Below are 230,686 nucleotides of genomic sequence, written 5' to 3'. Positions count from 1 at the left end.
TGATCAGAATCGCCCTGGGCATCGCGTTGTAACTGCTTGTATTCTTGATATTCACTTTCAGTCATCGAGCGCTTAATAGCGGTCTTAGGAATATCACCAGACATTTTGCCGATCACTTCACGCGTTTTCTCCGGTGCAGATGCATCGAAAGAAATAACGTCAGCAATAACCGGAGCGCCTTTTTCACCAACCAATGTTTCCCACTTCAATGAAGTAACTCTCTTCACACCAAAGAAATTCGGGTAATACATCGGCTTCACATGACGGGAGTTGAGACGTGCCGCCATGTTTTTCTTGTTAATTTGCTTGATTAAGCTTCTTTCCATAATGATTTATGAATTAATAGATTATACAAAACGAATGAGAGGCATAAGCTTCTTCAAATCAGCATCAAGAGGGAATGGCATATTTCGTTCCTCAATAGTACCTCTTACCATCAATCCGCAAGATTGATTAGCAACAGTCAGATCAACTTTAGCCATCGTAATCACCACCTCGGATGTTTCTACTGTAGCCTCGGCAGAACCTGCATCAGCTTTTGATTTTACAGCGACCAATACCATATCTTTGGCCATCGCACCAATGGCAGCCGCCAGCGTAATAGAGTCATAAGCAGCATTACTCTTGTCGATAGCGGTAATTTTATCGGATGCTCCATCAAATTTTCCACCGACAGTCACGAAATCACCAATTGCAAACAGATGATTTTTAGCTACCTTGATGATTTTTCCTGCTGTTTCTACAGCCTCCAGCACTTTTGCTGTCTTGATGATATGCCAACCACCGTTTTCATCGCGTCCTGCGATGCAGTAAGGTGGCAACTCATCTAATGGCTGTCCGTCAAACAGGGCCTTTCTCAAATCAGCACGGGCAATAGTGCCACCGCCGACAACATCCTCCAACATCTTAATGATGGCGGGATGGTACTGAAATTCTTTTTCTTTTTTTAAATACATGATACAATAAAATTTAGTTATTACTCAATACCAAGACTAGCGACACCACTGGATTCACCAGCTTCTTCTTTATTCATGATATCCAGCCACTCTTTTTCACTACGGTCTTTTACCTGTGATTGTGGGGTGTAGTTACCATTTTCGATTTCATCTGTCACAGCGGACTGGCGAATTTCAGCATACTCTTCTGCCAATTCCTTAATCTGATCTTCGACAGATATTTCAGAATTTACGTCGATACGCTTGAACCACTTTTCTGGTAATTTTGCGTTATCAAAGAGAACCTTAGCTGAAGCCTGTTTGCTGGATGTTGTAATATTCCCAGTTAAGGTGGTAACGCTATTGGCTAACTCTGATATTTGTTTTTGTTGAGCCTTGAATAGTTTCATCAAAGAGGCGGGAACACCTTCGAGATCTTCTTCTTCATTTTCTTCATTCTCTTCTGATTCTGTCGTTTTCTTGGTCTTTTTAACTGGTTTGATTGGCTTACCGTCCTTCAGACCATTATTCTTCTCATATTCAGCGATAGCGTCCTTTTTCGCTTTTTCTACTGCGGATGTATCTTCAAGATCAGGAAGAATATTGTCTTTGAATAAGGCAACATAAGTAGCAATATCTTCTTCTTTTTCGATTTTGAAAAGTTTCTGAACCTTAGAGGCGTACTTTTCGTTTACACCTGCGGCTTTCAAGCCCTTCTTAATAGCATCAATGATTGTCATAACGATTTTCTATTAAAATATAAGGGGAGTAACTTTTTCCTTCCCTTATATTTTATTCCAGAATCAATGAGTATATTTGCAATATGGATAAGAAGAAAGAATATAAGGAGAAAGCTAAGATCCTCGCTCTACAGAATGGGTTCGATCAGGTTTCCTATTATGGAGAGTGGAAAGGCTACTTGGTATATACAGCATCCCGGAAAGAAGACAAGGAATGCTGCATTGGATATCCTCAATTTATTCTTGTGAAAGATGATGCTGCACATCTTGCACCATATACACAATCGCCGGATATAATGGGAATGGCTCCTATGCCCAAAGACTATACAAGTTCATTCTTATAACTTTCTCACTATTCTATCGATAATATCTGTGTTTACCAATAGATTGTCTACACGCAATACATTTACTCCATACTTAAGACTTATATCTTTGGATATAACTTTCCAATCGCCCAAACGACCGATTTGTGGATCATAAATACGGATTGAACCGTTTTCTAACCTATCAACAGTAATAATATGTCCACCTTTTCCGTCTTTCCACATAAAGTCAATGTGATACCTGCCGGCTTCTTTGGTTAACTCGTTCAATTCTTTATTCAATTGAGTGAGAGTCTTGCTTTTAATATCAAGTCCTGATACATATTGTCCACCTGCCTGTTTCTTCTCAGGTGTCTGCATTGTTTCCGGATCAATCCAGGCCCAGTTAGTTTTTCCAGAGAGTTCATAAGGAATGTTCCCTTCTTTTTTAAGGTTAGGTAGTGCTGTTACATCATATCCACGTCTTCTCAATTCATTAGCAACTACGCATGACTGACAGTTTACACTGAATTCTCTTCCTTCTCCATAACCGATGTTTCCTCTCAGTTCATTTGCTTCTTCGAAGGTCATATCTTCACCTCTCTTTATGCCGATTTTTTGCTCAATCTTACTCTGATTGAAGTTTCTTACAAACCGGTCGTCCCATCTTTTTTGAATATCATTTTTCTCAGCATCGGTCTTGATGCGCTTTGTTCTTGATACTTTTATGACTTCGGGTGTAGTAGGCTGGGGAGTTCTCTCTCTTTGCAAATCTCCTTCTTTGCTAAAGTTATCCTTATACCAAAAAGCGGATTGCACCCCATTTTTATTCTCGTCAACAAAATCCTTTGCTGTTTTGGGAATATCTGTTATAACCTGTTCTTGCGGAACTGTATCGTTTAGCAGGAAATCAGCAAAGTTGTCCGGTTCCATCGTGATCGGAGTAGCAAAACAGATACAGAAAGGATGAAAACCTATAAACTTGAACGTTTTCGGATATTTACCTACCATTGCATCACATATCTTGCATGGTCCGCGATTATTGGCCGAGCGATGTATCTCAATACCTAATATAAAATCCTGTTTACTCCAACGTTCATAGTCAGCGGTACGATAAGACATATTGGTAGATGTAGCTGTAAGACGTAATGCGTTCATCTTTGAACTACGATATATACCTTGTCCTGGGTGATAGTTCTTCATAGGTTGGGACATAACAAGTTTCCCTTCTTTATCCTTTACCCGGCGAAATCGTTTGTCCGGCTCATTTAGGATTTGCCTAAGATCTTGACTTATCCGTGAAGAACTTCTACCAACAGATAGACCTGTCTGTAAATAATACTCGAGTTGTGTTTTTGTCTGATCCGCAAGATTCCACACCATTGGAGACAGATTATTGCCGCGTACATCAACCCCTTTCCTAAGTTGAGAGAGTGCGTCTTTGTTTGTAGCAAACATTCCTTGCTTCCTTACAGAATCAATAGCCATGCCTTTGATGTATTCTGATATAAAATCCTCATTCTTCATTTCAGAGCGCTTCCATGCGTCTATGTTGAAGGCTGTAAGATTCGTGAGAAGAAGAGACTGTAACTTATCCAACTCCCGATCCACACATTTTTCGACAACTTGATTACGTAACCATACATTATCGCTACTACGATTTGCCCATTGTTGGAGAAATGGGGTAATAGACAGAATAAATCGATTAAAGATATTGGCCACTTCGCTTTGCTGAGCCAATATCTTTTGTATATGCTGCTTGTCGTAGAATGTTAGTCCTTTCATTGATATATCGGTCCTAGCGGATTGTTATTGACTGAAGCTGCTTGTTCTTCCTGTTTCATTTTCTCAATTTCCTCTTTTACATTCTGAGTATAAGGAGAACGTGCGGTAAGTGTTTCCTGGCTATTGATTGGTTTCCCACCTCCGGCTGTTGATAGATTCTGTAAGTCTTCTGCTAAATTCTTCGGGAGAATAGAGCCGAAAGACACCTCAAAATAATTATTCATTATAGCATTGGAATTTTTGATATGTGATATATTCGCCATGCCTGCTTGTACAATAGCCACACATCGTTGTACTACCGGTCCGAAGATTTCCATTTGTTCCGTAGCCTTAATTTTTGCATCAATGGTCATAAACTCACGGGAGACGCCTGATAGGTCACCTATGCCAATAAGATTGTCAAACGACAAATCAGGACATGATGCACCAGAGAATATTTCGTGGCGTTCATTACTAATCTCTTCCTTTTGTGAATCTATGGACTGTTGCCATGATAGGTATTCAGCATCACCATGATACGCAGTGCCGGTATCAGGGTCAACTTCCATAGAAAAGTTTAATTCTTTCCCTACTGTATCTTTTGATGGGAGATTCGACAAACCGAAAGATTTTAGCATTGGGTCGCCGAAGTAGTCGTTAGTATCTGACATTCTAGAGATCCGCATTTCATAATGGTCCATGAGTAAAGCGACATCTTCCCAGTCCGGTTGGTCTACCTCTGCATATACTACAGGGATTTTGCCGAATAGGTTATTATCTGACTTGATTTCCCACTGGCCCCCCTTATTTATAGCTGTGATAACTTTGTCTGAGGTGTATATTTTGACACACTCGTAGGTAGAGTAGTCAATCTTGGTTGTGAACTTATGAATGAAAGCATCCATATCATCATCATCGTCAAAATGTGGATAGAACTCATAAGTAACGTTATCATCCTTTGGCAAAGAGAGTATCTTGGCTTTCAGTTCCGGGACTTTTTTCCCATTTACAACTTTGTTTACAGGGTAAAATACAATAGCGGCTTTTGTTTCTGACAACACCTTACGGGCAAAGCTCATAAGTACTGACTTCATTTTGAGTTTGCGGACAAATATCTTTTTGAAATCCTCCAAGCTTGCATCATCTGTATTATCTGCTGTGATGGTCATATCTCCGCCAAATAAAAAAGCTGCTGCTGTGCGAACAATCTTCTTTGGGATATTGGTCACTATTTTGGCAACAGGAACAGTTTTATCCTCTAATCGTTTAGGCTCCATTTTACCCGTTTGGGTATTCAATTCTTCTTCTGTTTCAGAATAGACAGCTACTGTCTTAGGTTCACGGAAACCAACGGATGTAGTGCGACGGTTACGCTTACCATTATACTCTTCTAAATATTCCCGTGGCTCACGATTTTCTATGGTGTCCACGCAAAGATCACTTACAATCCTTCCAAAGTCGTCTTGAACTAAAATTTCACTAATTGATGCCATATACTTTTCTCTTAAAATATATGGCAAACAGGATTTATCCACGTCCTACCTTACGAGTCGATGTTTTTTTTAATTTTAGACCAAGCGATTCTGCGAACTCTGCAAGTATTGTCATTCCGTCCGGTGCGTCGTCATGAGCGTTATCACCTTCACGCTTGTAACTGGTAAGCGCTTTCATGAAACGGCCGTAGTCTGATCCTTTAGTGTATTCTGATTCGTCTAAGAATACACAATGCTTCTTTATCCAGCCAGCCTTCATGATAATACGTGTTTCCTTGTGCTGGGTTGTTGGCCGGGCTTGTATAACACACGATTTCTTTTTAGCTGTAACAAGTTTGCGTACATTGATAGCAAATATACGCCCGCCATTGTTTGATTCAATGCGTAGCTGATCGCACTCTGTATCAATAACCATCTGTGCCAGGCGCGGTTCTGTAACTTCAACAGGATCCTTTGTGAAAAGAACATTCGTGATGAAGTATTTCGGTCCGAATACCTTTGCAAATGGTGCACAGAAATCATCATCGCCCTTATCAGCTGTATCACAAGCACCAAGTACACCATCAGGTTTCTTTCCTACAATATCAGCACTCTTGAAGCGCATGAGAGAGGATTTAGGGAATAGCAAACCTTTGGCTTCGAACGGTTCCTGCATATACTCGGCCATCCAGATACTTTCATCCGTTTCAGAACGTAGTTCCCGATAATACTCTGTTGTATGTACGTCAGCGCAGAACGTTTCATCGTTTTCATCTAGTGCAGCGATACGGATGATTTCATTATACTTGCCGGCTTCTTCTAAACGTCCAAGGACATCGCTAGAGGACCAGCGAGTACCAATATCAATCATGCAGCAGCTTCCTTCAATACGGGAGTCGTGTGTACCTTGCTTCCAAGACCAAACCTTTTCATTGTTATTATCAGATAGAGCATCTTCCAAGCTCTTGTATAAGTCGTCCGTCATGGCGAGCATAGATGCACCGAAACCAATGACAGTACCACCAACACCACCACCGAAATAAGACACCTGTCGAGCGCCTTCTACATTCCAGCCTTTGACATTCTGTTTATCTCCTTTTAGGTGAATCTCAGTAAATATCTCACGATAACGTTTTGATTTGACAATATCGCGGGTATCATAAGAGAGCTTGTTGTATAACGTGTCAGAACAACAGTTACGCATTACAGATTCTTCGGGAAAGTGTCCATACATCCAAGCGATGAAAAGAGAAGATATATATGACTTTCCAGCACGTGGTGGCATGCTGACAGCAAGACGGTAGATTATACCCGCAGAATACGAGCTGTACACACGCATGAACGCTTCCGCGACCTTTTTTAGGAACAGACGTTTAGAGAAAAACTTCGGATCATAGTACAAACAGAATGCCCAAAAGTCTTTCTTTGCTATTCGTTTGCGGAGTATGGTAGCAGCTTTCGCCTTACGAATCAATATTTCTCTTTTACTTTTCTTCTTTACCATCAATAATAGCCTGTAACTGTTCGTCACTCAATCCTTCCAGTTCATCACCAAGATTCACATTTGCATCAACTTCTTTCTTGTCACGCCATTTCTCCGGCTGCCGGTTCTTCAACCAAAATATTGCAGCCGTTGTATCAGGAGGATAGTGCTCAATGTATTCTTTTGAATCAGTTATTTTTCCCTCTGTCGCAGCAAACTTTGTTGCTTTACAATTATAGCCAATCGCACGGTTATAAAGACGGTATGCCACATTGGCATCCGCGATATTTTTCCCTTTTTTTAGGGACTCAAGAAATTCGGGATAGTCTTTTTTCCATTTGTTCAAGGTCTGCTCAGAAACAGAGAAAAAATCGGCAAGCTCTTTATCTGTTGCGCCAAGCAGACAAAGCTTTAACGCTTGATTGGCATATTCTTTTTGATATGCTGATTTGCGTCCTCTTTTTTTCTTTTCAGATTCATCTTTCGCTTGTGTCATTAGTTACAGATATTTTCTTTGGATATGGTTTAGACATTGATTTAATCGTTTTCATACATCTTTTATCAAGAGGAAATACATATTTTATCTTTGTTTCTCCTTTGATTACTTCAGCTTTTGGATCTACATGCTCACGTAACCAATCAATGGTTGAAGTGCCATATTTTGAGTTGATTGAACGCCTGTGTGTCAATTTGCCATTCAACATGATTCCACGCTCTGATGCAAACTCTCCTAAGTAATACCAATTTGTCGCTTGATAGATTGTTCCGATGTGTCCTTGGTTACGATCCGCATAACTGACAACAAGTCTAACAGCAGGAGCATCTATCTTTAGTAGCTTCAGTGCCATGGCCAATGCTTGAGAGGTACATTCCTGCTTCCCGTTAAGAGCAACCCTGACAAGTTCCATCACCTGTCCCTGCACCATGCTGAAACTGGAGGCTATGAACTGATTTGCACCGTTCGAGAAAAGGATTACACCACACCATTCTCCTTCAGAATTGAAAACGGAGTACCCGAGTCTTGCCTGAGGAACAGCATGTGCATAATGAAAATGTAAACATGCATATTTTGAAGCTTGATATGATGCTTTTTCTAGTCTCATAATTCCCCACCTCCAAAGACATAACTTGCCCCATCAAATTTCTCTATCAATGGCTTCATTTCTTTTTCAAATAATTCGGCCTGCTTCATGTCAGTGAATGCAATTTTTATATATGGAGGATCTTTACGGCGAGGAGCAGTCAGATCTTCTGGTATTTTAGAATCAACATCTTCTGTCAATGAATCAATTTCATCACTAAGTAATCCCCAATCAGGCAGATTTACTTCAAAGTCTTCTACAAGTAATGAGAAATCAAATGATGATGTATCAGATGTACGATTGTCCGCAAAAGAGAGAAGCTTTCTTTTTTCGTCATCAGTAGCTAAATCTACACGTTTAATTGCAATCAGCTCATTCCCGTCTGATTCGATAATGCGGACTTTTAATCCAAGAGATTGCGCTTGCTCATATACACCATTACCGGATATGATTACATCATCCCGGTCGACCACAATTGATCGACCGGCACCACATTCAACCAAACTCTTGTTGATTAATCGTTTGTTTTCTTCCCCATGAATACGATAATTGTGAGGGTCATATTTAATATTTTCATTATCCATAGCAGGTTTTATTCTAAAATATAGATTCTCCTGCTATATTTTCTCTTATTACACTTCTCAGTCTTATTTTTAGATAATAATTTTTCTATTAAGATAATCAACTATATTATTAATCTGACCAAAGATTAATGATGAAGCTAGTGCTTCTGCATCCCAACCTGATATGTCAAAGTCTATAATTTGATCACCATCAAAACAATTATAAATAGAAGTATACCGTTGAAAATCTCCAATACCTCTTGCTATTTCTCTATAATACGCAACTTCTATCTTGTTTTTTTGAACTTCAAAAATAATTTTCTTATCAAACATAGGAGCTAAAGTCCAGTACTTACCTATTATCTTCACAAACTCATCAAAAGCAGGTTCTATATCAACATCAGTGAAGCTAAATCCAAATGCTTTCAATAAAGCTAACAACTTTGTAAAGTCTGAACTGGATGTTATATATTTTCCTGCAAATCTTTGATTTAATTTTATATTTTGGGTTCTTATTAAATAATTAGCTTTAACTGTACGTTCCTTTATTATACGTAAATTGCTTTCTACAGTTTTTCCATCATCCATTGATGAAATAATGATATCTGATAGTATGTCACTAATTTGGGGGTATTTTTCTAAATCCTTATCCAATAGAATATTAGTGATATACCATTTCAATTTGTCCTTTAAAGAATAGATATATTCTTTACTGTTTGAGAATTTGCTTATATAACCTGTAAAATCAGTATTATCTCCATAAACATGGGCATATATCTTCTTGATATTATTAATATCGCAGACAGTGACTATTTTATCTAAGCAGAATTTGTTATCACCGCATGTTTTATCAACCCCATATCTATCGAAATGAGCAGAGAAAACATTGAGTATTCTAAAAATATGAGCAGGATCTATTCTGTCAAGATCTTCTATAATCAAAACAACTTTTTTAGTAGGATTTAGCTTTCTATATTCGCATATTATATCGTGTATCAATTGAGAAATACTATCAAATTCATATATTGATCCTTTCAGTGAATCAAATTTGGTGATATATAATTCTGATGTCTTATCAACTGACTTAAATTGTTCTTTATATTTATCAAACTTGTCTTTTATGTTTTTTATTTTTTTGATAACACTACTTATACTTATATCCACTCCGTAAACGTTGATTTTGGGTATCAAGTCTATAACATCTAAAATTGCGTCTTCTGATTTATTCATAAAATAAGAATAAATTAACGATGCATTACTTAACTCTATTTCATTAATGTTGATATCTTTATTCGATAGTAGCCTAATCAATATATCTCTTTTTATTAGTTCAAAGATATCTTTATTGTCCATTACCTGATAATTTACAGGATATATTGGAATGAACAGATATTCATCTGAATATTCTTTTATAAAGCTATTAATGAAGTAGCTTTTCCCATCGCCGAATTTTGCTGATAATATACATCTTGAATTAGCATCAAGATATTGTTTAAAGTCCTTAAGATAAGGTTCTATTGGAATCATATTTTCTTCTGTAGCCATGTCTTTGTTATTTTTTTACCAAAAGTAATAATATTGCAAATTAGAACAATGAACTTCCATTAATTTTCTTTCTAATAAGTTCCTGCACTCCGTTATAAATTTCATATAGTTGTTTCAATGTTTCCGGACCTTCCCAGTCGGAAAAATTACCGTCTTGGAAGAAATGAAACTCAAAAACACGAGCTGCTACTGGACCTAAATCAAGGCTTTCAAATGTATCTCTTACTAAATGCAGTTTATTTAGTATTTCAGTATTTCTATCTTCTGATTCATCCGGGATATCTTCAATATCCAGCCTTGAATAATCTACATTACCATCCACAGGCAGGGGCTTGTATCTACTCCTATACTGTGAAGTAGGAGAGGATGCGTTTAGCTTTATCATCTTCAAAACAAAGAAATCAAGCTCTGTATAGCCATTTTTTTTTGTTTCAAGTAGTTTGTCCAGCAACCTGTTTTTCTTTTGAAGGAGCGAACAAATAACCTCATTCAAGACATCTGTCGCTTCATCAGGAATGCCGGCAAGCCCACAATGATACAAAGAGTAATCAAGCCAGCGTTCGTAACGTTTTGTTATGTAATTATTTACTGCTTTACTTGCCATAAGCACAAAGATTTTATATATTTGCTGTTCCTAATAGCTATAAGCTTTGTGCTTATGAGAGTGGTCGGCGGTGGTACGCCGGCCGCTTTTATTTTCTAGCATTATTTCAATAGATTCATCATTTCATCGGCAATCATTACTGAAATTCTTGCTATTGAACTTGGTGTATCATTCTTTTTCCCTATAACTAATGAAGGATTAGATAACATAGCTTTCATTGCTTCGATAGCAATCTTTTCCTTTTTCTCTTTTATAACTTCTCTGTATTGCCAACAATTAGAGAAATCTCGACTGGCAAGATGTACACAGCCTATCTTTGATGAACATTTACCGCAATCTATAAGCATATCGTTTCCTCCCACTCATAATTCCATAATCCTAACTTACCTTTCACGTCCACGATGGGTTTCTCAAAGAGAATAGGATTAGCGAGTACCCAGTGATAAACGCCTTTCTCTGCCCATACAGATGGATGATTCAGTACGCAGTCTACTATCTCTACACTACCGATGATAGAACCAAATGGTAAACAACCAAACATACACTCTTTAGCAATTGTAGTAAATGCTTCCTTTGCTTGTTCATCAGTCAAATTCACTTTGAATTTCTTTCCATATGAACCACTGGAATGTATTAGCACCCGTCCACGGAAATTCGTTCTCCATGTCCGGTTCTCAATATCTTTTATACCATGGACTATTAACGACGCCCAGGGTTGTTTTACTGTCAATACTTTAATTTTCATATATATACTTGTCTATGTACCAATACAGTACGTAATAACATACAGTATAAAAAACTATGGCTGCAATGGTGATAACAGCCAATATCTCATATTTTTTCATTTTCTTTACTCTTAGCAATATTGTAGTTGCATAAATACATCCCGATATCTTTCTCTGCGACTTCTTTAGCGGGAATCTTATCACCGTAAATCGTTTGCAGGGCTTCATTGTCGCCTCTCCATGCTCTCCAAAGTACTTCCGGGGGGTATCTGTCTGGTAGATATGGAAAGAACTTTAAGAAGGCCTCGAAACTCTGCATAGCTTCTTCTCTAGTATTTCGAATGCCTTTCGTACCTAGAACGATATCCTTACTCAGCATCTCAGATCGTGAATATCCATTCTCCGTGTCTTGACGTATCTTTGCGCTTTCCTTACGTTCGATTTCACGACGCCTGTCTTTGCAGAAATCGGCAAGCGCCACCATGATCGCTTGATTGTTTATCTTCGATCCCCAAACGAACTGCCCACGGCTGCCGTTTTTTAGCTGAGAGAAGAAGATACATAACTCGGCCAGGTTCAGATACCAGTAGCTGGACAATATCGACAGAGCTGTTTCCGCTAGCTGGGCATCGGTTAACTCAACACCGGCATAGCTGAGTACTGACTTCAAATGCTGCGTGATAATCTCTACCGATGTTGAATTGCTAAAACTCCTGTTTACGTCGGCCAGAGTAGGGATATTCCCGGCATTGGCTACGTCACACAATGAGACATTACAGTTCAACTGTGCGATTGTTCCACTCCATTCAGCGACCAATTGAGAGGCCGTCGATCCAGCTTGTAAGGCTTGCTGTATCGGAGTTAACTCCTTTCGGATCACTGCTGTCTCCTGGACTATCTGCAATGGGCTTAGCACCGCCTGTATCCCTGCTTTTATTAATTCTCCGTTCATCTTTCTTGTTTTTAAGTTCAATTTTCAACCAACTGGCAAAATGGGACATCGCATCTTTAGGAGATTTTGATGTTTCGCCTTTGTTCTGTTGCTCCATGAAAAACAGCTTCAGACACTCGTGAAAATCCTCTAATGTGAAATCAGGGTTTCCGGAAGAACGAGTATTCATCGTTACTGTCTCCGCCCACGATCGGTTCGATTTAAGTTCGGTATAGCAATCGTCCAAAGACTTGTCGAAAAAACTATCAGTCGGAAACAGTTCTCCCACGCGTATATGTGGGGGAGAAGATTTTCTTTTATTTACTTTACTTTGTTCATTATCACCTACATTTATTGAGTTATTGACGTCATTAATCGAGTTATTGACGTCATTAATCCAAAAATCAGGGATAATTTCAACATCTTTCCTTTTTGAAGTGCAGCTTTTAAATCTATTTTGAATACCACGGGAAGATAAAATATGGAACTTTCTATACAGGGTGTTATCGAATAATTCCACTTGTAGGGCCTTCTTCACGACTTCACTTACAGCGCCCTCGGATACCCCGACTATATCAGCAATATCAAAAGGCATTTCTTTGTCCCACACGATGTAATACCCTTTATCCTTGTAGATATTACATAGCAGGCAAATTAGTATAGTGACGGAATTTGGGCCACAAGCATTTATTATCTTGCGTACTTTCCTATCAGATAAGAAATCTGTATCTAAAGGAAAATAATCCAGTCCCTGTTTTAATGGTCTTGCCATATTTAGATCTTTTTTATGCCGTCAGCTTTTGACGTATTAAGTTCATATTCTTTTTTACGAGATCAATAATTCGTCCATGATACTCGGTATCCTTGTTGCATATACCACGTGATTGGATTACCTGAAACTTACTCAGATCCACCTCGATGGTTTCAATATGTTTTTCACCGATGCGGGCAGAGAGGATTAAAGAGTCTTTTTTTCTGAAATAGTTGTTCGTGAATACGCAGTGATGCATGATTTGACCTTCCTGTCTAAACTCATCGAGACTTTTTAAAGGGACTATGATGATGTTACCATCAGAAATATTTAGATCAAAGAATCTCGATTTGAGCTTCTCATACTCCTTCTCGTATTTTTTCAGTGCCTCCATTTGTTTCATATCACGCTGACGACGTTCCTTTTCTTCTTTTCTGCGTTTCCTTTCCATATAAAAGTCATGAGCGGAATTCAGATTATCAGGACAAACATAGTGAGCGTTACGGAGATCCTTGCCTTCATCTCCCAGGAGATCAAGGTAGTCAAACCACATGGAGGTATCCTTTACCACATAGTTGTTACGCATACAGATTTTGATTGTAGGCCATGTTCTTTTTATCTCATAATCCTTGCCTGCGCAAAACATCCTAAGCAATTCATACTGTCCGGCTTTCAGGAGGGTTTCAGCAGTACTGTCCGTGCTGATCAAACGGAAGAAGTCAAGAGCGTATATACTATGCACCTTTCCTTTGAATCCGTATTTTTTCCATGCCGACAGATAACGGCGTACAGGATAACAAGCATCACAGCCGATGTGATAAGCCTCTTTGTCGTTCGCTCTTATTTCAAGGTCAGTGCCAAGACACCATGCATCGCGATAATACGAGTGCATGTTTGCAAGCAGGGCCATTGTTTTGAATTTCCCATCGGCAGACATCCAGTTCTGGACAACTTCTCTTATACAATACGATGCCTCCTTTCCGGAATGGAACTCTTTTCTGATATAGAAATACCTAAAGACCTGAAAGCCATGACAGGTGGTGATGATATTAAAGTATTCATTATCCCGGCATGATTTACGGGTGGTGGTCTCAATCTTCAGATGGGTGCCACAATTCGGACAGATATCCATTTCTCCATCTTCCAACTTCATGAGGTCATAGAAGATTTTCCCACAGTGGGTGCAGGTTATCAGACCTTTTTTTAGGCGCAGTCCTACATGGTCCATCGCATTCATAATTCCCCATCTTCTTTGTTTTTCAGTCAATGCGGGGAGTTTTCCGCTGAGTTTGACTATCTGCTTTTGTAACTCTGTTTTCGGTTTCATAGGTCTTCAAATAATAAAAATTGCCCTAATGGTATTTCTGTTTTCTTCCCTTTACGCTTATTAGGGGAGGAAGCAGGCTTTTTAGTTTCCAGAAGTTCTGTAGCTGCTTCTTTTTTCACACTCACAGCTGATACCTTATAATTGGTTTGCTTATTAACTTTGATATCATCTTCATCGTAGTAATGGACCGCCATTCCGAATACTATGTCATTATCCATCCCGCATCCTTTTACTCCAGAACTTATCGTACTACTTTCTTTGAGAGCCTCGCCCATAATATAGGCAAGACACTCATCAATGCTCTTATTCTTCTTTCTATAGGCTACAGCAAACAGTTCATCAGACTTTGCCCGCTTATCCAAGTAAGATTGAATGGTCTGTTTGAATGAATTTTGTTTTTTCATATTAATAGTTGATTGATAAAGGCATTAGTAAATAAGTAAGACTACGAACTTCTTCATCGCAGCGGGTAAAGATTGAGGCTTTCGACGGATCGCTCATGGTGATAGCAATATCTTCCGAAGGAATGCTGTTTACCATCTCTATCAAAAAACTGCTCTTGAAACCTATTTCAATATCACAGCCTGACTGCAGGCTGATCGTTTCTTCTGCAGATTTAGAAAAGTCTAAATCATGAGCTGCTATTTTAAGAGAGTTGGGATCGAATTTGAGTACCACCAGAGATGAGTTGCTGTCACAGAAGACAGATACACGCTTTAGAGCTGAAACTATATCGGCTTTCTTTAATACTGCACGATTGGGCTGGTTTTGAGGGATAACGGCACGATAGTTAGGGTACCGGCCTTCAATCATACGGCAGACTAACCGGTATGAATCAAACTCAAATAAAATATTAGTCTGATTTACCGATATTTCTACTTCCATGCAATCTTCCGGAACAATATTAGAAAGGATTTTAGCAAACTTGCTTGGCAGGATAAAGGCCGCCCGTTCCTTGCGCGTATAAGCGGATGGATTTTCAATCATTGCTAGACGGGTACCATCTGTTGCGACAAATGACATTGAATCTAAACCGATATCAAAATAGACACCATTCAGTACTGGACGGAGTTCATCATTGGCACTACAGATCAAGACTTGTCTTATTCCGTATAATAAGTCATTGCCAGAAACGAGAAATGGGCTGGCAGTATCATCCGTGTTCATGGATGGGTATTGATCGCCTTTTTCAAGTGGTATTGAAAACCTGCCATTAGCGTACTTGACAATCAATTCCTTTTCAAGGATGGATATAGTCAATGGTTGTTCGGGGATTTCTTTTAATCCGTCGAGTAATGTTTTGGCGTTAGCCATGAAAGAATAATTGATGAAGTCGGCAGCGCCATCTACGTTTGTAGAGATGCGCCCACCTTCTTCCCCTGCTGTCACTAGAATAAGACCATATTCATCAACAACAAACAAAAAGTTGTCATAAGCTGGTAATGTGTTTTTAGGCTGTATGATTCGCCCGATTGATTTCAACTTATCTAATAAAGCTGTTTTTGAAACTGTAATTTCCATGCGTCATTGTTTTGCGGCGCATAACGTAAAAATGAGATGAGTTTCAGTAATAAGCGCTATTGAAGCATATATATGCAATAAAAGCCGGACAAAACCATTGTTTTATCCAGCTCAACACCATTCTGTTTGCAAATATATATAGAGTTTTTGTATTTGCAAACGTTTCAGTCTTTTTTTTCTTCTTTTTTCTGCAATAAATCCAATACAGCGCGATTTGCCTTATCACAAATACTATAATCTATATCAATGTAGATATCGGCCATCTTATAGTCGTTATTTACATGACCGAGGCAGAAGTCAATGTCTGCCTTCGGTACTCCGGCCTTGTTTCTTGCCAAGCTGGCCCAGCTGTGGCGGGCCCAGTTTGTGGTGACCTTGAAGTCTAGTTCTAAGTTCATACAAATGTCTTTCAGTCCATTATTGATTGCTCGCATGAAATTATTCAAGCTACAGTAGTTGGTATGAAAGTAGGAGAGGAAATAACCCTCTGTGTATTTATCAAGCAGGATGCGAAGCTCCGGCTCGATCTTGACGGAAAGCGGTATCTGTTCGTGATTCTTCTCCGTATTCGTTTTAGATCGCATGTACTCCAGTCTTCCGCGGCGTTCGCACGAAATACTATATAGGTCGTTGATATTGACTCCCATCATGTAGAACATCATCATAAAGACATCACGTGCCATATTAGTACGTTTCTTGTCAGATTGGAAATCCCTAATCTTCAATAGAGTGTTGATGTCTATATTCTTTCGTTTCCTCCGGTACTCCGGTATCTCAGCCTTTTTGAACGGATCGCCTGGAATCCTTATAATATCAAAGTCCTCATTGTTGTAATAGAGCTTAGCTTTGTTATACAATGCTCTGAGTCCTCTAAGGTAATGGCTTATTGTGCCCGGTTCTAAGGGAATGCCGGCGGGGCCGGAGTGATATAAGTCTTTGATCATCTTATTTAGAAGAAATGAGGTGATTAGCTTAATATCTATCTTCTTTCTTTTTGTGTACCAACATAGTGTATCAATGGAAGAACTATACCATTCGGCTGTTTTCTTCTTTTTCGTCTGAATTACTATGTTTTGGGCGAACTCTACGAAGTCTATAAACTCGGCGTCAGGAGCTAGGGATTTCTCTATTTCTTCTTTTAAATCCTTGCATGACATAAACTGAGTTCTTTCTTGTCCTAGCTTTAAATACTCTCTCCTGATCTTTTGGATATACGCATTTATTTCGTACTCTATCATTTCGCCGTTTGTAACGTTTGGCAGGATCCGTCCGGAGTCATCCATGTTTCCGGGTTGGATATAGTAGCTGGTGGCTATATACTGGGATTCTCTATTATGATAGATTCTAATTTTTATATTGGATGTTCCATCTTGTTTTATATGTCTTCCAGTTTGGAAAACGATCGCTTTAAATGTTGCCATACTGTTTTAATGTTTTTTAAAGGTTTAAAATCGCATTAAACAGCTTGAATCGGGGTAAATTGATGGGAAACCGCTTTAATTTCCACTAAATAGGTGCAAATAGAGAAACCTGTTCAAAGATAGTTCAAAGAATTATCCCCTTTATTTGCCCCTAAATGGGGTATAATTAAGTCTATTTTGTACCAATGAAAAAAGCCGATACAAACTGTATCAGCTCAACACCATTTAATTTTTCTTGACTTGAATTTTTCGTCGGGGTAGCGGGATTCGAACCCACGACCCCCTGCTCCCAAAGCAGGTGCGCTAACCGGACTGCGCTACACCCCGAAAACTTTTAACCGAACTCCCTCTTTTCTTTGTAGTCGGGGTAGCGGGATTCGAACCCACGACCCCCTGCTCCCAAAGCAGGTGCGCTAACCGGACTGCGCTACACCCCGCTACTTTTAAAGGGTTGTTCTTTTCAAAAGCGGTGCAAAGATAGGGAGTATTTTTTAATTATCAATAGCTAAATGAATGTTTTTTATGGGTTAATTTACAATCGACTGAAATTCATCAGTTTGCAAGTTAACTTTTTTTCTTGGCAGAAATAAGAAGCATCATTGGACGTCGAAGTTCATCTTTCATTTCCGGGATAGTATCCAGCATAATCTTACTCGGTTCCGGTTCTATTAATTCACATATCTCAAATCCGGTCTGAAGAAGGCTATTGATATAAGTAGTCAAGGTCTTATGATACTTGACAACTTCTTCGCCTAAAAAAACGGCAGTACGTTTACCCTCATTGAAATAGCGGTCTACAGGCCAGTGAGCACGCTTTCCTTCTTGATCGTAGTACCAATCCTGATTACCATAGGCTGTGAATATCGGATGCTCTACTGAAAAGACAAAAGAGCCTCCTTTAGTAAGGCAACTGCTCACTTTGCGGCATATATTAATAAAAGATTCCAAATAGTGGAATGTCAATGAACTAATTACAATATCATAAGTCTCCGGTTGAAAATCGAAATCCTCAATAGCCATACATTTATATTCAATGAATGAGGAAGAATTTCTTTTCTGCGCTTCTTCCAACATTTTTTCGGGAATATCGATTCCGGTCACGTTTTTTGCTCCATGCTCAATAGCATAGATGCAATGCCAGCCGAATCCACAGCCTAGATCCAGTACTCTTTTGCCGATGAAATCCGGTAACATTTTCTGTAATATATGCCATTCTCCGGCACCTTTCAATCCTTCTACAGAGCGGGACATTTGAGCATATTGACTGAAGAAACGATCATCGTCATATTTATTTTTTTTCATAACTTACATGAGGGTTATATTAGATGAACAAATATATGCATTTGTGCGATTATTGGTATGAATTAACTGAAAATAAAATCAGATAGGATGAACTATCCTTTGCTGTTTTCTGTTTTCAAAGTAGAAAACTAAAAATAAAAAAGCCATATGAAAACAAAAAAGCAAAAAGAAACGAATGAAAAGGAAATCCCTTTGTTAGAACAAAAAGGATATGAAAGAATGGTCAATGAGATCGTTCCGGTTCAACAAGTGGAAGCTTATCGAAAACCGACTCAGAAAGCGGTAAAAGAAGCTGTGAAGGAATTGAATCCTGATACAAATAGTTTGGGTAGCAGAGGATGATTGAAATACTGAATGACAATCATTATGCTACTTTTTATATGCCCTGTAATGCTGATGACTTAGATGAAAATAAGCCTTAGATTGGCTTTTTATCTCTTTTTTATCAAGGAAAAATAGCTTCCTCACTGAGGAAGCAAGCGTTGGTTTTAAACCAACGAGGTGTTCCTTTTAAACCAACAAGCACATTAGTCGTACAACATAGTGCATATATTAACCTGTTTTATACAATATCAGTCTGTGTTTTTGCATATTATTGCATTTGTTTATGCAGTTTGTTTTTTGGTTCATAGCTTTTAGCGCAACCTTTTTTCAATATAATCTTAAAAATAGCACATCACGGTACAAATATCCATAACTCTTATTTGGGAAAAGTGAGGATAAAGCTGCTTCCTTTGCCTACTTCCGATTTTACATTGATACTTCCTTCATGTAGAGTCATTATTTGCTTACATAAACTTAATCCGATGCCCGAACCGGATGTTTTGGTAGTAAAGAAAGGAACAAATATTTTATCCAGCACATCGGGCAGAATGCCTTCTCCATTGTCAGATATCGTTAATGCAGTGTTTCCGGTAGAGAGTTTTTTTACTTTTACCTGAATATTTTTATCAAGTTTCCGATTACATGCTTCGCGAGCGTTCTTCAGCAGATTGATAAGAACTTGTTCTATTTGTGTCCGGTCTGCATTTAATTTCAATTCGGGTGAGGGAGCTTCAAACTGAAACTCTTCTTCCGGAAATAACTTTTTTAAGTCCGTGAATAATTCTGCAACAGAAATCTGTGTGCGGATAGGAGTAGGGATTCGTGTCAGGCGGCGATAGTTCTCTACAAATTCTAGTAATCCTTTACTTCTCCTGTGAATGGTCTGCATGGCTTGCAGCATAACAGAATATTCTTTCTCTCCGGGTTGGCTGGGAATTCCTCTTTCACTTAATGTTTCCGAAAGTGAGATGATAGGTGTGATAGAGTTCATGATTTCATGAGTCAGTACACGTATTAGCTTTTGCCAGGCCTCCATTTCATTGCGTTCCAGTACCGAATGAATATTTTTTAAGCTGATCAACTGCTGTTCTCTTCCTTGAGTGGCAAATGTGGTGCATGAGACGGCCATTTCCAGCACAGTATTATTCTGTTCGATACGAATAACAGGTGTATCACTGGTAGCAGAAGCTTTCAGTAAGCTCTCCGGTAACTGAGATATTTGTCCTAAATGAGTGACGGCTGCCTGATTCATCCATTCTATATGCCCGGCTTTGTCGGCAACAAGTACTGCCGTATCTACCTTATTCAATAAGTTTTCGTAGTATTGGTGCTTAATCTCTTCTGCCAGTAACTTTCCCCGAAAGTCTTTTAAAGTATCCGAAAGTTCCTCCGCCCATTCATTCATTATTTTATTTTTGAAAGGCGGGTGAAAAGTTTGCATCATATCATTATAGCGAAGGCCGTCTGTCAGCCGTCGCAAAAGAGCGATTTGCTTGAACTGCATGCGGTAGAGATGCACGGCGGTAATTATCAGCAATATCATGCAAATAGTAGTACTGAACCATAACTGTTTTTGAAATAACAGATAGCTACCGATAGAAAGCAATACTATCAATAAAATGTGTAAAACCACTCTGATTGCAAATCGTTTCATAAGCCTAGTTTTTCAAGTTTGCGATATAAGGCAAAACGGGTAATACCTAAATATTCGGCAGCACGGGAAATATTCCCTTCACTAAGTTTCATGGCTTTTTCAATGGTTTGTCGTTCAATTTGTTCCAGGTTCAAAACGGTCTCTTCCTCCTTCTTTTGTTTGGGGGTAGCGTGGAATTGGAAGTTTTCGGGTTTTAATAAAGAACCGTCTCCCAAGATTACTACACGTTCCATCGTATGTTGCAACTCCCGCACATTGCCTGGCCATGTATATTTCAGCAGTTTGTTTTTGGCTTCTCGTGTCAGACCGCGCATTTCCTTTTTATATTTGCGTGCGTAGCGGTCCAGAAAATATTCGGCGAGCAGAATAACATCATTTCCACGTTCGCGTAGCGGTGGGATATGTATTTCAATTGTATTAATACGGTATAGTAAGTCCTGACGGAAGCTTCCTTCATCTACCATGCGGCGAATGTCTGCATTTGTGGCACAAATCAGGCGGACATCAATAGGCACGGCTTGTGTACTTCCCAAACGGCTGATCTGGCGCTTTTCGATAGCTGTAAGCAGCTTCGACTGCATGGGAAGTGAAAGATTGCCGATTTCATCCAAAAATAAAGTGCCATTGGTGGCCACCTCCATCCGGCCAGCCTTTGACTTTTTGGCATCGGTGAAAGCGCCTTTTTCAAATCCGAATAGTTCGCTTTCGAATAATTGTTCGGGGATACTTCCCAGGTCGATGGTTACAAATGGCTTGCCGTATCGCGGTGAACAGCGGTACAGGAGTCTGGCAATTACGTCTTTGCCGGTTCCGTTTTCGCCCAGAATCAGAATGTTGGCATCCGTGTTGCTTAGCTTGTTGATGGTTGTGAAGACTTCCTGCATAGCGGGAGATTCGCCGATAATATCTCCTTCCGGAGAACTTTGACCGCTGAGTACTTCTACTTGTTCTTTTAAGATAGTAACTTCTCGCTGAGATTGACGCAACCGTATACCGGAGGTTAACGTTGCCAATAGTTTTTCTTTTTCCCACGGCTTGGGAATAAAATCTGTCGCACCGGCTTTAATCGCTCGTACAGCTTTATCCGTATCTGCGTATGCTGTCATAAAAATGACAATAGCTTGCGGATCGATTAGCAATATTTGTTTCAAACTTTCAAACCCTTCCTGTCCGCTAATAGCATCGCGGCTGAAATTCATATCCAATAAAATAAGATCGGGCTGGAAGGTCGTCATAAAATGTTCGATACGGTCGGGAGTAGTGGCTACTTTTATCTTTTCCGTATAAGGCTCCAGCAACAGGTTAAGAGCGAAGAGTACATCTTCGTTGTCGTCTACTATAAGTATCTTACCTAATTTGTTTACTTCTTCCATATCTCAGTAATCTGTTAGATTCGTCGTTTTTCATTCATACTTTTGATGGATGTTATGTTCCAAGGGCAAAGATATAGATAATAATCATGTGCTGTATGTGCGATTGCGCACTAAATTTGTGCGTATCTGCACACATGTTGTTATGACTGTTAAATCGTATATTGCTGATATATAGAGTGATATAGCAATGGCATAGGTTTTGAATAGCAAATAGTAAATAAAACGAAGAATGAACCTGAGAATAATCTATATAACTATTGGAATTTTGTCGACAAGATTACTGGCTGCTCAAAATCAAACCATGGAGTTGACTTTGGAACAAGTGGTGAATATGGCACGGCTAGAATCTCCCGATGCACAGACTGCCCGTCACAGTTTCCGGTCTTCTTACTGGAACTATAAATATTATCGTGCTAATTATTTGCCTTCTTTGAATTTATCATCCGATCCCAACCTTAATCGTGCTATTAATAAAATAACGATGGGAGATGGTTCGGTTAAGTTTGTCGAACAGAATTTGTTGAATACAGACCTCACTTTGAATCTTTCACAAAACATCCCTTGGACCGGAGGTTCTCTCTTTCTTGAAACTTCTGCCCAGCGTATGGATTTATTTAGCGAACATAAATATTCGTGGCAAACTTCACCCGTGATGATAGGATATCGTCAGTCTCTTTTTGGTTACAATAGTCTGAAATGGGATAAACGCATTGAACCGGTGCGCTATCAGGAGGCAAAGAAGAGTTATGTGGAGACATTAGAATTGGTTTCTGCCAATGCGATTAATAAATTCTTCGCATTGGCCACTGCACAAAGTAATTATGACATTGCTTCTTTTAATTATGCCAATGCCGATACATTATATCGCTATGCCCAAGGGCGTTATAATATAGGTACGATTACAGAGAATGAAATGCTGCAACTGGAACTCAATCGCTTGACAGAAGAAACAAATCGTATGAATGCCCGTATCGAAATGGATAATTGTATGCAGGAACTCCGTTCTTATCTGGGTATACAAGAAGACCGTGAGCTTCGTGTACGTATCAGTCCGCAGGTTCCGGATTTCAGTGTCAATCTGAATGAAGCACTGGCATTGGCGTACGAAAACAGTCCGGACATTCAAACGATGAAACGTCGGAAACTGGAAAGTGAAAGTGCCGTGGCAAGAGCCCGTTCTAATGCAGGTTTGAAAGCAGACATATATCTTCGTTTCGGTTTGACGCAGACTGCCGATAACCTGCCGGATGCTTATCGGAATCTGCTGGATCAACAATATGTTAGCCTGAGTATCTCTCTTCCTATTTTAGATTGGGGACGCGGTAAAGGGCAGGTGCGGGTAGCGCGTTCTAACCGTGACCTGGTTTATACTCAGGTGGAACAAAACCGGACGGATTTTGAACTGAATATCCGCAAATTAGTGAAACAATTTAATCTGCAGACACAGCGGGTGCGTATTGCCGCCCGCACAGACGAAACGGCTCAACGAAGAAATGAAGTTGCCCGTAAGCTTTATATATTGGGGAAGTCTACCATCCTCGACTTAAATGCTTCTATTTCAGAAAAAGATAGTGCCCGCCGTAATTATGTTTCGGCTTTATACAATTACTGGAGTTTATACTATACGCTCCGCAGTATGACACTTTATGATTTCGAACGGAATGAACAGCTGACAGAGGATTATAATCTTCTTATTGAATAGAAAATTAATGATTGAATATATAACCAATAAAAACACAAAATACCATATAAGATCATGGATATAAAATTAGAAAAGAAACCGTGGTACATTCGTTATAGATACTATCTGATGGGAGGTCTTTTATTTGCCGCCTTTCTGGGTTATGTAGTTATCTTGTCATTAGGTCCCCGAAAATTGCGTATTGACGCCGAGAATGTTCAGATAGCGGAAGTCAAAGAGGATAATTTTATGGAATATGTAGATGTAGAAGGACTGATTCAGCCGATATTGACCATTAAAGTCAACACCCGTGAAGCAGGAAGCGTTGAAAGCATCGTTGGCGAGGAAGGAAGTCTGCTTCAGCAGGGAGATACCATTCTTATCCTTTCCAATCCGGATTTGCTTCGCAGCATTGAAGACCAGCGTGACGAATGGGAGAAGCAAATGATTACCTATCAGGAACAGGAGATAGAGATGGAGCAGAAGAGCCTTAACTTGAAGCAACAAGCTCTGACGAACAGTTACGAGCTGGAACGACTGAAAAAGAGCATAGCCCTTGATCGGGAAGAATTTCAAATGGGAGTAAAGAGTAAGGCACAACTGCAAGTTGCTGAGGATGAGTATAACTATAAGCAGAAAAACGCAGCCTTGCAACAAGAAAGTTTGCGACATGATTCTGCCGTTACGATGATTCGTAAAGAGTTGATTCGCAATGATCGGGAACGGGAACGCAAAAAATATGAACGTACTCACGAGCGATTGGATAATCTGGTGGTGACGGCTCCTGTAAAAGGACAACTTAGCTTTGTCAGAGTTACTCCGGGCCAACAGGTTTCTTCCGGTGAAAGCATTGCTGAAATAAAGGTACTCGATCAATATAAGATACATACTTCGCTTAGCGAATATTATATTGACCGGATAACTACCGGGCTTCCGGCCACTGTCAATTATCAGGGAAAGAAATACCCGTTGAAAATAACGAAAGTGGTACCTGAGGTAAAAGATCGTATGTTTGATGTTGATCTGGTCTTTACGGGGGATATGCCCGATAATGTGCGGGTTGGTAAGAGTTTCCGTGTGCAGATAGAACTGGGGCAACCGGAACGGGCGCTCATTATTCCACGCGGCAATTTTTATCAGTCCACGGGAGGACAATGGATTTATAAAGTGAACGCTTCGAGGACAAAAGCGATCCGTGCACCATTAAGTATTGGTCGCCAGAATCCGCAGCAATACGAAATTACAGAAGGTTTACAACCGGGAGATTGGGTAATTACGACGGGATATGATACCTTTGGCGATGCGGAGGAGTTGGTATTAAATTAATAACTCGGACACGATTTTAATATATTATGATAAAGTTTTATTTTAAAGTAGTATTTAGAAACTAGTGGAAGCACAAGATAAGGAATGAATGCTATAATTTTTTAAATATACTATTATGATCAGAACTATTAATTTACAGAAGATTTTCAAGACCGAAGAGGTAGAAACTTGGGCATTGAATAATGTGAGCATCGAAGTGAAACAGGGTGAGTTCGTTGCCATTATGGGACCTTCCGGTTGTGGAAAGTCAACATTACTCAATATTCTTGGACTATTGGACAATCCGACAGGAGGGGAGTATTACCTGAATGGAACCGAAGTATCCAAGTATACAGAATCTCAGCGCACCAGTCTTCGCAAAGGGGTAATCGGTTTCGTTTTTCAGAGTTTCAATCTGATAGATGAATTGAATGTCTATGAAAACATTGAATTGCCTCTGCTCTACATGGGTATCTCAGCTTCCGAACGTAAAAAGAGAGTTGAGACTGCTATGGAACGGATGGCTATCACTCATCGTAGCAAACACTTCCCGCAACAGCTTTCCGGAGGGCAGCAACAACGTGTTGCCATCGCCCGTGCAGTAGTTGCCAATCCTAAACTGATCCTTGCCGATGAGCCTACCGGTAATCTGGATTCAAAGAATGGCAAAGAAGTGATGGGACTATTGAGTGAGTTGAATAAAGAAGGAACCACCATTGTTATGGTGACACACTCACAGCACGATGCAGGTTATGCCGACCGTATCATTAATTTGTTTGATGGTCAGGTAGTAACGGAAGTCAGCATGTAATATATTGAATAAGGTATCATGATAAAACACTATTTGAAAGTAGCCTTTCGCAATTTGGCAAAATACAAGACACAGACCCTTGTCAGTATCATTGGATTAGCTGTCGGTTTCACTTGTTTTGCGCTGTCTGTCTTATGGATTCGTTATGAAATGACTTACGACACTTTCCATGAGGGAGCCGACCGTATCTATATGGTACGTGCGCATTATACTGATTCTCCGGGTAGCATATCCAATTCCACTCCTTACCCTTTATCGAGTTATTTGCAGGAGAAAATGCCGGAGATTGAAGTTGCTGCTTCCACTTCCATATATCGGGAAATGAAATTTCGTATGGGAGATAATGAGCACGAAGTAGTAATGGCTGCGGCAGATTCTGTTTTCATGAACTTTTTCAATATACAGTTGCTGAAAGGTACGGTCAACTTCCTGAAGGAGAATGACCCGGAAATTGCTATTACAGAGGAGTTTGCCCGAAAACTTTTCGGTAATGAAGAAGATGCTTTGGGAAAAGAAGTGGAGTTGAACGGACGTTCCCGTAAGATAGGTGCCATTGTGAGCGGATGGTCCCGTCATTCTAATATACCATACAGTGTATTGGTTTCGGCAAGACATTATCCACGTTGGGGCAGCAAAGGAGAACAGTTGTTTGTTCGTGTTCGTGCAGGAGTGGACAGGGATACTTTTCAAAAGAAGATAGATAGCATCGATTTGTTGAATATCCCCAAGGAAAGTGAACTCTCGAAACTGCTGATAACACCTGTTTCAGCTTTGCGTTATTCGGATTATGTTTCCAAAGTAGATGTCGTCATTTCTTTCAGTTATATTTTTTACTTCTCATTGGCAGGCGGATTGGTTATCATCTGTTCGTTATTCAATTACCTGACGCTTTATATCAGTCGGCTCTGCATGCGCAGTCGTGAGATGGCACTTCGTAAAGTAAATGGTGCGAGTAATGCCTCCTTGTCGGTTCAGTTTGGCATTGAACTGTTCCTGATTTTATGCATTGCCCTGCTATGCGGACTGTTGATGATAGAACTGAGTATGTCCCGATTCCTGAATTTTACGCAGATAGAGGCTGGTTCCTACTACGGGGAGATTATGGTGTATCTTCTGGTTGTAATCATCTTGTCTTTCCTGTTTGCGCAGATTCCGTTATCTTATTTTCGTCGTCGGACGTTGCAGGAAGCGATCAAAGGGAAGGTGGTAACTGCCAGACCTTATTTGTTTCGTAAGATAGGAATCATCATGCAGTTGGTTGTCAGTCTTGCTTTTATCTTTTGTACGGTTGTCATGATGAAGCAGCTTTATTTTCTGAAGAATACGGATTTAGGGATGGAGCGTCATAATATTGGCAATGTAGCCTTGTGGAATGGAGACATTAAGCAATGGCCGGGAAAGATAGCGGCTTTGCCTATGGTAACGGAGACTTTGCCTCCTTCATATTTCCCGATTATTCCTACAGGACCGATGATGTATGTCGAGATAAACAACTGGGATGATTCGCCGAAAGTGGTGGAAGAAGCTGTAACTGTCGGCATGTTACCTGGCAAAGAAGAGTTCTTTCAATTCTATGATTTGAAATTACTTGAAGGGGAGTTTATATCAGACAAGAATCAAGGAAATGAAGTTGTGATAGATGAGAATACGTGCCACAAGTTTGGGTGGAAACAAGCTTTGGGCAAAAGCTTCTATTATGAGCAGAATGGTCAACGCCGTGGATACAAGGTCGTTGGAGTAGTCAGGAACTTAAGTTACCGGCCTCCTACGAGTGAACCCGGGCTGGTTGCCTTTCAGCATCCTAAAGCACAAGAATATCTGTTGAATCGTGCCAGCATTCTTTTTAAATTTAGAGAAGGTATGTGGAATGAATGTCGTGCGGCTATAGAGAAGCTGCACAAAGAAGAATTTCCGAATGCCTATATGCGGTTGTTCAATGAAGAAGAGGAATACAATAAACATCTCCGCTCTGAAGATGCACTGATGAAGCTGTTGGGTTTTGTATCGTTGGTTTGCGTTATTATTTCTGTATTCGGAGTTTTCTCATTGGTGACGCTCTCTTGTGAACAACGACAAAAAGAAATAGCTATACGAAAGGTGAATGGAGCACAAATTCGTCATATCCTCCATCTGTTTTTCCGGGAATATTTATTGTTGCTGATCATTGCTGCTGTTATTGCATTCCCTGTAGGATACGCTGTGATGAGGAAATGGATTGATAATTATGTAAGGCAAACGGCAATAGATGGCTGGATATACATAGGTATCTTTGTGGTGGTAGCTATTATTCTTTTACTTAGCATCATCTGGAGAGTATGGAAAGCTGCCCGCCAAAATCCGGCAGAAATAATCAAAAGCGAATAACATAAACACAATGCTATGATATATCATTATTTGAAAATAGCTTTTCGTAATCTGATAAAGTACAAAACGCAGAGTATCGTAAGTATTGTCGGTCTGGCAATTGGTTTTACCTGTTTTGCGTTATCAGTGCTGTGGATACGTTATGAAATGACGTATGATGACTTTCATGAGGGATCAGAACGCATCTACTTGGCAGGCAATAAATTTGCATTGCAGGGAGATGGCTTTTCTTATCTTTCATCCAGTTTATTGGCAGATTATTTGGATAAGAACTGCCCGGAGGTGGAGAAAGCATGTCATGTGATGGCAGGTTCTGAAGCGGAGCCGGTACTATATCAGAAGACAGAGTATCAGATGATGCAGTTAAATGTCGATTCCAGCTTTGTCTCTATGTTCAACATAACTGTGTTGAATGGAGATAATCAGTTAAGGCTGGGAAAGAACCAGATTGCTATAACTGATAAAGCGGCCAAACGAATATTCGGAGATGAATTACCAATTGGCAAGCAAATAACCTTACCGGAAAATGATCATGCGGAAATGACAATTGTCGCGGTTGTGAAGTCGTGGGAAGGGCACTCTATATATCCTTTTGATATTCTACTACCTTATCCAGACTGGGAAGCACATTGGGGAAGGCAGCAATGTCATACTCTTTTCCGTGTTTACCCCGATACCGACATAAAAGCGTTGGAACAGAGACTGGCAGAATATAAGGTACAACAAGATTCGCATGAGCAGACCATATCTACTCCTATCGCTCTCTTGTCAACATTACGAAGTACTCATCCACAAGAAAATGTGAATGTCAAGTTGAATCATGTGCGTCTTTTTGCATGTATTGGGGTTTTAGTTATCATCTGTGGACTATGCAATTATTTAACGATGCTGATTACCCGTATTCGGATGCGTAAACGCGAATTGGCATTGAGAAAAGTGAACGGGGCTTCCAATGCCGGCCTGTTGTCATTGCTTCTTTCTGAATTGATATTGTTACTTGTTATATCATCGGGCATAGGAGCTATGTTGCTCGAACTGACCCTGCCTGTTTTTAAACGCTTGTCGCAGATTGACGAGAGTACTTCATTTTTCTATGGTGAAGTAAGTCTGTATATCCTGTCGTTGCTTGTGATGACAACGGGAGTTGCTGCCATATTTGTATACTATGCCAACAAACGGACTTTGCTTGACAGTATCAGACACAAATCAAATCTTCATCTTTCCGGTTGGTTTTATAAAGTAAGTATTTTGTTTCAACTCTTTATTAGTATCGGTTTTGTATTTTGCACTTTGGTCATGATGAAGCAGTTAAACTACCTGTTGAATTCTAATGAGCTCGGACTGGAAAGGCATAATGTAGGAGTAATTGGTTCTACTTATGGATTTGAGAATGTTCCGTTTGAGAAAATACTGGATCAGATGCCTGATATCACAGAACGTCTGTATGGCTTTTATACTCCTATCCCTAAAATGATATTTTCTACACATGAAGTAAATGAATGGGAAGGTCAAACCGATAAAGAACAACGCGTAAATGTAGAGAGTGAAACAATCAATCAGGAATTTGCAGACTTTTTCCAGGTCGGACTTATTGAAGGCAGTATGCTGGATGAGAAAGACGGAAAAGAGGCGGTTGTAGTGAATGAGTCTGCTGTAAAGGCTTTCGGATGGAATCAGCCGATAGGAAAGAAAATACGTATGGGCATTGATGAGGTATGTACGGTAAAGGGAGTTATTAAGGATATCTGTTATAATGCTCCCATACATCCGGTGACTCCCGCTGTTTTCTCTTTGGGTAGTAATAAGGATAGAGGGAATTTCATTTTTAAGTTTAAGGAAGGTACATGGAGTACCGTTTCTAAAAAACTAAAAGAAGAGGCACATAAGGTCAATCCGAATGCAGACCTATTTCTGATTAATATGGAAGAGAGGTATAACGATTTTATGAAGTCGGAAAATACGATGATTAAGTTGCTGAGTGTTGTTTCTTTTATCTGTATCATCATTGCCGTATTTGGTATATTTTCCTTAGTGACGTTATCATGCGAACAGCGCCGGAAAGAAATTGCTATTCGGAAAGTAAACGGTGCAAGTGTAAAGGTTATTTTGAATTTATTCTTTAAAGAGTATCTGATTCTCCTTATCATTTCGTCATTCACGGCCTTCCCATTAGGCTACCTCATTATGAAACACTGGCTTGAAGGATATGTAAAGCAGACGCCGATAAGCTTTTGGATGTATGGAGGAATATTTGCCGGTATGCTACTTATTATATTTCTTAGCATCATCTGGAGAGTATGGAAAGCCGCCCGCCAAAATCCGGCAGAAGTAATCAAGAGCGAATAACATCATTATTAAATAAAAGTAATATGAAGAACCAATTGTCTGCTATCAGGACTTTATTCCGCTTCAGAACTTATATATGGTGATTAATGTTATTCGTCAACGGTATCGGGAGATTGCATTACGTAAGGTGAATGGTGCCACAGGCAGGCAAGTTGCTTTATTATTTGGTAAAAAGTATCTTTATATTTTGGGAGCCTCATTTGTCATCGCTATTCCTTTGGTCTATTATATTATTGATGACTATACTAAAGACTTTGCAGTGAAGGCTCCGATAGGAGCAGGGATTTTTGTGACAGGCTTCATCCTTACTTTGCTTGTCTCTCTGGGTACATTACTCTGGCAGGTACGCAAAGCTGTCCGCATCAATCCGGCATTGATAATGAAAAGTGAATAAAGTAAGATACTACTGGAAGATAAAAACGTCCTTTTTTGCCGTCATCCGTCACTTTTCTTACTAAATCTTTATAAATCAAATAAATAGGAGTAATGGCAAGCGGTGACGGCAAGGTGATGGTAACATCTGAGAGGATTCTTACCGTCACTTTTGCTACCTTGTTTTGTTTGCTGGAACGACTGTATTTACCGGAGCCCAGCTACGACATTTAGTACTAAATGATCTGTTCTTTAAGGTGCTATCAATGCTTGTTTATTGTTTTTTGCCAGTAACATCGCTTCGTTTCACGTACGTGGTCCCATCGTTTTACGTGCATGATTCCATGGGCTCACATACGTGATCCGAACGCTTCACGTACATGGAACGAGAGTATGTACCTTACAAAATTTATTAATAAGGCTTTGTTATACTATTAAAGCCCGTATCATATGGGTTAATATACAGTAGGTTGGATGGTGCGTGTCCGGTAATGGCGGTGCATTGGCAACTTATGCTTCCATAAGTTATTTCGTATTTAAAATGAAATGATTTTCTGCTTTTATAAGAGAAGATCATTAGAAAAAATTATCTTTGCAATATTCTTTATTTTATTTCAAATGGAATACATATGAACAAGATGAGAGTTTTTATATGGCTTATTGCTTTGATTGGTTTTAGTGCATGTCAGTCGAAAAGTGGGCAGACTACGGAACAAGAAAATGTAGATAGTCTGACTGTTGCCCCAACAGAAGAAGAGAAAACAATAACCGGAGTAGTAGGAGATGCTTCCATGCATAATTTCATGCTGGTCACTCTAGAAGGAGATACCCTGTTTGTCAGTACAATGGATCAGGAACCGGGCGATGTCAGTGGTTTCGAATCAGGAGATACGGTTCGGGTGGACTATATCGAAGAAGAGGAAGAACCGGGATCGAGTACGATACCTACAGCAAAGAAAGTGACGGTGATTGGTAAAAAGGCCGAATCGGACAACTAATTTTATTTATAATCTAACTGTAACAAGAAAAATGAAAAAGAAAATGTTGGCAGCCACTCTGTTGACGAGCTTATTGGCTGCTTGCGGGGGCAACTCCACATCAATTGTGGGTGCATGGGTAGAACCGGTACCGGGAATGGAAGGACAAGTACAAGGCATTAATATAGAGGAGGGTGGTATTGCTTCTTCTGTCAATATGGCTACACTGGTCTATGAAAGTTGGAAACAAGAAGGAGACCAATTGGTTCTGACAGGAAAAAGTATTGGCAATGGACAGACAATTGAATTTGCAGACACGATGGCTATCAAGAAACTGACGCCCGATTCTTTGATTCTGGATAATCAGGGGATGGAAATCCGTTATGCGAAACAGAAATAAAATGACCAGGGAAGTGAAATACCTTCACGTATAAAAATAAAAAAAGCTACTTTCCCGAAAATATGACAAAGAGGAAAGCAGCTTCTTTTTATAAGGTATTAAGTGCTGACTACAAAAGGTCTAAAGCCTTGAAAGCTTTTACTAACTTTTCTACCGCACTGTCTATCTGTTCTTTAGTGTGAGTAGCCATCAGTGCCACACGTACCAATGTATCCTGTGGAGCACATGCCGGTGGAATAACCGGATTGATGAATACACCTTCGTCGAAAGCTAATTTGGTAACCATGAAAGTCTTTTCCGTATCACGTACGTAAAGAGGAATGATGGGAGATTCGGTAGCGCCAATCTCGAAACCGGCTTCACGGAAACGCTTCAAAGCATAGTTGGTTGCTTCCCACAGAGCGTTCAGTCTTTCCGGTTCATTCTGGATGATGTGCAGAGCTTCCAAAGCAGAAGCTGTTGCTGCCGGAGTATTGGATGCACTGAAAATATAAGTACGTGCATTATGGCGCAGCCAGTTGATGATAGAAGAATCAGCGGCGATGAAACCACCGATGGAAGCCAGTGACTTGCTGAAAGTACCCATGATCAGGTCTACCTCGTGAGTCAGACCGAAATGATCGCAAACACCACGTCCCTGTTTTCCAAATACACCCAGACCGTGAGCTTCGTCTACCATGATGGTAGCATTGTATTTGTGTTTCAGACGAACGATTTCGGGCAAATTAGCCAAATCACCTTCCATAGAGAACACACCGTCTACTATGATCAGTTTGACTGAATCCGGATTGCACTTCTGAAGTTGCTTTTCCAGATCCGCCATATCGTTGTGCTTGTATTTTAATTGCTGAGAGAATGAGAGACGGCGGCCATCTACGATAGATGCGTGGTCACGGTCATCACATATAATATAATCATTGCGGTCAGTCAGACATGAGATAACGCCGGAATTAACCGTAAAACCGGTAGAGAAGCAGAGTGCTTCATCTTTGCCCACAAAGGCAGCCAGTTCTTTTTCTAGTTGAACATGAAGGTCGAGCGTACCATTCAAAAAACGTGAACCGGCACAACCGGAACCGTATTTACGCATGGCTTTGATACCTGCTTCAATCACTCTTTCATCTCCCGTAAGGCCAGTGTACGCGTTGGACCCGAACATTAACACATGTTGTCCGCCCATTTCTACTTCTGTACCCTGCTTTCCCTCAATCTCACGGAAATATGGGTAAACGCCCTGTGCCATAAATTTCTGTGGCAGGTCGTATTTAGCTAACTTCTCTTGTAATAATCCCATGAATTATAATTTATTATACTCATACTCAGATCATTCGCTGATGATCCAATTTCCTTTTATCTTAACAAGTGTTTAAAACAGGGGGCAAAGATAACAAAATTTGCTTTTATCTGTTCTTTTTAAAAGAAAAAAGTTGCTCTCATGAGATTAGAAACCTCTAATAGCTCAAAATTTAATATATTTGTATTACTTTTGTCGTCTACAATTGACAAAGATTAGCATGAACGAAAGAATGAAAAGAATAATATTCGTCGTCAATCCTATTTCGGGAACACAAAGTAAAGAATTGATTCTTAGCTTGCTGGATGAAAAAATAGATAAGGCGAGATACACTTGGGAAGTAGTGTATACAGAAAGGGCCGGTCATGCAGTAGAGATAGCCGCCAAAGCTGCGGAAGAGAAAGCAGACGTGGTGGTCGCTATCGGGGGGGACGGAACAATTAATGAAATAGCTCGTTCGCTGGTACATACGGATACCGCATTAGGAATTATTCCATGCGGATCGGGTAATGGACTGGCCCGGCATCTGCATATACCCATGGAACCTAAAAAGGCACTGGAAGTGCTGAACGAGGGGTGTCTGGATACAATAGACTATGGTAAGATCAACGGCACAGATTTCTTTTGTACGTGTGGAGTAGGGTTCGATGCATTTGTCAGTTTGAAGTTTGCCCATGCCGGTAAGCGCGGACCGTTGACCTATCTGGAAAAGACATTGCAGGAAAGTCTTAAGTATCAGCCCGAAACGTATGAACTGGAAACAGAAAACGGAGTCAGTAAGTATAAAGCTTTTCTGATTGCCTGCGGAAACGCATCACAATATGGAAATAATGCCTATATAGCCCCGCAGGCTACATTGACGGACGGTTTGCTGGATGTGACGATTCTGGAACCTTTCACCGTTCTGGATGTGCCTTCGCTCGCTTTTCAGTTATTCAATAAAACAATCGATCAAAACAGTCGGATCAAGACATTCCGTTGTAAGAAGTTGTGCATCCGCCGGGCTGCACCGGGAGTCGTGCATTTTGACGGTGATCCGATGCAGACGGAGGCAGAAGTGAATATCGAACTTATCAAAAGCGGACTGCGGGTAGTGGTTCCGAAGACAGAAGAAAAAGATGCAGCCAATGTTCTGCAGAGGGCACAGGAATATGTGAACGGAATAAAGCTGATTAACGAGGCAATCGTGGACAATATAACAGACAAAAACAAGAAAATATTGAAAAAGCTGACAAAGAAAGTCTGAAATAAATGCCGAATTCTGATTTATTGTGTACTTTTGCAAGCTACTTAACGAAAAATATCATAAATATTAGAAAATATGTTCAGAACGCACACATGTGGAGAACTGAGAATCTCCGATGTAAATAAACAAATCACGCTGTCTGGATGGGTACAGCGCAGCCGTAAAATGGGAGGTATGACTTTCATTGACCTTCGCGACCGTTACGGTATCACCCAATTGGTTTTTAATGAAGAAATTAATGCTGAACTTTGCGACCGTGCCAATAAACTGGGTCGTGAATTCGTCATTCAGATCACAGGAACAGTGAATGAACGTTTCAGCAAGAACGCAAACATTCCTACAGGAGACATTGAAATTATCGTTTCCGAACTGAACGTTCTGAATACTGCCATGACTCCTCCGTTTACGATTGAGGATAATACAGACGGCGGCGATGATATCCGCATGAAATACCGTTACCTGGATTTGCGTCGTAATGCCGTGCGTTCTAATCTGGAATTACGTCATAAGATGACGATCGAAGTTCGCAAGTATCTTGATAGTCTGGGCTTTATAGAAGTAGAAACCCCTGTATTGATCGGCTCTACTCCGGAAGGTGCACGTGACTTTGTGGTGCCTTCACGTATGAATCCCGGACAATTTTATGCACTTCCTCAATCTCCGCAGACTCTGAAGCAGTTGCTGATGGTGTCCGGTTTCGACCGCTATTTCCAGATTGCAAAGTGTTTCCGTGACGAGGACCTGCGTGCCGACCGTCAACCGGAATTTACACAGATTGACTGTGAAATGAGTTTCGTAGAGCAGGAAGATATCATCTCTACTTTTGAAGGAATGGCCAAACATCTGTTCAAGACGCTTCGTGGCGTTGAACTGACTGAACCGTTCCAGCGTATGCCTTGGGCAGACGCTATGAAATATTATGGTAGCGATAAACCGGATTTGCGTTTCGGCATGAAGTTCGTAGAGCTGATGGATATCATGAAAGGACATGGTTTCTCAGTATTCGATAATGCTGCTTATGTAGGCGGTATCTGTGCAGAAGGAGCGGCAACTTATACCCGCAAGCAACTGGATGCTCTGACTGAATTCGTCAAGAAGCCTCAGATTGGTGCGAAAGGTATGGTTTATGCTCGTGTAGAAGCAGACGGTACGGTGAAATCGAGTGTGGACAAGTTCTATACACAAGAAGTGCTGCAACAGATGAAAGAAGCATTTGGTGCCAAGCCGGGTGATTTGATCCTGATTCTGTCCGGTGACGACGTGATGAAAACACGTAAGCAACTTTGCGAACTCCGTCTGGAGATGGGAGCACAGTTGGGATTGCGTGATAAGAATAAATTTGTTTGCCTTTGGGTTATTGACTTCCCGATGTTCGAATGGAGCGAGGAAGAAGGCCGTCTGATGGCTATGCACCATCCGTTTACACATCCGAAAGAAGAAGATATTCCATTGCTGGATACTGATCCGGCTGCCGTACGTGCCGATGCTTATGATATGGTTGTCAACGGTGTGGAAGTTGGTGGAGGATCAATTCGTATTCACGATGCCCAGTTGCAAGCCAAAATGTTCGAGATTCTGGGCTTCACTCCGGAGAAGGCACAGGCTCAGTTCGGCTTCCTGATGAACGCATTTAAGTATGGTGCACCTCCTCACGGTGGTCTGGCATACGGACTCGATCGTTGGGTTTCTCTTTTCGCTGGTCTGGATTCTATCCGCGACTGTATCGCATTCCCGAAAAATAACTCAGGACGTGATGTAATGTTGGATGCTCCTTCTGAAATTGATCAGACTCAACTTGATGAACTCAACCTGATCGTTGATATCAAAGAAAATAAGTAAACGATGAACAAATATCGTTCTCTTTATAATACCACCCTGTCACTTATAATTAATTTATTATTGGTGATGGGGTGCTTTATTCTCTGTCGTGTCATCTTTTTGATAGAAAATCTGAAGGCTTTTTCCGATCTTACTGCCGGACGAATCTGGAGGATGTTTGAAGGAGGATTCCTGTTTGATACTTCAGCTATTCTTTATACGAATCTTTTGTATATCTTCTTGATGCTGATTCCATTGCATTATAAGGAAAATGCGGTATATCAGAAGATAACCAAGGGGATTTTTGTGACAACCAACCTGATTGTCATTATAATGAACCTGATGGATACGGTTTATTTCCAATATACGCATCGGAGAACGACCGCGTCTGTATTCAGTGAATTCAAGAATGAGGGGAATCTGGGAGGTATTATAGGGACAGAATTGGTGAATCATTGGTATCTGACTCTGTTTGCCATTGCCTTCGGGTATGCCCTGTTCAAGCTGTATCGCAAGCCGAAGCCGGTAAAGGTAGACCGCCTGCCGCTTTATTATGGCGTTCATTTGCTTACTTTGGCGCTTGGAGTGTACTTGTGCATCGGCGGAATGCGCGGTGGATTTACCGGTATGGTTCGTCCTATTACAATCAGCAACGCCAATAAGTATGTAGACCGCCCGATGGAGACGGGAATCGTACTGAATACGCCTTTTTCTATCTTCCGTACGTTTGGGAAGACTTCATTTGCCATCCCTCAATACTTCGATAAAGAGAAAATGGAGGCTTTGTACACTCCCGTGCACATGCCTGCAGATAGTGTACAGTTCCGACCGCTGAATGTCGTTGTCTTTATTCTGGAAAGTTTCAGCAAAGAGAACAGCGGCTTCCTGAATGAAGAACTGGACAATGGGACATACAAGGGCTATATGCCTTTCCTTGACTCATTGATGGCTGAAGGGCTGACTTTTAAATACTCATTCTCTAACGGAATGAAAAGTATCGATGGAATGCCTTCCGTATTATCGGGAATCCCGATGTTTATAGAGCCGTTCTTTCTGACGCCTTCTTCCTTGAATACAGTATCCAGTATAGGCGGAGAACTGGGTAAAAAAGGATATTATACCGCTTTCTTTCATGGGGCGGATAACGGTTCCATGGGATTCGAGGCTTTTGCGCGGACGGCAGGATATACTCATTACTTCGGTCGTACGGAGTATAATGAGGCTAATCCGGACAACAAGGATTTTGACGGCCATTGGGGAATTTGGGATGAGAAGTTTTTCCAGTTCTTTGGCAATACCTTGTCTGGCTTTCAGCAACCCTTTGCTGCTGCACTGTTCAGCCTTTCTTCCCATCATCCGTTTGCAGTTCCGGCGGAATACGAAGGTGTTTTCCCGAAAGGAAACAAACCTATTCGCCAGTGTATCGGATATACGGACAATGCTTTGAAATTATTCTTCGAAAAGGTATCAAAAGAACCGTGGTACAAGAATACTCTGTTCGTTTTCACAGCAGATCATACAAACTCTCCGGAACGTCCGGAATATGAGACGGAGAGCGGATTGTTCTCTGTTCCTGTCGTGTTTTATCAGCCGGGAAGTGACTTGAAAGGTTTCCGCAAAGACGTGATTGCCCAGCAGATTGATATTATGCCTACCGTATTGGGCTATTTAGGGTACGACAAGCCTTTCGTTTCCTTTGGATGTGATTTGCTGAATACGCCTGCCGAGGATACTTATGCTGTCAACTATATCAATGGAATCTATCAGTTCTTTAAAGGTGATTATTTATTGCAGTTTGATGGCCGGAACACCGTAGCCATGTATGCATTCAAGACGGATAAACTGTTGGAACATAATCTTCTGGGACAGGTGGATGTGCAGCAGTCGATGGAGGATGAACTGAAAGCAATCATCCAGCAGTACATGATACGGATGAATAACGACGAACTTGTGGTGAAATGAAAGAATCGGTGCGCATATTTCGCTTTATAGTCATCGGAACGATGAATGCTTTGATCATGGCCCTTGTTGTGTGGCTGATGATGAGAGAAATGTCATTCGAAGGAGACTATATGGTAGCTAACGTAACAGCGTATGTTATAGCCCAGATTCATAATTTTATCTGGTGCAAGTATTGGATATTTCCTGTAGAAAAGAGGAAGAACAATGTATGGAAACAAATATTGTTTTTCTGTTCTGCCTTCGGTGTAGCTTACACTGCGCAGTTTTTATTCCTTGTTTTGTTGGTAGAAGGGTTGGATGTCAATGAGTATCTGGCTCAGTTCTTGGGATTGTTTATCTACGGGGCCGCTAATTTTATCGCTAATAAGAAGATTACTTTCCAATAAAAGAGGATATAAGTGCGGAGGTCCGCAAGAGTTGCCGTTCAGGCTTCTGCTCTTGCGGACCTCTGTATTGTTTTATCTATCGTTCATGGTGTCATTCTTCAATCCAGAAACCGTTTGGTCAGCCCGTCATATTCATCAATTCGGCGGTCGCGGAGGAAGGGCCACCAACGGCGGACGTTCTCCGAACGTTCCATGTCTATTTCAACGACTATATTTTCCGGACAATCGTTGCCTGCCTGTGCCAGAAACTCTCCCTGTGGTCCGGCTACGAAACTGTTTCCCCAAAACTGGATACCGTTGGTTTGCCCGGAAGGGTCGGATTCATGTCCTACACGATTGACGGAGATAACCGGAAGCCCGTTTGCAACTGCGTGAGCACGCTGGGAGATAATCCATGCATTGAGCTGACGGGCTTTTTCGTCATCCGTATCGCTGCTTTCCCAGCCGATGGCGGTAGGATAGATCAAAAGTTCGGCACCTTTCAGAGCCATCAGTCGGGCAGCTTCCGGATACCATTGATCCCAGCATACCAGTACGCCCAGTTTCCCCAGGGAAGTCTGAATGGGTTCGAAACCGATGTCTCCGGGAGTAAAATAGAACTTCTCATAATAGGCCGGATCATCCGGAATGTGCATTTTCCGGTATTTTCCGGCAATGCTTCCGTCGCGGTCGAAAACGACAGCCGTGTTGTGATACAGTCCCGGCGCACGTTTTTCAAAGAGTGAAGCAACGAGCACTACTTTATTGGCAGCTGCCAGTTCGGAGTAGAAGCCTGTGGATGGTCCGGGAATAGGTTCAGCAAGGTCAAACAGATGGGTGTTTTCTGTCTGACAGAAATAAAGCGAATTGTGCAGCTCCTGCAGCACGATCAGTTGCGCTCCATGAGCGGCACACGCTTCAATGCTTTTAGCAAGGTTCATCAGGTTCACCCGAATGTCTGCGGTATTGGATTGTTGGATTAATCCTACTTTTATCTTTCTCATGATGAATAATTATTAATATGCTGATTGACTGAAAAGTCCGTTATAGGATAACGCCTAACGGATATTGCATCGTAACACAATGCAGGGAACCGTGCTGTTTGATTAATGCCCGGCAGTCAATCCCGATGATTTCGTGTTCAGGGAATGCCTGCTGCAATACTTCTGCCGCTTTCCGGTCATGATCCGGCTGCTGATAAGTAGGGTAAAGGATGGCATCATTCATAATCAGGAAATTGGCATAGGTGGCAGGCAGCCGTTCACCGTCTTCTTCTATCTTGTCTGCCATTGGCAACGCCAGCAGGCGGTAGGGTTCTCCTGCCAATGTACGGAATGTTTTTAATTGTTCCTCCATGGCACGCAATGCTTCATAATGCTCGTCTTCTTTGTTGTCACATTTTACGTAGGCAATGGTGTCTGTGGAACAGAAACGCGCTAAGGTATCGACGTGACTGTCGGTATCGTCGCCGGCCAGATAGCCGTGATCCAGCCAAAGCACTTTTTGCAGATGGAAAGTTGATTTGAGGTATTCTTCTATTTCTACCTGATTCAGTTTTCCGTTCCGGTTGGGAGAGAGCAGGCATTCGGTGGTGGTAAGCAGTGTGCCCATGCCGTCACTTTCGATAGAGCCTCCTTCAAGAACGAAGTCCAGGCAGTCGATATACTGACCTCTCAGAGCTCCGGCTTTTACGGCCTGTCCGGTGATCAGATTGTCCAGCTCGGAGGCAAATTTCAATCCCCAGCCATTGAAGGTAAAGTCGAGCAGGGAAGGGTTGCCGGTATCTATCATGGTGATAGCTCCGTGGTCGCGTGCCCATGTATCGTTCGTTTCGCATTTCAGAAAGCGTACATTGTCCATGTTTACGGTAGAGGCAATCTGCTTCCTAACCTCTTCGGGCTCAGGAGTCACAATTAATAATAACTCACGCTTTGCTATTTCTTTGGCAATGTTTACAAAGCATTCTTGTACTTCTGTCAGCATATAGGCCCAATCTGTACCGGCATGCGGCCATGTCAGCTGTATGCCGCTTTGCAAGTGCCATTCGGCAGGCAGATGAGGTGCTCTCATCTCTACCTGTACAGTCATATTCTTACCAAAGTTCAATTGCAAATCTTTTTCCGAGCCGCTGGGGCTGGGAAGTCCAACCATGATTCCCATTAGATTATAATCTATTTAGTTATAAAATCAGTTTATAAAATGAGGATGTATCATCCTTTTGACACATCTGTTATGCTTTAGCTTCCTGTTTCGGTTTCCGGTCGAAGAACGGATTCTTTGAAGACGCACTTACCGGAATGGCCATAACCATCTTGCAGTCTTTCAGCCAATGAAGGCGTTGTGCTGCCAGTCCGGCTGAGAACATGACACGTGTGTCTACACGCATATCGGCTGCTGTGGCACAGGCGGAACCGATGGCGATGCCTACATCGATGCTGTTCAATGCGCAGGGGACGTCTTCCGTACGTCCGGCACATGTCGCAAATCCGCAATGTCCGCAATTCAATCCTTGCGCTTGTTCGCGTGTACCTATCAGTACAACACATTCGGCACTCAGGATGTTGTCGGCATCCCGAAGGAAAAACTTCATGCCGTGTTCTTCTACCATAGCTATCATTTTGTCCGACAGCAGTTTGATTTCTTCATCCGTGATCAAAGCCACTTCAATGACATCTATTCCTTTCCCTTTCGGAGCAGTACGTGCGGCGGTCATCATCTGGCGTGCTACCTGTAATATATGCTCGTGACGGGCATCTCTTTCATTCAGTATCATAACTTTTCTCGAATTAATTAGTGAGGCAAAGATAACGTTTTTCAAGAAAATAGTACCTTTGCCGGAAAGAAAGAATTGAAAACACCATGCTACATATCAACAATGCTTGTATCGCTTTTGGGACAGAAGTGCTTTTCTCCGGGTTAAATCTGAATCTGGAGAGGGGAGAAACGGCCTGTATTGTAGGACAGTCCGGTTGCGGAAAGACTTCATTGCTGAATGCGGTGATGGGTTTTGTTCCTTTGAAGGAAGGGACTATCAAAGTAGGGGATACCTTGCTGGACAAATCAACGATTGATATAGTCCGCCGGCAGATTGCATGGATTCCACAGGAATTGGCTTTACCCTTTGAATGGGTAAAGGAAATGGTGGCTCTTCCGTTTGACCTGAAAATTAATCGTTCTGCTCCTTTCTCGGAAGAGAGGCTTTATGATTATTTTGATGAGTTGGGACTGGAGCATGATTTATATGCGAAGAGGGTGAATGAAGTCTCTGGTGGCCAACGGCAGCGTATCATGTTGGCGGTAGCTGCCATGCTCAACAAGCCTTTGATTATTATTGATGAACCGACATCGGCATTGGATGCCGGATCAACGGACAAAGTGCTGGCTTTCTTCCGGCGGCAGGCAGAGAAGGGGGCGGCTGTATTAGCTGTATCCCACGATAAAGACTTTGCTTCGGGCTGTCATTATTTAATAGAACTATAAACGAAATTTAATACTAGCATAAAGGGGATTTATTTTGGGAACCATCGACATATCATACTATAATTTGTTTATCGGCCTGCTTTTGCTTGCCATTCCATTCTTTTATCTCTGGAAATTCAGGACCGGTTTGCTGAAACCTGCTGTGACAGGTACGCTTCGAATGATTGTCCAGTTGTTTTTTATCGGCATCTATCTGAAATATCTTTTCTTATGGAATAATCCTTGGATCAATTTCCTTTGGGTGATTATTATGATATTCGTTGCCGGGCAGACAGCACTGGTACGTACTCAACTGAAACGGAGCATTCTGCTGATCCCTATCTCGGTAGGCTTTTTTTGCAGTGTGGTAGTGGTGGGATTGTATTTTATCGGTATTGTCCTCCAGCTGGATAACATATTCAGCGCTCAATACTTTATTCCGGTATTTGGAATTTTAATGGGAAATATGCTTTCGAGTAATGTGATCGCATTGAATACCTATTATAGCGGATTGAAACGGGAACAGCAGTTGTATCGCTATTTATTGGGGAACGGTGCCACACGGCAGGAAGCTCAGGCTCCCTTTATAAAACAAGCTATTATCAAGTCGTTCAGCCCTTTGATCGCGAATATTGCAGTGATGGGACTGGTCGCTCTTCCGGGTACGATGATCGGACAGATTCTGGGAGGCAGTAGTCCGAATGTAGCGATTAAATATCAGATGATGATCATGGTAATCACCTTTACGGCATCTATGTTATCACTGATGATAACCATTTCACTGGCTTCCCGACGCTCCTTTGATGCATACGGGAAACTGTTGGAAGTAACGAAAGAAACGAAGAAATGACAATCATTGACCGGATATTCCAAAAAGTAGCAGAACTGTCCATCCCGCATTTTTTCATTACCGTGGAGTTCCCGGCAATTGGAAATGAAATGCCGGAACGTATCGAGACCTTCTTATGGGAGAAATACCGGGCAATTCTTCGTGGTGCAAGCGGTCGCAAATTTGTCTATACAGAAGGAGAGTGGCGTCTTATTTTCACTTTCTTTCCTACAAACAAAGTCGTGGATGAGCGATATGCACTGAAAAATAAGGTGCAGATGAAGTTTCACAAATAAAAGGAGATTCGCTTCCCAAAAGAAATCTGGTGAGTGGTTACTTTCCTTTCAGCTTCTCCCGCATGCAGCGAAGCTGAACGAATTGTTCTCCTGGCTGTATATATCCGCTTTTCAACATCCGTTCTGAAATTTGGAATTTATCAAGATGATGGCGTATATACTTTTCTAAACCAATGGATTGCTTTTTGACGAAAGACTCAAACTCAACCTTTCCATCTTCGTGAATAAATACTTTCGCTTTAATCGTACGGAGCCCCGAATCTTTGCAATGCTTGGCTTCTGCTTTGTCTATCCAAAAGATAGCGGTAGCTTTTACCGTATCTACTATGCAAGTTTCCGTACCATCAACGCTCATGTTTTCAGCGATGGAATCATCGGAATTCTGATTCTGTTTCTGTTTCATTTGACAGGAAACAGCCAAAATAATTACTAAACAGCAGGATAGAATTGTTTTCATCGTGTTCTAAATTAAAGGATATGCGACAAATTTACTAAAAAAACGATAACATAGGAGTTTATTCCTATTTTATTTGCTATATTTGCAACCAAATTTTCTCTAAATAATGAAAATTAAGGAAATAGTAAGCGCCCTTGAACGATTCGCGCCTCTGCCATTGCAAGACGGTTTTGATAATGCCGGCCTGCAAATCGGATTGACAGATGCGGAAGCAACAGGGGCTTTGTTGTGTCTTGACGTTACCGAAGCTGTGTTGGATGAAGCTATCGCGTTGGGATACAATCTCGTCATATCGCATCATCCTTTAATATTTAAAGGTTATAAATCCATTACCGGCAAAGATTATGTGGAACGCTGTATACTGAAAGCAATAAAGAATGATATTGTGATCTATTCAGCACATACCAATCTTGACAATGCACAGGGTGGGGTGAATTATAAGATAGCCGAAAAGATCGGGCTGAAAGACTTGAAAGTTCTTGAGCCGAAGGAAAATAGCCTGATGAAGCTGGTGACTTTTGTTCCTGCCGCTCAGGCTGATATGGTAAGAAATGCACTTTTTGCTGCCGGTTGCGGCAATATCGGCAATTATGACTCATGCAGCTACAATCTGGAAGGTGAAGGAACATTCCGTGCCAAAGAAGGAACACATCCTTTCTGTGGAACAATAGGGGAGCTTCATCGCGAAGGAGAGGTGAGAATAGAAACCATTCTTCCTGTATTCAAAAAGTCAGAAGTAATCAGAACGCTGTTGTCTGTTCATCCTTATGAAGAACCTGCATTCGACTTGTATCTGTTGCAAAATGACTGGACACAGGCAGGATCGGGAATTGTTGGCGAACTGGAAGAGCCGGAGACGGAACTGGAATTCCTGAAACGTATAAAGAAAACGTTTGAAGTAGGATGCCTGCGTCATAATAAACTGACAGGCAGGGAAATACGGAAAGTGGCATTGTGTGGGGGTGCAGGAGCATTCTTGCTCTCACAGGCCATCCGGTCGGGAGCTGATGTTTTTATTACAGGTGAAATTAAGTATCATGATTATTTTGGCCACGAAGGAGATATCCTGATGGCAGAAATCGGTCATTACGAAAGCGAACAATATACAAAAGAAATTTTTTATTCCATAATCCGGGATTTATTTCCTAATTTTGCGCTCCAATTGAGTAAAATAAATACGAATCCCATAAAATATTTATAAGTAAAATGGCTAGAGAAGCAAAAAAAGATCCGACTGAGTTGACGGTAGAACAGAAGTTGAAAACACTGTTCCAACTGCAAACTATGTTGTCTAAAATTGATGAAATCAAGACATTGAGAGGTGAACTTCCATTGGAAGTGCAGGACCTTGAAGATGAAATCGCTGGTTTGAGTACCCGTATCGACAAAATCAAAGCTGAAGTGGATGAACTGAAATCTGCTATTGCAGGCAAGAGAGTAGAAATTGAAACGGCAAGGGCTTCAGTAGAAAAATATAAGTCACAACAAGACAACGTCCGCAACAACCGTGAATATGATTTCCTGACAAAGGAAATCGAATTCCAGAGTCTGGAAATCGAACTTTGCGAAAAGAGAATCAAAGAGTTCAGCGCAGACAGAGAAGAGAAAGAAGCTGAAGTAGTTAAGAACGAACAAATACTCAGTGAAAGACAGAAAGACCTCGAACAGAAGAAGAGTGAACTGGACGAAATTATCTCTGAAACCAAACAGGAAGAAGAAAAACTGAGAGATAAAGCTAAAGATCTGGAAACTAAGATCGAACCGCGTTTGTTGCAGTCGTTCAAACGTATCCGTAAGAACTCTCGCAATGGATTGGGTGTTGTATATGTACAGCGTGACGCATGTGGCGGTTGCTTTAACAAGATTCCGCCTCAGAGACAACTGGATATCCGTTCTCGTAAGAAAGTGATCGTTTGCGAATATTGCGGACGTATCATGATCGACCCGGAATTGGCTGGTATACAGATTGAACATAAAGTAGAGGAAGCTCCGGCTACTACTACCAAAAGAGCAATCAGAAGAAAAACAGCTGAATAAGATACTAAGTTTGAATCTATATTCGAAAGCTCCGCATTTGTGCGGGGCTTTTTTTGTTTCTTCTAACTTTACTGCCCCTCTAAACAAACCTAACCTTGAATTGTTATCTTTTCATTTCATAAAAACCTGAACTGAATATGAATGTACGAGCGTGGAGTGTATCACTCCTTTTGTTTCTTTCGACTGTAACTGCGGTTGGACAAACAGTGAACCGCTATTTGAATACTCCTCTTCCTAAAGAATGGGAAGAGAGTGGAACAGTGTTTCAACAGACTCTTCCGGTGGACGATCACTGGTGGAAGTCTTTTCAGGACACCAAGCTGGACTCTTTGATTGCTTTGGCAGTAGACCGAAATTACTCCGTAGCAATGGCTATTAACCGTATAGCCGCCGCACGTGCCAACCTTTGGGCAGAGCGCGGAAATTTCTTTCCATCTATCGGACTGAATGCCGGGTGGACCCGACAGGAAACCAGTGGAAATACCAGTAGTTTACCTCAATCTACCGAGCATTATTATGATGCTGCAGTTAGTATGAGCTGGGAAATCGATGTCTTCGGCAGTATCCGCAAGCGGGTAAAAGCACAAAAAGAAAACTTTGCTGCCAGTAAAGAAGAGTATGCAGCGGTTATGGTGTCTATGGCAGCAGAAGTAGCCTCAGCCTATATTAACCTGCGGGAATTGCAACAGGAACTTGAAGTGGTAAATAAGAATGTTGCTTCGCAGGAAGAAGTTTTGAAAATCACGGAAGTACGTTATAATACCGGACTTGTTGCCAAACTGGATGTAGCACAGGCCAAATCTGTTTTGTACAGTACCAAAGCCTCCATACCACAATTGGAAGCAGGTATCAATCAATATATTACGACACTGGCTGTTTTGTTGGGGATGTATCCGCAGGAAATACGCCCTGTATTGGAAATCACCGGAACCTTGCCTGATTACATGGAACCGATAGGGGTGGGTATGCCGGTTGATTTGTTACTGAGAAGACCGGATATACGAGGTGCGGAGAGAAGTGTGAATGCTCAGGCCGCATTGCTCGGCGCATCCAAATCCGATTGGTTGCCGAAGGTCTTTCTGAAAGGTTCGTTTGGATATGCAGCCCGTGATTTGAATGATCTGGTGAAAAGCAAAAGTATGACTTATGAGATTGCTCCTTCATTGAGCTGGACAATCTTTAGCGGGGGGCAACTGGTAAATGCAACAAGACTGGCGAAGGCGCAGTTGGATGAATCTATCAATCAATTTAATCAGACGGTTCTGACTGCAGTACAAGAAACGGATAATGCCATGAACTCCTACCGGAATTCGATCAAGCAGATTGTAGCTTTGCGGGAAGTACGTAATCAGGGTGTCGAAACCTTGAAGCTTTCACTAGAACTTTATAAACAAGGACTTTCTCCTTTCCAGAATGTGCTTGATGCACAGCGGTCTCTGTTATCTTATGAGAATCAATTGGTACAGGCGCAGGGAAGCTCGTTACTGCAACTGATAAATCTTTATAAAGCACTGGGAGGCGGTTGGAGAGAATAAAAGAATCTATAAATAAAATATAACCTAACGGATATGAAAAAACTAATGTATATTTTTCTTGTATTGTCGGTATTGACTGGTTGCAAGGAGAAAAAAAACGCCGGGGCAATGAAGGGAATGCCGACGCCGGCAATTAGCGTAGCGAAACCTATAGTGAAGGATATCACTTTGACGAAAGATTATCCGGGCTATCTGACGACGGAGAAGACTGTAAATCTTGTAGCCAGAGTGAACGGAACATTACAGTCTGTTTCTTACACACCGGGCGGACGGGTAAAAAAGGGGCAACTGCTGTTTGTAATAGAGCCTGCCTTATATAATGATAAAGTGGCGCAGGCGGAAGCTGAACTGAAAACAGCTCAGGCGCAGCTGGAATACGCTCGTAATAATTATAGCCGGATGAAAGAGGCGGTGAAGAGTGATGCTGTGAGTAAGATACAAGTGTTGCAGTCGGAATCGTCTGTGAAAGAGGGGGTAGCGGCTGTCAGCAATGCGGAAGCTGCTTTAAGTACAGCACGTACAAATTTAGGGTATTGCTATGTCCGTGCTCCTTTTGACGGGACAATCAGTAAATCGACAGTCGATGTCGGCAGCTATGTAGGCGGTTCTTTGCAACCGGTCACATTGGCCACTATTTATAAGGACGACCAGATGTACGCGTATTTTAATGTCGCTGATAATCAATGGCTGGAGATGTCTATGAATAATCAGCAATCGGCGAAGAGCCTCCCGCAGAAGATTATGGTTCAGTTGGGGAAAGAGGGGGCTGAAACTTATCCGGCAACACTGGATTATCTGTCACCGAACGTGGATTTGAATACAGGAACTTTGATGGTTCGTGCCAACTTTGACAATCCGCAGGGGGTATTGAAAAGCGGATTGTACGTCAGCATTACATTGCCTTATGGAGAGGCTGATCATGCAGTTCTTGTGAAAGAGGCTTCAATCGGAACCGATCAGCTCGGTAAATTCCTGTATGCTGTTAATGATTCGGATATAGTACGTTATCGGCATATTGAGGTAGGACAATTGATTAATGATACCTTACGCCAAGTATTGGGAGGACTTTCACCTCAGGAACGATATGTAACCGAAGCTCTGATGAAAGTCAGGGATGGAATGAAGATAAAGCCGATACCTTGATATGATCGGTTTGTTGGTTTTCCCCGAACGGTGTAGGCAAGTAACTATTTGTCCTTAACTAAATATTAATCGTAAACTTATATATTATGTTTTCTAAGTTTTTCATTAACCGACCAATCTTTGCTACCGTACTTGCCCTGCTCATTGTGGTAGCCGGTTTGATCGCGCTCAATATATTACCTGTGGCGCAATTTCCGGAGATAACGCCTCCGACAGTACAAGTGTCGGCTGTCTATCCCGGTGCAAATGCCGAAACTGTAGCCCAAACGGTAGGGCTTCCCATCGAACAGCAGGTGAATGGGGTGGACGGTATGCTTTATATGTCTTCAAATTCTTCCTCTTCGGGAGCATATTCGTTGACAATAACATTTGCCGTCGGTACAGATATTGATATGGCTACCGTGCAAGTCCAGAACAGGGTAAGTGTTGCACAGTCCTCCCTGCCGGAGCCTGTAGTGGTGCAGGGAGTAACGGTGCAGAAACAGTCTTCCAATATCGTCATGTTTTTGACAATGACTTCGCAGGATTCCGTTTACAACAGTCTTTATCTGACTAACTATGCAAAACTGAATTTAGTCGATCAGTTATCGCGTGTGCCGGGTGTAGGGGCTGTTAATGTCATGGGAGCGGGTGATTACTCCATGCGTATCTGGCTGGACCCTGAAGCCATGCGTATCCGGAACATCTCTCCGGCACAAGTGTATCAGTCTATCCAATCTCAGAATATGGAGGTGTCTGCCGGTTATATCGGTCAACCTATTGGAAAGGACAATAAAAACGCTTTTCAATATACGCTTAATGTACAGGGACGACTTACTTCTCCGGAGCAATTTGGAAATATTATCATTCGTCGGGAACAGGATGGGGCAATGCTTCGTCTCAAAGATATTGCGCGAATAGATTTGGGATCTGCTTCTTATAATGTAGTATCCCGGTTGAAAGGTAAGCCTACCGCAGCTATTGCTATCTATCAGCAACCGGGTTCCAATTCGCTGGACGTTTCAAAAGGGGTGAAGGCAAAAATGGAGGAAATGGCAGCTAGTTTTCCCGCAGGAATTGCCTATAACGTAACCTTGGATACAACGGATGTAATTCATGCCTCTATTGATGAGGTAATGGTGACATTCTTTGAAACAACACTGCTTGTGGTACTGGTAATTTTCTTGTTTTTGCAGAACTGGAGAGCGGTTATTATTCCTTGTATCACCATTCCTGTATCATTAATCGGTACGCTGGCAGTCATGGCAGCATTTGGTTTTTCCATCAATACGCTTACTTTGTTCGGATTGATTCTGGCAGTTGCCATTGTTGTGGATGATGCCATAGTGGTGGTTGAAAATGCTTCGAGATTATTGGAAACCGGACAATATTCGACTCGTGAAGCAGTAACGAAAGCCATGGGAGAAATTACAGGACCGATTGTCGGAGTGGTGCTTGTGCTGCTTGCTGTATTTATTCCGACGATGATGATCAGCGGAATTTCCGGTCAGTTGTATAAGCAATTTGCATTGACAATTGCTGCTTCCACAGTATTGAGTGGTTTTAACTCATTGACACTGACACCTGCTCTCTGTGCGTTGTTTTTGGAAAAGAGCAAACCATCTAATTTCTTTATATACAAGGGATTCAATAAAGCGTATGATAAAACGCAGGGAGTGTATGACAGCACGGTGAAGTGGTTGCTCCAGCGCCCGGTCATTTCTTTTGTGTCTTTTGCTGTTTTGACGGTTATTGCCATCATACTCTTTATGCGTTGGCCGTCGACATTTATTCCGGATGAAGATGATGGTTATTTTATAGCTGTTGTTCAGCTCCCTCCGGCAGCCAGTCTGGAGCGTACGCAAGCTGTCGGGGATAAAATCAATGCTATTTTGGATTCTTATCCGGAAGTGGAGAATTATATTGGAATCTCCGGTTTTTCCGTAATGGGAGGAGGTGAGCAGAGCAATTCCGCTACCTATTTTGTTGTTCTGAAAAACTGGGATGAAAGGAAAGGGAAGGAGCATACGGCTGCTGTCGTTGTCGACCGTTTTAATGGGGAAGCGTATATGGAAATCCAGGCTGGCCAGGCATTTGCTATGGTACCTCCGGCTATTCCCGGTTTGGGTACCTCCGGTGGTTTGCAACTTCAGCTGGAGGACCGGAGAAATTTAGGGCCGACGGAAATGCAACAGGCTATTAACTCGCTGCTTGCTTCTTATCATTCCAAACCGGCTTTGGCTTCTGTATCCAGCCAGTACCAGGCAAATGTTCCGCAATACTTCTTGAATATCGACCGTGATAAAGTGCAATTCATGGGTATTGCCCTAAATGATGTATTCTCGACATTAAGTTACTATATGGGTGCGGCATACGTGAATGATTTTGTTGAATTTGGCCACATTTATCAAGTGAAAATAGAAGCACGTGACCAGGCGCAACGGGTTATTGATGACGTTTTAAAACTAAGTGTTGCCAACTCGGCAGGAGAGATGGTGCCTCTTTCTTCCTTTACCAAAGTGGAAGAACGGTTGGGGCAGGATCAGATCAATCGTTACAATATGTATTCGACAGCTGCTCTGACCTGTAACGTAGCTCCCGGCAGTAGCTCAGGACAGGCTATTCAAGAAATGGAAGCTTTGTTCAAAGAACAGTTGGGAGACGAATTTGGTTATGAATGGACATCGGTTGCCTATCAGGAAACGCAGGCGGGAAATACTACTACTGTTGTTTTGGTTATGGCTTTAATTGTAGCTTTCTTGGTTCTGGCTGCGCAGTATGAAAGCTGGACCAGTCCGGTAGCTGCTGTTATCGGGTTGCCTGTAGCTCTGCTGGGAGCGATGATAGGCTGTCTGATCATGGGGACTCCGGTCAGTGTCTATACACAAATTGGTATTATCCTGCTTGTTGCACTTTCGGCCAAAAACGGTATTCTGATTGTAGAATTTGCCCGTGATTTTCGTGCCGAAGGAAACTCTATTCGTGAGGCGGCATACGAAGCTGGACATGTTCGTTTGCGCCCGATTCTGATGACTTCTTTTGCTTTTGTATTAGGGGTGATGCCTTTGCTTTTCGCTGCCGGAGCCGGTGCACAGAGTCGTATAGCATTGGGGACTGCGGTCGTTTTCGGTATGGCAATGAATACTTTATTAGCGACGATTTATATTCCTAACTTCTATGAATTGATGCAGAAATTGCAGGAAAGATTTAGTAAGAAGAAGGATAATGATGTGAAAAAAGATACGAATATGTAAAAATAGAATATCGTTTGCAACGTATCTGAAATCAATAATATTATGGTGTCACTATGTGCTTGGGATACTGATACTATGTGTCTGGTATAGTGTCAGTATCCCAAGCACATAGTGACACCATTTTTATAGGATGTTATAATCGGGAATATCCTGAAGAAAGGTATAACTCTGATGTGCATAATCTATCCGGCAACAATAATGTTGCATTCCGTTGCTTACTATCAGATAATCAACTTTCAACACCATATTATAGCGGGTTATCTGATCGAATACGGCTTGTGTGATTTCGATGTGCGGGGCTTTGTATTCTACGATCATTCGCGCTGACAGATCTCTCCGGTAAAGCACGGTATCACATCTTTTGGTTGTACCGTTCAGCTTGACCATTACCTCGTTGGCAAGCAGCGCGCTCGGATATCCTTTGTGTGCAATAAGAAAGTGAACAAAGTGTTGACGTACCCATTCTTCGGGGGTAAGCGCGACATATCGTTTGCGAATCACGTCGAAAATTACATTTTTTCCGTTTCGTACGTTTATTTTAGTGTCGAATACTGGTAGGTTTAACGATAACATTTATTATTTTTGTAAGTTAAATAACGGTTTCTATTATTGGAACCACAAATTTAATAGATAATTATGAAAACGAAAGAAGAAATCGTAGCTAATTGGCTACCCCGTTACACAAAACGTAACCTGGAAGATTTTGGAGAGTATATTCTGTTGACTAACTTCAACAAGTACGTAGAGATTTTCGCAAATCAATTTGATGTTCCTATTTTGGGTAGAGATGCCAATATGATTTCTGCTACAGCCGAGGGCATTACAATGATTAACTTCGGTATGGGTAGCCCTAATGCTGCCATTATCATGGATTTATTGGGAGCTATTCGTCCGAAAGCCTGCCTGTTTTTGGGGAAATGTGGCGGCATCGACAAGAAAAATCAGATTGGCGATTTAATTCTTCCTATTGCTGCTATTCGTGGTGAAGGAACATCCAATGATTATTTTCCACCTGAAGTTCCTGCTTTACCTGCGTTTATGTTGCAGCGTGCCGTTTCTTCGTCAATTCGTGACTATGGCCGCGATTATTGGACGGGTACTGTCTACACTACTAACCGCCGTATCTGGGAACATGATGAAGTATTTAAGGAATATCTGAAAAAAACCCGGGCAATGGCAGTAGATATGGAAACGGCTACTTTGTTCAGTTGCGGTTTTGCCAACCACATTCCAACAGGCGCTTTATTGCTAGTGTCCGATCAACCTATGACTCCGGATGGAGTGAAGACAGATAAAAGTGATAATTTGGTCACCAAGAATTATGTGGAAGAGCATGTCGAGATAGGCATTGCTTCTTTGCGCATGATTATTGATGCAAAGAAAACTGTAAAACACTTGAAATTCGACTGGTAACCACCGGCCTTTCTAAAAATATATATGGCAAAACAAGAACTGACCTGTGATGATATCCTCAAAGAACTGAGGGCGAAGCAGTATCGTCCCATCTACTATTTGATGGGGGAAGAATCGTATTATATCGATTTAATTGCCGATTACATTACCGATAATGTGTTGAACGAAACGGAAAAAGAGTTCAATCTGACTGTAGTGTACGGGGCTGATGTGGATGTAGCGACTATCATAAATGCTGCAAAACGCTATCCTATGATGTCTGAACATCAGGTAGTAGTAGTCAAGGAGGCACAAGCAGTCCGAAACATCGAAGAATTATCGTACTATCTTCAGAAACCGCTTCATTCCACTATTTTGGTGATATGTCATAAGCACGGAACGTTGGACCGTAGAAAGAAACTGGCTGCTGAAGTAGAAAAGACCGGTGTGCTGTTTGAATCCAAGAAGATAAAAGATGCTCAGCTTCCAGCTTTCATTGCTTCTTATATGAAGCGGAAAGGAGTAGATGTGGAACCCAAGGCAACGGCTATGCTGGCTGATTTTGTCGGCTCGGATTTAAGCCGTTTGACGGGTGAATTGGAAAAGCTGATTATCACTTTACCTGTGGGGCAGAAACGTGTAACTCCCGAACAAATCGAGAAGAATATAGGCATAAGCAAAGATTATAATAACTTTGAATTACGAAGCGCTCTGGTTGAAAAGGATATTCTGAAAGCAAATAAAATAATAAAATACTTTGAGGAAAATCCAAAAACGAATCCAATTCAAATGACATTGTCTCTGTTGTTCAGCTTTTATTCGAACTTGATGTTGGCGTATTATGCACCTGATAAGTCGGAGCAGGGAATTGCCAATATGCTGGGATTAAGAACTCCTTGGCAAGCTCGGGATTATGCTGTTGCGATGCGCAAATATAGTGGAGTGAAGACAATGCAGATTGTTGGTGAAATACGATATGCTGATGCTAAATCAAAAGGAGTGAAGAACAGTTCAATGTCCGACGGAGATATTCTTCGTGAATTAGTGTTTAAAATTTTGCATTAGCGAAACTGAATATTCTAATAAATAAAAGGCATATACTTTTACTGTAAAGCAGATTAAGTATATGCCTTTTTTGTATGCTTCAAATAATACTTGGTTAAGCTCATAGTCAAATCTCTTTTTTAAGGTGAATATTTTACAATGAATCAGTTATTCTTTTCTCTTTATTTTTTATTCATGAAAAGGAATCTGAATAATTTCACTTTCTCTATTTAAATTCTCTTTTAGCAGTATTTCTCTTATTTAGTTTATACTATAATCATTTTTTAGAATTGAAAAAATCGGATTTCGTTCAGACTATAATATAGAATGGAAAACCATATTGGCATAGATAGATTTTATATAAAATAGAGGGAGACTCTTCTTTCTCCTAAACTTATAAAATGTCATTTTGATAATTCGGGAAAATAATTGAGGTGTTTTACTATGTTTTTCCTAGTTAGTCTAAATTTTGATATTGATAAAATGAGCTTAATCCGCTGTAGTATAGATTGTTATTGTGAAAATAATGCTTCTAGAATCGAAAAAAAATCATCAATCGACCGAATATGCAGAAATATGGCAAGGATTTGCTATTTGTGAGCTAGATCAGAGGTAAATGTAAAGGAAGATTTGAGTAGTTCTTAATATACATAAGTAAATGGCGTATTTTATCCCTTGATTTATTGCTGTTGCAACTATTGAAATTTACTTTTGTATAAACGTATTTGTTTGTTTGTGAATTTTATATTCGTGAACGCGATACAAATGTTATTATACGATGCTGAGTACAAAAGTAAATGCAGTAATTTACATTAATAATAATGTGTGTATAGATGTAATAGGAGGGCGGTTAACATTCTATCTTTATACTACTATATTATTGTATATCATATAAATATCATCTATTTCTAAATTATTACTCTAAAAAGGTGATTTGATTGGCTTATATTTTTGTGAAATTCTTGTGCATCTCCTTGGTTTTGTTTGTTATACGACTGTTTATCAGTTGATTATTGGGCTTTATTAAATCTTATATATTAGTTGTTTTTGTATGTTTTTTCATGTTTTACAAGAGTGATATTCCATTTGTAATAATGTGCATACTTTTGTGATATTAATATTTTTATAATTGTAATTTGCATTTGTGATTTGTAATATTTACCTTTGTATATTCATAGAGATAGTTGATATTTCTGTGAAATCTATGTTTAATACATACAATTGTAACAAGAAAAGGCTGTATGGAAATAAAAGACAGAATTAGAATGATAATGGAGAGAGAAAAAGTTCCTCCCAGGGTTTTTGCTGAGACAATTGGAGTTCAGCAGTCCACTCTCTCACATATTTTGAATGATCGGAATAAACCAAGCTTGGAGGTTGTAATGAAGGTACATCAGACTTATAGTTATGTAAATCTTGAATGGCTGCTTTATGGTAAAGGTGAAATGATAGCTTCTGTAGAAGATGCTTCTATAGTTTCTTCCAGTGGCGATTATCAGCCTTCTTTATTTGATGAGAATCCTGTAAATTCGTCCAAAGAGCCGTTCAATCCGGAAAATCGCAAGGAAATGCCATTAAGAAGTACTGAAAATGCACCCAAAGAGATTGTAAAACAGGAGATTAGGTATATAGAAAAGCCTGCCAGAAAAATCACTGAAATAAGAATCTTTTTTGATGATAATACTTATGAAACCTTTCGACCTGAAAAATGAGAGGTAAAATCGGTGGTTTGAGCAAATTCCTGTATCTTTGCATCCGGAATACGAATTTATACTTTTATATCCATACATGAAGAAATTTATTTTAGATCTGACAGTCACTGAGAATATTAGATTGAATGCAAACTATGTGTTGCTGAAATTGACTTCTCAGTCATTACTGCCCGAAATGTTGCCGGGGCAGTTTGCTGAGCTTCGGGTGGACGGTTCATTAACCACTTTTTTACGCCGTCCTATTTCTATTAATTTTGTAGACAAGCGACAAAACGAGGTATGGTTTCTTATTCAATTGATTGGAGATGGAACAAGACGTTTAGGAGAAGTAAATCCGGGCGATGTGATCAATGTAGTACTTCCTTTGGGAAATGGCTATACAATACCTCAAAAGCCTTCAGATAAGCTTCTATTAGTAGGTGGAGGTGTCGGAACAGCTCCTATGTTATATTTAGGTGAGCAATTGGCGAAAAATGGTCATAAGCCTACCTTTCTTTTGGGTGCCCGCAGTGATAAAGATCTGCTGCAACTGGAAGAATTCGCTAAGTATGGCGAGGTGTATACTACCACAGAAGACGGAAGTCACGGAGAAAGAGGGTATGTCACTCAGCATTCTATATTAAATCAGGTACGTTTTGAGCAGATTTATACTTGCGGGCCTAAACCAATGATGATGGCTGTGGCAAAATATGCCAAAAGTAATCAGATAGAATGTGAAGTCTCTTTAGAAAACACAATGGCTTGTGGAATCGGAGCATGCCTCTGTTGTGTGGAAAATACGACAGAAGGACATTTGTGTGTATGTAAAGAAGGTCCTGTTTTTAATATAAATAAACTACTATGGCAGATTTGAGTGTAAATATAGGTGAATTACAGATGAAGAATCCGGTGATGACAGCATCTGGTACATTTGGATATGGTGAAGAGTTCTCAGATTTCATTGATATAGCGCGAATAGGCGGTATTATTGTAAAAGGTACTACTCTTCACAAACGTGAAGGTAATCCATATCCTCGTATGGCAGAGACTCCTTCTGGTATGTTAAACGCTGTAGGACTGCAAAATAAGGGTGTTGATTACTTTGTTGAACAGATATATCCCCGTATAAAGGATATTCAGACGAATATGATTGTAAATGTATCCGGGTCTGCTATTGAGGATTATGTGAAAACTGCAGAGATTATTAATGAACTTGACAAAATTCCTGCTATAGAATTGAATATCTCGTGCCCTAATGTAAAACAAGGAGGTATGGCTTTTGGTGTGTCAGCAAAAGGTGCTTCAGAAGTGGTAAAAGCAGTGCGTGCTGCTTACAAAAAGACACTTATCGTTAAACTCTCTCCGAACGTTACCGATATAACAGAAATAGCCCGCGCAGCAGAAGAAAGTGGTGCAGATAGTGTATCATTAATCAATACATTGCTAGGAATGGCTATTGATGCGGAGCGTAAGCGCCCTATTCTGTCAACTGTAACAGGGGGAATGTCCGGTGCTGCTGTGAAACCGATCGCTTTACGTATGGTTTGGCAAGTTGCGAAATCGGTAAATATTCCTGTCATAGGATTAGGGGGGATTATGAACTGGAAAGATGCTGTTGAGTTCATGCTTGCTGGTGCATCTGCTATCCAGATTGGTACAGCAAATTTCATAGATCCGGCTGTTACCATTAAAGTTGAAGATGGTATAAATGATTACTTAGAGAGACACGGATGTAAGTCTGTTAAAGAGATAATTGGTGCACTTGAGGTATAATTGAAAACATACAATAACCCTTCGTATAGAAACTGAAAGAAAAATGTTATTTTGCTATCCAAAGTTTGCCTAATAAAATCGTTAACGGGAATGATAGATGAAAAAGATATTTAGGCCGAAGAGTAAAATAGCAGATTTGTCTTTCTTATAGAAGATAAATAAAAACGACGGTAAGATTTCTTGAATTTCTTGCCGTCGTTTTTATTTACATATATTCATTAGTCTTCTAGTAAGTCAGGACGAAGTTTCCGGGTGCGTTCTAAAGATTGCTGTAGTTCCCATTCTTTTATTTTTGCTTCATGGCCGGATAATAAAATATCGGGTACTTTCCAGCCTTTATAGTCGGCAGGACGAGTGTAGACAGGGGCTGCCAGCAGATTGTCCTGGAAGGAGTCGGAAAGTGCAGATTGTTCATCTGAAATCACTCCAGGGATAATACGGACAATTGCATCTGCCATGACTGCTGCTGCTAGTTCACCTCCTGTCAATACATAGTCACCGATACTGATTTCTTTAGTGATCAGATGTTCACGGATACGATAATCAATACCTTTAAAATGTCCGCAAAGGATAATCAGGTTTTGAGCCAAAGAAAGACTGTTAGCCATTGGCTGATTGAACTGTTCTCCATCAGGGGTCGTAAAAATCACTTCATCATAGTTTCGTTCTGCCTTCAAAGCGTTAATGCAACGTTCGATAGGTTCTATTTTCATGACCATTCCGGCAAATCCGCCAAAAGGGTAGTCATCAACACGGCGATATTTATCTTCGGTATAGTCGCGCAGATTGTGGATATGTATTTCTGCAAGTCCTTTATCCTGAGCCCGTTTCATTATAGAGCAATTGAAGAACCCCTCAATCATTTCGGGTAAAACTGTTATAATATCAATACGCATAATCTTTATAATTTTTCGCAAAAGTACAAATATTCAAAGATAAACCTGTATTTTTGCCTTAAACAATCGAAGAAATATGGATATAAAGGAAAAAATAGAGGAATTGCGTGCTGAACTTCATCGGCATAACTATAATTATTACGTGTTGAATGCCCCTGAAATTTCAGATAAAGACTTTGATGATAAGATGCGAGAACTTCAGGATTTGGAGCAGGCATATCCGGAATATAGAGACGAAAATTCGCCTACCATGCGCGTCGGTAGTGATATCAACAAAAATTTTACCCAGGTTGCGCATAAATATCCTATGTTGTCTTTGGCAAATACATACTCTGAAGGCGAAGTCACGGATTTTTATGAGCGTGTACGAAAGGCGTTGAATGAGGATTTTGAGATTTGCTGTGAGATGAAATATGATGGTACTTCTATTTCTCTGACCTATGAAGATGGAAAATTGCTTCGTGCCGTCACTCGTGGAGATGGAGAAAAGGGTGATGATGTGACGGATAATGTGAAGACGATCCGCTCTATCCCACTTGTACTTCATGGTGACAATTATCCTTCCTCTTTTGAGATACGTGGCGAAATTCTCATGCCTTGGGAGGTATTTGAAGAGTTGAATCGTGAAAAAGAAGCACGTGAAGAGCCGTTATTCGCTAATCCAAGAAATGCGGCTTCCGGTACGCTGAAGCTTCAGAACTCTTCTGTTGTGGCTTCTCGTAAGTTGGATGCATATTTGTATTACCTGTTGGGAGATAAGCTTCCATGTGACGGACATTATGAAAATCTTCAGGAAGCTGCAAAATGGGGATTTAAAATATCTGATTTGACACGTAAATGTCAGACACTGGAAGAAGTATTTGATTTTATCAATTATTGGGATGTAGAACGGAAGAATCTGCCGGTAGCTACCGATGGCATTGTTTTAAAGGTAAATAGTTTGAGACAGCAAAAGAATCTCGGTTTTACGGCAAAATCTCCCAGATGGGCAATTGCTTATAAATTTCAGGCAGAGCGTGCATTAACCCGGTTGAATATGGTTACTTATCAGGTAGGCAGAACAGGCGCTGTTACTCCTGTTGCCAACTTAGATGCTGTTCAGCTCTCTGGAACGATTGTAAAACGTGCTTCATTGCATAATGCGGACATAATTGAAGGGCTTGATCTGCATATCGGAGATATGGTATATGTAGAAAAAGGAGGTGAAATCATTCCTAAAATTACAGGAGTGGATAAAGATGCCCGTAGTTTTATGCTTGGTGAGAAAGTCAGGTTCATTACCAATTGCCCCGAATGTGGCAGCAAATTAATAAGATATGAAGGTGAAGCCGCTCATTATTGTCCAAATGAAACTGCCTGTCCTCCACAGATAAAAGGCAAAATAGAGCATTTTATAAGTCGGAAAGCTATGAATATTGATGGATTGGGACCTGAAACGGTGGATATGTTCTATCGTTTAGGCTTAATTCATAATACGGCAGACCTGTATGAGTTGACAGCTGATGATATTAAAGGACTGGACCGTATGGGAGAAAAATCTGCCGAGAATATTATTACGGGAATTGCACAGAGCAAGACCGTTCCTTTTGAGCGTGTCATTTTTGCTTTGGGGATTCGCTTTGTTGGCGAGACAGTAGCAAAGAAAATTGCCAAGTCTTTTGAGAATATTGATGAGCTGCAACAGGCTGACCTTGAAAAGCTGATAAGTATCGATGAAATCGGGGAAAAAATAGCAAAGAGCATTCTTTTGTACTTTTCAAATGAGTCCAATCGCGAGTTAGTTGGCAGGTTAAAAGCAGCCGGACTTCAACTTTATCGCAGAGAAGAAGATATGAGTGGGTATACGGATAAATTAGCTGGTCAGTCTATTGTGATTAGCGGTGTGTTTACACATCATTCGCGAGATGAATACAAAGATCTTATTGAGAAAAATGGCGGTAAGAATGTAGGAAGTATTTCTGCAAAGACTAGTTTTATCCTTGCCGGAGACAATATGGGGCCAGCCAAACTGGAAAAAGCAAAAAAACTTGGAGTAACCATACTAAGCGAGGACGAATTTCTGAAACTTATATCGTAAGATATGAAAAATATTCGTACTTTTGCGCCTAATAAAATTAGAGATTATAATTAAAACTCATGATACAGACTAAATTGAAAGGAATGGGGGTAGCACTGATTACTCCTTTCAAAGAGGATGAAAGCGTTGATTATGATGCGTTGATGCGTTTGGTAGACTATCTATTGCAGAATAATGCGGATTTCTTGTGCGTGCTGGGAACTACAGCCGAAACTCCGACTCTTACCGAGGATGAGAAGAAGACTATCAAAAAAATGGTGATTGATCGTGTTAACGGCAGAATTCCTATTTTATTGGGTGTAGGTGGTAACAACACACGTGCAATAGTAGAAACATTAAAAAATGACGATTTTACAGGAGTTGACGCTATATTGTCTGTAGTGCCATATTATAATAAACCATCGCAAGAGGGAATTTATCAGCATTATAAAGCTATATCAGAAGCTACAGAACTCCCTATTGTGTTGTATAATGTCCCGGGGCGCACAGGGGTAAATATGACGGCTGAAACAACTTTGCGCATTGCCCGCAATTTCAGCAATGTAATTGCCATTAAGGAAGCTTCCGGTAACATTACCCAAATGGATGATATTATCAAGAATAAACCAGATAATTTCAATGTTATTTCTGGTGATGACGGCATCACTTTCCCGCTAATAACATTGGGAGCTGTTGGGGTGATCTCTGTAATCGGTAATGCTTTCCCACGTGAATTTAGCCGTATGACACGCTTGGCGCTTCAGGGGGATTTTGCTAATGCTCTTACTATTCATCACAGGTTTACTGAGTTATTTGATCTTTTGTTTGTGGATGGAAATCCGGCTGGAGTAAAATCAATGTTGAATGCAATGGGAATGATCGAAAATAAGCTTCGATTGCCACTTGTTCCAACAAGAATAACAACGTTTGAGGCAATACGTAAGGTTTTAAACGAGTTAAATATTAAATGCTGATAGGATCGGGAAAGGTATTAATCTTCCGTGCATCTTATTATAAATATTTCCCCTTCACCCTCTCTCGTAATTCTTAATTAATGCGAGTGTGGTGGAGGTTTTTTTTTGAGTGAAATTCTAATCTTCCTAATGTTCAAAGATAAACTTTCTGATGTTTGAAAATAAGTATTGAAGTGTTTGAGAAAAACATCCTATTGATTGAATGTAATCAAGCGGTCGGTTTAAAATATCTTTCTTGATGTCGATTTTCTTCGATGAAATGGGGGAAAATGCAAAATCCTCTGCAAAAATGCAGAGGATTTTGGTGATCGCGACAGGATTCAAACCTGTAACCGGCTGATCCGTAGTCAGCTACTCTATTCAGTTGAGCTACGCGACCTTGTTAAGTATTGTAGAAGTGACCGCGACAGGATTCAAACCTGTAACCGGCTGATCCGTAGTCAGCTACTCTATTCAGTTGAGCTACGCGGCCATTCTGTTTTCCGAAAAAGTGATCGCGACAGGATTCAAACCTGTAACCGGCTGATCCGTAGTCAGCTACTCTATTCAGTTGAGCTACGCGACCATTGTTTCGTTTTAACGGGTGCAAAGATACGTACTTTTCCCGAATTAGCAAGCGTTTGGCGACTTTTTTTGCGGAAAATTATTCGATGAAACGGTAATTAAACAGTTGGAAACCGATACTTAACCCGACATTCCACTCCCTTCTCGGTGAGCTATAATGATTTACATAAGCAGAGATGTCTCCGAAGGGTAATTGACACACTACAGAAATTTCTCCTAAATATTCGAATTTAGAGAAAGCTTTTCCATAATATGCTTTATTTAATGAGTTTCTTTCAATCGGATAAATAGGCATAAAACCATAAAATTCAGCTCGCAGGTGGAACATTTGGTTGAGACGATAGATTGGGCGGATACCAGCTCCCACAAATTGATTGGCACGAAAAGCTTCGTTATAGGTAAGCTTACTATGTTGTGTAGGCGAAAATTCACCAGCTTGCATCATAGTTGCCGTATAGTTCTCTGAGAAATTCTTAGAAGCATACAGAGCTTTTAAATACCACCCTAAGACCCAGTGCTCGTTCATCGTATGGTATTTTTCTTTCATATATGATAATTGTAACCAGGAATGGTGTTCTTTATTTATTTGAATTCCTTTGGTTTCTTCGCCGGGATAGAATCTTTCCCGGCCTATAAATATCTGTGCGATAAGGGCTTCTTTGTAGCCCTGCGTCGGGTATTGTCGTGAATTAAGCGTGCTACCATTGAAGCTAATAGAGCCACCGAACAAATCGTAACGACTTCTGTCAAATCTATCCTTCTCAAAGTCGATGATGTTTCTCTGGAAATATTTGTCTTCTATTCTGGCGATTCCTATTCCAAATTCAGCTCGTTTACTCAAAAGAAATGGTAATCCTACCTGAAGTTTGAGAAAGCGTTCATCTTTCTGATTAAATGCCGGTTTGTCATTTCTGGAAAATAACTTGTCTTTTTTGAAGTAATCAAAAGTTGTGATGGATGCGATAAAACGGTAAGAGGTTGGGATTGCCGTAGAAAAGTCAATCTTTGCCATAAATTGTGCATTATTATAGACTTTCCCAAGTTGTCCGTCAAAAAGCAACTCCTTCGCATAGTAATTTAGATCCTGATAGCTGAGTCCGAGATAAATTTGGTTGGAATTGGATGTGGAAATATTCCCTCCTAATCGTACGGCAAAATTATTTTCCAGTTTAACTTTTAAATGCAGGTCATATGTTTCATCCTCCGGATTGTATACAGCGTGTGGAATGATCTCAGAAATCATATTATCTGAAAGTAACCGGAAATATCCTTCTTTCAAGTCTTCATAAGTGAATTCCTTATTGTCAGAACTATGAAATTCTTTTTTAATGTATGCCTGTTGCTGGGGATTTGCTCCGTCAATGATGATGTTCTTGAAGCGTAATTCCGGATAGTTGCTTCGATATACCATTCTTCTCAAACGTATATTATCTAGATTCACCCGCCTGTGTATGCGGCTTTTTATAGAATCCATCATACTTATGGTCCGGTTATAACCAATATCGTGTAATTCATCTATTCGCTGAAAATCCATCAAACTGACATTGTCATATTTGAATGTCATCAAAATACCCATTGAATCTGGAATAGAATAGTCGGTTTTTTGCATAACCATATTTTCTATTTGGCTCATAAGGTCATTTTCCTTGGGCTTAGTAGGATTGGTAGATACAACGCTCCCAATTATAATATCCGGGTGAAAATCATCTCTCATAACGTCTGTAGGGAAGTTATTGTAGATTCCCCCGTCATATGCTAAAACATTGTCAATCTCTATCGGCTTAAACATAAAGGGAAAACTCATGGAGGCCCGGACAGCATCCCCCAAATCTCCATTTTTCATTACCAGTTGCTTTTTATTGTATACATCAGAGGCTATGCAGCGGAAAGGGACAAATAACTTATCGAAATCACCTTTACATGCGGCTGTAGCACGTGCATACAAATCTACAAATACCAAATTCATTTGTATGGGATTTACCACACTTGTGGGCAAAAATTGTGGTTTGAAATTTTTTAATGAGTCTTTGAACGAAAAACGAATATTAAAAAATTCCGGTGTCGGGACATTTTTTTTGAAATGATATACGTATTTTTCTTCTATCTGTCCTGAATACCATCTTTTAAAGTCTTCCGATTTTAATAATTCTTCCATATCGTCAGGAGAATACCCCATCGCATAGAGAGAGCCAATGATAGCTCCCATAGAGGTTCCTGTAATATAATCAATGGGAATGTTATTTTCTTCTAAGGCACGGATGATACCGATGTGTGTCAATCCTTTAGCGCCACCTCCACTTAAAACAAGACCTACTTTTTGGGCGCAGACAGTTGGTATGAATAACCATATAGCAATTAACACTAAAAGTATTTTTCTCATAACCTGAATCAAACAATTGAAGTTTTTATCATTTAGTGTTCAAATATATGCAATACTTTCCAAATTATCGATATTTTAGCGTTCGTTTTATGATGAAAAAAGAGCATTACAACATGTTTTAGTGTTGAATGCTCTTTCATTGATTTATGTTATAAATAAAGGGGCGATATTAAATCAGCTCAATACTACGCTTCACAAAGTTATTTAATGCTTCACCTTTTAGCATATTATTCTGCAATAGGGCTAAATCGATGAGTTGGCGGATTACCTTGTTGTTGTTGGCATATCCTGCAAAGATGTTCTCTTTTTTATTTTTAAGTTCATCCCATTTCTTGTCCAAGTCATTCAATTCGTCTTTCTCGGTAGTAGGAATTTCTTCTTCTTTCTTATTCTTCTGACTGTCTTTTAGTTCATTGCGACGCTTATTGACACTGTTCATCTCTGTTTGTATAGGAGCTACTTCAGGATGACAAACTGCTTCTTCTTCATCAAGCACTTGCTTAATAAGCTTATGGTCGGAGTTTAGAACCAGGTTAAACATATCCGGCATTTCTCCATAGAAGCTCATTCCAGCTTGAATATTTGCCATTTCTTTCATACGACGCATATATTCGCTTTGAGTAATCATCACCGGTGCTGAATTATCTCCCAATGCTTGTGTCATTACATTGAACTCAACTTTATCCATCTTAGGCAATTGACTCTTGAAAGCAGTTGTGATGGCTTCCTGCTTTTCTCCTTCCAATGTTTCGCCTTTTTTATCTTCTTTGATGATAAGGTTGTCGATAACATCACTGTCTACACGAGTGAAGCGCGATTTCTCAAACTTTTGTTCCAACATGCTTACCATAGCTACATCTAATTGACCATCCATAAGCAAGACATTGTATCCCTTATTTGTGGCAGCTTCAATATAGCTGAATTGTTCGTCCTTATTATTAGCATACAAATAAATCAGATTTCCATCTTTATCTGTCTGATTATCTTTAATAAGAGTCTGATACTCTTCAAATGTATAATGTTTGTTATCTGTATCGGTGAAAAGGGCGAATTTTTGCGCTTTCTCATAGAAATCTTCTTGAGTTAGCATGCCATAATTGATAAATATTTTCAAATCATTCCACTTCTCTTCAAACTGTTTGCGATCGTTCTTAAAGATAGATTGCAGGCGATCGGAAACTTTCTTCGTGATATAGGTCGAGATCTTCTTCACATTCGAGTCGCTTTGCAAATAAGAACGGGATACATTCAATGGAATATCCGGAGAATCTATAACTCCATGTAATAAAGTCAAGAAGTCGGGTACAATTCCCTCTACAGAATCCGTTACATATACTTGGTTGCAATATAACTGAATCTTATTTTTATTCAGTTCAATATTACTCTTTACTTTCGGGAAATAAAGAATACCAGTCAAATGGAATGGATAATCTACATTCAGATGAATCCAAAACAGTGGTTCATCTGACATCGGATACAGCTTGGTATAGAATGATTTGTAATCTTCGTCTGACAGTTCACTCGGTTTGCGAGTCCACAAGGGAGTGGTATCGTTGATAATATTGTCTTCAGTAGTTTCTACCTGTTTACCATCTTTCCATTCTTTCTTTTTACCAAATGCGATAGGTACGGGAAGGAAACTGCAATATTTCTTTAGAAGCTCAGAAATACGCGCTTCTTCGAGGAATTCTTTGCAGTCCTCATCGATATATAGGATGATATCTGAACCACGATCTGCCTTATCTACTTCTTCAAGAGTAAATTCCGGACTGCCATCACAAGTCCATTTTATAGCTTGTGCTCCATCTTTGTAGGATTTAGTGATAATTTCTACTTTTTTTGCAACCATAAAAGCAGAATAGAAACCTAAGCCGAAATGTCCAATGATTGCATTTGCATCATCTTTGTATTTTTCCAGAAAGTCATTGGCTCCTGAAAATGCAATCTGGTTGATGTACTTTTCAATTTCTTCTGCAGTCAGACCAATACCACGGTCAGAGATAGTAATAGTGTCTTTACCTAATTCAACGTGAATTGTCAGATTACCCAATTCACCTTTAAACTCACCAATAGAGGCAAGGGTATTCAATTTTTGAGTGGCATCTACTGCATTAGATACTAATTCGCGAAGAAAAATTTCATGGTCACTGTACAAGAACTTTTTGATGATAGGGAAAATGTTCTCTGTTGTAACCCCAATATTACCTTTTTGCATAATAACGTATATTTTTTTGGTTTATTTATTAGAATGTTTTTAATTGATATTTGTTCAGATAGAGACAAAAAAAATGCCAGACCTTGAGGTCTGACATTCTGGCATATTTTATGACTTGTTTTATCTAGGAAACCTTCTCTCAGGAAGCAATAGCTTTCATCTCCAATTCGCCTTTTTCTTTGTTTAGCGAGATTTGAATTACATCTTTTTCTTTTAAAGAAGAAGTAATGATGAGTTCTGATAGTCCATCCTCCAAATAAGTCTGAATAGCTCGCTTTAATGGGCGGGCTCCGAATTGCACATCATATCCTTTTTCGGCTACGAATCGTTTTGCTTCGTCATCAATAATAAGCTTATATCCAATAGATTCAATACGCTCATACAGTCCTTTCAGCTCAATGTCAATGATTTTTGTGATAGCCTCCAGAGAAAGCTGGTCGAACGTTATGATTTCATCGATACGGTTAATAAATTCAGGCGCGAATGATTTATTTAAAGCCTTTTGTATGACACTTCGTGAGAATTCTTTGTCATCCAGGCGACTTTGCGTTGCAAATCCTACGCCACGTCCAAACTCCTTCAACTGGCGAGTACCAATATTGGAAGTCATGATAACAACTGTATTTTTAAAATCAACCATTCTGCCATAACTGTCAGTCAAACGACCCTCATCCATCACTTGAAGAAGGAGGTTGAACACATCAGGATGTGCTTTTTCAATTTCATCAAGTAGGACAATAGAATAAGGTTTGCGACGCACTTTCTCTGTTAATTGTCCGCCTTCTTCATATCCTACATATCCCGGAGGTGCTCCAACCAGACGTGAGACCGTAAATTTCTCCATGAATTCACTCATATCTATTCGGATTAGCGCATCGGAAGAACCAAACATGTATTTAGCCAATTCTTTAGCTAAATGGGTTTTACCTACACCAGTCGGACCTAAAAACATAAAGGTCCCAATGGGCTTATTAGGATCTTTCAATCCCACACGGCTTCTTAAAATAGCCTTGACTAGTTTTTCTATAGCCGGATCCTGTGCGATGACTTTTGATTGCAGGTCCTCCTTCATGCCGGCTAACTTGATTCCTTCAGCTTGTGCCATACGTTGTACTGGAATACCGGACATCATAGAAATAACATTAGCAATTTCTTCTGCATCAACAGTCTGTCTGTTCTCTTTCAGGCTGTTTTCCCATTCCCGTTTCATTTCATCCAACTGAATAGTAAGTTCCTTCTCCTTATCGCGGAAGCTGGCAGCGAGTTCGAAATTCTGTGATTTCACAGCTTCATTTTTCTTGCTTTTGGCTTCTTCAATGAGCTTTTCCTGTTCTTCAATTTCTTTAGGTACGTTGACGTTGGTTAGATGTACACGTGATCCTGCTTCATCCAAAGCATCAATAGCCTTGTCGGGGAAGTTACGGTCCGTAATATAGCGGTCTGTCAACTTGACACAAGCTTCTAAGGCTTCATCCGTATAGTTTACATTATGATGGTCTTCATATTTATCCTTGATATTACGCAGAATCTGAAGAGTTTCATCAGCAGTAGTAGGTTCTACCATTACTTTCTGGAAACGACGTTCCAAGGCCCCGTCTTTTTCTATATTCTTGCGATATTCATCAAGAGTAGTGGCACCGATACATTGTATTTCGCCCCGTGCCAATGCAGGTTTCAGCATATTGGCCGCATCCATTGAGCCGGCAGCAGACCCTGCACCTACAATTGTATGGATCTCATCAATGAATAAAATCACATTCGGATTCCTCTGTAACTCGTTGAGAATGGAACGGATACGCTCTTCGAATTGACCACGGTATTTTGTTCCTGCCACAACCGCGGTCATGTCAAGAGCTACCACCCGTTTATCAAACAAGATACGCGATACTTTCTTTTGAATGATTCTCAAAGCAAGTCCTTCAACGATTGCCGATTTTCCTACGCCAGGCTCACCAATCAAAATTGGATTATTTTTTTTGCGCCGACTGAGGATTTGAGCCAAACGTTCGATTTCCTTTTCTCTGCCTACTACCGGGTCCAAACGTCCTTCTTCTGCCGCTTTTGTCATATCTGTACCGAAATTGTCAAGCACAGGAGTGTCATTAGAAGGCTTTTTCGAAGCTGTTTGCGCCTGTTGCTGGCGTTCTTCAGAACCGCTTCCACCGGATCGGGGAGAAGACATTTCTTCGTCATCATCGTCCTCTGTGAATCCCATGCCGGAATTTACATCTGGCTGTAATGTAGCTTGTTCCAACACTTTCACATAATTAATGTCATTAGCTTCGAGCACGGAAGCTGCCATATTGTTTTTTTCTCTTAGGATCGCTAACAAAACATGCTCTGTATCAGCTATATTACTTTTCATTCCACGTGCCTCTAAAATACACATTTTCAATATTTTGGCCGCGTCGTTAGACAACGGTATCTCTGCGTCAGGCAATAGCATATCATCAGCTTCTGTCTTCAGCCGAGCTTCAATCTGCTGCTTTACTGCAGCTAAATTGGTGTTGAGTTTTGACAATATCTCGATAGCTTTTCCTTCACCGTCACGAAGCATTCCCAGAAGTAGATGCTCAGGTCCGATATGCCTACTCCTCAATCGGTTAGCTTCTTCCTTGCTATAGACGATAATGTCGGAAACTCTTTGTGAGAATTGATTATTCATACTTTTTCCTTTTCTTCTAAGGGGTTATTTACTGGCAAATATACGCATTTAATCAAGTTTGTATTGCATATTTGCTTTATTTCTTATCTCTACAAATGGCGTGCCATAAAATGCCATGTTTTTAGTTATATATATAAGGTATAACAAATATTGTCCCCTGTTTTTCGTGAATATGTTTTTTTATGATGGCATTTATTCTTTTTCTCTTTTCTTTTTCTAATATTAATGGTTGGAAGTCAATTCGTTCACTGGAATTTTTAATTTTAATAACTAAATATGAACAAATAGACTGTCCTTCAAGCAGAAAAAAACTTTCTTCGGAAAAACTTTCGTATATCGTGGAAAAGTAGTACTTTAGCGTGGTTTTTCACAGACCATACAATGTATAATTAATAATCATTTTAAATGCTTGAACAAGACAGAATTATAAAGATTAACATCGAGGAGGAAATGAAGTCATCGTACATTGACTACTCCATGTCGGTCATTGTTTCACGTGCCCTTCCGGATGTTAGAGATGGATTTAAGCCCGTTCACCGTAGAATTTTATACGGAATGATGGAATTGGGTAATACTTCAGACAAACCTTATAAAAAATCTGCAAGAATTGTGGGTGAAGTACTGGGTAAGTACCACCCGCATGGAGACTCTTCAGTTTATTATGCTATGGTGCGTATGGCTCAGGAATGGGCAATGCGTTATCCTTTAGTAGATGGCCAAGGTAACTTTGGTTCTGTAGATGGTGATAGCCCCGCTGCTATGCGTTATACGGAGGCTCGTCTAAACAAGTTGGGTGAAGCGATGATGGATGACCTGTATAAGGAAACTGTAGACTTCGAACCTAACTTTGATAATACGTTGACGGAACCGAAAGTTATGCCAACCCGTATCCCTAATCTTTTGGTTAACGGTGCCTCTGGTATTGCTGTAGGTATGGCGACTAATATGCCTCCTCATAACCTTTCGGAAGTGATTGATGCTTGTGAAGCATATATTGATAATCAGGAAATCACAGTGGAAGAATTGATGAATTATGTCAAGGCTCCGGATTTCCCTACAGGCGGTTATATATATGGTATAAGTGGGGTGCGCGAAGGGTATCTGACAGGTCGTGGCCGAGTGGTTATGCGTGCGAAAGCGGAAATTGAAACCGGACAGACACATGATAAAATCGTAGTGACTGAGATCCCTTACAATGTCAATAAGGCTGAACTGATTAAATATATAGCTGATCTTGTTAATGATAAGAGAATAGAAGGTATCTCGAATGCAAATGATGAGTCTGACCGTGACGGAATGCGTATCGTTATTGATGTAAAACGTGATGCCAATGCGAGCGTAGTACTGAATAAGTTGTATAAGATGACAGCTTTGCAGACTTCTTTCGGTGTGAATAATGTAGCATTAGTTCATGGACGTCCGAAAACGCTGAATCTGAGGGATATGATTAAATACTTCGTGGAACACAGACACGAGGTGGTTATTCGTCGTACTCAGTTCGATTTGCGTAAAGCAAAAGAGCGTGCCCATATCCTTGAAGGTTTGATTATCGCTTCTGATAATATTGATGAAGTTATCCGTATCATTCGTGCAGCCAAGACTCCAAATGATGCAATAGCTGGTTTGATAGAACGTTTTAATCTGACAGAAATACAGTCACGTGCAATTGTAGAGATGCGTTTGCGGCAGTTGACTGGTCTGATGCAAGATCAGCTTCATGCTGAATACGAAGAAATCATGAAACAGATTGCTTATTTGGAAAGCATTTTGGCTGATGATGAGGTATGTCGTAAGGTGATGAAGGATGAATTATTAGAAGTTAAAGCGAAATATGGTGACGAACGTCGTTCTGAAATCGTATATTCTTCCGAAGAATTCAATCCGGAAGACTTCTATGCCGATGATCAGATGATTATTACGATTTCTCACATGGGTTATATCAAACGTACACCATTAACTGAATTTCGTGCACAGAATCGTGGTGGAGTAGGTTCTAAAGGAACAGAGACCCGTGATGCGGACTTTGTAGAGCATATTTATCCGGCTACTATGCACAATACTATGATGTTCTTCACACAGAAGGGGAAATGTTACTGGCTGAAAGTATACGAAATACCAGAAGGAACGAAGAACTCCAAAGGACGTGCTATACAAAACTTGTTAAATATCGACTCTGATGATAGTGTAACTGCATATTTGCGTGTTAAGAGTCTGGATGATTCTGAATATATCAATAGTCATTATGTATTATTCTGTACAAAGAAAGGTGTTATCAAGAAGACATTACTTGAACAATATTCACGCCCACGTCAGAATGGTGTAAATGCTATTACAATTCGTGAGGATGACAGTGTAATTGAAGTTCGAATGACGAATGGTAATAATGAAATTATTATTGCTAATCGCAATGGTCGGGCTATTCGTTTCCATGAGGCTGCAGTCCGTGTAATGGGGCGTACAGCAACAGGTGTGCGTGGTATTACACTAGATAATGATGGCCAGGACGAAGTAATAGGAATGATTTGCATCAAAGATTTAGAAACAGAATCTGTAATGGTTGTTTCTGAACAGGGATATGGCAAGCGTTCTGAAATCGAAGATTATCGTAAGACTAATCGCGGTGGTAAGGGTGTAAAGACCATGAACATTACCGAGAAAACAGGTAAGTTGGTAACAATCAAGTCAGTGACCGATGAGAACGATTTAATGATTATCAATAAATCCGGAATTACTATCCGTCTGAAAGTGGCTGATGTTCGCATTATGGGACGTGCTACTCAAGGTGTTCGTCTGATTAATCTTGAAAAACGTAATGACCAGATTGGTTCTGTATGTAAAGTCATGACAGAAAGCCTTGAGGATGAAATTCCTACAGAAGAAACAGAAGGTACTATTGTAAGCGATCTGTCTAATGACACTCCGGAGGTCGACAATGCAGATGTTGACACAGATATTGATGAAAACAATAACGAAATTGAGGAATAGACATAATATTAATAATTAATCAAACAACAATCATGAAAAGAGTATTATTTTCAATGGTTTTATTGATGGCCGTTAGCTTATCATTCGCTCAAATGAAGAATGTAAAAGAAGCCAAAAGCATTGCCAGTGATGTAAAACCGAATTTTGGTCAGGCTGAAAAGCTGATTAATGAAGCTATTAAGAATCCTGAGACTAAAGATCTTCCTGACACATGGGACGTTGCTGGATTTATTCAGAAACGCTTTATCGAAGAAGAACGTGACAAGAAAGGCGTTTTGAAACAGCCGTTTGACACATTAAAGGCATACAATAGCATTTTGAAAATGTTTGAGTATTATACTAAATGTGATGATTTAGCTCAAGTACCTAATGAAAAAGGTAAAATTAAAAACAAATACAGAAAAGCAAATGCTTCAACTATATTAGTTGAGCGTCCTAATTTGATTAACGGTGGTATTCAATACTTCAACCTTGATAAGAATAAGGAAGCTTTGCAGTTCTTTGCAACATACGTAGAGTCAGCTTCTTATCCTATGTTAGCAGAACAAAATTTAGCTAAAACAGATACTCTTCTGGCACAAATTGCATATTACGCAACATTAGCTGCTGACAGAGTAGGAGACAAAGATGCAATTATTAAGTATGCTCCTGCTGCTTTGGAAGATAAGGATGGAGGTAAATTTGCAATGCAATTGATGGCAGATGCTTATAAAGCTAAAGGTGATACAGCTGCATGGGTTAAATCATTGGAAGAGGGTATTTTAAAGTTCCCGGGAAATGACTATTTCTTTGCGAATTTGGTTGATTACTACACTAGTTCTAACCAAGCATCTAAAGCAATGGAATTTGCTGATAGAATGTTATCTACTGATGCCAACAACAAGTTATATTTATATGTAAAAGCATATCTTTATCATAATATGAAAGAGTATGATAATGCTATTGAATTTTACAAAAAAGCTATCGCTGCAGATCCTGAATATGCAGAAGCATATTCTAATGTAGGACTGGTATATTTGATGAAGGCTCAAGATTATGCTGATAAAGCTACAACAGATATCAATGATCCTAAATATGCAGAGGCACAGGCTACAGTGAAGAAATTCTATGAAGAAGCTAAGCCATTTTACGAAAAAGCCAGAGCTTTGAAGCCAGATCAGAAAGATTTGTGGTTGCAGGGTCTCTATCGTGTTTATTACAATTTGAACATGGGGCCTGAATTTGAAGAAATTGATAAGATGATGAAATAATTATCATTAATCAGTTATTATAAAAAAGACTATCTCAATATTAATGAGATGGTCTTTTTTATTTTTATCTTAAGTTTTGATGTTTTTGAGGGGAGAATGAAAAAGCGGCATCTACATTTATTTTTGGGATGCCGCTTTTATTTTAGAGAGAGAAGAGAGAGTCGTTATTAGTATTATCTTTTTTTTCTATTAAACATAATCATCATTATTCCCTAAACGTAAACAACTTATTTTGCTTCCTTCCGATCAACCGTTAATAACAAGCAATGGCGTATCGGAATGGAAAATCATCTTACGAGCGATACTTGGATTAAATAAGCGAGCAAATATATTTCTTTTATAGGAAGTTAATGTTATTATATCTATTTGATTATCTTTGATATACTGATCAAGTCCTTTCAATAGATTATCATTCATTACCACATCATAATGGATTTCAAGCCCGGGATATTGTTTTTGGAAATAATCCTTGATACCAGCAAGCTTAATTTCGTTCCAAGTATCCTTTGATTCAGCCAGATGTATTAATGAGACAGAAAAATGAAAGGATTTCCACGTATTGAAAAAAGCTTCAAAAGCAATCAAGTCTCTTTGATCAAAATTGGTTAGGAAAGCAATGCGTTTTACTTCATTGAATTCTTTGAACGGAGTATTTTCCGGAATGGCTAATACTGCTGTGCGGCTTCTATCAATGATTTCAGCTGTGACACTACCAATCAAGTCGATATCTTTCTGGCTTTTTCCACGTGTACCCATAATGATAACCTTAGGACGTTGCTCCTTGGCGTACCTTAAGATTTCTTCTTCAGGGATACCTTCCCGTAATATACAACTATATTTAATATCAGGGAATTCTCCAGATGCGACTTTTTCCTTTATTTTATCAGATAGTATGTTGAGGTCAGAATGCACCTGTTGGATGATTGTTTTAACAGATTCCTCATCTCCAATCTGATAATTAAAAACGTCACCATATGGTAATGATGAAGCGTATATAGGTGTAAAGTAAACATGCAATAGAATTACTTCAGAATTCTCTGTTTTTGCCAAATTAAAGCCGAATTCGCACGCTTTCATCGAATAACTGGAGAAATCGACAGGTATTAAAATTTTGTTTGATTTACTGTCCGACTTTGGCGTCTTCTCTCCCACTATACTTTCAGATAACCAAGTAGAACTTTCAGTTATTTTTAATGCACGCGGTAAATCACTTTCTTTAATTCGCAGGCGTACTCCTGAAGAGACAACTGGTTGTATTTGATTTACATTATGAATATATGTTTCTATTCCTTCATTTTCGAGGACATTTTTTAGAATCTGAGCTTTTGTATAAGTCAGAATAGCTAAGGTTACTAATTTATCTTCCATAATTTATCTATTTTTGAAGGTAAACAAATAAGAAATCCCAATTGTTTGGGCAATTGGGATTCTGTTTTATATTTTAAATTTGCATAGGTTCGGTAGCTTGTTCTTTTTGCATACTCAAGTTTATTTCATCTAAGATTTTTAGAGCCCGGTCGAGAACAGTTGTATCATCCAGCATTACAAGCCCGCCATCCGGACCGGGCTCAAGATGTATTCCGACACTTTTTCCTTCCTTGAAATTGTGCCCTCCGAAGAAGTTGCGCACTGTATCGACGTGCAAACCAAGTTCGTCTGCTATTCTATGCATGCTACCGCTAGGCAATGAATCTTTAATCTTGCGAAGTTCATTAAATGTTATTGTTCTCATGTCTCATAAATTTAATGGTTAATACTATATTGTATTTAATTTTTTATCACGCTATAAACTTAAGCAAAAAAAAAGATAAAACAAATTATTTGCTTATCTTTTTTCCTAAATTCATCTATTCTGTTTATGAATTTTATATCACTTCAATAGCGGAAGCCGGTACCCATCCTACTTTGCCGTCTTCCAAGCGAATTTCCTTCCATTCTTTCATTGAATTGTCTTTGATACTGACCTTACGTCCTTCATGAAGAATAAACAAGCTAGTTCCACTTTCACTTGGAGTGCTGCGAACTGTTACGCTAGGATTCATGACAATCGCTTCGTTTCGATTTACCAGACGTTCTTTTTGTTCTGAGGCAAACAGATTAGAACATATCATAACGATCAGGAAAACGATGCCTGCGATAAACCCTACTTTCTTCAGCATAATCTGTTTGGAGAAGATAAAGAAATAAAGAGTGATGATAAATAGAATGAATGAGACAATTCCCCATGTAGCCCATGCATCTACACTCATGCTGTTTATCAGAGCCTTAGTCCATGATACAAAGAAAACTTCCGGAACCGGTTCTACTTTATCTATTGTTTTAGCGCGCGCTACTTCCAGATTGGCACGGATATCACTGTTTCCCGGTTTCATGAGCAAAGCGCGTTCGTAATTGAGTACGGCTTTGGCTATTTCTCCAATTTTATAATAACTGTTTCCTAAATTGTAATACACATCTGCAGACTCTCCATTTTTTAATAAGGACTCATATATCTGGATAGCAGTTGTATAATCATCTTTTATATATGCGGAATCTCCTTCAGCTTTTGTTGCATCTTCCAATTTCGTATCGGGAAATGCATGTGAACCCGCATGGATAGAATCAACTTCAGTTGTTTGTATAGAATCAATGTTTTGAGATCCTTGTCCGAAACAAGTAACTGACATCGATAATAATATAAAAAACAATATTTTTTTCATGACACAATCTCTTCAGGGTTAATGTTTTATTGAATTTTCCATCCTGCTTATCACTTCTATTGAAGATGAATAAACTTTATCCATCGCCTGATTTTCATCCCCCGGAGCGAAACGAGCAAACTCACAATCATTCAATGCATTCAGGAATTCTTTAATTAATTCTTCACTTACTCCATGGTTTCTCAATTTCTCTTCAATATTGTCTTTTGATAAACGAGAGACTGGAATACTTAGTTTGTCACTGATATATCCCCACAATGCTTTCAAAACTTCATCATAGAAAGCATCTTTCTTGTTTTCAGAGAGCAGTTTACCAGCTAGTTTCATACGTTTAGTTGCTACCTTATTAGCTTTCTTTGTCTTCATCTTAGCAACATTAGCGTTTGCTGCTGCCTGTTTGCGGTAGACGATAAAGAATATGATGAAAGCAAGAGCGGGAATGATATAGAACAGCCAATACGTCACTGAGCCATAGAAGAAACTACCCTTAGGCTGGAGAGTTACTTCATTTTGCTTGATGTAACGGATGTCTTCACCCAGTACTTTCAAGTCTTCTTTGTTGGTGAAATTAGCAATCACCTGATCAGCGTTTCCTGCACCTTTTTCAACATTGATTACGTAATCTTCCGTTTTCAATGTCTTGTAAGATTTTGAACGGATATCGAAATAGCTAAAAGAAACTCCCGGAATTTTATAATTGCCAGCATGTCTTGGAATAGCCAGATACTCAATGACTTTATTTCCAGTGAGACCTTCTTGAGTTAGTCTGACTTGGTTATCTACTTTAGGATCATATACTTCAAAGTCATCCGGGAACTTAATTTCCGGATTAGAAATCAGTTTCAAGTTTCCTGTTCCGGAGATCACTAACTTGATGGTAATAGCATCATTGGTTTTCAGCTCTTTGCTATTGATTGAAGATGAGATGTTGAACTCTCCCACTCCACCTGAAAAGCTTGCGGGTTTTCCAGCAGGAAGCGGATTAACATTGATTGCTATTTTAGGAGTAACAATTGATTTCTGAACTCTGACAACATTACTTCCACCATTGAAAAATGCATCGAAAGGATCATCGGATTGGATTGCCTTACCCACTGTCATCTGGAATTGTGCCGGTTCTATAAATAATTTGCCCGATTGTTGGGGAAATAATACAAATTGACGATAGATCGTCGTATTGTAGTTACGTCCCTTATAATGCTCCTGCGTCCATCTTGCGTTAGTAGTCATCTCAATTTCTTGTGAGTGAAAACCTTTAAAGTCAGGAAGTTTGGCATTATTCAGTTGTAAGTCATGCTCTCTGGTATATATTTTATACGTCAAGACGAATGCTTCCTGTTCATATACATTTGTTTTACTGGCTGTAGCTGTAATAAACAAGTCCTGATTGGATACGCTTGTGCCAGATGAAGACGAACGTGCAGATGAACTGCCATCACTTTGTCCTCCATTACTAGCCTGGTCTTGTGGTAACACTTTCACCTTTACAGAGTTGGAAACCATCTGATTACCATCCGCAACAATAGAAGCACCGGGGATTGTATATTCACCGGCGGTATTTGCCATCAATATATAAGTAAATGTAATGCTACTCGTAGATGTGACATTACCATTCATTATCTGTGTACTACTTTGTTGAGAACGGCTCGGCCCCATCAAAACATCGAATCCTTTGATAGACGGCGCTTGAAAGTCTTTTACTTTTTGTGTGGTTACTGTATAAGATAGCCTGAATTGATCTCCTACCACCACTACATCAGGAGCGGAAGCAGTAAATGACACCTTGTCGGCAAGCGCCTGGGTGCTGTATGCTATCAATGCCATCAATATAACAATCAGTTTTTTCATTGCTTATGAAATTTATATCATCAACTTTTATTATTACCAATCTTTTTCCAGACGACCACCCTGAATAACTTTCTGTTGTTTCTTCACTTTGTCCTGCACGTCTTTCTCATCCTGCATTACAGAATTAAGCAACTGTTCAGCATTTTCCTTTGACATCTGATTATCTTGTTTTTCAGGTTTCGGCGGTTGTTGCTGGTCTTTTTGATCATCTTTCTTCTGATCGTTTTGCTTGTCTTTATTTTGGTCCTGTTTCTGATCTTGCTTCTGCTGTTGATCTTTGTTTTGATCCTGGTTTTGATCTTGATCCTGTTGGTTCTGCTGATCTTTCAACATTTTCTGTGCAAGAGCCAGGTTATACCGTGTTTCATGATCTGCAGGATTGTTACGCAGTGACATTTTATAGGCATCTACTGCCTTTGCATAATCCTTGCCAGCTTGAAAAAGTACTCCCATATTGTGATAAATATGTGCCAATTTCATTTTATCCTTTTCTATTTTGCTGGCAGAAGCATATTGCTCCATGGCATCTTGAAACTTTTGCTGTTGTGAAAGCGTATTTCCTAAATTGTACATAGATACAGTCGATTTAGGATTGACTTCCAAAGCCTTGCGGTAATTGACCTCTGCATCGACGAATACACTATCATTGAACAGACGATTTCCTTTACGGATATAGTCACGCTCTGCTTTCTGCGCCGAGATACCGGCAGCTGATAACAGAAAGGCAGCGAATAGAATATATTTCATTTTTAACATACGCATAGCTTACTTCTTATTAGAGAACAGATGAACGTTTTTGAATAATGGATTCTTACGGTCCAAAATTAACATCTCAGCTAGTAACAACAGTAAAATGATCCATGCAATAGCCTGAAACTGTTCATTGAAATCTGTATATATTTTCGATTCTACATCAGACTTAGCCATCTTACTAATTTCCTGGTTAATAGCTTTTTGAGCAGAGTTAGAATTATCCACCCGTACATAGATACCCTTTCCGTCTTTGGCTATTTCCTGGCACATAGCTTCATTCAGGCGAGTTACAATAACATTACCTTCGCGGTCGCGACGATAATCGTTCGTTCCTTCTATCGGAATAGGAGCACCTTCCGGCATACCTACCCCCAACACACTCACCTGAATACCTTTTTCAGCAGCAGCCTTAGCAGCTTCTACAGCCCCGCCTTCATGGTTCTCACCATCCGTGATGACAATGATAGCACGTCCTACTCCTTCTTGTGGAGTAAAACTGCGAGTTGCCAGATTAATTGCTTCTCCGATTGCTGTACCTTGCTTGGAAATCAGCGAAGGGCTGATAGATTCCAAAAACATCTTGGCAGAAATATAATCACTGGTAATTGGTAACTGAGTAAAAGCATCTCCGGCAAATACAATCATACCTACCTTATCATTATCTAACTCATCCACCAATCTGGATACCAGTCTCTTCGCCTTTTCCAAACGGCTAGGCTGAACATCTTGTGCCAACATAGAATTGGATATATCCAGAGCGATAATCACTTCCACTCCTTTACGCTTCACCGTTTCCTGCTTAGAACCAAATTGCGGGCGGGCCAGCAATACCGAGAATAAGCCGATAGCAGCAAAAATGAGCCAGAACTTCACATCCGGACGATATTTAGATACATCCGGCATCAATTGCGCTAACAATTCCGGATCTCCAAAACGTCGGATATTTCTTCGTCTCCTGTAGTTGGAATACAAGTAGAAAGCTGCTAAAAACGGTAACAGCAGCAATAAATATAAATATGCAGGTTCTTCAAATCGAAACATCTTCTTCCTATTTTACGATTTACAAATCACGATTGACCCAACATTCCTACGGAATTTTCTTGAGTATTGAATTACGTAATAAAACTTCCAGCAATACACAAAGGAAGGCAGCCAGTGCAAACCAGCGATAGTCTTCCTCCCGCTTGCTATACTCTTTCACGTTCAGCTTTGTTTTCTCCAGCTTGTCTATTTCTTCATATACCTCTTTCAGTTTCGAGTTGCTCGTAGCTCTGAAATAGTTACCATCCGTAGTACCGGCAATCTGAGTCAATGTTTTCTCGTCGATTTCTACCGGCATATTGATGTACTGTACCGTATTGCCGACCGGATAAGGATATGGAGCCATTCCGTTCGTACCCACTCCGATGGTATATACACGGATACCAAAACTTTTGGCAATCTCGGCAGCTGTCAATGGTGAAATATCTCCCTTATTATTTGTACCATCTGTCAATAAGATGACCACTTTTGATTTGGCTTTACTGTCTTTCAGGCGGGTTACGGCGTTTGCAACTCCCATACCTACTGCCGTACCATCTTCGATAAGCCCACATTTGATATTATGAATCATATCCAGCAATACGGCATGATCTACAGTCAGGGGGCATTGAGTGAACGTTTCTCCGGCAAACAGAGTGATACCAATATTATCATTCGGGCGTCCGTTAATAAATTCAGCAGCTACATCTTTGGCAGCTTCCAGTCTGTTCGGCTTCAAGTCTTCTGCCAGCATACTGGTGGACACGTCGATAGCCAGCATAATATCAATTCCCTCTATTTCGCTGTTTTGCCACTTATTAGTGCTTTGCGGACGTGCAAGTACTACAATTATCAATGCTAATGCAATGACACGTAGTATAAATGGAGCATGCAGCAAATAATTCTTATAACTTTTGGGAGTATGCGCATATACCCGTGCATCCGAAATCTGGAGCGTAGCCTCAGATTTCTTTCGCTTTAAGATATACCATACAATATAAGGTATAAGCAATAATAGCAAAAACAGATATTCAATATTGGCAAAAACCATTTTATTTTCGATTTAACAGTTTACTATTTAGTATTCACACCACATTATGCAAAGAGATCATAAAGCTGCATACCTATATATATAAAAGTACCGATTAATGCTGCAGATAAGAATACAATACCGCAGATTAATAATATTTTGGTACGCAGAGAACGTTTCTCGATGATTGTGATTTCCGTTGGTTGCGGTTTCTGATTCTCCTCTTCCGGTTGCTTTGTCTCGTTGATAAAATCGATTGCGTTAATCAAATTCGCATCGTTTTCATTCATTTGCGGATCATGTTTGGCAAACTTTACCAAATCCGCTGTCTGGAAGAGTTCCTTCAAATCCGATATAGCATCTTTATCGTTCATTTCCAATAACTTATCAATGATTTCAGAAGAAGTCATTTCAAGTGCGTTGAATCCGAAACGATCCTTGATGTAGGTACGAAGAGTATCCGTCAGTTCTGTATAGTATGTCTTCGGCTCTCCCTTCTGCCATACCTTCTCACTCTTGATACGTTCGATTTCTTTCATCGCAGCCTGATGTGGCGGCAACTTAGGTTCTACTTTTATCTTGCGGATAATAGGTTTATTATCACGGATACGAATGATCAGATAGATTAACAGACCGAGCAAAGGTAATGCAAGGAATGAGCAACCGATTAGTCCATACCAGTCTTCCCAGGCAAAAGGTGCTTTCATCACTGTTTTTTGTCCGAAGAACTGGTCCGGATGTAAAGTGTCGACCGGCATCGAATATACTTTCAGTGCCAGTGCTTTTGATCTATATTCTTTGCCATCCACTGTGACGGGCATTGGCGGAAGATAATAGAGAGCTGAATCAAACGAGGTGATAATATATTCCTGAGTGATCAGCATCCGTTGGCGATCATTCAGAAATTGCGTATCCGGTTTGACAGTTTCTATAATTTCTACCCCACGCACCAGCGTATCGGTATAAGCAGGAAAGACAGCACGTTGCTTGGCGTCCATCGCTACTTGTAGTTGTACTTTCGCTTGTTCGCCAATTAATATCTGCAACGAATCTATCTTGGCTTCAACCGTAACAGACTGTGCTACAGTTCTACCCATAGGCAGCAGACATAACAATGCTATCAGAATAATATTTCTATTCATTTTTGATTCCATTAATTTCGTTTGGCAAATAAATTCAACAATGCCTTTACGTAATCCTGGTCGGTTCTCACAGATACGGAGTCTACATTACTTTTGGTAAATGTGTCGTTCAGTTCAGTCTGTTTGTTGATCCACCAGTCACGGTGTGCCCGGCGTACAGCTTTGGAAGAAGTATCGATCCATTGTTCATGACCGGTTTCCGCATCCTTTATCCGCATCAGTCCTACCGGAGGAAGATCACTCACTCTCCTGTCATACACCTGCAATGCCACTACGTCATGCTTCCGGTTGGCGATAGTCAAAGCGTTCTTGAAGTTGTCCTGATCGATGAAGTCGGATAAAATAAACGCAGTACAACGTCTTTTCATTACATTAGTCAGATACTCCAATGCCAGACGAATATTGGTACGGCGGCTTTCCGGCTGAAAGTCAATCAGTTCGCGGATAATATATAGAATATGTTTACGCCCCTTTTTGGGAGGAATAAATTTCTCTATCCGGTCTGAAAAGAAGATCACACCAATTTTATCGTTGTTCTGGATAGCGGAGAATGCAAGAGTAGCTGCAATTTCCGTTACCATATCCTTCTTCAGTTGTTTCACTGTACCAAATTCCAAACTTCCGGAAACATCGACCATCAACATCACTGTCAGTTCGCGCTCTTCTTCAAACACTTTCACATAAGGTTTGTTGAATCGTGCTGTCACATTCCAGTCGATGTCGCGTATATCGTCGCCAAACTGATACTCACGGACTTCCGAGAAAGACATACCCCTACCCTTGAAGGCCGAATGGTATTGGCCTGCAAAGATATTGTTAGACAGTCCTCGTGTCTTGATTTCAATCTGACGAACCTTTTTTAATATTTCACTTGTTTCCATTTATGCAATAGTTAAGTAGCGCAAATTAGGGCACTTCAACCTTGTTCAGAATCTTGCTGATGATTTCGTCCGAAGTCATGTTGTTGGCTTCCGCTTCGTAAGTCAATCCGATACGGTGACGGAGAACATCATGTGCAACAGCACGTACATCTTCCGGAATAACGTAGCCACGGCGCTTGATGAAAGCGTATGTACGGGCAGCCAGAGCCAGATTGATAGAAGCACGGGGTGAACCACCAAATCCGATCATGTCTTTCAGTTCTTTGAGGTCGTACTTTTCGGGGAAACGGGTTGCGAATACAATATCCACGATATAGCGTTCTATTTTCTCATCCAGATATACCTGACGAACGACTTTGCGGGCTTCGATTATTTCTTCTGCTTTTAGAATAGGTTTCACATTGAACTTCTCTCCGTTGATATTCTGACGGATAATCAGTTTTTCTTCTTCCAGTTTCGGATAGTCAATCACTACTTTCAGCATGAAACGGTCTACCTGTGCTTCAGGAAGCGGGTAAGTACCTTCTTGTTCGATCGGGTTCTGGGTAGCCAGAACTAAGAAAGGTTCCGGCAACATAAATGTTTCTTTGCCGATAGTAACCTGGCGTTCCTGCATGGCTTCCAGCAAAGCACTTTGTACTTTGGCCGGAGCACGGTTTATTTCATCCGCCAATACGAAGTTGGCGAAGATAGGTCCTCTTTGTACTTTGAAAGATTCATCTTTCTGGCTGTAAACCATGGTACCGATAACGTCAGCCGGCAATAAGTCTGGAGTGAACTGAATACGGCTATATTTCGCGTCAATCAGTGAAGCGAGTGTTTTAATAGCCAAAGTTTTTGCCAAACCGGGAACACCTTCCAGAAGAACATGTCCATCGGAAAGCAATCCGATAAGCAGTGATTCAACCAAATGTTTCTGACCAACAATGATTTGGTCCATACCTGTCGTAAGATTGGTAACGAAAGCACTTTGTCTTTCAATCCGCTCATTCAGTTCGCGGATATCAATTGATTCAGCCATAAATACTTAATATTTTATTATTTAATTCTCAATAATTAGATGTAAGACTTACCAGTGTGTAAGGCTTCTAAATTCGCTCCCAAAAGTACGCCATATAATTAACGATTGCAACTAATTTTTATTAAAAAACAATGCGAAATCTTTAGATTAAGGTACTTTCATACGCTTTTGTACTTACATAACATTTCACCCGGCTATACATTACTGTATGAGCCGGGTGAATGAATCGTTTTTGTTTTTATTCTTTTGTAAGTTCCGGTATCTCGATTGTTGTACCGTATGGCACGTTATCGGGGTTCTTAATTACTTTCGGGTTGTGTTTTACGATGTATGGCCACATCGCTTTTGTACCGTAAAAGCGTAATGAAACTCGTGTTAAAGTTTCCCCCTCTTTAATGGTGTATTTTGTTTTGGTACCGGTAATCTTATAGGATGCAGAATCCGAATATACCGAGGTTGCAGGCTGTTGCTGTTGGGCAGGTTTACTTTCTGCTTTGACAGGTTCCGCTGCCGGTTCCTTCTTGACTACAGGTTTTGGCTGCACAGTTTCGTCGGGCATAACAGGAGCTGCCTCCGCTACTGTATCTTTTTGCACAATTGTATCAGAAAGTTGTGCTTCCGGCTGAACAGGCTGAACGGCCTCCGGCATGTCGACTATATCCTTATCAGAATCAGATGAAGAAGAGAATAAATCCGGGTAATAAATAAACAGAATAGCTCCTCCACACAATAACAAGACTATAATAATCGTTGCTATCAGATAAGGAATCGCTGATTTCTCCTTTTTATCACTGTCTTTATCGGTATAGGCGGCTTTCGGCTGTTCTGTTTCCGGTTCTTTTTTCGGTGTTGCAGGTTCCATATTCGCTTTATAAAGTTCTTGGGCGATAATTTGTTCTGCAGTAGTTTCTGTTTTTTTCTTCTCTGTTTCTGGTTCTTCTATAATTGTTTCTTCCGAAGCTTCTTCAACCGGCTCTTCTGTTGCTGCCGGACTGAAGTCAGGTTCTAATGGAGTTTCTGAAGGTTCCTCTTCTGAAGAATCTTCAAGTATTGATTCCGATTCGGCTTCTGATTCCAATAATTCTTCGGTCATAGGTTGCTCTATAACAGCAGGTTCCGGTTCTGTTTCTGTCGGAACGGTTTCATTCGTATCGGTCTCCTCTCCTTTAACCGCAGCCACTGCTTCAGTTGCCGGTTCTTCTATTGCGGGCTCTTCCGGCTGTATTTCTTCCTGAGTATCTTCATCAGTATTTTTATCCTCTGTAACTTCAGAATCGACCATTTCGGCTTCACTGTCAGCAACCGAGGCTTCTTCCTCATCGGATTCCTCCATCGGAGTATCTTCCAATACCGTACCCTCATTTAGTACTACCGTCTCAAAATGCGCAAAAGGCTTATTTATCGTATCTCTGAGCGTCGTGTCCGGAGTAAACGATACTTTGGTGTGCCCTTTTATCTGAAAACGCTCCCCAGTGTTGACATTAACGCTTTCCCGGCTATCGACATCAACAAGTTTGAAAGTCCCCAATCCTTTGATTTTCACAGTCTTCTCATTCTCCAGGGCTTGTTCTATCAAGAGAAAGAACTCTTTGACGAATGCTTCGGCATCCTTCTTGGTCATGCTATGTTTAGCCGCCAATAAGTCGATAAGGTCTTGAATTGTCAGTCTTTCATTCATAATTGGGAAAATATATATTATTTAAACTTGTCTTTCAGTGTATTACTGGGTCTGTATGACAATACCAGTTTGGGAGGAACCAGCATGCGCTGCTTGGTGGACGGATTGATCGAAATACGTTCCGCCTTTTTCTTCACTTCGAAAGAACCGAAGCCCTGTATGGCAATCACATTTCCATCTTCCAGTTCCTGTGTCATATCAGACAATAAAGAACTTATCAGTTCAGAAGTGTCTTTGATAGTATATCCCAGTCTGTCTGCCAGTTCCGATGTAAATTCCTTATTATTCATACTTGTTCATTATCTTTGCATATAAATCAAAATCGTCCGCGTCGGTTACTTCTACCCGATAGAATTGCCCGATTTCAAGTTCCTCTCCAGAATGGCTGATCAACACCTCCGGATCTACCTCCGGTGAATCAAACTCTGTACGTCCGATATAATAATCTCCCTCGATCCGGTCGATGATCACTTTCATCTGCTGACCGATTTTCGCTGCGCTCAATTCTGCTGAAATACCTTGCTGGATATCCATCAGTTCATCCAGTCGGGCTTGCTTAACCTCCTGTGGTATAGAGTCTTCATATTGTTTGGCGGCATAAGTTCCTTCTTCTTCAGAATAGGCGAAAGCTCCCATTCTGTCAAAACGCGCTTTGCGCACAAACTCTTTCAGCTCTTCAAAGTCCTCCTCCGTTTCTCCCGGATGTCCTACCATCAGCGTGGTGCGCAGATGAATGCCCGGCACTTCTTTACGGAATTGCTCAATCAACTTGTAGGTATCTTCCTTGCCTACTTGCCGGCGCATTAATTTCAGCATATTATCGCTGATGTGCTGCAAGGCAATATCCATATATTTGCAGACATTATCACGTTCACGCATTACACGGAATAAATCCGTTGGAAAATGTGCCGGATACGCATAATGCAAACGAATCCATTCTACGCCCGGTATTTCCGAAATACGTTCGATCAATTCGGGCAACATTTGCTTTTTATACAGGTCAATTCCGTAATATGTCAATTCCTGAGCAATCACCTGAAACTCTTTTACTCCTTGCGATACCAGATACCGTACCTCGTCCAGAATTTCTTCTATCGGCTTGGATATATGATGTCCGGTGATAATGGGAATAGCACAATAAGAGCATTTGCGGTCGCACCCTTCTGAAATCTTCAGATATGCATAATGCTTGGGAGTCGTCAAAGTACGCTCAATGTATAATTCCTCATGATATGTTTTTCCCAAGTCATGCAAAAGTTCTTTCCAGTTGAATTTACCGTAGAACTTATCCACCTGTGGAATTTCAATAGCCAGTTCTTGCAGATAACGTTCGGAAAGACAACCCATTACAAAAAGTTTCTTCAGATCGCCTTCTTCTTTTCTTTCTGCAAATTCCAGAATCATGTTGATAGACTCTTCTTTCGCGTCGCCGATGAACCCGCAGGTGTTGATCACCGCAATTTCCCCTTCCGGTTTTTCAGTATCATGAGTTACGCTATATCCTGCTTCTTCCAGCTGACGCATCAACTGCTCCGAGTCTACTAAATTTTTGGAACAACCTAAAGTAATAATATCTATTCTCTTTCTTTTCATGCATTCTCTCCAAACAGGGAATCAACAAATTCATTCTTGCGGAAGACCTGTAAATCTTCCATGCCTTCACCCAATCCGATATATTTTACAGGAATCTTGAACTGGTCGGAAATTCCGATGACCACTCCGCCTTTAGCAGTTCCGTCCAGTTTGGTGATCGCCATTGCGGTCACTTCCGTAGCTAAAGTGAACTGCTTGGCCTGCTCGAACGCATTTTGTCCGGTAGAACCATCCAGTACCAGCAGCACTTCGTCCGGTGCATTGGGAACTACCTTCTTCATGACGTTTTTAATTTTGGTCAACTCATTCATCAAGCCTACTTTGTTGTGCAGACGACCGGCTGTATCGATAATTACCACATCCGCATTGTTGGCAACGGCAGAACTCAGTGTGTCGAAAGCGACAGATGCAGGGTCTGCACCCATTTTCTGTTTGACAACAGGTACACCTACCCTTTCACCCCAAATCATCAACTGCTCTACAGCAGCTGCGCGGAATGTGTCGGCTGCACCCAGATAAACAGATTTGCCCGCTTTCTTGAATTGATAAGCTAATTTTCCGATTGTTGTTGTTTTACCTACCCCATTTACTCCCACTACCATAATTACATAAGGCTTTTTCTCGATAGGTACATCAAAGTCTGCTACATCATCCGAATTATTCTCGGTCAAAAGGGCAGCAATCTCATCGCGCAGTATATGGTTCAATTCCTGCGTATTCACATATTTGTCTGCGGCAGCACGTTTTTCGATACGTTTGATAATATTCAAAGTTGTCTCTACCCCCACGTCCGATGTGATCAAAACTTCTTCCAGATTATCCAATACTTCGTCGTCCACTTTCGACTTACCGGCCACAGCGCGAGCGATTTTACTGAATACGCTCTCTTTGGTTTTAGATAATCCTTTATCTAAAGTTTCCTTCTTCTCCTTTGAAAAAAAACTAAAAAATCCCATATCAACAGTTATTTGTATAATACATTATGCTACAAAGATATAACAAAGGATTGGAAAAGTAAAAAAAGAAGCAATAAAAAATCCCCTCACTGTTTGCCAATGAGGGGATTTTGTATTTATAGCGATTTAAGCTATTCCGATTATTTTTTGAAAAAGTCTTGTACTTTTTCGTTTGCAACCATTTGCTCATCAAAAATGTAAGCTCCAGTTTTCGGAGATTTCACCATTTTGATAACCTTGGTATAAGCACGACCTTCTTTAGAACCTTCGTGCAAACTTGCTACTGTTTTCTTTGCCATGGGTTATACTATTATTATTTAATTTCCTTATGTACTGTTACTCTCTTCAGAATCGGGTTGTATTTCTTCAACTCAAGTCTTTCAGTTGTATTTTTTCTGTTCTTAGTTGTGATATAGCGAGATGTTCCCGGCATTCCACTCTCTTTGTGTTCTGTACATTCCAGAATCACCTGTACTCTGTTACCTTTTGCTTTCTTTGCCATTGTAAGTTTTCTCCTCTACGTTTAGCCGATTACTTTAATGCTTTTCCAATCACAGAAACCTTTAGCTACTGCATCGTTCAGTGCAGCGTCCAGTCCCTTTTTGTTGATGATACGCAGACCGTTAGCGCAAAGGCTAAGGCTGATCCAACAGTCTTGTTCTACATAATAGAACTTTTTGTTAAACAAGTTCAAATCAAAGGTTCTTTTAGTTCTTCTCTTTGAGTGTGAAACATTGTTGCCAATCATGGCTTTCTTTCCGGTAATTTGACAAATCTTCGACATTTCTATCTTATTTTTATAGTTTTATATCTATACTTATTTCAAACAGGACGCAAAGTAAGCACTTTTATCCGTATAAAACAAGAATTTCTTAAAATAATTCACTTGTAGACACCAATTTTTCCTTATTTGAGCAAATCACGAAGAATTAATAGGGCATTATTGCCTGCTCTTTCAATATTCATGGCTCTTCCACGGTTTGTTTCCTGCCTGTAAGTACGAATTTCATTTTTATAACCAGCGGCTATCCAAACGGTGCCTACCGGCTTCTCCGGAGTTCCTCCTCCGGGGCCTGCTATGCCCGAAGTTGCGACGGCGCAGTCAGTTTTCATCGCTTTCATCGCTCCTTTTACCATTTCGGTTACAGTCTGCTCACTTACAGCACCATACGTTTCCAGTGTTTCCGGCGAAACATGAAGCAAGTTCATTTTTACTTCATTGGAGTATGCTACTATTCCTCCGTTAAAATACTCCGAGCTTCCGGCAATGGACGTCAGGCGTGCTGCAATGCTTCCTCCGGTACAACTTTCTGCGGTGGAAACGGTTAAATTCTTCTTTTTCAGAAGTTCGCCCACGATTACTTCCAAAGGAATATCTTCTTCACAGAAAATATCATCGCCGAGTATCGCTTCCAGTTTGGCTTGTTCGCGATTCAGTGCGTTTTCTACTTCTGATTTCTTTTGTCCGCGTCCGGTCAGCCGCAGGCGGATAATGCCAAGTTTGGGCAGATATGCCAGCTTGATGCTTTCCGGCAGGGCTGTTTCCCATGGTTCCAGCTTTTCGGCAAGTACGGATTCGGGATAATGCTGCACTTGAAACGTCCGGTGCATGATTACATCCGTCCGAAACTTCTCATGCAGCTTAGGCAGTACGGATTCTGTCATAACGGTTGTCATTTCCTGCGGAACTCCCGGCATGGACACAAGCACTTTTCCTTCTTTTTCGAACCAGCTGACAGATGCGCTTCCCACCGGATTGTTGATAACCGTGCAATCTTTGGGAACCATTGCCTGGCTCTTGTTCAGCGCATTCATCGGTATTTTTCCGGCAAGCACTCGTTTTACGTTTTCAAATACTTCTTCACTGAATATCAGTTCCGTATGAAAGTATTTACAGAGAGTCTGCTTGGTGATATCATCTTTTGTCGGGCCCAGTCCTCCGGTCACCAAGACAATATTCACCCTTTTCATCGCATTATCTACTGCCTCCATGATCTCTTCTTCGCGGTCACGGATGGAAACGATGCGTAGTACTTCGATACCTATCTTATTTAACTCCTGCCCCATCCAGGCAGAATTTGTATCGACCACCTGCCCTATCAGCAGTTCGTCGCCAATGGTAATAATCTCAGCAAACATCTTTTTTCTACGTTAATTAATAGAATATGTTACCTATATTAATAAGGTATATATGCTATGTTTAGTCATTTTGTTTACTTCGTTTCTTCGTTTCACGTACGTGGTCCTTTCGTTCCATGTATGTGAGCCGAATGGATCATGTACGTGAAGTGAGCGGTCCATGCACGTGAAACGGAGAAATGCTATAAACAAAGGTTCTTAATGAAGGCTTCTTATATCCTTCTTCTTCCTTTGTTTACCTATTATATATAGGTGCATTTTATTTTTTGGTAAGGCTTCTTTGTGTCGCCGCTTAGCTGATTGGTGTCACTTTTTCACCGTTTGCCGTCACTATTATTACTTCCGTCACTTTAATTGTCACCGCTTAATCTGCTATATTACAGTTTGTTATTGTATAAAGTGACGGGTGACAGCAAAAAAACAACTTTATAGAGTGACGCGTGAATAAGCCGGAAGATCAATGGAGCAGAAATCCTTATCCAGATATTTGAAGTATCCGGTAATGGCAATCATAGCTGCATTGTCGGTAGTATAGCTGAATTTAGGAATAAAGATATTCCAGCCATACTTTTCGGCATGTTCCCGGAAAGAGTTGCGCAAGCCATTGTTGGCAGAGACTCCACCGGCTACGGCTACTTCTTTAATCTTATATTCTTTGGCGGCTTTCCGTAATTTGTCCATCAGGATATCTACGACGGTTGCTTCCAGAGAAGCGGCCAGGTCCACTTTATGATGTTCGATGAAGTCAGGATCATCTTTCAGCCAGTCGCGCAATGAGTACAGGAATGAAGTCTTCAGTCCGCTAAAACTGTAATCCAAGCCCGGAATATGAGGTTTGCTGAAAGTATATGCTTTCGGATTTCCCTGGCGTGCCAGTTTGTCAATAATCGGACCACCCGGATAGCCGAGTCCCATCACTTTGGAACATTTATCAATTGCTTCTCCGGCAGCGTCATCAATCGTCTGACCGAGAATCTCCATATCATTATAGGCTTTTACTAATATAATCTGTGAGTTACCTCCGGATACCAACAGGCAAAGGAACGGGAATTTCGGCTGTATATTCTCTTCTCCTTCTGCTTTAATAAAATGAGCTAAAACATGTCCTGTCAAATGATTAACATCTATCAGAGGAATGCCTAGAGAACGAGCGAACCCCTTGGCGAAAGAAACGCCTACAAGCAAAGATCCCATCAATCCCGGTCCGCGTGTGAAAGCTACCGCACTCAGTTCTTCTTTGGTAACTCCTGCCCGTTTCAGTGCTTCGTGTACTACCGGAACAATGTTTTGTTGATGCGCCCGTGAAGCTAGTTCGGGTACTACTCCACCGTATGCTTCGTGTACGGCTTGACTTGATACCACATTTGACAGCAGATAACCATCCTTGATTACGGCTGCCGACGTATCATCACAGGAGGATTCAATTCCTAATATTATTGCACTCATAAGTTTTTAAACTATTAAACGGTGCAAAAGTAATGATAAAACTACGATTCATAACGAACTATTTTATATTTTTGTTCGCTAAATAAAAGTTATCGCTTATCAGAACGCTGAAAAAGACTGTACGCTGGGTAGTTGGTATTGTACTGGGAGTATATATCGGGACTATTGTTTTGCTGAATATTCCAAATGTTCAGCAAGCAATGAGTGCATTTATTGCCAAGGAATTATCCGAAGTACTGAACACACGCCTGACTATCGGCAAAATCAATATCGGTTTATTGAACCGTATTATCATTGATGATGTGCTGCTCGATGATCAGAGCGGCAAGGAAATGCTTAAAGTGACCCGTTTGTCCGCCAAGTTTGACATCCTTCCCTTCTTTAAAGGAAAGATTTCCATCAGTAGTGTCCAGTTGTTTGGCTTTACCATCAATCTGAACAAACAGACTCCCGACTCTCCTCCGAACTTCAAGTTTGTGCTGGATGCTTTCGCTTCGAAAGATACCGTGAAAAAGGAAAGTTCGCTGGATTTGCGTATCAACTCCGTGCTGATTCGTCGGGGAAGGATGGCTTATCATGTGTTATCTGAGGAAAAAACTCCCGGAAAGTTTAATGCCAAGCATGTCCAGCTTCAGAATATCATAGCCAACATCTCTCTGAAGGCTATGAACAGGGACTCTTTGAATCTTGGTATCAAACGATTGAGTTTTGACGAAAAGGCTTCCGGATTCTCTCTGAAGAAACTGAGTCTGAAATTGGTTGCCAATGACAAACAGACCAATATTGAGAACTTTGCTATCGAGCTGCCCGAAACTTCGCTGAAGATGGATACCATTCATTTGGTGTATGACAGTCTGAAAGCTTTTGATCAGTTCTCGGAGAAGGTTCACTTTTCTTTCCGCACCCTGCCCTCGCAGATTACGTTGAAAGATATTTCTCCTTTTGTACCGGTGTTGTCGCATTTCAAAGAACCGATAACATTGGATATGCAGGTAAAAGGAACGGTAGACCAACTCACCTGCTCCCATCTGGAGATTACGGCTGATGACCGCCAGTTCCGGCTTTCGGGAGATGTATCGCTTCAGGAACTTTCGAATCCGCAGGATGCGTATGTGTACGGGAAGCTTTCCGAACTTTCTGCCAATAGTCGCGGAGTCAGTTTCCTGGTCCGCAATTTGAGCAGTAATTACAATGGAGTACCTCCACTTCTGGAACGTTTGGGCGATATTGATTTCCGTGGGGAGATTTCCGGATACTTCACTGATCTGGTTACCTACGGGCAGTTGCGTACAGGGCTTGGCAATGTAAAGACTGACTTAAAGTTGAGTTCCGACAAAACTAAGGGATTGTTTGCTTATTCCGGTGCTGTGAAAACGGAAGAGTTTGGGCTGGGTAAGCTGTTGAATAATGACAAGTTGGGAGAAATCACTTTTAATCTGGATGTACATGGACGGCATATTGAAAAACAGCTTCCTGCCGTAGAGTTGAAGGGATTGATCGCTTCCGTGGAGTATAGCAGATATAAATATGAGAATATTACGCTGGACGGAGAATATAAGCAGGGCGGATTCAACGGAAAGATAGCGCTGGATGATCCGAATGGTTCCATCTATCTGAATGGAGATGTGAATGTAGCATCCAAGGTTCCTACTTTCAACTTCCTTGCCGTTGTCGACAAGGTTCGCCCCTATGACCTCAATCTTACGCCCAACTATCAGGATGCGGAGTTCTCGCTGAAGGTAAAGGCCAACTTCACCGGCGGGTCTATCGACGAAATGATCGGAGAGATTAATGTGGATAGTCTGGAGTTCAGGGCACCGGATAAAGAGTATTTCATGAAAAACATGAATGTGCGGGCTACCCGGCAGGACAATGAGAATCAGCTTAAACTGACTTCCGAGTTTCTGACAGCAAGCATAGCCGGGAAATTCCGCTACCATACATTGCCGGCAAGTATTCTCAATATCATGCGCGGGTATATTCCGTCTTTGATACTGCCGCCAAAGAAGCCGATAGAAACGAACAATAATTTCGCATTTGATGTGAATATATATAATACGGATATTTTATCTACGATATTTGATATTCCGCTGACTGTATATACACATTCTACGGTGAAAGGATACTTTAATGATGCTTTGCAGCGACTGCGCGTAGAAGGTTACTTCCCTCGTCTGCAATACAAGAATAACTTTATCGAGTCGGGTATGATTCTGTGTGAGAATCCTTCGGACCATATCCGTGCGAAGGTTCGTCTGACCAGTCTGAAAAAGAATGGGGCCGTGAACCTCTCTCTGGATGCACAGGCCAAAGAAGATAAAGTCAGCACCACTTTGAACTGGGGAAATAACGCCACAGCGACTTATAGCGGAAAGTTGGCTGCCGTCGCACAATTCCTGCGTACGGCAGGCGAAAAGCCTTTGTTGAAAGCGATGGTGGATGTGAAGCAGACTGACGTAATATTGAATGATACGCTTTGGCAGATACATCCTTCACAAGTAGTGGTAGACTCCGGCAAGGTAGATGTGAATAATTTCTATTTCAGTCATCATGACCGTTATGTACGCATCAACGGAAGGCTTTCCGACAATCCTGCGGATACCGTCAAGGTGGATCTGAAGGACATCAATATGGGGTATGTATTTGATATTGCAAATATTTCCGATGATGTAAACTTTGAAGGAGATGCTACGGGAACTGCCTACGCCAGCGGCGTGTTCAAGAAACCTGTGATGAATACCCGTTTGTTTGTCAGGAACTTCTCGCTCAATCAAGGGCGTTTGGGTGATCTGGACGTATACGGTGCCTGGGATAATGAGAAAAGAGGTATTTATCTTGATGCATCTATTCAGGATATAGCGCCGTCGCCATCACGGGTCACCGGTATGATTTATCCGTTGAAACCGGAAAGCGGACTTGATCTGAACATCGATGCCCACGAACTGAATCTGAAATTCCTCGAATTTTATATGAAATCAATAGCACAGGATATAAAAGGAAGAGGAACGGGAAAGGTTCATTTTTACGGAAAGTTCAAGGGATTAAATCTGGACGGGGCTGTCATGACGGATGCTTCTATGAAGTTTGATATTCTGAATACCCGCTTTGCCGTTAGAGATACGATTCGCCTGGCTCCTACCGGACTGGAGTTCAACAATATGCACATTGCTGACCTGGAAGGACATTCGGGAACAATGAACGGATATTTGCGTTTCAAGCATTTCAAGAATATTAATTACCGTTTTGAGATTCAGGCTAATAATATGCTTCTGATGAATACGAAGGAATCGACGGATATGCCTTTTTATGGAACGGTGTATGCTACGGGAAATGCGTTGCTCGCGGGTAATGCAATACAGGGGCTGGACGTAAATCTCGCGATGACGACCAACCGGAATACGGTGTTCACTTATGTCAATGGAAATGTGGCATCGGCTGCCAGCAACCAGTTTATAAAGTTTGTAGACAAAACTCCCCGTCGCAGCATTCAGGATTCGATTCCGGTCATTTCCTATTTTGAGCAGATGCAGCAGAAGCGTCAGGCGGACGAAGAGGAGCACCAGACAGATATCCGTCTGAACATTCTGGTAGATGCTACCCCCGATGCTACCATGAAAATTATCATGGACCCTATTGCCGGAGACTACATCAGTGCAAAGGGGACGGGAAATATACGGACGGAGTTTTATAATAAAGGAGATGTGAAGATGTTCGGCAATTACCGCATCAACCAGGGAATCTATAAGTTCAGTTTGCAGGAAGTAATTCGCAAGGATTTTATCATCAAAGATGGAAGTACCATTACTTTCAACGGTGCTCCTTTGGATGCGAATATGGATATTCAGGCTTCGTATACTGTAAATTCCGCTTCATTGAATGATTTGAATCCCGATGTTTCTTCCATTGCCCAACAGACCAATGTACGGGTAAATTGTATCATGAATCTAAGTGGAATCTTATGGCGGCCAACCATTAAGTTGGGTATCGAACTTCCGAATGAAAGAGATGAAATTCAGACATTGGTACGTAACTATATTAGTACGGAGGAACAGATGAATATGCAGATTCTATATCTGCTGGGTATCGGTAAGTTCTATACGGAAGATGCTGCACGGAATAATCAGAATTCGAATGTGATGTCGTCGGTGCTCTCTTCTACCCTGTCCGGTCAGCTGAACAATGCCCTGTCGCAGGTTTTCGAAACTAATAACTGGAATATCGGTACCAATCTGAGCACGGGTGATAAAGGATGGACGGATATGGAAGTGGAAGGTATCTTGTCCGGTCAGTTGCTGAATAACCGTCTTCTGGTCAATGGTAATTTCGGATACCGCGATAATCCAATGGCGAATACGAACTTTATAGGTGACTTTGAGGCTGAATGGCTGATTAACCGTTCGGGGGATATCCGCCTGAAAGCTTACAATGAAACAAATGACCGTTACTACACAAAGACAAATCTTACTACGCAGGGAGTCGGTATTATGTACAAGAAAGATTTCAATAAATGGAGCGATCTTTTCTTCTGGAATAAATGGAAGCTGCGTAACAAACGGAAACGTGAAGAAACAGAAAAGGTACAACAGCAGCAGACGGACAGTATTGCCGATGATAAAGCAAAGTCGGAACTAAAGAGAAAGCGGGCGCAGAAATAAAAACAAATAGTGACACTATACCAACCGGATAGTGTCACTATTTGTATAAAAGGGTGTCTTATCTCATTTAAGAATCGTACCGTCTGCGGCTATCTTGATATTTATATCCGGAGTGTTATTTCCTTCCAGCTCAATCAGATAATAAGCTGTTCCTGCTGCCATTTCGAAATATTCCGCATCATCAATCTGATATCCTGCATACTGGTTACTGATGGTAGTAGTCACTGCCACAGGCAGTTCGTTTTTCCGCACATCCCATGAGGTAGAATACCATTCTCCATTTTTATCAAACAGAACCTCTTTAGAAGTATTGCGGTTGATGTCACTGTCGAAATGGATGATATCAACTTCTGTAAATCCATAATCCCAGTCGCTTTTATCATTTTCCACATCGACTTCCACGATTCTGGCCCCTGCATATTTCTCTTCAATAAAAGTCTTCATGGCAGCAGACAGTTGAGTAGTCGGAAGATGGCTGTTCTCATCATCTGTATCTGCGATGCTTTTAATCAGCACTCCGTCGGCAGAATAATATAAATCGATTTCCTGATTCTGGTTTTCCACTTCGATGACGTAGACTGTTTCGATGCCTTGGCGTTCGAGCTTATCCACATCATCCTTCTTCCATGTCTTGTATTCACTGGTTTCAAATGCGCTCTTTACCGGATCAGGCAATGCAGTATACGGAATATCCGTTTCCGTCATGTGCCAGTTGCCATCCGTAGTAAACCATGCAGATGCCTCATATCCATCATAAAAGTCTGCTACGTAATATCCTGCTTTCGTTTCCCATTTCACATTTTTGACGTTGGGGTACTTAGAAGAAAATGCTTCTTGCAATGCGGCAGGAACAGCAATTGAGTCATCGTCATCGTTGTCACAGCTGTGCAGGCTCCAAGCTGCACAAAATGCTATCAATAATGTATAAATTCTCAGTTTCATGGTTATTGTTGATTTTAAGAAGATTAATTATCAATATCAATCAGATTAAACTTCAGGTCAAATTTAAGTTCTGTACGGTTGGAAAGTTTTACTTCGTAATCTTTCTTATCACGTTCTATCTTCAGCACCTTTGCATCCGGATAATGGGTCGTTACATATTTCTGGATGGCGGCAGGGATAATGGGCACAGGTACGGAGGAATGTTTACAGTCTACTTCTTCCCAGTTTCCCTTCTTGTCAAATTCTACTTTATTGCCATTCGTGAAAATCACTTCATAGCTTTTGTAAAGGAAATCACTTTCCATTTTCGCCAATGCCACTTTACTGTCGGAGAAATGCTGTTTGATAAACTGTTGCGCCAATTGTGGCATTTGAGTTACCTGAATTGGTTTATCATCATCTGCACGTGCTACTGTCTGTAGAGTGAACAAGCATACTAATAAGAATACTAACTTTTTCATAATCATTGTTTTTTTAATTGGTTTTACTGATTTCATTTAATTTATAATGCAAAGATGAGAGGAGAATCTGAAAAGATTTGGGAATTTTGAGAGAAATCTAAAAAAAATAAAGGAAATTGCTCTTATTATATTCTTTTGTTTCTTTTAACAGCAACTAATAAATACATCGCTTATTTTTGCAGGCACAAATTGGGCAATATTCATATTAAATCAACCATAAGAACTTTCGTATGACTATGAGAACAAATTGTTTTTTATTATTAACCATTTTGCTGGGAATACTTCCCATGAGTAACACACACGCTAACGACTCTATTCCTAAAAGCGTGATTTTGTACACACCTTACACAAAAATCTCCGTTTCACCGGGGGCGTCTATTGACTACAGCATCGATCTGATTAACAACACAGACAAGTTGATGAATGCCAATCTTTCTGTCAGTGGCCTGTCGAGCAGCTGGAAGCATGAAATGAAATCCGGCGGCTGGAACCTTAGTCAGCTGGCAGTACTCCCTAAAGAAAAGAAGACCTTTAACTTAAAGGTAGAAGTCCCCTTAAAAGTAAGTAGAGGCAGTTACCATTTTGTAGTGTCTGCCGGAGAAGCACAACTCCCCTTGAATGTCGTTGTAGCACAGCAAGGTACTTATCAGACGGAATTTACCACCGACCAGCCCAATATGCAGGGGAACTCCAAATCGACTTTTACTTTTAATGCCACACTGAAAAATCAGACTGCCGATCAGCAACTGTATGCACTGATGGCTAAGGCACCGAGAGGATGGAACGTCATTTTCAAACCTAACTATAAGCAGGCAACTTCTGCACAAGTAGAAGCCAATAGCAGCCAGAATGTAAGTATCGATATCACTCCTCCTGCCAATGTAGAAGCAGGCAGCTATAAAATTCCCGTACGTGCCGCCACAGGCAATACTTCGGCAGAACTGGAACTGGAAGTAGTTGTTACCGGTTCATATCAGATGGAACTGACCACTCCGAGAGGGTTATTGAGTGCCGATGTGACTGCCGGTGATACCAAAAGAATTGAACTGGAAATTAAAAATACAGGTTCTTCCTTATTAAAAGACATCCAACTGTCCGCTAATAAGCCGGTAGATTGGGATGTTACTTTCGAACCGTCAAAGATAGAAATGCTGAAAGCCGGAGAAACTGCTACCGCCGTAGCTATCCTGAAGGCCTCTAAAAAAGCGCTCCCGGGTGATTATGTGACTACTATGATGGCCAAGACTCCGGAAGTGAATGCGGACGCACAGTTCAGAATTGCAGTAAAAACTCCGATGATATGGGGATGGGTAGGCGTCTTGATTATTCTGGCCACTATCGGTGTTGTCTACTATCTGTTCCGTAAATATGGAAGGAGGTAAATCATGGGCGAACAAGTGATCGTACTTACCGAATTAACCAAACAATACGGTAATTTTACAGCTGTAGATCATATTCGCCTGAGTATCCGGAAAGGAGAAATATTCGGTTTGCTGGGTCCGAACGGTGCCGGAAAGTCAACTACTATTTTGATGATGCTGGGATTGACGGAACCTACATCGGGAGTTGTCGAGATATGTGGGATTAATTCTACTACACATCCTATTGAAGTCAAGAAGAAAATCGGCTATTTGCCCGAGGATGTAGGATTCTATGACGACATGACCGGGCCGGAGAACCTGATGTATACAGCACGGCTGAATGGCATTCCGGATAAGGAGGCGAAAGTAAAAGCGCTGGAACTGATGAGACGTGTAGGGCTTGAAGACCAGCTCAAAAAGAAAACCGGAAAGTATTCCCGTGGTATGAGACAACGTCTGGGACTAGCTGATGTGCTTATTAAAAATCCGGAAATCATCATTCTGGATGAACCGACTTCGGGAATTGACCCTGCGGGTGTTCAGGAATTTATTGAACTGATCCACTGGCTGAGTAAGGAAGAAGGATTGACCGTACTGTTTTCTTCTCATCATCTGGATCAGGCACAGAAAGTGTGCGACCGAGTGGGATTGTTCAGTAACGGTAAAATACTTGCTTTGATCGACATGGCGGAGCTGAAAGACAAGAAGCAGGATTTGTCTGATATTTATAACCATTATTTTGAGGAAGGAGGAGAAGGACATGAGTAAAGTCAATCATCCTTTTTGGGTTATCGTTCATAAGGAAGTGTCCGACCATGTCAGAAGTTGGCGTTTCCTTATTCTGATCGGTATCATAGCGCTTACTTGTATGGGATCGCTATATACGGCGCTTACTAATATTGGTGCGGCTATCAAACCGAATGATCCGGATAGTTCGTTCCTCTTTTTGAAGTTATTCACAGCTTCGGACGGGACTCTCCCCTCTTTTGTGCTGTTTATTAACTTTCTGGGCCCTTTGCTGGGAATTGCTTTGGGATTTGATGCGGTCAATTCGGAGCAGAATAAGGGGACATTGAGCCGTATGCTGTCTCAGCCTATTCATCGCGATTGCATCATTAATGCGAAGTTTGTGGCTGCTCTGATTGTAATAGGTATTATGCTGTTTGTGCTGGGCTTTCTGGTGATGGGATTCGGATTGATTGCCATTGGTATTCCTCCTACAGCGGAAGAATTCTGGAGAATTGTTTTCTTTCTCATAACGAGTGTCTTCTATGTAGCTTTTTGGTTGAACCTGGCCATCTTGTTTTCACTCCGTTTCCGTCAGGCAGCCACTTCTGCACTGGCATCCGTAGCTGTATGGCTGTTTTTCAGTGTCTTCTATACGATGATTGTGAATCTGGTGGCAAAAGGGTTAAGTCCGTCGCAGATGGCATCTCCTTATCAGATTATCAGTTATCAGAAATTCATTCTTGGTTTGATGCGGCTGGCACCCAGTGAGTTGTTTAATGAAGCTACCACTACGCTGTTGATGCCTTCCGTCAGAAGTATCGGACCACTAACGATGGAGCAGGTACAAGGAGCTATTCCGAGTCCGCTTCCGTTGGGACAGAGTCTGCTTGTTGTCTGGCCGCAGCTTACAGGGCTGATTGCGGCAACGGTTATCTGCTTTGCCATTTCATATATTATGTTTATGAGAAGGGAGATCCGGTCACGATAATATAGAAGAGTTCAGACTTAAATTACTGTTTATGATGTAATTTTGAGAAATGAAGAATGATGAATGATGAATTACTTTGCAGCGTGATAGCGCAGCCAATTCATCATTCATCATTCTTCATTTCCGTTCGGACTGACCCGATAAAAGTTGTTATAGTAAAACCAGCTTTTTGTTTTTTTAGTTCTTGCTGGAGATTTCAAAGCAATGTTCTCCCTGTTCGAAGTAATACCGTAGATTCAACTGTTGCAGGCGGCAGATAGAATCGGTTATTGCCAACCCTAACCCGGTAGATCCTTCTTTCTTATGACCCTGATAGAAACGTTCGAAGATTTGGTTCTCATCCAGTGGCTGTTTTTCTCCGGTATTGCGGAAGGTGATGCTATGTCTGGTTATTATGATCCGGATATGTCCTCCGTCTACGTTATGTACGAATGCATTTTTTAGCAGGTTTGTCAGCAAGGCAATAGCCAGAGACTCGTTCATTGTAACATGGAAGTCTGCCTGTTCTGTAATGCTTACTTCTATGTTCTTGTAGTCGTAGACTTCCTTATAATCCTCCAGATATTGCTTAAGGAGTACGTTTAAGTCTACATCTTTGGTATCAGTAAACTGGCCGTTGTCTATTTTAGAAAGTAGCAATAATGATTTATTCAGTTTGGTGATATACTCTAGTGTCTGATGAGTTTTCATCAACTCCTCAAGCTGGTTCTCGGACAAAGAATCATCTTCCATCAGCATTTCCAGCCGGTTACGGCAGATAGCAAGCGGTGTCTGGATTTCATGCGAGGCATTTCCGATAAATTGCTTCTGTTGCTCGAACATTTGTTCGGTTCGGTCCACATAGCGGGCGGCTGCATCATTCAGTTTTCGGAATTCTGTAATACGGGTATCATTTTTCAAGGGTTTGTTTTTCTTTCCGGTCTGATAGCCGTCCAACCAATGAAGAAGTACGTACAGAGGTCGCATATTGCGATAAAATACCCATACGGATATAATGATGATGCAAAGTAGCAGGGCTACATACAGGAAGATAATCCAGACCTGAATTGCACTTTTCAAGTCGTCTTTCTCGATGCTGGGGGTAGATACAGTCAGTTCATAATAACGCCCTTCGTTATCCTTGAAGATGGTGGTCAGGATACGTGCCGGCTCTGTTTCTTCTTTTTCTACGATGTATACCATAGAGTCTTTATATTGGATATCTTCCTGACTCTTTGCGCATTCTTCGGTTATTTCCTTCAGATAATACTGATTGTTGGAACCATTGTTTTTGGAAGGCAGCTCCTCTCCTGCCAGTGCGCGGATAATGATTGTTTCCGAATAGTCTTCCAATGAATCATCCACTTCGTCATTGACTTCATCGATCATCGTAACATAGAAGAAGACTGCCCAGACAGTTAAGATAAGAGTCAGAGCCAGTGTGATACGAAGAATGATATAATATATTAGTTTCATGGATGATAGCTCCTTGTTTTTTTATTATTCTACAATCATTTTATAGCCGAATCCGTAGACAGCTTTGATTTCGATATTGGCTCCTGCATCTTTCAGCTTTTTGCGGAGATTTTTGATTTGCGCATAAATAAAGTCAAAGTTGTCCACTTGGTCAATATGGTCTCCCCATACTGATTCTGCCAGTGTGCTTTTATTGACCAGGCGACCGGGACGATTTATAAAATAAAGCAGAATATCATATTCTTTTCTGTTTAGCTCCAGTTCCTGTTCGTCGACAAAGACCCGATATTTGTCGGGTTCTATCCGTACATTTCCCTGACGGATGGTGATCTCACCGTCGTGCTGGTTACGACGGATGACACTTTTGATCCGGGCATTCAGTTCGGCCAGATGAAAAGGTTTAGGGAGGTAGTCGTCCGCTCCCAGTTCCAGTCCTAAGACTTTATCTTCCAACGAGTCTTTGGCGGAAATTATAATCACATTTTCCCGCTTATGAAGAGCTTTCAGGCGTTCGAGAAGTTCAAGGCCACTCCCATCCGGCAGCATAATATCCAGTAAGACACAATCATAGTCGTAATCTTCAATTTTACATAATGCACTGTTGAAGTCTCCTGCTGTTTCTACAACATAACGCTCTTTTTCAAGTGAGCGCTGGATAAGTTCTCTTAAAGAGGGTTCGTCTTCTACAATTAATATCTTCATAAAATCTTCTCCTTTCTTCTTTTTTATCTGTTACAAAGAAAAGGGATATTTCTGAAATAAAACTGAAATGGATAAAAAAAGAGTCCGAAATTCAAAATCGGATTCCGGACTCTTGCTTATAATGAAGCAGAAACGTCTTTTTTAATAAGAACGTGCAAAGACTACACGGCAAGCGGATGGTTTACCCGTTACCATACATTTTCCCGGTTCCTTATCTCCTGCAACGTATGAATCGAAAGGAATACAACGAATCGTTGCTTTCGTATCTTCTTTAATTTTTTCTTCTGTTTCGGTTGTTCCGTCCCAATGAGCCAGAATGAAACCGCCTTCTTCTATTTTCTCCTTGAATTCTTCATAAGTATCTACGGTAGTAATCTTAGAATTGCGATAATCCAATGCTTTCTTGTAGATATTTGCCTGAATCTCTTCGAGTAGTTTCTGGACGTATGTTTCGATTCCATCGCAAGTAACTGTTTCTTTTTCCAGTGTATCGCGGCGCATTACTTCCATTGTATTGTTCTCGAGGTCACGTCCTCCCATCACCAGGCGAACTGGAACACCTTTCAGTTCATAGTCAGCAAATTTGAAGCCCGGACGTTTGTTATCCGCATTGTCATACTTCACGGAAATACCTAATGCTTTCAGTTTGGCAACAATTCCTTCTACTTTGGTGTCGATTTGTTTCAGTTGATCGTCATTCTTGTAGATAGGAACGATTACTACCTGAATCGGAGCCAGATGTGGAGGTAATACCAAACCGTTGTCATCAGAGTGAGTCATAATCAGAGCACCCATCAGACGGGTAGAAACACCCCATGAAGTAGCCCATACATATTCCATCTTATTCTCCTTATTCACAAACTGAACATCAAATGCCTTGGCAAAATTCTGTCCAAGGAAGTGGGATGTACCACTTTGCAATGCTTTTCCATCTTGCATCATAGCTTCGATAGTATAAGTGTCAAGTGCGCCGGCAAAACGTTCGTTAGCCGATTTCACACCTTTCACTACCGGAACGGCCATGTATTTTTCAGCAAATTCACCGTAAACGTTCAGCATTCTGATAGCTTCTTCCTCTGCTTCTTCGCGAGTGGCATGAGCAGTATGCCCTTCCTGCCAAAGGAATTCGGCAGTACGCAGGAAAAGACGGGTACGCATTTCCCAACGAAATACGTTCGCCCACTGATTACAGAGAATAGGCAGGTCACGATAAGACTGAATCCAGTTTTTATAGGTATTCCAGATGATTGTTTCTGATGTTGGACGAATGATCAGTTCCTCTTCCAGTTTTGCAGCAGGGTCTACTACCACGCCGGAACCATCTTCTGCGTTTTTCAAACGGTAATGTGTCACTACGGCACATTCTTTAGCAAAGCCTTCTACATGTTCAGCTTCGCGGCTCAGGAATGATTTCGGAATTAATAACGGGAAGTAAGCATTCACGTGTCCTGTTTCCTTGAACATATCGTCCAGTTGACGTTGCATCTTTTCCCAGATTGCGTATCCGTAAGGCTTAATCACCATACATCCGCGTACGGCAGATTGCTCTGCCAAATCAGCTTTTACCACCAAATCATTGTACCACTGCGAGTAGTTTTCGCTACGTTTGGTAAGGTCTTTCAGTTCTTTTGCCATTATATTTTTCTATTTAAGTTTTCTTGATTGTTAAAACAAGGTGCAAAAATACGAAAAAGGAACGAACTGTGCTTATTCTTCCTGCATTAATTTTATATGGAGTATTCAGTTCTTGGTAAGAGTGTCATCTGAAAGTTGCAAGCAGATATTACTGAAATGCCCATTCTGTTTTGTTATCCTCCTTTCTGACGGGTTTTAATTAATAAATTTTATCTTTTTAATTCGTATTATAGGGAGAAAAGCGTCCCGGTGGCTCCGTTACCGTATGCCACCGGAAAAGCTGTTTTTTATCGTGCCTTGAAAGGACGGCACGGACGTATTATTCCGCGTAAACCGGACCTTGGTGAGTCACCGGATTCCACGGGTTAATCGTTCCGGTAACCTTCACGTTGGAACGGGTAATCTCTACCTCATAAATGTATTCATTGCCTGCTTCAAAAGTTACAGTGTCTACGTTCCAGGTGTACGTATCCGAGCCTATCTCGAAATCTACCGTCACCGCTCCGGCACTGTAGCCGGCAGGCAGGATGATGGCGTCGTAGGTGGCGTCGAAGTTTGCGGTGGGGGTGGCGAGCTTGCGCGGGGTAATATCCGCGGGGTTTTCCGGTGTGCCGTGCTGTTTACCCGTCTTCAGGTCGAAGGTGCTCACGGTGTTCATGCCGTGGATGGTGACTTTGGCACCGTCGAGGTTGGCGACTCCCACGCTGGCATCCAGCTTGCAGTTCATCGTCAGTTTAGAAAGGCAGTGGCCGAAGGTGAAGGCGACGGTGGCGTTTCGTACCTTGTTATATCCTTTGCCGTTGTCGTTGTTCGCCTTTGCCCACATCAGGTCGAAGGCGGGTTGCGTGGCATCGGTCTGGGCGGTTCCTATCGTGACGGGGAACGGTGTGTCGAGGGCGGCACCGTCCGTGTAGGGATAGTAGGAGATAAAGTCCACCGGGCTGTTATCCATCGGATAGTAGATTTCCTGACCTATGACGGGTGAAAAGTTTTCTTTACCGGTCGTGGTGCGGAACTGTCGGTTGGAGTATATCTCGGCGATGTGCTCCGTGCCGTGGTCCACCATAAAGATACCGATGTCGTCGTTCGGCCCCCAAGTGGTGCCCGAGGCGCGGGTTCCGGGGGTTGCCACTACTGCCTCGTTGCCGATGGCGGCGGTGAAGCGTACTTGTCCGTCGTTATTCACATTCATTTCGTCGTCGCTGCTGCACGACACGAGGCACACTGCACTGGCGAGCGCGCACATTGTCATTAAGTTTTTCATTACATTCATAGTCATAATTTTTTTTATTTTGTTTGAACCTGTTTATTTATTCTTATCGTTGTCGGGTTGCTCGTTTCGCTCAAGGCCCCGATAAATTACGGGCAGCGGAGCTAAGGGACGACCACCACGCGGAACCCGACGAGGTAGGCGGCGTCGCTGGGATAGCCTTTGAAGCGAAACGCAGAGCGGCAGTCGCAGTCTTTGGGGTCATAGCCCCAGTCGCCGCCGCGAAGCACGCGGGAAATGCCTGCGGCAGGCCCCGTAGGGTCGGTATCGGAAGAGTCGTTGTAATCGCCATACCAATCCGAGCACCACTCCCTCACATTGCCGTGCATATTGTACAACCCCCACGGATTAGGCAGCTTGGTACCTACCTCCTTAGTTCCGCGAGGATCATTGTTTTCTGTATACCACATATAGTCCCCGTCTGCCGTATCGCCATAGCTGTAAGCCGTAGTCGTACCCGCACGGCACGCATACTCCCATTGTGCCTCGGTCGGAAGGCTGTAACCGTAATAATCCGCATAAGCCTTCGCCCCGTACCAGGTAACGTAAATCACGGGATGATTCTCGTAACCGGAAACCGGTGACCAGGTTCCATCGGAACTGTTGCGAGTTATTCCCCATTTTGACATACTGTTGCAATCCCGAACCAAAGGCTCGCCGGTGCTTCCCGTGAGGTAAGCGGCATCCTTAAAAGGGTAGGCCACACCGTATTCCAAGACTCCTTCTGCATGCTTCGCATTCAGAAAAGCGGCATACTGAGCGTTCGTTACCTGATATTTGCTCATGTAAAAATCCTTACTCAAAGTTACCCAGTGCTGCTTTTCGTCCGAATCACGCCCGGGCTCGTCCTCCGGGCTGCCCATCAGGAAAGTCCCCGCCGGAATCCTCACGAAGTCCTTCAACTCCACCGCCGTACCCGTGCCGTGGTCGTTGGTCTGCCAATCGGCGATGATGGGCGTACCGGCGTCGATGCCCGTTTTCCGGATCGTTAGCGGGTAGATGTAATTTTTTCCGGATTCGAAGGTAACGCTCGGGACGCTCCACTTGTAGATGTCCGATCCAATCTTGAATTCTACCGTCACCTCGCCGTCAGTGTAAGTGGCAGGCGGGATGAGGGCGTCGTAGGTGGCAAAGCAGCCTTCGGCAGGGGTATCCCACGTGCGGGGGATGATGTTGCCTATTGTCGGATTATTGTTATCGACTCCTGTATAGCCGGTTTCGACATTTACGAGAGCTTTAACGTTTATATCCTTGATGGTGACCGTCATATCGGCAGGGTCGAAAGTGCCCACGCTGCCGTCTGCCTTGCATTGTATGGTCAGCTTGGCGAGGCAGTGGCGGAAGGTGAAGGCGACGGCGGCTTTTTCGGCCTTGCTGTAGCCCGCACCGCCCTTGTCGGCTTTCGCCCAGAGTATGTCGTTCTCGGCTTGACGCTCGGCGGTCTGCTCACTCAGGTTAATATGGATACCCCCAGTGAATTGGAGACCTGTTACGTAGGAACAGGCAATAAAGTCCACCCGGGCGTTGTCCTGCGGGTAAAAGATTACGTCGTCGGGCGTGGCGGGAGAGAAGCTGACGTTAGCACCGGCAGCGGTGGTGACGTATTGGCGGTTTTCTGCTCCATCGACGATATTCCGGGTGCTGTGATCGACCATGAAGATGCCCACGGCTTCGCCCTTTACCCAGCTATTACCGCCGGTGGTCGCAGTACGGGTTTGCGGCATAGTTGCCACAGAGGGTGCGGGCGTTGCCTCGCCTATTCCCGCCGTGAAATTCACGGCTGTGCCGCTGCCGTCGTCCGCCGCAAAACCATCGTCCTCTGAGCAGCCGCCCGAAAGGAGCAGCCCCGCCAGCAGCGCACCGCCCGAAAGCGTCCGCGCCACGTATCTGAAATTTTTTAGTGTACTCATTTTTTCATTATTTATTATTTATATTATTCGTCTGCCGAAAAGACAGCGCGGATTTTCCTGAAAATCTGACCGGCATAGCCGATATCGTTATTTGTCTCACCTGCCTTATACGTCGCGCTCGTCCCTCGCGCAGCTTTGACGGCAGGCTCGTTTCGCTCAAGGCCGGATGAACTAAGGGACGACCACCACGCGGAACCCGACGCTGTAGAAGGCGCCGTCGGGTCCGGCGGAGTAGCGATAGGCAGAGCGGCAGTACCGGGCGTTATTGCCCCAGTAGCCGCCGCGAAGCACGCGGGCGCGGCCCGAGACAGCGCCGGTAGGGTCGGTGTCCGGACCGCTACCGTAATCCCCCAACCAGTCGCTACACCACTCATTCACATTGCCGTGCATATCATACAAGCCCCAAGGATTAGGCTTTTTATTCCCCACGGGACTGGGGCCATCGATACCTGTAGAAGTGACAGTATACCATGCATATCCACCAAGCAGTGATTCGTTGTCGCCAAATGAATAAGCTGTTGTCGTGCCGGCACGGCAGGCATATTCCCACTGGGCCTCCGTTGGCAAGCTACCGCCAATCCAATCCGCATAAGCCTTGGCACCGAACCACGTGACATAGATCATCGGCTGGTCGCCGGAGGCTTCCCATTGGTTGGTTTCCGTATTGTATCGGGGCGTCTAGCCCCATTGGTTCACAGTGAACAAATTTTGCTCTCCATAACCCGAAACGTTATGTCTGGCCAAATTATCTATCGTTACTCCTGCTACTCCCACGGCATTCAGAAAAGCAGCATACTGCGCCCGAGTGACCTGATATTTGCCCATATAGAAATCTTTGGCCAGTGTTACAGAATGTACAGGCTTTTCATTGCTATTACCTGCATCATCTCCCATCAGGAAAGTACCAGCTTTAATGCGTACACGATGAATATATACGGGCAGTTTCTGTGTAAACGTTTCCGCCTTCCCACCTGTCATGGTAATATTATCGGTAAGCGCGGAACTCCTCAATAGCAGGTCGCCGTTAGCGATCTGGAAGATATTTGCATTCTCAGACAACGACTGCGCCGGAACAACAGCTCGGAAAGTAAAGCTGCTGCGGTAATTAGCGTCCGTCGGCTGCTCCACGCGGTACATCTTTATAGCCGTGGCGTTGTTATCGCTTCCGGCAAGCGTTACCCCGCTACCCGGCGTGGCATTATCGACCGCGCCGAGGTTAAGTCCGGCTTTGGCTTTTACGTCCCGCAGGGTTACGATAACCTCTTCGTTCGGGTCTATCGCCCCGAGTTGGCTGTCGAGTGATACTTGCACCATTGCCAACGGATGAGAGAACGAGAGGGAAACGGTTTCGCCCTTGCCGTAACCGGCGCTGCCGTTCGTTGCCTTTGCCGTCAGCAGGTCGCTGGCGGAGTAATCTGCCGCCGCTCGCTGGTCGGTCTTCACGCTGAAAGCGATCGCGGCGGGGTTGAGCGTGCCGTCGCCCTGATAGGGATAGTAGGCGTAGAAGTCGATCCGGCTGCCGTCCGCGGGCCAGTAGGCGGAACCGCTCCATGTGCCAGTGGCATTGTTGTAAGTCAGCTTTATGTTGTTGAGTACATTGCCCGAGGGCGTTTCCGACAAAGTTTCGCTCTTCCGGCAAGCGAATATCCCGATGGCGTCACCGTCGTCCCATGTGCTTTTAAACTGGCTGTCGGTGGTGACCCGTGTCTGTGGTAGGTTTGCTCCCGCCGTTGCCGCCGGAGTGGCGAAACCGATCTCGAAGCGGATGTCTCCGCCGGGTGATTCGTTGGTGCCGGGATAATCCCCGGTGTCGTTGTCCTTGCTGCACGCCGTGAGCAGCAAAGCCGGAACCGCTGCCGTGAGCAGCCATCGTGTGATTGAGTATCTGTTCTTCATATTCTGTGATTTTTAATTTGTTTCAATGATTAATCAGCGGTTACAGGACCACCCGTTACCTGCTTCCAGTCGGTTATCGTCGCGGAGAATCCTGCGCCCGTAGGCGTTTCCGCCACCGTTCCGCCCAGTGCAAGGGGCTTTGTCTTGTCAGTATTGAACGTGGCGAGCATCGTCGTGAGGTCGCTGGTGAGCGTCACGGGCTGCGGGCTGTTGCCGCTGAAACGGATTTGCGCCGTCAGCCGCTGCGCCGTACCTGCCACGCCCAGGAGGCGCATCGTTGCCGACCATTTACCGGCATCCGCCCCGGAGGTGATCTTCGTGAACGTCAGTGCCACATTCGACGGAGTGCCGTATGTGCCGTTATCCATGTCGAGCGTGGCGGCGGCTCCCGAAAAGTAACCTTCAACGCCTTCTATCCGGTCGGTTGTGCCGCCCGTCGGTTCGATGACAAGCGTAAGCTGCCTCACCTGCTGCTGCATGGCGGCGGTCAGTTCGTACTCGGTGTCCTTTTCGATTACCGCATCCATAGCGCACGTGAACAGCCAGCCGGGAGAGGCAGCCACGAACGCGCCCACGCCGTCCCAATTGCCGGAAGCAGCGGCAACGGTAGCGGTTGTGCCGCTTATCGAAACCTGCTCCGGCGTGTTATAGATATAGAAACGGTATGTGCCCGGTTCGAACAGGTGGTCTATGCGGTTTGTCGTGCCGTCGAGCGTGGTCGAGTAGTCGGCTGCCTGCACCGTGTAGGATGCAGGGATGTCAATGTCCGTGCCCCGCCGCGACCAGTCGGCGGTAAGGGTTACCGTGCCGTGGTCGGGATGCGGTGTGTTGTAGATCGGGTCTTTCACGTCGCAACTTACTGCCAGCAGTAGCGCGCACCCAAAGAATGGGATAATTGCTTTTGTTCTCATATCGATCGTTTTTTATTTGTTCTGTTTGGTTCCTACTATTGTCCACAAAAAGCTAATTCCGATCTGAGTGGGTCCCCAAAAGTTTTTGGCCTTATTTTTATCTTGAAAAACACGCACTCTGTCGATCATTCCATAACTATCATATTCCGAATGTGTATATCCCAGACCAATATTGAAATCGATCGAGAAATGATGGGAAAGGTGAAGTTGATAACCGACTGTAGCACCCCCACCCCACAGTTTGCCCTGATAGCCGGTATCCTTCGAGAAGAGGCTTCCCACGGGATACTTATATATATTGTATTCCCCGTAGCTGCCCGATGCGCCCACATAAAATCGTTTATCACGTAGCAGATACCAACGCACTTCCGGGTTCAGGAACCAGACCTTCTGTATCTTATCGCTGTTGCTTCCCCACCAGCCAAAGCTACCGTCTAACTTGATACCCATGTCGCGGTTCACCCGCCACTCCACACCGAGTGTAGGCAGCAGTATGGCATCATACAACATGTTCGTCCGCACAGCGAAGTAGTAAGGTTTTGAAGGCAGTATTCCATCAGGGGTAACTGCGTTTGTCGGTGAGGAGACAATCGCATCCGGCACTCCCCGGGGGAGTTGCGCGAAAGAATTTCCGGTTGCGGCAATACCCCAGACAAGGAGAGCCAACAGAATTTTTTGTAAATGTTTCATAGGTTCATATATTAGTTGTGTGTTAAATAAAATAAGTTATATCAATTCGCGGCGTGTGTGTCATGGGGTCAGTCATGCGTTCACCGGTCTCTTTGTTCTCGATGGTAGCTCTCACGGCTTCCGACAATTCCGCTTTGAGCACCTTTTCCATCATTTCTTTTTCTACACGTATCCGTTCCAGTTCCTTTACCAGACTATCTTGCTCACGGATACTTTTCGCCATATAATAATTGCATTTCTTTTCTATCTTCCGGCAATGCAGGAAGACGGATGTCACAATTACCAGCGAGCAAAAGGCAATTCCTAGAGAGATAAAGTTGATGTAATCATTCATGGGGCTCTGCTTTTTTTCTTGTTGCAAATTAGGTTAAATGCGGTCGAAAAAGTATTGCATTTTGTCCCTACTTTGTGGTGTTTTGTCATTTTCTGCTGTTTTACGGGCTTTCGGACATAGAAAAGAAGACTGCCTGACAGACTTCCTTTTAACCAGTTACCCCCTGTTACAATCATCTGTAGCAGGGGGTAACTTCATTTTTTAGGGCTTATCGGACAATCTTTCCGGTTCCGGTATGCTATTTCTTATTTTTTGGGGGATGAATTAGCCATTTTCCGGTATTCTGCCGGACTGATACCGTATTGTTTTCGGAACAAGCGGTAGAAAGTGCTCGGTATATTGAACCCGCAACTGAAAGCTACCGCTTCAATCGTAAATTCGGGATGGCTGTCGAGCATCCTGCGTGCTTCTTCTATTTTCAGGAAGCGCGTATATTCCATCGGTGACTTTCCTGTGACGGCTTTGACCGCTTCGGTCAGCGTATTTCTGTTAGTGCCGAGGGCGGATATTATATCGTCCCGGTTCATATCGGCATTAGACAAGTTTTCACCCGAAAGTAGATACTCCTGCAACCGCATAACCAGACTCTTTTGTTCGCTGCTAGGGGAAAGCGTATCCGTAGCTTTGGCAGTTTCAACTGCGTTCGCCAGCCGGTCCTGTTCTTTTATTCGTTCGTATAATTTATGGTTTTTGAGAGCAATAATCCGATTGTAATAGAAAGTAGCCGTGAGGAGCAGTGCCAGTACCAGGCAAATGCCAAGGGTAAAAAGGAAGTAATGGAGATTGCGTTCTTTCTCGGCGATATGTTTCTCCACTTCATATTGGGTGCGCAGTTCATCGAACCGGGCGTTTATCTCTACATCTTTTATAGTATCATTGGCGGCAATGATTGTATCGAACAGCGTGAATGCCTCGTCGAAACGCCCCATCCGGGTAAGTATCTCCATCTTTATCTTCCGTACGGCATTGAGGTCAAATTCTGATTCCTGCACTTCGACCGCTGCGCTGTCTATAGCGGCAAGTGCCTTGCGGTAATCTCCGCGTGACTGTAAAATCAGCGCCTTTGCCCGTGCCAATTCATATCTTGAGATATTGTTATTGACAATACCTTTCAACTTGGCGAGGTATTCTCCAGCTTTGTCATAGTCTTTGGTATCTATATAGGTATTCATCAATGCCACATAAAGATTTCCCCACGCTTCAGGCTGGGTTCTTCCGGCTGCTTTCTCAAACCGGGCGATGGCTTTTTCATATTCGGGCACGAGTTGTAATAGTTTGTCATATTGCCCTTGTGCCCGAAGTGAGCTACACAGGAATGCGTAAGCTTGTGTCAGGATATTGTCGTATCCCGAAACTTCCCATAATAAGCGGATGCATTCTCTGAAACAATCTTCTTCCTCTTTCCATCTATCCTGAACATTATAGGTGATAGCAGTGGCATAAAGTGCTGTTGCCATTCCCGCCTTATCCTTCCGTGCTTTGGCACGGTCGAACATTAGTTTTGCTTCTTCCGCCGCTTTTTTATAATCTCCTTTCAAGTTATAGGCAGTGATAAGTTGCATGTGTATCTGGTAATAGAGTTTCCATTGTTCATGCAGGATATAGAAATCAAGATAACCGGGTGCTTTTTGAATGATCTTGTCGTATTCATTCCTATTTATATGAGAGATGATGGTGTTTCCATACACCATCCCTTGCATTTTTACGTTTCCCTGTCTGATGGCCTCGGCTTCCGTCTGCCCGAACAGGGTCAGCAGTGTATCCATTTTCCGGTCATCGGCTATTTCAGACATATATAAATAGTATAGTCTGTTGTACGACCTCAGTTTGTCAGTTCCGTCGGATTGTTCGATAGCCCGGCGCAAAGAGTCTTTTTGCTGTTGGATGGTGTTTTGGGCTGAAACAGGCAGGGTAAAACAGAATTGGATTCCCCATAAAATCGCTATCAGATAAGATTTATACTTCATTGTTGTTGTGTGTTTACGTAAATTCTTGGCCTATAGTGCTCAAAAGTACAAAAAAATAGTATTGGACTATACAGATATTCCTCTAATTATTCGTGCATATACAAATGATTATGTAATTTTGTGACTGGAAATATGATAAATATCCACTGAAAATACTCAAAAACGGGGTTTAAAAAAGAAAAAGTACATAAAAAAAGCAGCTACACTATTTGTAACTGCTTGAATTTCAGTGGAGCGGTAAGCGAGACTCGAACTCGTGACCCTTAGCTTGGGAAGCTAATGCTCTACCAACTGAGCTACTACCGCATTACATATATCTTTCACAAAATGCCTTATGGAATGATGATGCAAAGGTAAACATAATTTTTATATCTCAAATAAAATTCCTCAAATTTTAGTAGAAGAAAAACTATATTAAAATCATTCATGAATTTCTGTTAGAGGCGAAAAATGAACGAATATGAGAAATCGTATATTCGGTTGTCATACAATTTAGAATATACAGACGGAACCAAGATGATTCGATAAAATCAGCAGGATTTCCGGTTAGGTATATTGCGAAATTAGGTATATTGGGACTATTTTCTGTTAATATATATAGTTCTTGTCTGTTTATGTTGTCAATAAGATGGCTAGATATTAATTGGTCAATTCAAATTGAAAGGATGGAAGTTTGTAGATATTAGTGGCATCTAGAACAAATCGGCTGTTTCACCTCCCGTTTTCAAGTTTCTTTTAAGGGAATAAGACGTTCCTCACCGACCAACATCTTGTTGGTTTAAAACCAAGGAAGTGCTCCTTTAAAACGAAATAGCTTAAATTACGTCCTTTTTCTGTATAGCCAGATAGTATATATACAAAAGTATATTGAATTTCTGCATATTATTGCATTATTTTATGCATTATTCCTGTTGTTTGATGAAATATGTACGAATCTGTTTTTGAATAAATATTAAAAATAGAACATGCCCCAAGATATGTTCTCTATTTGCCGGAGTGAACAAACCCATCCTCTCATCTGTTAGAAAGTCTCAATTTTAGATTTAACCTAACCAGCATGAAAAAAAATAAGATACTTTTTGTATTATGGGCTTTGTGTTTCTCCGTCATTCAGACAAATGCACAGACACCATTAAGTTTCGAAGAATCGTTGCATCTGCTCAATCAGGGAAATCAGAGTTTGAAGATAGCTGATAAAGGCATAGAGATTGCCAAAGCAGAACGTGACAAACTTAATGCTTTCTGGTATCCCACTTTGCAATCTACAGGTGCATTTGTACACATGTCCGAGAAGATTGAAGTGAAGCAGCCTTTGTCTCAGTTTACTGATCCGGCGAAGGACTTCGTTCATTCTATTATTCCGGATGATCAGATGATTTCGGCTATCCTGGATAAAATAGGAGCTAATACGCTTGTTTTTCCATTAACTCCGAGAAACTTGACAACTGTTGATTTGTCAGCAGAATGGGTACTCTTTTCCGGAGGAAAAAGATTTCGGGCAACAAATATTGGTCGGACAATGGTAGACTTGGCACGGGAGAATCGTGCACAGACTGCTGCCAATCAGCAAAACTTGTTGGCAGAAAGCTATTATGGTCTGCGATTGGCGCAACAGGTAGTAGCTGTACGTGAGGAAACCTATAGAGGTTTGCAAAAACATTATGAAAACGCACTGAAACTGGAAGCTGCCGGAATGATAGACAAGGCAGGACGGTTGTTTGCCCAAGTAAATATGGATGAAGCAAAACGGTCATTGGAAGCTGCACGAAAAGAAGAAACAGTGGTGCAGAGTGCCCTTAAGGCCTTGTTAAATAAAAAAGATACGGATGAGAACATCGTTCCTACCTCTCCCCTTTTCATGAATGATTCGTTGCCACCAAAAATGCTTTTTGATATGTCGGTGAACAGTGGAAACTATATGCTCAATCAGTTACAGTTGCAAGAGCATATTGCCAAACAGGAAGTGCGAATTGCCCAAAGTGGATACTTGCCGAATATAGCCCTTTTTGGAAAACAAACCCTCTATTCGCATGGTATCCAAAGCAATTTGCTACCGCGTACGATGGTAGGAATCGGTTTTACATGGAATCTTTTTGACGGATTGGACCGGGAGAAGAAAATCCGGCAATCAAAGCTAACTCAACAAACGCTGACTTTGGGAAAAATGAAAGCGCGTGATGATCTGGCTGTCGGAGTGGATAAGCTCTATACACAATTGGAGAAAGCTCAGGATAATGTGAAAGCGCTGAATGCGACCATCGAACTGAGTGAAGAACTGGTACGTATCCGAAAGAAATCTTTTACAGAAGGAATGGCGACCTCCACTGAAGTTATTGATGCTGAAACGATGCTTGCCACTGTGAAGGTAGCTCGTCTGGCAGCCTATTATGAATATGATGTGGCATTGATGAATCTTCTTTCACTCTGTGGCACACCGGAACAATTTGTAAACTATCAACCTAAACCGTAACGAACAATGAAACCAACTAGTAGAACCCTCTCTTGGGCATTTGTCATTATTATGCTGGCAGTCGGTATTTTTACTGCTGCAGGAGTAATATTGATGCACAAACAACCGCTCGTCCTGCAAGGGCAGACAGAAGCGACAGAAATCCGTATTAGCGGGAAACTTCCCGGACGTATTGATACCTTTTTAGTGCAGGAAGGTGACTGGGTGCGTCAGGGAGATACTCTCGTAGTGATCAATAGCCCCGAAATACATGCCAAGTATCAGCAAGTGAATGCATTGGAACAGGTAGCCGTACAGCAGAATAAGAAAATAGATGCTGGTACCCGCCGCCAGATTGTAGCTACCGCACTGCAATTATGGAACAAAACTAAAAGCGACCTGGCACTTGCCCAAACCACTTATAACCGTATCCTTACCTTATATAAAGATAGTGTGGTCACTTCCCAACGGAAAGATGAAGTGGAAGCTATGTATAAAGCAGCCGTTGCAGCCGAACGTGCAGCTTATGAGCAATATCAGATGGCAGTTGACGGTGCACAAAAAGAAGATAAAGAATCAGCAGCCAGTATGGTGAATGCTGCGAGAAGTACGGTTGATGAAGTCTCGGCACTATTGGTCGATGCCCGGTTGACAGCACCGGAAAACGGTCAGATAGCTACCATCTTCCCCAAACGCGGAGAATTAGTTGCACCGGGAACACCGATTATGAATCTGGTTATTATGGATGATATTCATGTAGTACTCAATGTACGTGAAGACTTGATGCCACAGTTTAAGATGGACGGGACCTTTGTTGCAGATGTACCTGCAATCGGTAAAAAAGGTCTTGAGTTTAAAATCTATTATATCAGCCCATTAGGAAGCTTTGCTACCTGGAAATCAACAAAACAGACCGGAAGTTATGACTTACGCACCTTCGAGATTCACGCCCGTCCTACGCAAAAAGTAGATGATTTGCGTCCCGGTATGTCTGTATTACTGACGCTAAATGAATGATAGAATGAGTTCATCACAAACATATTCTCCTTTTCATGCCGTGCTGCTCAGAGAGTGGCGGCGGATGACTTCACGACGGCTTTATTTCGGCGTGTGTATCATTTTGCCGTTATTTACCCTTTTTTTCATGGCAACCATCTTTGGTAACGGACAGATGGAAAATATTCCTGTCGGCATTGTCGATCAGGATAACACTGCTTCTTCGCGGGCAATCGTCCGAAACATATCTGCTGTGCCTACATTTAAAGTGACAAAGCACTTTGTAAATGAAGAAGCTGCCCGGAAGGCCGTGCAGAGAAAGGAAATTTATGGTTATCTCTCTATCCCTCCCAGATTCGAGCAGGATGCCATATCGGGAAAGAATGCGACTCTCTCCTATTATTATCATTATGCGTTGCTTTCGGTCGGTGGCGAATTGATGGCTGCTTTCGAAACCTCGCTGGCTCCTGTGTCGCTATCTCCCATTGTGATGAAAGCCGTTGCTCTTGGAGTGGACCAGAACCAGATTACTACATTCCTGTTGCCGGTACAAGCTAGCAACCACCCTATATATAATCCGAGTCTGGATTATTCGGTTTACCTAAGCCAGCCATTTTTTTTCGTTTTGTTCCAAATCTTGATTTTGCTGACTACTGTATATGCAGTGGGCATTGAAATTAAATTTCGTACAGCCGACGAATGGTTATCTGTCGCCAAAGGAAATATGGTGACAGCTGTTTTAGGGAAACTACTTCCTTATACGATTATTTATATCCTGATAGGGTGGCTGGCAAATTATGTCATGTTCGGTATTCTGCATATTCCGTTTCAAGGGAGTTGGGGATTGATGAGTATGCTGACAGCACTCTTTGTCGTGGCAACGCAGGCACTGGGATTATTCCTGTTTTCGCTATTTCCGGCTATCTCTCTGATCATAAGTATTGTTTCCATGGTCGGTTCGCTGGGAGCTACTTTATCCGGTGTTACTTTTCCGGTTCCTAATATGTATCCTTTGGTACGAGATGCTTCTTATCTTTTTCCTGTCCGGCATTTTACGGAAATAATACAAAACATACTCTACGGAGGTAGTGGTTTCATTCATCTTTGGCCATCGGCTGTGATACTATGTATCTTTCCGTTGCTGGCTTTTGCGCTACTTCCCCATTTGAAACGAGCCATAGAAAGTCATAAATATGAAAAAATTAAGTAAGTTACAACAGTTATCCTTCATCATCCGGCGTGAATATCTGGCTATCAGTACCAGCTATGCTGTTTTATTGGTACTGATGGGGGGAATCTTCGTGTACGGATTACTATATAATTATATGTATGCTCCCAATATCGTGACAGATGTTCCGGTTGCTGTAGTCGATAATTCCCATAGTGAGTTGAGCCGTAATTTTATCCGCTGGCTGGATGCTACCCCGCAAACGGAGATTTATGCTCAGGCTATGGATTATCATGAAGCGAAAGAATGGATGAGAAAAGGGAAAGTACAAGGTATTTTGTATCTTCCGCATGATTTTGAGGAACGGGTTTTTCGTGGAGATGAAGCTGTTTTTTCTTTGTATGCCACGACCGATGCTTTCCTGTATTTTGAAGCCTTGCAGGGGGCTTCTTCGCGCGTAATGCTAGCTGTCAATGATAAATATCGTTCGGACGGAGCGGTTTTTCTACCTCCTCAGGGATTATTGGCGGTAGCTATGGCACAACCGGTGAATGTGGAAGGAACTGCACTCTATAATTATACGGAAGGATATGGGTCTTATCTGATTCCGGCTGTTATGGTAATTATCATTTTTCAGACATTGTTGATGGTTATTGGTATGGTGACCGGAGAAGAGTATATGACCAGAGGGATTCTTGCCTATACTCCTTTCGGAAAAAGTTGGGCAGTTGCGATACGTATTGTGGCAGGGAAAACGTTTGTGTATTGTAGTCTGTATGCTGTTTTTTCCTTTTTCCTGTTAGGGTTGCTTCCTCATTTCTTTAGCATTCCCAATATTGGAAACGGATTGTATATTGTATTGATGATGATCCCTTACTTGCTGGCGACTTCTTTTCTGGGGCTGGCAGCCTCCCGATATTTCACTGATTCGGAAGCACCATTGCTTATGATTGCCTTTTTCTCGGTAGGACTGATTTTTCTTTCCGGTGTTTCCTATCCGATGGAGCTGATGCCTTGGTACTGGAAAGCTGCCCATTATATTTTTCCGGCAGCACCTGCCACACTTGCCTTTGTGCAACTGAACTCAATGGGGGCAAATATGGCGGATATCCGACCTGAATACATTACTTTATGGATTCAGGTGATTGTTTATTTCCTGCTAAGCATCTGGGTTTATAAAAGGAAACTCGGTTGACAGCTATACTTTTAGTTGCAGATTCTAAACAATTATTTCTCAAAACTATAATATTTCAGCCAACAAATAATTAACTATGGAAATAAAGTGAATTTTGTTGAACATTTTACTTGATTATCTCGTCCTTTTTTATTTATTTTGTTAACTATTATTTGGAGGTGGTCTATAGCACTACTTTAAATACAAATATCTATATGAGGAATATTATATTATTTTTATTTTTACTGCCGTTGATGGCGTATGGACAGACATACAAATATATTGGAGTAGAGGATGGTTTGAGTAATCGGAGAATATACAATATCCAGAAAGATCGTCAGGGATATATGTGGTTTCTCACTAGCGAAGGTATGGACCGATATAATGGTCATGATATAAGGCACTATAAATTAATTGAGGCAAACAGAGAATTAAATTCGGAGGTAAATCTCGGATGGTTGTATGCAGATAAAAAAGGTGGAATATGGGTAGTTGGGAAAAAAGGACGTATCTTCCGGTATGAAGAGAAATATGATCATTTCAAAATGGTTTATAAATTGCCGGAAGCCACAGACGTTATCAATTATGGCTATATGGATCATAACAGTACTATCTGGTTATGTAGTAAAGATTCTATTTTGTTGTATAATACGGAAACTACCCAAACGACACAGTTTCCCAATGTATTGGATGATGACATCACAGTAGTGGAACAAACAGATGATACTCATTTCTTTATAGCAACAGAAATGGGAGTCCGATACACCCAGCTTGATAAAGGAACTCTGCATATTATTCCTTTAGAAACACTTGATAATGTCTATACACAAATCAACGGGCTCTATTTCCACCGACAACTTCAAAGACTTTTTATTGGTACTTTTAGTGACGGTACCTTTGCTTATGATATGTCTACTCAAAAGATTATAAAATCAGATACAGCTTTGGGTGATGTGAGTATCACTCATATCCGACCGTTGAATCCAAAGGAATTATTGGTTGCGACAGAAGGAATGGGGGTACATAAAATTGATGTAAATACTTGTAAAACGTCTCCATATATTGTAGCCAACTACGAAAGCTATAATGAAATGAACGGAAATAACATCACGGATATTTATATTGATGAAGAAAAACGAATCTGGCTTGCTAATTATCCGGCAGGGGTTACGGTAGTCGATCCTCGTTATAAGAATTATCATTGGATAAAACATTCTATCGGTAATAAGCAGTCTATCGTCAACGATCAGGTGCATGCAGTCATTGAGGACAGTGAAGGTGATTTATGGTTTGGTACCAGTAATGGAATAAGTTTCTATAATTCCCGAACCGGTCAGTGGCATTCTTTTTTAAGTTCTTTCGACAAGCAGTTGAAAGATAAGAACCATATTTTCATTACTTTATGCGAAGTTTCTCCGGGCATTATCTGGGCAGGAGGCTTTACGTCCGGGATCTATAAGATTAACAAGAAGGCACTGTCTGTAGAGTACTTCTCTCCTTTTCTGTTAAGTTCTGCCAACATACGTCCGGACAAATACATCCGGGATATGATCAAAGATTCAAAAGGATATATATGGTCGGGAGGATATTATAATCTTAAATGTATCGATCCGATAAAGAATTCTGTTCGTCTGTATCCCGGAGTGAGCACTGTTACCGCTATTGAGGAAAAAGATACTCATTTTATTTGGGTAGGTACAGCTACGGGGCTTTTTCTGCTCGACCGGAATTCCGGTGAGTATGAGTATATATTAATGCCTGTGGAATCGACTTATATCAACACGCTTTATCAGGCGAATGACGGATTACTGTATATTGGAACAAACGGTTCGGGAGTACTTATATATAACCCGAAGAACAGAACTTTCGAACATTATTTTGCAGAAAATTCGGCACTTGTTTCAAATAGCATCTATACCATTCTGCCGGAAATGGACGGACAGATAATGATGAGTACGGAAAACGGAATCACCAGTTTTTCTGTGGAGAAGAGATCATTCCATAACTGGAGTCGGGAGCAGGGAATGATGTCTGCCTGTTTCAATGCAACTTCCGGTGTGTTGCGAAAAAACAAGAGTTTTGTTTTTGGAAGTGTTGATGGTGCTGTGGAATTTCCCGCAGGTATAAAGTTACCGGATTATGAGTATTCAAAAATGATATTCAGCGATTTTCATATTTCTTATCAGCCTATTTATCCCGGAGATAAAGATTCCCCTTTGGAAAAGGATATTGATAAGACAGACGTACTGACTTTAAAATATGGTCAGAATACTTTCTCATTTCGTGTTTCTTCCATCAATTATGATTTTCCTTCTCATTCCATATATTATTGGAGACTGGAGGGTTCTTCCTATAATGAATGGGTGCAGTTGAATGACAATAGTCTGATCCGTTTCACTAATTTGAGTCCCGGTAAATATAAACTTTATGTGCGCGCCATATCTAAAGAAGAACCTAGTATTGTTTTCGAAGAACGCCAGCTTGAAGTAATAGTGGCGCATCCTTTGTGGTTGAGCGGATGGGCTATATTTGCTTATATACTTTTGATTGTGTTTATATTCAGTATTGCCTTCCGGGTAATGATTCTGAAAAAGCAGAAAAAGATATCAGATGAAAAGACGCATTTCTTTATAAATACTGCCCATGATATCCGTACTCCGCTTACTTTAATAAAGGCTCCTCTGGAAGAATTTGTTGAAGAAGAGACATTGACAGAGATCGGTTCACAGCGTATAAATACAGCCTTGAGAAATGTAAACGCTCTTTTACGGTTGAGTACTAATTTAATCAACTTCGAACGGGCGGATGTCTATTCTTCCGAGCTACATATCTCTGAATATGAGCTTAATACGTATATGAATGAAATCTATAAAAGTTTTCGTTCGTATGCCAATATCAAGCATATTGATTTTACTTACAAGAGTGACTTTAATTATCTGAATGTATGGTTTGATAAAGATAAGATGGACTCCATCTTAAAGAATCTGATATCCAATGCGTTGAAATATACTCCTGAGAATGGAACGGTCAGTGTATATGTTTCTGAGACTAAAGATTCTTGGAAGCTGGAGGTCAGAGATACCGGCATCGGTATTCCGTCGAATGAACAGAGCAAATTATTCAAGATGCACTTCCGGGGTACGAATGCTATTAATGCAAAGATAACCGGTAGTGGAATCGGATTAAAGTTGGTGGGGAAATTAGTTCACCTCCATAGTGGCAAGATAAATATTGAGAGTGTCGAACAGCAGGGTACTACTATTACTGTTGTCTTCCCGAAGGGGAATAAACATTTCCATCATTCGAATCTGATAGAACCGGAGAAACCCCGCAGACAGGAAGCTGAATTGGATGCTCCGGTGATTTCCGAAACGCCTGTCATGGCAAACGACGAAGATCTGCAGCGTATTCTTATTGTCGAGGATAATGATGAATTACGTGCTTATCTGGTCAATTCACTATCGCCTATGTACAACGTACAGGCTTGCAGCAATGGTAAGGAAGCGTTGGTCATTGTAAAAGAATACCAGCCGGAGTTGATTCTTTCTGATATTATGATGCCGGAAATGCGGGGGGATGAATTGTGTACCACTATCAAGAATGATATTGAAACATCACATATTCCTGTTTTGTTACTCACAGCTTTGGGAGAAGAACAGAATGTTCTCGATGGTCTTCATATTGGTGCCGATGAATATATTGTAAAACCATTCAGTGTGAGAATCTTAAAAGCCAGTATTGCTAATTTATTGGCGAACCGGGCATTATTGCGTAGCAAATATGCTAATCTTGAAATTGATATAGAAGAAAAAACACCGTTGGCAAAATGTACAAATAGTCTCGACTGGCAATTTTTGTCGGATGTGAAGAAAAGCATCGAAGACAATATTGATAACCCCGCCTTTTCCGTTGATGTGCTTAAGGATTTGCACAATATGAGTCGTACCCGTTTCTATAACAAACTGAAAGCGCTAACAGGACTTCCTCCTCAGGAGTTTATTAAGAATATCCGTTTGAAGCGTGCTACGCAGTTATTGAAAGAAGGCGTGCATAATATTACTGAAATCTCAGAAATGTGCGGTTTCTCAGAAAGTAAATATTTCCGGCAAGTATTCAAGAAAGAATATAAGATGAGTCCGAGCCAATATGCCAAGGTAAATGGTGTTTCTTCCAGTATCATTGAAGATGATGCATCTCAGGAAGATTCGGAATGTTAGCTGCATATCAAGCATTTAATGAACAGATAACCTCCGAATACTTGCAGGCACATTCCGGGAATTCCAATACGGAAATCCTGAATGGCACTGTAGAAGCTTCCTATATAGATCCATTCTCCCACTGTTCCTGTTATCTGATAAAAATTAAAAGTTCAAATTAATACCACCCATAAATGTTGTTTTGGGCATAGGATAACCTGCATTTATCTCGTAACGTTGCACCAACAGATTTTCACCTTTCACGAAGATGTCGGCAAAACGACAGATTCGGTAACTTCCCCGCAGATTCCACAGAACAAAACTATCCTGTTGCTCAACACCTTTATTATTAATGATGACAGATGTATAAAGTCCCTTTATATATTGTATACTGGTTGATACGGTCCAATGTCCTTTGACATAATCTGCACCTGCATATAATTTATGTTCCGGAGCGGCAAGAACCGGATTTTCCATATGCAGCCAACTGTAGTTGGCATTCACGTTCCAGTGGGAGCTTAACCGATATCCGATGTTTGCTTCAACACCCCAATTCTCTATTTCTCCGGAATTGACATTTAGTGGAGGTGTCAGGCCATTGCTCATAATTACGTTATCACCATTGATATAGTACAGGTTCATTCCATAGAATAACGCTCCTTCCAATAATCGTTGAGAATAGGAAAGTTCATAGTTCACCAGTTTTTCCGGTTTCAGTTCCGGGTTTGCAGGAGCAAACATATACATTTCCCGGATAGTCGGATTGCGATATCCTTTGCTTACCATTGCTTTCAGTTCCGCATTCTCCGGAAGATGAAAGGCCAGCCCTCCTTGGGGTATCCATTCCGTACCTACATGTGAATGATGGTCTACACGAATGCCCGCATCCAGCGACAGCCAGCTATTTATATCCTGACGGAAGTCAACGTATCCCGCAAACTCGTCCATTTGCTTGTCTACGCCCGGTTTCCGTTCTCCGGTAGCAACTACCTTGTTCCATGATTCGCCACCGAAGTGCTGATAGTCAAAGCCTGCTGTCAGGCGATTGCCTGTGAAGAAAGTTGCACTCTGATACCAAGAGATGCCGAACATTTTATCTTTAGAATTGAAGTGCGATGCCTGTGGTTGTTCTCCTGTCTTATATCCATCGTTTATCTTATGTCGTCCCCAATTATAGAAAAAGCTTAAGGCACCTGCCGTTTTTTCGTAATTGTTCTCCAACGCAAATGAAGTCATACCACGAGTGATACGTGAGTCATTGTCGATAAGCGGAACTTGTACCGTCCCCGGATTGGAAGCATTGAAATGAGTTACATTCACATCCCCCCCCACAGTTTCCAGGAGTTGCTGAAGTCATAGCCTAACTTGGCATATCCTCCATATTGTTCGAACTCCATATCGGGACGATGACCGTCGGTACGGTTGTAAGAGCCGGTAACGATGCTGCTGAAGCGTTCTTTTTTTACTCGGTTGGAAAACTCTGTTTGTAACGTATTGTATGATTCATACCCAACTTGCATATTTGTGTTCACTCCCTCTTGCTGTTGTTTGCGAGTGACGATATTAATGACTCCGCCCATCGCATTCGAACCATAAAGTACCGAGGCAGGTCCTCGTAATATTTCCACCTTCTCTGTCATCATAGATTGATAGGCGTCCGCTATCGGATGTCCCATCAATCCCATATATTGAGGATGCCCGTCAATCAGGACCAATAAACCTGCCGTCGGGCTACCGCCGATACCACGCAGGCTCATACCACCTGCCGCACCTGTAGATACACCATATCCCATGATACCGCGGCTGGTAGTAAAGAATCCGGGGACTTGCTCTGTCAATAATGGCAAAAGTGAAGGTTCATATCTTTTCTCTATTTGTTGTCTGCCAACTACTGAAATGGTCATCGGAAGGTGACGTATATCTGTCTCATTACGTGTTCCGGTGACTACGACTTCATCAATGATATAGTTTCTTCTGAGTTGTGTAGTGTCTTTTCCGCTCTGAGCCATTCCGGAAGTAGATAGCAGGCTACTAAACAAAAACAGACATGTTGCAATTCTTTTCATATTCTATTCCGTATTTTTATTTCTTCTGTTATTTCCTGCCACTTCTTATTCTTTTGAGAAAGTTATGAATCAAAGGTAATATAGCTTCTGCAGATTTTTCTTCACTGCACATTGTTTCTACCGGACACCAGCCTGTATGGTCCCGATTCCAGATAAAAGGTACTTCCTGTATGAAACTGACCTTTATATCTGAATCCTGAAACAGTTCCAAAGCCTTTGAACTGATTATATCTGTATGGAGTTCCTTTATGCCACCCAAAATCATCAGGGCGGCAGCTCCCTTTCCTACCACTTTATCAGCAATCAACGCTCCTTTCAGGAAATCCGGTTCCTGTGTCAGCAAATCATACAAATCAGCCACTCCACGTTGAGTAAAAGTGCGTATGATATCTCCGTTGGCAATCGCGCAGGAATATCCTCCCGAGTGTAATAAGTCTATTAATTCTTCTATCATAAAGTTCCTTGTTTCAGTTGTTCTACAAATTGATCTATCCGATGCAGTTCTTTGGGTATATCGATATTTTGCGGACAATGCGGTACACATTGATTGCATCCGATACAATGACTTGCCTGCCGGAGTTTAGGTACACTACGGTCATATCCGATGAGGAAGGCACGACGGGCTTTGACATAATTCTCATCCTGCCTGTTTTTAGGCACATTACCTTCGTTGACACAACGGTTATAATGTAACAGTGTTGCCGGGATATCCAGTCCATACGGGCATGGCATGCAATATTTGCAGTCATTACAGGGAATAGTGGGGTATTTCAGCATTAACTGCGCCGTATCTTCCAGAAAATCCATTTCTTCATCAGTAAGCGGTTCCAACGGAGAATAGGTACGGAGATTATCTTGCAGATGTTCCATATAAGTCATACCGCTTAATACAGTCAGTATATCGGGGAACGACCCGGCAAAACGAAAGGCCCATGAAGCTACGCTACTTTCAGGTCTCCGTTGTTTGAGTCGTGCTACCAGGTTGTCATTCAACTTAGATAAGCGGCCTCCCAAAAGCGGCTCCATGATAATAGACGGGATACCTCTTTTGTGTAACTCTCCGTACAGATATTCGGCATCGGTATTTCGGGCATTTGTTTCTTTCGCATGCTTCCAGTCTACATAATTAAGCTGTATCTGCACAAAGTCCCATTTTATTTCATCATGCCGGGAAAGCAGATAATCATATACTTCAATATCACCATGATAGGAGAAGCCAAGATTCCGGATACGACCAGCCTCTCGCTCTTTGATCAGAAAGTCAAGCATTCCGTTGTCCAGATACCGCCCTTTGAGAGCATCCATTCCACCCATGCCGATGCCGTGAAGCAGCATATAGTCAATGTAGTCAACCTGAAGGTCTGCAAATGATTTATGATACATTTTAAGTGAAGCTTCACGCGACCATGTATCCGGAGAGAAATTGGACAGTTTGGTAGCTATGAAGTATTTGTCGCGTGGGTGACGGCTTAATGCAATGCCCGTTGATTTCTCCGAAAAACCTTGCACATATGCCGGAGATGTATCGAAGTAATTTACTCCGTGAGCGATAGCATAATCTATCAGTCCGTTCACGGCATCCTGGTCGATGACTTCACCATTACCATCGGGAGACGGTTTGAGTGGCCATCGCATACAGCCGTATCCTAAAAGTGAAACACGGTCGCCTGTAGTTGGAGAGGTGCGATATGTCATTTTATCGGTGGGTACCTCTCCTTCCGCTGTAACACTACTTGAAGAAGACGTTTTTCGGGGAGAACATCCGTATAATATGGCTGTTGATGTAGCCGCGCTGATACCCGCGATTTTTATGAAATCTCTTCTGTTTATGTCTTTTTTATTTTTTTCTTCCATAATCTTGTTCTGATTTAGATTATACAATTCTGTGCATCTGGTGCCCGGTCACATAAATGGCGCTGAAAGGCCGGGACGGACAAAGATTCTCACAAGCTCCGCAACCGATACACCGTTCGACGTTTACTACCGGAATTTTCAATGAATCCTCATTATCAGGATCGGAAGCTACCATTTGGATAGCCCCAACCGGACAATGACGGGCACAGTTGCCGCACTCCATTCCATCTGTCAGCGGTATACAGTTTTCTTTAATCCATACTGCATGTCCGATCTGAATAGCGGATTTTTCAGCGAGGCTGGTCAGATGGATAGCATCCGTAGGACATACTTCCGCACATTTTGCACATTCCGGACGGCAATAACCACGTTCGTAGGACATTTCCGGCTGCATTAAAGTAGCCAGATTACCGGAGGGCCGCAATACCTGATTGGGGCAGACGGAAACACATAACTGACATGCAGTACAATGCTGGGTAAAATTACGTGCATTCAATGAACCTGGAGGATAAATCGGATTTTCCCGATTGGGAATCTTCTTGTCTTCGATGGCTGCCAGACCTCCGTCTACTTTCTTTTCCTGTGCTTTCAGTACGGCAGTAGTCGCAACGACAGCAGATGCGGAAAGGAAACTACGGCGGGCATTGTTCACTTGTTCTGCGGTGACTGATTTAACCTGAACTGTTTCTGTTGTAGCCGATTCTTTTTTCGGAATTCGTCTTGTGTATCTGATAGCCCCTTGTTTGCATTTCCCTAAACAATCCATGCAAGCTACACAACGGCTATAATCAATTTCGTGAGCTTTTGTATTGATGCAGGATGCTTTACAATTACGTGCACACAGCCCGCAACCGTTACATTTAGACGTATCAATTACGGGTTTGAAGATTGAATATCGTGAGATAAATCCCAATATTGTGCCGACAGGACAAATCGTATTACAATAAGTACGTCCGTTCCGCCATGCCAGGATAAAAAGAACGACGAGAGTAATGATGGCAATGATCAGTGTTGAAAGACTTTTCATCCACACATCCACTTCGTAGAAAGCATAACTTTCTGCCCGTTCGGCAAAATATGCCATAAGATTATTACCCCATTGCCAGAATGGTGCCAACAGGCTGGAAGCCATACGCCCATAAGCACTATAAGGAGCCAATAGGATTACAAAAGTGTTCCATCCGGCAACTAAGGCAATGACAAACACGGTCAGCACTCCATATCGAAGCCATCTTAAAGCCGGAGAATAACGAAAACGATTCTTTTTCCGTTTGCCGGAAATCCACGAAACCGCATCTTGAAATACTCCTAACGGGCAAATGACCGAGCAGTAAATACGCCCGAACAATAACGTAAGTACAATAAGGAGTAGTACAACACCTATATTCAAGGCTAATACTGCCGGCAGAAACTGAATTTTCGCCAGCCATCCGAACCATGTGTGAAGCGTTCCCGTAAAATCAAGGAACAGTAAGGTAATAAGTGCAAAACACACGATTGCGGCTGTAAGTCTGATAGTACGCAGCATAAATTTATTAAATTATCAATTTATAGTAGTTATATCCCAATATTATTTTCAATATCCGAATCGAATTTTAGTCTTTTTATCGATGCAAATTTAAGCAGAGTGATTTGTTATCACACTATATAAATTACAGAAAGTTATACCAATATTACAGATTATGAAATTTTCAGAATCAGATAATTGCAGTTCTGACTGATATTTCTATTCTAATTTGACAATTTCTCCTATTTCCGGAATCAGTACATTCAGTGAATCATGGTTTCGCATATTCTCTGCGTTTTGCAAAGATTCATCCCAAGGATGTCTGGCTAATGCGTATTTTGAATGATGTACCGTAAGGATCTTCTTCGCATTTAGGTCTTTAGCTGCTTGTGACATTTGTTCCGGCATCATATGGATTAATTTCCATTCTTCATTATATTGGCCGTTTTCAAGAATTGCAAGATCGATGTTGGGGAAGCGTTCACCTATTTCCGCATAATGAGTATCATATCCTCCATCTCCACCGATATAAATATTCTGTGAAGGAGCTTGCAGTAAAAAAGAAGCCCATAACGACTGATTGGAAGAAAGACCGCGCCCGGAAAAGTGACGGGCGGGCAAACAGTAGACCTTGAAACCAGCTTCGAGACTTGAATCTTCGTCCCAATCAAGTTCCACAATCTGTTTTTTGTCGAATCCCCAATATTCAAAATGTTCGCCTACACCTAAAGGGCAAATGACAGTTCCGATTCTGTCTCTCAGTTTTTTTACAGTGTTATAATCCAGATGATCCCAATGGTCATGGCTAATGATCAGATAATCAATGTCCGGCATGTCTTCCAGTTTGTAAATGTCGGTGCCTTTAAAAGGTTTGTTGACGAAAGAAACAGGGGAAGCCATGCAAAATACCGGATCTACTAGTATTCGTTTTCCTCCTGTCTGAATCAGGTAAGATGAATGCCCGAACCATACCAGCATTTCTTTGTCCCGTCCGACTTGTCGGAGGTCTGTTTTTATTGCATTTACAGGTTGGTCGGGGCGCAGACCTTCTATCTTTCGGAAAAGAAATTCTAAAATACCTGCAAACCGCCCTCTGTCCGAGGTCATTAAAGTTGTTTCATGAAGGTTCTGGAACTCCCCGTTTCTATAGTTGGGAGATTGTTTTATTCTTTCCAGACGTTCGCCGCGGGGAGTTCTGCCAAAACTGGGCTGGTTGATAAAGACAAAGATTGTCACCACCAGCAATAGTGCTATACCTAATATACTTCCTATGATCATACGGATTCTAAATTTCTTGATGATACGCATATAATGAATGACTAATTTTATTTACGTAGCAAATATACAGGTATTTAGACAAGATGATGGTATATTACAGATTGTTATACCACAATTACCGAAAAAGGTTGAAGGATAAGCCTTCAACTGAATCCAGAGATAAGATATCCTATTGCCTAGAAATAAATCTTATAGCTTATATTAGGTATCATGCCGAGTCCGTCCTTCTTTTCTATTTCATTGGTTTTCTCATTATATTGGTAGAAGTGCATTCCGGTACGCATACCTACATTTAAGACTTTTACAGAGAATTCATGGGATACTACCTTTTTATTTATTCTGAAACTAAAGGAAACATCTCCATTAATAGACGGACTGAATCTTTCGCTGTATGCTTGAGTTTCATCAAAAACAATGTCGTGTTCGGCCTGACTTCTTTCTTTATTTACAGGCGTATATCGTCCTCCGCCTTGAAAATATAATCGTCCGTTAAGGCTTAATACATTTTGTTTAAGTTTGCCGACCATCCATTCTTTACCGGCAAGTAAATTCAGCAAATAACCTTTATCCAGCCTTGTATTTCGCCAAACGTTATCTCCTCCCCTATATTTCGATTTAAATAAAGAACCTGTAATCATATAGTAGAATCCATTCTTCATATACTGTTCCAGTGTTATGTCTATTCCGTAATTTCTGCCTTTCCCGGTGTTTACCAATATCCTGTCTAAGTAAAATTCCTCATAGTTAATGACTGAGAAAGAGGATTTTTCCTCTACCGGCACGTGAAATAGATACTGGAAATAAGGTTCTACCTTCAAATGCAGGTTTTGATTTATGTTCCAGTCATAAGTAAGTCCGAAATGATGTGCTCTGGAGAGATCCAGATATCGGTTTGACAGCTTCTTACCATTGACAACCTTTTCCACGTAATAATAATCCAGCTTTTCCCTACGGCTATGCAGACCATAAGCTAATGCTAAAGATTGTTTCGGATTTATTTTCCACTTCAAAGCCACCCGTGGTTCTATTGAAAAGTTATTGTTTAAAGTAAAATACTGAGCTGTAACTCCTAAGCTGGTTGTCAGATTATTATTCAAGTTGATAACCGAACTGCTATATGCCGAGATGGCGGTACTTTTTCCATTACCTTTTGAAATTTGTTCCATAGGTCTGTTCAAACCAAAATAACGACTGACCTGATAATCGAGATCATAGTTAAGCTGCGTGATGGTAACTCCTGTTCTATTGATATGTCGCGGACTGAATTTCATATTCAGATATGAATTAAAAATAAGATCCCACCTGCTGTTTCGGATATCTGCCACCGGAACTTGCTTGTCATCCGTTTGTTGATCGACCACTGTGTGATCTCTGGAATAGGTGGCAGATAAAGAAGAACGAATATACGTGTCTTCATTAACAGAATATTTGTGTACCAGTCCCCCCGACATTTTTTCAAGTTCATCTTTTCCCGACTGTCGGTCTGCCATCGTTTCCCATTCCAAGCGATCTTGTGGCTTTTCTCTATTTCTATCAATCAAGCCTAATCCCCAGATAGAAAAGGTACCGGCTCGGGAAGTAGGAAAGTTCAGTTTAAAGGCTAAATCCTGATATTTAAGATTCAAGTCATCGGCGGAAGCCAGAGATGTAGTCGAGAACCGGTAATTGACAAGGTAAGAACTACCTCTCTTTTTATTGATAGGCCCCTCTGAGGCTAAATCAATTCCCATCAGCCCGACTTGAAAAGCGTGTTCATACTTCTGATTATTTCCATTGCGCAGGTGCATATCGAAAACGCCGGATAGCGCATTGTTGTACTCGGCAGGGAAAGCTCCGTTGTAAAAGTCGGAGTTTCCAATCATTTGTGTGCTCAAAGCTGATAAGAACCCTCCTCCCAAACCTGCTAAATCGGCAAAATGTGTAGGATTAGGAATCTCAATGCCCTCCAGCCTCCATTGTGTGAATTGCGGGGAGTTTCCTCTGATGGCAATTGCATTGGTACCGATGTCTCCTGCTACTCCTGCAAAAGCTGCACTGAGTCGTGCCGGATCGTCAAATCCATTAGCAAATCGTCCCGCCTCTTCCATACTGATCATGCGTCCGCCTGTGATAGCTATCGGATTGATCGTCCGGTCTTTCTTTATTTCCGGTTTTACGAGGACTTCTGCCAGATATTGAATATTCTCGTCAATGGGAATTTCTACATACACTTCTTTGGACGAGCTCACCGATACCTCGCTGATAATACGGGTATTGTAGCCAGTAAAAGATGCCAGTATATTATAACGTCCTACCGGAACATCACGAATTCGGAAGTATCCCAGACTATCGGTAGAACTACCGTAGGAAGGATCTTCCTCTATGCAGACAGAAGCGTATTCTATTGGAGTGTTGGTTTTGGAATCCACAACGATTCCTCTTATGGTTTGCGTTAGTTTTTGTGTCTTTTCATTGGTCATTTTAGGTTTCTTTTCCGATAAGGAGATAATGATATGATATCCTTTGATCTTATATGTATATCCGGTCCCTTTCAATACTTGCTTCATTGCTTTATCAATGCTTGCGGATTTTAACGACAGAGATTGTTTCCTGCTCAGGTCCAGATCGGATTGTTCATAAGCAATGCTGTATCCGGTCTGTAATTCTATTTGTTCGAAAGCTTCCTTTAGGGATATGTTTTTATTTTGGATTGTGATTTTCTTTTCTGCATTTTGCGGAATAGCCGTTAACGACAGAAAAGAAAAAAACAAAAGAATGATCATCTTATCTAGCTTTTTATTAGCATTTATTCGATCCATTATTATATATTTGTATGTTGATACTTCATTTTACTTCGCTGTTTAATGAGGATAGACGTTTCAGAACTGGGTAGAGGGTCTCAAGCTGCTTCCCAGTTCTTTTTCTTCATAGGCTGTTTTTTTATTGTTGGGTTAATACTATTTTATTTCCATTCTGCTGATGAGTAAATCCAATGATGTCTGCTAATAGATTCAGCATTTCATCCTTACTTTCACCTTTCAGAAATTTGACGGTATATCGTTTGGATGCGGGAATATGCATCGAATGGCTCTCAATTGCAATATCATAGCGTCTTTCCAAGGTGCTGAATATTTCTTGGGCTGTAGCATTGATAAATATGAGTTTTCCTGTCATCCAGCTGTTTGTTTCACTCGTGTTTACTTCTGTAATCCGGATGTCTGAAGTCTCTTTATCGTATGTCAGTTGTTCATTCGGCTGAAGTATATGCGGATGCCGGGATGGAGCATTGACTTCTACCTTGCCGCTTGTCAGGGTGGTCGTGACTTTTGCCTCATTGGAGTAGGCTTTTACATTGAATTTTGTACCGAGAACTTTAACTGAAAGCTGCGAAGTTTCTACTACGAAAGGCTTGGTAGTATCTTTCTTTACTGTAAAGTAGGCTTCACCGTCGAGAGTTACAAGTCGTTTGTCGTTTGCAAAAACTTCCGGAAAAGTAACTGTACTTCCTGCGTTGAGCCATATTTCGGAACTGTCCGGCAGAACCACCCGCTTTTGTTCTCCATATGCGGTGGATATCTCCATCATTTCATTCTTAAAAGGCATGTAATAGAGTATCCCCCCCGCAAGCATCAGAGCGGGAATGATAAGCGCGGCAATACGGGTGAATTTTTGATATGAAACAATGTTCTCAAGATGTTCCTTATTATATCCGGTTCTTAGATTTACCCGTTCCAATGCGGAATAGGTGCCCGGATCGGATTTTACATCCAGTTCATTCCAATACTCCAGTGAGGCTTTTTCTTTTGCCTCTATGTCTTTATCTTCAATAATCCACTTCTGTACTTTTTCCTCTGTCTCGGGAGAAAAACGGGCGGAAAGAAACTTTCTGATAATTCTGTTGATATTACTTTTTTCCATTTAGCTGTACTTTACTATATATACAGCCTGACAGTAAAAAGCTCAATAAGAAAATTGATATTTTTTCCGAAAAGTGATAATAATGTGGTCTCAGAATTATAACAAAGACATCAGGAAACATGAAATCACTTTCCGTATCTCCTTCAAAGCCAGACTTAGCTGGCTTTCAACATTTCTTTTGGTCGTATCCAGACGTTCTGCTATTTCAGCATTGCTCAATCCTTCGTTATGGCTCAATGTATAAATCATTCTCCGCTGTTCCGGCATCTTTTCAACTAGCTCATCTATCAGGAGGCCGAGTTCTTTTGCAATAAAGTCTTCTTCCGAAGTGGAACTATATTCTATTTCCTGATTATTATTCAGATAAGTATCATGTACGTATTTATGCTTCAAATAGTTTATCGCTGCATTTCTTGCAATGGTATGCAGATAAGCGTTAAAAGATTTGGAAGCATCGATAGAGCTATGGTTGATCCAAAGATTGACAAACAAGTCTTCCGTTAGTTCTTCTGCATCCGATTCTGATTTTATATATCCGTCGATGAAAGCTTTGGTTTTGTTGTAATAGGCTATAAAAACGGTCTCGAAAGCCTTATGATTACCATTCTGAAAGGCTTCCAGTGTCTTTATGTCAATACTATTATTCATATTATCCAAGCTTTCGTATTTTGTGAGGACAAAAGAAGTAATTATTTATTTTGTAAAGATACTCTTTTTGAATTATTAAGATGTATCCAAACGAATTATTCTTTTTTCAACCTTTCTTTATGAACCTTTTTCTTCTGCCTCCAATCTTACGGTTGCCGAGCCTATGTCACGGGTAGCGATCAAGCTTAGAAATATGCTTGATCAGCTACCTCTGTTGAAAGACTGATGATCATTGACTCAGTTTGGAATGATCTTGCTTAGGATGGTAAATAATGCCAAAGCCATTCAGAAGATATCCGATTAAGCATATGACGGGTGCAACGCGTATACGCAGGTCGCTAAAGATATCAGGATTGTATGCGGCAAGGGTACTCCCTTTGCCGCTCATTAATATATATCCTATAATAACCAGTATCGAACCTATGGATAAAATAACATAGTTTCTTTTGCCAAATACTGTTTTCATTTCTTTTTGTCTCATTATTTTCGGTTCCATGTTTTTAATTTCTATTATTTATTATTTGAGTGAATAGTGCATACTTTTCTTCAAATCGCCGGTTGCTTGCTTCATAAGATTCTTTATCTATCTCTTTCATACGTTCGTTGTACGCATTCCATTGCCAGAATTTGTATAAACAGTCATTCTGCATCATTCCTGTTCGGCCATTTCCCAATGAAAATGCCCAGTTTATATAATCTTCCGATTCGGCTATCAGATGATTGAATAAGGTGACGGCTTTTGTCTTTTCTCCTAGTGCGGCATAAGCGGTTGCTATATCAAATGAACCGCTTTCGTATATCTCGGGGACATTATAAGCCGGAACAGCCTGCTCTGCATAAGTGAGAACCTTTCGGGCACGTACATGGTCACCCTGCTTTATCAGTTCTTTGGCTAGCTGGGCAAACAGACGGCGATGGTAATAGCAGGTACGCAAAGTTGTTTCATCCAGATAAAGCCCGGGAGTATCCAGTCCGCCATATTTATATCTATTCATGACATTGTCGTAGAGTTTCTTTATATCTACTGCATATCCGTTGTCTCCTTCCGCATCTCCCCATACACGATAATTGAAAGGAGTGAAACGAAATGCCAGTCCTTCCTGAACAAAGTAATCATTAAATTTCAATTTACTGACCTCGCCTACGGAAATGGCAATATACAGCGGACGCTCCCAATTACAGTTGGCAAGTATCTCCAGCAAGAGCAAATCCATTTTAGTCAGCACACGTATGTCTTTTAAGGAGATATAGATTTTATCCGGTATCGCGTTTCTTAACTCCTCTCCTTTCAGATGGCGGATAGACTTTGGAAGCATGACTCCCGAACGAAGCACTGCTTCTTTATCAATATCGATACTTATGGTATCGGTGGGAATCACGTGGAAATCTTGTTTTTCCGAGAGTGCCCAATGTTTCAAAATGTTTTTTGCTTCAAACGGATCGTTCCCAAAGCTATCCCGTGCTTCTTCCGGATGCTTCTGATACAATTCCTCTATTTGCTTTTTAAGTTCCGGGCGGACAGATACGTACTCGTTCTTACCTTCCTGATATTGATCCTTTTTCCAGCTTATCGGTAGTCCGGGAGCATCATAGAGAGGGCACTGCTGCTGATAGATATACCAGTCTGTTTGCGCATAATTCAAGTTGCAGATACGTGCATCTCTGCGTATTCCCTCCGTGTCTTGATTATACCATAAAGGGAAAGTATCGTTGTCACCGTTGCAGAATATAATCGGATGGCCTTTATCGGGAAGCGTCATCAGATAATTGGCTCCAAAGTCACGACAAGTATATCGGTTGCTTCGGTCATGGTCGTCCCAAGTCTGGCTAGCCATCTGCACAGGAATCAGCAGGCAAAGCAACATGGATACACTGATGGGAAGCACTGAATTTTTCTTTTTGCGAAGCGTATCACACAGTCCGGCAGCTCCCATCCCTATCCATATAGCAAAGGCATAAAACGAACCGGCATACGCATAATCCCGTTCACGTGGCTGACCGGGAGTCTGGTTCAGATAGAGCACAATGGCAAGTCCCGTCATAAAGAAGAGGAAAAATACGATGCTAAACTGCTGTTTGCCTCTCTTTCCGCGTACTAATTGCCAGTATATGCCGATTAAGCCCAGAATCAGTGGCAAACCATAAAATACATTATGACCTTTATTCTGGCGCAGAGATTCAGGGAGGAGTTTCTGATCGCCAAGTCTTACATTATCGAGCCAGGAGATTCCTGTGATCCAGTTTCCATATTCCGGTCCGCCATGTCCCTGCATATCATTTTGCCGTCCGACAAAGTTCCATAAGAAATAGCGCCAATACATATAGTTAAGCTGATAGGTAATGAAATAAGTCAGGTTCTCTTTCTGTGTCGGAACTTTATCGGTTCCTCCCGACCAGCTTTGGTAGGACGAAGCCAGCCGGTCATTCCACATTCTGGGGAACAGCATATTTTGCGTATAACATATATCTTCTTTATGCCGTATGATTTTATACTTCCCTTCTTCCTTATCCTGACGATACACAGCACCCCCTTTTTTCGTTTTTACTTTATAATAGTCACCCTCGGGCACATACTCCGGTTCGGAGGAGTATGTTCTCCCGTAAAGTAAAGGTGCGCTTTCATACTGCTCGCGGTTCAGATAACTCTTTAACGTGAAGATATTATCCGGAGCATTTTCATTCAGAGGAGTATTGGCACTGGCGCGGATCAATATTACTGCATATGTAGTGTAGCCCATTGTTAATGCAAGCATGCACCATAAAGTAGTATGTATTATACGTTTCCTGAAACGATAAATAGCTACAATCAGCAAGAAAACCACCAAAGCCAGAAAGATAATCAGCCCGGACTGGAAAGGAAAGCCCAGCACATTGACAAGAAGCAGTTCGAACCACCCTCCCATATCAGCCACACCGGGAATGTAGACGAATAGAATCAGTACAATAAGTAACCCGGACAAAGTAATTGCACCTATCACTCCTTTGAGTGATATCGTTTGATACTTCTGATAATAGAAGACCAGTACGATGGCCGGAATACAAAGCAAATTAAGCAAATGTACTCCGATAGACAATCCGATAATATAGGCTATCAGGATAATCCACCGGTCTCCACAGACAGAATCCGATTCGTCTTGCCATCGGAGAATCATCCAGAATACCAAAGCTGTGAGAAATGAAGAAAAGGCATATACCTCCCCTTCTACTGCACTGAACCAAAATGTGTCACTGAATGTATAGGCCAAAGCTCCGACAAGTCCTGACCCCAAAATGATAATAACATCTGTTATAGACAACTCACCTTTTTCTTCTTTTAAGAGGTATCTGACCAGACGGGTAATACTCCAGAAAAGAAAAAGGATGCAGCCTGCACTGAGCAATGCGTTCAGAAAGTTGACCATGCGTGATACCTGAGTAGCATCGGAAGCGAATTGAGTGAACAGGTTTCCCACTAACATGTAAAAAGGTGCGCCGGGCGGATGTCCCACCTGTAACTTCTCTGCGCACGAAATAAACTCGGGGCAATCCCAAAAACTGGCAGTCGGTTCGATGGTCATTCCGTAAACAAAAGCTGCTATCAGAAAAACCATCCAACCACTGAAATCATTCCATCTTTTAAATAATAAGTAATTCATTGTTCTGTAACTTTTTGTTTGCAAAGTTATAGAACAAGAGGTTTATTTTGGTGTTTTTAACCGGACGGATACGGACGATAGATATCTTTAATTATTTGATATACAGTAATGTTTTTAAGATATCTCCGGACAAATACGGACTACAATGATTTTACGAAATCTTCTAACGATTCTTTCGTGCTTACAAGCATTAGTTTCTCTGTTTTTATCCTCGATATTCTTCTAGTAAGAGTTTCCACCGTCAACTTCATGATATCTGCAAAGCAGGCAGGTTGAATGCCCTCACGCAGAAATGCACATACTCTCAAATCTTCTTCCGTCAGTCTGGGATTTATTTCCTTCAGTTTGGATACAAGTCCATATACTCCTTCTTGAAGCCGTAATAATTCACCCCATTCTTTTTCTGAGAATGAAAGGGCTTTAGAAGATAAAACGGACCGTTCTTTCAACTGCCGGACTTTTGATACAATAGGAGAACTTTCGTATATGTGTTGTTGGAGTGACTGATATTTTTCTTCCAGATAGTTACATTGCAGTGCTAACTTATCCGATTCCACATCTTTGCGCAGCATTTCATCTTTGAATGAATTTAATTGCGCGTAGACATTCTTGTTTTTTCTCCACAATAGTCCGAGCAACAAAGACATAACACCGAAGACTCCTAATGCAGACGAAAGGATGGTTCTTGAATTACCGCTGGTATCGTTGAGCATTAATTGACTGGCATAGGCTTTTCTTTCCATTTCCAGTGCTTCGTCGAAGTTGCCGTATTTCTGATAATACAGGCTGCAACGTCTGCATATCTTAGCCATATAATCATACTTCTCTGTGAGAGCAGCCAACTTGATCGCTTCCTTAAAATGAATTTCTGCTTCCTTTTTCCTTTCCAGGTCACTTTCTACACAAGCCAGATAATAGTATGCTTTTGATTGCTGATATTCATCTCCGTTCTGCACGAAATAAGAAACGGCCTGACGGATTTGCTCATCCGAAGAATGAGGAATATTCTTGTCTTCATTGAATTGGGTACATAACAGATTGTACTCTGCCAGTTGAGCCTCGTTCATTTGATTCGCCCGAATATTCTCGAGAATGAAGGAAGCGGTGTCCGGGTCTTGTTCTATCAGTTGGGCGGCTTTATCCAATCCTTGATTCACATTGGTTCCTTCTGGATGACATGCGGCCAAAGAGAGTGCAATTACATATAATAAAATTCGAAGATTATTCATAACTCTATTTTTATTTTTGCATACAAATGGTTGGAGTTGCAAATATAAAAAATAAATTGGTATTTGTACTTCCATAAGTCCAACAAAAATGGTGTCACTATCCCACTCTCATAGTGTCACTATCCTATGAGTATAGTGACACCATCACGACGGGATAGTGTCACCATCATATTTCATTAGTCCAATCAACCTGTTCTCATGCTTTTTTTGACAAAGATCAAGGAAGTGACCAGCTGTTTATTAAGAAGATAAGCTGTATCTTTGTAGCAAATTAAAATTGTATATCATGATTAAGAACATTGTATTTGATTTTGGTGGAGTAATTGTAGACATTGATCGCGATAAAGCAGTTCAGGCATTTATCAAGATAGGATTGGCGGATGCCGATACCCGTTTAGACAAATATCACCAGACTGGAATATTTCAGGAATTGGAAGAAGGAAAGTTGAGTGCCGATGAATTTCGTAGACAGCTTGGAGACCTATGCGGACGCGAACTGACTATGGAAGAAACCAAGCAGGCATGGCTAGGCTTCTTCAAGGAAGTGGATTTGCGTAAACTTGATTATATATTGGAACTTCGGAAGTCCTATCATGTATATCTTCTTAGTAATACGAATCCTTTCGTTATGTCATGGGCCTGTAGTCCTGAATTTTCGTCAAGGAGAAAACCTTTGAATGATTATTGCGACAAATTATATTTATCTTACCAATTAGGACACACTAAACCGGCACCGGAGATATTCGACTTAATGATTAAAGACTGTAATATTATTCCTTCCGAAACCATGTTTGTCGATGATGGAAGTTCAAATATCCATATAGGTAAAGAACTCGGATTTGAAACTTTTCAACCGGAGAATGGGGCTGACTGGCGGGAAGAGTTGACTACAATATTGAAGAAATAGATATTTATTTAAGACTATAACCACTTTATTCGAAAATCAGCTAACGATAAAGTGGTTATAGTTGTTTGATCTTATTGTACTTTGCTTATTATTAATGATGGATTGCTATGCAGAAAATAGTTCGTTCCACCTAGGTCTCCCTTTAGTTCTACCTAGGTGGAACGAATCGGATATCATAGTAAGATTATCTTTTATTTGAATCTTTTTAGCTCTTTCTTCTCAAAAGTCCATTCAGGTGTGTAAAGGTAACCGCTATCCGTTTCAGTCAATTCATACCATGGAGACAGGTTGTGGTTTGCCGGGTTAACCAAAATGTGAATCTGTTGGGCAGGCATATAACTTTGAGCCAATAAAAAAACTTTCTTTTTTGTTTTCGGATGGATTGCCACATCTACAACGATTACGGCATGTCCCGGTGAGCCTCCTTTAATAAATACATCTCCCGGTTGCAATGACATATATGGAATGGTCAGCAATTCCTTGGAAAGAGAAGCAGTACCGGCATACGTAAATACCATATTCAAGTAATTGCGGAAAGTCTTATAAGAATAATCTTTTCCCCCCGCTGTATACCACTGCACGTTATTTCCATTTACTTTAATCCGGTTTCCTTCTGCCCATTTCTTGTATTCTGCGGGAAAGCCGTTGGTAAAGTTAAACTTAATTTCTCCATATCTTTTTTGTGCCCACAAATATTCTGCTCGCAAGCGCATAATCGCATCTGCACATTGTTGCAGATCACGATTACCTATTTCCATATCTATTACGGCATATGCGGCAGCTTGATTTCTTTTTTCCTGTCCGTTGTAAAGTACTACTTTGCTACCTTTGGGAAGTAAAGGCAGTTGGCGTAGATATGAGGTAAAAGAATGTTCGTCACATGTCTCACGAATGTAGTTTACAGGAGGAGCTATTCTGTTTTCTACTGTTTGTCCTAGCAATGTAGTTAATGAAACCAGGCATAAAACATTGATCATAAGTATCTTTCTCATATTTTTATTTTTTCCGAAGATAGAATATCTTTTTCAGAAAATCAAATTTTGTAAACTGATCCTTTCTAAGAATCTTTCTAGAATACGGATTTCTAAAAATCAAACTTTCAGATATTCTCTTTATCTTTGCAGCAAATAGAAAGGAATATGCAATCACAAATCATACTTATCACCGGAGCATCCTCCGGGTTCGGAAAGATTACCTCACAAATGTTGTCTGAACAAGGACATATTGTTTATGGAACGAGCCGTAAAACATCCGAAAACATGGGCAAAGTAAAAATGCTTGTGGTAGATGTAACCAATACTTCATCTATCCAACAAGCTATTGGACAGATTATTTCCGAGCAGGGGCGGATTGATGTGCTGATAAATAATGCAGGAATGGGTATTGGCGGAGCTTTGGAATTAGCTACCGAACGGGAAGTTGACATACAAATGAGCACTAACTTCTTTGGTGTGGTCAATATGTGTAAAGCAGTACTTCCTTATATGCGCAAGGCGCGTAAAGGTAAAATAATCAACATCAGTTCTATCGGTGGAGTAATGGGTATCCCCTATCAGGGATTTTATTCGGCATCTAAATTTGCAGTAGAAGGTTACAGCGAAGCATTGGCATTAGAAGTTCACCCTTTCAATGTCAAAGTTTGTCTGGTAGAACCGGGAGATTTTAATACCGGATTCACTGACAATCGTAATATCTCCGAATTGACCCGACAGGATTCGGATTATGGGGAGAGCTTTTTGAATTCATTAAAGATAATCGAGAAGGAAGAGCGCAATGGATGTCACCCTCGGAAACTAGGCTCCAGCATTTGTAAAATAGTGGCTCGCAAGAATCCTCCGTTCCGGACTAAAGTCGGCCCTGTAGTACAGGTTCTGTTCGCGATGAGTAAAAGCTGGTTACCGGACAGGGTGATGCAATATGCTTTACGATTATTCTATGCCATTAAATAGATCATTCAGAAATACATGAGGTTGTGTCAAAATGCTGGCACAACTTTTTTTTATGCGCAAAGCCCAGACTTTCCCAAGCCCGGGCTTTGTTATTACCTAATTTTTTTGTAACTTTAGGCATTACATTTTCGTTATGGCAAAGTTACATTTTCGTCCTTACATTCCCAACCAAACCGTTCTTTTTCCACAAAGAATTGATGAAAACATAGCTGCGAACGACCCTGTCCGCATCGTCAATGCAGTTGTTGATAATCTCAATCTTGATAATTTCAAGAAGCTTTATAAAGAAACTGGGCGCTCAGCCTATCATCCTAAGATGATGCTCAAGGTCATTATCTACGCTTACATGAACAATATCTATTCCTGCCGTAAAATCGAGAAGCTTCTTTTGCGTGACATCCATTATATCTGGCTTGCCGGTAATGAGCATCCGGATTTTATTACCATCAACCGTTTTCGTAACCGTGTAAAGGAGGAAATAAACAACGTATTCACGCAGTTGGTTCTTGTCCTTGCCGACAAAGGTTTCATCAGTCTTGACGTGGAGTATATCGACGGTACCAAGATCGAGTCCAAGGCCAACAAATATACTTTTGTCTGGCGCAAGACAGTCGAAAGGAACCGTACAAGGTTGATGGATAAGATCCGCATCCTTCTGGAGCAGGTGGATGAAACCATTGCACAGGAGAACTCCGTAAAAGACACATCCGTGGAGTTCACTCCCTCCATGCTCTCGGGCATAGCGAATGAACTTAAAGAAGCCCTGGAACACCGGCCTGCAACAAAGGACAAGGAAGAAAAGAAAACCCTGCGGGAGAAAAAGAAACAGGTCAGGGAACTTGAAGGGTATCGTGACAAGCTGATGGAATACGACAATCACCTTGATGTCCTTGGAGAACGTAATTCCTATTCCAAGACCGATCCTGATGCCACATTCATGCGCATGAAAGAAGACGCCATGAGGAATGGGCAGACCAAACCCGGATATAATTTGCAAACAGGCACTGAAAACCAATTCATCATAGACTTCCGACTGTTTCCCAACCCTACCGATACGCTGACCCTCATTCCTTTTTTCCACTCCTTCCGGCACCGCTATAACCGCTTACCTGCTATCGGTGTGGCAGACTCCGGTTACGGCTCGGAAGAAAATTACCGGTTCATGCAGGAGAACGGGATAGAAGCCTTTGTCAAGTACAACTACTTCCATAAAGAACAGCGTCCCCGTTATACGTCCAACCCGTTCCATGCGGAAAGTCTCCATTACAATGCGGAAGGGGATTATTACGTTTGTCCGATGGGGCAGCACATGAACCGCATAGGAACCAAACGTGACAGAACGGTGAGCGGATACACCACCGAAAGTGCCCGGTATAAGGCACAAAGATGCGAGGGCTGTCCTTTGCGTGGAAGTTGTTTTAAAGCACGGGGGAACCGTATGATAGAAGTCAACCACCGGTTAAACCAATACAAACGACAAGCCCGGGAAAGGTTGCTCTCAAAAGAAGGAATCAGGCATAGAGGCAGGCGGTGTATAGAACCGGAAGCTGTTTTTGGACAAATGAAATACAACATGGCATACAGAAGGTTCCGGCATGTGGGAGAAGACAAGGTGACAATGGACTTTGCCTTCTTTGCCATAGCTTTTAATATCAAAAAGATGTGTGCAAAACTGAGAAAGGCAGGAAAGGGACTCATTACATTTGCTAAATCTATGCTTATTGGGCTATTTATAAACCGCTACAAGTGGAAGATAGCAACGTCTTACCAAATGAATCAGAAAAAAGCATCATAAGCAAAAGAAAATATAGCAGGACTGTAAAACGTAAAAAAAAGGTTGTGCCAACGTTTTGACACAACCTCTTCCTATTTCTATTCTTTTAAATTATTTCTTCTTTCTCAAAACGACAGCTGTACGTGCAGGAATGTAGAGTTTTAACCACTCTTTCTTTTCCTTCTTATACAACGGATCGGCAATCGTGAAATGAACCACTGAATCATCAGCAAGACCATTTCCACCAAAGACAACATTATCCGTATTCAGAATCACTTCATAAGCTCCCGGAGTAACCAAAAAACCATAATCCACAAAAGATTGTTTCGGATTGAAGTTAAATACGAATATCAAATCTTTGCGTCCATAAGCCAATATTTGGTCACCATCATTGTGCCAGATCTCCTGAACCGGAGTAGCCTGGAAATCCTTCACGCTCTTGATAACCTTCAGCATTTCAGCATCAAAGTCTCCCATATAGTGATAAGCCAGATTCTTGTTATCTACCAGATCCCACTGACGGCGAGCGTACTTACAAGACCATCCGTTTCCTTCACGCGGAAAATCAATCCATTCGGGATGTCCGAATTCATTACCCATAAAGTTCAGATAACCTCCATTAATCGTTGAGGAGGTCAGCAAACGGATCATTTTATGTAAAGCGATTCCCCGATTCACTACGTAATTCTCATCCCCTTTCTGCATGTGCCAATACATGTCGGCATCAATCAGACGGAAAATAATGGTCTTATCTCCTACTAATGCCTGATCATGACTTTCCGCATAAGAGATTGTTTTTTCATCCTGCCGACGGTTGGTTACTTCCCAGAACATACTGGAAGGTTTCCAGTCCTCGTCAATCTTTTCTTTGATGGTCTTAATCCAGTAATCAGGGATATTCATAGCCATACGATAGTCAAAACCGTAACCGCCATCTTCTACTTTTGCAGCAAGTCCCGGCATACCGGAAACCTCCTCGGCGATAGAGATAGCCTTCGGATTAACTTGATGAATCAATTCATTCGCCAATGTCAGGTAACAAATAGCATTGCCATCCTGATGACCATTGAAGTAATCTCCATAATTACAAAATGCTTCTCCCAGCCCGTGGCTATAATATAACATAGAAGTCACTCCATCAAAACGGAAACCGTCAAACTTATATTCTTCCAACCAGAACTTACAGTTGGACAGCAAAAAATGAATGACTTCATTCTTACCATAATCAAAGCAAAGTGAATCCCATGCCGGATGTTCACGACGTGCGCCCGGATAGAAATATTGGTTCGGATCACCGGCAAAGTTACCCAAACCTTCCACTTCGTTTTTCACCGCATGCGAATGGACAATATCCATAATAACGGCAATACCCATCTCATGAGCAGCATCGATCAATGCTTTCAACTCATCGGGAGTACCAAAGCGGGAAGAAGCTGCAAAAAAACTGGAAACATGATAACCAAAACTACCATAATAAGGATGTTCCTGAATAGCCATAATCTGAATACAGTTATAGCCTTCTTGCGCTATACGCGGAAGTATTTTTTCGCGGAATTCATTGTAAGTACCAACCTTTTCCTCCCGTTGTGCCATTCCGATATGACATTCATAAATCAACAGAGGGTTAGTAGTAGGCTTGAATGTTTTTTTCTTGAACTTATATGGTTTTTCCGGTGCCCAGACTTGTGCACTGAATATCTTGGTCTGTTCATCCTGTACTACACGTGTAGCCCAGGCAGGAATACGTTCACCTTGTCCGCCATCCCAATAAACGTTCAACTTATACAAGTCTCCGTGCTGAATGGCATCTGCCGGAAGATTGATTTCCCAATTACCATTTTTCAGTTTTTTCAGCTTATAAGCCGCTTTCTCTTCCCAATTATTGAATGTACCCACCATATAGATATGAGTAGCATTCGGTGCCCATTCACGGAACGTCCATCCTTTGGGAGTGCGATGCAGGCCAAAGTAAAGATAGCCTGATGCAAAGTCCGAAAGAGTTTGTTTTCCTTTATTTGTCAACTCGGCTTCCTTGTTCAGTGCATATTGGTGACGACCGATAATGGCGTCTGCGTAAGGTTCCAGCCAGGGATCGTTTTTGATAATGTTGAGTGTCTCTTTCATATCAGAATTGAATTAGGTTTATGCTTTTACTTTTACGATCACTTTCTTCACTCCATCCGGAGTAATGCCAGGGGCATGTCCGTCCTGAGGGAAGAAGATAGCAAACATTCCCGGTTTCACGGCTACATATGTTTCTGCCAGTCCCTCAAAGAAAGTTATATCTTTTTCTGCATTATAAGGGGCGTCGGCAGGCATACAATCTTTGGCAGCAGTATACCCCATCACTTCTGTTCCCGACAGTGGAATCTGAATATCGATAAATTCATTATGCGTTTCCAGTTTAGCCTCTTCCTTTGTTTTAGGCTTTGTCTGTGCGATATTCACTAGCAGATCTTTTCCTTTCAGTTCAGTCTTGCCTATTTCCATGGCTTGAAGGTCATGAGATTTCAAGAACTCAATAGCTTGTGCAAACAAAGGATTCAAAGACGCGTATTTTTCCAGATTTTCTAAAGTATCTACTACCATATGAGTTTAATTTTTAAGTTTATATATTTAGGTATTATTTTATTCAAAATCATCAATTGTATAATTAATGAAATCAGCAAATCTTTTGAACTGTCGGAATGCTTTTTCTATCTGTTCCATCACATCGGCCCGGGTGAAAAAATCATCAGGAACAAGATAAGAACAAACAAACTGTCTGCACTTCAAATAATCAATATATTTAAAATCTTTCGGGAATCCCTTAGGAGCAGTTTTCATGAAGTCCTCTCCCACCACAGGGAAATATTTTTTGAACTCGGGATCTTCTACTATGGAAATATACTCTTCCACATTATCATAAATGGCTTGTCGGACAGCTTTCAACACGTTGGGAGGCAGACACAGGCTTCCTCCGGCAAGCATGCTTCCATCAGGCTGCAGATGCACATAGTATCCGCAATGATCAGACTTTTTGCCTTTGGCATTGATATAGCCGCCAAAATGTATCTTATAGGGTGTTTTATCCGCAGAGAAGCGGGTATCCCGATAAATACGATAGGTACAATCTTTGGGCTGTATTCCCCGGATTGTTTCATCGAACAAAGAGATGCGGGCGATTACTGTTGCCAGAAAGTTATCAAACTCGGCACGGGCTACTTCATATTCTGACCGGTGCTCATTGAACCACTCACGATTATTATTCGCAGAAAGATCTTTTAAAAACTGAAAGATAACGGGTATGTTCATCTTCATCATTTTCTATTATTACCCTACAAACGTACAAATTTTATTTCATATAAACTACAAAACGCAACAAAAGGACATAAAAAAAGCATCGGCCTGGTAAAACCGATGCTCTAACACATTTATCAAAAAAACAGACTCTTCTGTCTCTGACGTACTTTAAGCTTTCACAAGTGAAGTACAATCTCTTTTAATTAATCTTTATCTAATACTATGAAAAACACATAGATATAACAGATAAAAAAGAAGCTTTGTTCAATGATTCTATGTATAATTCAGTTAATTTTAGTTATAGAATTAAATGCTTTCTATCGACAGGTATAATGATCCGCTCCCAGTCAATCATTGCATTGAACAACATTATATGGGTGTAATCATCCAATTGAAGCCACGAGATATCTTTCTCCACGATTAACTGATTATCCAACAGTTCAGCACGCTTGGTGCCCCGAAGTAACGGATGAGCCGGAGTATACCAGCTATTTCCGTCATATAGCGCAATATTGGCAATGGAGGTATCCGTCAGATATCCGTCTTTCACAATCAAGATATCGTCTGCATTCCCTCTTCGTCCAAACAGTTCATTCAGTCCCTCACGATTTGTTCTTTTATAGCTATAATCAATTTTGTCCGAAGTAACCAGACGCAAAGAAGCGACCATTCTCATTTGATAAGGCATGTATGTAACCTCCTCGATCTCCTTACCGTATACAATCCGGCATTTCCAGATACCGGATAAAGACTGAGAGGATATAATACCGGTCAAATCAATGGGAGAAATATCCTTCCAAAAGGCAGCACGAGTTCTGTTCAGGCGTTCCACATGGTATGGCAGGTTATATACCTGTCCGTCTTCTACACGAATAGTTTCAATAAATAGGCACATATATTTTTTGTTTCATTTCATGATACTCACTTTGCGCTTCACTACGGCAGGTTATTCCACCTCCGCTCTTAAAATACATCCTGTCTCCCTCCTGCTCCACAAAACGTATCATAACGGCACTATCAAGATTATTCCCGTCAAAGTACCCCATCACACCCGTATAGAATCCTCTTTCATACGTTTCTGCCTCACTGATGATCTGCATGGTCTTTGTCTTAGGAGCACCGGTGATAGAACCGGCAGGCAAGAGTCTGAAAATAATATTTCCCAGATTTTCCAGATAATTATCCGGCAGGATTCCTTGTATCTCCGAACTCGTCTGAAGAATCGTTCCACGATTCGTCTGCAATTCGTCAATATATCTATATCGGGACACAGATACCCGATCAGCCACTATACTCAAATCATTGCGAATCAAATCTACAATAGTAGCATGTTCTGCTGCCTCTTTCGGGTCATCCATCAACTGCCGGACAGCTGAGGGCAAGGAGGCGTCAAGAGTTCCTTTCATGGGATAAGAACAGATTTTTCCTTGTTGGATTCTGATAAATATTTCAGGAGAGAAAACGGTAAACTGATCTCTGACCCATAATTTATACATTGCCTTCGAACGGAGGAAAATATCTTTCAAACTGAGATTCGTTTCTATCGGAGTACAACAGGTCAGGTTAGTCAGAAAACTGTTTCCTGCAAAAATATTCCGTTGAACAATATCAAATGAACGCAGATAACTTTCGAAAGATTCCGGAAATGAATTCCAATATACAGACTCTTTCAGGGCTGAAGGCACAACAGACTTATTCAAAGAAGACTGGTTGGTAAACCCATTCAGATCATATAATATTTCAGAAGAGTCGACACGCTCCACCTCTTCTACGTAAGAAGCATCCTGCAAATAATTAATGATAAAAAGAAAGGGTCGCCGGGATTGTCCCAACTGATTTATTTGTCCGATCGTTTCTTCTTTTGTATATAATTGCATAAAGTACTTTTCTTTATTGGGAGAACAAAAGTACACAAAAAGTATATGATTCGAAAGGGGAAAGTACTAAAAAAGGGTTACCGGAAAACAAATCCGGCAACCCTTTTCAATATAGAATCGGTAGTTTGTTATTTCATGGCACTTTGTACCTGAGTAAGCATTGTTTTAGCCTTTGTATCTTCCGGAGAAACTTTCATTGCTTCTTCCAGGTAACCTACTGCCTCTTTGAATCTGGCATCTGCCTTTTCTTTTTCTGCAGCATATTTATCTGCGTCAGAATTAGCCAATGGAGCAGCTTTCTTCAGGATGTTAGCACCATCATTATAGCATAAAACTCCCAAGCTATACAAAGCATTTGTTTTATATGTCTTATGATCCAATGGAATTACTTTCTTGAAACAGTCTTCTGCTTCTTCAGCTTTTCCTGCTTTCTGAGCAGCAAGTCCGGCTTTCAGATAATGAAGACCATAATTTTTAATCATTGTTTTATTAGTCGGATCTACTTTCAGACCTTCTTCCAAGGTAGCTACATACTCATCAGTCTTCTTCAAAGCATCCAATGCCAGAGCTTTACGGGCATAAGCATTGCCTGTATTGAATTTCTTCTGGATAGCGATATCGAAGAAAGTCACAGCTTCTGCATACTTTTTCACTTCATCTGCGGCCATACCACAGTAATAAGCGATTGCAGAGTCCTGATTATTCGTTTGTTTCAAATACTCGCTGAATTTAGCATAAGCTACGGGATAGTTCTTGGCATTAAAAGCGTCGCTTCCTTCTTTTTTCAATTGGTTAGGGTCAGTTTGAGCAAAAATGTTAGTCACAGTAAGACAAAATGCAAATAAAAAAATCAATTTCTTCATAACTTTATTGTGTTTTTTAGTTGTTAATCGCCCAAAAGTATAAGTAATAACAGAAAGAAGCAACACCTTTTTACCTTTTTTGAGCTTTTTGAAACCTATATAACGTTCGTTATTCTTCGTAAAACAGTCATACAAGTATCTTCGCTCTGATAAAAATCTTTCCTTTCATATCAATTAAAACGCGAAAAGAGTGATACATAGTTTAATAACATATTAATAATTAAATGGAAAGGAATTAACATGAATTTGAAAGGTTCGATAGATAGAAATAATAACAACTCATTTTATGGATATCGGCAGAAATAATAGTAGCTTTGCCCCTGGAATCATTTATTTCCACCTATAACAACGGAATTTGCCCTGGCTGAATGCCAGGGCTTTTTAATGTCTTTACAAAAAATAGAATTATGATAGTAGAAAATATGAGTATTGAAGAAATGCAGATTGAGGTTGAAAAGGATTCAGATATATTATATGCGAAAATACGGCATTTGTATGATGACATATGATTTTACTAGTGCCGAAAATAAAGTTATTATTCATATAAACCAAGGACTTATACTGGGTGACTACAACAATGACCGTACCCGTCTGTTAGCCAAGACATTCGTCTCAAAAGAAATGTTGTTTGACTCTCAGGTCTCTGTTGATAATGAGGTGGCTGAAATGAGAGACTTGATTAAAAAATCTGCAGAATACAATGCAAGCCCCAAAGCGGCTTTTGGAATTGATGAACTAACAGGAGAAGTAGGTGAGGTTAGCTTATTTTAGTATCGCCAAATTCCACACATTTTCTACACATTTGACTTTTGGGTGGGAAATGAACGATTTTTTATAGTCTTTCGACTTTTTATAGAAAAAAAGAACTGATTATAACTTATTTATAATCAGTTCTCAAAGTGATTCCGAAGCGATTCGAACGCTTGACCCACGCCTTAGAAGGGCGTTGCTCTATCCAGCTGAGCTACGGAACCATCCTTATTTGCGGATGCAAAGGTAGTGCTTTTTACGAAAACTCAAAAGCTTTTCGAAACTTTTTTATTCATATTTTTCTTTGTCTCTATAAATCAGCAATTTACAAAAGCACCTCTATAGGAGCGGATGATAAGGTATTAGCAAAAACCAATATGCTATTAGCAAAAAAAAATATGCTATTAGCATAATCTTTTTTGCTAATAGCATATATCTTACTTATCTTTGCACCACGTAAAATGTAAAATCAGAAATTATGTTGAGTCGCATTATTGTATTGGTCATTGCCGGAGTTGCTGTAGTCTATATCGTTCGTTTTATAGATAACTTTTTATCTCAGCACAGAAGAAAATATTGAATAAGATAATTCAAATCGGGAGAAGTCTGTCTAAAACTTCTCCTTACGTTCAAAGTCACCCTCTTCGGTATAATATTTCCATGTACCTTTAGGCTGATTATTCGAATATTTTCCGCGAAGCTTCAACTTACCATTTTCATGATATTCGCGGTAACGTCCATGACGTTTCCCTTCCTTCACTTCCGCTTCACTCTTCAACGCTCCTTCCGGATAAAATTCCCGTAACACGTTTCCTTCAAACTTTTCGACATAGAAACGTTTCAATTCACTCAACTGTTCTTTCTCCGTCACAGCATCTTCATTCATTTCCTCGTCTTCTTCATCGCTGGCTACGACTGTCACTTCTTCCGGCTTGTAAGGACGATAATCCATCACGTACTGTAAAGAAGCCAATTGGTTATCTCCAACCAGTTGCATAGTCCAGTAAGGGAACGAATACAAAACATCCTTATTCGATTGTATTTCATTCCATGTAGCAGGATTCATCATAGACTTTAACTGAGAATAGAATTTATGCATATCCGTATATAAAAAGATAGTAGAGCTCGACTTCATATATGAGTAAGCATCTTTAAATCCCGGAGTATCCTCCAGCAAATTCTTTTGCTCATAGTCTTCTACAAAAGAAAGCAAGGAGGCAGCTTTATTACTGAAAACGACATAATCATCCACATAAGTATAGTACGGCTTCTCAAACTTATCAAAGAGCTTTCCAAAAAACAACCGGAAGAAACCTTTCATTTCAACATAGTTGATCTCGAAATCTTTATAAGTGACAGATTTAATCTTAACCGGAGTCCGGCGCTTGATCTTCTTTTCAATGAACTCCATATTTTTGCGGGCATCCTTAATGCTCTTAGCCCTGATAGCTAAAATCAGTTCAGGGTCATGCCCTAACAAGCCCGGTTCGGATTGGGTAATGGCAAACTCTCCGGACATCCAGCTCAAGAAGTTCTCCTCCAATGATATGCCAAACAGACTTTCAATCTTTTTACGGGAACTCTGATAAGAATCATAGAGCTGTTTATCATGAACAGAAAGAGCATTTTCCAGTTCCTTCACAAAGGTAAGCGGATTATCGAAACCTATGTTCGTATAAAGAGCAGTCCGTCCCGACAGGATTTCATGCGCTTTCATTTTATGTTTTCCGGAATTCAACAAAGCAGTGATATAAGGATCAACAGAATCTTTCTTAAATGTATAACCTTTCACTTCCATACGATCCTTATCCATATTAAGATAAAGACCGGCAAAGTTCATAGAGTTGCTGAACAGATCGACATATTCGTTTCTGGTTCCCAGATAAATAGACATAAACTGAGGAATACGGGCATAGTTGATAAAAACCCTGACAAGTCCTTTGCCGGAAACCTTCTTCTCGGCCTCAATAAAAGAATGATCCAAGCCAATTTTAGGTTTGTTGCGCGAATCGATAGCAGATTCCACCAATCCGGAAGTATAAGAACCCACCAGATGATTATCTACAAAAGCCGTATAAAAGACATCGCGCGTATCCGGATCACGCATTTCGAGAATGTTAACTCCATTATGCATCCGGTTAGTTACCGTAAAGCCACTCATTACCAGGACTGTTTCCACCTGATCCTTCAATAAATCCATTTTGGAAGCCTTTTGCATATCCAGAACCAGCAGAAAATCCCAGTCCGTAGCACGAATCTTATGAAGTGAAATAAGCATGTCCCGTTCGCCAACAAGCGACAACAACACCTTATTGCTTCTGACAACCGAATCCAGTTTTTCTACACTTTTCGTTACTTCTTCAAAAGACTTCGCTTTCTTCAGACACTGCCATGTCTCACTTCCGCTAAATTTTCCCCAATCTTCAATCGGAGCTGATGATTGAATGATAAATGCAGCATCCTCCGGTACCAGATAGATTTGCTGGATATTCCGGTCGGGCGAAACAAATAAATAGACTATAGAATAAACCATGTATACAGCCAAGACTAATCCTGCCACCAATATGGTTCTTTTTACAATTTTCCCCCTATTTTTTCTTTTCCCATTCTTCCCAGGTTCAGCATATTGCTCTTGTTCCCCGTTATTCATTCCATCCATTATTTATTTGTTATTGAGTTGATTGGACAAAACTACTAAAAAAAGATGAAAGATGAAATTCGTCAGTTACAATTTAAACAGCTTCCTCCATTTACATACGCAATAAAGCAAAACCGCCCCTAAAAATAATAGTGCTCCTTTCGTCTTCCAATGACCGGATTTGGAAGAAACGACATTTTCAAAATTCCGGTTGTTAAAACTGGAATTTTGAATCATGAATTATAAGCCCATCGGTATCTTCAACAGATACCAGACAATAAACAGCAATGTCCACGCTCCCAGAATGCATAACGAATATCTCCAAGTATATTTCAGCAATGATCCATAAGTGATCTGTTTGTCATATTGCCGCATATACGTCAACACCAGAGGCATATAAAATAAGAATGGAGTAATGGCATTCGTCGAACTGTCTCCGATACGGAAAGCACACTGCGTAACGTCCGGCGAAATCCCCATCTGCGCAAACATCGGAATGAAGATAAAAGACATAAATGCCCACTTGGAAGTAGCGGATACCATAATCAGGTTGATAAACGCCGTAAACAGGATAAATAAAATAAGTGCGGACAAAGGACCCGGTTCAAAAGAAGAAAGCAGGTCAGCTCCCATAATTGCAAGGCATTTGTCCAGATGAGAATACTCGAAACAAGCAAACATCTGGGCAGCAAAGAAAGCAATAACAAAATATACGCCCAGCAGTTTTATCGGCTGGGTAAGTCCTTCGATCACGTCATTGTCACTACGATAACGACCGGAACTGAATCCGTAAGCCATCCCTGTAAAACCTGCGCCCAAAGACAACAGAAACAGGATACCGGCAATGAAGGGTGAGTGCATCAAACCTCCGTTCACACCACGCAGAATACCATAAGAAGAGAAAGTAAGCCACAAAATAAGAGCTACGTATATCCCTGCTACTGTGACAGCCACCATCACTGCACGGCGTTCTTTACGTGACAAAGGGCGATAGGCTTCCACCTTTACACTGCCTTCATATTTTCCTAAAGTTGGGAGAAGCCATTTCTGAGTCACCCAATAAACAATTCCCGTAATAACTACCGTCGAAGCACTCATAAAAAAGTAGTTGCACAATGGCTCCGTGTTTCCCTGATATCCCATCAGTGTAAGCGCGGCTTCCTGAGTAGTATGTGCCAGCAACGGGTCCATCGTACTCAATACGATATTGGCGCTGTATCCGCATGCTACAGAAACATAAGCCGTCACAATCCCCGCTATCGGATGAAGACCTACCCATTGAAACAGCATAGCGGCAATGGGAAGCAGAATAATATATCCACCGTCACCAATGACATTCGACAGCAATCCGAGAACGATTACCCACAAGATGACCTTTCTTTTTTCCTTACGATTGCCCACTCCCAGACGGATGCACGCATCAATAAACCCGGAATGCTGCGCCACGCCCAGTCCGAACATGGCAATTATCACCATGCCCAACGGAGCAAAGCCGGTAAAGTTCTTGATAGCATTCCGCAACCACCAGCGGATTCCCTCAGGACTCAGCAGGCTTTGTACCCGAATATCCTCTCCTGATTGCGGCAGTGTTACTTTCAGTCCGTAGATATCACATATCCACGAAAGAAAGACCACCGCCATTGTCAGCAGCAGGAACATCGTAGCGGGATGCGGCATTCGCCATTTACTCTTCATCAGCTTCCAGATTATCCAGATCGATAATACGCAACTCCAATGCACGGACAGCCAGACGAGTCGCATTCACCCCTACCCGTTCTCCATTCGGGAAAAGGCGACCGATCAGGTCATTCTGTCGTTTTTCCAATGATTTCACACCGAATGGCATTCCTTTCAGACTGGCAATCATATCTTTGGTATAGCCTAAGGCCAGATGGCGAAGAAAACGCTCGTCATATTCATCAATATCATAGTTGATTACCGCTTCCTGACGTTTGGCGTCATTTGCCACCGACTTTTTGAAACGGTCTACAATCTTCTCCAGAATCGGATAATTGAATACCAGTTTCTTGCCATCCATTACAGCCTGTACATCTGTCTTGGTCAGTAATTCCCCTGTTTTCAGAATAATGCCGTCGGCTCCTGCATTCAGCACATCCACCCACAATTTCTCATTCAGTATTTCCCCTGTAAAGATCAATACACGAACCCCCTTGTAACGTTTGAAAATGTTCCGGCAGATATCAACGCCAATCGTTGTAGAACCTCCCAGTCCTAAATCCAGCAAAACCAGATCGGGAAGCTGTGCTTCCATCAGCGGCCAGAACTCACTTTCTGTCATAGCCGTGCCGATCACTTCTGCGTTGGGTATTTCATGACGAAAAATCTCTTCTGTGCCTTTCAATTCCAGTTTTACGTCCTCTACAATAATAACTTTAAACTTCTGTTCTTCCATTTTTATTTATCTAATAACTTTTATGTGTTTTCTCTTATCTACGCGGGATGGTGAAGTAAACCGTAAATCCTCCTCCTTCTGCCGGTTCGGCATTGATACGGCATCCTCTGCGCCCCGCAAATTCGTCATGGTCACGGATTATCTGTTTGCATATCAGATATTCCGTTCCCCGCAACTCCCCTTTCTCACCGGAAGTCATACGAGCCAGATTCGGATAGAACAACTGATTCAGTTCCGTCACACTCTTCTCGCGTCTTGTATCCGTAAACAAAAAACGGACATACTCATTATCCTTACGGGCCTGCAGACGTATCACTCCTTCTTCATGAACCGCTAATGCTTCATCAATCAGGTTCTCAAACAGGAAACGCAGCTGATTCACATCACCGATTACCTTGGCTTCCATCGGTTCCATGATCAGTTCTATTTTTTCCATCCGGTTTTTCATCACCTTTCTGAAATATTTTCCGGCAGCATCAAACAGTTCCTGTACCGGAATCGTAGTCCGTCGGAAAGTTACTTCCTCCAGCTGTCGGGCAGCACACGAGCTCAATATCGTGAATATCCCTTTATAGTATTCTATCAGTTCCGTAATTGTCTCTACAGCTTCCCGTTCTTCTTTTTCCGAAAGGTTCTGCGTATTCAGCCGGCCAATAATCTGTTTTATCTTGTTCGGATAATAAATCGTCTCATGTTTTATAGTCGAAAGGCAATTGTCGAGCACCATATTCTGTACATGGAGCATGCTGTCTTCCCACGAAGCGCGGCGTGTTTCCTCGTGTGCCGATTCGATATCCCGATATTTAGTAGCCAACTTCACCACTGCATTGAACACCACAATCGACACATAACGCGCCACCAGTTCAAAAAGAAGATGGTCCGTTTCCTGCTGTGTCCCTTCCCTGCGTTCCAGATAGAGTACGCCCACACACTGATGCTCACCACCGGCTTCCACCATCAGCGGAATCGCCTGGAGATTCTGTGCGGAGAGATATTCCCCCCTATCAAAACATTGCTGTACCATCTCCGGCATTTCCTGTCCGGGACAGGAAGCATATTCCAGCCGATGCGTAGTTTCGTTATAAACTGCAATTCCCATCAGGCTGATTGTCAGCAACTCATTTACTGATCCAAAAGCCTCATTCACAATGCGCTGAGGAATCTCTTTAAGTGTATTCTCCTCCCGTTGAAGGGCTTCCTCATTCTCCTGAGTCTGGGGTCTGACCAGAGAAGCTGCAAATACCTTCTGATTAATTTCAAGCACCTGTTCCAGATTCAAACGATTCTGGAGCATCTTCCTCATATACAAGAGATAATAGCCTATCAGGGAAACGACCAGCAAGACGAAACAAAGAATAATTCCCACCGTTTTATTGGTGTTCGACCGCTCCAGCTGCCTGCAATATCCCTCCAAAGTCTGGTCTTCACCCTGCACTTTATATAAATCCGTAAAGGCCGAGTTATTATAACTATATGCATCAATCTGCTTCAAAGCCAGAAAAGCTACTGCCGCTTCATTCCTGATATCGAGAATCACATGATAATCCGAGTCAAAAAGCTCATTCCACCAGAAAAGTTCGGCAGGTATCCCTTTACCGACCAGTTTCATGTACCGGTGCGGTTGTGTGGTACGCGCATATTTCTTATAATGCTCATTCAGCATCATCATTGCCGAATCGATATATTGCAAAGCGATCTCATAATTCTCATCCACATTCGCAAAATAAGCTGCATTGGCATAATCCGATGCCGCATCGAGCAAATCCTCATAAGTGGAATCAGTAGTAATAGCGATGGAATCACTATCCTGCAATATCGACGGAAGAGGGTCGTGCAAACAAGAAGTCATTCCCACCGGGAGCAACAGGCAAAGCAACACGCCAATCACCTTACGTATCCCTGAAGGCAAGCGGAAATAGAAACGGCTTCCCTTTCCCGGCTCACTTTCTATATCGAACACACATACCCGGAACAGTTCATTCGTCTTCTTATATTTCTCAATGATTCCTTTACAATTCATCAAGCCGAAACCGCTTCCCTTGTTCTCTTTCAGTTCTTCCGGATCTGTCGCATCTTTCATGCCGATAGCACGCGAATCATATACCTTTTCACCAATGATATGCGCTATATCTTCCGCAGAAATCCCCCTACCGTTGTCTTCCACAGATATTTCCACATACGCATCGGCAGCATGTGCATATACTTTCACCGTCCCTCCTTCGGGAGTATATTTACGGGCGTTTTCAGCCAGTGTGTTAATCATAAACAAGGTCAGCGCACGGTCAGCCTTCACCATAAGCGTAGTCGGTTCAATCTCCAGCTTCTGCTTTTTCATCTCGAAGGCACGCCGTCCCTTTCCCAACAAATCAAATAATTCATTCAGGCTGAATGTCTCGATATTCAGACTAAGCGTTCCTTGCTTCATCTTGATCCAGAGCGCCAGGATATCATTATATTCGTTAATGGTGGTCACCAGTTCATCAATGTACTGGTACTTCTCTTTCTTTATCTTGTCATCATCAATATATCCTTTTTCCGTCAGCTTATGCACTTCATTCAGTATTCGGTCAATATAAGGATTGATCCCGTTCACAATTGCCATACAGGCTTTTTTTATCAGATTCTGACGTTTGTTTCCTGCAATATGCTGCTCGTAAATATAGCGTTGTTTCTCCAGCTGAATCCGCTCGTCGCTCAATGCAGCCACCATTTGTTCATTCTCGGCAGCCCACACGATATAAGGTTCCAATACGTGTACCAATGCTTTCTCGTCCCGGTTCAGGCGGTGGGAAGAAGGTACCAATGTCGCTTTTCCTTCTTCCGGTATTTCCAGTGTCAGTCGTCCTTTCCCGAACAACTGGTCGATGCCCTGCTGAATCAAAGGTACATTCATCGGTATGGAAGAAGTAATATCCCGGCAAAGAGATAAAATCCGTTGCAGGCGCTCCACATCCACCCGGTTCCTGATTTTGGAACGTTTGTTGAAAAACCACCAGAGGATAATCACCAGCACCAGTCCGACGATAACCAGAGAAAGAACCACAGTCATCTGTCGCGAACCCGCTTCCAAAGACTGATAACGGCTTTCCAGCTCCTTGTCCTGACGGGTATAATTCAGAATATCCAGATAGATATTCCGGTTATAATCAGAAGCATGCTTCATCCCCAGCCCGGCATATGAAACGCTTAACTGCTCCCTTATCCGTGAGATCCATTCGGGAACGGTTTTCACCTTCTCCTGAGCAATCCACGGAACTCCGGTATAAGTGGTATCTCCTTCGGCAAACGTATATAATTTATCCAGTGTGTCCACTTCATTATGATAATAGAGCATGTGATGGTGGTTTACGCAGTCCAATGCTCTTGATAAAGTATCCAGTGCTTCCTGATAGCATCCGTGCGCATTCAGGTATTTGCCGATGGACACATAAGCTCCGGCAATCTGGTACAAGTCGTTATATTCCCGAAACTTCTCCAGTGCCAGTTGAGCCAGACGCAAAGGAAACAGCGAATCCACCGGAAAATCGAACTGATCCAAAGCATGCACCCGTCTTGTCTTGAAAAACTCGAAGTTGGCCGGGGATGCCATCAGATTGGCAAGTCCCTGCATTCCATTTCCTTCGAAATACGGATGCTTACTCTTTACGGCAGTCCGCCAAGTCAGATAGAGTTCGTCAAATTCACGGAGCTTCCGTTCTTCCGGAGTATTCGTTTCAACTAAAGAAGCCGATCCTTTGAGATAATGATAATAGAGAAGTTGATTGGTATCCCCCAATGCCTCGTCTTCCTGAATATTATCGATAGAAGTTATCGCTTCCTGCCGCTGCTGAAGATAATAATAGTAAATGGAGGAAACGAGGAAAAATTCGGTAAATGCATAATCCAGCCGGAGTGCTTCGTGGCGGTCGGCAAACAAATCGCTCTCCTCGCGGATACGTTTCATCCGGCGAAGGGCACTGTTACGGTAATCATAAAACTCCTTGTTGAGTGCTGTACGCTGGCAGATCTTCATCAGTCCGATATCGGCAATCAGCAGTTCCAGTTCATTTTTAGTCAGTTTGTACACCTCTTTATGATACGCCTCGGCACGGTCGAAATCCATATTCATGAAGGCACAGAAACCCAGATTGTTGGACGCCTCGGCTTTCCCCGACTTGTAAAGGTTTACCTGCCGATATGCTTTGTAGGCATATTTATAGGAAGAATCCAGATTACGGTAACGATAAGCATACGCTTTTCCATTCAGCGAGTCGATAAGCCTCACTTCTTTTGTGGGTACCATATCGGTGCACGAAAAAAGAGAGGAAAGCAACAATATTCCTATTATATATAATGGAGAATGGAAAATGGAGAATGGAGAATAAAAAGACAGGCGATAACTATCTTTCATTCTTCGTCCTTCATTCTCTGTTTTTCGTCCATAATTCTTCATTCTTCATTCTCTGTTCTTCGTTCTTACTTGCAAATCTACAAATATTTCCGATAAGTTGGAGAGAAAATTATTTTTTCTACAATAAGTCCTTCTAAATAATAAGAGAAATTCCTACCTTTGCAGGCAAATTAACAAATAGGTAACATCTATTACAAAATGAGCGAAAAAGCACCCTTTATGGTATTCTCGGGAACTAACTCGAGATATCTTGCAGAGAAAATCTGCGCAAGTCTCAATTGTCCTCTGGGAAACATGAATATCACCCACTTTGCAGATGGTGAATTTGCTGTTTCTTACGAAGAATCAATTCGTGGCGCACATGTATTCCTTGTGCAGTCTACTTTCCCTAACTCAGACAACTTAATGGAACTTCTCCTGATGATCGATGCTGCAAAACGTGCATCTGCAAAGAGCGTTGTTGCCGTTATCCCTTATTTCGGATGGGCACGTCAGGACAGAAAAGACAAACCCCGCGTTTCTATCGGAGCAAAATTGGTAGCCGATCTGCTTTCAGTAGCAGGTATCGACCGACTGATTACCATGGATTTGCACGCAGACCAGATTCAGGGATTCTTCAATATCCCCGTAGACCACCTGTATGCATCAGCCGTATTCCTCCCTTATATCCAGTCACTGAAGCTGGAAGACCTGGTGATTGCTACACCGGATGTGGGTGGTTCAAAACGTGCCAGCACTTTCTCCAAATATCTCGGTGTGCCTCTGGTACTCTGCAACAAGTCACGTGAAAAAGCCAACGAAGTCGCTTCCATGCAAATCATCGGTGACGTGAAAGACAAAAATGTAGTATTGATCGATGATATCGTAGATACAGCAGGAACAATCACCAAAGCTGCCAATATCATGATGGAAGCCGGAGCTAAATCCGTACGTGCTATTGCCAGCCACTGTGTAATGTCTGACCCAGCTTCTTTCCGTGTGCAGGAATCCGGACTGACTGAAATGGTATTTACAGACAGCATCCCATACGCTAAGAAATGCGCGAAAGTGAAACAGCTGAGCATCGCTGATATGTTTGCTGAAACAATCAAGCGAGTTATGAATAACGAATCAATCAGTTCACAATACATCATTTAAATGATGAATGATGAATGAAAATAAGAAAGCCGGCTAAATTTGAACTTAGCCGGCTTTCTTATTATATTATATCAAACACTAAGAATTGAACTAGAAATGAGTGTGAGTGTGCAACCAATTCTTCATTCCTCATTTTTAAAGAACTCTTCCCATCTTATAAGTTCCTTTTTTGATTACCTTCCCATCCTTATCGGTTTCAACAAAAGGACCATCTTTTTTTCCTTGTTTGAAGAAACCTTCGAAACGGTTACCGTCTTTATCGATCTGTACGCCTTGTCCTTCTTCCAGACCATCTACGAAACCACCTTTATATTGCATACCGGCAACAGTTTTCAGAGAGCCTTGACCGTGAGGGCGATTATCCTTCCAGTCGCCTTCGTACACATCTCCGTTGCTCCATTTGTAAGTACCTTTGCCTTCACGTTTGTTGTTTTTCCAGTCGCCTTCGTACACAGCACCGTTAGCCCACGTAAATGTACCTTTTCCGTCCTGCATGCCGTCCTTGAAATTACCTACATATTTATCACCGTTGGCATGGTAATAAACTCCAGCTCCGGTACGTTCACCTAAAAGATAAGAACCTTCGTAACGATCTCCTGTGTGGAAATAATAAGTACCCTTTCCGTGCTGGATATCATCTGCCCAGTCACCATCGTACTTATCTCCGTTGGTATATTCGAATACGCCTTTTCCATGACGCACATCATCTTTCCAGTCACCGTCATATTTGCAGCCGTCGTCCCAGTTCATGGTGCCTTTGCCATTCTTCTTGTCATTCTTCCAGTGACCGCTGTATTTAGCACCGTTCGCCCATGTATAAGTACCTTCGCCTTCACGCTTGTCATTCGCCCAGTTGCCTACGTACAAGTCGCCATTATGATAATACATCGTTCCGGCACCATGCTGGTAGTCCTGAAACCACATACCGTCATAACGGTTATTATTCATAAAATAATAGATTCCTTTTCCATGTTGCTGGTCTTGAAACCACTGACCTTCATACTTCTCTCCATCCGGAAAAGAATAGATCCCGTAGCCTTCACGCTTTCCTTTTACATATTCCCCTTCGTAAACATCCCCATTCTTAAAAACCGTTTTCCCTTTTCCGTTCGGCTTGCGTCCTTTCATTTCTCCGGTGTAGACAGCACCATCTTTAAAGGTATAGTTCCCGATTTTTATTTCTGTAGAGAATGTATCTTTCAGCTTCCCGAAGAACCCGCCTTTACTGGTATTGTTATCTTGTGCCATCACTCCTCCCTGTGCAAGAAGAGCCAAAAAAAGTGTAGTATATAGATATTTCCTCATTGGTTTTACTCGTTACTCATTAAAATTACAATTTGGACAAAGATACAACTTCTATCCCAAAAAGTGCCATATCGGAAAGCAAATTATGACAACTTTTTACCAGCAATGACCTCTTTTAATGTCTCTTTGCACAAATAACGTTGTGCCAATTCCTGTATTTCCTGAGGCGTCACCTCATTCACAGCCTGCAGGGAACGGGAGAAATAGAGATCATCCAGCCCGGAAGTAGCAATGAAAATCCATGCATCCGATAGCGAGAAAGCCGATTCATAGCTGCGGCACATTTCTCCCAGCATATAGTTGCGCACCATGGTCAGTTCTTCCATCGGAACAAGTTCCTGATGCAGCTTGTCTATTTCGTGATATACTTCCTGTATCAGTGGTTCAACATATTCGTTATCCGTTTCTGTCGAAATGCCCAGCAAACCACTATCCGGATAAAACATAATTCCGGCAGAAATACCATAAGTATATCCTTTTTCCTCACGGATGTTGGACATCAGACGACTGCCAAAGTATCCTCCGAACAACGTCATCAGTACCCGTAACTTCAGAAAATCGGGATTCTGGCGGGTAATGGTAGTACACCCTAATTTCACCGCACTCTGCAATGCGTCTTCACGCTCTATGAAAATGCGTTTTTCGGCAACGGCGTTAAAAGAGAATTCCGGCTTTATCGCTTTCTGCTGATATTGACCAAAAGGAGTTCCGAAAGTATCGGTCACCCGCCGGATGGTATCTTCCGTCACCTTGCCTGACAGGAAAATAGAACAATTGCCCGAATGATAATGCCGGTCGTAGAAACCACGGAGAACCTCCGGCGTAATGGCATGGTAGTCTTCTTCCACAACGATTTGTCCACACGGGTGCTGTGCTCCGTAAAGAGTCTGCAACAGACCACGATGTGCCAGGAAATCGACTTTAGAAGTATTGACCAGGTATTGCTGGATATTCGTATCCAGAATGGTATGCAGTTCTTTCTCCGGAAACAGGGGTTCTTTCACCATCGATTCCACGACTTCCAGTGTTTTCGCCAGATACTTGTTCAGTGAGTAGACCGTGATATAAGCATACTCCGACGAACTGGACAATTCGAGCCATGAACCATAATAATCCAGTTTCTCCGCGATGATGGCTGCCGTATATTTCCGCGTACCCTCACGCAGCATCCGGTTCGTAAACAGTGCCTGCAACTTCTGCGACTGCTGCCAACGTCCTCCGGCAAAAAGAATATCAATACGGACTACCTCCTGTTCACCGGCATTGACTATAGCCAATGGGATACCATTCGGCAAAGTGGTCCGGACGGGAGGAAGTATATGGAATTTTTTCAGGGCTTGTATTTCAGGTTGTATTGTACGATCCATAAATCAGCTTCTGTTCTTCAAAAATTCTTCCGCATGTTTCAGATCTTGCGGTGTGTCGATTCCTATCGTTTCCACTTCACTGATACCTACCTTTATTTTATATCCATTCTCCAGCCAGCGCAACTGTTCCAATGATTCGGCCAGCTCCAGTGAGGATTGAGGGAGAGCGGTGATTTCCCTCAATACTTCGGTGCGATAGGCATACAGACCGATATGTTTGTAGTAGGTATGTCCTTTCAGCCAATCTTCCCGGTCGGCATTACGCTGATACGGAATAATGGAACGGCTGAAATAAAGTGCATTCCAGTTCTTGTTGACCACCACTTTCGGCGAATTTACATTCTCCAGTACAGCAAACGGTTCGTCGGCTGTAAAAGGTTTTACTAACGTAGCAATCTGTGTAGTAGGGTCTTCAAAACAAGCCTTTACAGCATTCAGCTGGGAAGGCTGGATGAAAGGTTCGTCTCCCTGTATGTTGACTATCACATCAAAATCGCCACCAATCTTAGTACATGCTTCATAACAACGGTCTGTCCCGCTTTTATGATCGACGGAAGTCATCACCACTTTTCCTCCGAATGCTTTCACGGCAGCTTCAATGCGTTCGTCGTCGGTAGCTACATAGGCATCATCCAATACACCGGTCACTTGTTCGTACACACGTTGTATCACCGTCTTTCCTCCCAGCATAGCCAACGGTTTCGCAGGGAAACGGGTAGATGCATAACGGGCAGGTATAATTCCCAGAAATTTCATATCTGATTGTATTTTAATTCTTCTAATCCTTTCACGATATACTCTCTTTTCAAATCTTCCGGTCTTAAAATCCGGTCATCGTAAGAAAGCAAATCAATATCCAAGCTGACCTTTTCTTCCTTTTTATCTTCGGGACGGCGACCTGCGGACTGCTCAATAGCTTTCAGTTCTTTGCGCACCCTTTCTTCCTCTGCATCCGAAAAGAACATCGCCACCTGATTGGAGAATAATGCCGGACTTCTGAAGAATAAAGGACGTGTTTCCTGTTCGGAGGTAAAGCGGATGGTTGGAAACAAATCCACCAGTCTCCTGCGAGCCAGAAGAAGATTCTCTTTCCGGTTATAGTTACTTCCGATACAAATGACACACTTATGCACAACGGAAAATTTAATTAAACAAATCGTCCAGTCCTGTTTCTTCAAAGACCTCTCCGTCCGGTGTTTCCGAACCGGCACAAGGATCAAATCCTTCGGGAAGTTTGAACGTTTCCGTCTGGCTGTATCCTAAAGACGGATCGCCATAGACTTTCTTCATATAAGTTGCCCAGATAGGCAGCGCAGCGGCAGCTCCCTGTCCATAGGTCATTGTGCCGAAGTGAATATCACGTTCGTCACCTCCTACCCAGCAGCCGGACACCAATGAAGGAGTAAAGCCCATGAACCAGCTATCTGAGTTGTCATTGGTTGTACCGGTCTTACCACCCATATCAGCCGTAATTCCATAGCGACGTACACGTCCGCCGGTACCTTCGTTGATAACGGCACGAAGCATTACCAACATCTTATATGCACTCGAAACACTGATCACTTCTTCCATCTGCGGTGCAAATGTAGAGAGCACATTACCGTCACTGTCTTCGATGCGGGTAACGAACAGCGGAGCTACACGAATACCTTTGTTGGCAAAGGCTGTATAAGCACTGACCATTTCTCCGACAGAGATTTCGCAAGGTCCCAGACAAAGTGAAACAACGGGGTCGATCGCTTTGTTACGTACACCAAAACTATGAATCAGTCTCGCCAGGTTATAAGGATTCAGTTTGCCCATCAGATAAGCCGAAATCCAGTTGTCCGAATTAGCCAATCCCCATTTCAGGGTTACCATTTCACCATAGCGTTTATTGTTGGCATTACGGGGAGTCCATGCCTCTCCTGTTTCGGTAATCAGTGTTTGTTCCACATGGCGTACCTGATCACAAGGTGAGAATCCGTTCTCCATTGCCAGCGTATACAGATATGGTTTGATAGTAGAACCTACCTGGCGGCGTCCCACCATTGCCATATCATACTGGAAATACGTATAATTCGGTCCGCCTACATACGCCTTCACATATCCGTTCATCGGGTCCATCGACATGAATCCTGTACGCAAGAAGTGTTTGTAATAGCGAATAGAGTCCATCGGAGTCATAATCGTATCCTTTTCGCCCGCCCAAGTGAACACAGACATTTCCTGAGGAGTATCAAATGCTTTGCGAATCTCCTGTTCAGAAGCTCCTCCCGACTTCATAACGTTATACCGTTCAGTCTGTTTCATCGCTCTGGTCAGCAGTTCTTCCACCCGTGCCTGCGGCAAAGATCTTGCATACGGTGCATTCTTGCTTCCTTGTTTCTCCTTAAAAAACAGAGGTTGCAGGAAATCACCCAGATGCTCTTTTATCGCTTCTTCAGCATATTGCTGCATGTGCGAATTGATGGTTGTATAGATTTTCAGACCATCCGTGTAGATATTATAATTCGAACCGTCTTTCTTTTTATTTTTGGCACACCAGCCGTACAGAGGATTTGTTTCCCATGAGAGGGAGTCTTCATAATACTTCTGCATCTGCCAGCCGCGATAATCGCTCTTAACCGGTTTCTTGGCAATCATCACACCACGGAGATATTCGCGGAAATAAGTTGCCAGCCCCTCTTTGTGGTCGACACGGGTATATGCCAGTTTAAGCGGAAGTGCCTGCAGAGAATCGCACTCCGCATCCGAAATGTAACCGGCTTTTTCCATTTGACGGAGTACGACATTACGACGTCCCAACGCATTTTCACGGATTTTCGGGTTTCGGGATACAGGATTATAACGGGACGGATTCTGGCACATTCCCACAAGCATCGCCGCCTGTTCTATCTTCAAATCTTTGGGCTCGCATCCGAAATAAGTAGATGCAGCCGTTTTTATACCGACAGCATTATTCAGGAAGTCGAACTTATTGAGATACATCGTCAGAATTTCTTCTTTCGTATAGTAACGTTCCAGTTTCACGGCAATCACCCATTCGATAGGCTTTTGCAGCAAACGCTGGATGGTATTGCTTGCCACTTTTTCCGTAAACAACTGTTTTGCCAGCTGTTGTGAGATCGTACTACCCCCACCCGCGCTTTTCTGCAACAACAAACCACGCTTGACGATAGCACGGAAAAGTGCCTTCGCATCAATACCGGAATGCTCGGCAAAGCGAACATCTTCCGTTGCAATCAGCGCATGGATAATATTCGGAGAAAGATCGGCATAGCTGCTGTACACACGATTGTTTTTTTCCATCGAGAATGTGCCCAGCACTTTCCCGTCTTCCGAGAAGACTTCCGTTGCAAATTTATAGTTGGGATTTTCCAGCTCTTCCACAGGAGGCATATAGCCTATCCAGCCCTTAGAAATAGAAACAAAGATAACCACAATAGCTACCAAAACAACTGCCAATAATATCCAAAGAGCTTTTATTATTTTTCGAACCATGTTTTTTCAGCTTAAAAAAAGATGCTTATAATTAAGTTGCAAAGGTAGATAAAATATAGCATACAGCAAACGAGTTTTTGATTTATTTGATATTTTAAAACCAATCGAAAAACTAAGCAAAAGAGAAAAAAAGAAAAACGAGAAAAGGAGAAAAAGAAATCCTGCATAAAAGAAAAAGACGAAAAGATCAGCCACGGATTTTTATGACTTGACTTCCCTTAAAACTAAACTATTCAGAAAGCAAAGCGGCGGCATTTTTTTCTCTTCTTTCTAGATAATTCTATTTCTTTAGAATAGAATTATATACTCTTCTCTTCTCTACTGGTTTTGATTGGGTTTTTGCGCCCTATCCATGGGCGTTTCAGAGCTTAGTTTTTTTTATTAAGCCATTTTTTTCACCGGATTTTCGTCAGCTGGAAGGCGGGAGAAATGAAGAATGACGAATGAAAAAATGCACAAAAAAGTACCCGGATAAATATAACTGAGTTTAGCTCGGAGCTTAGCTTCACTCAGCTCGGGGCTTAGTTTAATTTATCCCGGTGCTTAACTTGATTCGCCTCGGTGCTTAACTTGATTCGTCTCGGTGCTTAACTTGATTCGCCCCGGGGCTCCGGTTCATTTATCCCCAAGCTGAAAAACGCAGACTATAAATTCCCGGCAATTCCCCTTAATTTACTAGAAATATTGTCGTCCAAATAGTTTGTATTCTACATTTTCTTCGTACCTTTACACTCCGGTAAAACAAGTTCTATCCACATAAAAGATAACAAAATGGAAAACAGAAGTTTAGTAACCATTGCCGAACATTCTAAAGAAAAAATCCTCTACATGCTCGAAATGGCGAAGCAGTTTGAAATGAACCCCAACCGCCGGTTATTGCAAGGTAAGGTAGTAGCAACCCTGTTCTTTGAACCTTCCACCCGCACCCGTTTGAGTTTCGAAACAGCAGCCAATCGCCTCGGCGCACGCGTTATCGGATTTACTGATCCGAAAGCAACCAGCTCCTCCAAAGGAGAAACACTCAAAGACACGATCATGATGGTAAGCAGCTATGCAGATATCATCGTTATGCGACACTATCTCGAAGGAGCTGCCCGTTATGCCAGCGAAGTAGCACCGGTACCCATCGTCAATGCGGGAGACGGAGCCAATCAGCACCCGTCACAAACGATGCTCGACCTCTACTCCATCTACAAAACGCAGGGAACACTGGAAAACCTGAATATCTTTCTGGTGGGAGACCTGAAATACGGTCGTACTGTCCACTCGCTGCTCATGGCGATGCGCCACTTCAACCCTACTTTCCATTTCATCGCTCCCGATGAACTGAAAATGCCGGAAGAGTATAAACTTTACTGCAAAGAACATCAGATTAAATACATCGAGCACACGGAATTTACCGAAGAAATCATCGCCGATGCCGACATTCTGTACATGACCCGTGTACAACGTGAGCGCTTCACCGACCTGATGGAATACGAACGAGTGAAAAATGTATATATCCTACGCAACAAGATGCTGGAAAACACCCGTCCGAACCTCCGCATCCTGCACCCGCTGCCCCGTGTCAACGAGATTGCTTACGATGTGGACAACAATCCGAAAGCATACTATTTCCAACAGGCACAAAACGGACTGTATGCCCGTGAAGCCATCCTTTGCGACGTGTTAGGTATCACATTAGAAGACGTTAAAAACGATATTTTATTATGAACGAAAATAAACAAGCATTGCAAGTAGCTGCCTTGAAAAACGGGACAGTGATTGACCATATCCCATCAGAAAAACTCTTTACTGTCGTACAACTCCTGGGTGTGGAGCAAATGAAGTGCAACATCACCATCGGCTTCAACCTCGACAGCAAAAAGCTAGGAAAAAAAGGCATCATCAAAATTGCCGACAAATTCTTCTGCGACGAAGAAATCAACCGTATATCGGTAGTAGCACCTTACGTCAAGCTGAACATCATCCGCGACTACGAGGTTGTCGAGAAGAAAGAAGTCAGAATGCCGGACGAACTGTACGGCATCGTAAAATGCGCCAATCCGAAATGTATCACGAACAACGAGCCTATGCCTACGTTATTTCATGTGATAGACAAGGATAACTGCATCGTGAAGTGCCATTATTGCGAAAAAGAACAGAAACGTGAGGAAATTTCTTTAATGGATAATGGAAAATGAAAAATGGATAATGAAGGAAATGTAGCACTAAAAGAAGCCAAGAAGTGAAACAAGACTGGAAACCGGGAACAATGATCTATCCGCTGCCTGCCGTATTGGTGAGTTGCGGAAAAGAAGAAAGTGAATACAACATTATCACAGTAGCATGGACGGGTACGATTTGCACTAACCCGCCCATGTGCTATATATCCGTACGACCGGAACGACATTCCTATGACATCATCAAGAAGAATATGGAGTTCGTTATCAATCTGACAACTAAAGATATGGCATTCCCCACCGACTGGTGCGGAGTACGTTCGGGACGGAATTACCGTAAATTTGAAGAGATGAAACTCACTCCGGGACGCTGTACCGTAGTCAGTGCACCACTGATCGAAGAGTCTCCCCTCTGCATCGAATGTCGTGTCAAGGAAATAGTTTCGCTCGGTTCACATGATATGTTCATTGCCGATGTGGTAAATGTCCGCGCAGACGACCGGAACCTGAATCCCGAAACCGGAAAGTTCGAACTGGCAGAAGCAAACCCGTTAGTATATGTGCACGGAGGATATTATGACCTGGGAGAAAAAATAGGGAAATTCGGCTGGAGTGTAGAAAAGAAGAATAAATAGAACCATGAATATACTGCGTAAACTCATTCTTTTCGGTTGGATGGCGATAGCATGCACAGCTTTCGGCAAGGATCGTAACGCAGATAAAGTGGAACGACCAAACACCAAGAAAGTAAACTTCGGCATCAAAGCCGGATTTAATTCTTCCATGTTCATGGTGTCCGAGCTGAAAATCAAAGACGTAACCATCGACGAAGTACAAAATAATTATAAGATCGGCTACTTCGGCGCACTCTTCATGCGCATCAATATGAAGAAGCATTTCATTCAGCCGGAAGTATCCTATAACGTCAGCAAAGGTGAGATTGTATTCGATAAGCTCGGCTCGCAACATCCTGCCGTCGAGCCCGACTATGCCTCCGTACAATCCGTTCTTCACAGCATTGATTTCCCAGTTCTCTACGGATATAATGTAGTGAAGAAAGGTCCTTACGGGATGTCAATCTTTGCCGGTCCCAAGCTCCGGTATCTATGGGGAAAACGGAATGAAATCACTTTCACAAACTTCGACCAGAAAGGGATTCATGAGAAGTTGTATCCGCTCAATGTGAGCGCCGTGATCGGTGTCGGTGTCAATATTTCCCGTATCTTTTTTGACTTCCGCTACGAGCAAGGGATAAGAAACATCTCCAAGTCGATTGTTTATGATAACATCAACTCCGACGGCAGCACAGGAGTCAGCCATATCATCTTCCGCCGTCGCGACAGTGCATTAAGCTTCTCGTTCGGATTTATCCTTTAACGGGCGGACACTACCGGAGCGGCCAATAAACTTTTGATAGCCGGCAACCGGCAAAAACAGGCATCCCCTATTCATTCTGTACGATAAATTATCCATTATCTATTAATTTCCTCCATTTACTAACATTTTTCTTATAGTTCCTTCGTTCTTTATTTATTTTCACTAACTTTGTGCGCTTAAAATAGGTATCTCGAATTAGAAATTTAATCTTACTTATAAAAAGAATGAAAAGAGACGACTTAATTTTCGATATCATCGAAAAAGAGCACCAACGTCAGCTGAAAGGTATCGAGCTGATTGCATCTGAAAACTTTGTAAGTGACCAGGTAATGCAGGCAATGGGTTCTTGCCTGACTAACAAGTACGCAGAAGGTTATCCGGGCAAACGTTACTACGGAGGTTGCGAAGTAGTTGACCAGAGCGAACAAATCGCTATCGACCGTCTGAAAGAGATCTTCGGCGCCGAATGGGCAAACGTACAACCGCATTCAGGAGCACAAGCCAATGCAGCAGTATTTCTGGCTGTATTGAATCCGGGCGACAAATTCATGGGATTAAACCTCGCACACGGCGGACACCTTTCTCACGGTTCATTAGTAAACACTTCCGGTATCATCTACACTCCTTGCGAATACAATCTGAATCAGGAAACCGGCCGCGTAGACTACGACCAGATGGAAGAAGTTGCTTTACGCGAAAAACCAAAAATGATTATCGGCGGCGGTTCTGCTTATTCCCGCGAATGGGACTACAAACGTATGCGTGAAATCGCAGACAAAGTAGGCGCTATCCTGATGATCGACATGGCTCACCCTGCGGGTCTGATTGCTGCCGGACTGTTGGAAAACCCGGTTAAATATGCACACATCGTCACTTCTACTACACATAAAACACTTCGCGGACCTCGTGGCGGTGTTATCCTGATGGGCAAAGACTTCCCTAATCCATGGGGAAAGAAAACTCCGAAGGGTGAGATCAAAATGATGTCTCAGTTACTAGATTCAGCTGTATTCCCCGGCGTACAGGGCGGACCATTGGAACACGTAATCGCTGCCAAAGCTGTAGCTTTCGGCGAAATCCTGCAACCGGAATACAAAGAATATGCAAAACAGGTACAAAAGAATGCTGCCGTACTGGCACAGGCTTTGATAGACCGTGGTTTTACAATCGTTTCCGGTGGTACGGACAATCACTCCATGTTGGTTGACCTGCGCAGCAAATACCCTGATCTGACAGGTAAAGTGGCAGAAAAAGCATTAGTTTCTGCTGATATTACCGTTAATAAGAACATGGTTCCGTTTGACAGCCGTTCTGCTTTCCAGACTTCCGGTATCCGTCTGGGTACTCCTGCTATCACTACTCGTGGTGCAAAAGAGGACCTGATGATCGAAATTGCCGAAATGATCGAAACAGTTCTGTCTAACGTGGAAAACGAAGAGGTTATCGCACAAGTACGTGCACGTGTCAACGAGACAATGAAGAAATATCCTCTTTTTGCTGATTAAGATTTTTTTTGTTGAAGGGTGTCGGTGATGTGAATCAGTAACATCTTTAATTGATAAATAATAATTGAGAATTAAAACCTGCTTTTCTTTTCGAAAAGCAGGTTTTGTTTTTTATTTATTAACAGTGCCGGGCAAACTATCTGCCCGAAAATACGTTTTCTTACTACAAAAAGAGAAATTGAAATACGCACTATACCTTCAGACAGCGGCGACTTCAATCGTACAGTGTATCAGACAAGGTCAATATACCGGTACACTGGACTCTATATACAATCATCCCCGTCTTCCCAAAACATCAGAAGTGGAAAGACGGGGATTTATTTTCGATAACCCTATGCAGGCAGCAGCTTAGCTCAGACCTTCAATTTCTCCATCTACAATGTCGATATGCAACGCCTGTGGTTCTTTTGGCAGTCCCGGCATACGGAGAATTTCTCCTGCAATCGCCACAATCATTTCAGCACCGTTATTGATCACTATATCTTTAATATGGAACTCGAAATTATTTACGGCACCATAAATCTTCGGATCGGCTGAGAAGGAATACTGAGTCTTGGCGATACAAACCGGATAATGAGTGATGCCCATCTTCTCAATCAACTTGATACGGTTACGGGCAATGCTACTGTACGTAATGACGCTTGCCCCGTAAAGATTGGTAGCCACTTTCTCAATCTTCTGTTGGACGGTGTCTTCCTCTTTATACGTATAGCGCAAAGGTTCGGACGGGTTGTTCTCTATCGTATCGACTACGAGGCGTGCCATATCTACTGCTCCTTCACCACCTTCGCTGAACGCATTATTGATGGCGTAGCCTACTCCCAGCTGTTCGCAGTGTTCGCGCAGCATTTCCATTTCCTCGTCCGTGTCGGTAGCAAACTTATTGAAAGCTACCACCACCGTCTGACCGAAGGAACGAAGATTGCGAATGTGTTTATCCAGATTGCGCAAACCCTCTTTCAATCCTTCCATATTCGGTTCTTTGATACGGTCGAGGCTGACACCGCCGTGCATCTTCAAACCTTGTGCCGTAGCAACAATCACTGTCAGTTTGGGCTGGAGTCCGCTCTTGCGGCATTTGATATTATAGAACTTTTCAGCGCCAAGGTCTGCACCGAATCCGGCTTCTGTGATCACATAGTCACCGAATGACATTGCCAGCTTGGTGGCAAGAATGGAGTTACAGCCATGAGCGATATTGGCAAACGGTCCGCCGTGTACGAAAGCGGCAGTACCTTCGGTAGTCTGCACCAGATTCGGGTGGATGGCGTCTTTCAGCAATACCGTGATGGCTCCCGCTACTCCGAGGTCTTTCACTGTAAACGGCTGGTCATCGTATGTAAAGCCCAGAAGAATATTCTCTATGCGGCGGCGTAAATCTTCCACATCCCTGGAAAGACAGAGAATCGCCATAATCTCCGAAGCCGGAGTAATATCGAAACCTGACTCCTGTGTGATACCGTTCGACTTCGGTCCGAGTCCGACTACGATGCTGCGCAATGAACGGTCGTTCACGTCGAGCACCCGACGCCAGAGGATTTCTTTCAGTCCGAAACCTTTCGCCTGATTCTGATAAAGATAATTATCAAGCAAAGCGGAAATCATGTTATGCGCGGAAGTAATCGCATGGAAGTCTCCCGTAAAGTGGAGGTTGATCTTCTCCATCGGAAGCACCTGCGCATATCCTCCGCCCGCTGCTCCTCCCTTCATACCGAAGCAAGGACCGAGAGACGGTTCGCGCAAAGCGACAATCGCCTTCTTTCCGATTTTATTCAGTCCCAGAGCGAGACCGATAGATACGGTAGTTTTGCCGATACCCGCCTTTGTCGCTGTGATGGCAGTTACCAGAACGAGGTTACTTTTCTTCACTTTCTCCTCATCGATCAGTTGTTCGGGAATCTTCGCGATATAACGACCGTAATTTTCGACTTCTTCACGGGGAATTCCGATACCTTCGGCAACCTGCTTAATCTTCTTCAACTCGACACTGCGAGCTATTTCTATGTCTGATTTCATACAGAATATGATTAGTTTTATTTGAAGTGACAAAAGTATAACAAAAAAGCGAAACTGAGAAATTTAAAGCTTTCTCTGATTTCTCTCATTACTTCTGCACGGTTTTCAATTACTCAATTCCTAAAACCGTGTAATCCACATAATCCTACCTAAAATATTTATAAACTATGACGATAACGAACATACTCTTCTAAACTCTTTCCGTACAAGAACTGTTGTTATTGACATAACCTAAACAAGAACAACATATATGGAATGGATTATTAACCAATTAAGGGATCACCCTGAACTCGCCATTTTTCTTACCTTATTCGCCGGCTTCTGGCTGGGCAGATTCAAAATAGGAAAATTTTCATTAGGTACAGTGACGAGCGTCCTTCTGGTCGGAGTGCTGGTGGGACAGTTGAACATTAGTGTAGACGGCCCGATGAAAGCTGTCTTTTTTCTACTGTTTTTATTCGCTGTGGGCTACAAAGTAGGTCCGCAATTCTTTCGCGGATTGAAGAAAGACGGATTGCCACAAGTAGGATTTGCCGTCCTGATGTGTATAGTCAGCCTCATCGCCCCGTGGATACTTGCCAAAATCATGGGCTACCACGTAGGCGAAGCTGCCGGATTGCTGGCAGGCTCACAGACCATCTCCGCAGTTATCGGTGTAGCAAGTGACACGATCAATCAGTTAAGTATCAGCGATGCACAGAAAGCGACATTTATCAATGCCATTCCTGTAGCATACGCTGTGACTTATATTTTCGGCACGGCAGGCTCCGCATGGATTCTCGCTTCACTCGGTCCTAAAATGCTGGGCGGACTGGACAAAGTGAAAGCTGACTGTAAAGAGCTGGAAGCCAAAATGGGTACTTCGGAAGCTGATGAACCGGGATTTTATACTGCTCTCCGCCCCGTCGTATTCCGTGCTTATAAAATTGAGAACAAATGGTTTGGCAAAGGAAAGACTGTCAGCGAACTGGAAAAGTATCTGATAGAAAACGATAAGCGACTGTTTGTAGAACGGGTGCGGCAAAAAGGCGTCATAGAAGAGGTTACTCCGGAGATGCTTCTACAGCCGGGCGATGAAGTGGTACTGAGCGGTCGCCGTGAATACGCCATCGGCGAAGAAGACTGGATCGGTCCGGAAGTGATCGATGCCCAACTGCTCGACTTTCCGGCAGAGACGCTTCCCGTCATGGTTACTCACCGTACGTTCGCCGGAGAAAAAGTCTCTACCGTCCGCGCACAGAAATTCATGCATGGAGTCAGTATCCGCAGCATCAAGCGGGCAGGAATCAACATTCCGGTACTTGCGCAGACAGTGATCGACTCCGGTGATATCCTTGAACTGACCGGAACAAAGTTCGAAGTGGAAACGGCTGCCAAGCAAATGGGTTACATTGACCGCCCTACCAACCAGACAGATATGATCTTTGTCGGCCTGGGTATCCTTATCGGTGGTCTGGTCGGTGCACTGGCCATACATTTGGGAGGTATCCCGATCAGCCTTTCCACCAGTGGAGGTGCCTTGATCGCAGGACTCGTATTTGGTTGGCTGCGCAGCAAACGTCCCACCTTTGGCGGTATTCCCGAACCTTCGTTGTGGGTATTGAATAATGTAGGATTAAACATGTTCATCGCCGTTGTCGGCATCGCCGCAGGACCTAGTTTTGTGACGGGTTTCAAGGAAGTAGGATTCAGCCTGTTTATCGTCGGTGCACTCGCAACTGCCATTCCTCTTCTCAGCGGTTTGCTGATGGGAAGATATCTGTTTAAGTTCCACCCTGCCCTCACACTGGGATGTACAGCTGGAGCACGTACGACTACTGCCGCCCTGGGAGCTATTCAGGATGCACTGGGAAGTGACACTCCCGCCCTGGGATACACCGTGACGTATGCCGTCGGAAATACCCTGCTGATCATCTGGGGAGTAGCTATCGTATTACTCATGTAGATATTAGTATAATGAATGTATCGTAAATCAAAATTAAGTATCAGAAAACAATAAAAACCATGATGGAAAAGAAAACAACTGGCACAGCTATCACCAAGAACTTTGCCAAAAAGATGGAAACGATCAGCCCTTTCGAACTTAAAAACAAGCTCATCGAAATGGCCGACGAAAGTATTAAGAAAATAGCCCATACCATGCTGAATGCAGGGCGGGGCAACCCGAACTGGATTGCCACCGAACCGCGTGAAGCCTTCTTCCTGCTGGGAAAATTCGGACTTTGCGAATGTCGCCGTGTCCTGTCGCTGGAAGAAGGAATAGCAGGCATCCCGCAGAAAGATGGAATAGCTGCCCGCTTCGAAGCCTTTCTCAAAGAAAACGAGAAGGAACCCGGAGCCAAGCTGCTGAAAGGGACCTATAATTATATGTTGATGGAACATGCCGCCGACCCGGATACACTGGTTCATGAATGGGCTGAATCGGTCATCGGCGACCAGTATCCCGTCCCCGACCGTATCCTGCACTTCACCGAGCTAATCGTACAGGACTATCTGGCGCAGGAAATGTGCGACCGTCGTCCGCCCAAAGGTACATTCGACCTCTTCGCTACCGAAGGGGGAACGGCTGCCATGTGCTACGTATTCGATTCATTGCAAGAAAACTTCCTGCTGAATCAGGGAGATTCCATCGCTCTGATGATTCCGGTCTTCACGCCTTACATCGAAATTCCCGAACTACGCCGTTATCAGTTTGACGTTACCGAAATATCCGCTGACCAAATGACACCGGACGGACTGCATACCTGGCAATATAAAGATGAAGACATTGACAAGCTGAAGAATCCGCAGATAAAAGCGTTGTTTATCACCAATCCGAGCAATCCGCCCAGTTACGCGCTCAATCCGGAAACAGTGGCACGCATCATCCATATTGTAAAGAATGATAATCCGAATCTGATGATTATCACAGATGATGTGTACGGAACGTTTATTCCCCATTTCCGTTCGTTGATGGCAGAATTGCCACACAATACACTTTGCGTCTATTCCTTCTCCAAATATTTCGGAGCTACAGGATGGAGAAATGCAGTCATTGCTTTACACGAAGACAACATCTACGACAAAATGATTGCCCGCCTGTCGGAGGAGCAAAAAGCAATCTTGAACAAACGCTACTCAAGCCTCGATTTGCACCCGGAGAAGATGAAGTTTATCGACCGCATGGTGGCCGACAGCCGCCAGATTGCATTAAACCATACCGCAGGACTTTCCCTGCCCCAACAAATGCAGATGAGCTTGTTTTCTGCCTTCGCCCTTCTTGACAAAGAAGACCGCTATAAGGCTAAAATGCAGGAAATCATTCACCGCCGCCTGCATGCGCTTTGGGACAATACCGGTTTCACACTGGTAGAGGACCCGCTACGTGCCGGATATTATTCGGAGATCGATATGCTGGTATGGGCGAAGAAATTTTATGGTGATGACTTCGTTGCTTACCTGCAAAAGACATACAATCCGCTGGATGTCGTTTTCCGGCTCGCCAACGAAACTTCATTGGTATTGCTGAACGGAGGCGGTTTTGCCGGACCGAAATGGAGTGTCCGTGTATCACTTGCCAATCTGAATGAGGCTGATTATGTGAAGATAGGAAAAAGCATCAAACGGGTACTGGAAGAGTATGCCAAAGTGTGGAAAGCGTCCATAGGATAAAACGGCCCGAACATTGATTACAGGGATATCCGAAAGGTGGTTGCAACCCATTGAATGACCGCCGACAATCGGGTATCCCTTCTGATCAAATAATCAAGTACTGCCACAAGACAAGGCATCATTTGAACCGGGAAGTATCCACCTCTTCCCTCTTCTTCTCCTTATATCCTCCGAATTTATAGTTGAAGGAGATACCGAATGCACGGGTCGTTTTCATATAGTGGTTCTTCACATTCTGTAATCCGTAGCGGACATTTGTCGAAATAGTAGAAGTATTGAATATGTCGTCGCACTTCACAGTCAGCTGTGCCTTTCCTTTTGCAAAAGTATAGCGGAGGGCTACATCCAGATTTCCGGAACGGGGAAGGTCGAAAATGCCTTGTATAGCCCTGTTCTGATAAAATCCGCTGAGGGTTAACTTTAAATCCGGTTTGGTGGAGAGAGTGAAGGTGTTGTTCATTGTCAGCACAAATGTATATAATTTGCGGTCAAACGGGATATCCCAAAAATCACTGTCTTTCTGACGATAGCGGAAACCGATCGCCGTCACACGTGAATCCAGCCATTTCTTCACTTTAAAGGGGACTACCATCACCAGTCCTGCCTGCTCCGAGAAATCGAAATTGAAGCATTTATAAATCTCGACCAGACGTTCCGGAGATTGGTAAAGAGTTTGCATCTCCTTGTTTTTCGTGCGGCTGTAATAAGCGGATAATACATATTTGCCCTTTAGGATATAGCTGAGGGTCGTCTCATAATTCGTTGCAGGTTTGAGGAAGGGATTTCCCTGAATTTCGGAGTAGGCACCCATATAGGAAGTGGAGTTCTGCATACTCCAGTATTCCGGGTATTCTTTGTCACTGCTCAATGAGAATTGCAGGATATGTCCCGGAGCAGGCAGATACGTCAGGTTGGCAACCGGGTAAAGGCTCCATTCATTCCACATATCCGTGTGATACTGCTCTGCTGCCAACGAAACATCTGCCGAAAGTTTTTCTCCGAAGCTCTTGCTGAGTCCGGCATAGAAGTTCACCGTCTGTTCGCGGCGTCGGGATTTCATATTATTGTCCGGTAACGGTGCTTCCGTTTCGGGGTCGTAATACATCTGATAACTGTTATCCAATGCCGTCGTATAGGCGACGCCGTAGTTCAGTCCCCAGTCTTTGCCCAATGTATGTTCCTGCCCGGCATAAAATCGCCATTGGTTGATCCGTTGGTTATCTCTGCTCAGAAAGTTCAGCGTTTCCTCTCCCAGTGTACTGTGGAGCAACTGACTTCCGGGAGAATGATAATAGGTAAATTCCGCACCGGCTTTCAGTCCGAAAGGAGTCTGATAGTCGAGCTTTGCATTATGAAGCTGTCCTTCCGAACGTGAATCGGTCACAGAATTTTGTGCACCGGTAACGGTGGCATAAGGCTTGACATCTGTGAAAGCTGTTGTATAAACCAAACTCAGCAAATGCTTGTCGGCAAATGCATAGTCCATGCCGAGACGCACCTGATGATTGTTGTGACGGGAAGTTGTGATGTCATACATATCCATCTGGTGTACCGAACCGTCGGCGAGCGTGTGAAGCGCTTCTTTATCCGTCTCCCGCCGTTCGCGGCTGTAAGAGTAAGAGTAGAGAAGATCAGCAGAGAATTTGCGTCCGGAGTACAGGAGGCTTCCACGCTCTGCCAAAGATTCGTAATGCAACTGGCTATAAGAGGTATATAGTTCACCTTGAAGGGAAGGTTCCTTTCCTGTGCCCGAAGTCAGTACCAGGTTAATCATCGGTCCGCGTACCTGATAGCGGGCCGGAGCCGAGTACATCACTTCCGCCTTTTCAATCCGGCTGACCGGCATTGATTTCAGCAGGTCATTCAATTGTTCCACAGACAGGGTACTTACCTTTCCGTTGATGACCACTGTTACCGGTTGTCCTCCCAATGTCATTCCATCGTTCATAGCGACAACGCCCGGAAGGTTCTTTACCGCATCGTAAGCATTGTCCACCGGGAGGTTGCTCACCAGTCGCGGAACATCGTACACCAGTTTCCCCTGTTCCGCTTTCACTACCGGACGCTCTCCGGTAATCATCACTTCGGGAAGTTCCCTGAACAGACTGTCTATATATGCTACGTTTTTTACGCTGTCGGCAGGTTCTCGTACCGGCTGTACCTGCTGCGCAGAAGCATACATCCAATATAGGAAAAGTAACAAAAGCAGTAAGTAAGTTCGTTTCATATCGCATTTATTTTTGAGTATGCTGCAAAATACGGGAGAAAAAGTGAAACTTTACGTTATCACCGGCTTATCTAGTGTTATTTAGTCTTATCAAAGAGAAGAAAAATAACAGTTTCATACTATCTTTGTCCGTATGAAACTACCGTTGAAACATATCATTATCCTTGTCATCTGCTCGCTGACAGGCATCTTTGTTTACCAAACCTATTGGTTGACGGGACTTTACCGTACAATGAAACAGGAAATGAACAATCATATCAAGGATGCAATGCGTACGAGCGACTTCAATGAAATCGTGCTTCGTGTCAACGAATTGCAAAAAGACAATGTAGAACACGGATCGGTCACCGTTTCCGCCGGATACAGTGACGACGGAAAAGCGCTGGTAACAAGCCAGACCATCTCTTATACGGACAGTACCTACAAAGACACCCTGCACACGCGAACGGAAACGGCAGTAGATACATTGGCGGTTAACAATACTGACCCCGAAGCCAGAGCCATCGCCTCCAGCGAAAGCGGACTCGATGTATTATTAAAGAAAGAAGACTCGATGAAAGAACTTTTACTCAGCGTCCAACAGGGTATGCATTCGGGTGTGGATACCTATATCGACATCAACCTGCAAAAATATGACAGCCTCCTTACCGATGTATTGAAAGCACACAACATAGATGTTCCTCATCACATCTTATATATATACACCGGAACCGCAATGGATTCATCAAAAATATATATAGATACGCTGGGTATCGCAGGAGACAGCAGTTATATCCCCAGCCCGAAAGCTATCCGCTACGACTACGAATTCAACAGACATCACAGCCAACGCTATCAACTGATAATGGAACCGATCACTTCTCTGGTATGGAAGCAAATGACCGGAATTCTGGTCACTTCATTTGTTATCTTCCTCATCCTGGGATTCTCCTTTTGGTTTCTCATCCGGACACTGCTGAGACAAAAGACACTGGAGGAGATGAAGAGCAACTTTACCAATAACATCACGCATGAATTAAAAACTCCGATCGCCGTAGCTTATGCCGCCAATGATGCGCTGCTGAATTTCAACCAAGCGGAGGAGAAGAGTAAGCGTGACCAGTACCTACGCATCAGTCAGGAGCAGTTGCAACGTTTGAGCGGGCTCGTTGAACAGATTCTTTCCATGAGCATGGAAAGTCGCAAGACATTCAGACTGCACCCCGAAGAGATTCATCTGAAAGAACTGATTACTTCTTTAATAGAGCAGCACCAACTTAAAGCTGATAAAACCGTACACGTAACTCTGGAAATAAATCCCGAATCACTGACCCTTGTTGCAGACCGCACCCACTTCAACAACATCATCAGCAATCTGATTGACAATGCAGTGAAGTACTCCAAAGAGTCTGCCGAAATAACAATCTGCTGCCGCCAGACAGAACAAACGGTATGCATCACTGTTACCGACCGGGGAATAGGCATTCCACCCGATAAACAGAAACATATATTCGACAAATTCTATCGGGTTCCGACAGGCAATCTTCATAATGTGAAAGGATACGGTTTAGGACTTTTCTATGTCAAAAGTATGGTCGAAAAGCATGGAGGTACCATCTCCGTGAAAAGTGAACCGGGCAAAGGAACTACATTTACCATTATCTTATAAAAAAGTGCATTTACTTTATAATAAGTCAACATCATGAGTAAAAACGAAATTACAGTACTATTGGTAGAGGACGAAGTGACACTCGCTATGATCATCAAAGATACACTGGAAGAAAGCGGCTTTACAATTCATACGGCAGGAGACGGAGAAGAAGGATTACATCTTTTCTTTGAACTACGCCCGGATGTATTGGTCGCCGACGTGATGATGCCGAAAATGGATGGATTCGAAATGGTGCGCCGTATCCGGCAAACAGACAAACAAACACCCGTTTTGTTTCTGACTGCCCGTTCGGCCATCAATGATGTGGTAGAAGGTTTTGAACTTGGAGCCAACGACTATTTGAAAAAGCCTTTTGGCATGCAAGAGCTCATTATCCGCATCAAGGCGCTAATGGGGAAAGCGTTCAGCTTCACAGAGCAAAAGCCCTCCAGTCGCTTTGAGATAGGCAGCTACTTGTTCGATCCCGTTGCACAAACTCTATTGCGTGCCGGAGAGAGGCAGGAACTCTCCCACCGGGAATCTGAAATATTAAAACGTCTTTGCGAAAACCGGAATCAGGTAGTCAACACGCAAGATGTACTGCTTGACCTCTGGGGAGATGACAGCTTTTTCAATTCCCGAAGTCTGCATGTGTTCATTACTAAACTACGGCATAAATTATCACAGGATGAGCAAATCCGGATCGTTAATGTGCGGGGAATCGGCTATAAATTAATAGCTACTTGAATCAAAAAAACATGGTGTCACTATACCAGTGATATAGTGTCACTATCCTGCCGGGATACTTACACCATCCTGTCAGGATAGTGACACCATGTTTAAAATGGATTTTTCTCTAAGAAAACATAACGGAAGCAAGCAGTCATACTAATATTTTCTATCTTTGTCATCAATCAACCTTTACGAAGATGAAAAAACTGATTCTATTTCTTTCGCTGGTATTATCGGTCGGTTTTGCATCCGCACAGTCGGAAGTTCCTTCCGATAGTATTCGTCGTACCCCTTCAAGCAATATGAAGGAATTTGGCGGCTTCCTGCTGGACATGGGATTAATGAATGTGGCACCTCCCAAACTTCCGAAACTCAATCTGGACATACCGGATGTAAGTAAAGATTACAATCAGATATTCCGTCTGAATACAGACGCAACCTATACCCAGGGATTCACTGACGCATTTTCTTCTCCTTTCTCCGGTTTCGGATATGGGTATGGATGGGGGTTGTCGTCTTCACCGCAATTCATGCAAATGGGAACCTTCAAGCTGAAAAATGGATGGAAAATCAATACATACGGAGACTATGATAAAGACGGATGGAAAGTACCCAACCGTAGTGCTATGCCTTGGGAAAAAAATAACTTCCGGGGAGCATTCGAACTGAAATCTTCAAATGGTAATTTCGGTATCCGGATTGAAGTTCAGCAAGGAAGGAATGGGCTCTATTAATCACCCTATAATAATGAAATATTATAATAGCAAATAATACTTTTACAAGTAATTTCAATTTAGCTATTAGCATAATCTGATTAGCTATTAGCTTATCAGATTATGCTAATAGCTAATCAAATTATCTTCGTCAGGCACTTCCGACTATCAATAACAAATGCAGTTACTACTTCTTTTTTGTTCATTTTGATTCAAAGGCCCTGTCCGCTGCACACATTGCATCCGCTATACGGTCACACCATGAATCGAACTCCGGATCAGGAGTCTGCGTTTCAGGATGTGAAAGCATGTATTGAACTGCCTGCCTTAAACCGTCTGCCATTGAGGTAGTACAGATAAAATCCGGAACAAGACGTTTTATTTTCGAATTATCGAAGACTACAGTAGCTGCTTTGTCTCCCAACAGTTCGCCTCTAAAATCATAGTTTTCTCCATGCCGTGCAAGGAAATCGGAAGCCACATGCAAGGCGTTCAACGGTTTTCCCAGTGCATCGGCAATGGTTTGATAAATCTGGTTCCAAGTCATACTCTCATCAGTAGTTATATGGAAGGCATTTCCGATTGCATGAGGATTTGCCATAAGTCCAACGTATCCTTTGGCAAAATCTCTGGAATGAGTCAATGTCCACAATGAACTGCCATCGCCGGGAATAATCACAGGTTTCCCGTCAAGAATCCGTTTCAGAATCTGCCAGTTGCCGTTATTTCCATGCAGGCTTACAGGAGGTTTCGTTCCATTATAAGTATGACTGGGACGAACAATCGTAACCGGAAAACCGGTTGTCCGGTATGCTGCCATCAACACTTCTTCGGCTGCGATCTTATGCCGTGAATACTGCCAGTAAGGATTCACCAGAGGAGTGCTTTCTGTAATACGGTAATCAGCCAACGGCTTTTGATAGGCGGATGCACTACTGATAAAAATATATTGCTTCGTCTTATCCCGGAACAGACGAATGTCACGTTCTACATCTTCTGCCGTATAAGCAATGAACTGGGCAACCACATCATAACTTTCATCTGTGACAGCCTTCGCTACGGCTTCCTCATCATGAATGTCGGCAATGATACTACGCATGCCTTCGGGCAGTTTCCTTGAACCTCGGTTGAGCAGTGTAATCTCCCACCCTCTCTGTTGTGCCAACTCTACTACATCGGCACTGATGGTACCGGTCCCTCCAATGAATAATGCTTTCATAAAACAAGTCTTTTAAAATTCGCAGGAACAAATATATCAATTCTGTTATTTACATCCTTGCTATTATTCCGTTTTTTTTGTTTCTGATACGCTAATCTTGATAGTAAATGTAAGTTTGCATCCGGTCGGCTGCCAACGTTGTATACAAATTACTGAATCTTATACCCAAATTACAGTTTTACAAATCCGGAATGAAAAAGATACATTTAAAAGCTTTATCTTTGTGACAGATCAAAACTGCAAGCCGTATGGAAGAAATTACAAAAATAGAAAGTATTGACCAGTATGACCAACTGTTCGGACTAGAGACTTTACACCCGTTAGTGAATGTAATCGACTTTTCGAAAGCGACAAAGACGGTAGAATACTACCGTATGAATATCGGATTCTACTCTCTGTTTCTGAAAGAAGCAAAATGTGGCGATCTCAGATACGGACGGAAATATTATGATTATCAAGAAGGAACCGTCGTCTGCATGGCTCCGGGGCAGGTAGTCGGGATAGACAATCGTAAACAAACCCCGCCCCGCACCAAATCTATCGGTCTTTTATTTCATCCCGATTTAATTCGGGGAACTTCTTTAGGACAGAACATCAAACACTACAGCTTCTTCTCTTATGAAGTGAATGAAGCATTGCATCTCTCCGAACAGGAAAAGGAAATTGTGACCGACTGTATTCACAAAATACAAATCGAGCTGGAACATGCTATCGATAAACATAGCAAACAGCTCATTGTCCGCAATATAGAGCTATTGCTCGACTATTGCATGCGCTTCTACGAACGGCAATTCATCACACGCAACCAAGCCAATAAAGACATCATCGTTAAGTTTGAACAGTTATTGGACGAGTATTTTCAAAATCAAGTTGCACTCACCGAAGGGCTTCCTTCTGTCAAATACTTTGCGGATAAAGTCTGCCTTTCCCCCAATTATTTCGGTGACCTGATCAAGAAAGAAACAGGAAAAACAGCACAGGAATACATCCAGTACCGAATCATAGAACTTGCCAAAGAACGGATATTGGAAGGTAACCAGACGGTCAGCCAGATTGCCTATGAACTGGGATTCCAGTATCCGCAACATTTCAGCCGGTTGTTCAAGAAGAATGTCGGATGCACACCAAACGAATATAAGCAACAGAGCTAAAACAGCTCCATAAATCAGGATATTATTTACGTCATGGGAGATAAAGTACTTAAATTAGGAAGTGTGCATCAATGCAATTGTTGCTTGGGAGGTAAGACACTGCACCCTCTGGTCAGTGTCATCGACCTCTCAAAAGCCGACCTATCATCCCATACAGATTTTAAATTCGGATTTTATACGATTCTGTTGGGTGAATGCAAATGTGAAGCATGCAGATACGGACATCAGTACTACGACTTCTCAGACGGAACACTTATCTGCCTGACTCCCGGAGAATCAATCAGCATGAAAGATAGTAACAACACGCGTCCTTCCAAGGGATGGATACTGGCGTTTCATCCCGACCTGATCTGTGGCACTGCCCTCGGAGCGAATATCCGTGACTATACTTTCTTCTCTTATCGCCCCGAAGAAGCACTGCATATTTCATTACGTGAGAAGCAGGTTATACTGGAGCTTCTGGATAAAATAAACCAGGAACTGCAACGCTGTATCGATTGCTATAGCCAGAAAATTATTTCTAAATATATCGAACTATTGCTCGATTATTGCGAACGCTTCTACGAACGCCAGTTTATCACCCGCAATGAAGCAAACAAACAGATTATCGGACGGTTCAATCGTCTTTTAGATCATCATTTCCATACGATACAAAGTCAATCCGCCGACCTTCCTACCATTGAAGATTGTGCCGGAAGCCTCCATTTATCTCCTGCATATTTTAATGATTTGCTGGAATATGAAACAGGAAAATCATTTAAAGAATATCTCCAGTTCAAACGTTTCGAAACAGCTAAAGACTGGCTGATAAATACTGATAAGCCGCTTAACCAGATAGCGCAGGAACTCGGCTTCCGGAATGCTCAGTATTTTAGCCGCCTGTTTAAGAAGATGACCGGCTGCCCACCGAATGATTTCAGAATGCCTAACTGATTTATATGCTCTTCTTCCAGATGACTCTAGAACAGAAGAAAACCTTTAATAAAAATATATTTGAGACTTCAAATTCTTAATCAATGTTATAAAACATACGAATTATCTTGGATAATTTGCTAATATCACAGAAGTACGTATCTTTGCACTGTGTTTTTCATAGTATTAGATTTAAGGTTAACAAAGGTTGGAGCAAGGCGTTGCTCCTTTTTTTATGTCTATATGCGAACTATTGGACTTACAGATATAGAGAATTACATTATTTTTCGGTAAATTTGCAGAAACACTTATTAAAAAGATACATCCGGATTACATTTTGATTATATAAATCAAAAAGTATTCTTTTTACGTTATATATCAAGAAGTAATTTTAATTCTGACAAAACAATGAAAACAGAGCGGAAATATTATCATTTGATAAAATCAGTTATCGTCATACTGTTCCTTTCTTTTGGCATGACTTCATGCGAGAAGGAAGATCCTGTTATAGTTCCCACAGAACAGACAGTATTCATGTATCTCCCGTGGTCTACTAACCTTACATCCAATTTTTATCAGAATATCAGCGACTTGGAAAGTGTAGTCGGAAAAAATATACTGAAGAATGAACGGGTGATTGTCTTCATGTGTACTACAGCAACGAAAGCCACTCTTTTCGAACTCACCTATGAAAATGGTAAAAGCGCACGTAAAACTCTAAAGGAATATACAGACCCTGCATATACAACGGCAGAAGGTATCACATCCATCCTCAATGACGTTCAACGCTATTCTCCTACCAAACGTTATGCAATGGTTATCGGCTGCCACGGTATGGGATGGATACCCGTATCAAACTCCCAATCGCGTAGCGGTCTCCGTACCAAGATGCACTGGGAGTACGAAAATGTACCAATGACACGTTATTTCGGAGGACTGGAACCTCAATATCAGACTGATATAACAACACTTGCCAAAGGTATTTCCAATGCAGGACTTAAAATGGAATATATATTATTCGATGACTGCTATATGTCGAGTGTAGAAGTAGCCTATGATCTCAAAGATGTGACTGATTATCTGATAGGGTCTACAAGTGAAGTGATGGCGTACGGCATGCCATACGCCGAAATTGGTCAATATCTGATAGGAAAAGTAGATTATGAGGGTATCTGTGACGGTTTCTACTCCTTTTATTCCAATTATAGCGAAATGCCATGCGGAACAATTGCTGTCACTGATTGCTCCGAACTTGATAATCTGGCAGCTATTATGAAAGAGATTAATCATCAATATACGTTTGATTCTTCATTAACCAGTTCCTTACAAAGATTAGACGGATATAATCCGGTCATCTTCTTTGATTATGGTGACTATGTTTCAAAATTATGCCCCGATAAAACTTTGGTAGCACAATTCAACGAACAGCTCAATCGCACAGTGCCATTCAAAAGAAATACAGAATATTTCTATTCTATGAGCAGAGGTAAAGTGAAAATAAATACATTTTCCGGCATTACAATCTCCGATCCGAGTACTAACAGGCTTGCTTCAGGAAAAAAAGAAACAGCATGGTATGCAGCTACCCATTAATATCTCATATCTCTAATAAGAGTATATTACTTTTGCTTAAAGTTACCGAGATGTATTTCTCATAACATAAAGATATATTTCTTATAGTATAAAAGAGTAAGCCCGAAAATCTCTTAATAAAAATAGAATCGAGATTTCAAATTCTTAATCAATGTTATAAAACATACGAATTTTCTTGGATAATTTGCTAATATCACAGAAGTACGTATCTTTGCATCGTGTTTTTCATAGTATTAGATTTAAGGTTAACAAAGGTTGGAGCAAGGCGTTGCTCCTTTTTTTATGTCCGTACTTCATCTTCTACCTAAGATCAATGTTATATACTTGAAATTATTTTCTACTTTTGTGAGAATAAATACAGAAAACCATACTTTTAAGCCCAAACGTATTCAGATGACTGAAACGAACGATAACATAAAAAATAACCCATGAAGAATATACTGATCATCGGTGCAAACGGATTCACCGGACGCCAGATACTGAATGACTTATCAAATAAGGAACAATATAACGCAACAGGATGCTCCCTGCATCCGGACATCCTTCCAAATGGTGACGGTAAATATCATTTCGTCACAACAGACATACGGGATGAAGCAGCTATCAAGCATCTCTTTAAAGAAGCACAACCCGATGCAGTCATCAATTGCTCTGCCTTATCCGTCCCCGATTATTGTGAAACACATCATGAAGAGGCTTATCTTACAAACGTTACAGCAGTAGAGCAATTGGCATATCTCTGCGAAATATACAAAAGCCGATTCATCCACTTATCTACAGATTTTGTTTTTGACGGAAAGATAGATGAAAATTCCGGGCAACTTTATACAGAAGAGAGCCTCCCCGCTCCGGTCAACTATTACGGTTTCACCAAATGGAAAGGAGAGAATAGGATTGCCGAAATCTGCAGTAACTACGCCATTGTTCGTGTAGAGATTGTCTACGGGAAAGCACTGCCGGGACAACATGGAAATATTGTACAGCTCGTAATGAATCGTTTGAATGCAGGGCAAGAGATCCGTGTGGTGTCCGACCAATGGCGCACCCCTACCTATGTCGGTGACGTATCGGACGGAGTGCAACGTCTGATAGAGAACACTGCCAATGGTATTTTTCATATCTGTGGCGATGAATGTATGACCATTGCGGAAATTGCTTTCCATGTAGCGGACTGCATGAAACTGGACCGCTCACTTATCCATCCTATTACAACCAAAGATATGAAAGAAGCAACTCCCCGCCCCCGCTTTAGTGGGATGAGCATTGCAAAAGCCCGTACAATACTTGGCTACCGGCCACGTATGCTAAAAGAGATTCTCATGGAATGGGATAATTAACCGATACACAACCTTTCCCTTTTTAATTATTGCATATTTATTTTGAAAATATGCAATAACTTCTTATCTTTGCACCCAAATTAAGAAGTATAATAATGAATCAAACATTACAATTACATAACGCCACTATATTCCATGCGGAAATTCCCAATTTCTGCACGTCTTGTTGCGTGCATGTACATTGGTTCAGCGGATTCATCTAAATTCCCCTTCCCCATTTTTACTCAAACGGCCTACTGATTTATTCATTATTCACAGGCAGTACTTTCATCTGATTTTCAATAAGATGTGTATCTTTTTGGGGATTATCCATGCTATTTGTTAATTGTTTAACCTAACCAAATAAAATATATTACAATATGTTCTCTATTATATCTACCATGTTTTTGGGAATCGGCATCGGCTACGGATTGCGTAACTGGACTATTTTGCAAAAGACAGAAAAGACCATTTCTCTTACCATATTCCTGTTACTCTTTATCCTTGGAGTGTCCATCGGTTCCAATAGTCTGATTGTGAACAATCTCGGTAAGTTTGGATGGCAAGCAATCATTCTTGCCGTATCCGGCGTATTAGGGAGCTTGCTTGCTGCCCGACTTGTATTACAACTATTTTTCAAGAAAGGAGGTAAACAATGAAAGGAAGTCTCATCGTTATTGTTTTTTTCTGTGTAGGCTGCATCATGGGAGTTTTTAATAAATTCCAATTTGATACGCACACCGTTTCCATGTACATACTATACGCATTGATGCTGCAAGTAGGAATCAGTATCGGTTCTAACAAAAATCTGAAAGCGATCATCTCACATTTACACCCGAAAATGCTGTTGATCCCACTAGGAACCATCACCGGTACCTTACTGTTTTCTGCCTTAGCAAGTATTTTGCTAAGCCAATGGAGTGTATTCGACTGTATGGCAGTGGGAAGCGGATTCGCATACTATTCACTGTCTTCCATCCTGATTACCCAGTTTAAAGAACCGACCATCGGAATACAGCTGGCTACAGAGCTAGGCACAATTGCCCTGCTCACCAATATCTTCCGTGAAATGATGGCACTTCTGGGCACACCGCTCATCAAGAAGTATTTCGGGAAGCTAGCTCCTATTTCAGCAGCCGGTGTCAATTCAATGGATGTATTATTACCTTCTATCAGCAGATATTCAGGAAAAGAAATGATTCCTATTGCTATTTTACATGGTATTCTGATCGATATCAGTGTGCCTGTATTCGTCTCTTTCTTCTGTAACCTATAACCTGTAACTCACTATACAGGCATCCCCCTCTCTTACTCCTGTCAATTTCAAAACCGGAAATAAGAAAGGGGGATATCTCTTTAAATGATTTTATTAATGTCCCGCAGCCGCCAACACAAAGCGAATATCAGCATAAGAGACTTCATCTCCCAATGCGGCTTTAATAGCTACCACGCCCATAAATTCATGTGTTTCCAGATAATTCCGAACCTTCTTTATCTTATCAGCCGACACTACCTGCTCTAACTTTATTTTATTCTCACGGAGATAATGCTCCAAATGAGTAGCAATCGTCCCGGTCACCAGATCACGGGCTTTGGCTATCTCTTCGATCGTCATCCCCTGACAGAACATTTCGTAGCTCACCAGCTTTGTATCTTTCTTCTTCTCCTTTTGTCTCTCCTTTTTCTCCTGATGTTGCGCTGCCAACTTCTGCTCCCGTGCATTCTCTTCATTCGAAACAGAAGAAAATATCTCCGGTCGTTCCAGGTTATTCTCTTTCATGTATTTACGTACGATACCCAGAATTTCAAACCCGTACTTCTCCACCCCTTTCGCTCCGAAATAAGGAATCGCTTCCAAAGCTCCCGGTGTATCAGGCAATAGATTTACAATACCCATCAGTGCCTTTTGCTGCATGATCACATAAGCCGGCATACTCACTTCACGTGTCTTTGCCGTCCTCCATTCCGACAGAGCACGATACAGTTCCGGATGCAAAATATCCGTCGGAACCTCCACTTTTACCTTTCCGGAATTGCCTCGGGTACGCTCCTTGCGCTCTCTTTTCTCCTTCGGAGCTTTGGCAGAAGAACCGGAAGAAGCAGTATCTCCTTCAAGACTCAACATCACTTTTGCTTTCCGTTTCAGATAGCCCGTGACAGTAAAAGCCTCTGTCTGCATCTCCTCCAAGAGAGACTCCTTAATCCATAAAGCATCATCCAATGCCTGCAAACGCTCATTTAGTTGCTTCCGCAATTCTTTATTGTCAAGAGGCATGCTCGTCTTATCATACAACTCACGGACAGGCTCTAACTCTTTACGGAAGTAGGCAGCTCCCGAGCAAATCCGCTGCTGCAATTCCTGATTTGTCGCATAATCCTCCCCTTCATTGATCAGACGCGTATACTGATTGCGGAAACGCTGGGAAACCTCCACTACTCTTTCCTTCACGTGAGAAGCCAATGCTTTATATTCGGCAAGCTGCTTCGGATAAAGTTTATAAAGGTCCTCATCCATTAAACGGAGCAATCGCTTGTATGCCTGATCCAATGAATAAAAGTTAAACAAATCACTCAGCAAATCATAAAAATATGCTTTCTGCATATCATTCAGTTGCTTGCTTCCCGGTTTATTCTGTTCCACATTCTTCGTAAAATCATCTACAATACGGTCACTGATTATCGCTTCTCTGCGCAAAGGAGTTTCCAGTACCATTCCTTCCAAGGTCTTGCAACGGCTCAACGCTACATACGTTTGGCCATGTGCAAAAGAGTTACGGGCGTCAATGATGGCCCGTTCAAACGTCAAGCCCTGACTTTTATGAATAGTGATAGCCCATGCCAGACGGATGGGATATTGCCGGAATACTCCTTCTATTTCTTCCGTAATTTCCTTTGTATCTTCGTTCAGCACATATTTATAATTCCCCCATTCTTCGGGCAGCAACTGAAAAACATACGTACTATCTTTTCCGCATACAGTCATCCCCTTTGCATCTACGTTTACCACTTCGCCAATCATACCGTTATAATACCGTTTTTCCGACGAAACATCGTTTTTGAGGAACATAATCTGTGCACCTTCCTTGATGGTCAGCACTTCGTCAGCAGGATACGAGTACTCCGGGAAATTTCCCTCTACCTCAGCCCGAAAGCTATAAGCCCGTCCGGGCAAAGATGCCAGTTCACGGTCATTCACCTGTTGTGCCTGATAGTTATGCGTTGTCAGCCGGATATAGCCTTCCTCCTTCCGGGGATGGAAGCCGGGCTGATAACGGCGGTTCAGTTCATTCAACACTTCATCATCCGCTTTATTCTCGCGTATCTTATTCAGTAAAGAAAGGAAGAAAGTATCACTCTGACGATATACTTTTTTCAGTTCAATCGTCATATATACTGTCTCTCTCAATGCACGGCTGGCAAAGAAGTAAGGTGTCTCATAGTGATTCTTCAGCAACTCCCACTCACTGTCTTTCACCACAGGTGCCAGCTGCTGCAAGTCTCCGATCATCAATAGCTGCACCCCACCAAAGGGCTTTTCACGGTCACGATAACGACGTAAAGCCGCATCCACAGCATCCAGCAAATCTGCACGTACCATACTGATCTCATCGATGACAAGCAGATCCATGCTGCGGATAATATTCCGTTTCTCTTTGCTGAAACGGTAGTGCATCTGGGCAGAATTGAAAGTCGTTTCCGGCACAAACGGCGCAAAAGACAACTGAAAAAAAGAATGAATCGTTACCCCTCCAGCATTGATAGCTGCAATCCCTGTGGGAGCCAATACGACCATACGTTTGGGTGTATGTTCTCTCAGTCGTTTTAGAAATGTAGTTTTTCCAGTTCCGGCTTTTCCGGTAAGAAACAGATGTGTGCCTGTATTTTCAATGAACTGCCAAGCAAGTTGTAGTTCCGGATTATTTTCCATGTCTCCTAAAATTTTCGGTAAAGGTACTGAATAGATTCCAACCACCGAAACTGAACATAAAGAAAACAAAGAGTCAGTAAGAAATATATCCAATTCGCATTCTTAACTATAAAGAATAATTATGTTGGACAGACAAACAAAAAATAGTCCCGGCTTCTTCTCGCTTGAAGAAAACCAGGACCGGATCAAATAAGAACACAAAGTCGTGTCACAGTTATATTAAAGTTATTTTCTTATTTTTGGGGAGACCGATATTCCTTATACCAATTCGTATGTTTCGCACCTCCAGAGTCGGCCCAATCTTTGAAATAAGGGTATTCCGTATCAATATTATGTGTCTCCGTTACCGGAACGAAATCCGACATCGGAATATCAATAGCAAATGGATAAGCTCCTTCACTATCAATGTAATAAGCATCATTACCAGAACCGATAAGCGATGCGTCAGCATAAGCTGTTGCCTCATGCTTGGGCAAATGCACTTCCGTCCGGTTCTTCTGATTTGCAGCATATCCTACGATAATATACGGATTATACACCTTCAGATTCTCTTTATTGAAAGAAGCCTTGTCGAACGTTCTGGTTATCGTATAGGTACCCACTTTCCCTTTAACAGCCTGTTTGACACTTGGGAATACAATAATGGAAGATATTTCACTTTCCACTTTTATGTCCTTATCCGAAGTCACTTTGCCAAACTGTCCTTTATCTATCTGATAAGCAAACGCATTTTCATACATCGCTCCGTCATGTGTCGGGGTAAAGGTATCCACAATCTTATTTATCATGTTATTAGAATCGAAATAGGTAGCACGGCAATATTCTACAACTACATCGTTCATATCATAATCGCCCCCATTAGGCCAAATATCTTCAAAGGCTAATGTACCTAAAAGGTTCTCTTGTGCATCCGGTTCTTCTATCGGCTTATCATTATCCGGGATATTAGGTCTGTTCGAATCATCCACAGAGGTTTCAGACGAAGCATCCACATAAAATAACAGATCACAATAGCTTTTATTTCCTGCATCTTCAACACCAATTATCACTCTACCGCTCTTTGTATCTTTTACAGTAATAAAGTTTTGCCCTTTTGTCTTTGCCGGATTGGAAGTAAGAAGAGGTTTATGAATGTTTATCTCATCACTCTGCTGTCCAACATTCTTATAATTATATCCATCAGCATATATAAACCATCCGACTGTATATCCTTTCGGAAAAGTTTGGCTGGCTTTGCCATCCTCACCAAAATAACATAACCGCACTTTATCCCCGCATTTCAGAATCGACTCATTATACAATTCTTGAGATACCATCATTACATTTGGAAATACAATATATTTCTTCACTTTTGCGGGATCGACTCCTTCACCGGTTTTATAATAATAATATCCGAACGTATTATTATATGACGCACTTCTATTTAGAAACACCACATCCAAAGTGGTTCCATCTTGCTTCACACTAATATTCGTCACTCCGGATTCCCTGACCAGTTCCGAGTTATCCGCACTATTTCCAAAGAATTGCATCATACGTTTGGTGAAAACGCCAATATCTTCAGCCCCTACCTTTCCTATGTGAGTAATATAACCGGGATTGGGATTATCATCAATATACTGATGCGATTGATCAACAATGTAAGAAAGCAATCCGCAATTTCCCCACTTACACAATGAGTATAAATTTGCACTGGAATTGATAGTATACGGTACACTACCTTTTGAAAAATTATAGGAGCGGGTTACTGCCTTTGTATTAGCAGATGGAGAGGTGATTTTACTCATATCCAGACTTGCCAAGCCGTCTTTCAAGTCCAGTTTTACGCATCGGGGTACTCCCCAACTTGATGTATACAAATAAATACTTTCTACGGAAGTCGGAATATTCATTTTTCCTTCATACTTTCCGTTTTTGTCTGTGTAGATTTTGAATAAAGCTTCGATTCCTTCTTTTTTAACCGATTCATTATCCACTGTTTCCATCGGATCTTCATCATATACTTCAAGAAGTGCAATGAGTCCCGGTAAGTCATAATTTACGGAAAGCTTCACATCGCCACGTGTTTCAAATCCGAAATATTCGCCAGGGTCCGGTACAGGGTCTTTCCCATAATTAGGATCATATAAATCTTTCTCCATACATCCTGCCAAGAGCCCACTAATAAATGCCGCTGTAGCAATAACACTTGAAATGTTAAACAATCGCTTGTGTGTCATAATCTATATATTTGTTTTGTTAGCTATTAAGACTTGGAACTTCCAAATATATAGATTATTTCACTGCCAGCCTCACAAATATTAAAAACGGAATACTGATTCCGAAAATAGTATTATCATGCAACAGACATTTACTGCATAGAACCACCCACAATATCCAACAATTCGTTTGTAATGGCCTGCTGACGACTCTTATTATATTGCTTCGTCAAGTCTTGAATCAGCTCGTTCGCATTGTCCGTAGCCACTTGCATGGCCAATGTACGTGCAGCATGTTCCGAAGCGTTTGAATCTACAGCAGCCGTAAAGAGTTTCTGGCTCAATACCGTCGGAATCAAGTTAGCGATCAGTTCTTCCGCAGAGGGCTCGATGATGTAATCATTCGCTATTTCTCCTCCTTGTACTTCTTCTTCTTTTTCCTTCTCTTCCCCGTCCACTAGGTGTGTCAGGTCGATAGGCAAATAAGTTTCGCGAAGCAGAATCTGTACACCCATTGATTTGAAGTGATGATAAATCAGCTCCACCCGATCTATTTCTCCGGCGATGTACATTTTCATGAGGCGATGTGCCAACTCGGAAGCCTCCTGATACGAAGGTTTGTCAGAAAGCGTCGCAGAAGTTTCCTGTGGTTGGAATCCCAGACGTTTCGCTGCTTCATCCACCTTCTTTCCTACCGGGAATATCAGAATATTGTCCTGTCCCAATGTACGGAACTCACCAACCGTTTGTAGCAACATCTTAATGACATTCGCATTAAAAGCACCACAGAGCGATGTATTCGAAGAAAAGGCAACAATTGCCACCCGCTTCACTTCCCTTGCCTTTATGTAAGGAGATTCAATGGGAAGATCCGCACTCAGGAAGTTGGTCAAAATCTTGTTCAGCTTCCTTTGATAAGGCAACATATTCTCAATGGCTCCTTGTGCCTTATGTAGTTTGGCAGAAGCCACCATCTTCATTGCTGAAGTGATTTTTCGGGTACTCTTTACCGAATTTATTCTGGTTTTTACTTCTTTCAGTGAAGCCATAACTTTTTAAATTAAGAATGAAGAATGAGGAATGAAGAATTTACCGTGCAGTACCCATTTGGGTACTGACCGAAAAGAATAAAGAGGAAGATGGCAACGCTTTGACAGCGCAGCCCATTCTTCATTCTTAATTCTTCATTCTTCATTTCTATAAATATTGTTTGGCAACCATAGCGGCAGTCTCCTCGATAGCCTTGGTCACGTTATCGTCTATCACACCGGTTCTCAAAACATCCAGTACATCTTCCTGATGGTTGAGTTGCAGAGATTCGATGAAGCTGCGTTCGAAGTCCTGTACGTTTTCCAAAGGAACATCGTGGAGCAGACCGTGCGTACCACAATACAGGATAGCAATCTGTTGTTCCACCGGCATCGGGCTGTATTGGGGCTGAATGAGCAACTGAGCGTTCTTACGTCCCTTATCGATGGTCATTGCCGTAATAGGGTCCATATCACTGCTGAATTTGGAGAAAGCTTCCAGTTCACGATACTGCGCCTGATCCATCTTCAATGTTCCGGCCACCTTCTTCATTGCCTTGATCTGGGCGTTACCACCTACACGGGATACAGAGATACCGACGTTGATAGCCGGACGGACACCTTGATTGAACAAGTCCGTTTCGAGGAATATCTGTCCGTCGGTGATCGAAATCACGTTTGTAGGGATATATGCCGAAACGTCTCCTGCCTGTGTCTCGATGATAGGCAGAGCCGTAAGTGAACCACCACCCTTCACGATGCTTTTCAAACTCTCCGGAAGATCGTTCATCTCGCGCGCCACATCCTCTTCCTTGATAATCTTTGCCGCACGCTCCAACAGACGGGAGTGCAGGTAGAAGATATCACCCGGATACGCTTCACGTCCGGACGGACGGCGAAGAATCAACGAAACTTCCCGATAGGCAACAGCCTGCTTTGAAAGGTCGTCATACACCACCAGCGCATGCCGACCGGTATCACGGAAATATTCACCGATGGCAGCACCTGCAAACGGTGCATAATACTGCAATGCAGCCGGATCGCCTGCCGTAGCAGCCACCACAATCGTGTAATCCATCGCACCGTACTCGCGGAGCGTATTGACGATAGAAGCGACCGTAGATCCTTTCTGACCGATAGCCACATAGATACAGTACACCGGATCGCCTGCCAAGAAGTTATTGCGCTGATTGATAATCGTATCAATCGCGATCGAGGTCTTTCCTGTCTGACGGTCACCGATAATCAGCTCACGCTGTCCGCGTCCGATAGGGATCATGGCGTCTACTGCCTTCAAACCGGTTTGTAAAGGCTGGTTCACCGGCTGACGGTAAATCACTCCCGGCGCTTTACGCTCCAACGGCATTTCGTACAGCTCGCCACCAATCAGCCCTTTTCCGTCGAGCGGTTCTCCCAACGGGTCGATAACACGTCCCAGCATACCTTCGCCCACACGGATAGAGGCGATGCGCTTGGTACGTTTTACAATAAAGCCTTCCTTGATTCTGTCGGTAGGACCCAGCAAAACGGCACCCACGTTGTCCTCTTCGAGGTTCATCACAATGGCTTTAATGCCGTTGTCAAACTCCAGCAATTCGTTGGCTTCGGCATTCCGCAATCCGTAGATACGTACCACTCCGTCGCTCACCTGGAGCACCGTACCGATCTCGTCAAGCTGCACGTTGGTATTGATTCCTTCGAGCTGCTTGCGCAATATATCGGATACTTCGCTTACTCTTATATTTTCAGACATTATACAATTCTCCTATTCTTATCAATAAACTGTTGTTTCACTCGTTTCAACTGCGTAGCAATGCTTGCATCAAGCCGATAATCGTTGATATCGAAGATGAAGCCCCCTTCTATCGAGGGATCAATCACAGTCTCCAGTTCCATCTGGGCATGCAGAATATGCGCTGCTGCGGAACGGATGCGGTTTTCCGTCTCCTTGTCCACCCGGACAGCCGTAATCAGCTTGCCTACTCCGATGTGTTTCAGTTTCCGGTAGAGGTCCAGGTACATCAGGCTGATAAACTGTAAATAGCCTTCGCGCCTGTTTCGCAGAACCAGCGTAATGAAACGGATAAACTCTCTGCTTGATTTACCGTCACCGTCGGCAGCCGTACATACCAGTACCAACTTATCCTTCATTGAGATGACAGGATTATCAAGCGCCTCACGCAAACCCGGCTGGGTACGAAAGCTGTGAGATAATATGAAGAACTCGTTGTAGAGTCTATCCTCCACACCTTTCTCCTGCGCGTATTCGATCATCGCTTTGGCATATCGCATTGAGAGTACTCCGACTTCCATTTTACTTAGTTCTTATTAGGGGTTAATACTTCATCCAGCATCCGGTCGATCATACCCATCTGGGATTCTTTGTCCTGAAGGTTCTTGCGGAGCACCTTCTCGGCGATATCGACAGAAAGCACGGCTACCTGGCGACGGATGTCACGGATAGCTTCGTCTTTCTCTATCTGGATTTGTTGTTTCACTGCGTCAAGCTCCTTTTGCGCAGCTATCTCTGCTTGCTTACGGGCCTCATGAACAATCTTGTCACGTTCTTCCATTGCTTCCTTCAAGATCCGTCCTTGTTCCTTGTTGGCAGCAGCCACAAGCGCCTCGCCCTCCTCCTTCAAATGAGCTAACTGGGCGTTGGCTTCTCTTGCCACCTCCAAGGACTGATCGATATAGGTTTTACGGCCTTCCACCATCTTGATGATGATGGGAAAACCGTATTTTGCCAATATCACGAACACAACCCCGAATGCGACAAACATCCAGAACAACAGGCCACTATCAGGTAATAGTAATGACATAATTTTATTTACAATTTTACAAATTACAATTTACGATTTCGCAGCTGAACATTTCAGCACTGAAATCCATTAGAGGAAGAACACCAACAGACATACCACTACCGCCAACAAAGCCACACCTTCGATCAAGGCGGCGGCGATAATCATATTCATACGGATGTCACCCGAGGCTTCCGGCTGGCGTGCGATAGCTTCCATAGCCGAACCACCAATCTTACCAATACCCAAACCAGCTCCGATTACTGCAAGACCTGCACCGATAGCTGCACCTAATTTACTTACTCCTACTGCTGCTGCAGTGGCTTGTAACAATACTGATAGTAACATAATTTTCAGTTTTAAAATGGTTTATTTTCTCGTTTATTTATTTGCTCTCTATTCGCGTTTGTTCCGTAAATCGTATGTTTTACGTATTCATCGCATTCTATTCTTTTTTATTCAGTTCATTGATCCTCTGCCTTCACCTTTGCGCCTTCCTGTGCCAGTCCGATAAACACTGCCGAAAGCATGGTAAATACGTATGCCTGGATGAAAGCTACCAACAGTTCAAGCGCGTTCATAAAGATGTTGAACAGGACGGAAGCCACCGTCAGCGTACCGTTGAGCGCAGGTCCCATGCTTGCCGATATAAAGATCAGGCAAGTCAGTACCAGCATAGCCATGTGTCCCGCCAGCATATTGGCAAAGAGACGGATCATCAAGGCAAACGGTTTGGTGAAGATGCCGAAGAACTCGATGAAAGGCATCATCGGTACAGGCACTTTCAGCCACCAAGGCACATCCGGCCAGAAGATATCTTTCCAGTAATGCTTGGTTCCGAAGATATTGACTGCAAGGAAGGTACAGATAGCAAGCACCATCGTGATCGCAATGTTTCCCGTCACGTTCGCACCTCCGGGGAAGAACGGAATCAACCCCATGATGTTATTAATGAAAATGAAGAAAAACGCAGTCAGCAGATACGGAGCGAACTTCCGGTAGTTGGGTCCGACACAGCTCTTGATGATATCGTCGTTCACCATCATGATAAACATTTCCATGAATCCGATGAAGCCGCCCGGTGCCAATGCCCCCTGCGGACGTTTCCTGTACCAGTGCGCCACACTCAGCACAATTACCAGCAATAGCACACTGTTGAACAACAGAGCAAACGTCACTTTCGTTATGGAAATATCCCACGGGCGAACCTGCTCTCCGGCTGCATTGTACTCTACCAGCTTGCCTTCATACTTACTTCCTTCGGGAGCAATGGAAAGCCCTTCATACGTGCCGCCATTCTCAGCAAGACGGGAAGAAAGGAACGTGTGCCAACCTGTAGCAGAACTATAAACAATGATAGGTAATGGTATAGTAATGTGCGTTTTACCCCACGTTGTGATATGCCATTCGTATGAGTCGCCAATATGTCCGAACACGATCTCTTTTACATTGACCGTATTCTCCTTCTGCTCCTGCGGGGTCACATCTTCCTGCTGTTCCTGTGCTAAGGCCGGCAGACTGGCTACCGCCATCAGGCAGAGCAGAAATATCGGAGCTACTATGTTACGCAACTGTTTCATTTTTATTCTTATTTTTCTTTTTCCGTTTCAGGTTCACTTCAAAGGAGAAGAAGAACCACGTTTCATATATCAGATACAGCAGATAGAACGAGATAAATGTCAGCAAGAAAGCTTTGGCTTCTTCGCGCACTGCCAGACAATAGATCAGCAGCAGAATCAGCGAAAGAATCATCTTCATCATTTTCATGGCCAGATAGAGCAGCAACATCTTCTGCGGAGCATGCCGCCGACACGCATCGAACATATAAATACTGAACAAACCGAAAATATAGAAATAAACCGGTATAAACGGATATCCTCCGAAATAATGCCCCGGCAGGGCAATATGCAAGATCAGTGCACCCGCCGCTCCGCTCAGTATCGCAAACAGCGTATTCAGCCCGATAAAATTCCGTTTAGTCTTACTAATGTTCACCATGTCATTGTGTTTTTCTGCTGTACGTATAATCTATCTCGTCTTTTCGCTACGAGACGCACACCGAAGCCGCCCCGTCACTCATTTCTACAAAACCACCCTGAATATCCAGTGTATGCTCCTCGTCGTCCATCGTAGTGTAAGCCAACGTTCCCGCTTTCAGCGATGAAACGATAGGCGCATGTCCCGGCAGGATAGAAAACGATCCTATCGTTCCCGGCAGTGTGACAATCTTCACTTCTCCGTCGAATACGCTCTTTTCGGGCGATACGATACTCAAATGCAGTTCTTTCATCCTATTCTTTTTTTATTTTTTCGCTTGTTCCAGCAATTTCTTGCCTTTCTCTATCGCTTCTTCAATGGTACCTACATTCAGGAATGCCTGTTCGGGGAGGTAGTCTACTTCACCGTCGAGAATCATTCTGAATCCTTTGATCGTATCTTCGATACCTACCATCACACCCGGAACGCCTGTAAACTGCTCGGCAACGGCAAACGGCTGTGAAAGGAAACGCTGCACACGGCGCGCACGGTTCACTACCAGCTTGTCTTCTTCCGAAAGTTCCTCCATACCGAGAATAGAGATAATATCCTGCAATTCCTTGTTGCGCTGCAAGATCTGTTTCACACGCTGCGCCACATCGTAGTGTTCCTGTCCCACGATGTGCGGGTCGAGGATACGGGAGGTAGAAGCCAACGGGTCGACAGCCGGATAAATACCCAGCTCCGTAATCTTACGGTCGAGCACGGTAGTCGCGTCCAGATGGCTGAAAGTCGTTGCAGGAGCAGGGTCCGTCAAGTCGTCCGCAGGCACGTACACCGCCTGTACGGAGGTGATAGAGCCTTTTCGGGTAGAAGTGATACGTTCCTGCATCGCACCCATTTCCGTGGCAAGCGTCGGCTGATAACCAACGGCGGAAGGCATACGTCCCAACAGAGCCGAAACTTCCGAACCTGCCTGCGTGAAACGGAAAATATTATCAATAAAGAACAGGATATCACGTTTCTCGCCCTCCTTACCGGCATCACGGAAAGACTCCGCCACCGTCAGTCCGGACAATGCCACAGAAGCACGTGCGCCCGGAGGTTCGTTCATCTGACCGAAAATCAAGGATACCTGCGACTTTTCCAGTTCGTTATAGTCTACTTTTGAAAGATCCCAGTCTCCCTTCTCCATACTTTCCTTGAAAGCCTCGCCGTAGCGGATAACGCCCGACTCGATCATTTCACGCAGCAAGTCGTTACCTTCACGGGTACGCTCGCCTACTCCGGCAAATACGGAGAATCCGTTATGTTTCTTGGCAATATTATTGATAAGTTCCTGGATAAGCACTGTCTTTCCTACACCGGCACCGCCAAAGAGTCCGATTTTACCACCTTTGGCATACGGTTCGAGCAGGTCGATTACTTTGATACCAGTGAAGAGTACTTCTTGCACAGTTGTCAAATCTTCAAATTTGGGAGGGTCACGGTGGATGGAATAGGCACCTGTACGATCGAGAGCCTTCATGCCGTCGATAGAGTCACCCACTACGTTCATCAGTCGTCCTTTAATCTGTTCGCCTATCGGCATCGTGATCGGGCCTCCGGTGGGATACACCTTCATGCCGCGCTGTAGTCCGTCGGTACTGTCCATAGCCACGGTACGAACCGTATTTTCGCCGATGTGTTGCTGAACTTCTACAACCAGTATTTTGCCGTTTGGCCTCTTTATCTCCAGTGCGTCGTGAATGCTTGGCAGCATTAACTCTGCATCCGAGCCTTCAAAGTACACGTCAACCACAGGACCGATTACCTGTGAGATATGTCCGATAATCTGTGACATAAGCAATCTTTATTTATATTATTCTTTCTTTTCCTATCGAATTTAGTAGCATGACAAGGAACGTTTCGCGTTTTATCTACTTTAATCTATTATACTAAACAGTTAAATTTAGCTTTTGTTCAATCACGCCCTATTTCTTTTTAACATTTTCTTTTTTACAACTGCTTTCCACGTTTTACAGATGTTTTACAGGCATTCTACAACCGCTTTGCAGGCGTTTCAAAGAAATGGTTAAATAAACAACTGCGCAAATGTAGAAACAAATTGGCATCGTTGTTCTTCCTTTTTCATTATTTGTCGTTCAATAACACTTATTAGACCAACAATGGCTACAAACACACCAATACAGACCTGTTTCAATTACGATTACACAGAAAAACACGACTGTTGCTTATAAAATATCAGAAAACTACATTTTACCCCTTAGTTTTCTTCTTCAACGGTTATATTCAAACACTTATAGAAGAGATAAAATAGTAGCGCAGACAACTAGTTTTGTGTTCGAGCACAAAAGAAAAACAGCCATTCACGAAGCTTTCCTGACAGTAAACGATTTCAGCCTTCCTCTTCCCTTTTTTCTATTCTTCCTTAACAAAGATAAAAAGTGCATTTGGGGAAAGCTAATTTAAACCATGTGCTGTTGTATGTATGGCAAGCCGGCAAGAGGGTACGTTACTTCAAGAATTTTGCCGCATTGGGAAGAAATGGAAGAAGATAAATAAGCATAAAGTATTCTATGTGATAAAAAAAGAAGAAATTTGCAGCGTTATTAATCCTAAAAATTATGGTAAAAAAAACCTTTTGGCTTTTGCCGAAAAAATCGGCAACTTTACGTTAAACGTAACGATGGTAGATGAAGCAGGTAATCCGTTGACAGCAGATGATATCTCTCAATGTCACCTATCCGGATTCCCCATCTTATTTACTCAAAATGAATTACTTGAAGCACTTGCAAAAGAAATTTTCAAGCAACAGTTTATTTGGAAATCCGTACAGGAGAAAGACATCAAAGAGTGCAACAAAGAAGAACGGATCATCAAACAGATACCGTTGATGCCACGCTGTCCGGACTTGCTGAAACGGCTGTTCCATTGCATCGAAATCCGCGACGAACGCTCTCCGAAGCATGCCATAGCCTACAAGAGCTGTCTGGGAAAACTGGAGGAAATGGTGAAAGACCAATGGGACGATTGGAATAGAGAACAGTCAAAATAGTCGATGTGGTAAGAAAAACGAAAGTTGTATTTTTGCAGCCGGAAGCCCGTGATAACTACACCACCCGCTTCCGGCAACTAAAATATTTGATTTTAAATGAGAAAGTTCATGTACCAAGTGTCACTGTTTACCAACACTTGGAGTAAATCTTCCACAGCTATTTCCATAGAAGATTTTTTCGCAATGGTGCGCAACGGATATTGGAAAGTGCCCGTAGAAGGCCACCGCAATTGTTTGGCAAAAGACCGCAAACACGATGCACAAACCATCAAAGACAGCATGGCATGCGTCATCCCCGCAGGCGTATGCCACAAGGGACACGCAAAAAACAACCTTACCTCCCTATCACTCGCACTCTGCATCGACATCGACCATACGGACGAACAGACAAAGGATATTTTCGTACGTGCCTGCCTCCTCGAATATGTGCTGGGAGCGTTTATCAGCATTTCCGGACGTGGGGTAAAGCTGTTTATTCGTATAGAAATCGACGGAGCAAATGATTATCCTGCCATTTACGAAGCAACGGCAAAGCTCGTTTCCATCGTTCTCGGTGTAGAGACTGACGGAAAATGCAAGGATATCACTCATCCTTGTTTCGGTTCCTACGACCCGGAAGCATACTACAACGGTGACGCAAAGGCCGTCAACGGCTTTCTGCCGAACGGTGCGCTCACTCCACGCATCACCCACACTCCCGACACTTCCAGTTCTGACACCACCTACACTCCCGTCTCTTTCTCCAACGGACATCCGCCTGCAAAGGCGGGCAACCGGATTTCTGCCGTTCCCTTCGTACAGTCATACCTCACCCTCTACCCTGCCGCAACGGGCGACCGGAACGGAACCGTTTTCCGGCTCAGTTGCGCTGCCTGCAAACGCGGCATCGAACGTAACGAACTGACCACCGAATTGGTTCGCACCCTGGAAGAAGACAACTTCCGCGAATCCGAAATCGCACGTACTGTAAAATCAGCTTACCAGAATGTAATGACTGCGGAAGAGACGGAAAGTTTCGAAAATCCTCCGTCAAATTCCAGTAAAGTCCAAAAGTCCCCTATAGGATTTTCAGAAAACGAAAATCCGGCAGAAAAGGAGGATGAAATCATCGGAGAAGAGCTCAGAGAACATACTCCGACCTTTCCTGGCGAAATTTACGATTTCATTCCCGCCATCTTTAAAGAGTGCGTCTCCATCGCAAGAGACGAGCGTGAAAGGGACGGACTATTGTTGTCATGCATTACCACTATAAGCAGTATGCTCCCCAGCGTAAACATCCGCTACAACCGACGAAATTATCAGCCGAACATCTACTGCATCGTCGTAGCTTCCTCCGGTGCCAACAAGAATCTCATCGGCTACGGAATCCGCCTGCACAAGCACTACTGTGAGTATTGGGAGAAGCAAAGCCTGAAGATCGAAAAGGAATACAAGAAAGCACTCAGAGACTACACCCTCTCCTTGCAGGCGGCACGCAAAAAGAATACTGCCGCCACTAACCTGCCGGACGAACCGGAGGAACCGAAGCTGGCATTTCCGCTTATCCCTGCCGACATCAGCCGGGCGCAGCTCATCACTCACCTCATCAACAACCAAAGTTGTTCTTCCCTGCTCACCAGTACCGAAGCCAGCAGCGTCAGCACAGCCCGCAACCAAGATTACGGGCACTTCGACGACATCCTCTGCAAGGCATTCGAGCACGAGCTGATCAGTTCGTCTTACAAGATCAACGGACGACATCCGCTGAAAGTCGAATATCCCTCCCTGTCGGCTTTTCTCACCGGCACTCCCTCCAGTCTCATTCTATTCATCCCAACCATGGAGACAGGACTGTACAACCGCTTTCTGATCAATACCTTCAGACTTCCGGCGGCATGGCAGGATGTGTTTGCAGAGGAAAAGGTGCGTGCAGACGATCTCTTTAACGAGTTGTCCATGCGCTTCGCACAGATGGCTTTATTCCTGAAAGATTCTCCTACGGAAGTAAAGCTGACAGATACACAGAAAAGAGAGTTCAACCGGGTTTTCACACAACTGCTCAAAGATACGGACCTGCTAGGTAATGATGACCTGCTGGGTGTGGTGAAACGTTATGGAGTGATAACGGCACGCATCTGCTGCATTTTCTCCGCCATCGACAAAGCAACCATGAGAATGGAAGTGCCCGAAATATACTGCTCGGACGAGCATTTCAAAGCGGCGCTCGCCATCGTGCTGTGTTGCTTCGAACATAGCAAACTGGTCAGTACTTCGGTAAAAAGCTCTGCCGAAGATACAAAACCGCTACAATCGCCCGATAATCTCTCGCGACTTCTGGCGAAACTCAAAAAGAGTTTTTCAGCCCAAGAAGCATGTACTTCGGGAGAGGAATTGAACCTCTCAAGAAGCACCGTTTATTACTTATTAAACAAAGGCATTAAAGCAGGGAGAATCAGCAAATTAGCTCACGGTTCGTATATTCTGAAAATCTAATATGGATTTTCCGGACTTTACTGGACTTTGAAATAAGCCCTATCAGCAAATCAGGATTAGCTATTAGCAAAAACAAATTAGCTAATAGCTAATCGAAATATGCTAATAGCTAATTTATTTTCCTCCTTGCAGACGGATGACTCATCGAAAAACAAATTCACGGCTCATCGAGAAACTTCACGATCAGCCTGACCTGCCTGGTACTATAAGCATGATCGTTTTTCCCTTCCCCACCGCTATACATGGCATCATTAAGTTCTTTATTATTCCTGATCCATCCCCGTAGTTTCTGCATGGCATAAATCAATGGCAAATGTGGATTGTATTTATGAGCCAGCTCCGACTTCAAATACGGACGAATGACAAACGGCTTCTCTTCCGCCTCTTCTCTTTCTGTTTTCATATCGTTGTTATTAAGTTCTTTCGTACTCCAAATATACTAAAACATATTCGCGCACACAAGGAAACAAGTAAAATAAAATCAATTGAAAACAAAGTAAATACGATCTGTATAAAAGTAACACAAAGTACGATAAAGTACATACAACTACCCCGGAAAATCAGAGTATCTTTGACACATCGAAAGAAAGAAACAGAGCTCATTCTCTCTCCCGACACTGATTGTCAAAACAACAATCTGTAATCATTAATTTATAAACTTTAATTTATCATCATGGCAATACCATTTAAAAGAGTGGGTCGCAAAGACCCGAGAAAAATTGACGGGGTGCTGAAGTACCACCCCCAACTGGTGACGATGGGGCAAAGTGTAGACCTCGACAGCATCGCCTACATCATGAAAGACAAGAGTTCCCTCTCTCTGGGCGATATCCAAAGCGTACTGACCAACTATGTGGAAGCAATGCGGGCGGCGCTCTTCGACGGAAAATCAGTTAATATCAGAGACTTCGGCGTATTCAGCCTCTCTGCCCATACGTCGGGAGCAACCACCAAAGAAGACTGTACGGTGAAGAATATCAAGTCTATACAAATCAACTTCCGTCCTTCCAGCAGCGTCCGTCCCAACCTGACGTCCACCCGTGCCGGTGACAAGATCGAGTTTCTCGACCTCGAAGCTCCGAAAAAGAAGAAAGGTGACGGATCAGGCGAAGACAACAAACCCGGCGGCGGTGGAAACGAAGGTGGCGGAGGCGACGAGGAAGCTCCGGACCCAACCGTATAGCGGCAGCAGGTCATGAACCGTACAACAGGCATGAGAAAGATCAGTCTGATCGTGATTCACTGTTCCGCCACCCGTGAAGACAAGGAACTGACAGCCTTTGATCTGGACACGATGCACCGCCGCCGTGGTTTCAACGGAACAGGCTATCACTACTATATCCGCAAGGACGGCACAACACTTCTCACCCGCCCTATTGAGCGAATCGGAGCGCATGTACGCGGATTTAATGCGGAGAGTATCGGAATTTGCTACGAAGGCGGGCTGGACTGCCGGGGACGCCCGGCAGATACCCGGACGCCGGAACAGCGGGCAGCACTCCGGCTGCTGGTGCATCAGTTGCAAGCGAAATTTCCCGGTTGCCGGGTGTGCGGTCATCGTGACTTGTCACCGGACCGTAACGGGAATGGAGAGATCGAACCGGAAGAGTGGATCAAAGCGTGTCCATGCTTTGAGGTAAAGGAGGAAAGTTTTCAGGAGCAACCAAGCATTTAGTAATGATTCACTTAGTAATCAATCATTTTAAGAGTCGGAAAGGAGGTGTGTAAAGTTATGGCAGTCAAGAGATCCCTTTGGGATACCATTTTGAAAGTAGTCATCGCAGTGGCTTCGGCAGTGCTGGGAGCGTTGGGCGGTAATGCGATCAATCTGTAAGACCAGAGAAATAACAATGTTATAAACGTGAGAGAGAGGATGCAGTTTCAGACTTCTGCCCTCTCTCTTTTTTTATATCCAAGTACAGTATAAACATTGATATTCTTCCTGAAAAAAGGAGTTAGATTCAGAAGTAGTAACGCAACCCGCCCAGCAGATTAAAGCGGGTGATTCCACAGCGTTCATCTTCTTTCAGCAGCATCCAGTCCTGCTTGGGCATACTGCCGCTAACCCCGTTCAGGGTCAGACCGAGCCCCCAATTGGCGGAAAGCATATACTCCACTCCCACCATGGCATGAAAACCGAATCCGGCAGCATTGTAGAGGGGATCATGATAAAGGAAAACACCCATTCCAAGCCCCGATTTTAAGATCCATCTGTCGAACTTCGAGCGGCCTACCCACTCCGGAGCTATATAAGAAAGCGTCATGTCTCCTCCATCGGAAAAAGACTTTCTGAAACCGGAATATTGCAGTCCGATTCCCATACCGTTGCTCCACGTATATTCGTAGCCGAGCTTCCACTCGATTCCTCCTTTCGAGTCTAAGGCCGCGCCGTTGACATCGTACATCTTGCTGGTCACCCAACCATACCCGAAGCTCGCTTCGAACGTGTTGGCAGGTGCTCTCCGCTTTTCCTTCTCTTCTCTCACAGCCACCCGGCCAAGATCGATCATGTCTTGTACAGGATTTCCTTCGGTAGCATTCACCTTCGTGTCCGTCAGGTGAAGCATTAAAGCGTTGATTTGATGGCAGGAACTTCCCCAAAAAGAAGGTTTCACATGTTCGGTAATGGCGAGCCCGTTTCCACCGTTCTTTCCGGTGGCTTCTTGTGCCAGACGCAGCACTTGATCGTATCGGCAATTTCTAGATGTACCCCGGTCCACAACAGAAACACTTCCGAGTGTTTCGGCTGTGTTGGGAACCGTATCTCCCGGTTCGATGACATAAACCGAATCTGCCGGAACGGGATTCGGATAGGTTCTTACAATATGAGTGACCACTTTAGGCGAGCAGGAAGTCAGTAATAGAATAGCAGTAACTGCTAATAGTTTAGTCTCTTTCATGTTTTTCATTATTAGCTATATAAAGGAATATAATAAGAGAGAGAATCAAAAGCAAAAGGATAGTGAATTTTACTTTTGACTCTCTCTTGTTTGTTTTATTTAGTATACTTCTACCTTCTCCGCAATTCGTTTCGCTTTATCACGCAACGCATCCAGATCGGCGTTCAGCGGCGCATAGCAAAGCACAACTCCCATACGGCGGTTGACACGGGTAAACGGTTTGCCGAAGATGCGCAGATAAGTGTCTTCTTCTTTCGTTACTTCTTCCATGCCACGATATTGGGGACGTTCCTGGCTCGCAATCGGAGAAAGGATGACGGCACTTGCACCGATCCGTTCCTGCTTGATGCCGGGGATAGGCAAACCGAGCACGGCGCGCAGGTGAAGTTCAAACTCATTCAGGTTCTGTGTTCCTGCCAATGTTACCATACCGGTATCATGCGGACGCGGAGAAAGTTCAGAGAAGTAGACTCCGTTTTCGTGACTCAGGAAGAACTCTACTCCCCAAAGTCCGGCACCTGTCAGGGCGCGGGTCACTTTTTCAGCCATTTCTTCGGCTTCTTTCAAATGTGCAGGGTCGATGTGTGCCGGTTGGAAGCTCTCGCGGTAGTCTCCTCCCTTTTGTACGTGTCCGATAGGAGGACAGAACAGTGTAGGTCCGTTTTTCTGCGTAACTGTAAGCAGAGTGATTTCGCTGTCGAACTTGATAAATTCTTCGATAATCAATTCGCGGATATCACCACGGCTACCGCTGCATCCGTATTCCCAGGCATGTTCAAGTTCATCGGCACTCTTGACAAGGGACTGTCCTTTGCCGGAAGAAGACATCAACGGTTTAACAACGCAAGGGAAACCGATTTTAGCGGCTGCCGCTTTTAGCTCGTCCAGTGTCTTGGCATAGAAATATCTGGCTGTTTTCAGTCCGAGTTCCTTAGCGGCAAGGTCGCGTATTGCCTTACGGTTCATCGTAAAGTTGACAGCACGGGCACTGGGCACTACCTGGATACCTTCCTTTTCGAAATCATACAAGCGTTCCGTACGAATGGCCTCAATCTCCGGAACGATGATATCCGGATGATGCTTTTCTACAACACGTTCCAATTCTTCACCGTTCAACATGTCGAATATTTCAAATTCATCGGCAACTTGCATAGCAGGTGCTCCGGCATAAGAGTCACAAGCAATGATATACTGACCTTTGCGCTGTGCAGAGATCACAAATTCCTTTCCTAATTCTCCGGAACCGAGCAACAGTATTTTCTTCATTATTTTGAGTGTTTTATGTTAGTGATGCAAAATTAGTATATTTCTTTTTATTAATGACGCACCTTCGGATATTTATTGTGAAAACGGAAACCGAGTCCGAGCATCAGATAGTTAGGCGTCTGGAAGTCCTGCAAATTATATCCGATGTGAAGGAAGGAGCTGCGGGTGATGTCTATTTTCAATGCAAGAATCTGATAAAAGCCTCTCATATCTCCACGACTGAGCACATTGGCTCCCATGCCGACCCCAATCGTAAAATAAGGCATCACATACTCTGCACGCGCCGAAAGTCCCAGAGCTAATTGGTGCTGAATGCCTGGTTTCAGAAACTCACGGGTAGAGCTGCTACTCCCATATTCTTCTCTGTATACATTGGCACTGCCATCATAGACACCGTCCAGCGAAGCACCTACACGCAACTTATAACTCAGGTTATACATCGGAGCGAAATTGAATCCGGCAACCGGATATGCATTGGGAGACGCTATCTGCTTCTCGCCTACCCACACGCCTTTCCGACGCCATGACCCGAACAGCACGACATCATAACTGATGTGACGGGGAAAACGGGTAATAACAGGCTGACAAAACGGTTTTGAAAGGTCTTCTTCTGTACGGTTGAAATTGTAAACGACTCCGATCTTAGCTCCGGTAGTATTGATTCCCGCATTCGGATATTTAGTGTTGCCATTGGAGAAATGAGTGAAATCACCTCCGACTATAAGATCGAAATAACGGGAAAACGCCCAATTCACATACACTCCGGCATTGATATAGGCATTCATCCGTGACCCGACAGCACCATTATAGGTATTATAGTAATTGTCATAAGGCTTCCATCCGGCAGACAGACCGAAATTCCACTCATAATTGAGCGAGACACGGGAGGAGAAACGAGCGATCCGGGCGCCTTGAAATACATAGAAAGAGAAAGGATCGCCCAACTGTTTCTTATCGCCAAAAGTCGAAAAAGATACACCAACGCCTTGATAAGCTCCACCGTAAATACGGTCGGCACAAGTGTTGGGACGAAACTTGAACGAGTACTTCAGATGAGCGGCAAACGATGCCTGAACCGGCTTCCAACGCTCGTTCTCTCCTTGCAGGAAAGGGTTGGTAGGAAATACATACTGCGGACGGGCCTCTATCCCCAAACGATGGATGAAACGATGCGGGATGTATACTCCGGCACTTCCCACGTTTTCCGTAAGTTCCGGATATCTTGAATAACTTTCTCTGCGCAAAAGGTTTTCAGCATATCCGGATGGGTGCGGTACACTGTCACAGGAAGTTCCTTGCTCTGCCAGAACAACTTCCGGCAGGCAAAACATAACGGAACAAAGAACGATGGCTTTCCATCTCGCAATCGCGTTTCTCATAGTGTCGACATATTAGTCTTTGGGGCCTCCTGACAGTTTCATAAATCAAGCGTTTCAATAAATTTGGCAACATGATAACCATCCATCAGTCCGTGATGACAAGTGACGGAAATGGGAAGCATCAGTTTCTCGCCTTCCCGAAAGTATTTTCCGGTAGATATTTTGGGGACACTATCACCCGAACGCATATTTGTGGGGTGCTTCATGTCGGTAAAGGCCAGCCAGGGAACAGCTGAGTAATGAATGGCATTGGGATGGAAAGTACCTCCTTTATTGAGCCCGGTGGTACCTTGCAGCCTCTCCATTTCGGCTTTTGCCTTGCGAATAAAAGTGAGTTCATCCGGATCGTACTCAAAGGCGGCAAAAGAGAACGTGTGATCGGCACGCCCTACCGTCGCTTCGGGAAGCAGACTGTCATAGCAGACCACTTTGTCTCCTTCGATACGGTAACGGAATTCTTCGACTTTGCTTGCGGCAGTGATAATACGATGTAGTAGTAAAAGGGAGAAGGAAACGCCTTTTGCTTTTGCCTCCTCATAAGAACGGGTGCAGTCTACATGGACCGTCACTCCGAAAAAGGGATCATCGAATGCGCTGAAATGCTCAAAATGCTCTTTTCTGTTCCATGTAGCAAGGTCGATGATCTTTTCTATCTGATTCATCCTAAACACTCTTTAAAATTATGTTGCAATTAGATTTAGGCACGGATTACGCGGATTACACGGATAAAGAGTTGGGTTCTATATAAAAATAGGATCATAAAAGAAATCCGTGTAATCCGCGTAATCCGTGCCTAACTACATATTTCATCAGTCAAACGCGGTATCTTCTTACTGATGCTGTTCACGCAACAGGTCGTTCACTGTCTTCACCGGATTGAAAGTGGTCAGAGGGACTTCTACGAATACGGTATTCCAGTCACTCATAGCACCATTCCACAAACCGGGGAGTTCTAGAGCTTTCAGGTCTTTTCCGTTCTTCGATTTATAAGAGATGAAGCCTGTCGCTTTATCTACGTATTTCACCAGATCGAACTTGTGACCTTTATAGTCACGTACGGCACAAACCAAGTCTACCGGATTGAAGTGCGTACCCTTTTCGAACATTTCCTTTTTGGCAGGATCGTTCATATCGATCTGAGAGCTTTCGAGGATTTGCAGGGAGATAGTTCCGTCGCTGTTATAAGCAAGGAACGGACCGCCACCCGGCTCGCCTACATTCTTCACCATACCGCATACACGCATCGGACGGTTCAGTTTGCTCTTCAGGTAGATCACCAGTTCGGCATCTTCGAGGTTCTTCGTTTCGGGATTCTTGCAGAAAAGTTGTTTTTGCAGGAACTGGAGAATTTCCATGATTTGCTCATGTGTATACTTTCCACTGTCGAGCAGTTCGAGGTATTCGAATGCCTTCTTCTGCAAGGACACGAGTACGCCGGCAATCAGTTTCTTATAAGTAACGGTGTCGGCTTTCAGTTTATCGGGTACTACGTTGTCGATATTCTTGATGAAGATAATGTCGGCATCGAGATCGTTAAGGTTCTCGATCAGCGCACCGTGACCACCCGGACGGAACAGGAGTTTGCCGTTGTCACGGAACGGTTGGTTATCCATATCGGCGGCGATGGTATCGGTATTCGGTTTCTGCTCGGAGAAGGTAATGTAATAGTCTACTCCATAACGTTTGCCGAATGCCGCGGCTTTCTCTTCCACCAGTTTCTTGAAGAGTTCACGGTGTTCGGTAGAAACGGTGAAGTGTACATTGACTTTGCCACTCTTTCCGGCTGCATACATAGCACCTTCGGCAAGGTGTTCTTCAAGCGGAGTACGTGAACCTTCGGGATATTTATGGAATTTGAGCAGACCTTTCGGAAGTGCTCCGTAGTTGAGTCCGGCAGTTTCGAGAAGGGCAGCTACTACAGCTTTGTAATTACCTTCTTCCATCAATCCCGGAATATCTTTTCCGGCTGTACGCTGACAAGCTACATTCAAGTCGTCATAGAAAGCAAAATCCTTGATTCCGTCGAAGAATGCCTGCTCAAACTTTGTAGTAGGTTTGTCATACTCTGCGGACAGAAACTCGAACAGATTCTTGAACATACGACTGGCAGCGCCCGAAGCAGGAACAAACTTCACGATGATCTTATCCGTATTTTTATAAGCATCCCATGCAGCCAGATATACTTTTTGTTCTTCTGCGTCAGGAGCCAATATGCCTTTTTCTATGGAAGCGGCAGCATCCAGTTTCAAATAAGGAAAACCTGTCTGGAAGCAAGCCAGCTGTTCTGCTATCTGCGCTTCCGTGATGCCTTTCTTGGCAAGCAACTCTTTGTCCTGTGTCGTTATCATAATATCTATTTTTATTAATTGATGCCCAAAAATACAAAATGTTATTTACTTCTTGCCGAATAACCGGGAAAAAAAGTAATTTTACGTCGAATTAACAAGATTGAATATGGACGACTTTTTTACATCAGAGGAAAAGAAGGAGCTTTTTTCACTCTACAGGCATCTGTTGCAATCTGCCGGAGATACGATTTTCTGGAAGGATTGCCAAAAATTAAAGAAACATCTTATCAAAGCTGCCCAATGTAACGGGCTGCAACGCAATAACTTCGGGATGAATCCCGTCATCAGAGATTTACAAACGGCGGTTATCGTAGCCGAAGAAATCGGAATGAAAGGTTCGTGTCTCATCAGCATTATGCTTCACGAAATCGTGAAGGCACATATCCTGTCGATTGAGGATGTGAATGCCGAATATGGCGAAGATGTAGGCAGTATCATCAAAGGACTGGTGAAAACAAACGAACTGTACTCCAAAAGTCCGGCGATTGAATCGGAAAACTTCCGCAATCTCCTGCTCTCTTTTGCCGAAGATATGCGCGTCATTCTGATTATGATTGCAGACCGTGTGAACGTGATGCGCCAGATCAAGGATACAGGCAACGAAGAAGACCGGGTAAAGGTGGCGAACGAAGCAGCTTATCTGTATGCTCCGCTGGCACACAAGCTGGGACTTTACAAGCTGAAATCGGAACTGGAAGACTTGTCGCTGAAATATACACAGCGGGAAACTTACTATTATATAAAGGAGAAGCTCAACGAAACAAAGGCTTCCCGTGATAAGTATATCGCCTCCTTTATCGACCCTATCCAGAAGAAGGTAAAGGAAGCCGGATTGAAGTTCGACATCAAAGGACGTACCAAATCGATTCATTCCATCTGGAACAAGATTCAGAAACAGAAGACTCCGTTCGAAGGAATTTATGACTTGTTCGCTATCCGTATCATTCTGGATTCCGAACCGGACCCGGCTAAAGAGAAGCAGGAATGCTGGCAGGTATACTCTATCGTTACAGATATGTATCAGCCCAATCCAAAACGTCTGCGGGACTGGCTTTCAATTCCGAAAAGCAACGGTTACGAATCGTTGCATATCACTGTGATGGGGCCGGAAGGCAGATGGGTGGAAGTACAGATTCGTACCCGGCGAATGGATGAGATCGCAGAACGGGGACTCGCCGCACACTGGAGATACAAAGGCATCAAAGGTGAAACAGGACTGGACGAATGGCTGACTTCAGTACGCGAAGCTCTTGAAAATGCAGATAACGACTCTTTGAAAGTGATGGACCAGTTTAAAATGGACCTTTACGAAGATGAAGTATTCGTATTCACACCGAAAGGAGACTTGTTCAAGCTTGCCAAAGGGGCTACCGTACTCGATTTCGCTTTCCATATTCATAGTAAACTGGGATGCAAGTGTATCGGAGCAAAAGTAAACGGCAAGAACGTACAGTTAAAGCAGAAACTGAACAGCGGTGATCAGGTGGAAATCATGACGTCGAATACCCAGACTCCGAAGCAGGACTGGCTGAACATCGTGACGACTTCCAAAGCCCGCACCAAGATACGTCAGGCACTTAAGGAGATGGTAGCACGCCAGCACGATTTCGCCAAAGAGACATTGGAACGGAAGTTCAAAAACCGGAAGATGGAGTATGACGAAGCTACAATGATGCGTCTTATCAAGCGTCTGGGCTTCAAAAATGTGACAGAGTTTTATCAGAAGATTGCAGATGAGACACTGGATGTCAACGATATTCTGGATAAATACCTCGAACAGCAGAGACGGGACAATGACACGCATGATGAGATCGTTTATCGCAGTGCCGAAGGATATAATTTGCAGACAACACAAGAAGAGGTCACCTCCAAAGAGGATGTGCTTGTCATCGATCAGAATCTGAAAGGACTGGAATTTAAACTTGCCAAATGCTGCAATCCGATTTACGGAGATGATGTATTCGGATTTGTGACAGTAAGCGGAGGTATCAAAATTCATCGGGCGGACTGTCCGAATGCCAATCAGATGCGCGAACGGTTCGGATACCGGATTGTAAAAGCACGTTGGGCAGGAAAATCAGTCGGCACACAGTATCCTATCACACTGCGTGTGGTAGGTCACGATGATATTGGGATTGTTACCAATATTACTTCTATCATTTCTAAAGAGAATGGAATCAGTCTGCGATCCATCGGAATCGATTCCAACGACGGATTATTCTCCGGAACACTAACGGTAATGGTAGGTGATACCGGACGACTGGAAGCACTCATCAAGAAGTTGAGGACAGTGAAAGGAGTAAAACAGGTAAGCAGAAACTAAAAAATGAAGAATGAGGAATGAAGAATGGGCTGCGCTATTATGCTGCAAAGTAATTCTTCATTCTTCATTTAAATCATCTTACTTTCTTGTTCTTATAATAAGGATAAGTAACCAGTATAAAGAAAATCAAAGCGATCACAGCTACTACTTGTCCGGTATAAAGCATCTTATCTGCTTCCAGATCGAAATAGCACGCAACGGCTATTCCGGATGAGAATCCGACTTCGCTGGCCAACAGATGAGTGGTATTTGCCGTACCTCGCTGACAATGATGGGACAGCTTCACAAACATGACCAGAAACTCCGGCATCACCAGTCCCAAACCTAATCCAAGAAGGATGGAAGGAACACCTACCGGAAAACCGGAAGCCAACAGAGTGATAGCTACAATCTCCAGTATCATTCCTACAAGCACCAGCCGCCATGTCTTATCCTTCAGAACAAACAGACGTGCCAGCAACAAGGAGGCAAGGTATCCGGCTCCTGTACCGACAAAGAATGGGATGGGTATTCCTCTATTCCCCAGTACGAAATCGTTGAGGAAAGGATGTACGAGCGGAATCAACAATCCCGGTACGAAAGTAATCAGAATCATGTTGATAGCAGGTACCCATCCCCGCAACAGCAGGAAGCGGTCGAAGGAATAGAGCTTGGTAACGATCGGGGCACGGAAAGGCACATATACTCCGGCTACCATCAAAACACCTGCTATTCCGGTGATCACCGACACGGACAGCAGGTTTTTAAATGAATAGCTCTGATAGAGCCAGACACCCAGAACAACACCGATAATCATCCCCAGACGTGCCATCCAGGAAAAGCTGACATTTCCGGCACTGCGAAGTGTAGCGTTCGTTATATCAATGGCAAGTGTGATTCCTGCGGTGGTAGCAATTCCAAAAGCCAATCCTTGTACGGTGCTCAACAAGACAAGTTCCGTTACATTGGTCACAAAGGTATATCCTGCCGTTGCCGCTACCATCAGGGCAAAAGAGAACATACACATGTACTTACGCTTGTAGGCATCTACGAGATAAGCATGGAACGGACCGATAAGGAACATTCCCAATGTAAAAAAAAGAAAGATAACCCCTGTCTGTGCTACCGGTACCCCAAGACGGTCGGCCATCTCAACGGAAAGCACCGGAAACAGGATATACAAAGAGATAAACAACAGCAAATTAGCTACGCATATCCGCATAAAATGAACTGTCCACAATTTAACTGCCATATATTGTTTTAATATTGTTCCTTCTCGTTGGGGAAGTCGCAATTCTTCACGTCGGACACATAACGGCTGATCGCATCAGTCATCACTGTGTAAAGGTCTGCATACCGACGTAAGAAGCGGGGACGGAATCCATTGTTCATTCCAAGCATATCCTGGATGACCAACACTTGTCCGTCTACATGACCACCGGCACCAATACCGATAATAGGTATCGTCAATTCCGAAGCTACCCGTTCAGCCAAAGTTGCCGGAATCTTTTCGAGCACGATGGCAAAGCAACCTGCCTCTTCGAGAAGATGGGCATCGCGAATCAGCTTTTCAGCCTCGCTCTCGTCTTTGGCACGCACTGTATAAGTACCATATTTATTAATAGACTGAGGCATCAACCCCAAATGGCCCATCACCGGAATACCTGCGCTGATAATGCGTTTCACCGTACCGATGATTTCTTCTCCACCTTCCAGTTTCAAAGCATCGGCATGACTTTCCTTCATTATGCGGATGGCAGAAGCAAGACCTTCCATTTCGTTTCCCTGATAAGATCCGAAAGGCATATCGACTACGACCATAGCACGTTTTACGCCACGTACGACTGATTTTGCGTGATAAATCATCTGATCAAGAGTAATAGGCAATGTAGTCACGTTACCTGCCATTACATTAGAAGCGGAGTCGCCCACCAGAATCACATCCATTCCCGCACCATCTACGATTTGTGCCATCGTGTAATCATAAGAAGTAAGCATAGATATTCTTTCGCCTCTCTGTTTCATTTCAACCAAGCGATGAGTAGTCACCTTTCTTGTGTCATCTGATATATAACCAGCCATGTCTTTTCAAATTTTAAATTAATAATTAAAAGATAAAGAGCTTCTGACAACGCGAACGTTATCAAAAATTGGGGCAAAGTTATAACATTTCTTCCATAAGTGAGAAAGAAAACGAAAAAGAATCACTCAAGATAAAGACTCCGACAAAAAACAAAAGGAATTTTGAACTGTTTTTTCTCTATATGAATCAGGGGATTCATGATTCAAACCAAATAAAAAAGAGAATTGAAAATGAAAAAGGCATAAGCTGATGAGATAAGGCAGAGGTGCACGCAGATAGCATAAAGCATTACGTGCACTGCTGTATACTGATTTTCATCATTTGCGATGTATGGTCAGTAACCGTTCGAAGGTCATTTCCGAAAAGTCATCTATAATATAGTGTGCTTTTCCGGTAATGGCCTCTCTTGTATTGGTAGTGGCAAGACCGATAACGGTAGCACCGGAAGTCATTCCGGCTTGCAGACCGTGGAAGGAGTCTTCGAACACATAAGAGTTTTCAGGAGTAGCACCGAATATTTCCATACCGAGAAGGAAACAGTCGGGAGCCGGTTTGGAGCGGGCAAACATTTCTCCGGTCAGGATACGGTCTACCATTCCTTTAAATTCGGGATGGGCATTGTAAACGTTTTGCATCTTCTCTTCGTTGGAACTGGTGACTACAGCTATCTTCACCCCGTGATTCCGAAGATTGGCGATAAAGGCTTCCACACCGGAAATGTATTCATAAGACATGCTTTTCTCGAAGACATTGAGCCCGGCTGTAATCTCTTGCTGAGCCTCCGGCTGATCCGAGAAGTATTTGTCGTAAATCTGGGTCAGCGTCTGTCCCTTGATACGGCGTCCGAAGTCTTGTTCATTCAGATATTTACGCCCTTGTTCATCCCAGAAAACAGTGTACTGCGTTTCCGTATCCATGATGACACCATCGAAATCAAACAGTGCCGCAATTGTCTTTGTTGTATCCATACTTACTCTTTCTTTTTACCTAAAACGTTAAACCTTGTGTATTGAATTGTGCAAAGTTCCGAATAATCATCGAATCAGGCAAATAATTCGTACCTTTACCCCACTTAAAAAAACGTAACATTCGTTTTCATCCAACAATCCATACGAGCGCATGAGCAAAAACGATCCGCACATATTAGGAAAAGAAAGCATCGGTAAGCTACTGTTGCAATATTCCATTCCCGCCATCATTGGGATGACGATCACGTCTATTTATAATATTATCGACAGCATCTTCATCGGACACGGTGTGGGACCGATGGCTATTGCCGGATTAGCGGTCAGCTTTCCCCTGATGAATCTGGTAGTCGCTTTCTGTACGCTGGTATCTGCAGGCAGCTCTACCATTGCTTCTATCCGTCTGGGACAGAAGGATATGAAAGGAGCTACGGAAATCTTGTCGCACACACTGATGCTCTGCATCACGAATGCTTTTTTCTTCGGCATACTGTCTTTTATCTTTCTCGACAACATACTGATTTTCTTCGGAGCGAGTCCCGACACGCTCCCATACGCACGCAGCTTTATGCAAGTGATTCTGCTGGGAACTCCGATCACTTATACGATGATCGGTTTGAACAATGTGATGCGTGCTACCGGATATCCGAAGAAGGCGATGCTTACTTCGATGGTAACGGTAGTAGCCAATATCATCCTCGCTCCCATCTTTATATTTCATTTTGAATGGGGAATGCGAGGAGCCGCTACGGCAACGCTCATCTCACAGCTGATCGGTATGGTGTGGGTACTAAGCCACTTTTGCAAGAAGGAGAGCACGGTTCATTTTGAGGGAAAGATCTGGAAGGTAAAACGAAGAATTGTAGAAAGTATTTTCGCTATCGGCATGTCTCCCTTCCTGATGAATGTTTGCGCTTGTGCTATCGTTATCATAATCAATAACAGCTTACAGGAATATGGAGGCGACATGGCTATCGGTGCTTACGGCATTATCAATCGCCTGTTGACACTCTACGTAATGATTGTGTTGGGACTGACTATGGGAATGCAACCTATTGTAGGCTACAACTTCGGAGCACAGAAGATAGACCGGGTAAAACAGACACTACGATTGGGAATTATCTCCGGTGTAGTGATTACCAGCAGTGGTTTTGTGATCTGCGAATTTTTCCCTCATGCGGTATCGGCACTTTTCACAGATAGTGATGAATTGATAAATCTGGCAGTAGAAGGAATCCGTCTGGCAGTACTTATGTTCCCGTTTGTGGGAGCACAAATTGTGATTGGCAACTTCTTCCAGAGCATCGGCAAGGCAAAAATCAGTATTTTCCTTTCGCTGACACGACAGTTGCTTTATCTGTTGCCTTGCTTGTTACTCTTCCCGCAATGGTGGGGCTTGAAAGGTGTCTGGATCAGTATGCCGGTATCAGATGCACTGGCGTTCGTCACTGCTGTTATCAGTCTGATGATTTATATAAAGAAGGTATCGAAGGAACATCCGATAGCAAATAAGGTAGCGGAATAAATCAAATTAACACTGCATCAGAAGATATATCATAATAAAAAATGTTCAGGCACGAATTAACACGTTTTCTAAAAGATGCATTCATCGCAGAAGCCGTATTAATCCGTGCCTGAAAGATAATAATATTCTTATATTTCTATTCGCTCTTGATACTATTTACCGGATTCTCATTGGCTATGTGCCATGCTTTCAGCACAACACAAACAACAATCAGCAATAAGACAAACAACGCCGTACCTATAAACAATAACGGGTTCAGATAAATCTGTTCGGCAAACTGGTCAAGCCATGCCTTTCCTACGAAATAGGAAGCAATGATACCAATCAATATGGAGGATGCGGATACATACAGAATCTCGCGTATCAGCAGGCGCAAAATATGAGAGGCTTCGGCTCCATTCACTTTCCGGATAGCTATTTCTTTGCTTCGACGTTGAGTTTCATCATTCACATAGCCGATCAATCCCATAATTACAATCAGCAGAATAAAGCTTGAAGTAATCCAGACTGAATTACGGAAGCGATATACACTTTTATATATATCCTTTATCATACTGTCCACAGAACTGAAATGCATGGCTATATTCGGAAATGTCTTATCGGTAAACTCATTCAGACGTTTCAGATTATCATCATACGGCTCTTTCAAACGGACATCAAATACTTGATTGGCATTTTCTGATCCTATCAAGACAATAGGTGCCTGAGTTGAAAAGAAGCTATAATTGCGAACATCCCGAAAGACACCGACAATCGTACCCTCTATATCATTTAATTTCTTTCCTACTGCCCCATCTGTCCACTTCATCAAACGTACCAACTCTTCATTCACCAATAAATCTTCCTTTTTCTTAAGAGTGCTGCCTTCGATAATCTTTATTCCCATTACTTCGGGATAGTTATAACTGCAATAATTAAAGTTAAGTGTAGCGATTCTTTTACCGTCATTACTCATCAGTCCGCGTGTCCAGTATTGTCCGATTACTCCGTTTGTAGCAACAGCCACTCCTTCTACCATAGGCTGGCGACGCAGTTCATCGGTAACATGTTCTACGCTTTCTTTCGGCAACCATGTTCCTGCCTGAACCAATCCCGGAACGTTTATCCCCATATCACGGCTCATCAGATGGTTGTATTGCAGAAGCGTAACCAGCAGTAATCCCAAAACAAAAGAGACACCCGTGAACTGTATAAACAGTAACGAACGTTTCCAACCTGTCTTACCATCAGAATAACGGCGGAACACCTGTGTGACTGGTATGCGCGAAAACAACCGTCCCGGTATGCCACCCGCCAAAAGGAAAAGGATCACGATCGTAAGCAAAGGCACCCATAGTGTCTCCCATGTAAAAAGTGAAGACAGATGGACGGAAAGCAGGTCTTCGATTATTTCACGTGCATTGACTATCAGCAGAAGGCTGAGAAGTACAGATATGACAACAAGGATTCCTGTTTCCGCCAAAAACATGCCGAAGATATTTCCGGCACTGGCACCACTGCATTTATGCACACCCACCCCTTTGGCACGACGACTTAGGGTAGCGATAGATATCAGCATATAATTCATGATGGCGACAAAAAAGATAGCGAACCCCAAAAATCCATATATGACCAAGCGCTTCTGCACATCGGAAGATTCCACATGATACTTCACTAACGGGATGACATTGAAATCTAATTTCCAGTCGTCAAAACGAGCAGGCGTATATTTTTCGATTACCCGCTGGATCTTGTCATTCACTTTATCAATATCCGCAGCATCACGCAAGCGAAGAAAAGTGTAAAAGATATCATTTCCCTTCCAGCCATTGCCTCCCTGATATCCCCCATCCCGATGGATGGAAACAACAAAGTCATGAGTGAGCATCGTATTCTCCGGCACATCTCTGTACACACCACGAATCGTAAAATCATTTTGCCTGTCTGCTTTAAGAATTTTGCCGATAGGATCTGCATCTCCAAATGTTTCACGGGCAAAGTGTTCTGACACAAACACACTTCCCGGCATAATCATATCTTTCGGATTTCCTTTTAAGACAGGTATACCGAAAGTCTGGAAGAAACAAGTATCAGCGTATATATAGTTGATGTCCGATAATAATTTATCTTCATAATATATACTCATCCATTGTTCTGCGAGGACGCAACTGGCAAACTCAATTTCTTCGGGCATATCCTGCGCCAAAGTCGGTGCAACCACATCAAAAAGTGTATAATCAAAGTTGTCGCCGTCGTCTCCCATTTTCTCCCCCGTGCTAAGGTTAGTCGTCAGGCAACGTGCAATCGCCAGACGTTCCGATTCCGGATAGCAACGTTCATAACTCAATTCAAACACAATCTGCGAGAAGAGCAAAATGCCGATGGTAAGTCCCAGCGAAAGAGAAATTACCCTGATGATATTCGTGCCCCGTTCACGCAATAAAGTCCGGATGCTATAATAGATTTGTCTCATTGTCGTTTCGGTTTATGCTGTTACACTTGCCACTACACTTCCGTCGAACAGATGTATGGTACGGTGTGCGAAGCTCGCATCATGTTGTGAGTGAGTCACCATAATGATGGTGGTACCTTCTTTATTCAGTTCCGTCAGCAGATTCATTACCTCCGCTCCGTTCTTTGAATCCAGATTACCTGTTGGCTCATCGGCAAGGATAAGCTTCGGATTAGTCACTACCGCACGAGCGATAGCAACACGCTGCTGCTGACCACCGGACAGCTGTTGCGGAAAGTGTTTGGCCCGATGGCTGATATTCATCCTTTTCAGAATATCTTCCACCATACGGCGGCGCTCGGAGGATTTAATACCCAGATAAGTAAGCGGAAGCTCTACATTTTCGTAGACATTCAGTTCGTCTATCAAGTTGAAACTCTGGAATACAAAGCCTAATTTGCCTTTACGGACATGGGTACGCTCCTTCTCTTTCAATCCGGCAACTTCCTCTCCCATCAGCTGGTAAGAACCTTCTGTAGGGTTATCCAATAAACCCAGAATATTCAACAAAGTGGATTTTCCACAGCCCGAAGGCCCCATGATAGCAACAAACTCTCCTTGTTTAACTTCAAGGTTCACGTGATTTAATGCAACCGTCTCTACTTCAGTAGTACGAAATACTTTACTAATGTTTTCAATCTGTATCATTTTATTTCTTTATTATGTTGTTTCACTTTCTATTCTTTCTTTATTCGTTCTTTATACTGTTGACCGGATTCTCCGTATCAAACCTCTTTCACACCAAACGGTCACTAAGATAAACAATTACATAATAAATTTGTCTCATGCTTATTCCTATTTTTCATCATAATGCAATGCAGATAGCGTGCCACAATAGCAAGAGTATTCATTCACAACTATTTATATGTTTCGACAGTACTACCCATTGTCTAATAATTAGACACTCCCGTCTAATTATTAGACAGAAATCCTTCCTGTTTACTGTCCAACGGAAAGTATACATTTTCGCCCATTTATTGTTCTGTTTTTCCTATTTCCGACTTTAATGTATTTCAATGTCATCGGAAAACTCTATCTTCGCATCAAGTTTTCAATTAAATAAATCATTCTATTTATGGTAAACAAGAATTTGTACACTCTCCTGACCTGCCTGCTTCTGACAGGATGTGACCTGATAGACTATCATCCCTACGATGTACGTATCAGTGGAGAGACAGATGTAAATGCTCATAACATTGAACAAATAGAAGCTAAGTGTAAAGGAAAAACAACCATCCGTTTTATCACTATGGGAGATTCACAGCGATGGTATGACGAGACCGAAGACTTTGTAAAAGAGGTCAATAAGAGAGATGATATCGACTTTGTCATTCACGGAGGAGATATGAGTGACTTCGGACTGACCAAAGAATTTCTTTGGCAGCGGGATATCATGAACGGGCTAAAAGTTCCTTATGTCGCCCTTATCGGGAATCATGACTGTCTGGGCACCGGAGCAGAAACTTATCAGGCTGTTTTCGGACCTGCCAACTTCTCATTTATCGCAGGCAATGTAAAATTTGTCTGCCTCAATACCAATGCGCTGGAATACGATTATTCGGAACCTATTCCCAATTTCAGTTTTATGGAAGAGGAACTGACAGCCAGGGCTGATGAGTTTGAAAAAACCGTAGTCAGTATGCACGCGCATCCATTTGCAGACGTGTTCAATGATAATGTGGCAAAGCCATTCCAGTACTATGTCACCCAATATCCGGGACTACAGTTCTGCACGGCTGCCCACAATCACGGGTTCGATGACAGAGTCCTTTTCGATGATGATGTGCATTATATTGTCAGTGACTGCATGAAAAGTCGCAGTTATCTGGTATTTACTATAACCCCAGAAAAATACGAATATGAACTGGTTGAATACTAAATATATCATCCGCACAGGAGTGCTGACTACGCTCCTGCTCTTTCCCGGCCTGATATCGGCTACTTGCAAGACAGATACAATTATCAATAACTACAAACCTGACTCACTGAGACTGGTGATCAAGGCAGATTCCATTATAGCCTTTCACGAAGGCGATTCCGCGTTTACAATAGTCAAAGCAGACACAGTACTACCTTATGTACCGCAACCGGTTCTCCGTACCGGTTATGACAGACGTGTCCATCGCTTCCGCAGAAACTGGGAGCGGATTATCCCGACTCACTCTAAAATACAGTATGCGGGAAATATGGGATTAATCTCGTTCGGTACCGGATGGGATTACGGAAAACGAAATCAGTGGGAAACAGATTTACTGCTCGGATTCATCCCGAAGTATTCGTCCAAAAAGGCCAAAGTGACCATGACGCTGAAACAGAACTATATGCCTTGGAGCATCAATCTGGGAAAAGGATTCTCCACAGAACCTCTCGCCTGCGGATTGTATCTGAATACCGTGTTTGGCAACCAGTTCTGGGTAAGTGAGCCTGAACGTTATCCGAAGGGATACTACGGCTTTTCAAGCAAAGTGCGTATTCATGTTTTCCTGGGACAACGGTTGACTTATGATATTGACCCGAACCGCAGGTTTCTGGCAAAGTCCGTGACTTTCTTCTACGAGATAAGCACATGCGACCTTTACCTCATCAGCGCCGTAACGAATAGCTATCTCCGTCCCCGCGATTATCTAAGTTTATCATTCGGATTAAAGTTCCAATGGTTATAAATTCAAATCCGAATTTTGAATTATGAATTACTTTTTCGTAAGTTTGTAGCGTACAAACCAATTCGGACATGAGTAAATCAGGAACAATCATCATTGTAGACGATAACAAAGGAGTGCTGACTGCGGTACAAATCCTTTTAAAAAACTATTTTTCAAAGGTTGTCACGCTGTCATCACCGGTCACATTGACCACCGTGATACGGGAAGAGACGCCGGAAGTGGTACTATTGGATATGAATTTCACTTCGGGCATCAATACCGGCAATGAAGGATTGTTCTGGCTGCACGAAATAAAGAAAGTACGACCGGAACTTCCCGTCGTACTTTTTACCGCTTATGCAGATATTGATCTTGCCATCCGGGGCATAAAAGAAGGAGCTTCGGACTTTGTCGTCAAACCTTGGAACAATCAGAAACTGGTAGAAACATTGCAGGCTGCCGCCTCGTCCGCACAGCATGGACGAAAAACGGGAAACAAAAAGGAGCCTGTCAACACTCCGCCGATCTACTGGGGAGAAAGCAAACCGATGCAGCAGCTCCGAATGCTGATAGAGAAAGTAGCCACCACAGATGCCAATATCCTGATTACAGGTGAAAACGGAACAGGGAAGGAAATGCTTGCCCGCGAAATTCATGCTCTTTCCAACCGCAGACAACAAGAAATGATCGCTGTGGACATGGGAGCGATCACTGAATCTTTATTTGAAAGCGAACTCTTCGGTCATGTAAAAGGCTCTTTCACTGATGCGCATGCCGACCGGACAGGAAAATTTGAGGCTGCCGATCACAGCACTTTGTTTCTGGATGAAATAGGGAACCTGCCCTATCATCTGCAAGCTAAACTGCTGACAGCTATCCAACGAAGAAGCATCGTACGGGTGGGAAGCAACACTCCGATTCCTATCGACATCCGCCTGATATGCGCTACCAACCGTAACCTGCAGGAAATGGTGGACCGGGAAGAATTTCGGGAAGACTTACTCTACCGAATCAACACCATTCATATCGAAATACCTCCTTTGCGGAAACGAAAAGAAGATATTATTCCGCTTGCCGAAAGATTTATCATCCGTTTCTGCAAACAATACGATAAGGAACCGATGAAATTCAGCCCGGCAGCCAAGGAAAAACTCATTGCGTACCCATGGTACGGGAATATCCGAGAGTTGGAACATGCCATCGAAAAGGTGGTCATCATTAACGACGGATTGCAAATTCCGGCGGAATTATTCCAGTTATCCACCCGAAAGACAGAAACTTCCGAAAAAGATATTTCCACACTGGAAGAGATGGAGATACAAATGATACGTAAAGCACTGGATACCTGTGCAGGAAACCTCTCGGCAGTAGCCGCGCAACTGGGAATTACCCGTCAGACTCTCTATAACAAGATGAAAAAGTTCGGATTATGAACCGGATTCTACAACAAGTAGCCAACCAATATTGGTTTAGGGTATCCCTGACGGTCATTTGCTGTCTGGCAACCGTTTGGTTTGGTGTGTATCAGTCTTATATCTGGCTCGGCATCAGTAGCTGTCTGCTGGTTTTAAGTATCATCTGGCAAGTCCGTCTTTATCGCCTGCACATCAAGCAGGTGCTTTTCATGATCGACGCTTTGGAGAATAATGACAGTGCCTTCCGCTTCCCCGAAGAGTCCGGCACTCCCGAAAGCAAACAGATCAACCGGGCACTCAATCGGGTGGGACGCATCTTATATAATGTAAAAGCAGAAACTGCCCAACAGGAAAAATACTACGAACTGATTCTTGATTTTGTCAGCACGGGGTTACTGGTGCTCAATGACAACGGAGCAGTCTATCAGAAGAACAAGGAGGCCCTCCGGCTTTTGGGACTCAATGTATTCACACATGTCCGGCAATTGAGTAAAGTAGACACCACGCTGATGGAGAAAATGGAGAACTGCCATCCCGGAGACAAATTACAGGTGGTGTTTCATAATGAACGGGGAACGGTCAATCTATCCATCCGTGTATCAGAAATCAATGTGCACAAGGAACATTTGCGTATCCTTGCGCTGAATGATATTAATATAGAACTGGACGAGAAAGAAATAGATTCATGGATTCGCCTGACCCGTGTACTGACTCACGAAATCATGAACTCCGTCACTCCTATCACCTCCCTCAGCGACACGCTCCTTTCGATGGTAGAGGACAAAGACGAAGAAATCAGCCACGGATTACAGACCATCAGTACAACGGGAAAAGGACTGCTTGCTTTCGTGGAATCCTACCGCAAATTCACACGGATACCGACTCCGGAGCCTTCATTGTTTTACTTAAAAGCATTCATCGAACGAATGGTAGAACTTGCCCGTCATCAGAATCCCTGTGACCATATCACATTCCATACGAAGATCGATCCAGCCGACCTGATTTTATATGCAGATGAAAATCTGATCTCACAAGTAGTCATTAACCTTCTGAAAAATGCGATTCAGGCAATCGGTAATCAGCCGGACGGACAAATCGATATTCAGGTATATTGCAATGAAACAGAAGAGGTACTGATTGAAATAAAGAATAACGGTCCCGTTATTCCGCCGGAAATTGCGGAACATATTTTTATCCCTTTCTTCACCACCAAAAAAGGAGGCAGCGGAATCGGACTTAGTATTTCACGTCAGATTATGCGGCTTTCCGGTGGAAGCCTCATCTTGCTGCCGGACAATAAGGAAACAAAATTCATATTAAAATTCAAATAACAGATAAGCTTATGACACCTGCACTCATCAATAACCCATTGTTCCGGGGAATCACTCCGGAAAAGTTATCCGCCAATCTGGAAGAGATCAGTTTTCATACCCGTTCTTATAAGAAAGGAGAAATTCTGGCACGACAGGGAGATGTGTGCAACCGTCTCATGATACTGACCAAAGGGAGTGTACGCGGCGAAATGATAGACTATTCCGGAAGACTCATCAAAGTAGAAGACATTGCCGCACCAAGGGCCCTTGCTCCTCTCTTCCTCTTCGGAGAAGAGAACCGTTTTCCGGTAGAAGTGACCGCTAACGAACTGACGGAAGTAATCGAAATCCCCAAATCGAGCGTACTGGAACTCTTCCGCAAGAACGAGCAGTTTCTGGAGAACTATATGAAT

General features: G+C 42.4%; 187 protein-coding genes, 7 tRNA genes and 3 pseudogenes (2 of these 197 only partly in view). 74 read left to right on the top strand and 123 right to left on the bottom strand.

What is annotated here, in order from left to right:
* The 3 genes in view from K6V30_RS16455 to K6V30_RS16445 are tightly spaced (at most 21 nt apart) and all read right to left on the bottom strand, a layout consistent with a single transcriptional unit that may run on beyond the window.
* Positions 1-326: the 5' portion of a major capsid protein gene (locus K6V30_RS16455; protein WP_022302154.1), read on the bottom strand. The gene continues 850 nt to the left of window position 1, outside the view; 326 of the gene's 1,176 nt are visible here — the first part of the coding sequence; the start codon lies at positions 324-326; the stop codon falls past the left edge of the window.
* A gap of 21 nt (positions 327-347) precedes the next feature.
* Positions 348-956, bottom strand: coding sequence for a hypothetical protein (locus tag K6V30_RS16450; protein ID WP_022302153.1), 609 nt, complete (start codon positions 954-956; stop codon positions 348-350).
* A gap of 20 nt (positions 957-976) precedes the next feature.
* Complete coding sequence (locus tag K6V30_RS16445; protein ID WP_022302152.1) at positions 977-1,675, bottom strand: hypothetical protein; 699 nt, start codon at positions 1,673-1,675, stop codon at positions 977-979.
* Between the two features lie 83 nt (positions 1,676-1,758).
* Between K6V30_RS16445 and K6V30_RS16440 the strand changes: the two genes are divergently transcribed.
* On the top strand, positions 1,759-2,019 hold the full coding sequence (locus K6V30_RS16440; RefSeq protein WP_022302151.1) for a hypothetical protein: 261 nt from the start codon (positions 1,759-1,761) through the stop codon (positions 2,017-2,019).
* Here K6V30_RS16440 and K6V30_RS16435 read toward each other — a convergent pair.
* From K6V30_RS16435 to K6V30_RS16345, 19 genes are all read right to left on the bottom strand, one after another.
* Positions 2,014-3,762, bottom strand: a complete 1,749-nt coding sequence (locus K6V30_RS16435; protein WP_022302150.1) for a toxin glutamine deamidase domain-containing protein — start codon at positions 3,760-3,762, stop codon at positions 2,014-2,016. The two genes, K6V30_RS16440 and K6V30_RS16435, sit on opposite strands and share 6 nt — an antisense overlap.
* A complete protein-coding gene (locus K6V30_RS16430) occupies positions 3,759-5,234 on the bottom strand; it encodes a phage portal protein (protein ID WP_055268861.1) in 1,476 nt (491 codons plus the stop codon). The genes K6V30_RS16435 and K6V30_RS16430 overlap by 4 nt, the downstream gene beginning before the upstream one ends.
* A gap of 34 nt (positions 5,235-5,268) precedes the next feature.
* A complete protein-coding gene (terL, locus tag K6V30_RS16425; protein ID WP_055268862.1) occupies positions 5,269-6,717 on the bottom strand; it encodes a phage terminase large subunit in 1,449 nt (482 codons plus the stop codon).
* On the bottom strand, positions 6,698-7,192 hold the full coding sequence (locus K6V30_RS16420; protein WP_055268863.1) for a helix-turn-helix domain-containing protein: 495 nt from the start codon (positions 7,190-7,192) through the stop codon (positions 6,698-6,700). Before K6V30_RS16420 ends, terL begins: the two co-directional genes overlap by 20 nt.
* On the bottom strand, positions 7,173-7,799 hold the full coding sequence (locus K6V30_RS16415) for a Mom family adenine methylcarbamoylation protein (RefSeq protein ID WP_055268864.1): 627 nt from the start codon (positions 7,797-7,799) through the stop codon (positions 7,173-7,175). Before K6V30_RS16415 ends, K6V30_RS16420 begins: the two co-directional genes overlap by 20 nt.
* On the bottom strand, positions 7,796-8,362 hold the full coding sequence (locus K6V30_RS16410) for a ParB N-terminal domain-containing protein (RefSeq protein ID WP_070101297.1): 567 nt from the start codon (positions 8,360-8,362) through the stop codon (positions 7,796-7,798). Before K6V30_RS16410 ends, K6V30_RS16415 begins: the two co-directional genes overlap by 4 nt.
* Before the next feature lie 69 nt (positions 8,363-8,431).
* Positions 8,432-9,886, bottom strand: coding sequence for a P-loop NTPase fold protein (locus K6V30_RS16405; RefSeq protein ID WP_055268865.1), 1,455 nt, complete (start codon positions 9,884-9,886; stop codon positions 8,432-8,434).
* 40 nt (positions 9,887-9,926) lie between these two features.
* The gene (locus tag K6V30_RS16400; protein ID WP_055268866.1) at positions 9,927-10,490 is read right to left on the bottom strand and encodes a hypothetical protein; all 564 of its coding nucleotides are present in this window, start codon (positions 10,488-10,490) and stop codon (positions 9,927-9,929) included.
* Between the two features lie 101 nt (positions 10,491-10,591).
* Entirely contained in the window at positions 10,592-10,852 is a 261-nt protein-coding gene (locus K6V30_RS16395; RefSeq protein ID WP_155520375.1) for a hypothetical protein, read from the bottom strand.
* Positions 10,828-11,235 carry an ASCH domain-containing protein gene (locus K6V30_RS16390; RefSeq protein WP_070101298.1) on the bottom strand — a complete coding sequence of 136 codons (408 nt, stop codon included), beginning with the start codon at positions 11,233-11,235 and terminating at the stop codon, positions 10,828-10,830. The genes K6V30_RS16395 and K6V30_RS16390 overlap by 25 nt, the downstream gene beginning before the upstream one ends.
* An 86-nt stretch (positions 11,236-11,321) precedes the next feature.
* Positions 11,322-11,999 (bottom strand): hypothetical protein, encoded by a 678-nt coding sequence (locus tag K6V30_RS16385; protein ID WP_224207168.1) that lies wholly within the window; start codon positions 11,997-11,999, stop codon positions 11,322-11,324.
* 22 nt (positions 12,000-12,021) lie between these two features.
* Positions 12,022-12,918, bottom strand: coding sequence for a DUF4373 domain-containing protein (locus K6V30_RS16380; protein WP_081030751.1), 897 nt, complete (start codon positions 12,916-12,918; stop codon positions 12,022-12,024).
* 13 nt (positions 12,919-12,931) lie between these two features.
* The gene (locus K6V30_RS16375) at positions 12,932-14,224 is read right to left on the bottom strand and encodes a PcfJ domain-containing protein (protein WP_055268869.1); all 1,293 of its coding nucleotides are present in this window, start codon (positions 14,222-14,224) and stop codon (positions 12,932-12,934) included.
* The gene (locus K6V30_RS16370) at positions 14,221-14,628 is read right to left on the bottom strand and encodes a PcfK-like family protein (RefSeq protein ID WP_055268870.1); all 408 of its coding nucleotides are present in this window, start codon (positions 14,626-14,628) and stop codon (positions 14,221-14,223) included. Before K6V30_RS16370 ends, K6V30_RS16375 begins: the two co-directional genes overlap by 4 nt.
* Before the next feature lies 1 nt (position 14,629).
* Positions 14,630-15,745 carry a DNA polymerase III subunit beta gene (dnaN, locus tag K6V30_RS16365; protein WP_055268871.1) on the bottom strand — a complete coding sequence of 372 codons (1,116 nt, stop codon included), beginning with the start codon at positions 15,743-15,745 and terminating at the stop codon, positions 14,630-14,632.
* A 164-nt stretch (positions 15,746-15,909) separates the two neighbouring features.
* A complete protein-coding gene (locus tag K6V30_RS16360) occupies positions 15,910-17,166 on the bottom strand; it encodes a phage integrase SAM-like domain-containing protein (RefSeq protein WP_055228812.1) in 1,257 nt (418 codons plus the stop codon).
* A gap of 252 nt (positions 17,167-17,418) precedes the next feature.
* A tRNA-Pro gene (locus K6V30_RS16355) sits at positions 17,419-17,493 on the bottom strand.
* A 35-nt stretch (positions 17,494-17,528) separates the two neighbouring features.
* Positions 17,529-17,603 (bottom strand) — tRNA-Pro (locus tag K6V30_RS16350).
* 127 nt (positions 17,604-17,730) lie between these two features.
* A complete protein-coding gene (locus tag K6V30_RS16345; RefSeq protein ID WP_055268872.1) occupies positions 17,731-18,468 on the bottom strand; it encodes a class I SAM-dependent methyltransferase in 738 nt (245 codons plus the stop codon).
* A gap of 147 nt (positions 18,469-18,615) precedes the next feature.
* Between K6V30_RS16345 and K6V30_RS16340 the strand changes: the two genes are divergently transcribed.
* Positions 18,616-18,810 (top strand): hypothetical protein, encoded by a 195-nt coding sequence (locus tag K6V30_RS16340; RefSeq protein WP_010538050.1) that lies wholly within the window; start codon positions 18,616-18,618, stop codon positions 18,808-18,810.
* A 358-nt stretch (positions 18,811-19,168) separates the two neighbouring features.
* Here K6V30_RS16340 and K6V30_RS16335 read toward each other — a convergent pair whose 3' ends face one another.
* Positions 19,169-20,446, bottom strand: a complete 1,278-nt coding sequence (locus K6V30_RS16335) for a sensor histidine kinase (protein WP_055268873.1) — start codon at positions 20,444-20,446, stop codon at positions 19,169-19,171.
* Positions 20,443-21,819 carry a sigma-54-dependent transcriptional regulator gene (locus tag K6V30_RS16330; RefSeq protein ID WP_010538048.1) on the bottom strand — a complete coding sequence of 459 codons (1,377 nt, stop codon included), beginning with the start codon at positions 21,817-21,819 and terminating at the stop codon, positions 20,443-20,445. Before K6V30_RS16330 ends, K6V30_RS16335 begins: the two co-directional genes overlap by 4 nt.
* A 229-nt stretch (positions 21,820-22,048) precedes the next feature.
* Here K6V30_RS16330 and K6V30_RS16325 point away from each other — a divergent pair, with 229 nt between their 5' ends.
* The 8 genes from K6V30_RS16325 (at position 22,049) to K6V30_RS16290 (ending at position 32,075) form a co-directional block, all read left to right on the top strand.
* Positions 22,049-23,521 (top strand): TolC family protein, encoded by a 1,473-nt coding sequence (locus K6V30_RS16325; RefSeq protein WP_010538047.1) that lies wholly within the window; start codon positions 22,049-22,051, stop codon positions 23,519-23,521.
* Positions 23,522-23,575: 54 nt separating this feature from the next.
* The gene (locus tag K6V30_RS16320; protein ID WP_010538046.1) at positions 23,576-24,826 is read left to right on the top strand and encodes an efflux RND transporter periplasmic adaptor subunit; all 1,251 of its coding nucleotides are present in this window, start codon (positions 23,576-23,578) and stop codon (positions 24,824-24,826) included.
* A gap of 115 nt (positions 24,827-24,941) precedes the next feature.
* Positions 24,942-25,616, top strand: a complete 675-nt coding sequence (locus K6V30_RS16315; protein WP_010538045.1) for an ABC transporter ATP-binding protein — start codon at positions 24,942-24,944, stop codon at positions 25,614-25,616.
* An 18-nt stretch (positions 25,617-25,634) separates the two neighbouring features.
* Positions 25,635-27,980, top strand: a complete 2,346-nt coding sequence (locus K6V30_RS16310; RefSeq protein ID WP_055268874.1) for an ABC transporter permease — start codon at positions 25,635-25,637, stop codon at positions 27,978-27,980.
* A 15-nt stretch (positions 27,981-27,995) separates the two neighbouring features.
* On the top strand, positions 27,996-30,326 hold the full coding sequence (locus K6V30_RS16305; RefSeq protein WP_055268875.1) for an ABC transporter permease: 2,331 nt from the start codon (positions 27,996-27,998) through the stop codon (positions 30,324-30,326).
* A gap of 76 nt (positions 30,327-30,402) precedes the next feature.
* Positions 30,403-30,720, top strand: a complete 318-nt coding sequence (locus K6V30_RS16300) for an ABC transporter permease (protein WP_055268876.1) — start codon at positions 30,403-30,405, stop codon at positions 30,718-30,720.
* 607 nt (positions 30,721-31,327) lie between these two features.
* A complete protein-coding gene (locus tag K6V30_RS16295; protein ID WP_010538041.1) occupies positions 31,328-31,696 on the top strand; it encodes a hypothetical protein in 369 nt (122 codons plus the stop codon).
* Between the two features lie 31 nt (positions 31,697-31,727).
* A complete protein-coding gene (locus K6V30_RS16290) occupies positions 31,728-32,075 on the top strand; it encodes a lipocalin-like domain-containing protein (protein WP_010538040.1) in 348 nt (115 codons plus the stop codon).
* 109 nt (positions 32,076-32,184) lie between these two features.
* Here K6V30_RS16290 and spt read toward each other — a convergent pair whose 3' ends face one another.
* Positions 32,185-33,369, bottom strand: coding sequence for a serine palmitoyltransferase (spt, locus tag K6V30_RS16285; protein ID WP_010538039.1), 1,185 nt, complete (start codon positions 33,367-33,369; stop codon positions 32,185-32,187).
* Positions 33,370-33,589: 220 nt separating this feature from the next.
* Here spt and K6V30_RS16280 point away from each other — a divergent pair, with 220 nt between their 5' ends.
* The 4 genes from K6V30_RS16280 to K6V30_RS16265 all read left to right on the top strand — a co-directional run bounded on the left by K6V30_RS16280 (position 33,590) and on the right by K6V30_RS16265 (position 38,781).
* Positions 33,590-34,615, top strand: a complete 1,026-nt coding sequence (locus K6V30_RS16280; protein WP_010538038.1) for a diacylglycerol/lipid kinase family protein — start codon at positions 33,590-33,592, stop codon at positions 34,613-34,615.
* Between the two features lie 75 nt (positions 34,616-34,690).
* Entirely contained in the window at positions 34,691-36,454 is a 1,764-nt protein-coding gene (aspS, locus tag K6V30_RS16275; protein WP_010538037.1) for an aspartate--tRNA ligase, read from the top strand.
* Between the two features lie 3 nt (positions 36,455-36,457).
* Complete coding sequence (locus K6V30_RS16270) at positions 36,458-38,395, top strand: LTA synthase family protein (protein WP_055268877.1); 1,938 nt, start codon at positions 36,458-36,460, stop codon at positions 38,393-38,395.
* On the top strand, positions 38,392-38,781 hold the full coding sequence (locus K6V30_RS16265) for a GtrA family protein (RefSeq protein WP_010538035.1): 390 nt from the start codon (positions 38,392-38,394) through the stop codon (positions 38,779-38,781). Before K6V30_RS16270 ends, K6V30_RS16265 begins: the two co-directional genes overlap by 4 nt.
* Before the next feature lie 98 nt (positions 38,782-38,879).
* Here K6V30_RS16265 and K6V30_RS16260 read toward each other — a convergent pair whose 3' ends face one another.
* The 3 genes from K6V30_RS16260 to K6V30_RS16250 form a co-directional block, all read right to left on the bottom strand.
* Positions 38,880-39,764 carry a carbon-nitrogen hydrolase gene (locus K6V30_RS16260; protein ID WP_010538034.1) on the bottom strand — a complete coding sequence of 295 codons (885 nt, stop codon included), beginning with the start codon at positions 39,762-39,764 and terminating at the stop codon, positions 38,880-38,882.
* A gap of 40 nt (positions 39,765-39,804) precedes the next feature.
* The gene (locus tag K6V30_RS16255; RefSeq protein ID WP_055268878.1) at positions 39,805-40,920 is read right to left on the bottom strand and encodes an agmatine deiminase family protein; all 1,116 of its coding nucleotides are present in this window, start codon (positions 40,918-40,920) and stop codon (positions 39,805-39,807) included.
* A 70-nt stretch (positions 40,921-40,990) separates the two neighbouring features.
* Positions 40,991-41,533: a ferredoxin domain-containing protein gene (locus K6V30_RS16250; RefSeq protein WP_010538032.1), complete on the bottom strand. Its 543-nt coding sequence runs from the start codon at positions 41,531-41,533 to the stop codon at positions 40,991-40,993.
* 86 nt (positions 41,534-41,619) lie between these two features.
* Between K6V30_RS16250 and K6V30_RS16245 the strand changes: the two genes are divergently transcribed.
* The 3 genes from K6V30_RS16245 to K6V30_RS16235 are packed head-to-tail and all read left to right on the top strand — an operon-like array spanning position 41,620 to position 43,344.
* On the top strand, positions 41,620-42,240 hold the full coding sequence (locus tag K6V30_RS16245; protein ID WP_010538031.1) for an ABC transporter ATP-binding protein: 621 nt from the start codon (positions 41,620-41,622) through the stop codon (positions 42,238-42,240).
* Between the two features lie 34 nt (positions 42,241-42,274).
* The gene (locus K6V30_RS16240) at positions 42,275-43,069 is read left to right on the top strand and encodes an ABC transporter permease (RefSeq protein ID WP_010538030.1); all 795 of its coding nucleotides are present in this window, start codon (positions 42,275-42,277) and stop codon (positions 43,067-43,069) included.
* A complete protein-coding gene (locus K6V30_RS16235) occupies positions 43,066-43,344 on the top strand; it encodes a hypothetical protein (RefSeq protein WP_010538029.1) in 279 nt (92 codons plus the stop codon). Before K6V30_RS16240 ends, K6V30_RS16235 begins: the two co-directional genes overlap by 4 nt.
* 37 nt (positions 43,345-43,381) lie before the next feature.
* On the opposite strand, the gene K6V30_RS16230 is transcribed toward K6V30_RS16235, so the two are convergent.
* A complete protein-coding gene (locus tag K6V30_RS16230) occupies positions 43,382-43,801 on the bottom strand; it encodes a DUF4891 domain-containing protein (RefSeq protein WP_022301770.1) in 420 nt (139 codons plus the stop codon).
* 106 nt (positions 43,802-43,907) lie between these two features.
* On the opposite strand from K6V30_RS16230, the gene K6V30_RS16225 reads away from it, so the two are divergent.
* The 5 genes from K6V30_RS16225 (at position 43,908) to K6V30_RS16205 (ending at position 51,749) form a co-directional block, all read left to right on the top strand.
* Complete coding sequence (locus K6V30_RS16225) at positions 43,908-45,002, top strand: Nif3-like dinuclear metal center hexameric protein (protein ID WP_010538027.1); 1,095 nt, start codon at positions 43,908-43,910, stop codon at positions 45,000-45,002.
* Positions 45,003-45,007: 5 nt separating this feature from the next.
* Entirely contained in the window at positions 45,008-45,838 is an 831-nt protein-coding gene (locus tag K6V30_RS16220) for a zinc ribbon domain-containing protein (protein ID WP_010538026.1), read from the top strand.
* Positions 45,839-45,975: 137 nt separating this feature from the next.
* Positions 45,976-47,373 (top strand): efflux transporter outer membrane subunit, encoded by a 1,398-nt coding sequence (locus K6V30_RS16215; RefSeq protein ID WP_055268879.1) that lies wholly within the window; start codon positions 45,976-45,978, stop codon positions 47,371-47,373.
* Between the two features lie 33 nt (positions 47,374-47,406).
* A complete protein-coding gene (locus tag K6V30_RS16210; RefSeq protein WP_022301771.1) occupies positions 47,407-48,516 on the top strand; it encodes an efflux RND transporter periplasmic adaptor subunit in 1,110 nt (369 codons plus the stop codon).
* 86 nt (positions 48,517-48,602) lie between these two features.
* Positions 48,603-51,749 carry an efflux RND transporter permease subunit gene (locus tag K6V30_RS16205; protein ID WP_055268880.1) on the top strand — a complete coding sequence of 1,049 codons (3,147 nt, stop codon included), beginning with the start codon at positions 48,603-48,605 and terminating at the stop codon, positions 51,747-51,749.
* A gap of 123 nt (positions 51,750-51,872) precedes the next feature.
* On the opposite strand, the gene K6V30_RS16200 is transcribed toward K6V30_RS16205, so the two are convergent.
* Positions 51,873-52,322 (bottom strand): type I restriction enzyme HsdR N-terminal domain-containing protein, encoded by a 450-nt coding sequence (locus K6V30_RS16200; protein ID WP_010538022.1) that lies wholly within the window; start codon positions 52,320-52,322, stop codon positions 51,873-51,875.
* Positions 52,323-52,385: 63 nt separating this feature from the next.
* On the opposite strand from K6V30_RS16200, the gene K6V30_RS16195 reads away from it, so the two are divergent.
* The 5 genes from K6V30_RS16195 (at position 52,386) to K6V30_RS16175 (ending at position 57,649) form a co-directional block, all read left to right on the top strand.
* Positions 52,386-53,162 carry an AMP nucleosidase gene (locus K6V30_RS16195; protein WP_010538021.1) on the top strand — a complete coding sequence of 259 codons (777 nt, stop codon included), beginning with the start codon at positions 52,386-52,388 and terminating at the stop codon, positions 53,160-53,162.
* A 24-nt stretch (positions 53,163-53,186) separates the two neighbouring features.
* Positions 53,187-54,206, top strand: a complete 1,020-nt coding sequence (gene holA / locus K6V30_RS16190; protein WP_010538020.1) for a DNA polymerase III subunit delta — start codon at positions 53,187-53,189, stop codon at positions 54,204-54,206.
* A 1,220-nt stretch (positions 54,207-55,426) separates the two neighbouring features.
* Complete coding sequence (locus K6V30_RS16185) at positions 55,427-55,897, top strand: helix-turn-helix domain-containing protein (protein WP_029425551.1); 471 nt, start codon at positions 55,427-55,429, stop codon at positions 55,895-55,897.
* Between the two features lie 76 nt (positions 55,898-55,973).
* Entirely contained in the window at positions 55,974-56,750 is a 777-nt protein-coding gene (locus K6V30_RS16180; protein WP_010538018.1) for a dihydroorotate dehydrogenase electron transfer subunit, read from the top strand.
* On the top strand, positions 56,738-57,649 hold the full coding sequence (locus K6V30_RS16175; RefSeq protein WP_010538017.1) for a dihydroorotate dehydrogenase: 912 nt from the start codon (positions 56,738-56,740) through the stop codon (positions 57,647-57,649). Before K6V30_RS16180 ends, K6V30_RS16175 begins: the two co-directional genes overlap by 13 nt.
* A gap of 218 nt (positions 57,650-57,867) precedes the next feature.
* On the opposite strand, the gene trmD is transcribed toward K6V30_RS16175, so the two are convergent.
* Entirely contained in the window at positions 57,868-58,545 is a 678-nt protein-coding gene (gene trmD / locus K6V30_RS16170; RefSeq protein ID WP_010538016.1) for a tRNA (guanosine(37)-N1)-methyltransferase TrmD, read from the bottom strand.
* 76 nt (positions 58,546-58,621) lie between these two features.
* On the opposite strand from trmD, the gene ligA reads away from it, so the two are divergent.
* Together ligA and dapA are read left to right on the top strand one after the other, a co-directional pair.
* Positions 58,622-60,622, top strand: coding sequence for an NAD-dependent DNA ligase LigA (ligA, locus tag K6V30_RS16165; RefSeq protein WP_010538015.1), 2,001 nt, complete (start codon positions 58,622-58,624; stop codon positions 60,620-60,622).
* Between the two features lie 59 nt (positions 60,623-60,681).
* Positions 60,682-61,575 (top strand): 4-hydroxy-tetrahydrodipicolinate synthase, encoded by an 894-nt coding sequence (gene dapA / locus K6V30_RS16160; protein WP_010538014.1) that lies wholly within the window; start codon positions 60,682-60,684, stop codon positions 61,573-61,575.
* A 302-nt stretch (positions 61,576-61,877) separates the two neighbouring features.
* On the opposite strand, the gene K6V30_RS16155 is transcribed toward dapA, so the two are convergent.
* The 6 genes from K6V30_RS16155 to K6V30_RS16130 all read right to left on the bottom strand — a co-directional run bounded on the left by K6V30_RS16155 (position 61,878) and on the right by K6V30_RS16130 (position 69,399).
* Positions 61,878-61,954, bottom strand: a tRNA-Arg gene (locus tag K6V30_RS16155).
* 19 nt (positions 61,955-61,973) lie between these two features.
* Positions 61,974-62,047: transfer RNA gene (locus tag K6V30_RS16150), tRNA-Arg, on the bottom strand.
* A gap of 19 nt (positions 62,048-62,066) precedes the next feature.
* Positions 62,067-62,140 (bottom strand) — tRNA-Arg (locus tag K6V30_RS16145).
* A gap of 78 nt (positions 62,141-62,218) precedes the next feature.
* Positions 62,219-64,519: a patatin-like phospholipase family protein gene (locus tag K6V30_RS16140; RefSeq protein WP_055268881.1), complete on the bottom strand. Its 2,301-nt coding sequence runs from the start codon at positions 64,517-64,519 to the stop codon at positions 62,219-62,221.
* 169 nt (positions 64,520-64,688) lie between these two features.
* Positions 64,689-66,734: a molecular chaperone HtpG gene (htpG, locus tag K6V30_RS16135; protein ID WP_022300912.1), complete on the bottom strand. Its 2,046-nt coding sequence runs from the start codon at positions 66,732-66,734 to the stop codon at positions 64,689-64,691.
* 139 nt (positions 66,735-66,873) lie between these two features.
* Positions 66,874-69,399, bottom strand: coding sequence for an ATP-dependent Clp protease ATP-binding subunit (locus K6V30_RS16130; RefSeq protein ID WP_010538011.1), 2,526 nt, complete (start codon positions 69,397-69,399; stop codon positions 66,874-66,876).
* A gap of 405 nt (positions 69,400-69,804) precedes the next feature.
* Between K6V30_RS16130 and gyrA the strand changes: the two genes are divergently transcribed.
* Together gyrA and K6V30_RS16120 are read left to right on the top strand one after the other, a co-directional pair.
* Positions 69,805-72,384 (top strand): DNA gyrase subunit A, encoded by a 2,580-nt coding sequence (gyrA, locus tag K6V30_RS16125; protein WP_055268882.1) that lies wholly within the window; start codon positions 69,805-69,807, stop codon positions 72,382-72,384.
* Between the two features lie 32 nt (positions 72,385-72,416).
* Entirely contained in the window at positions 72,417-73,634 is a 1,218-nt protein-coding gene (locus K6V30_RS16120; RefSeq protein WP_022302163.1) for a tetratricopeptide repeat protein, read from the top strand.
* A gap of 246 nt (positions 73,635-73,880) precedes the next feature.
* On the opposite strand, the gene K6V30_RS16115 is transcribed toward K6V30_RS16120, so the two are convergent.
* From K6V30_RS16115 to tsaD, 19 genes are all read right to left on the bottom strand, one after another.
* Positions 73,881-75,002 carry a universal stress protein gene (locus tag K6V30_RS16115; RefSeq protein WP_010538008.1) on the bottom strand — a complete coding sequence of 374 codons (1,122 nt, stop codon included), beginning with the start codon at positions 75,000-75,002 and terminating at the stop codon, positions 73,881-73,883.
* Between the two features lie 73 nt (positions 75,003-75,075).
* On the bottom strand, positions 75,076-75,366 hold the full coding sequence (locus K6V30_RS16110) for a hypothetical protein (RefSeq protein ID WP_029425549.1): 291 nt from the start codon (positions 75,364-75,366) through the stop codon (positions 75,076-75,078).
* A gap of 133 nt (positions 75,367-75,499) precedes the next feature.
* On the bottom strand, positions 75,500-76,333 hold the full coding sequence (locus K6V30_RS16105) for a tetratricopeptide repeat protein (RefSeq protein WP_022301484.1): 834 nt from the start codon (positions 76,331-76,333) through the stop codon (positions 75,500-75,502).
* 18 nt (positions 76,334-76,351) lie between these two features.
* The gene (locus K6V30_RS16100) at positions 76,352-78,181 is read right to left on the bottom strand and encodes a BatD family protein (protein WP_022301483.1); all 1,830 of its coding nucleotides are present in this window, start codon (positions 78,179-78,181) and stop codon (positions 76,352-76,354) included.
* A gap of 33 nt (positions 78,182-78,214) precedes the next feature.
* The gene (locus tag K6V30_RS16095; RefSeq protein ID WP_171033391.1) at positions 78,215-78,937 is read right to left on the bottom strand and encodes a tetratricopeptide repeat protein; all 723 of its coding nucleotides are present in this window, start codon (positions 78,935-78,937) and stop codon (positions 78,215-78,217) included.
* A 9-nt stretch (positions 78,938-78,946) separates the two neighbouring features.
* Positions 78,947-79,975, bottom strand: coding sequence for a VWA domain-containing protein (locus K6V30_RS16090; protein WP_010538003.1), 1,029 nt, complete (start codon positions 79,973-79,975; stop codon positions 78,947-78,949).
* Between the two features lie 46 nt (positions 79,976-80,021).
* Entirely contained in the window at positions 80,022-81,005 is a 984-nt protein-coding gene (locus K6V30_RS16085) for a vWA domain-containing protein (protein WP_010538002.1), read from the bottom strand.
* A gap of 44 nt (positions 81,006-81,049) precedes the next feature.
* The gene (locus tag K6V30_RS16080; protein WP_010538001.1) at positions 81,050-82,138 is read right to left on the bottom strand and encodes a BatD family protein; all 1,089 of its coding nucleotides are present in this window, start codon (positions 82,136-82,138) and stop codon (positions 81,050-81,052) included.
* Positions 82,138-83,007: a DUF58 domain-containing protein gene (locus K6V30_RS16075; RefSeq protein ID WP_008761572.1), complete on the bottom strand. Its 870-nt coding sequence runs from the start codon at positions 83,005-83,007 to the stop codon at positions 82,138-82,140. The genes K6V30_RS16080 and K6V30_RS16075 overlap by 1 nt, the downstream gene beginning before the upstream one ends.
* 25 nt (positions 83,008-83,032) lie before the next feature.
* Entirely contained in the window at positions 83,033-84,028 is a 996-nt protein-coding gene (locus K6V30_RS16070; RefSeq protein ID WP_008761573.1) for an AAA family ATPase, read from the bottom strand.
* A 238-nt stretch (positions 84,029-84,266) separates the two neighbouring features.
* Complete coding sequence (locus tag K6V30_RS16065) at positions 84,267-85,706, bottom strand: HU family DNA-binding protein (RefSeq protein ID WP_010538000.1); 1,440 nt, start codon at positions 85,704-85,706, stop codon at positions 84,267-84,269.
* Positions 85,707-85,723: 17 nt separating this feature from the next.
* On the bottom strand, positions 85,724-85,996 hold the full coding sequence (locus K6V30_RS16060) for an HU family DNA-binding protein (protein WP_010537999.1): 273 nt from the start codon (positions 85,994-85,996) through the stop codon (positions 85,724-85,726).
* A complete protein-coding gene (rimO, locus tag K6V30_RS16055) occupies positions 85,989-87,299 on the bottom strand; it encodes a 30S ribosomal protein S12 methylthiotransferase RimO (RefSeq protein WP_055268884.1) in 1,311 nt (436 codons plus the stop codon). Before rimO ends, K6V30_RS16060 begins: the two co-directional genes overlap by 8 nt.
* On the bottom strand, positions 87,296-88,255 hold the full coding sequence (gene ftsY, locus K6V30_RS16050) for a signal recognition particle-docking protein FtsY (RefSeq protein ID WP_010537997.1): 960 nt from the start codon (positions 88,253-88,255) through the stop codon (positions 87,296-87,298). Before ftsY ends, rimO begins: the two co-directional genes overlap by 4 nt.
* 140 nt (positions 88,256-88,395) lie before the next feature.
* Entirely contained in the window at positions 88,396-88,554 is a 159-nt protein-coding gene (locus K6V30_RS16045) for a DUF4295 domain-containing protein (RefSeq protein WP_010537996.1), read from the bottom strand.
* Between the two features lie 14 nt (positions 88,555-88,568).
* Entirely contained in the window at positions 88,569-88,757 is a 189-nt protein-coding gene (gene rpmG, locus K6V30_RS16040; RefSeq protein ID WP_008761579.1) for a 50S ribosomal protein L33, read from the bottom strand.
* A gap of 21 nt (positions 88,758-88,778) precedes the next feature.
* The gene (gene rpmB / locus K6V30_RS16035) at positions 88,779-89,039 is read right to left on the bottom strand and encodes a 50S ribosomal protein L28 (RefSeq protein WP_008765736.1); all 261 of its coding nucleotides are present in this window, start codon (positions 89,037-89,039) and stop codon (positions 88,779-88,781) included.
* 122 nt (positions 89,040-89,161) lie between these two features.
* Complete coding sequence (locus K6V30_RS16030; protein ID WP_010537995.1) at positions 89,162-90,394, bottom strand: competence/damage-inducible protein A; 1,233 nt, start codon at positions 90,392-90,394, stop codon at positions 89,162-89,164.
* A 426-nt stretch (positions 90,395-90,820) separates the two neighbouring features.
* Entirely contained in the window at positions 90,821-91,840 is a 1,020-nt protein-coding gene (gene tsaD, locus K6V30_RS16025) for a tRNA (adenosine(37)-N6)-threonylcarbamoyltransferase complex transferase subunit TsaD (protein ID WP_010537994.1), read from the bottom strand.
* A 200-nt stretch (positions 91,841-92,040) separates the two neighbouring features.
* Here tsaD and K6V30_RS16020 point away from each other — a divergent pair, with 200 nt between their 5' ends.
* Positions 92,041-96,495 carry a translocation/assembly module TamB domain-containing protein gene (locus K6V30_RS16020; RefSeq protein ID WP_055268885.1) on the top strand — a complete coding sequence of 1,485 codons (4,455 nt, stop codon included), beginning with the start codon at positions 92,041-92,043 and terminating at the stop codon, positions 96,493-96,495.
* Between the two features lie 63 nt (positions 96,496-96,558).
* On the opposite strand, the gene K6V30_RS16015 is transcribed toward K6V30_RS16020, so the two are convergent.
* Complete coding sequence (locus K6V30_RS16015; RefSeq protein ID WP_055268886.1) at positions 96,559-97,437, bottom strand: PepSY-like domain-containing protein; 879 nt, start codon at positions 97,435-97,437, stop codon at positions 96,559-96,561.
* Between the two features lie 23 nt (positions 97,438-97,460).
* The gene (locus tag K6V30_RS16010) at positions 97,461-97,898 is read right to left on the bottom strand and encodes a PepSY-like domain-containing protein (RefSeq protein ID WP_055268912.1); all 438 of its coding nucleotides are present in this window, start codon (positions 97,896-97,898) and stop codon (positions 97,461-97,463) included.
* 230 nt (positions 97,899-98,128) lie between these two features.
* On the opposite strand from K6V30_RS16010, the gene K6V30_RS16005 reads away from it, so the two are divergent.
* Genes K6V30_RS16005 through K6V30_RS15995 form a run of 3 tightly spaced genes read left to right on the top strand, consistent with a single transcriptional unit; the run spans position 98,129 to position 100,976 of the window.
* The gene (locus K6V30_RS16005) at positions 98,129-99,280 is read left to right on the top strand and encodes a COG1470 family protein (RefSeq protein WP_010537990.1); all 1,152 of its coding nucleotides are present in this window, start codon (positions 98,129-98,131) and stop codon (positions 99,278-99,280) included.
* A gap of 3 nt (positions 99,281-99,283) precedes the next feature.
* Positions 99,284-100,027: an ABC transporter ATP-binding protein gene (locus K6V30_RS16000; RefSeq protein ID WP_055268887.1), complete on the top strand. Its 744-nt coding sequence runs from the start codon at positions 99,284-99,286 to the stop codon at positions 100,025-100,027.
* Positions 100,020-100,976, top strand: coding sequence for an ABC transporter permease (locus K6V30_RS15995; RefSeq protein WP_010537988.1), 957 nt, complete (start codon positions 100,020-100,022; stop codon positions 100,974-100,976). The genes K6V30_RS16000 and K6V30_RS15995 overlap by 8 nt, the downstream gene beginning before the upstream one ends.
* A gap of 177 nt (positions 100,977-101,153) precedes the next feature.
* Here K6V30_RS15995 and K6V30_RS15990 read toward each other — a convergent pair whose 3' ends face one another.
* The 11 genes and pseudogenes from K6V30_RS15990 to K6V30_RS15940 all read right to left on the bottom strand — a co-directional run bounded on the left by K6V30_RS15990 (position 101,154) and on the right by K6V30_RS15940 (position 114,052).
* Positions 101,154-102,431: a sensor histidine kinase gene (locus K6V30_RS15990; protein WP_010537987.1), complete on the bottom strand. Its 1,278-nt coding sequence runs from the start codon at positions 102,429-102,431 to the stop codon at positions 101,154-101,156.
* Positions 102,432-102,455: 24 nt separating this feature from the next.
* Positions 102,456-103,133 (bottom strand): response regulator transcription factor, encoded by a 678-nt coding sequence (locus K6V30_RS15985; RefSeq protein ID WP_010537986.1) that lies wholly within the window; start codon positions 103,131-103,133, stop codon positions 102,456-102,458.
* 141 nt (positions 103,134-103,274) lie between these two features.
* Complete coding sequence (gene proS, locus K6V30_RS15980; RefSeq protein ID WP_055268888.1) at positions 103,275-104,768, bottom strand: proline--tRNA ligase; 1,494 nt, start codon at positions 104,766-104,768, stop codon at positions 103,275-103,277.
* A 319-nt stretch (positions 104,769-105,087) separates the two neighbouring features.
* Positions 105,088-106,041, bottom strand: coding sequence for a fimbrillin family protein (locus K6V30_RS15975; RefSeq protein WP_168166630.1), 954 nt, complete (start codon positions 106,039-106,041; stop codon positions 105,088-105,090).
* 101 nt (positions 106,042-106,142) lie between these two features.
* Entirely contained in the window at positions 106,143-107,948 is a 1,806-nt protein-coding gene (locus K6V30_RS15970; protein ID WP_055268890.1) for an SUMF1/EgtB/PvdO family nonheme iron enzyme, read from the bottom strand.
* Positions 107,949-108,119: 171 nt separating this feature from the next.
* Positions 108,120-109,844 (bottom strand): annotated as a pseudogene (locus K6V30_RS15965) (SUMF1/EgtB/PvdO family nonheme iron enzyme).
* A 29-nt stretch (positions 109,845-109,873) separates the two neighbouring features.
* The gene (locus K6V30_RS15960) at positions 109,874-110,755 is read right to left on the bottom strand and encodes a FimB/Mfa2 family fimbrial subunit (RefSeq protein WP_055268893.1); all 882 of its coding nucleotides are present in this window, start codon (positions 110,753-110,755) and stop codon (positions 109,874-109,876) included.
* Between the two features lie 12 nt (positions 110,756-110,767).
* The gene (locus K6V30_RS15955) at positions 110,768-111,445 is read right to left on the bottom strand and encodes a DUF3575 domain-containing protein (protein WP_010537978.1); all 678 of its coding nucleotides are present in this window, start codon (positions 111,443-111,445) and stop codon (positions 110,768-110,770) included.
* Between the two features lie 22 nt (positions 111,446-111,467).
* On the bottom strand, positions 111,468-111,779 hold the full coding sequence (locus K6V30_RS15950) for a hypothetical protein (RefSeq protein WP_055268894.1): 312 nt from the start codon (positions 111,777-111,779) through the stop codon (positions 111,468-111,470).
* 245 nt (positions 111,780-112,024) lie between these two features.
* Positions 112,025-113,746 (bottom strand): helix-turn-helix domain-containing protein, encoded by a 1,722-nt coding sequence (locus tag K6V30_RS15945; RefSeq protein ID WP_055268896.1) that lies wholly within the window; start codon positions 113,744-113,746, stop codon positions 112,025-112,027.
* Positions 113,747-113,976: 230 nt separating this feature from the next.
* Positions 113,977-114,052: transfer RNA gene (locus tag K6V30_RS15940), tRNA-Gly, on the bottom strand.
* Positions 114,053-114,803: 751 nt separating this feature from the next.
* Between K6V30_RS15940 and K6V30_RS15935 the strand changes: the two genes are divergently transcribed.
* The 5 genes from K6V30_RS15935 (at position 114,804) to K6V30_RS15915 (ending at position 123,750) form a co-directional block, all read left to right on the top strand.
* Positions 114,804-116,216, top strand: coding sequence for a TolC family protein (locus K6V30_RS15935; RefSeq protein ID WP_010537975.1), 1,413 nt, complete (start codon positions 114,804-114,806; stop codon positions 116,214-116,216).
* A 6-nt stretch (positions 116,217-116,222) separates the two neighbouring features.
* On the top strand, positions 116,223-117,212 hold the full coding sequence (locus K6V30_RS15930; protein ID WP_022300956.1) for an HlyD family secretion protein: 990 nt from the start codon (positions 116,223-116,225) through the stop codon (positions 117,210-117,212).
* Between the two features lie 4 nt (positions 117,213-117,216).
* The gene (locus K6V30_RS15925; RefSeq protein ID WP_010537973.1) at positions 117,217-118,401 is read left to right on the top strand and encodes an ABC transporter permease; all 1,185 of its coding nucleotides are present in this window, start codon (positions 117,217-117,219) and stop codon (positions 118,399-118,401) included.
* Positions 118,385-119,554: an ABC transporter permease gene (locus K6V30_RS15920; protein WP_022300955.1), complete on the top strand. Its 1,170-nt coding sequence runs from the start codon at positions 118,385-118,387 to the stop codon at positions 119,552-119,554. Before K6V30_RS15925 ends, K6V30_RS15920 begins: the two co-directional genes overlap by 17 nt.
* A 194-nt stretch (positions 119,555-119,748) precedes the next feature.
* Complete coding sequence (locus K6V30_RS15915; protein WP_010537971.1) at positions 119,749-123,750, top strand: hybrid sensor histidine kinase/response regulator transcription factor; 4,002 nt, start codon at positions 119,749-119,751, stop codon at positions 123,748-123,750.
* On the opposite strand, the pseudogene K6V30_RS15910 reads toward K6V30_RS15915, so the two are convergent.
* The 12 genes and pseudogenes from K6V30_RS15910 to K6V30_RS15855 form a co-directional block, all read right to left on the bottom strand.
* Positions 123,747-123,890, bottom strand: a pseudogene (locus K6V30_RS15910) (ECF transporter S component); the annotation flags it as partial. The gene K6V30_RS15915 and the pseudogene K6V30_RS15910 overlap by 4 nt on opposite strands.
* Before the next feature lie 4 nt (positions 123,891-123,894).
* A pseudogene (locus K6V30_RS15905) lies at positions 123,895-125,795 on the bottom strand (TonB-dependent receptor plug domain-containing protein).
* Between the two features lie 28 nt (positions 125,796-125,823).
* On the bottom strand, positions 125,824-126,246 hold the full coding sequence (locus K6V30_RS15900) for a DUF1893 domain-containing protein (protein WP_055268913.1): 423 nt from the start codon (positions 126,244-126,246) through the stop codon (positions 125,824-125,826).
* Positions 126,246-127,649: an aldo/keto reductase gene (locus K6V30_RS15895; RefSeq protein ID WP_022300952.1), complete on the bottom strand. Its 1,404-nt coding sequence runs from the start codon at positions 127,647-127,649 to the stop codon at positions 126,246-126,248. The genes K6V30_RS15900 and K6V30_RS15895 overlap by 1 nt, the downstream gene beginning before the upstream one ends.
* 19 nt (positions 127,650-127,668) lie before the next feature.
* Positions 127,669-129,177: a 4Fe-4S binding protein gene (locus K6V30_RS15890; protein WP_022300951.1), complete on the bottom strand. Its 1,509-nt coding sequence runs from the start codon at positions 129,175-129,177 to the stop codon at positions 127,669-127,671.
* Between the two features lie 198 nt (positions 129,178-129,375).
* Entirely contained in the window at positions 129,376-130,473 is a 1,098-nt protein-coding gene (locus tag K6V30_RS15885) for an MBL fold metallo-hydrolase (RefSeq protein WP_081030753.1), read from the bottom strand.
* Positions 130,474-130,610: 137 nt separating this feature from the next.
* Positions 130,611-133,232 carry a carboxypeptidase regulatory-like domain-containing protein gene (locus K6V30_RS15880; RefSeq protein ID WP_055268898.1) on the bottom strand — a complete coding sequence of 874 codons (2,622 nt, stop codon included), beginning with the start codon at positions 133,230-133,232 and terminating at the stop codon, positions 130,611-130,613.
* A 121-nt stretch (positions 133,233-133,353) separates the two neighbouring features.
* Positions 133,354-134,331, bottom strand: a complete 978-nt coding sequence (locus K6V30_RS15875) for a FecR family protein (protein ID WP_055268899.1) — start codon at positions 134,329-134,331, stop codon at positions 133,354-133,356.
* A gap of 96 nt (positions 134,332-134,427) precedes the next feature.
* Positions 134,428-134,979: an RNA polymerase sigma-70 factor gene (locus K6V30_RS15870; RefSeq protein ID WP_055268900.1), complete on the bottom strand. Its 552-nt coding sequence runs from the start codon at positions 134,977-134,979 to the stop codon at positions 134,428-134,430.
* Positions 134,980-135,208: 229 nt separating this feature from the next.
* Entirely contained in the window at positions 135,209-135,475 is a 267-nt protein-coding gene (locus K6V30_RS15865; RefSeq protein WP_010537962.1) for a DUF3098 domain-containing protein, read from the bottom strand.
* Between the two features lie 4 nt (positions 135,476-135,479).
* Positions 135,480-138,614, bottom strand: coding sequence for a glycosyltransferase family 117 protein (locus K6V30_RS15860; protein ID WP_055268901.1), 3,135 nt, complete (start codon positions 138,612-138,614; stop codon positions 135,480-135,482).
* A gap of 140 nt (positions 138,615-138,754) precedes the next feature.
* Entirely contained in the window at positions 138,755-139,843 is a 1,089-nt protein-coding gene (locus K6V30_RS15855; RefSeq protein ID WP_010537960.1) for a hypothetical protein, read from the bottom strand.
* Between the two features lie 286 nt (positions 139,844-140,129).
* On the opposite strand from K6V30_RS15855, the gene K6V30_RS15850 reads away from it, so the two are divergent.
* On the top strand, positions 140,130-140,750 hold the full coding sequence (locus K6V30_RS15850; RefSeq protein WP_010537959.1) for an HAD family hydrolase: 621 nt from the start codon (positions 140,130-140,132) through the stop codon (positions 140,748-140,750).
* Between the two features lie 191 nt (positions 140,751-140,941).
* On the opposite strand, the gene K6V30_RS15845 is transcribed toward K6V30_RS15850, so the two are convergent.
* The gene (locus tag K6V30_RS15845) at positions 140,942-141,727 is read right to left on the bottom strand and encodes a DUF4846 domain-containing protein (protein ID WP_371441462.1); all 786 of its coding nucleotides are present in this window, start codon (positions 141,725-141,727) and stop codon (positions 140,942-140,944) included.
* 162 nt (positions 141,728-141,889) lie between these two features.
* Between K6V30_RS15845 and kdsR the strand changes: the two genes are divergently transcribed.
* Both kdsR and K6V30_RS15835 read left to right on the top strand, forming a co-directional pair.
* Positions 141,890-142,699 carry a 3-ketodihydrosphingosine reductase gene (gene kdsR, locus K6V30_RS15840; RefSeq protein ID WP_010537957.1) on the top strand — a complete coding sequence of 270 codons (810 nt, stop codon included), beginning with the start codon at positions 141,890-141,892 and terminating at the stop codon, positions 142,697-142,699.
* Positions 142,700-142,832: 133 nt separating this feature from the next.
* Positions 142,833-144,494: an IS1182 family transposase gene (locus tag K6V30_RS15835; protein WP_010536421.1), complete on the top strand. Its 1,662-nt coding sequence runs from the start codon at positions 142,833-142,835 to the stop codon at positions 144,492-144,494.
* A gap of 90 nt (positions 144,495-144,584) precedes the next feature.
* On the opposite strand, the gene K6V30_RS15830 is transcribed toward K6V30_RS15835, so the two are convergent.
* The 6 genes from K6V30_RS15830 to K6V30_RS15805 all read right to left on the bottom strand — a co-directional run bounded on the left by K6V30_RS15830 (position 144,585) and on the right by K6V30_RS15805 (position 150,495).
* Positions 144,585-146,597, bottom strand: a complete 2,013-nt coding sequence (locus tag K6V30_RS15830; protein WP_010538121.1) for an alpha amylase C-terminal domain-containing protein — start codon at positions 146,595-146,597, stop codon at positions 144,585-144,587.
* Positions 146,598-146,615: 18 nt separating this feature from the next.
* Positions 146,616-147,062, bottom strand: coding sequence for a NanQ anomerase/TabA/YiaL family protein (locus K6V30_RS15825; RefSeq protein ID WP_010538122.1), 447 nt, complete (start codon positions 147,060-147,062; stop codon positions 146,616-146,618).
* Positions 147,063-147,101: 39 nt separating this feature from the next.
* Positions 147,102-147,776 (bottom strand): DUF2461 domain-containing protein, encoded by a 675-nt coding sequence (locus K6V30_RS15820; RefSeq protein ID WP_010538123.1) that lies wholly within the window; start codon positions 147,774-147,776, stop codon positions 147,102-147,104.
* A 277-nt stretch (positions 147,777-148,053) separates the two neighbouring features.
* The gene (locus tag K6V30_RS15815; protein WP_010538124.1) at positions 148,054-148,650 is read right to left on the bottom strand and encodes an aminotransferase class IV family protein; all 597 of its coding nucleotides are present in this window, start codon (positions 148,648-148,650) and stop codon (positions 148,054-148,056) included.
* Positions 148,634-149,632 carry an aminodeoxychorismate synthase component I gene (locus K6V30_RS15810; protein ID WP_010538125.1) on the bottom strand — a complete coding sequence of 333 codons (999 nt, stop codon included), beginning with the start codon at positions 149,630-149,632 and terminating at the stop codon, positions 148,634-148,636. Before K6V30_RS15810 ends, K6V30_RS15815 begins: the two co-directional genes overlap by 17 nt.
* A 128-nt stretch (positions 149,633-149,760) precedes the next feature.
* Positions 149,761-150,495: a tetratricopeptide repeat protein gene (locus K6V30_RS15805; RefSeq protein WP_022301501.1), complete on the bottom strand. Its 735-nt coding sequence runs from the start codon at positions 150,493-150,495 to the stop codon at positions 149,761-149,763.
* Positions 150,496-150,990: 495 nt separating this feature from the next.
* Here K6V30_RS15805 and K6V30_RS15800 point away from each other — a divergent pair, with 495 nt between their 5' ends.
* Positions 150,991-151,266, top strand: coding sequence for a hypothetical protein (locus K6V30_RS15800; protein WP_022301503.1), 276 nt, complete (start codon positions 150,991-150,993; stop codon positions 151,264-151,266).
* A 129-nt stretch (positions 151,267-151,395) separates the two neighbouring features.
* Here K6V30_RS15800 and K6V30_RS15795 read toward each other — a convergent pair.
* The 5 genes from K6V30_RS15795 to K6V30_RS15775 all read right to left on the bottom strand — a co-directional run bounded on the left by K6V30_RS15795 (position 151,396) and on the right by K6V30_RS15775 (position 160,578).
* A tRNA-Arg gene (locus tag K6V30_RS15795) sits at positions 151,396-151,469 on the bottom strand.
* A gap of 386 nt (positions 151,470-151,855) precedes the next feature.
* Positions 151,856-153,904 (bottom strand): toxin-antitoxin system YwqK family antitoxin, encoded by a 2,049-nt coding sequence (locus K6V30_RS15790; RefSeq protein ID WP_055269453.1) that lies wholly within the window; start codon positions 153,902-153,904, stop codon positions 151,856-151,858.
* A gap of 219 nt (positions 153,905-154,123) precedes the next feature.
* Positions 154,124-155,578, bottom strand: coding sequence for an AbgT family transporter (locus K6V30_RS15785; protein WP_022301506.1), 1,455 nt, complete (start codon positions 155,576-155,578; stop codon positions 154,124-154,126).
* The gene (locus K6V30_RS15780; protein ID WP_010538154.1) at positions 155,568-156,296 is read right to left on the bottom strand and encodes a DUF5932 domain-containing protein; all 729 of its coding nucleotides are present in this window, start codon (positions 156,294-156,296) and stop codon (positions 155,568-155,570) included. The genes K6V30_RS15785 and K6V30_RS15780 overlap by 11 nt, the downstream gene beginning before the upstream one ends.
* A 34-nt stretch (positions 156,297-156,330) precedes the next feature.
* The gene (locus tag K6V30_RS15775; RefSeq protein WP_055269461.1) at positions 156,331-160,578 is read right to left on the bottom strand and encodes a DUF5113 domain-containing protein; all 4,248 of its coding nucleotides are present in this window, start codon (positions 160,576-160,578) and stop codon (positions 156,331-156,333) included.
* A 306-nt stretch (positions 160,579-160,884) separates the two neighbouring features.
* Between K6V30_RS15775 and K6V30_RS15770 the strand changes: the two genes are divergently transcribed.
* Positions 160,885-161,823 carry a ribose-phosphate pyrophosphokinase gene (locus K6V30_RS15770; RefSeq protein WP_008761422.1) on the top strand — a complete coding sequence of 313 codons (939 nt, stop codon included), beginning with the start codon at positions 160,885-160,887 and terminating at the stop codon, positions 161,821-161,823.
* A gap of 135 nt (positions 161,824-161,958) precedes the next feature.
* On the opposite strand, the gene K6V30_RS15765 is transcribed toward K6V30_RS15770, so the two are convergent.
* The 5 genes from K6V30_RS15765 to K6V30_RS15745 all read right to left on the bottom strand — a co-directional run bounded on the left by K6V30_RS15765 (position 161,959) and on the right by K6V30_RS15745 (position 167,978).
* On the bottom strand, positions 161,959-163,128 hold the full coding sequence (locus K6V30_RS15765; RefSeq protein WP_010538157.1) for an MORN repeat-containing protein: 1,170 nt from the start codon (positions 163,126-163,128) through the stop codon (positions 161,959-161,961).
* Positions 163,129-163,211: 83 nt separating this feature from the next.
* The gene (locus K6V30_RS15760) at positions 163,212-164,495 is read right to left on the bottom strand and encodes a M16 family metallopeptidase (RefSeq protein WP_055269451.1); all 1,284 of its coding nucleotides are present in this window, start codon (positions 164,493-164,495) and stop codon (positions 163,212-163,214) included.
* Positions 164,496-164,498: 3 nt separating this feature from the next.
* Positions 164,499-165,251 carry a 3-deoxy-manno-octulosonate cytidylyltransferase gene (kdsB, locus tag K6V30_RS15755; RefSeq protein ID WP_055269450.1) on the bottom strand — a complete coding sequence of 251 codons (753 nt, stop codon included), beginning with the start codon at positions 165,249-165,251 and terminating at the stop codon, positions 164,499-164,501.
* The gene (locus K6V30_RS15750) at positions 165,248-165,628 is read right to left on the bottom strand and encodes a 2-amino-4-hydroxy-6-hydroxymethyldihydropteridine diphosphokinase (protein WP_022301509.1); all 381 of its coding nucleotides are present in this window, start codon (positions 165,626-165,628) and stop codon (positions 165,248-165,250) included. The genes kdsB and K6V30_RS15750 overlap by 4 nt, the downstream gene beginning before the upstream one ends.
* 10 nt (positions 165,629-165,638) lie before the next feature.
* Positions 165,639-167,978, bottom strand: coding sequence for a transglycosylase domain-containing protein (locus K6V30_RS15745; protein WP_010538161.1), 2,340 nt, complete (start codon positions 167,976-167,978; stop codon positions 165,639-165,641).
* Positions 167,979-168,749: 771 nt separating this feature from the next.
* On the opposite strand from K6V30_RS15745, the gene pyrB reads away from it, so the two are divergent.
* The 6 genes from pyrB (at position 168,750) to K6V30_RS15715 (ending at position 173,374) form a co-directional block, all read left to right on the top strand.
* A complete protein-coding gene (pyrB, locus tag K6V30_RS15740) occupies positions 168,750-169,691 on the top strand; it encodes an aspartate carbamoyltransferase (RefSeq protein ID WP_008761416.1) in 942 nt (313 codons plus the stop codon).
* Entirely contained in the window at positions 169,688-170,161 is a 474-nt protein-coding gene (pyrI, locus tag K6V30_RS15735) for an aspartate carbamoyltransferase regulatory subunit (protein ID WP_010538162.1), read from the top strand. The genes pyrB and pyrI overlap by 4 nt, the downstream gene beginning before the upstream one ends.
* 44 nt (positions 170,162-170,205) lie before the next feature.
* A complete protein-coding gene (locus K6V30_RS15730) occupies positions 170,206-170,775 on the top strand; it encodes a flavin reductase family protein (RefSeq protein WP_010538163.1) in 570 nt (189 codons plus the stop codon).
* A 4-nt stretch (positions 170,776-170,779) separates the two neighbouring features.
* On the top strand, positions 170,780-171,517 hold the full coding sequence (locus tag K6V30_RS15725; RefSeq protein ID WP_010538164.1) for a porin family protein: 738 nt from the start codon (positions 170,780-170,782) through the stop codon (positions 171,515-171,517).
* A gap of 224 nt (positions 171,518-171,741) precedes the next feature.
* Positions 171,742-173,022 (top strand): serine hydroxymethyltransferase, encoded by a 1,281-nt coding sequence (gene glyA / locus K6V30_RS15720; RefSeq protein WP_055269449.1) that lies wholly within the window; start codon positions 171,742-171,744, stop codon positions 173,020-173,022.
* 178 nt (positions 173,023-173,200) lie between these two features.
* Entirely contained in the window at positions 173,201-173,374 is a 174-nt protein-coding gene (locus K6V30_RS15715; protein ID WP_153880783.1) for a hypothetical protein, read from the top strand.
* Here the strand turns inward: K6V30_RS15715 and K6V30_RS15710 are convergent.
* Positions 173,371-175,038: a formate--tetrahydrofolate ligase gene (locus K6V30_RS15710; RefSeq protein ID WP_010538167.1), complete on the bottom strand. Its 1,668-nt coding sequence runs from the start codon at positions 175,036-175,038 to the stop codon at positions 173,371-173,373. The genes K6V30_RS15715 and K6V30_RS15710 overlap by 4 nt on opposite strands.
* Positions 175,039-175,288: 250 nt before the next feature.
* Between K6V30_RS15710 and aspT the strand changes: the two genes are divergently transcribed.
* Together aspT and aspD are read left to right on the top strand one after the other, a co-directional pair.
* The gene (gene aspT / locus K6V30_RS15705) at positions 175,289-176,983 is read left to right on the top strand and encodes an aspartate-alanine antiporter (RefSeq protein WP_010538168.1); all 1,695 of its coding nucleotides are present in this window, start codon (positions 175,289-175,291) and stop codon (positions 176,981-176,983) included.
* 62 nt (positions 176,984-177,045) lie between these two features.
* Positions 177,046-178,689: an aspartate 4-decarboxylase gene (aspD, locus tag K6V30_RS15700; protein ID WP_029425569.1), complete on the top strand. Its 1,644-nt coding sequence runs from the start codon at positions 177,046-177,048 to the stop codon at positions 178,687-178,689.
* Positions 178,690-178,807: 118 nt separating this feature from the next.
* Here aspD and K6V30_RS15695 read toward each other — a convergent pair whose 3' ends face one another.
* A complete protein-coding gene (locus K6V30_RS15695; RefSeq protein ID WP_055269448.1) occupies positions 178,808-180,916 on the bottom strand; it encodes an outer membrane beta-barrel protein in 2,109 nt (702 codons plus the stop codon).
* A 133-nt stretch (positions 180,917-181,049) separates the two neighbouring features.
* On the opposite strand from K6V30_RS15695, the gene K6V30_RS15690 reads away from it, so the two are divergent.
* The 3 genes from K6V30_RS15690 (at position 181,050) to K6V30_RS15680 (ending at position 184,012) form a co-directional block, all read left to right on the top strand.
* Complete coding sequence (locus K6V30_RS15690) at positions 181,050-182,564, top strand: sensor histidine kinase (protein ID WP_055269447.1); 1,515 nt, start codon at positions 181,050-181,052, stop codon at positions 182,562-182,564.
* A 33-nt stretch (positions 182,565-182,597) separates the two neighbouring features.
* A complete protein-coding gene (locus tag K6V30_RS15685; RefSeq protein WP_010538172.1) occupies positions 182,598-183,293 on the top strand; it encodes a response regulator transcription factor in 696 nt (231 codons plus the stop codon).
* 182 nt (positions 183,294-183,475) lie between these two features.
* Complete coding sequence (locus K6V30_RS15680) at positions 183,476-184,012, top strand: hypothetical protein (protein WP_010538173.1); 537 nt, start codon at positions 183,476-183,478, stop codon at positions 184,010-184,012.
* Between the two features lie 181 nt (positions 184,013-184,193).
* On the opposite strand, the gene K6V30_RS15675 is transcribed toward K6V30_RS15680, so the two are convergent.
* Entirely contained in the window at positions 184,194-185,210 is a 1,017-nt protein-coding gene (locus tag K6V30_RS15675) for an SDR family oxidoreductase (RefSeq protein WP_055269446.1), read from the bottom strand.
* Between the two features lie 248 nt (positions 185,211-185,458).
* Between K6V30_RS15675 and K6V30_RS15670 the strand changes: the two genes are divergently transcribed.
* The 6 genes from K6V30_RS15670 to K6V30_RS15645 all read left to right on the top strand — a co-directional run bounded on the left by K6V30_RS15670 (position 185,459) and on the right by K6V30_RS15645 (position 191,458).
* Entirely contained in the window at positions 185,459-186,361 is a 903-nt protein-coding gene (locus tag K6V30_RS15670) for a helix-turn-helix domain-containing protein (RefSeq protein WP_055269445.1), read from the top strand.
* Positions 186,362-186,394: 33 nt separating this feature from the next.
* Positions 186,395-187,294, top strand: a complete 900-nt coding sequence (locus K6V30_RS15665; protein WP_010538176.1) for a helix-turn-helix domain-containing protein — start codon at positions 186,395-186,397, stop codon at positions 187,292-187,294.
* Positions 187,295-187,681: 387 nt separating this feature from the next.
* Positions 187,682-188,866, top strand: a complete 1,185-nt coding sequence (locus K6V30_RS15660) for a clostripain-related cysteine peptidase (protein WP_055269444.1) — start codon at positions 187,682-187,684, stop codon at positions 188,864-188,866.
* A 428-nt stretch (positions 188,867-189,294) separates the two neighbouring features.
* Complete coding sequence (locus tag K6V30_RS15655; RefSeq protein WP_055269443.1) at positions 189,295-190,203, top strand: SDR family oxidoreductase; 909 nt, start codon at positions 189,295-189,297, stop codon at positions 190,201-190,203.
* Between the two features lie 359 nt (positions 190,204-190,562).
* Positions 190,563-190,841 (top strand): LysO family transporter, encoded by a 279-nt coding sequence (locus K6V30_RS15650; protein WP_010538180.1) that lies wholly within the window; start codon positions 190,563-190,565, stop codon positions 190,839-190,841.
* The gene (locus K6V30_RS15645) at positions 190,838-191,458 is read left to right on the top strand and encodes a LysO family transporter (RefSeq protein WP_008761396.1); all 621 of its coding nucleotides are present in this window, start codon (positions 190,838-190,840) and stop codon (positions 191,456-191,458) included. The genes K6V30_RS15650 and K6V30_RS15645 overlap by 4 nt, the downstream gene beginning before the upstream one ends.
* A 93-nt stretch (positions 191,459-191,551) precedes the next feature.
* Here K6V30_RS15645 and K6V30_RS15640 read toward each other — a convergent pair whose 3' ends face one another.
* The 11 genes from K6V30_RS15640 to atpD form a co-directional block, all read right to left on the bottom strand.
* Complete coding sequence (locus K6V30_RS15640) at positions 191,552-194,110, bottom strand: helix-turn-helix domain-containing protein (RefSeq protein WP_055269442.1); 2,559 nt, start codon at positions 194,108-194,110, stop codon at positions 191,552-191,554.
* A gap of 233 nt (positions 194,111-194,343) precedes the next feature.
* Positions 194,344-196,329 carry an LruC domain-containing protein gene (locus K6V30_RS15635; RefSeq protein ID WP_055269441.1) on the bottom strand — a complete coding sequence of 662 codons (1,986 nt, stop codon included), beginning with the start codon at positions 196,327-196,329 and terminating at the stop codon, positions 194,344-194,346.
* 131 nt (positions 196,330-196,460) lie between these two features.
* Positions 196,461-197,357 (bottom strand): F0F1 ATP synthase subunit gamma, encoded by an 897-nt coding sequence (locus tag K6V30_RS15630; protein ID WP_010538182.1) that lies wholly within the window; start codon positions 197,355-197,357, stop codon positions 196,461-196,463.
* Between the two features lie 148 nt (positions 197,358-197,505).
* Positions 197,506-199,089 (bottom strand): F0F1 ATP synthase subunit alpha, encoded by a 1,584-nt coding sequence (gene atpA, locus K6V30_RS15625; protein ID WP_010538183.1) that lies wholly within the window; start codon positions 199,087-199,089, stop codon positions 197,506-197,508.
* A complete protein-coding gene (locus K6V30_RS15620; protein WP_010538184.1) occupies positions 199,089-199,649 on the bottom strand; it encodes a F0F1 ATP synthase subunit delta in 561 nt (186 codons plus the stop codon). Before K6V30_RS15620 ends, atpA begins: the two co-directional genes overlap by 1 nt.
* Positions 199,650-199,654: 5 nt before the next feature.
* Positions 199,655-200,158, bottom strand: a complete 504-nt coding sequence (gene atpF, locus K6V30_RS15615) for a F0F1 ATP synthase subunit B (protein ID WP_008761391.1) — start codon at positions 200,156-200,158, stop codon at positions 199,655-199,657.
* A gap of 69 nt (positions 200,159-200,227) precedes the next feature.
* Positions 200,228-200,485 carry an ATP synthase F0 subunit C gene (atpE, locus tag K6V30_RS15610; protein ID WP_004295758.1) on the bottom strand — a complete coding sequence of 86 codons (258 nt, stop codon included), beginning with the start codon at positions 200,483-200,485 and terminating at the stop codon, positions 200,228-200,230.
* A 116-nt stretch (positions 200,486-200,601) separates the two neighbouring features.
* Positions 200,602-201,717, bottom strand: a complete 1,116-nt coding sequence (gene atpB / locus K6V30_RS15605; protein ID WP_010538185.1) for a F0F1 ATP synthase subunit A — start codon at positions 201,715-201,717, stop codon at positions 200,602-200,604.
* Positions 201,701-202,135 (bottom strand): hypothetical protein, encoded by a 435-nt coding sequence (locus K6V30_RS15600; protein WP_055269440.1) that lies wholly within the window; start codon positions 202,133-202,135, stop codon positions 201,701-201,703. The genes atpB and K6V30_RS15600 overlap by 17 nt, the downstream gene beginning before the upstream one ends.
* A 46-nt stretch (positions 202,136-202,181) precedes the next feature.
* Positions 202,182-202,427, bottom strand: coding sequence for an ATP synthase F1 subunit epsilon (gene atpC / locus K6V30_RS15595; RefSeq protein WP_055269439.1), 246 nt, complete (start codon positions 202,425-202,427; stop codon positions 202,182-202,184).
* A gap of 12 nt (positions 202,428-202,439) precedes the next feature.
* Entirely contained in the window at positions 202,440-203,957 is a 1,518-nt protein-coding gene (atpD, locus tag K6V30_RS15590) for a F0F1 ATP synthase subunit beta (protein WP_055269438.1), read from the bottom strand.
* A 738-nt stretch (positions 203,958-204,695) separates the two neighbouring features.
* Here atpD and K6V30_RS15585 point away from each other — a divergent pair.
* Together K6V30_RS15585 and K6V30_RS15580 are read left to right on the top strand one after the other, a co-directional pair.
* Positions 204,696-205,172, top strand: coding sequence for a hypothetical protein (locus K6V30_RS15585; RefSeq protein ID WP_224207167.1), 477 nt, complete (start codon positions 204,696-204,698; stop codon positions 205,170-205,172).
* A gap of 96 nt (positions 205,173-205,268) precedes the next feature.
* Positions 205,269-207,644, top strand: a complete 2,376-nt coding sequence (locus tag K6V30_RS15580; protein WP_081030816.1) for a DUF3987 domain-containing protein — start codon at positions 205,269-205,271, stop codon at positions 207,642-207,644.
* A 157-nt stretch (positions 207,645-207,801) separates the two neighbouring features.
* Here K6V30_RS15580 and K6V30_RS15575 read toward each other — a convergent pair whose 3' ends face one another.
* Positions 207,802-208,047 (bottom strand): DUF4248 domain-containing protein, encoded by a 246-nt coding sequence (locus tag K6V30_RS15575; RefSeq protein ID WP_010538191.1) that lies wholly within the window; start codon positions 208,045-208,047, stop codon positions 207,802-207,804.
* A gap of 270 nt (positions 208,048-208,317) precedes the next feature.
* Between K6V30_RS15575 and K6V30_RS15570 the strand changes: the two genes are divergently transcribed.
* The 3 genes from K6V30_RS15570 to K6V30_RS15560 are packed head-to-tail and all read left to right on the top strand — an operon-like array spanning position 208,318 to position 209,478.
* Complete coding sequence (locus K6V30_RS15570; protein WP_022302198.1) at positions 208,318-208,827, top strand: HU family DNA-binding protein; 510 nt, start codon at positions 208,318-208,320, stop codon at positions 208,825-208,827.
* A 30-nt stretch (positions 208,828-208,857) separates the two neighbouring features.
* Positions 208,858-209,319, top strand: coding sequence for an N-acetylmuramoyl-L-alanine amidase (locus tag K6V30_RS15565; protein ID WP_055269459.1), 462 nt, complete (start codon positions 208,858-208,860; stop codon positions 209,317-209,319).
* Between the two features lie 57 nt (positions 209,320-209,376).
* Positions 209,377-209,478 (top strand): smalltalk protein, encoded by a 102-nt coding sequence (locus K6V30_RS15560; RefSeq protein ID WP_022302200.1) that lies wholly within the window; start codon positions 209,377-209,379, stop codon positions 209,476-209,478.
* Positions 209,479-209,605: 127 nt separating this feature from the next.
* Here the strand turns inward: K6V30_RS15560 and K6V30_RS15555 are convergent, their stop codons facing one another.
* From K6V30_RS15555 to K6V30_RS15535, 5 genes are all read right to left on the bottom strand, one after another.
* Positions 209,606-210,544 carry an outer membrane beta-barrel protein gene (locus tag K6V30_RS15555; RefSeq protein WP_010538194.1) on the bottom strand — a complete coding sequence of 313 codons (939 nt, stop codon included), beginning with the start codon at positions 210,542-210,544 and terminating at the stop codon, positions 209,606-209,608.
* Positions 210,545-210,643: 99 nt separating this feature from the next.
* Positions 210,644-211,810 (bottom strand): formate-dependent phosphoribosylglycinamide formyltransferase, encoded by a 1,167-nt coding sequence (gene purT, locus K6V30_RS15550; protein ID WP_055269437.1) that lies wholly within the window; start codon positions 211,808-211,810, stop codon positions 210,644-210,646.
* Positions 211,811-211,860: 50 nt separating this feature from the next.
* Positions 211,861-213,189 carry an acyloxyacyl hydrolase gene (locus K6V30_RS15545; RefSeq protein ID WP_055269436.1) on the bottom strand — a complete coding sequence of 443 codons (1,329 nt, stop codon included), beginning with the start codon at positions 213,187-213,189 and terminating at the stop codon, positions 211,861-211,863.
* A gap of 38 nt (positions 213,190-213,227) precedes the next feature.
* Complete coding sequence (locus K6V30_RS15540) at positions 213,228-213,851, bottom strand: chloramphenicol acetyltransferase (protein ID WP_022302203.1); 624 nt, start codon at positions 213,849-213,851, stop codon at positions 213,228-213,230.
* A 168-nt stretch (positions 213,852-214,019) separates the two neighbouring features.
* Complete coding sequence (locus K6V30_RS15535; protein ID WP_022302204.1) at positions 214,020-215,537, bottom strand: DUF4301 family protein; 1,518 nt, start codon at positions 215,535-215,537, stop codon at positions 214,020-214,022.
* Positions 215,538-215,643: 106 nt separating this feature from the next.
* Between K6V30_RS15535 and K6V30_RS15530 the strand changes: the two genes are divergently transcribed.
* Positions 215,644-217,860, top strand: coding sequence for a RelA/SpoT family protein (locus tag K6V30_RS15530; RefSeq protein ID WP_010538199.1), 2,217 nt, complete (start codon positions 215,644-215,646; stop codon positions 217,858-217,860).
* Between the two features lie 73 nt (positions 217,861-217,933).
* Here K6V30_RS15530 and K6V30_RS15525 read toward each other — a convergent pair whose 3' ends face one another.
* The 3 genes from K6V30_RS15525 to K6V30_RS15515 all read right to left on the bottom strand — a co-directional run bounded on the left by K6V30_RS15525 (position 217,934) and on the right by K6V30_RS15515 (position 220,890).
* Positions 217,934-219,091 carry an MFS transporter gene (locus K6V30_RS15525; protein WP_010538200.1) on the bottom strand — a complete coding sequence of 386 codons (1,158 nt, stop codon included), beginning with the start codon at positions 219,089-219,091 and terminating at the stop codon, positions 217,934-217,936.
* 8 nt (positions 219,092-219,099) lie between these two features.
* On the bottom strand, positions 219,100-219,921 hold the full coding sequence (gene panB / locus K6V30_RS15520; protein ID WP_010538201.1) for a 3-methyl-2-oxobutanoate hydroxymethyltransferase: 822 nt from the start codon (positions 219,919-219,921) through the stop codon (positions 219,100-219,102).
* A gap of 318 nt (positions 219,922-220,239) precedes the next feature.
* Positions 220,240-220,890 (bottom strand): HAD family hydrolase, encoded by a 651-nt coding sequence (locus K6V30_RS15515; protein WP_010538203.1) that lies wholly within the window; start codon positions 220,888-220,890, stop codon positions 220,240-220,242.
* Between the two features lie 151 nt (positions 220,891-221,041).
* Between K6V30_RS15515 and K6V30_RS15510 the strand changes: the two genes are divergently transcribed.
* Complete coding sequence (locus tag K6V30_RS15510; RefSeq protein ID WP_055269413.1) at positions 221,042-222,412, top strand: MATE family efflux transporter; 1,371 nt, start codon at positions 221,042-221,044, stop codon at positions 222,410-222,412.
* 136 nt (positions 222,413-222,548) lie between these two features.
* Here K6V30_RS15510 and K6V30_RS15505 read toward each other — a convergent pair whose 3' ends face one another.
* The gene (locus K6V30_RS15505; protein ID WP_010538205.1) at positions 222,549-224,864 is read right to left on the bottom strand and encodes an ABC transporter permease; all 2,316 of its coding nucleotides are present in this window, start codon (positions 224,862-224,864) and stop codon (positions 222,549-222,551) included.
* 12 nt (positions 224,865-224,876) lie between these two features.
* Positions 224,877-225,551 (bottom strand): ABC transporter ATP-binding protein, encoded by a 675-nt coding sequence (locus K6V30_RS15500; protein WP_010538206.1) that lies wholly within the window; start codon positions 225,549-225,551, stop codon positions 224,877-224,879.
* A gap of 427 nt (positions 225,552-225,978) precedes the next feature.
* Between K6V30_RS15500 and K6V30_RS15495 the strand changes: the two genes are divergently transcribed.
* From K6V30_RS15495 to K6V30_RS15475, 5 genes are all read left to right on the top strand, one after another.
* Positions 225,979-226,782, top strand: coding sequence for a metallophosphoesterase family protein (locus K6V30_RS15495; protein ID WP_010538207.1), 804 nt, complete (start codon positions 225,979-225,981; stop codon positions 226,780-226,782).
* Entirely contained in the window at positions 226,763-227,566 is an 804-nt protein-coding gene (locus K6V30_RS15490) for a hypothetical protein (protein ID WP_010538208.1), read from the top strand. The genes K6V30_RS15495 and K6V30_RS15490 overlap by 20 nt, the downstream gene beginning before the upstream one ends.
* A 68-nt stretch (positions 227,567-227,634) precedes the next feature.
* A complete protein-coding gene (locus K6V30_RS15485) occupies positions 227,635-228,978 on the top strand; it encodes a sigma-54-dependent transcriptional regulator (protein WP_055269411.1) in 1,344 nt (447 codons plus the stop codon).
* Positions 228,975-230,291 carry a sensor histidine kinase gene (locus tag K6V30_RS15480; RefSeq protein ID WP_022300970.1) on the top strand — a complete coding sequence of 439 codons (1,317 nt, stop codon included), beginning with the start codon at positions 228,975-228,977 and terminating at the stop codon, positions 230,289-230,291. Before K6V30_RS15485 ends, K6V30_RS15480 begins: the two co-directional genes overlap by 4 nt.
* 11 nt (positions 230,292-230,302) lie before the next feature.
* Positions 230,303-230,686, top strand: partial view of a Crp/Fnr family transcriptional regulator gene (locus K6V30_RS15475; RefSeq protein ID WP_022300969.1) — the 5' portion only. 285 nt of this gene lie beyond the right edge of the window; 384 of the gene's 669 nt are visible here — the first part of the coding sequence; it begins with the start codon at positions 230,303-230,305; the stop codon falls past the right edge of the window.

Source organism: Bacteroides faecis (genome assembly GCF_020091505.1).
GTDB lineage: Bacteria > Bacteroidota > Bacteroidia > Bacteroidales > Bacteroidaceae > Bacteroides > Bacteroides faecis.
This window is presented reverse-complemented; position numbering and strand designations above follow the sequence as displayed.

What these genes read in the sequence shown, in the direction of transcription:
- K6V30_RS16450 (WP_022302153.1), bottom strand. Translation starts at nt 956, where the DNA reads ATGTATTTAAAAAAAGAAAAAGAATTTCAGTACCATCCCGCCATCATT.
- K6V30_RS16445 (WP_022302152.1), bottom strand. Translation starts at nt 1,675, where the DNA reads ATGACAATCATTGATGCTATTAAGAAGGGCTTGAAAGCCGCAGGTGTA.
- K6V30_RS16440 (WP_022302151.1), top strand. Translation starts at nt 1,759, where the DNA reads ATGGATAAGAAGAAAGAATATAAGGAGAAAGCTAAGATCCTCGCTCTA.
- K6V30_RS16435 (WP_022302150.1), bottom strand. Translation starts at nt 3,762, where the DNA reads ATGAAAGGACTAACATTCTACGACAAGCAGCATATACAAAAGATATTG.
- K6V30_RS16430 (WP_055268861.1), bottom strand. Translation starts at nt 5,234, where the DNA reads ATGGCATCAATTAGTGAAATTTTAGTTCAAGACGACTTTGGAAGGATT.
- terL (WP_055268862.1), bottom strand. Translation starts at nt 6,717, where the DNA reads ATGGTAAAGAAGAAAAGTAAAAGAGAAATATTGATTCGTAAGGCGAAA.
- K6V30_RS16420 (WP_055268863.1), bottom strand. Translation starts at nt 7,192, where the DNA reads ATGACACAAGCGAAAGATGAATCTGAAAAGAAAAAAAGAGGACGCAAA.
- K6V30_RS16415 (WP_055268864.1), bottom strand. Translation starts at nt 7,799, where the DNA reads ATGAGACTAGAAAAAGCATCATATCAAGCTTCAAAATATGCATGTTTA.
- K6V30_RS16410 (WP_070101297.1), bottom strand. Translation starts at nt 8,362, where the DNA reads ATGGATAATGAAAATATTAAATATGACCCTCACAATTATCGTATTCAT.
- K6V30_RS16405 (WP_055268865.1), bottom strand. Translation starts at nt 9,886, where the DNA reads ATGGCTACAGAAGAAAATATGATTCCAATAGAACCTTATCTTAAGGAC.
- K6V30_RS16400 (WP_055268866.1), bottom strand. Translation starts at nt 10,490, where the DNA reads ATGGCAAGTAAAGCAGTAAATAATTACATAACAAAACGTTACGAACGC.
- K6V30_RS16390 (WP_070101298.1), bottom strand. Translation starts at nt 11,235, where the DNA reads ATGAAAATTAAAGTATTGACAGTAAAACAACCCTGGGCGTCGTTAATA.
- K6V30_RS16380 (WP_081030751.1), bottom strand. Translation starts at nt 12,918, where the DNA reads ATGGCAAGACCATTAAAACAGGGACTGGATTATTTTCCTTTAGATACA.
- K6V30_RS16375 (WP_055268869.1), bottom strand. Translation starts at nt 14,224, where the DNA reads ATGAAACCGAAAACAGAGTTACAAAAGCAGATAGTCAAACTCAGCGGA.
- K6V30_RS16370 (WP_055268870.1), bottom strand. Translation starts at nt 14,628, where the DNA reads ATGAAAAAACAAAATTCATTCAAACAGACCATTCAATCTTACTTGGAT.
- dnaN (WP_055268871.1), bottom strand. Translation starts at nt 15,745, where the DNA reads ATGGAAATTACAGTTTCAAAAACAGCTTTATTAGATAAGTTGAAATCA.
- K6V30_RS16360 (WP_055228812.1), bottom strand. Translation starts at nt 17,166, where the DNA reads ATGGCAACATTTAAAGCGATCGTTTTCCAAACTGGAAGACATATAAAA.
- K6V30_RS16345 (WP_055268872.1), bottom strand. Translation starts at nt 18,468, where the DNA reads ATGAAAAAAAATAAATATGACGATGATCGTTTCTTCAGTCAATATGCT.
- K6V30_RS16340 (WP_010538050.1), top strand. Translation starts at nt 18,616, where the DNA reads ATGAAAACAAAAAAGCAAAAAGAAACGAATGAAAAGGAAATCCCTTTG.
- K6V30_RS16335 (WP_055268873.1), bottom strand. Translation starts at nt 20,446, where the DNA reads ATGAAACGATTTGCAATCAGAGTGGTTTTACACATTTTATTGATAGTA.
- K6V30_RS16330 (WP_010538048.1), bottom strand. Translation starts at nt 21,819, where the DNA reads ATGGAAGAAGTAAACAAATTAGGTAAGATACTTATAGTAGACGACAAC.
- K6V30_RS16325 (WP_010538047.1), top strand. Translation starts at nt 22,049, where the DNA reads ATGAACCTGAGAATAATCTATATAACTATTGGAATTTTGTCGACAAGA.
- K6V30_RS16320 (WP_010538046.1), top strand. Translation starts at nt 23,576, where the DNA reads ATGGATATAAAATTAGAAAAGAAACCGTGGTACATTCGTTATAGATAC.
- K6V30_RS16315 (WP_010538045.1), top strand. Translation starts at nt 24,942, where the DNA reads ATGATCAGAACTATTAATTTACAGAAGATTTTCAAGACCGAAGAGGTA.
- K6V30_RS16310 (WP_055268874.1), top strand. Translation starts at nt 25,635, where the DNA reads ATGATAAAACACTATTTGAAAGTAGCCTTTCGCAATTTGGCAAAATAC.
- K6V30_RS16305 (WP_055268875.1), top strand. Translation starts at nt 27,996, where the DNA reads ATGATATATCATTATTTGAAAATAGCTTTTCGTAATCTGATAAAGTAC.
- K6V30_RS16300 (WP_055268876.1), top strand. Translation starts at nt 30,403, where the DNA reads ATGGTGATTAATGTTATTCGTCAACGGTATCGGGAGATTGCATTACGT.
- K6V30_RS16295 (WP_010538041.1), top strand. Translation starts at nt 31,328, where the DNA reads ATGAACAAGATGAGAGTTTTTATATGGCTTATTGCTTTGATTGGTTTT.
- K6V30_RS16290 (WP_010538040.1), top strand. Translation starts at nt 31,728, where the DNA reads ATGAAAAAGAAAATGTTGGCAGCCACTCTGTTGACGAGCTTATTGGCT.
- spt (WP_010538039.1), bottom strand. Translation starts at nt 33,369, where the DNA reads ATGGGATTATTACAAGAGAAGTTAGCTAAATACGACCTGCCACAGAAA.
- K6V30_RS16280 (WP_010538038.1), top strand. Translation starts at nt 33,590, where the DNA reads ATGAACGAAAGAATGAAAAGAATAATATTCGTCGTCAATCCTATTTCG.
- aspS (WP_010538037.1), top strand. Translation starts at nt 34,691, where the DNA reads ATGTTCAGAACGCACACATGTGGAGAACTGAGAATCTCCGATGTAAAT.
- K6V30_RS16270 (WP_055268877.1), top strand. Translation starts at nt 36,458, where the DNA reads ATGAACAAATATCGTTCTCTTTATAATACCACCCTGTCACTTATAATT.
- K6V30_RS16265 (WP_010538035.1), top strand. Translation starts at nt 38,392, where the DNA reads ATGAAAGAATCGGTGCGCATATTTCGCTTTATAGTCATCGGAACGATG.
- K6V30_RS16260 (WP_010538034.1), bottom strand. Translation starts at nt 39,764, where the DNA reads ATGAGAAAGATAAAAGTAGGATTAATCCAACAATCCAATACCGCAGAC.
- K6V30_RS16255 (WP_055268878.1), bottom strand. Translation starts at nt 40,920, where the DNA reads ATGGGAATCATGGTTGGACTTCCCAGCCCCAGCGGCTCGGAAAAAGAT.
- K6V30_RS16250 (WP_010538032.1), bottom strand. Translation starts at nt 41,533, where the DNA reads ATGATACTGAATGAAAGAGATGCCCGTCACGAGCATATATTACAGGTA.
- K6V30_RS16245 (WP_010538031.1), top strand. Translation starts at nt 41,620, where the DNA reads ATGCTACATATCAACAATGCTTGTATCGCTTTTGGGACAGAAGTGCTT.
- K6V30_RS16235 (WP_010538029.1), top strand. Translation starts at nt 43,066, where the DNA reads ATGACAATCATTGACCGGATATTCCAAAAAGTAGCAGAACTGTCCATC.
- K6V30_RS16230 (WP_022301770.1), bottom strand. Translation starts at nt 43,801, where the DNA reads ATGAAAACAATTCTATCCTGCTGTTTAGTAATTATTTTGGCTGTTTCC.
- K6V30_RS16225 (WP_010538027.1), top strand. Translation starts at nt 43,908, where the DNA reads ATGAAAATTAAGGAAATAGTAAGCGCCCTTGAACGATTCGCGCCTCTG.
- K6V30_RS16220 (WP_010538026.1), top strand. Translation starts at nt 45,008, where the DNA reads ATGGCTAGAGAAGCAAAAAAAGATCCGACTGAGTTGACGGTAGAACAG.
- K6V30_RS16215 (WP_055268879.1), top strand. Translation starts at nt 45,976, where the DNA reads ATGAATGTACGAGCGTGGAGTGTATCACTCCTTTTGTTTCTTTCGACT.
- K6V30_RS16210 (WP_022301771.1), top strand. Translation starts at nt 47,407, where the DNA reads ATGAAAAAACTAATGTATATTTTTCTTGTATTGTCGGTATTGACTGGT.
- K6V30_RS16205 (WP_055268880.1), top strand. Translation starts at nt 48,603, where the DNA reads ATGTTTTCTAAGTTTTTCATTAACCGACCAATCTTTGCTACCGTACTT.
- K6V30_RS16200 (WP_010538022.1), bottom strand. Translation starts at nt 52,322, where the DNA reads ATGTTATCGTTAAACCTACCAGTATTCGACACTAAAATAAACGTACGA.
- K6V30_RS16195 (WP_010538021.1), top strand. Translation starts at nt 52,386, where the DNA reads ATGAAAACGAAAGAAGAAATCGTAGCTAATTGGCTACCCCGTTACACA.
- holA (WP_010538020.1), top strand. Translation starts at nt 53,187, where the DNA reads ATGGCAAAACAAGAACTGACCTGTGATGATATCCTCAAAGAACTGAGG.
- K6V30_RS16185 (WP_029425551.1), top strand. Translation starts at nt 55,427, where the DNA reads ATGGAAATAAAAGACAGAATTAGAATGATAATGGAGAGAGAAAAAGTT.
- K6V30_RS16180 (WP_010538018.1), top strand. Translation starts at nt 55,974, where the DNA reads ATGAAGAAATTTATTTTAGATCTGACAGTCACTGAGAATATTAGATTG.
- K6V30_RS16175 (WP_010538017.1), top strand. Translation starts at nt 56,738, where the DNA reads ATGGCAGATTTGAGTGTAAATATAGGTGAATTACAGATGAAGAATCCG.
- trmD (WP_010538016.1), bottom strand. Translation starts at nt 58,545, where the DNA reads ATGCGTATTGATATTATAACAGTTTTACCCGAAATGATTGAGGGGTTC.
- ligA (WP_010538015.1), top strand. Translation starts at nt 58,622, where the DNA reads ATGGATATAAAGGAAAAAATAGAGGAATTGCGTGCTGAACTTCATCGG.
- dapA (WP_010538014.1), top strand. Translation starts at nt 60,682, where the DNA reads ATGATACAGACTAAATTGAAAGGAATGGGGGTAGCACTGATTACTCCT.
- K6V30_RS16140 (WP_055268881.1), bottom strand. Translation starts at nt 64,519, where the DNA reads ATGAGAAAAATACTTTTAGTGTTAATTGCTATATGGTTATTCATACCA.
- htpG (WP_022300912.1), bottom strand. Translation starts at nt 66,734, where the DNA reads ATGCAAAAAGGTAATATTGGGGTTACAACAGAGAACATTTTCCCTATC.
- K6V30_RS16130 (WP_010538011.1), bottom strand. Translation starts at nt 69,399, where the DNA reads ATGAATAATCAATTCTCACAAAGAGTTTCCGACATTATCGTCTATAGC.
- gyrA (WP_055268882.1), top strand. Translation starts at nt 69,805, where the DNA reads ATGCTTGAACAAGACAGAATTATAAAGATTAACATCGAGGAGGAAATG.
- K6V30_RS16120 (WP_022302163.1), top strand. Translation starts at nt 72,417, where the DNA reads ATGAAAAGAGTATTATTTTCAATGGTTTTATTGATGGCCGTTAGCTTA.
- K6V30_RS16115 (WP_010538008.1), bottom strand. Translation starts at nt 75,002, where the DNA reads ATGGAAGATAAATTAGTAACCTTAGCTATTCTGACTTATACAAAAGCT.
- K6V30_RS16110 (WP_029425549.1), bottom strand. Translation starts at nt 75,366, where the DNA reads ATGAGAACAATAACATTTAATGAACTTCGCAAGATTAAAGATTCATTG.
- K6V30_RS16105 (WP_022301484.1), bottom strand. Translation starts at nt 76,333, where the DNA reads ATGAAAAAAATATTGTTTTTTATATTATTATCGATGTCAGTTACTTGT.
- K6V30_RS16100 (WP_022301483.1), bottom strand. Translation starts at nt 78,181, where the DNA reads ATGAAAAAACTGATTGTTATATTGATGGCATTGATAGCATACAGCACC.
- K6V30_RS16095 (WP_171033391.1), bottom strand. Translation starts at nt 78,937, where the DNA reads ATGTTAAAAATGAAATATATTCTATTCGCTGCCTTTCTGTTATCAGCT.
- K6V30_RS16090 (WP_010538003.1), bottom strand. Translation starts at nt 79,975, where the DNA reads ATGTTTCGATTTGAAGAACCTGCATATTTATATTTATTGCTGCTGTTA.
- K6V30_RS16085 (WP_010538002.1), bottom strand. Translation starts at nt 81,005, where the DNA reads ATGGTTTTTGCCAATATTGAATATCTGTTTTTGCTATTATTGCTTATA.
- K6V30_RS16080 (WP_010538001.1), bottom strand. Translation starts at nt 82,138, where the DNA reads ATGGAATCAAAAATGAATAGAAATATTATTCTGATAGCATTGTTATGT.
- K6V30_RS16075 (WP_008761572.1), bottom strand. Translation starts at nt 83,007, where the DNA reads ATGGAAACAAGTGAAATATTAAAAAAGGTTCGTCAGATTGAAATCAAG.
- K6V30_RS16070 (WP_008761573.1), bottom strand. Translation starts at nt 84,028, where the DNA reads ATGGCTGAATCAATTGATATCCGCGAACTGAATGAGCGGATTGAAAGA.
- K6V30_RS16065 (WP_010538000.1), bottom strand. Translation starts at nt 85,706, where the DNA reads ATGAATGAAAGACTGACAATTCAAGACCTTATCGACTTATTGGCGGCT.
- K6V30_RS16060 (WP_010537999.1), bottom strand. Translation starts at nt 85,996, where the DNA reads ATGAATAATAAGGAATTTACATCGGAACTGGCAGACAGACTGGGATAT.
- rimO (WP_055268884.1), bottom strand. Translation starts at nt 87,299, where the DNA reads ATGAAAAGAAAGAGAATAGATATTATTACTTTAGGTTGTTCCAAAAAT.
- ftsY (WP_010537997.1), bottom strand. Translation starts at nt 88,255, where the DNA reads ATGGGATTTTTTAGTTTTTTTTCAAAGGAGAAGAAGGAAACTTTAGAT.
- K6V30_RS16045 (WP_010537996.1), bottom strand. Translation starts at nt 88,554, where the DNA reads ATGGCAAAGAAAACAGTAGCAAGTTTGCACGAAGGTTCTAAAGAAGGT.
- rpmG (WP_008761579.1), bottom strand. Translation starts at nt 88,757, where the DNA reads ATGGCAAAGAAAGCAAAAGGTAACAGAGTACAGGTGATTCTGGAATGT.
- rpmB (WP_008765736.1), bottom strand. Translation starts at nt 89,039, where the DNA reads ATGTCGAAGATTTGTCAAATTACCGGAAAGAAAGCCATGATTGGCAAC.
- K6V30_RS16030 (WP_010537995.1), bottom strand. Translation starts at nt 90,394, where the DNA reads ATGTTTGCTGAGATTATTACCATTGGCGACGAACTGCTGATAGGGCAG.
- tsaD (WP_010537994.1), bottom strand. Translation starts at nt 91,840, where the DNA reads ATGAGTGCAATAATATTAGGAATTGAATCCTCCTGTGATGATACGTCG.
- K6V30_RS16020 (WP_055268885.1), top strand. Translation starts at nt 92,041, where the DNA reads ATGAGTGCATTTATTGCCAAGGAATTATCCGAAGTACTGAACACACGC.
- K6V30_RS16015 (WP_055268886.1), bottom strand. Translation starts at nt 97,437, where the DNA reads ATGAAACTGAGAATTTATACATTATTGATAGCATTTTGTGCAGCTTGG.
- K6V30_RS16010 (WP_055268912.1), bottom strand. Translation starts at nt 97,898, where the DNA reads ATGAAAAAGTTAGTATTCTTATTAGTATGCTTGTTCACTCTACAGACA.
- K6V30_RS16005 (WP_010537990.1), top strand. Translation starts at nt 98,129, where the DNA reads ATGACTATGAGAACAAATTGTTTTTTATTATTAACCATTTTGCTGGGA.
- K6V30_RS16000 (WP_055268887.1), top strand. Translation starts at nt 99,284, where the DNA reads ATGGGCGAACAAGTGATCGTACTTACCGAATTAACCAAACAATACGGT.
- K6V30_RS15995 (WP_010537988.1), top strand. Translation starts at nt 100,020, where the DNA reads ATGAGTAAAGTCAATCATCCTTTTTGGGTTATCGTTCATAAGGAAGTG.
- K6V30_RS15990 (WP_010537987.1), bottom strand. Translation starts at nt 102,431, where the DNA reads ATGAAACTAATATATTATATCATTCTTCGTATCACACTGGCTCTGACT.
- K6V30_RS15985 (WP_010537986.1), bottom strand. Translation starts at nt 103,133, where the DNA reads ATGAAGATATTAATTGTAGAAGACGAACCCTCTTTAAGAGAACTTATC.
- proS (WP_055268888.1), bottom strand. Translation starts at nt 104,768, where the DNA reads ATGGCAAAAGAACTGAAAGACCTTACCAAACGTAGCGAAAACTACTCG.
- K6V30_RS15975 (WP_168166630.1), bottom strand. Translation starts at nt 106,041, where the DNA reads ATGAATGTAATGAAAAACTTAATGACAATGTGCGCGCTCGCCAGTGCA.
- K6V30_RS15970 (WP_055268890.1), bottom strand. Translation starts at nt 107,948, where the DNA reads ATGAGTACACTAAAAAATTTCAGATACGTGGCGCGGACGCTTTCGGGC.
- K6V30_RS15960 (WP_055268893.1), bottom strand. Translation starts at nt 110,755, where the DNA reads ATGAGAACAAAAGCAATTATCCCATTCTTTGGGTGCGCGCTACTGCTG.
- K6V30_RS15955 (WP_010537978.1), bottom strand. Translation starts at nt 111,445, where the DNA reads ATGAAACATTTACAAAAAATTCTGTTGGCTCTCCTTGTCTGGGGTATT.
- K6V30_RS15950 (WP_055268894.1), bottom strand. Translation starts at nt 111,779, where the DNA reads ATGAATGATTACATCAACTTTATCTCTCTAGGAATTGCCTTTTGCTCG.
- K6V30_RS15945 (WP_055268896.1), bottom strand. Translation starts at nt 113,746, where the DNA reads ATGAAGTATAAATCTTATCTGATAGCGATTTTATGGGGAATCCAATTC.
- K6V30_RS15935 (WP_010537975.1), top strand. Translation starts at nt 114,804, where the DNA reads ATGAAAAAAAATAAGATACTTTTTGTATTATGGGCTTTGTGTTTCTCC.
- K6V30_RS15930 (WP_022300956.1), top strand. Translation starts at nt 116,223, where the DNA reads ATGAAACCAACTAGTAGAACCCTCTCTTGGGCATTTGTCATTATTATG.
- K6V30_RS15925 (WP_010537973.1), top strand. Translation starts at nt 117,217, where the DNA reads ATGAGTTCATCACAAACATATTCTCCTTTTCATGCCGTGCTGCTCAGA.
- K6V30_RS15920 (WP_022300955.1), top strand. Translation starts at nt 118,385, where the DNA reads ATGAAAAAATTAAGTAAGTTACAACAGTTATCCTTCATCATCCGGCGT.
- K6V30_RS15915 (WP_010537971.1), top strand. Translation starts at nt 119,749, where the DNA reads ATGAGGAATATTATATTATTTTTATTTTTACTGCCGTTGATGGCGTAT.
- K6V30_RS15895 (WP_022300952.1), bottom strand. Translation starts at nt 127,649, where the DNA reads ATGGAAGAAAAAAATAAAAAAGACATAAACAGAAGAGATTTCATAAAA.
- K6V30_RS15890 (WP_022300951.1), bottom strand. Translation starts at nt 129,177, where the DNA reads ATGCTGCGTACTATCAGACTTACAGCCGCAATCGTGTGTTTTGCACTT.
- K6V30_RS15880 (WP_055268898.1), bottom strand. Translation starts at nt 133,232, where the DNA reads ATGGATCGAATAAATGCTAATAAAAAGCTAGATAAGATGATCATTCTT.
- K6V30_RS15875 (WP_055268899.1), bottom strand. Translation starts at nt 134,331, where the DNA reads ATGGAAAAAAGTAATATCAACAGAATTATCAGAAAGTTTCTTTCCGCC.
- K6V30_RS15870 (WP_055268900.1), bottom strand. Translation starts at nt 134,979, where the DNA reads ATGAATAATAGTATTGACATAAAGACACTGGAAGCCTTTCAGAATGGT.
- K6V30_RS15865 (WP_010537962.1), bottom strand. Translation starts at nt 135,475, where the DNA reads ATGGAACCGAAAATAATGAGACAAAAAGAAATGAAAACAGTATTTGGC.
- K6V30_RS15860 (WP_055268901.1), bottom strand. Translation starts at nt 138,614, where the DNA reads ATGAATTACTTATTATTTAAAAGATGGAATGATTTCAGTGGTTGGATG.
- K6V30_RS15855 (WP_010537960.1), bottom strand. Translation starts at nt 139,843, where the DNA reads ATGAATAATCTTCGAATTTTATTATATGTAATTGCACTCTCTTTGGCC.
- K6V30_RS15850 (WP_010537959.1), top strand. Translation starts at nt 140,130, where the DNA reads ATGATTAAGAACATTGTATTTGATTTTGGTGGAGTAATTGTAGACATT.
- K6V30_RS15845 (WP_371441462.1), bottom strand. Translation starts at nt 141,727, where the DNA reads ATGATCAATGTTTTATGCCTGGTTTCATTAACTACATTGCTAGGACAA.
- kdsR (WP_010537957.1), top strand. Translation starts at nt 141,890, where the DNA reads ATGCAATCACAAATCATACTTATCACCGGAGCATCCTCCGGGTTCGGA.
- K6V30_RS15835 (WP_010536421.1), top strand. Translation starts at nt 142,833, where the DNA reads ATGGCAAAGTTACATTTTCGTCCTTACATTCCCAACCAAACCGTTCTT.
- K6V30_RS15830 (WP_010538121.1), bottom strand. Translation starts at nt 146,597, where the DNA reads ATGAAAGAGACACTCAACATTATCAAAAACGATCCCTGGCTGGAACCT.
- K6V30_RS15825 (WP_010538122.1), bottom strand. Translation starts at nt 147,062, where the DNA reads ATGGTAGTAGATACTTTAGAAAATCTGGAAAAATACGCGTCTTTGAAT.
- K6V30_RS15820 (WP_010538123.1), bottom strand. Translation starts at nt 147,776, where the DNA reads ATGATGAAGATGAACATACCCGTTATCTTTCAGTTTTTAAAAGATCTT.
- K6V30_RS15815 (WP_010538124.1), bottom strand. Translation starts at nt 148,650, where the DNA reads ATGTGCCTATTTATTGAAACTATTCGTGTAGAAGACGGACAGGTATAT.
- K6V30_RS15810 (WP_010538125.1), bottom strand. Translation starts at nt 149,632, where the DNA reads ATGCAATTATATACAAAAGAAGAAACGATCGGACAAATAAATCAGTTG.
- K6V30_RS15805 (WP_022301501.1), bottom strand. Translation starts at nt 150,495, where the DNA reads ATGAAGAAATTGATTTTTTTATTTGCATTTTGTCTTACTGTGACTAAC.
- K6V30_RS15800 (WP_022301503.1), top strand. Translation starts at nt 150,991, where the DNA reads ATGATGACATATGATTTTACTAGTGCCGAAAATAAAGTTATTATTCAT.
- K6V30_RS15790 (WP_055269453.1), bottom strand. Translation starts at nt 153,904, where the DNA reads ATGGATGGAATGAATAACGGGGAACAAGAGCAATATGCTGAACCTGGG.
- K6V30_RS15785 (WP_022301506.1), bottom strand. Translation starts at nt 155,578, where the DNA reads ATGAAGAGTAAATGGCGAATGCCGCATCCCGCTACGATGTTCCTGCTG.
- K6V30_RS15780 (WP_010538154.1), bottom strand. Translation starts at nt 156,296, where the DNA reads ATGGAAGAACAGAAGTTTAAAGTTATTATTGTAGAGGACGTAAAACTG.
- K6V30_RS15775 (WP_055269461.1), bottom strand. Translation starts at nt 160,578, where the DNA reads ATGGTACCCACAAAAGAAGTGAGGCTTATCGACTCGCTGAATGGAAAA.
- K6V30_RS15770 (WP_008761422.1), top strand. Translation starts at nt 160,885, where the DNA reads ATGAGCGAAAAAGCACCCTTTATGGTATTCTCGGGAACTAACTCGAGA.
- K6V30_RS15765 (WP_010538157.1), bottom strand. Translation starts at nt 163,128, where the DNA reads ATGAGGAAATATCTATATACTACACTTTTTTTGGCTCTTCTTGCACAG.
- K6V30_RS15760 (WP_055269451.1), bottom strand. Translation starts at nt 164,495, where the DNA reads ATGGATCGTACAATACAACCTGAAATACAAGCCCTGAAAAAATTCCAT.
- kdsB (WP_055269450.1), bottom strand. Translation starts at nt 165,251, where the DNA reads ATGAAATTTCTGGGAATTATACCTGCCCGTTATGCATCTACCCGTTTC.
- K6V30_RS15745 (WP_010538161.1), bottom strand. Translation starts at nt 167,978, where the DNA reads ATGGTTCGAAAAATAATAAAAGCTCTTTGGATATTATTGGCAGTTGTT.
- pyrB (WP_008761416.1), top strand. Translation starts at nt 168,750, where the DNA reads ATGGAAAACAGAAGTTTAGTAACCATTGCCGAACATTCTAAAGAAAAA.
- pyrI (WP_010538162.1), top strand. Translation starts at nt 169,688, where the DNA reads ATGAACGAAAATAAACAAGCATTGCAAGTAGCTGCCTTGAAAAACGGG.
- K6V30_RS15725 (WP_010538164.1), top strand. Translation starts at nt 170,780, where the DNA reads ATGAATATACTGCGTAAACTCATTCTTTTCGGTTGGATGGCGATAGCA.
- glyA (WP_055269449.1), top strand. Translation starts at nt 171,742, where the DNA reads ATGAAAAGAGACGACTTAATTTTCGATATCATCGAAAAAGAGCACCAA.
- K6V30_RS15710 (WP_010538167.1), bottom strand. Translation starts at nt 175,038, where the DNA reads ATGAAATCAGACATAGAAATAGCTCGCAGTGTCGAGTTGAAGAAGATT.
- aspT (WP_010538168.1), top strand. Translation starts at nt 175,289, where the DNA reads ATGGAATGGATTATTAACCAATTAAGGGATCACCCTGAACTCGCCATT.
- aspD (WP_029425569.1), top strand. Translation starts at nt 177,046, where the DNA reads ATGGAAAAGAAAACAACTGGCACAGCTATCACCAAGAACTTTGCCAAA.
- K6V30_RS15695 (WP_055269448.1), bottom strand. Translation starts at nt 180,916, where the DNA reads ATGAAACGAACTTACTTACTGCTTTTGTTACTTTTCCTATATTGGATG.
- K6V30_RS15690 (WP_055269447.1), top strand. Translation starts at nt 181,050, where the DNA reads ATGAAACTACCGTTGAAACATATCATTATCCTTGTCATCTGCTCGCTG.
- K6V30_RS15685 (WP_010538172.1), top strand. Translation starts at nt 182,598, where the DNA reads ATGAGTAAAAACGAAATTACAGTACTATTGGTAGAGGACGAAGTGACA.
- K6V30_RS15680 (WP_010538173.1), top strand. Translation starts at nt 183,476, where the DNA reads ATGAAAAAACTGATTCTATTTCTTTCGCTGGTATTATCGGTCGGTTTT.
- K6V30_RS15675 (WP_055269446.1), bottom strand. Translation starts at nt 185,210, where the DNA reads ATGAAAGCATTATTCATTGGAGGGACCGGTACCATCAGTGCCGATGTA.
- K6V30_RS15670 (WP_055269445.1), top strand. Translation starts at nt 185,459, where the DNA reads ATGGAAGAAATTACAAAAATAGAAAGTATTGACCAGTATGACCAACTG.
- K6V30_RS15665 (WP_010538176.1), top strand. Translation starts at nt 186,395, where the DNA reads ATGGGAGATAAAGTACTTAAATTAGGAAGTGTGCATCAATGCAATTGT.
- K6V30_RS15660 (WP_055269444.1), top strand. Translation starts at nt 187,682, where the DNA reads ATGAAAACAGAGCGGAAATATTATCATTTGATAAAATCAGTTATCGTC.
- K6V30_RS15655 (WP_055269443.1), top strand. Translation starts at nt 189,295, where the DNA reads ATGAAGAATATACTGATCATCGGTGCAAACGGATTCACCGGACGCCAG.
- K6V30_RS15650 (WP_010538180.1), top strand. Translation starts at nt 190,563, where the DNA reads ATGTTCTCTATTATATCTACCATGTTTTTGGGAATCGGCATCGGCTAC.
- K6V30_RS15645 (WP_008761396.1), top strand. Translation starts at nt 190,838, where the DNA reads ATGAAAGGAAGTCTCATCGTTATTGTTTTTTTCTGTGTAGGCTGCATC.
- K6V30_RS15640 (WP_055269442.1), bottom strand. Translation starts at nt 194,110, where the DNA reads ATGGAAAATAATCCGGAACTACAACTTGCTTGGCAGTTCATTGAAAAT.
- K6V30_RS15635 (WP_055269441.1), bottom strand. Translation starts at nt 196,329, where the DNA reads ATGACACACAAGCGATTGTTTAACATTTCAAGTGTTATTGCTACAGCG.
- K6V30_RS15630 (WP_010538182.1), bottom strand. Translation starts at nt 197,357, where the DNA reads ATGGCTTCACTGAAAGAAGTAAAAACCAGAATAAATTCGGTAAAGAGT.
- atpA (WP_010538183.1), bottom strand. Translation starts at nt 199,089, where the DNA reads ATGTCTGAAAATATAAGAGTAAGCGAAGTATCCGATATATTGCGCAAG.
- K6V30_RS15620 (WP_010538184.1), bottom strand. Translation starts at nt 199,649, where the DNA reads ATGGAAGTCGGAGTACTCTCAATGCGATATGCCAAAGCGATGATCGAA.
- atpF (WP_008761391.1), bottom strand. Translation starts at nt 200,158, where the DNA reads ATGTCATTACTATTACCTGATAGTGGCCTGTTGTTCTGGATGTTTGTC.
- atpE (WP_004295758.1), bottom strand. Translation starts at nt 200,485, where the DNA reads ATGTTACTATCAGTATTGTTACAAGCCACTGCAGCAGCAGTAGGAGTA.
- atpB (WP_010538185.1), bottom strand. Translation starts at nt 201,717, where the DNA reads ATGAAACAGTTGCGTAACATAGTAGCTCCGATATTTCTGCTCTGCCTG.
- K6V30_RS15600 (WP_055269440.1), bottom strand. Translation starts at nt 202,135, where the DNA reads ATGGTGAACATTAGTAAGACTAAACGGAATTTTATCGGGCTGAATACG.
- atpC (WP_055269439.1), bottom strand. Translation starts at nt 202,427, where the DNA reads ATGAAAGAACTGCATTTGAGTATCGTATCGCCCGAAAAGAGCGTATTC.
- atpD (WP_055269438.1), bottom strand. Translation starts at nt 203,957, where the DNA reads ATGTCACAGATTATCGGACATATCTCACAGGTAATCGGTCCTGTGGTT.
- K6V30_RS15580 (WP_081030816.1), top strand. Translation starts at nt 205,269, where the DNA reads ATGAGAAAGTTCATGTACCAAGTGTCACTGTTTACCAACACTTGGAGT.
- K6V30_RS15575 (WP_010538191.1), bottom strand. Translation starts at nt 208,047, where the DNA reads ATGAAAACAGAAAGAGAAGAGGCGGAAGAGAAGCCGTTTGTCATTCGT.
- K6V30_RS15570 (WP_022302198.1), top strand. Translation starts at nt 208,318, where the DNA reads ATGGCAATACCATTTAAAAGAGTGGGTCGCAAAGACCCGAGAAAAATT.
- K6V30_RS15565 (WP_055269459.1), top strand. Translation starts at nt 208,858, where the DNA reads ATGAGAAAGATCAGTCTGATCGTGATTCACTGTTCCGCCACCCGTGAA.
- K6V30_RS15560 (WP_022302200.1), top strand. Translation starts at nt 209,377, where the DNA reads ATGGCAGTCAAGAGATCCCTTTGGGATACCATTTTGAAAGTAGTCATC.
- K6V30_RS15555 (WP_010538194.1), bottom strand. Translation starts at nt 210,544, where the DNA reads ATGAAAGAGACTAAACTATTAGCAGTTACTGCTATTCTATTACTGACT.
- purT (WP_055269437.1), bottom strand. Translation starts at nt 211,810, where the DNA reads ATGAAGAAAATACTGTTGCTCGGTTCCGGAGAATTAGGAAAGGAATTT.
- K6V30_RS15545 (WP_055269436.1), bottom strand. Translation starts at nt 213,189, where the DNA reads ATGAGAAACGCGATTGCGAGATGGAAAGCCATCGTTCTTTGTTCCGTT.
- K6V30_RS15540 (WP_022302203.1), bottom strand. Translation starts at nt 213,851, where the DNA reads ATGAATCAGATAGAAAAGATCATCGACCTTGCTACATGGAACAGAAAA.
- K6V30_RS15535 (WP_022302204.1), bottom strand. Translation starts at nt 215,537, where the DNA reads ATGATAACGACACAGGACAAAGAGTTGCTTGCCAAGAAAGGCATCACG.
- K6V30_RS15530 (WP_010538199.1), top strand. Translation starts at nt 215,644, where the DNA reads ATGGACGACTTTTTTACATCAGAGGAAAAGAAGGAGCTTTTTTCACTC.
- K6V30_RS15525 (WP_010538200.1), bottom strand. Translation starts at nt 219,091, where the DNA reads ATGGCAGTTAAATTGTGGACAGTTCATTTTATGCGGATATGCGTAGCT.
- panB (WP_010538201.1), bottom strand. Translation starts at nt 219,921, where the DNA reads ATGGCTGGTTATATATCAGATGACACAAGAAAGGTGACTACTCATCGC.
- K6V30_RS15515 (WP_010538203.1), bottom strand. Translation starts at nt 220,890, where the DNA reads ATGGATACAACAAAGACAATTGCGGCACTGTTTGATTTCGATGGTGTC.
- K6V30_RS15510 (WP_055269413.1), top strand. Translation starts at nt 221,042, where the DNA reads ATGAGCAAAAACGATCCGCACATATTAGGAAAAGAAAGCATCGGTAAG.
- K6V30_RS15505 (WP_010538205.1), bottom strand. Translation starts at nt 224,864, where the DNA reads ATGAGACAAATCTATTATAGCATCCGGACTTTATTGCGTGAACGGGGC.
- K6V30_RS15500 (WP_010538206.1), bottom strand. Translation starts at nt 225,551, where the DNA reads ATGATACAGATTGAAAACATTAGTAAAGTATTTCGTACTACTGAAGTA.
- K6V30_RS15495 (WP_010538207.1), top strand. Translation starts at nt 225,979, where the DNA reads ATGGTAAACAAGAATTTGTACACTCTCCTGACCTGCCTGCTTCTGACA.
- K6V30_RS15490 (WP_010538208.1), top strand. Translation starts at nt 226,763, where the DNA reads ATGAACTGGTTGAATACTAAATATATCATCCGCACAGGAGTGCTGACT.
- K6V30_RS15485 (WP_055269411.1), top strand. Translation starts at nt 227,635, where the DNA reads ATGAGTAAATCAGGAACAATCATCATTGTAGACGATAACAAAGGAGTG.
- K6V30_RS15480 (WP_022300970.1), top strand. Translation starts at nt 228,975, where the DNA reads ATGAACCGGATTCTACAACAAGTAGCCAACCAATATTGGTTTAGGGTA.